Source organism: Streptomyces sp. NBC_00440, assembly GCF_036014215.1.
Lineage (GTDB): Bacteria > Actinomycetota > Actinomycetes > Streptomycetales > Streptomycetaceae > Streptomyces.
Genome location: NZ_CP107921.1, coordinates 7863478 through 8094163, shown reverse-complemented (window position 1 = coordinate 8094163; position 230686 = coordinate 7863478). Strand labels below are relative to the sequence as shown.

Annotated in this window: 188 protein-coding genes and 1 pseudogene (1 of these 189 cut by a window edge); 93 read left to right on the top strand and 96 right to left on the bottom strand. The window is 70.2% G+C overall.

All coding sequences use genetic code 11. The annotated features are described in order from the left end of the window. Nucleotides 1-226 precede the first annotated feature (226 nt). From OHB13_RS35870 to OHB13_RS35845, 6 genes are all read left to right on the top strand, one after another. Nucleotides 227-1066, top strand: a complete 840-nt coding sequence (locus tag OHB13_RS35870) for an endo alpha-1,4 polygalactosaminidase (RefSeq protein WP_406347458.1) — start codon at nucleotides 227-229, stop codon at nucleotides 1064-1066. A gap of 192 nt (nucleotides 1067-1258) precedes the next feature. Continuing rightward, nucleotides 1259-2590, top strand: a complete 1332-nt coding sequence (locus OHB13_RS35865; RefSeq protein WP_266861508.1) for an ABC transporter substrate-binding protein — start codon at nucleotides 1259-1261, stop codon at nucleotides 2588-2590. A gap of 13 nt (nucleotides 2591-2603) precedes the next feature. Then, nucleotides 2604-3557 (top strand): carbohydrate ABC transporter permease, encoded by a 954-nt coding sequence (locus OHB13_RS35860; RefSeq protein ID WP_266861510.1) that lies wholly within the window; start codon nucleotides 2604-2606, stop codon nucleotides 3555-3557. After that, nucleotides 3554-4450 (top strand): carbohydrate ABC transporter permease, encoded by an 897-nt coding sequence (locus OHB13_RS35855; protein ID WP_266861512.1) that lies wholly within the window; start codon nucleotides 3554-3556, stop codon nucleotides 4448-4450. Before OHB13_RS35860 ends, OHB13_RS35855 begins: the two co-directional genes overlap by 4 nt. A 134-nt stretch (nucleotides 4451-4584) precedes the next feature. After that, on the top strand, nucleotides 4585-5541 hold the full coding sequence (locus tag OHB13_RS35850; RefSeq protein WP_328379965.1) for a carbohydrate kinase family protein: 957 nt from the start codon (nucleotides 4585-4587) through the stop codon (nucleotides 5539-5541). Then, on the top strand, nucleotides 5538-6848 hold the full coding sequence (locus OHB13_RS35845) for an alpha-glucosidase/alpha-galactosidase (protein ID WP_328379964.1): 1311 nt from the start codon (nucleotides 5538-5540) through the stop codon (nucleotides 6846-6848). The genes OHB13_RS35850 and OHB13_RS35845 overlap by 4 nt, the downstream gene beginning before the upstream one ends. A 122-nt stretch (nucleotides 6849-6970) precedes the next feature. Here the strand turns inward: OHB13_RS35845 and OHB13_RS35840 are convergent, their stop codons facing one another. The 3 genes from OHB13_RS35840 to OHB13_RS35830 all read right to left on the bottom strand — a co-directional run bounded on the left by OHB13_RS35840 (nucleotide 6971) and on the right by OHB13_RS35830 (nucleotide 9691). Next, the gene (locus tag OHB13_RS35840; RefSeq protein ID WP_328379963.1) at nucleotides 6971-7738 is read right to left on the bottom strand and encodes a GNAT family N-acetyltransferase; all 768 of its coding nucleotides are present in this window, start codon (nucleotides 7736-7738) and stop codon (nucleotides 6971-6973) included. Further along, nucleotides 7735-8655: a quinone oxidoreductase family protein gene (locus tag OHB13_RS35835; RefSeq protein WP_328379962.1), complete on the bottom strand. Its 921-nt coding sequence runs from the start codon at nucleotides 8653-8655 to the stop codon at nucleotides 7735-7737. Before OHB13_RS35835 ends, OHB13_RS35840 begins: the two co-directional genes overlap by 4 nt. Before the next feature lie 193 nt (nucleotides 8656-8848). Continuing rightward, nucleotides 8849-9691 (bottom strand): DUF1206 domain-containing protein, encoded by an 843-nt coding sequence (locus tag OHB13_RS35830; protein ID WP_266861522.1) that lies wholly within the window; start codon nucleotides 9689-9691, stop codon nucleotides 8849-8851. Between the two features lie 213 nt (nucleotides 9692-9904). Here OHB13_RS35830 and OHB13_RS35825 point away from each other — a divergent pair, with 213 nt between their 5' ends. After that, the gene (locus OHB13_RS35825) at nucleotides 9905-11053 is read left to right on the top strand and encodes a serine hydrolase domain-containing protein (RefSeq protein WP_328379961.1); all 1149 of its coding nucleotides are present in this window, start codon (nucleotides 9905-9907) and stop codon (nucleotides 11051-11053) included. 146 nt (nucleotides 11054-11199) lie between these two features. Here the strand turns inward: OHB13_RS35825 and OHB13_RS35820 are convergent, their stop codons facing one another. Further along, nucleotides 11200-12060: a D-alanyl-D-alanine carboxypeptidase family protein gene (locus OHB13_RS35820; RefSeq protein WP_266862158.1), complete on the bottom strand. Its 861-nt coding sequence runs from the start codon at nucleotides 12058-12060 to the stop codon at nucleotides 11200-11202. A gap of 173 nt (nucleotides 12061-12233) precedes the next feature. Between OHB13_RS35820 and OHB13_RS35815 the strand changes: the two genes are divergently transcribed. From OHB13_RS35815 to OHB13_RS35800, 4 genes are all read left to right on the top strand, one after another. Beyond that, entirely contained in the window at nucleotides 12234-12983 is a 750-nt protein-coding gene (locus OHB13_RS35815; protein WP_328379960.1) for a YqjF family protein, read from the top strand. 98 nt (nucleotides 12984-13081) lie between these two features. Next, nucleotides 13082-13747, top strand: coding sequence for a TetR/AcrR family transcriptional regulator (locus tag OHB13_RS35810; RefSeq protein ID WP_266861527.1), 666 nt, complete (start codon nucleotides 13082-13084; stop codon nucleotides 13745-13747). Then, entirely contained in the window at nucleotides 13744-14508 is a 765-nt protein-coding gene (locus OHB13_RS35805) for an SDR family oxidoreductase (protein WP_266861529.1), read from the top strand. The genes OHB13_RS35810 and OHB13_RS35805 overlap by 4 nt, the downstream gene beginning before the upstream one ends. A 267-nt stretch (nucleotides 14509-14775) precedes the next feature. Next, nucleotides 14776-16815, top strand: a complete 2040-nt coding sequence (locus OHB13_RS35800; protein WP_328380470.1) for an ATP-binding protein — start codon at nucleotides 14776-14778, stop codon at nucleotides 16813-16815. 77 nt (nucleotides 16816-16892) lie between these two features. Here the strand turns inward: OHB13_RS35800 and OHB13_RS35795 are convergent, their stop codons facing one another. Continuing rightward, on the bottom strand, nucleotides 16893-19040 hold the full coding sequence (locus OHB13_RS35795; RefSeq protein ID WP_328379959.1) for a phosphocholine-specific phospholipase C: 2148 nt from the start codon (nucleotides 19038-19040) through the stop codon (nucleotides 16893-16895). Between the two features lie 446 nt (nucleotides 19041-19486). On the opposite strand from OHB13_RS35795, the gene OHB13_RS35790 reads away from it, so the two are divergent. After that, nucleotides 19487-19813: a (2Fe-2S)-binding protein gene (locus tag OHB13_RS35790; RefSeq protein WP_328379958.1), complete on the top strand. Its 327-nt coding sequence runs from the start codon at nucleotides 19487-19489 to the stop codon at nucleotides 19811-19813. A 163-nt stretch (nucleotides 19814-19976) separates the two neighbouring features. Here the strand turns inward: OHB13_RS35790 and OHB13_RS35785 are convergent, their stop codons facing one another. After that, complete coding sequence (locus tag OHB13_RS35785; RefSeq protein WP_266861534.1) at nucleotides 19977-20672, bottom strand: SDR family NAD(P)-dependent oxidoreductase; 696 nt, start codon at nucleotides 20670-20672, stop codon at nucleotides 19977-19979. 152 nt (nucleotides 20673-20824) lie between these two features. Here OHB13_RS35785 and OHB13_RS35780 point away from each other — a divergent pair, with 152 nt between their 5' ends. Then, the gene (locus OHB13_RS35780) at nucleotides 20825-21691 is read left to right on the top strand and encodes an MmyB family transcriptional regulator (RefSeq protein WP_328379957.1); all 867 of its coding nucleotides are present in this window, start codon (nucleotides 20825-20827) and stop codon (nucleotides 21689-21691) included. A 123-nt stretch (nucleotides 21692-21814) separates the two neighbouring features. Further along, entirely contained in the window at nucleotides 21815-22885 is a 1071-nt protein-coding gene (locus tag OHB13_RS35775) for a PhlD (RefSeq protein WP_328379956.1), read from the top strand. A gap of 6 nt (nucleotides 22886-22891) precedes the next feature. Here OHB13_RS35775 and OHB13_RS35770 read toward each other — a convergent pair whose 3' ends face one another. After that, complete coding sequence (locus tag OHB13_RS35770) at nucleotides 22892-23572, bottom strand: class I SAM-dependent methyltransferase (RefSeq protein WP_328379955.1); 681 nt, start codon at nucleotides 23570-23572, stop codon at nucleotides 22892-22894. 292 nt (nucleotides 23573-23864) lie between these two features. On the opposite strand from OHB13_RS35770, the gene OHB13_RS35765 reads away from it, so the two are divergent. Next, entirely contained in the window at nucleotides 23865-27092 is a 3228-nt protein-coding gene (locus OHB13_RS35765; RefSeq protein WP_328379954.1) for a GH92 family glycosyl hydrolase, read from the top strand. 25 nt (nucleotides 27093-27117) lie between these two features. On the opposite strand, the gene OHB13_RS35760 is transcribed toward OHB13_RS35765, so the two are convergent. The 8 genes from OHB13_RS35760 to OHB13_RS35725 all read right to left on the bottom strand — a co-directional run bounded on the left by OHB13_RS35760 (nucleotide 27118) and on the right by OHB13_RS35725 (nucleotide 35465). Further along, nucleotides 27118-27393, bottom strand: a complete 276-nt coding sequence (locus tag OHB13_RS35760) for a DUF2087 domain-containing protein (protein WP_266861542.1) — start codon at nucleotides 27391-27393, stop codon at nucleotides 27118-27120. A gap of 143 nt (nucleotides 27394-27536) precedes the next feature. Beyond that, nucleotides 27537-28535 (bottom strand): NAD-dependent epimerase/dehydratase family protein, encoded by a 999-nt coding sequence (locus OHB13_RS35755; protein WP_328379953.1) that lies wholly within the window; start codon nucleotides 28533-28535, stop codon nucleotides 27537-27539. 57 nt (nucleotides 28536-28592) lie between these two features. Continuing rightward, nucleotides 28593-28859, bottom strand: a complete 267-nt coding sequence (locus OHB13_RS35750; protein WP_266861545.1) for a hypothetical protein — start codon at nucleotides 28857-28859, stop codon at nucleotides 28593-28595. A gap of 70 nt (nucleotides 28860-28929) precedes the next feature. Continuing rightward, nucleotides 28930-31200, bottom strand: a complete 2271-nt coding sequence (locus OHB13_RS35745) for a DUF4838 domain-containing protein (RefSeq protein WP_328379952.1) — start codon at nucleotides 31198-31200, stop codon at nucleotides 28930-28932. Between the two features lie 14 nt (nucleotides 31201-31214). Continuing rightward, nucleotides 31215-32276 (bottom strand): aliphatic sulfonate ABC transporter substrate-binding protein, encoded by a 1062-nt coding sequence (locus OHB13_RS35740; protein WP_328379951.1) that lies wholly within the window; start codon nucleotides 32274-32276, stop codon nucleotides 31215-31217. Beyond that, nucleotides 32273-33064: an ABC transporter ATP-binding protein gene (locus OHB13_RS35735; RefSeq protein ID WP_328379950.1), complete on the bottom strand. Its 792-nt coding sequence runs from the start codon at nucleotides 33062-33064 to the stop codon at nucleotides 32273-32275. Before OHB13_RS35735 ends, OHB13_RS35740 begins: the two co-directional genes overlap by 4 nt. A gap of 2 nt (nucleotides 33065-33066) precedes the next feature. Then, a complete protein-coding gene (locus OHB13_RS35730) occupies nucleotides 33067-33843 on the bottom strand; it encodes an ABC transporter permease (RefSeq protein WP_328379949.1) in 777 nt (258 codons plus the stop codon). Nucleotides 33844-33977: 134 nt separating this feature from the next. After that, entirely contained in the window at nucleotides 33978-35465 is a 1488-nt protein-coding gene (locus OHB13_RS35725; protein ID WP_328379948.1) for a sulfatase-like hydrolase/transferase, read from the bottom strand. Nucleotides 35466-35717: 252 nt separating this feature from the next. Here OHB13_RS35725 and OHB13_RS35720 point away from each other — a divergent pair, with 252 nt between their 5' ends. Next, the gene (locus OHB13_RS35720; RefSeq protein WP_328379947.1) at nucleotides 35718-37010 is read left to right on the top strand and encodes an ROK family transcriptional regulator; all 1293 of its coding nucleotides are present in this window, start codon (nucleotides 35718-35720) and stop codon (nucleotides 37008-37010) included. Continuing rightward, nucleotides 37007-37981, top strand: coding sequence for a formylglycine-generating enzyme family protein (locus tag OHB13_RS35715; protein WP_266861554.1), 975 nt, complete (start codon nucleotides 37007-37009; stop codon nucleotides 37979-37981). The genes OHB13_RS35720 and OHB13_RS35715 overlap by 4 nt, the downstream gene beginning before the upstream one ends. Before the next feature lie 39 nt (nucleotides 37982-38020). On the opposite strand, the gene OHB13_RS35710 is transcribed toward OHB13_RS35715, so the two are convergent. From OHB13_RS35710 to OHB13_RS35700, 3 genes are all read right to left on the bottom strand, one after another. Beyond that, a complete protein-coding gene (locus OHB13_RS35710; RefSeq protein WP_328379946.1) occupies nucleotides 38021-40309 on the bottom strand; it encodes an FUSC family protein in 2289 nt (762 codons plus the stop codon). A gap of 86 nt (nucleotides 40310-40395) precedes the next feature. Then, nucleotides 40396-42036 (bottom strand): APC family permease, encoded by a 1641-nt coding sequence (locus OHB13_RS35705; protein WP_328379945.1) that lies wholly within the window; start codon nucleotides 42034-42036, stop codon nucleotides 40396-40398. 357 nt (nucleotides 42037-42393) lie between these two features. Next, nucleotides 42394-42882 (bottom strand): hypothetical protein, encoded by a 489-nt coding sequence (locus OHB13_RS35700; RefSeq protein WP_266861558.1) that lies wholly within the window; start codon nucleotides 42880-42882, stop codon nucleotides 42394-42396. Nucleotides 42883-43448: 566 nt separating this feature from the next. Between OHB13_RS35700 and OHB13_RS35695 the strand changes: the two genes are divergently transcribed. The 3 genes from OHB13_RS35695 (at nucleotide 43449) to OHB13_RS35685 (ending at nucleotide 46459) form a co-directional block, all read left to right on the top strand. Next, complete coding sequence (locus OHB13_RS35695) at nucleotides 43449-44213, top strand: GntR family transcriptional regulator (protein WP_328379944.1); 765 nt, start codon at nucleotides 43449-43451, stop codon at nucleotides 44211-44213. 264 nt (nucleotides 44214-44477) lie between these two features. Continuing rightward, a complete protein-coding gene (locus OHB13_RS35690) occupies nucleotides 44478-45905 on the top strand; it encodes an MFS transporter (protein ID WP_328379943.1) in 1428 nt (475 codons plus the stop codon). Nucleotides 45906-45985: 80 nt separating this feature from the next. Beyond that, nucleotides 45986-46459: a VOC family protein gene (locus OHB13_RS35685; RefSeq protein WP_266861564.1), complete on the top strand. Its 474-nt coding sequence runs from the start codon at nucleotides 45986-45988 to the stop codon at nucleotides 46457-46459. Between the two features lie 15 nt (nucleotides 46460-46474). On the opposite strand, the gene OHB13_RS35680 is transcribed toward OHB13_RS35685, so the two are convergent. After that, nucleotides 46475-47524 (bottom strand): GlxA family transcriptional regulator, encoded by a 1050-nt coding sequence (locus OHB13_RS35680; protein ID WP_328379942.1) that lies wholly within the window; start codon nucleotides 47522-47524, stop codon nucleotides 46475-46477. 129 nt (nucleotides 47525-47653) lie between these two features. Between OHB13_RS35680 and OHB13_RS35675 the strand changes: the two genes are divergently transcribed. Next, on the top strand, nucleotides 47654-48292 hold the full coding sequence (locus OHB13_RS35675) for an HD domain-containing protein (protein ID WP_328379941.1): 639 nt from the start codon (nucleotides 47654-47656) through the stop codon (nucleotides 48290-48292). 71 nt (nucleotides 48293-48363) lie between these two features. Here OHB13_RS35675 and OHB13_RS35670 read toward each other — a convergent pair whose 3' ends face one another. The 4 genes from OHB13_RS35670 to OHB13_RS35655 all read right to left on the bottom strand — a co-directional run bounded on the left by OHB13_RS35670 (nucleotide 48364) and on the right by OHB13_RS35655 (nucleotide 52153). After that, the gene (locus OHB13_RS35670) at nucleotides 48364-49233 is read right to left on the bottom strand and encodes a hypothetical protein (protein ID WP_328379940.1); all 870 of its coding nucleotides are present in this window, start codon (nucleotides 49231-49233) and stop codon (nucleotides 48364-48366) included. Continuing rightward, complete coding sequence (locus tag OHB13_RS35665; protein ID WP_328379939.1) at nucleotides 49233-50501, bottom strand: VWA domain-containing protein; 1269 nt, start codon at nucleotides 50499-50501, stop codon at nucleotides 49233-49235. Before OHB13_RS35665 ends, OHB13_RS35670 begins: the two co-directional genes overlap by 1 nt. 134 nt (nucleotides 50502-50635) lie before the next feature. Next, nucleotides 50636-51208 (bottom strand): hypothetical protein, encoded by a 573-nt coding sequence (locus OHB13_RS35660; RefSeq protein ID WP_328380469.1) that lies wholly within the window; start codon nucleotides 51206-51208, stop codon nucleotides 50636-50638. Between the two features lie 126 nt (nucleotides 51209-51334). After that, nucleotides 51335-52153, bottom strand: coding sequence for a methyltransferase domain-containing protein (locus OHB13_RS35655; RefSeq protein ID WP_328379938.1), 819 nt, complete (start codon nucleotides 52151-52153; stop codon nucleotides 51335-51337). Nucleotides 52154-52490: 337 nt separating this feature from the next. Between OHB13_RS35655 and OHB13_RS35650 the strand changes: the two genes are divergently transcribed. Next, nucleotides 52491-53852, top strand: coding sequence for an NAD(P)/FAD-dependent oxidoreductase (locus tag OHB13_RS35650; protein WP_266861572.1), 1362 nt, complete (start codon nucleotides 52491-52493; stop codon nucleotides 53850-53852). A gap of 36 nt (nucleotides 53853-53888) precedes the next feature. On the opposite strand, the gene ligD is transcribed toward OHB13_RS35650, so the two are convergent. Further along, nucleotides 53889-54914 (bottom strand): non-homologous end-joining DNA ligase, encoded by a 1026-nt coding sequence (gene ligD, locus OHB13_RS35645; RefSeq protein WP_266861573.1) that lies wholly within the window; start codon nucleotides 54912-54914, stop codon nucleotides 53889-53891. Nucleotides 54915-54988: 74 nt separating this feature from the next. Between ligD and OHB13_RS35640 the strand changes: the two genes are divergently transcribed. The 5 genes from OHB13_RS35640 to OHB13_RS35620 all read left to right on the top strand — a co-directional run bounded on the left by OHB13_RS35640 (nucleotide 54989) and on the right by OHB13_RS35620 (nucleotide 59817). Next, nucleotides 54989-56053 carry an ATP-dependent DNA ligase gene (locus OHB13_RS35640; RefSeq protein WP_328379937.1) on the top strand — a complete coding sequence of 355 codons (1065 nt, stop codon included), beginning with the start codon at nucleotides 54989-54991 and terminating at the stop codon, nucleotides 56051-56053. 132 nt (nucleotides 56054-56185) lie between these two features. Then, entirely contained in the window at nucleotides 56186-56674 is a 489-nt protein-coding gene (locus OHB13_RS35635) for a MarR family winged helix-turn-helix transcriptional regulator (RefSeq protein ID WP_328379936.1), read from the top strand. Between the two features lie 275 nt (nucleotides 56675-56949). Further along, nucleotides 56950-57153, top strand: coding sequence for a cold-shock protein (locus OHB13_RS35630; protein WP_164265153.1), 204 nt, complete (start codon nucleotides 56950-56952; stop codon nucleotides 57151-57153). A gap of 374 nt (nucleotides 57154-57527) precedes the next feature. Then, nucleotides 57528-59072, top strand: coding sequence for a DEAD/DEAH box helicase (locus tag OHB13_RS35625; protein WP_266861579.1), 1545 nt, complete (start codon nucleotides 57528-57530; stop codon nucleotides 59070-59072). Nucleotides 59073-59283: 211 nt separating this feature from the next. Beyond that, nucleotides 59284-59817, top strand: coding sequence for a cupin domain-containing protein (locus tag OHB13_RS35620; protein ID WP_328379935.1), 534 nt, complete (start codon nucleotides 59284-59286; stop codon nucleotides 59815-59817). Between the two features lie 78 nt (nucleotides 59818-59895). On the opposite strand, the gene OHB13_RS35615 is transcribed toward OHB13_RS35620, so the two are convergent. Next, nucleotides 59896-60780, bottom strand: a complete 885-nt coding sequence (locus OHB13_RS35615) for a glycoside hydrolase family 19 protein (RefSeq protein WP_328379934.1) — start codon at nucleotides 60778-60780, stop codon at nucleotides 59896-59898. A gap of 198 nt (nucleotides 60781-60978) precedes the next feature. Between OHB13_RS35615 and OHB13_RS35610 the strand changes: the two genes are divergently transcribed. Next, on the top strand, nucleotides 60979-61740 hold the full coding sequence (locus tag OHB13_RS35610) for an MgtC/SapB family protein (RefSeq protein ID WP_266861584.1): 762 nt from the start codon (nucleotides 60979-60981) through the stop codon (nucleotides 61738-61740). 180 nt (nucleotides 61741-61920) lie between these two features. Here OHB13_RS35610 and OHB13_RS35605 read toward each other — a convergent pair whose 3' ends face one another. From OHB13_RS35605 to OHB13_RS35595, 3 genes are all read right to left on the bottom strand, one after another. Then, nucleotides 61921-62109, bottom strand: coding sequence for an antitoxin (locus OHB13_RS35605; RefSeq protein WP_266861586.1), 189 nt, complete (start codon nucleotides 62107-62109; stop codon nucleotides 61921-61923). A gap of 109 nt (nucleotides 62110-62218) precedes the next feature. Beyond that, nucleotides 62219-62863 (bottom strand): DUF6629 family protein, encoded by a 645-nt coding sequence (locus OHB13_RS35600; protein ID WP_328379933.1) that lies wholly within the window; start codon nucleotides 62861-62863, stop codon nucleotides 62219-62221. 172 nt (nucleotides 62864-63035) lie between these two features. Continuing rightward, complete coding sequence (locus tag OHB13_RS35595) at nucleotides 63036-63740, bottom strand: YoaK family protein (RefSeq protein WP_328379932.1); 705 nt, start codon at nucleotides 63738-63740, stop codon at nucleotides 63036-63038. A 312-nt stretch (nucleotides 63741-64052) separates the two neighbouring features. On the opposite strand from OHB13_RS35595, the gene OHB13_RS35590 reads away from it, so the two are divergent. Then, nucleotides 64053-65048, top strand: coding sequence for a PRC and DUF2382 domain-containing protein (locus OHB13_RS35590; RefSeq protein WP_328379931.1), 996 nt, complete (start codon nucleotides 64053-64055; stop codon nucleotides 65046-65048). A 231-nt stretch (nucleotides 65049-65279) separates the two neighbouring features. Beyond that, the gene (locus OHB13_RS35585) at nucleotides 65280-65714 is read left to right on the top strand and encodes an SRPBCC family protein (RefSeq protein ID WP_328379930.1); all 435 of its coding nucleotides are present in this window, start codon (nucleotides 65280-65282) and stop codon (nucleotides 65712-65714) included. Nucleotides 65715-65834: 120 nt separating this feature from the next. Here the strand turns inward: OHB13_RS35585 and OHB13_RS35580 are convergent, their stop codons facing one another. The 6 genes from OHB13_RS35580 to OHB13_RS35555 all read right to left on the bottom strand — a co-directional run bounded on the left by OHB13_RS35580 (nucleotide 65835) and on the right by OHB13_RS35555 (nucleotide 73123). After that, on the bottom strand, nucleotides 65835-66374 hold the full coding sequence (locus OHB13_RS35580; protein ID WP_266861596.1) for an ATP-binding protein: 540 nt from the start codon (nucleotides 66372-66374) through the stop codon (nucleotides 65835-65837). A 346-nt stretch (nucleotides 66375-66720) separates the two neighbouring features. Then, nucleotides 66721-68562, bottom strand: coding sequence for an asparagine synthase (glutamine-hydrolyzing) (gene asnB, locus OHB13_RS35575; protein ID WP_328379929.1), 1842 nt, complete (start codon nucleotides 68560-68562; stop codon nucleotides 66721-66723). 656 nt (nucleotides 68563-69218) lie between these two features. Next, on the bottom strand, nucleotides 69219-70502 hold the full coding sequence (locus OHB13_RS35570; protein ID WP_443062983.1) for a hypothetical protein: 1284 nt from the start codon (nucleotides 70500-70502) through the stop codon (nucleotides 69219-69221). 242 nt (nucleotides 70503-70744) lie between these two features. Next, nucleotides 70745-71518, bottom strand: coding sequence for a Clp protease N-terminal domain-containing protein (locus OHB13_RS35565; RefSeq protein ID WP_328379928.1), 774 nt, complete (start codon nucleotides 71516-71518; stop codon nucleotides 70745-70747). A 128-nt stretch (nucleotides 71519-71646) separates the two neighbouring features. Beyond that, complete coding sequence (locus OHB13_RS35560) at nucleotides 71647-72588, bottom strand: DUF6397 family protein (RefSeq protein WP_328379927.1); 942 nt, start codon at nucleotides 72586-72588, stop codon at nucleotides 71647-71649. A 121-nt stretch (nucleotides 72589-72709) separates the two neighbouring features. Continuing rightward, nucleotides 72710-73123, bottom strand: coding sequence for a roadblock/LC7 domain-containing protein (locus OHB13_RS35555; RefSeq protein WP_328379926.1), 414 nt, complete (start codon nucleotides 73121-73123; stop codon nucleotides 72710-72712). A 154-nt stretch (nucleotides 73124-73277) separates the two neighbouring features. On the opposite strand from OHB13_RS35555, the gene OHB13_RS35550 reads away from it, so the two are divergent. Next, entirely contained in the window at nucleotides 73278-73706 is a 429-nt protein-coding gene (locus OHB13_RS35550) for a PPOX class F420-dependent oxidoreductase (protein ID WP_328379925.1), read from the top strand. Nucleotides 73707-73889: 183 nt separating this feature from the next. On the opposite strand, the gene OHB13_RS35545 is transcribed toward OHB13_RS35550, so the two are convergent. Beyond that, nucleotides 73890-74426 (bottom strand): DUF4383 domain-containing protein, encoded by a 537-nt coding sequence (locus tag OHB13_RS35545; RefSeq protein ID WP_266861608.1) that lies wholly within the window; start codon nucleotides 74424-74426, stop codon nucleotides 73890-73892. Between the two features lie 236 nt (nucleotides 74427-74662). On the opposite strand from OHB13_RS35545, the gene OHB13_RS35540 reads away from it, so the two are divergent. Continuing rightward, nucleotides 74663-75271 (top strand): class I SAM-dependent methyltransferase, encoded by a 609-nt coding sequence (locus OHB13_RS35540; RefSeq protein WP_328379924.1) that lies wholly within the window; start codon nucleotides 74663-74665, stop codon nucleotides 75269-75271. A 200-nt stretch (nucleotides 75272-75471) separates the two neighbouring features. Further along, entirely contained in the window at nucleotides 75472-76344 is an 873-nt protein-coding gene (locus tag OHB13_RS35535; protein ID WP_328379923.1) for a hypothetical protein, read from the top strand. 134 nt (nucleotides 76345-76478) lie between these two features. Here the strand turns inward: OHB13_RS35535 and OHB13_RS35530 are convergent, their stop codons facing one another. Beyond that, entirely contained in the window at nucleotides 76479-76661 is a 183-nt protein-coding gene (locus OHB13_RS35530) for a hypothetical protein (protein WP_266861614.1), read from the bottom strand. A 77-nt stretch (nucleotides 76662-76738) separates the two neighbouring features. Beyond that, nucleotides 76739-77800 (bottom strand): fatty acid desaturase family protein, encoded by a 1062-nt coding sequence (locus OHB13_RS35525; RefSeq protein WP_328379922.1) that lies wholly within the window; start codon nucleotides 77798-77800, stop codon nucleotides 76739-76741. Nucleotides 77801-78013: 213 nt separating this feature from the next. Between OHB13_RS35525 and OHB13_RS35520 the strand changes: the two genes are divergently transcribed. From OHB13_RS35520 to exaC, 11 genes are all read left to right on the top strand, one after another. Beyond that, nucleotides 78014-81010, top strand: coding sequence for a DEAD/DEAH box helicase (locus OHB13_RS35520; RefSeq protein WP_406071963.1), 2997 nt, complete (start codon nucleotides 78014-78016; stop codon nucleotides 81008-81010). Continuing rightward, nucleotides 81007-82284 carry an SWIM zinc finger family protein gene (locus OHB13_RS35515; protein WP_266861620.1) on the top strand — a complete coding sequence of 426 codons (1278 nt, stop codon included), beginning with the start codon at nucleotides 81007-81009 and terminating at the stop codon, nucleotides 82282-82284. Before OHB13_RS35520 ends, OHB13_RS35515 begins: the two co-directional genes overlap by 4 nt. 424 nt (nucleotides 82285-82708) lie before the next feature. Next, nucleotides 82709-84154, top strand: a complete 1446-nt coding sequence (gene xylB, locus OHB13_RS35510) for a xylulokinase (protein ID WP_328379920.1) — start codon at nucleotides 82709-82711, stop codon at nucleotides 84152-84154. Nucleotides 84155-84289: 135 nt separating this feature from the next. Beyond that, the gene (locus OHB13_RS35505; protein WP_328379919.1) at nucleotides 84290-85864 is read left to right on the top strand and encodes an APC family permease; all 1575 of its coding nucleotides are present in this window, start codon (nucleotides 84290-84292) and stop codon (nucleotides 85862-85864) included. Beyond that, nucleotides 85861-86877, top strand: a complete 1017-nt coding sequence (locus OHB13_RS35500) for an acetamidase/formamidase family protein (protein WP_328379918.1) — start codon at nucleotides 85861-85863, stop codon at nucleotides 86875-86877. Before OHB13_RS35505 ends, OHB13_RS35500 begins: the two co-directional genes overlap by 4 nt. A 58-nt stretch (nucleotides 86878-86935) precedes the next feature. Next, the gene (locus OHB13_RS35495) at nucleotides 86936-87538 is read left to right on the top strand and encodes an N-acetylmuramoyl-L-alanine amidase (protein ID WP_328379917.1); all 603 of its coding nucleotides are present in this window, start codon (nucleotides 86936-86938) and stop codon (nucleotides 87536-87538) included. A gap of 75 nt (nucleotides 87539-87613) precedes the next feature. Continuing rightward, complete coding sequence (locus tag OHB13_RS35490) at nucleotides 87614-88867, top strand: GAF domain-containing protein (protein WP_328379916.1); 1254 nt, start codon at nucleotides 87614-87616, stop codon at nucleotides 88865-88867. Nucleotides 88868-89016: 149 nt separating this feature from the next. Beyond that, nucleotides 89017-90486 carry an aldehyde dehydrogenase family protein gene (locus OHB13_RS35485; RefSeq protein ID WP_328379915.1) on the top strand — a complete coding sequence of 490 codons (1470 nt, stop codon included), beginning with the start codon at nucleotides 89017-89019 and terminating at the stop codon, nucleotides 90484-90486. Further along, a complete protein-coding gene (locus tag OHB13_RS35480) occupies nucleotides 90483-92075 on the top strand; it encodes an APC family permease (RefSeq protein WP_328379914.1) in 1593 nt (530 codons plus the stop codon). The genes OHB13_RS35485 and OHB13_RS35480 overlap by 4 nt, the downstream gene beginning before the upstream one ends. Before the next feature lie 82 nt (nucleotides 92076-92157). After that, nucleotides 92158-93735, top strand: coding sequence for a GMC family oxidoreductase (locus OHB13_RS35475; protein ID WP_266861636.1), 1578 nt, complete (start codon nucleotides 92158-92160; stop codon nucleotides 93733-93735). A 175-nt stretch (nucleotides 93736-93910) separates the two neighbouring features. After that, nucleotides 93911-95434, top strand: a complete 1524-nt coding sequence (gene exaC / locus OHB13_RS35470; protein WP_266861638.1) for an acetaldehyde dehydrogenase ExaC — start codon at nucleotides 93911-93913, stop codon at nucleotides 95432-95434. Between the two features lie 332 nt (nucleotides 95435-95766). Here the strand turns inward: exaC and OHB13_RS35465 are convergent, their stop codons facing one another. Then, nucleotides 95767-95904 carry a hypothetical protein gene (locus OHB13_RS35465; RefSeq protein ID WP_266861640.1) on the bottom strand — a complete coding sequence of 46 codons (138 nt, stop codon included), beginning with the start codon at nucleotides 95902-95904 and terminating at the stop codon, nucleotides 95767-95769. Nucleotides 95905-96453: 549 nt separating this feature from the next. Here OHB13_RS35465 and OHB13_RS35460 point away from each other — a divergent pair. The 4 genes and pseudogenes from OHB13_RS35460 (at nucleotide 96454) to OHB13_RS35445 (ending at nucleotide 100033) form a co-directional block, all read left to right on the top strand. Further along, entirely contained in the window at nucleotides 96454-97938 is a 1485-nt protein-coding gene (locus OHB13_RS35460; RefSeq protein WP_328379913.1) for a UDP-N-acetylmuramoyl-L-alanyl-D-glutamate--2,6-diaminopimelate ligase, read from the top strand. Between the two features lie 217 nt (nucleotides 97939-98155). Then, nucleotides 98156-98385: pseudogene (locus OHB13_RS35455) on the top strand (FAD-dependent monooxygenase); the annotation flags it as partial. Nucleotides 98386-98594: 209 nt separating this feature from the next. After that, nucleotides 98595-98750: a hypothetical protein gene (locus tag OHB13_RS35450; protein ID WP_266861644.1), complete on the top strand. Its 156-nt coding sequence runs from the start codon at nucleotides 98595-98597 to the stop codon at nucleotides 98748-98750. A gap of 125 nt (nucleotides 98751-98875) precedes the next feature. Beyond that, nucleotides 98876-100033 (top strand): DUF2332 domain-containing protein, encoded by a 1158-nt coding sequence (locus tag OHB13_RS35445; protein ID WP_328379912.1) that lies wholly within the window; start codon nucleotides 98876-98878, stop codon nucleotides 100031-100033. A gap of 54 nt (nucleotides 100034-100087) precedes the next feature. Here the strand turns inward: OHB13_RS35445 and OHB13_RS35440 are convergent, their stop codons facing one another. From OHB13_RS35440 to OHB13_RS35425, 4 genes are read right to left on the bottom strand one after another with little or no spacing between them, the layout of a single operon-like run. Further along, nucleotides 100088-100882: an enoyl-CoA hydratase-related protein gene (locus OHB13_RS35440; RefSeq protein ID WP_328379911.1), complete on the bottom strand. Its 795-nt coding sequence runs from the start codon at nucleotides 100880-100882 to the stop codon at nucleotides 100088-100090. A gap of 32 nt (nucleotides 100883-100914) precedes the next feature. Continuing rightward, a complete protein-coding gene (locus OHB13_RS35435) occupies nucleotides 100915-101970 on the bottom strand; it encodes a TIGR03617 family F420-dependent LLM class oxidoreductase (protein ID WP_328379910.1) in 1056 nt (351 codons plus the stop codon). After that, nucleotides 101967-103112: an acyl-CoA dehydrogenase family protein gene (locus tag OHB13_RS35430; protein WP_328379909.1), complete on the bottom strand. Its 1146-nt coding sequence runs from the start codon at nucleotides 103110-103112 to the stop codon at nucleotides 101967-101969. Before OHB13_RS35430 ends, OHB13_RS35435 begins: the two co-directional genes overlap by 4 nt. After that, on the bottom strand, nucleotides 103109-104323 hold the full coding sequence (locus OHB13_RS35425; protein WP_328379908.1) for an acyl-CoA dehydrogenase family protein: 1215 nt from the start codon (nucleotides 104321-104323) through the stop codon (nucleotides 103109-103111). Before OHB13_RS35425 ends, OHB13_RS35430 begins: the two co-directional genes overlap by 4 nt. Nucleotides 104324-104779: 456 nt before the next feature. On the opposite strand from OHB13_RS35425, the gene OHB13_RS35420 reads away from it, so the two are divergent. Next, a complete protein-coding gene (locus OHB13_RS35420) occupies nucleotides 104780-105949 on the top strand; it encodes a thiolase family protein (protein WP_328379907.1) in 1170 nt (389 codons plus the stop codon). A 206-nt stretch (nucleotides 105950-106155) separates the two neighbouring features. Here the strand turns inward: OHB13_RS35420 and OHB13_RS35415 are convergent, their stop codons facing one another. Both OHB13_RS35415 and OHB13_RS35410 read right to left on the bottom strand, forming a co-directional pair. Then, nucleotides 106156-106926 carry an SDR family NAD(P)-dependent oxidoreductase gene (locus OHB13_RS35415; RefSeq protein WP_328379906.1) on the bottom strand — a complete coding sequence of 257 codons (771 nt, stop codon included), beginning with the start codon at nucleotides 106924-106926 and terminating at the stop codon, nucleotides 106156-106158. Continuing rightward, the gene (locus OHB13_RS35410; RefSeq protein ID WP_266861660.1) at nucleotides 106926-107711 is read right to left on the bottom strand and encodes an enoyl-CoA hydratase-related protein; all 786 of its coding nucleotides are present in this window, start codon (nucleotides 107709-107711) and stop codon (nucleotides 106926-106928) included. Before OHB13_RS35410 ends, OHB13_RS35415 begins: the two co-directional genes overlap by 1 nt. Nucleotides 107712-108174: 463 nt before the next feature. On the opposite strand from OHB13_RS35410, the gene OHB13_RS35405 reads away from it, so the two are divergent. From OHB13_RS35405 to OHB13_RS35370, 8 genes are all read left to right on the top strand, one after another. Next, complete coding sequence (locus tag OHB13_RS35405; protein ID WP_328379905.1) at nucleotides 108175-109524, top strand: MFS transporter; 1350 nt, start codon at nucleotides 108175-108177, stop codon at nucleotides 109522-109524. 263 nt (nucleotides 109525-109787) lie between these two features. Continuing rightward, the gene (locus tag OHB13_RS35400; protein ID WP_328379904.1) at nucleotides 109788-110975 is read left to right on the top strand and encodes a lipid-transfer protein; all 1188 of its coding nucleotides are present in this window, start codon (nucleotides 109788-109790) and stop codon (nucleotides 110973-110975) included. 1 nt (nucleotide 110976) lies between these two features. Beyond that, nucleotides 110977-111474, top strand: coding sequence for a MaoC family dehydratase N-terminal domain-containing protein (locus OHB13_RS35395; protein ID WP_328379903.1), 498 nt, complete (start codon nucleotides 110977-110979; stop codon nucleotides 111472-111474). After that, nucleotides 111471-111851 (top strand): MaoC/PaaZ C-terminal domain-containing protein, encoded by a 381-nt coding sequence (locus OHB13_RS35390; RefSeq protein ID WP_328379902.1) that lies wholly within the window; start codon nucleotides 111471-111473, stop codon nucleotides 111849-111851. The genes OHB13_RS35395 and OHB13_RS35390 overlap by 4 nt, the downstream gene beginning before the upstream one ends. A gap of 17 nt (nucleotides 111852-111868) precedes the next feature. Continuing rightward, the gene (locus OHB13_RS35385; RefSeq protein ID WP_328379901.1) at nucleotides 111869-112672 is read left to right on the top strand and encodes an SDR family NAD(P)-dependent oxidoreductase; all 804 of its coding nucleotides are present in this window, start codon (nucleotides 111869-111871) and stop codon (nucleotides 112670-112672) included. A gap of 26 nt (nucleotides 112673-112698) precedes the next feature. Then, nucleotides 112699-113856 carry an acyl-CoA dehydrogenase family protein gene (locus tag OHB13_RS35380; protein WP_328379900.1) on the top strand — a complete coding sequence of 386 codons (1158 nt, stop codon included), beginning with the start codon at nucleotides 112699-112701 and terminating at the stop codon, nucleotides 113854-113856. A 107-nt stretch (nucleotides 113857-113963) separates the two neighbouring features. Then, the gene (locus OHB13_RS35375) at nucleotides 113964-115136 is read left to right on the top strand and encodes a CaiB/BaiF CoA transferase family protein (RefSeq protein WP_328379899.1); all 1173 of its coding nucleotides are present in this window, start codon (nucleotides 113964-113966) and stop codon (nucleotides 115134-115136) included. Between the two features lie 73 nt (nucleotides 115137-115209). After that, nucleotides 115210-116760, top strand: coding sequence for a long-chain-fatty-acid--CoA ligase (locus tag OHB13_RS35370; protein ID WP_328379898.1), 1551 nt, complete (start codon nucleotides 115210-115212; stop codon nucleotides 116758-116760). A gap of 103 nt (nucleotides 116761-116863) precedes the next feature. Here OHB13_RS35370 and OHB13_RS35365 read toward each other — a convergent pair whose 3' ends face one another. The 3 genes from OHB13_RS35365 to OHB13_RS35355 form a co-directional block, all read right to left on the bottom strand. Then, nucleotides 116864-118564: a class I adenylate-forming enzyme family protein gene (locus tag OHB13_RS35365; RefSeq protein WP_328379897.1), complete on the bottom strand. Its 1701-nt coding sequence runs from the start codon at nucleotides 118562-118564 to the stop codon at nucleotides 116864-116866. 31 nt (nucleotides 118565-118595) lie between these two features. Beyond that, a complete protein-coding gene (locus tag OHB13_RS35360; protein ID WP_328379896.1) occupies nucleotides 118596-119549 on the bottom strand; it encodes an acyl-CoA thioesterase in 954 nt (317 codons plus the stop codon). 64 nt (nucleotides 119550-119613) lie between these two features. Then, the gene (locus OHB13_RS35355; protein WP_328379895.1) at nucleotides 119614-120771 is read right to left on the bottom strand and encodes an acyl-CoA dehydrogenase family protein; all 1158 of its coding nucleotides are present in this window, start codon (nucleotides 120769-120771) and stop codon (nucleotides 119614-119616) included. A 316-nt stretch (nucleotides 120772-121087) separates the two neighbouring features. Between OHB13_RS35355 and OHB13_RS35350 the strand changes: the two genes are divergently transcribed. Both OHB13_RS35350 and OHB13_RS35345 read left to right on the top strand, forming a co-directional pair. After that, on the top strand, nucleotides 121088-122290 hold the full coding sequence (locus tag OHB13_RS35350) for a TetR/AcrR family transcriptional regulator (RefSeq protein WP_328379894.1): 1203 nt from the start codon (nucleotides 121088-121090) through the stop codon (nucleotides 122288-122290). A gap of 146 nt (nucleotides 122291-122436) precedes the next feature. Beyond that, the gene (locus tag OHB13_RS35345) at nucleotides 122437-122997 is read left to right on the top strand and encodes a GNAT family N-acetyltransferase (protein WP_328379893.1); all 561 of its coding nucleotides are present in this window, start codon (nucleotides 122437-122439) and stop codon (nucleotides 122995-122997) included. A 179-nt stretch (nucleotides 122998-123176) separates the two neighbouring features. Here OHB13_RS35345 and OHB13_RS35340 read toward each other — a convergent pair whose 3' ends face one another. The 6 genes from OHB13_RS35340 to OHB13_RS35315 are packed head-to-tail and all read right to left on the bottom strand — an operon-like array spanning nucleotide 123177 to nucleotide 128945. Next, complete coding sequence (locus OHB13_RS35340; RefSeq protein ID WP_328379892.1) at nucleotides 123177-124748, bottom strand: FAD/NAD(P)-dependent oxidoreductase; 1572 nt, start codon at nucleotides 124746-124748, stop codon at nucleotides 123177-123179. Continuing rightward, nucleotides 124732-125142, bottom strand: a complete 411-nt coding sequence (locus OHB13_RS38830; RefSeq protein WP_443062982.1) for a (2Fe-2S)-binding protein — start codon at nucleotides 125140-125142, stop codon at nucleotides 124732-124734. The genes OHB13_RS35340 and OHB13_RS38830 overlap by 17 nt, the downstream gene beginning before the upstream one ends. Then, nucleotides 125139-126368, bottom strand: coding sequence for an NAD(P)/FAD-dependent oxidoreductase (locus OHB13_RS35330; RefSeq protein WP_328379891.1), 1230 nt, complete (start codon nucleotides 126366-126368; stop codon nucleotides 125139-125141). The genes OHB13_RS38830 and OHB13_RS35330 overlap by 4 nt, the downstream gene beginning before the upstream one ends. Further along, on the bottom strand, nucleotides 126365-127039 hold the full coding sequence (locus OHB13_RS35325) for a GntR family transcriptional regulator (protein WP_328379890.1): 675 nt from the start codon (nucleotides 127037-127039) through the stop codon (nucleotides 126365-126367). Before OHB13_RS35325 ends, OHB13_RS35330 begins: the two co-directional genes overlap by 4 nt. A gap of 2 nt (nucleotides 127040-127041) precedes the next feature. Then, nucleotides 127042-128043: a proline racemase family protein gene (locus OHB13_RS35320; RefSeq protein WP_328379889.1), complete on the bottom strand. Its 1002-nt coding sequence runs from the start codon at nucleotides 128041-128043 to the stop codon at nucleotides 127042-127044. Further along, nucleotides 128040-128945 (bottom strand): dihydrodipicolinate synthase family protein, encoded by a 906-nt coding sequence (locus tag OHB13_RS35315; RefSeq protein WP_328379888.1) that lies wholly within the window; start codon nucleotides 128943-128945, stop codon nucleotides 128040-128042. Before OHB13_RS35315 ends, OHB13_RS35320 begins: the two co-directional genes overlap by 4 nt. Nucleotides 128946-129318: 373 nt before the next feature. On the opposite strand from OHB13_RS35315, the gene OHB13_RS35310 reads away from it, so the two are divergent. After that, the gene (locus OHB13_RS35310; protein WP_266861700.1) at nucleotides 129319-130278 is read left to right on the top strand and encodes a LysR family transcriptional regulator; all 960 of its coding nucleotides are present in this window, start codon (nucleotides 129319-129321) and stop codon (nucleotides 130276-130278) included. Between the two features lie 108 nt (nucleotides 130279-130386). On the opposite strand, the gene OHB13_RS35305 is transcribed toward OHB13_RS35310, so the two are convergent. Beyond that, nucleotides 130387-132555 (bottom strand): M9 family metallopeptidase, encoded by a 2169-nt coding sequence (locus OHB13_RS35305; protein WP_328379887.1) that lies wholly within the window; start codon nucleotides 132553-132555, stop codon nucleotides 130387-130389. A 314-nt stretch (nucleotides 132556-132869) separates the two neighbouring features. Here OHB13_RS35305 and OHB13_RS35300 point away from each other — a divergent pair, with 314 nt between their 5' ends. The 5 genes from OHB13_RS35300 (at nucleotide 132870) to OHB13_RS35280 (ending at nucleotide 137609) form a co-directional block, all read left to right on the top strand. After that, nucleotides 132870-133919 (top strand): proline racemase family protein, encoded by a 1050-nt coding sequence (locus OHB13_RS35300; RefSeq protein WP_328379886.1) that lies wholly within the window; start codon nucleotides 132870-132872, stop codon nucleotides 133917-133919. A gap of 168 nt (nucleotides 133920-134087) precedes the next feature. Beyond that, nucleotides 134088-135530, top strand: coding sequence for an aminopeptidase P family protein (locus tag OHB13_RS35295; protein WP_405755225.1), 1443 nt, complete (start codon nucleotides 134088-134090; stop codon nucleotides 135528-135530). A 9-nt stretch (nucleotides 135531-135539) separates the two neighbouring features. Continuing rightward, entirely contained in the window at nucleotides 135540-135725 is a 186-nt protein-coding gene (locus OHB13_RS35290; RefSeq protein WP_328379885.1) for a hypothetical protein, read from the top strand. A gap of 218 nt (nucleotides 135726-135943) precedes the next feature. Then, nucleotides 135944-136519 carry a DUF6529 family protein gene (locus tag OHB13_RS35285; RefSeq protein ID WP_405943417.1) on the top strand — a complete coding sequence of 192 codons (576 nt, stop codon included), beginning with the start codon at nucleotides 135944-135946 and terminating at the stop codon, nucleotides 136517-136519. Nucleotides 136520-136991: 472 nt separating this feature from the next. Then, nucleotides 136992-137609, top strand: coding sequence for a transglycosylase SLT domain-containing protein (locus OHB13_RS35280; protein WP_328379884.1), 618 nt, complete (start codon nucleotides 136992-136994; stop codon nucleotides 137607-137609). Between the two features lie 226 nt (nucleotides 137610-137835). On the opposite strand, the gene OHB13_RS35275 is transcribed toward OHB13_RS35280, so the two are convergent. Next, on the bottom strand, nucleotides 137836-141225 hold the full coding sequence (locus OHB13_RS35275; RefSeq protein WP_328379883.1) for a S8 family peptidase: 3390 nt from the start codon (nucleotides 141223-141225) through the stop codon (nucleotides 137836-137838). A gap of 150 nt (nucleotides 141226-141375) precedes the next feature. After that, nucleotides 141376-142380: a helix-turn-helix domain-containing protein gene (locus OHB13_RS35270; RefSeq protein WP_328379882.1), complete on the bottom strand. Its 1005-nt coding sequence runs from the start codon at nucleotides 142378-142380 to the stop codon at nucleotides 141376-141378. A 286-nt stretch (nucleotides 142381-142666) separates the two neighbouring features. Between OHB13_RS35270 and OHB13_RS35265 the strand changes: the two genes are divergently transcribed. Next, the gene (locus tag OHB13_RS35265; protein WP_328379881.1) at nucleotides 142667-143788 is read left to right on the top strand and encodes a PP2C family protein-serine/threonine phosphatase; all 1122 of its coding nucleotides are present in this window, start codon (nucleotides 142667-142669) and stop codon (nucleotides 143786-143788) included. A 167-nt stretch (nucleotides 143789-143955) separates the two neighbouring features. On the opposite strand, the gene OHB13_RS35260 is transcribed toward OHB13_RS35265, so the two are convergent. The 3 genes from OHB13_RS35260 to OHB13_RS35250 form a co-directional block, all read right to left on the bottom strand. Continuing rightward, nucleotides 143956-144456, bottom strand: coding sequence for a hypothetical protein (locus OHB13_RS35260; protein WP_328379880.1), 501 nt, complete (start codon nucleotides 144454-144456; stop codon nucleotides 143956-143958). Between the two features lie 271 nt (nucleotides 144457-144727). After that, nucleotides 144728-146350, bottom strand: a complete 1623-nt coding sequence (locus tag OHB13_RS35255) for an amidohydrolase (RefSeq protein ID WP_328379879.1) — start codon at nucleotides 146348-146350, stop codon at nucleotides 144728-144730. A 158-nt stretch (nucleotides 146351-146508) separates the two neighbouring features. Further along, complete coding sequence (locus OHB13_RS35250; RefSeq protein WP_328379878.1) at nucleotides 146509-147228, bottom strand: TetR/AcrR family transcriptional regulator; 720 nt, start codon at nucleotides 147226-147228, stop codon at nucleotides 146509-146511. 68 nt (nucleotides 147229-147296) lie between these two features. On the opposite strand from OHB13_RS35250, the gene OHB13_RS35245 reads away from it, so the two are divergent. Beyond that, nucleotides 147297-148736, top strand: a complete 1440-nt coding sequence (locus OHB13_RS35245; RefSeq protein WP_328379877.1) for a purine-cytosine permease family protein — start codon at nucleotides 147297-147299, stop codon at nucleotides 148734-148736. Between the two features lie 68 nt (nucleotides 148737-148804). Here the strand turns inward: OHB13_RS35245 and asnB (OHB13_RS35240) are convergent, their stop codons facing one another. From asnB (OHB13_RS35240) to OHB13_RS35225, 4 genes are all read right to left on the bottom strand, one after another. Beyond that, nucleotides 148805-150634: an asparagine synthase (glutamine-hydrolyzing) gene (gene asnB / locus OHB13_RS35240; RefSeq protein WP_328379876.1), complete on the bottom strand. Its 1830-nt coding sequence runs from the start codon at nucleotides 150632-150634 to the stop codon at nucleotides 148805-148807. A gap of 568 nt (nucleotides 150635-151202) precedes the next feature. Further along, nucleotides 151203-151556, bottom strand: a complete 354-nt coding sequence (locus OHB13_RS35235; RefSeq protein WP_328379875.1) for a hypothetical protein — start codon at nucleotides 151554-151556, stop codon at nucleotides 151203-151205. A gap of 151 nt (nucleotides 151557-151707) precedes the next feature. Further along, a complete protein-coding gene (locus tag OHB13_RS35230) occupies nucleotides 151708-152658 on the bottom strand; it encodes an NADP-dependent oxidoreductase (protein WP_328379874.1) in 951 nt (316 codons plus the stop codon). A gap of 49 nt (nucleotides 152659-152707) precedes the next feature. Further along, nucleotides 152708-153661 carry an erythromycin esterase family protein gene (locus OHB13_RS35225; protein WP_328379873.1) on the bottom strand — a complete coding sequence of 318 codons (954 nt, stop codon included), beginning with the start codon at nucleotides 153659-153661 and terminating at the stop codon, nucleotides 152708-152710. A gap of 481 nt (nucleotides 153662-154142) precedes the next feature. Here OHB13_RS35225 and OHB13_RS35220 point away from each other — a divergent pair, with 481 nt between their 5' ends. Beyond that, entirely contained in the window at nucleotides 154143-155561 is a 1419-nt protein-coding gene (locus OHB13_RS35220) for an arabinofuranosidase catalytic domain-containing protein (protein ID WP_328379872.1), read from the top strand. A 121-nt stretch (nucleotides 155562-155682) separates the two neighbouring features. On the opposite strand, the gene OHB13_RS35215 is transcribed toward OHB13_RS35220, so the two are convergent. Next, nucleotides 155683-157185: a family 43 glycosylhydrolase gene (locus OHB13_RS35215; RefSeq protein WP_328379871.1), complete on the bottom strand. Its 1503-nt coding sequence runs from the start codon at nucleotides 157183-157185 to the stop codon at nucleotides 155683-155685. A 273-nt stretch (nucleotides 157186-157458) separates the two neighbouring features. After that, nucleotides 157459-157869 (bottom strand): VOC family protein, encoded by a 411-nt coding sequence (locus tag OHB13_RS35210; protein ID WP_266861734.1) that lies wholly within the window; start codon nucleotides 157867-157869, stop codon nucleotides 157459-157461. Nucleotides 157870-158419: 550 nt separating this feature from the next. Between OHB13_RS35210 and OHB13_RS35205 the strand changes: the two genes are divergently transcribed. The 4 genes from OHB13_RS35205 to OHB13_RS35190 all read left to right on the top strand — a co-directional run bounded on the left by OHB13_RS35205 (nucleotide 158420) and on the right by OHB13_RS35190 (nucleotide 161670). Continuing rightward, nucleotides 158420-158848, top strand: a complete 429-nt coding sequence (locus OHB13_RS35205) for a subtilase-type protease inhibitor (RefSeq protein ID WP_328379870.1) — start codon at nucleotides 158420-158422, stop codon at nucleotides 158846-158848. A gap of 181 nt (nucleotides 158849-159029) precedes the next feature. Further along, nucleotides 159030-159845: a class I SAM-dependent methyltransferase gene (locus OHB13_RS35200; protein WP_328379869.1), complete on the top strand. Its 816-nt coding sequence runs from the start codon at nucleotides 159030-159032 to the stop codon at nucleotides 159843-159845. Nucleotides 159846-160336: 491 nt separating this feature from the next. Next, on the top strand, nucleotides 160337-161200 hold the full coding sequence (locus tag OHB13_RS35195; protein WP_266861740.1) for an isocitrate lyase/PEP mutase family protein: 864 nt from the start codon (nucleotides 160337-160339) through the stop codon (nucleotides 161198-161200). 203 nt (nucleotides 161201-161403) lie between these two features. Beyond that, on the top strand, nucleotides 161404-161670 hold the full coding sequence (locus OHB13_RS35190) for a hypothetical protein (protein ID WP_266861742.1): 267 nt from the start codon (nucleotides 161404-161406) through the stop codon (nucleotides 161668-161670). Here OHB13_RS35190 and OHB13_RS35185 read toward each other — a convergent pair. After that, nucleotides 161667-162599, bottom strand: a complete 933-nt coding sequence (locus tag OHB13_RS35185; protein ID WP_328379868.1) for an LLM class F420-dependent oxidoreductase — start codon at nucleotides 162597-162599, stop codon at nucleotides 161667-161669. The two genes, OHB13_RS35190 and OHB13_RS35185, sit on opposite strands and share 4 nt — an antisense overlap. Before the next feature lie 243 nt (nucleotides 162600-162842). Between OHB13_RS35185 and OHB13_RS35180 the strand changes: the two genes are divergently transcribed. The 5 genes from OHB13_RS35180 to OHB13_RS35160 all read left to right on the top strand — a co-directional run bounded on the left by OHB13_RS35180 (nucleotide 162843) and on the right by OHB13_RS35160 (nucleotide 167443). After that, nucleotides 162843-163667 (top strand): LLM class F420-dependent oxidoreductase, encoded by an 825-nt coding sequence (locus OHB13_RS35180; protein WP_328379867.1) that lies wholly within the window; start codon nucleotides 162843-162845, stop codon nucleotides 163665-163667. Then, nucleotides 163667-164098 carry a TIGR03668 family PPOX class F420-dependent oxidoreductase gene (locus OHB13_RS35175; RefSeq protein ID WP_266861748.1) on the top strand — a complete coding sequence of 144 codons (432 nt, stop codon included), beginning with the start codon at nucleotides 163667-163669 and terminating at the stop codon, nucleotides 164096-164098. Before OHB13_RS35180 ends, OHB13_RS35175 begins: the two co-directional genes overlap by 1 nt. Nucleotides 164099-164405: 307 nt before the next feature. Then, entirely contained in the window at nucleotides 164406-165062 is a 657-nt protein-coding gene (locus tag OHB13_RS35170; RefSeq protein ID WP_328380465.1) for a 7-cyano-7-deazaguanine synthase, read from the top strand. Nucleotides 165063-165092: 30 nt separating this feature from the next. After that, the gene (gene ectB / locus OHB13_RS35165; RefSeq protein ID WP_328379866.1) at nucleotides 165093-166439 is read left to right on the top strand and encodes a diaminobutyrate--2-oxoglutarate transaminase; all 1347 of its coding nucleotides are present in this window, start codon (nucleotides 165093-165095) and stop codon (nucleotides 166437-166439) included. After that, nucleotides 166436-167443: an isopenicillin N synthase family dioxygenase gene (locus OHB13_RS35160; protein ID WP_328379865.1), complete on the top strand. Its 1008-nt coding sequence runs from the start codon at nucleotides 166436-166438 to the stop codon at nucleotides 167441-167443. The genes ectB and OHB13_RS35160 overlap by 4 nt, the downstream gene beginning before the upstream one ends. Nucleotides 167444-167505: 62 nt before the next feature. On the opposite strand, the gene OHB13_RS35155 is transcribed toward OHB13_RS35160, so the two are convergent. After that, nucleotides 167506-168756: an ATP-grasp domain-containing protein gene (locus OHB13_RS35155; protein WP_328379864.1), complete on the bottom strand. Its 1251-nt coding sequence runs from the start codon at nucleotides 168754-168756 to the stop codon at nucleotides 167506-167508. Between the two features lie 300 nt (nucleotides 168757-169056). Between OHB13_RS35155 and OHB13_RS35150 the strand changes: the two genes are divergently transcribed. Next, nucleotides 169057-169809: a class I SAM-dependent methyltransferase gene (locus OHB13_RS35150; protein ID WP_328379863.1), complete on the top strand. Its 753-nt coding sequence runs from the start codon at nucleotides 169057-169059 to the stop codon at nucleotides 169807-169809. 37 nt (nucleotides 169810-169846) lie between these two features. On the opposite strand, the gene mtnA is transcribed toward OHB13_RS35150, so the two are convergent. The 4 genes from mtnA to OHB13_RS35130 all read right to left on the bottom strand — a co-directional run bounded on the left by mtnA (nucleotide 169847) and on the right by OHB13_RS35130 (nucleotide 173338). After that, nucleotides 169847-171427: an S-methyl-5-thioribose-1-phosphate isomerase gene (mtnA, locus tag OHB13_RS35145; RefSeq protein ID WP_328379862.1), complete on the bottom strand. Its 1581-nt coding sequence runs from the start codon at nucleotides 171425-171427 to the stop codon at nucleotides 169847-169849. Nucleotides 171428-171593: 166 nt separating this feature from the next. Beyond that, nucleotides 171594-172175, bottom strand: a complete 582-nt coding sequence (gene folE / locus OHB13_RS35140) for a GTP cyclohydrolase I (RefSeq protein ID WP_266861757.1) — start codon at nucleotides 172173-172175, stop codon at nucleotides 171594-171596. A gap of 14 nt (nucleotides 172176-172189) precedes the next feature. After that, nucleotides 172190-172798: a radical SAM protein gene (locus OHB13_RS35135; protein ID WP_328380464.1), complete on the bottom strand. Its 609-nt coding sequence runs from the start codon at nucleotides 172796-172798 to the stop codon at nucleotides 172190-172192. 165 nt (nucleotides 172799-172963) lie between these two features. Then, a complete protein-coding gene (locus OHB13_RS35130; RefSeq protein ID WP_266861758.1) occupies nucleotides 172964-173338 on the bottom strand; it encodes a 6-pyruvoyl trahydropterin synthase family protein in 375 nt (124 codons plus the stop codon). Nucleotides 173339-173825: 487 nt separating this feature from the next. On the opposite strand from OHB13_RS35130, the gene OHB13_RS35125 reads away from it, so the two are divergent. Then, a complete protein-coding gene (locus OHB13_RS35125; RefSeq protein WP_328379861.1) occupies nucleotides 173826-176729 on the top strand; it encodes an AfsR/SARP family transcriptional regulator in 2904 nt (967 codons plus the stop codon). Between the two features lie 97 nt (nucleotides 176730-176826). On the opposite strand, the gene OHB13_RS35120 is transcribed toward OHB13_RS35125, so the two are convergent. Then, nucleotides 176827-177465 carry a helix-turn-helix transcriptional regulator gene (locus OHB13_RS35120; RefSeq protein WP_266861760.1) on the bottom strand — a complete coding sequence of 213 codons (639 nt, stop codon included), beginning with the start codon at nucleotides 177463-177465 and terminating at the stop codon, nucleotides 176827-176829. Nucleotides 177466-177869: 404 nt separating this feature from the next. On the opposite strand from OHB13_RS35120, the gene OHB13_RS35115 reads away from it, so the two are divergent. Genes OHB13_RS35115 through OHB13_RS35105 form a run of 3 tightly spaced genes read left to right on the top strand, consistent with a single transcriptional unit; the run spans nucleotide 177870 to nucleotide 180428 of the window. Next, a complete protein-coding gene (locus OHB13_RS35115) occupies nucleotides 177870-178154 on the top strand; it encodes a polyprenyl synthetase (protein WP_328379860.1) in 285 nt (94 codons plus the stop codon). Beyond that, the gene (locus OHB13_RS35110) at nucleotides 178147-179202 is read left to right on the top strand and encodes a polyprenyl synthetase family protein (RefSeq protein WP_328379859.1); all 1056 of its coding nucleotides are present in this window, start codon (nucleotides 178147-178149) and stop codon (nucleotides 179200-179202) included. The genes OHB13_RS35115 and OHB13_RS35110 overlap by 8 nt, the downstream gene beginning before the upstream one ends. A 20-nt stretch (nucleotides 179203-179222) precedes the next feature. Next, nucleotides 179223-180428: an oxygenase MpaB family protein gene (locus OHB13_RS35105; RefSeq protein ID WP_328379858.1), complete on the top strand. Its 1206-nt coding sequence runs from the start codon at nucleotides 179223-179225 to the stop codon at nucleotides 180426-180428. Between the two features lie 22 nt (nucleotides 180429-180450). Here the strand turns inward: OHB13_RS35105 and OHB13_RS35100 are convergent, their stop codons facing one another. The 6 genes from OHB13_RS35100 to OHB13_RS35075 form a co-directional block, all read right to left on the bottom strand. Continuing rightward, entirely contained in the window at nucleotides 180451-181797 is a 1347-nt protein-coding gene (locus OHB13_RS35100; protein WP_328379857.1) for an MFS transporter, read from the bottom strand. Between the two features lie 161 nt (nucleotides 181798-181958). Next, nucleotides 181959-182339 carry a RidA family protein gene (locus tag OHB13_RS35095; RefSeq protein ID WP_328379856.1) on the bottom strand — a complete coding sequence of 127 codons (381 nt, stop codon included), beginning with the start codon at nucleotides 182337-182339 and terminating at the stop codon, nucleotides 181959-181961. Nucleotides 182340-182366: 27 nt separating this feature from the next. Then, nucleotides 182367-183158 carry a hypothetical protein gene (locus OHB13_RS35090; protein ID WP_328379855.1) on the bottom strand — a complete coding sequence of 264 codons (792 nt, stop codon included), beginning with the start codon at nucleotides 183156-183158 and terminating at the stop codon, nucleotides 182367-182369. Between the two features lie 14 nt (nucleotides 183159-183172). After that, a complete protein-coding gene (locus tag OHB13_RS35085; protein ID WP_328379854.1) occupies nucleotides 183173-184165 on the bottom strand; it encodes a membrane dipeptidase in 993 nt (330 codons plus the stop codon). Further along, nucleotides 184162-185901: a hypothetical protein gene (locus tag OHB13_RS35080; RefSeq protein ID WP_328379853.1), complete on the bottom strand. Its 1740-nt coding sequence runs from the start codon at nucleotides 185899-185901 to the stop codon at nucleotides 184162-184164. The genes OHB13_RS35085 and OHB13_RS35080 overlap by 4 nt, the downstream gene beginning before the upstream one ends. Continuing rightward, a complete protein-coding gene (locus OHB13_RS35075; RefSeq protein WP_328379852.1) occupies nucleotides 185898-187391 on the bottom strand; it encodes an aldehyde dehydrogenase family protein in 1494 nt (497 codons plus the stop codon). The genes OHB13_RS35080 and OHB13_RS35075 overlap by 4 nt, the downstream gene beginning before the upstream one ends. A gap of 111 nt (nucleotides 187392-187502) precedes the next feature. Between OHB13_RS35075 and OHB13_RS35070 the strand changes: the two genes are divergently transcribed. Continuing rightward, nucleotides 187503-188396, top strand: a complete 894-nt coding sequence (locus tag OHB13_RS35070) for a LysR family transcriptional regulator (protein ID WP_328379851.1) — start codon at nucleotides 187503-187505, stop codon at nucleotides 188394-188396. A gap of 96 nt (nucleotides 188397-188492) precedes the next feature. Here the strand turns inward: OHB13_RS35070 and OHB13_RS35065 are convergent, their stop codons facing one another. Continuing rightward, on the bottom strand, nucleotides 188493-189998 hold the full coding sequence (locus OHB13_RS35065; protein WP_328379850.1) for a carotenoid oxygenase family protein: 1506 nt from the start codon (nucleotides 189996-189998) through the stop codon (nucleotides 188493-188495). A gap of 314 nt (nucleotides 189999-190312) precedes the next feature. On the opposite strand from OHB13_RS35065, the gene OHB13_RS35060 reads away from it, so the two are divergent. The 4 genes from OHB13_RS35060 (at nucleotide 190313) to OHB13_RS35045 (ending at nucleotide 194294) form a co-directional block, all read left to right on the top strand. Continuing rightward, complete coding sequence (locus OHB13_RS35060; RefSeq protein WP_328379849.1) at nucleotides 190313-191140, top strand: SAM-dependent methyltransferase; 828 nt, start codon at nucleotides 190313-190315, stop codon at nucleotides 191138-191140. Nucleotides 191141-191169: 29 nt separating this feature from the next. After that, on the top strand, nucleotides 191170-191355 hold the full coding sequence (locus OHB13_RS35055) for a hypothetical protein (RefSeq protein WP_328379848.1): 186 nt from the start codon (nucleotides 191170-191172) through the stop codon (nucleotides 191353-191355). Between the two features lie 230 nt (nucleotides 191356-191585). Continuing rightward, the gene (locus OHB13_RS35050; protein ID WP_328379847.1) at nucleotides 191586-193007 is read left to right on the top strand and encodes an MFS transporter; all 1422 of its coding nucleotides are present in this window, start codon (nucleotides 191586-191588) and stop codon (nucleotides 193005-193007) included. Nucleotides 193008-193019: 12 nt separating this feature from the next. Continuing rightward, nucleotides 193020-194294: a cytochrome P450 gene (locus tag OHB13_RS35045; protein WP_328379846.1), complete on the top strand. Its 1275-nt coding sequence runs from the start codon at nucleotides 193020-193022 to the stop codon at nucleotides 194292-194294. A 28-nt stretch (nucleotides 194295-194322) separates the two neighbouring features. Here the strand turns inward: OHB13_RS35045 and OHB13_RS35040 are convergent, their stop codons facing one another. From OHB13_RS35040 to OHB13_RS35005, 8 genes are read right to left on the bottom strand one after another with little or no spacing between them, the layout of a single operon-like run. Further along, nucleotides 194323-198339: an amino acid adenylation domain-containing protein gene (locus OHB13_RS35040; protein ID WP_328379845.1), complete on the bottom strand. Its 4017-nt coding sequence runs from the start codon at nucleotides 198337-198339 to the stop codon at nucleotides 194323-194325. Further along, nucleotides 198336-202988 carry a non-ribosomal peptide synthetase gene (locus OHB13_RS35035; protein ID WP_328379844.1) on the bottom strand — a complete coding sequence of 1551 codons (4653 nt, stop codon included), beginning with the start codon at nucleotides 202986-202988 and terminating at the stop codon, nucleotides 198336-198338. Before OHB13_RS35035 ends, OHB13_RS35040 begins: the two co-directional genes overlap by 4 nt. After that, the gene (locus tag OHB13_RS35030; protein ID WP_266861794.1) at nucleotides 202985-203824 is read right to left on the bottom strand and encodes a thioesterase II family protein; all 840 of its coding nucleotides are present in this window, start codon (nucleotides 203822-203824) and stop codon (nucleotides 202985-202987) included. The genes OHB13_RS35035 and OHB13_RS35030 overlap by 4 nt, the downstream gene beginning before the upstream one ends. After that, entirely contained in the window at nucleotides 203821-204567 is a 747-nt protein-coding gene (locus OHB13_RS35025) for a thioesterase II family protein (RefSeq protein WP_328379843.1), read from the bottom strand. Before OHB13_RS35025 ends, OHB13_RS35030 begins: the two co-directional genes overlap by 4 nt. 25 nt (nucleotides 204568-204592) lie before the next feature. Further along, nucleotides 204593-205864 carry a cytochrome P450 gene (locus OHB13_RS35020; protein ID WP_328379842.1) on the bottom strand — a complete coding sequence of 424 codons (1272 nt, stop codon included), beginning with the start codon at nucleotides 205862-205864 and terminating at the stop codon, nucleotides 204593-204595. Continuing rightward, a complete protein-coding gene (locus OHB13_RS35015) occupies nucleotides 205848-207689 on the bottom strand; it encodes a non-ribosomal peptide synthetase (protein ID WP_328379841.1) in 1842 nt (613 codons plus the stop codon). Before OHB13_RS35015 ends, OHB13_RS35020 begins: the two co-directional genes overlap by 17 nt. Beyond that, nucleotides 207679-208776: a branched-chain amino acid aminotransferase gene (locus tag OHB13_RS35010; protein WP_328380463.1), complete on the bottom strand. Its 1098-nt coding sequence runs from the start codon at nucleotides 208774-208776 to the stop codon at nucleotides 207679-207681. The genes OHB13_RS35015 and OHB13_RS35010 overlap by 11 nt, the downstream gene beginning before the upstream one ends. A gap of 18 nt (nucleotides 208777-208794) precedes the next feature. Next, nucleotides 208795-209889, bottom strand: a complete 1095-nt coding sequence (locus tag OHB13_RS35005; protein WP_266861802.1) for an aminotransferase class I/II-fold pyridoxal phosphate-dependent enzyme — start codon at nucleotides 209887-209889, stop codon at nucleotides 208795-208797. Between the two features lie 210 nt (nucleotides 209890-210099). On the opposite strand from OHB13_RS35005, the gene vioC reads away from it, so the two are divergent. Further along, nucleotides 210100-211125 carry an arginine beta-hydroxylase, Fe(II)/alpha-ketoglutarate-dependent gene (gene vioC, locus OHB13_RS35000; protein ID WP_266861804.1) on the top strand — a complete coding sequence of 342 codons (1026 nt, stop codon included), beginning with the start codon at nucleotides 210100-210102 and terminating at the stop codon, nucleotides 211123-211125. A gap of 41 nt (nucleotides 211126-211166) precedes the next feature. On the opposite strand, the gene vioD is transcribed toward vioC, so the two are convergent. The 4 genes from vioD to OHB13_RS34980 all read right to left on the bottom strand — a co-directional run bounded on the left by vioD (nucleotide 211167) and on the right by OHB13_RS34980 (nucleotide 214830). Then, nucleotides 211167-212282, bottom strand: coding sequence for a capreomycidine synthase (gene vioD, locus OHB13_RS34995; RefSeq protein WP_328379840.1), 1116 nt, complete (start codon nucleotides 212280-212282; stop codon nucleotides 211167-211169). 11 nt (nucleotides 212283-212293) lie between these two features. Beyond that, nucleotides 212294-213310, bottom strand: coding sequence for a MupA/Atu3671 family FMN-dependent luciferase-like monooxygenase (locus tag OHB13_RS34990; protein ID WP_328379839.1), 1017 nt, complete (start codon nucleotides 213308-213310; stop codon nucleotides 212294-212296). Next, nucleotides 213310-213552, bottom strand: a complete 243-nt coding sequence (locus tag OHB13_RS34985; protein WP_328379838.1) for an MbtH family protein — start codon at nucleotides 213550-213552, stop codon at nucleotides 213310-213312. Before OHB13_RS34985 ends, OHB13_RS34990 begins: the two co-directional genes overlap by 1 nt. Nucleotides 213553-213654: 102 nt before the next feature. After that, nucleotides 213655-214830, bottom strand: coding sequence for an aminotransferase (locus OHB13_RS34980; protein WP_328379837.1), 1176 nt, complete (start codon nucleotides 214828-214830; stop codon nucleotides 213655-213657). A gap of 252 nt (nucleotides 214831-215082) precedes the next feature. Between OHB13_RS34980 and OHB13_RS34975 the strand changes: the two genes are divergently transcribed. After that, nucleotides 215083-217431 (top strand): M20/M25/M40 family metallo-hydrolase, encoded by a 2349-nt coding sequence (locus tag OHB13_RS34975; protein ID WP_328379836.1) that lies wholly within the window; start codon nucleotides 215083-215085, stop codon nucleotides 217429-217431. A 93-nt stretch (nucleotides 217432-217524) separates the two neighbouring features. On the opposite strand, the gene OHB13_RS34970 is transcribed toward OHB13_RS34975, so the two are convergent. Further along, nucleotides 217525-220833 carry a condensation domain-containing protein gene (locus OHB13_RS34970; RefSeq protein ID WP_328379835.1) on the bottom strand — a complete coding sequence of 1103 codons (3309 nt, stop codon included), beginning with the start codon at nucleotides 220831-220833 and terminating at the stop codon, nucleotides 217525-217527. A gap of 203 nt (nucleotides 220834-221036) precedes the next feature. Between OHB13_RS34970 and OHB13_RS34965 the strand changes: the two genes are divergently transcribed. Then, nucleotides 221037-221798 (top strand): thioesterase II family protein, encoded by a 762-nt coding sequence (locus OHB13_RS34965; RefSeq protein WP_328379834.1) that lies wholly within the window; start codon nucleotides 221037-221039, stop codon nucleotides 221796-221798. Here OHB13_RS34965 and OHB13_RS34960 read toward each other — a convergent pair whose 3' ends face one another. Then, nucleotides 221799-225287 carry an AMP-binding protein gene (locus OHB13_RS34960; protein WP_328379833.1) on the bottom strand — a complete coding sequence of 1163 codons (3489 nt, stop codon included), beginning with the start codon at nucleotides 225285-225287 and terminating at the stop codon, nucleotides 221799-221801. Nucleotides 225288-225475: 188 nt separating this feature from the next. On the opposite strand from OHB13_RS34960, the gene OHB13_RS34955 reads away from it, so the two are divergent. Then, a complete protein-coding gene (locus OHB13_RS34955; protein WP_328379832.1) occupies nucleotides 225476-226471 on the top strand; it encodes an NADP-dependent oxidoreductase in 996 nt (331 codons plus the stop codon). Between the two features lie 94 nt (nucleotides 226472-226565). On the opposite strand, the gene OHB13_RS34950 is transcribed toward OHB13_RS34955, so the two are convergent. Beyond that, nucleotides 226566-227135, bottom strand: coding sequence for a dienelactone hydrolase family protein (locus OHB13_RS34950; RefSeq protein WP_266861823.1), 570 nt, complete (start codon nucleotides 227133-227135; stop codon nucleotides 226566-226568). A gap of 441 nt (nucleotides 227136-227576) precedes the next feature. Between OHB13_RS34950 and OHB13_RS34945 the strand changes: the two genes are divergently transcribed. Further along, nucleotides 227577-228305, top strand: coding sequence for a response regulator transcription factor (locus tag OHB13_RS34945; protein WP_328379831.1), 729 nt, complete (start codon nucleotides 227577-227579; stop codon nucleotides 228303-228305). A gap of 35 nt (nucleotides 228306-228340) precedes the next feature. Here OHB13_RS34945 and OHB13_RS34940 read toward each other — a convergent pair whose 3' ends face one another. Beyond that, a complete protein-coding gene (locus OHB13_RS34940; RefSeq protein WP_328379830.1) occupies nucleotides 228341-229213 on the bottom strand; it encodes a metallophosphoesterase family protein in 873 nt (290 codons plus the stop codon). A gap of 34 nt (nucleotides 229214-229247) precedes the next feature. Then, the gene (locus OHB13_RS34935; protein WP_328379829.1) at nucleotides 229248-230348 is read right to left on the bottom strand and encodes a DNA glycosylase AlkZ-like family protein; all 1101 of its coding nucleotides are present in this window, start codon (nucleotides 230346-230348) and stop codon (nucleotides 229248-229250) included. A 276-nt stretch (nucleotides 230349-230624) separates the two neighbouring features. Between OHB13_RS34935 and OHB13_RS34930 the strand changes: the two genes are divergently transcribed. Then, nucleotides 230625-230686, top strand: the 5' end (the start) of a protein-coding gene (locus OHB13_RS34930) for a GNAT family N-acetyltransferase (protein WP_328379828.1). Its footprint extends 973 nt past the window's final position; the window shows 62 of its 1035 coding nt (coding positions 1-62); it begins with the start codon at nucleotides 230625-230627; its stop codon lies beyond the right edge, outside the window.

Here is a 230686-nt window from a genome sequence, read left to right as displayed (position 1 = left end):
AGCACCCTCGACTGAGCGAATGTGCGCACCAACTGCTCAGGTTCGCGCTCTTGACATGGTGATTCCTGCTCGATTTACTGCGATCAACGCCGAGTTCGAGCATTCGGCGCCAGAGGTACGCCTAGCCGGTGGGCGGCTCACAAGCCGCAAGCCCGGACAAAGTCGCCAGGATCGCTGTCAGCGTCCGAGGCGGGGACGTACCCCCTCCATCATCTGGAGCTCGATGATGATCACCACTCCCGCAAGGCCGCGCCGGCTGTCCCTGTCATCGGCACGCCGGGCCGCCGCTGTCGCGGCGGTCACCGCTGCGGCTGCCGTCCCGCTGCTCGTGCCGGCCGGCGCCTCAGCGGCCTCCTCCCCCGCCCTGCCGCCGGTGCATGCAGGCTTCGACTACCAGATCGGCGGGGCGTACACCCCGCCGTCCGGGGTGAAGGTGGTCAGCCGTGACCATGAAGCCTCTCCGGCCGCCGGTCTGTACAACATCTGCTACGTCAACGCCTTTCAGGCCCAGCCGGGCGCCGAGAAGGACTGGGACTCCGATCTGCTGCTGCGGAAGGCCAACGGCGACGTCGTCTACGACAAGAACTGGGGTGAGGCGCTGCTCGACCTCCGTACCGCCGACAAGCGCCGACGGGTGGCCGAGAAGGTCGACGGCTGGATCGACGGCTGCGCCGACAAGGGTTTCCAGGCCGTCGAGCCCGACAACTACGACAGCTACACCCGCTCGTCGAAACTGCTGAGCGCCGCCAACGCCGAGGCGTACATCACCCTGCTCTCCCAGCACGCGCACGACCGCGGCCTGGCCATCGCGCAGAAGAACACCTCGCAGCTGTCCGGCGACCGCGCGAAGACCGGCCTGGACTTCGCCATCGCCGAGGAGTGCGGCACCTGGGACGAATGCGGCGACTACACCGACGCGTTCGGCAGCAACGTGATCGTGATCGAGTACACGGACAAGGGCCTGTCGAAGGCCTGCACGGGCTGGGGTGACCGGCTGAGCGTCGTCGAACGCGACCTGGACGTCTCGCCCAGCGGCAGCAAGGGATACGTACGCAAGACCTGCTGACACCCCACTTCCCCGGTGCGCCCCCCTCGAACACGGCGCACCGGGGTCGCTCCCCCGCCTTCCTGCCTTTCCGTGCTGCGTCTGTCGTCCGTCCTCTCCCGGTCCTGCCGTCGCGCGCACATACCCCGCACGTCCGTCCCCGCAGCCCCGATGCGGTGCCCCGGCGTGCCCTGATTCCCCCTGGAGGTCCCGATGGCTGTCGGCCATCACCGCCACATCGGTCCCTCACGCCGTACGGTGCTGCGGCGTGGCACCGGCCTGGCGTGTGCCGCTTCGGCCGCGCTGACGCTGCCCGGTTGTGGCGCGAGCACCGATGACGGCGTCGGAGCGGACGGACGGGTCACGGTCGAGCTGTGGCACGGCCAGACCGACACCGGCCGTATCGCGATCGAATCGCTGATAGCCGATTTCCAGCGGACCCACCCGCACATCCGGGTCGACTCCGGCGGAGGCGTCCTGGCCGACTCGATGCTGCAGAAGGTGACAGCTGCGCTGGCCTCCGGCTCGTACCCGGATGTCGCCTACGTCTTCGGATCGGACCTTGCAGGAGTCGCACGCAGCCCGCAGGTCGTCGACCTGACCGGCGCCGTGCACTCCGGACCGGTCCCCTGGAGCCAGTTCTGGGCCCCCGCGCGCGAGGCCGTCACGGTGAACGACCGGGTACGGGCCGCGCCGGCACTGCTCGACTCGCTCGCCGTGGTGTGCAACAAGAAGCTCTTCCGCGACGCCGGTATCCCGCTGCCCGAACCCGGCTGGACCTGGCGGGAGTTCCAGGAGACCGCCAAGCGCCTCACCGACCACCGGCGGGGTGTCTTCGGCACCGGATGGCCGGGGGTGGGCGACGAGGACACCGTGTGGCGGCTCTGGCCACTGGTGTGGGACCTGGGCGGAGAGGTGATCGCGCCGAACGGGCACAGCATCGGGTTCGCCGATGCCGGTGTGCGGGCCCTGGAGACGGTGGCGGGGCTCGCCCGCGACCGTAGCGTCTACATCGACCCCAAACCGGGCACCGAGCAGATGTACCAGGTCTTCCAGTCGGGCCGGATGGGCATGGTCGTCACCGGCCCGTGGCAACTGCCCGACATCATCCAGGCAGGCGTCGAGTACCAAGTGGTGCCGCTGCCGAGCTACAGCGGCAGACCGGTCACCATCTCGGGACCCGACACCTGGACGGTCTTCGACAACGGCTCCGCCCGCGTCCAGGCGGCACGCACCCTGGTGAGCTGGCTGATGGAGCCGGACCAGGACGTGCGCTGGGACGTCCGGGCCGGGAGCCTGCCGCTGAGCCGGCGTACCCAGAGCCTGCCGCTCTGGAAGGCCAAGGCCGCGAAGACCGAGGGGCTCGCGGTGTTCACCAAGGCGCTGGAGTCCGCCCGGGTGCGGCCCGCGCACCCCGCGTACCCGCAGATCTCCCAGGCGCTGGGAGAGGCGATCGTCGCCGTGCTGCTCGGCCGCAGTACACCCGCGAAGGCCCTGCGCCGCTGCGCGGACGACGCCAACGCCGCCCTGCTCATACCGCGTTGAGGAGGCTCACGCCATGCCCGGTCTGCCCGCCCCGCTCACTCTCTCCGATCCCGGCCACGAACGGCAGCTGCGCGCCCGGCGCCGCCGGCGCCGCAGCGAATCGGCCACCGCCTGGGCCTTCATCTCCCCCGCGGTCCTCGTCATCCTGGGACTGAGCGTCGTCCCGGTCATCTGGTCCGTGCTGCTGTCCTTCCAGGCCGACGACCTGGTGACACCGAGCCGCTGGGTCGGCCTGGACAACTACCGTGCGCTCACCAAGGATCCGCACTTCAGCCAGGCCGTGTGGAACACCCTGGAGTACACGGGGCTCTACGTTCCCCTGTCCATGGTCCTCGGGCTCGCCCTGGCCCTCGTCCTCAACCGGCGCATCAGACTGGTCGGCCTCTACCGGACGCTGATCTTCGTACCGTTCGTCATCTCGGCGACGGCGCAGGGGGTGCTGTTCTCGTTCATCCTCGACCCGCAGTTCGGCGCCGCCAACTCGGTCCTGCACGCCCTCGGGGTCTCCCCGCAGGGGTTCCTCACCGATCCGGGACAGGCGCTGCTGGTCCTGGTGGCGATCTCGCTGTGGAGCGGCACCGGGTTCTGCGTCGTGGTCCATCTCGCCGCCCTGCAGGACGTACCGCAGTCCCTGATCGAGGCCGCGCGTCTGGACGGCGCCGGCCGGCTGCAACTGCTGCGCCATGTCGTCCTGCCGGCTCTGACTCCGGTCAACGTGTTCCTGCTGCTGTGGCAGACCATCAACGCCCTGCAGGTCTTCGACCTGGTGTACGTGACGACGAAGGGCGGGCCGCTCGGCTCCACCACGGTGATCGTCTACTTCATCTGGGAGCAGGCCTTCAAGAACTTCACCGCCGGCTACGGAGCGGCGGCCGCCTACGTCCTCGCGCTGGCCCTGCTCGTGATCGCCGGAGGGACGCGCGTGGTCCGGCGGCGCCGACCCGCCATCGAAGGAGCCGTCCGATGACCGTCACCTCTCCGCTGCCCCCGCGCACCGCCCGTCCTGCCACGGTGGCGGCACCGCCCCCGCAGCGGAAGCCGGGCCTGCGGCTGCCGTTCAGCGCCTGGCATCTGCTGCTCGCCCCGCTCGCCCTGCTCTTCGCGGTGCCGATGATCTGGCTGCTGCTCAGCTCCGTGATGAGCAACGCGGAGATCAACAAGTTCCCGCCCGCCCTCTGGCCCTCGGGAATCCATCTCGGCGGCTACCGCTATGTGCTGGGCAACGCCATGTTCCCGCGCTGGTTCGCCAATTCACTGATCGTGTCCGCGGTGGCGGTGGCGTCCAATCTGCTGTTCGGCTCGCTCGGCGGGTACGCGTTCGCCCGGATGCGGTTCGGGGGTTCCCGCCTGCTGCTGGGGCTGATGCTGGCCACGATGGCGATCCCGTTCCAGCTGACGATGATTCCCACGTTCCTGGTGATGAAGCGCCTCGGCCTGATCGACACCCTCGGCGCCCTGATCGTCCCGTCACTGGTCACGCCGTTCGCGGTGTTCCTGCTGCGGCAGTTCTTCCTGTCGCTGCCCAGGGAGTTGGAGGAAGCCGCGTGGATCGACGGCTGTTCACGGCTGCGGGTCCTCTTCCTCATCGTGCTGCCGCTGTCACGGCCGGCGCTGAGCACCGTGGCCGTCCTGACGTTCCTCTCCACCTGGAACGATCTGACCTGGCCGCTGATCGCCATCAACCACGACACCCAGTACACCTTGCAACTCGGCCTGACGACCTTCCAGGGCCAGCACCACACCCAGTGGGCCGCTGTGATGGCCGGAAACGTGATCACGGTGCTGCCGGTACTGCTGGCGTTCCTGGCGGCGCAGAAGACCTTCATCCAGTCCATCACGTCGAGCGGTCTCAAGGGCTGAAGCCCATCTGAACTCCGCTGCCCCGCAGCCGGGTTCGTCGCGGGCCTCGCAGCCGCGTCCGGACACTCGGCCCCGCTGACCGCTCACGCCTCCCGACCGCTCCTTACCTTCTCACCGCGACTCCAGGAAGCCGTATGCCGCACTCTTTCGACCTTCTCGTCATCGGGGACGCCAACCCCGACGTCGTCCTCGGCCCCCTCCGTGCGCCTCTCGCCTTCGGGCAGCGCGAGCAGCTCGTCGACACGGGCGTCCTCACGCTCGGCGGCTCCGGCGCCATCATGGCGTGCGGGGCCGCCAGGCTCGGCCTCAGCGTCGCCTTCGCCGGACGCGTCGGGGACGACGACGCCGGGCACTTCGTCCGGGGCGCCCTGGCCGCCCGGGGCGTCAACACGGACGCCCTGGTCAGCGACCCGGAACTGGCCACCCCGCTCACCGCGGTGCTGACCGAAGGCGACGACCGGGCCATCCTCACGGCGCCGGGCACCCTGGGCGCGACCTGCGGTGACGACATCCCCGATACGCTGCTCGCCAACTGCCGCCATGTGCACGCTGCCTCGTACTTCCTGATGCCGGAGCTGGCCCATGCGCTGCCCGGTCTGCTGCGCACCGCACGTGGCCATGGCGCGACCACCTCGCTGGACACCAATGACGACCCGTCCGGGGAGTGGCGGCCGGCCGGTCTGAGCGAGGTCCTGGCGGTCACCGGCATCCTGCTGCCGAACGCCCGGGAAGCGCGTGCACTGGCCGGTCCCCCGGCCGGTTCGCTGGACGAGGCAGCCGCCCGGCTGGCCGCTCAAGGGCCACTGGTCGTGGTGAAGGACGGGGCCGAAGGGGCTCTCGCCCACGACGGCAGCGTTCTGTCGCGCACCCGCGCGATACCGGTCAGGCCGAGGGACACGGTCGGCGCGGGCGACAGTTTCGACGCCGGGTTCGTCGCCGCCTTCCTGGCAGGTCTGCCGACCGCCCGGGCCCTCGAACTCGCCGCGGCCTGCGGCGCTCTGTCCACCCGCGCCCATGGCGGCACCGCCGCGCAGCCCACCTGGGACGAAGCCGTCGCAGCCGTCACCGACAACGGAGAGAACCACTCATGACCACCACGAAGATCGCGTTCATCGGCGCCGGAAGCGTCGTCTTCACCCAGGGGCTGCTGGCGGACCTCTTCGCCTTCCCCGAGCTGACGGACGTCCACATCGCCCTGCACGACATCGACGCGGAGCGGCTGGCCACCGCCGACGGCGCCGCCCGCCACATCGCTGCCGAGCGGGGCGCGTCGCCGCGGATCACCTCCCACGCGGAGCGGCGTGCGGCCCTGGACGGCGCCGACTTCGTCATCAACATCGTCCAGGTCGGCATGGGCGAGGCCACCCGTACCGACTTCGAAGTGCCCGCACGCTACGGCTTGCGGCAGACCATCGGCGACACACTGGGCATCGGCGGCATCTTCCGCGCGCTGCGCACCTTCCCCCTCCTCAAGTCCCTCGGCGAGGACATCTCCGAACTCTGCCCCGACGCCTGGCTGCTCAACTACACCAACCCCATGGCGATGAACATCCAGTACCTCACCCAGGCCACCGGACTGACCCGCGTCGTGGGGCTGTGCCACTCGGTGTACTGGACCATGCGGGACCTCTCCGACCTGGTGGGCGTCGCGTACGAGGACGTCAGCTACCTCGCCGCGGGCGTCAACCACCAGGCGTGGGTGCTCCGTTTCGAGCAGGGCGGGACGGACCTCTACCCCCGGCTGGACGCCCTGGTGGCGGACGACCCCCAGCTGCGCCGCCGGGTCCGGGTCGACATGTACCGGCGCCTGGGCCACTATCCGACGGAGACCAGCGAGCACTCCGCCGAGTACGTGCCCTGGTATCTGCACCACGCCGACGAGATCGAGCGGCTGCGGCTGCCGGTCGGCGCCTATCTGGGCATCGTCGACGAGAATGTCGCGGAGTACGAGAAGACACGGGCCGCCCTCGCGTCCGGGGCGCCGCTCCCCGTCGAGGGAACCATGGAGTACGCCCCACAGGTCATCCACAGCATCGTCACGGGCACCCCCCGCACCGTCTACGGCAATGTGCCCAACCGCGGGCTCATCGACAATCTCCCCGCTTCGGGGACCGTCGAAGTCCCGTGCCTGGTCGATTCACTGGGCGTGCAGCCCACCCGTATCGGTGCGCTGCCCGCACAGTGTGCCGCACTCAACCGCACATATCTGAGCGCGAACGACCTCGTCGTCCGCGCCGCTCTGTACGACGAGCCGCGCCATGTCCGGCAGGCCGCGATGACCGACCCGGCGACCGCCGCGGCCCTGCCCGTCGAACGGATCTGGGATCTGTGCGACGACATGGTGCGGGCCCACGGCGATGCGCTTCAGCCGTCGCTGCGCGCCGTTCTGGGCCACTGACCGCGGGGCCCTTTCCGTTCGGATCAGGCCGCCGGCAGGGCACGGACCCCCCTGCCGGCGACGGTACGGGACCGGACCGGACGGTACGGGACCGGGTACGGCGAGGCCGGGTTCAAGCGGGCTCAGCGCAGCGCAGTCGTCCGCGCGTCCAGGGCCTCGGTCCCGGACGCGGCCGCTGCCTCGGCGAGGTGCTTCGGCACGAGCGCCGAGAGGAACTCGGGCCGCCGGCGGAGCCGGAACCCCAGGGACTCGTACAGCCGGACGGCGTTCGTGTTGGACTCCGCTGCGTGCAGGAACGGTGTGTCACCGCGCTCCCTGATCTCGTGCGAGAGGGCGTGTATCAGCCGGGTGCCGAGGCCCTGTCCGCGGGCGGACTCATCGGTGCAGACCGCGCTGATCTCGCTCCAGCCGGGCGGCCGCATCCGCTCACCGGCCATGGCGACGAGTCTGCCCCCGTGCCGGATCCCGAGGTAGGTGCCGAGTTCGACCGTGCGCGGCAGGAAAGGGCCGGGTCGGGTGCGTTCGACCAGGTCGAGCATCTCGGGCACGTCGGCGGGTCCGAGGCGTACGGCCTCCGGGTCGGGCGCCGCGGCCACCCCGTCGTCGACGAGCTGAACGCCCGGCGCGTGGAAGACGACCTCCCAGTCGTCCGGCGGCGGCTCGTGGAACGCGGTGAGGGTCACCACCCCGCCGGGTCCCGCGAGTGCGGCGACGTCGGCCCAGTCCGCGGCGTCGGGGGCCTCGGGCGTGGAGAACCAGGTCGCCACGCCGGCCGGATAGCACAGGACGCGGCCGCGGGAGCGCGCGAAGCCGGCGTGCGGGCCGGTCAGCGCGTTGCGTACCGGATTGTCCAGGGGGTGCGCCGCGGCTGCCGGGTGCGGGACGCTCATCCGGCCACCTCGATCACGATCTTGCCCCGGGTGTGCCCGCCCTCGACGGCGCGCAGGGCTTCGCCGGCCCGGTCCAGCGGGAAGGTCCGGGTGACGCAGGCCCGCAGGGCGCCGTCGACGGCGAGGCGTGCCACGGCGTCGAGGACGGCCGCGTTGCGGGCGCGGACGACCGCCGCGCCGCCCAGCTTCACCACCAGTTCCTTCCCGCCCGCGCTGATGACCCTCGTCCGGTCGGCGACCAGCCCGGCCACCTCCTCCAGCGCCTCGCCGCCGACGAGGTCGAAGACGGCGTCGACACCGTCCGGGGCGGCTGCCCGCACCCGGTCCGCCACGCCGGGGCCCGAGGGGACATGCACAGCGCCGAGCGCCTCCACGAACTCCTTCTTCTCCGCGCTCGCGGTGCCGATGACCCGCACGCCGAGGTGACGTGCGATCTGCACGGCGGCCACGCCCACCCCTCCGCCGGCTCCGTTGACCAGCAGCGTCGAGCCGGGCGCCGGCTTGAGCTGCTCCACTCCGTCGTACGCGGTGGCCGCCGCGACCGGGAGGGCCGCCGCTTCGGTGAACAGCAGCCCGTCGGGCTTGTGCGCGGTGACGGCGACGGGCATCAGCGTGTACTCGGCGTACCCGCCGGTCACCGGGTTGCCGAAGACGGCCTGCCCCGGCTCGAATCCCTCGACGCCCGGTCCTGTCGCCACCACGGTCCCGGCGGCCTCGCTGCCGAATACCTCGGGGAACGACGGCTCCTCGCTGCCGGGCCTGCGGAATCCCGTACGGAGTTTCCAGTCCACCGGGTTCACTCCGGCCGCCCGGACGGCGACGAGCAGTTCCCCGGGGCCCGGGACCGGCATCTCCAGCTCGGCCTGAGCCTCGGCCTCGGGGCCGCCGTTACGGGTGAATACGTACGCCTTGGGCATGAACTCCCTCACTCCGGATCAGGGCACCGGCACTGCGCGCTGCCGGTGGCTTCTCCTGCGAAAAGCCCATTCTGCCTGCACGTATTCCCGGGACTCCAGGGTGTTCACGGGGCCGCAACACAAGGGGGCCGCAACGCGAGAAGGCCTTCGGCGGGCAGCGCCGCCCCTGCGGGCCGGCGGCGGTGCACCGGCCTCAGACCTTGCGCCACCGTGCGTTCGCCATGGAGAACGCGCCGAAGGCGGCCAGGCCGATCGCCACCAGCACCAGCAGCCACGGCCCCGCCGGGGTGTCCGCGAACGAGCGCAGGGTGTCGTCCATGCCCTTGGCCCTGCCGGGCTGGTGGCTGACGGCCGCGGCGACGGCGAACCCGCCCGCGGCAGCGAAGATGATGCCCCGGGACGACCCGCCGAACACGCCGGTGACGTCGACGACGCGGCGGGTGTTCCTCGACATCCCGGACATCTTGAGATGCTTGCGGTACTTGCGCATGACGGCCCGGGCCGCGATCCACAGCCCGGCACCGGCCACGACGACCCCCGCGATGCCGACGATCCACTGACCGCCCGGCCAGCCGAGTGCCGTCGCGGTGACGTCCTCGGACTTCTTGTCCGTCGATCCGCTGCCGCTCCCGCGGTCCCCGGCCGCGTAGGAGAGCACGGAGTACGAGACGAAACCGTAGAAGACGCAGCGGCCCGCCGCCATGGCCCGTTTGCCGGGCTTGCCGCCGTCCGGTCCTGCCTGGCCGAACAGCGCCTCGGACAGCCGCCAGACAGCCATGCCGAGCAGCGCGATGCCCAGGACCCAGAGGAGGATGTGTCCGAACGGCCGGTGCGCGATCTCGGCGATGGCGCCACCGCGGTCCGCCTGCGCTCCGCCGCCGTCGGAGAACGCGATCCGTGCGGCCAGCACACCGACCAGGACGTAGATCACTCCCCGCGCGGCGAATCCCGCTCGCGCCCCTGCCGCGACCGCGGTGCTGTCCGCCGCTCGCTTCGCCTGTCTGCGACCACGTGCTGATGCCGTACCGGTATTCATGCTCTACCGGTTGCCCCGTGACCGTCCGCCGAAGCCTGGGCTGAGGACTTACTGCAAGCCATGTGCTGCGGGCTGCGGGCTGCGGGCTGCGGCGGAGCACGGCAGACTTCATCGTGTCCGGCCGATGGCTTTCGGACCGATCGCATTCCGACCGATGACTTTCCGCCGCGCACCGGGTCTCCCATAGGACCGCACGCTCACGAAGGTGGCCCGATGACCAACTTGCAGGCACTTCTCACGACGTATGTCGACGCGGGGACCGTCCCCGGCGCGGTGGCCCTGGTGGCCCGCGGCGACGGGGTCGAGGTCGGAACGGCCGGCTTCTCGGACACCGGGGGCACGTCCCCGATGGCCAGGGATTCCATCTTCCGCATCGCCTCGATCACCAAGCCGGTCACCGCGGCAGCGGTGATGATGCTGGTGGACGAGGGCCGTATCTCCCTCGACGAGCCGGTCGGGCACCTGTTGCCGGAGCTGGCTTCGCTCTCCGTCGTGCGCACACCGGACAGCCCGGTCGACGATGTGGTCCCCGCGGCACGGGCGATCACCGTGCGGGATCTGCTCACCTTCCGCGCGGGGTACGGGTTTCCGTCCGACTTCTCGCTGCCTGCGGTCGGGCTGCTGTTCAGCGAGCTGCGGCAGGGGCCGCCGCAGTCGGAGGCGGTCCCGGCGCCGGACGAGTGGGTGGCCACGCTGTCCCGCATTCCCCTGCTGCACCAGCCCGGTGACGCCTGGCTGTACAACACCTGTTCCGACGTTCTGGGGGTGCTGATCGCCAGGGTCTCCGGTCGCTCGCTCCCCGAGTTCCTGGCCGAGCGGCTCTTCGAACCCCTCGGGATGACCGACACGGGATTCGAGGTCCCGCCGGCCGAGCGCCACCGGCTCGCCGACTTCTACCAGCCCACCCCGGACGGCCTCGAACCGGTCGCCTCGGCCGACGGTGAGTGGGGCAGTCTTCCCGCGTTCCCGTCCGGTGCCGGCGGGCTGGTCTCGACCGCCGACGACTGGTACGCCTTCGCCCGGATGCTGCTCGCCGAGGGCGCCGCGGGCGGACGGCAGCTGCTGTCGCCCCAGTCCGTGCGGCTGATGACCACCGATCACCTGACGCCCGAACAGCGAGCCGCCTCCACGCTCTTCCTGGAGGGCCAGGGGTGGGGCTTCGGCGGGTCGGTCGATGTCACGGACGTCGATCCGTGGAACGTGCCGGGCCGCTACGGCTGGGTCGGCGGCTTCGGCACCGCGGCGCACATCATCCCCTCCACCGGAACGGTCACGATCCTGCTCAGCCAGGTGGCGATGACGGCGCCGACCCCGCCCCCGCTGATGCGCGACTTCTGGCGGTACGCGGCGGCCGGTGCCTGAGGCAACACGCCGCAGCGCTCAGAGCCCACGGCCGGGACGCCTGACACGTACACACCTGGCACGTACACACCTGACGCACACACGGATGGGGCCCGTGCGCGACCGCGTGGCCACGCACAGGCCCCATCTGCGTTACCTGCGAAGGGCTACTTCTTGAAGGCGTAGTCCATCAGCTTCTTCGCGTCCGCGGTGCGGTTCGCCTCCGAGGAGGACGCGAGGACCGTACCGATGACGGTCTTGCTGCCGCGGGTGGCGGCGAAGACCAGGCAGTACTTGGCCTCCGGGCCCGACCCGGTCTTGAGGCCGATGGTGCCCGAGTAACTGCCGAGCAGTTTGTTGGTGTTGGTCCACGACATGTAGCGGTAGCCACCGCTCTTCGTCGTGACCTTCTGCTTGGTCGACTTCGTCTTCACGACCGTGCGGAAGGTGGAGTACTTCATCGCGTTGCTGGCGAGCTTCGTCAGGTCACGCGGGGTCGAGTAGTTGGCACCACTCCCTATGCCGTCGAACGAGTCGAAGTGCGTGTTCTTCAGGCCGAGCGTCTTCGCGGTGGAGTTCATCTTCCCGATGAACGACTTCACTCGCGCCGCCCGGGTGGAACCGCTGCCGAACTTGTCGGCCAGCGCGTACGCCGCGTCACAGCCGGACGGCAGCATCAGGCCGTACAGCAGCTGCCGGACCGTGACCTTGTCGCCGACGATCAGCCGGGCCGACGACGCGTTCTTGGAGACGATGTAGTCGCTGTACGCCTTCTGGACCGTGACCTTGGAATCCAGGTTGAGGTTCTTCTGTCCGAGCACCACCCGGATCGTCATGATCTTGGTGGTGGAACCGGTGGAACGGCGGGTGTCCGCAGCTTTGGTGAAGAGGGTCTTCGCCGTGCTGTTGTTCATCACGAAGCCGCCCTTGGCGACGATCGTGGGCGCTTTCGGTGTGGCGGCCTGGGCCGAGGCGCCGAACGCCCCGGCGGTCGACACAGCGCCTGCGGTCACGACGACCACAGACATGCGTCTCATGCCCTTGATGCCAATGTTCAAGATGAAATCTCCAAATGCTGCTTCAGCGCGGCCTCATGCGAGTGCCGCTCGCACGTGAGACGAATGAAGGACCCCAAAGGATGCGGGGGCGCGCGAGAAATTTTCCGGGCTCCGCGCTGCCGCGGTTCTGCCATGCTGACGGCGTGCCGTACGGACCAAGTACACCCGAACCCATCACGGCCGACCCGCCCCGCGCGGAGCCCAGGCCGCTCCTCACCCAGGCCTGGCTGGATCTGGCCTTTCTGCACTGGGCGGCCGACCCGGCGGACGTGGCCCCGCTGCTGCCGCCGGGTACGTTCCCCGACGTCCTGGACGGGGTGACCTACGTGGGGCTCGTCGCCTTCCATATGCACCGGACGGGACTGTTCCGGCTGCCGGGGGTGCCGTATCTGGGGTCCTTCCCCGAGACCAATGTGCGCCTGTACTCCGTGGACGGCCGGGGGCGGCGCGGCGTGGTGTTCCGCTCGCTCGACGCAGCACGCCTCATTCCGGCCGCACTCGGGCGAACGGCCTTCCGGCTGCCCTATATGTGGTCCCGGATGACCGTCGACCGCGAAGGGGAGACCTTCACGTACACCAGTCGCCGGCGCCTGCCCGGCCCGCGCGACGCGCACAGCCGGATCCGGATCCGGGTCGGGGAACGCGTCCGGGAGCCCAGCGGTCTTGAGCACTTCGTCACCGCGCGGTGGGGGCTGCACACGAGCCTTCTCGGCCACCCGCTGTACCTGCCGAACACCCACCCCCGCTGGCCGCTGTACCGGGCGGAGCTGACCGGCTGCACCGAGAACCTCGTCGCGACGGCGGGGCTTCGCACGCCGGCGAGCGAACCCGTCAGCGTGCTCTACTCACCCGGCGTCCAGGTGCGTTTCGGACGCCCCGAACGCGCCGGCTGAAGCGCCCGGCCGCCCCGCCGGACCCTCAAAAACATTCGTGGCATATGCACTGACCTGGTCGTTCGCCATTTAATAATGGTCAGCATTAGAATAGCCGCATGGCGAGGACATCAGGGCCCGAGACCCGGGAGAAACTGATCCGCGCGGCCGAGGAGATCTTCGCCGCGCAGGGCGTCGACGGCGCACAGCTGCGCGACATCATCCGGCTGGCCGGACAGAGCAACCCATCAGCCGTGCAGTACCACTTCGGTTCACGCGCCGGTCTGCTCGACACCGTGATGGCCGGGCGCCAGCGGCGTACCGAAGCCGTCCTGGCAGAGCTGATCGGCGACGGCGGGCAGGATCTGCGCGGGCTGCTCGCCGCCCTGGTCGCCGCCGAGGCCACCGAGCTGCGCACCGAGCGCGGGCAGCGCTGCTTGCAGGTCTCCGCGCAGCTCAGCCACCAGAGCGGCGTACGCACCGGCATCCCGCACCCGACGCTCGAAGGCACCGTCTACTGGCAGCTCATCGGCCGGCTGGCCCAGTGTCTGGAAGCGCTGCCCGAGCCGGTCCGGCTGGAGCGCGTGGATCTGGCACTGACGCTGGTCGGCGCCGCGATGGCGGACCGCGCCCGCCAGTGTCTCGCCGGCGCCGAACCTCTCACCGGCGAGCCGCTGTTCCTCGCCGACCTCGTCTCGATGACGGCCGCCCTGCTGACGGCCCCCGTACCGCATGAAGCTCCGGACGGAGCCGATGCCCGAGCAGAACGAAGGAATGAGTCATGAACGAACTCACCGGAAAGACCGTCATCATCACCGGCGGCGCCCGTGGACTGGGCGCCGAGGCCGCCCGCCAGGCGGTCGACGCCGGAGCACAGGTGGTCATCACCGACGTCCTGGACGAGGAGGGCGCGGCCACCGCTGCCGAACTCGGCTCGCAGGCCCGCTTCCTGCACCACGACGTGACGTCCGAGGAGGACTGGGCGCGGGTCGTCGCGTTCGCGACCGCCGAGTTCGGCGGGGTCGACGGGCTGGTCAACAACGCCGGCATATCGACCGGTGCGTATCTGGAGACCGAGTCGGTGGAGAACTTCCGCCGGGTGCTCGACATCAACCTCACCGGTGTCTTCATCGGGATCAAGTCCGTCATCCCCGCGATGAAGGCCAGCGGCAGCGGCTCGATCGTCAACATCTCGTCGGCCGCGGGCCTGATGGGCCTGGCGCTGACCGCGGGCTACGGCGCGTCCAAGTGGGGCGTACGCGGTCTGACGAAGATCGGCGCCGTGGAGCTGGGCACCGAGCGGATCCGGGTCAACTCCGTGCACCCCGGGATGACCTACACCCCGATGACCGCTTCGGTCGGCATCCAGCAGGGTGAGGGGAACTACCCGAACACCCCGATGGGCCGGGTCGGCGAGCCGCCGGAGATCGCGGGCGCCGTGGTGTTCCTGCTCTCCGACGCCGCGTCGTACGTCACCGGGGCCGAGCTCGCCGTGGACGGCGGCTGGACCACAGGGCCGACCGTCAAGTACGTCATGGGCCAGTGAGCCGATGACGGCATGAGCCGCTGTCCCGCCGGCGGAGAACCCTGATGCCCGCCGGCGGGACAGCTCAGGGCGCGGCACCTGCGCCACCCTGCGCGGAAGGCATGTTCCACTCCGCCGGGTACCTGGGCAAACCGCGGGCCGATGCCGACAGATCAGGCCAACTCTGGTTCATGATCTGATTGTTCACGATTCACAATCGGCCAATTCTGGCCGTTCCTCGTCGGGCGTATCGGCCAGGGATCGCCCCGGGTCCAAGATGTACCCGTGGTGGGATACCTTCCCGTCGTCGCGACCAGTTTCGTCGGCAGGACCGGCGAACTCCGCGGTGCGGCACGGGCACTGGAGAAGCACCGGCTGGTCACGCTCACGGGCGGCGGCGGGGTCGGCAAGAGCCGGCTGGCGCTCCGCGCTGCCGAACGGGCCGACGGGCGGTACGCCGACGGGGTGTGGTGGGCCGACCTGTCGCACCTCTACGACGACCGGCTGCTGATCGGCACGGTCTCCGACGCCGTCGGCCTCCTCGACCACGACCTGGCCCGCCCGGTCGAAGCGCTGTGCGAACGGCTGGCCGACCGCAATCTGCTGCTGGTCCTCGACTGCTGCGAGCGGGTCCTGGCAGCGTGCAGCCACCTCGTGGGCGCACTGCTCGACACCGCACCGGGACTGGCCGTGCTCGCCACCAGCCGGGAGCCGCTCGGCATTCCCGGCGAGTACGTCCTGGACGTGCCGCCGCTCGCCGCCGGCGGCGAGGGCGAGGAGGCCATGCGGCTCTTCCGCGACCGCGCCGCCGCGGCCGCGCCCCGCCTGTCGCTCGACTCACCGGACACCGCGGCGGCTGCCGCGGCCATCTGCCACCGGCTGGAGGGCATTCCCCTCGCCGTCGAGCTGGCCTGCGCCCGGCTCGCGGAGAACAGCATCGAGCGGATCGCCGAACGACTCACCTCCCGGCTCGACTTCCTCAGCGAGCCCGAAGGCCGCGTATGGCCCCAGCGGCACCGGGCGCTGCGTACCGCCATCGGCTGGAGCCACGAGCTGTGCGCCCCGGCCGAACGGCTGCTGTGGGCGCGGCTCTCCGTGTTTCCGGGAACCGTCGACGAGGCCGACGTACAGGCCGTCTGCTCGGGCGGACCGCTCGACGCCGCGGACATTCCCACGCTGCTGGAGCGGCTGGCCGCCCAGTCCGTGCTGCAGCGGGACGGCACGCGGTACCGGATGCTCGACACCCTGCGTGAGTACGGCGCGATGTGGCTCGGGGAGCTGGGCGAGCAGCGGACGCTGGCCCGCCGGCACGCCGTGCACTTCGCCGGTCTCGCACGCCGGGCCCACAGCGGATGGCTCGGCCCCCGGCAGGTCGACTGGTACCGCAGGATCGCCGACGCCGACGCCGATCTCTGTGCCGCGCTCGACCACCTCATCACCGATGACCCGGAGCGTGCGGTGGAGATGGCGGGGTGCACCGGTCTGTTCTGGAGCTGCTGCGGTCATCTGCAGCGGGCCCGCGACTTCCTGGAACGGGCCCTCGGCCTGGAGACCGGCAGGGGCACTCACCGTACCCGCGCCCTGTGGGCCCTCGGGATCACGCTCACGCTGCAGGGCGACCACGAGAGCGCCCGCGGGCTCGGCGAGCGGTGCAGCGTCGCCGCCTGGCACGACCGCGACACGGAGTCGATGCTCTCCGCGGCCCACGCCGTCAGCTTCAACTACCTGATGATGGGCCGCCCGCAGACCGCGCACGACGTCAGCGACCACGCGCTGCGCAGTCTCCCGGGCGACCCGCTGGACGCGCCCTCGCAGATGCGGTGCCGGGTGATAAGAGTCTTCGCGCTCTCCGCCCTGGGCCGCCTCGACGAGGCCTACGAGGACGCCACGGAGCTGCAGCAGCTCAGCCTGCGTTACGGCGAGTACTGGGCCCGCGCCTACGCCGATCACCAACTCGCCCTGATACACCTGCTGCAGGGCAGACCGCAGGAGGCGGAGAGCCACGCGCGCTCGATGCTGTCGGGCAAGCACCAGCTGCACGACAGTCTCGGCATCGCCCTCGGGCTCGACCTGCTCGCCGGGGCGATCGCCGCGCGGGGCGACGGCGTGGAGGCCGCGCGCACGTCGGGTACGGGGCATGTCTACTGGCTCATGATCGGCCACCCGCGCCGTGGCACCCCGGAGTTGGGGGTGATCCGTGAGGTCTGGGAACGCCAGGCCCGCGAGGCGGCCGGGGCCCCGGCCTATGAGCAGGCCTACCGCCGCAGTCTGACGGGGGACGCCGAGACCGGCCTCGTCCGCGCGCTCCAGGGGGAGCTGCCCGGGTGACCCGCCCGGGGCGGCCGGTTCCCGTCCGGCCGCCCCATTGCCGTGCCCCTGCTGGGCCGCGCTCGGGCCGGCGGCTGTCAGGCGCGGTGCGGGCCCGGGTCGCTGCTGCTCGGGCGGCCGTTCTCCAGATGGCCGGACCAGCGGCGGCGGAATCCGTGGCCGCCATGTCCTGTTCCGGTGACCGAGCCCGCCTCGGTGACCGAGATGTCGTACCAGCCGGAGTGCTCACGGACCGGCAGGGTGATCTCGGTGGAGGCACCGGCGCGCAGCCGGTGCGATGTGCCGTTCCCGCGGCCGTAGGCATCGGCCACCCGGACCGTACGCGCGGTCCGGCCGCGGTTGGAGACCCTGATCCGTACGCTCTCGCCGCCCCGGTGCGTGAAGGTGGCACGCAGCGCGTCGTCCGATGAACCCGCGAACTCGCAGAGCGTGCCGTTGGGGCCGTAGGCGGAAAGCTGGTACGCACCGCCGGTGGCGCCGGTCCGCCAGTAGTCGCTCAGGGTGTCCCCGGCGGAGACGGTGTAGCGGCGCGGTGCCGTCTGCGGCTGCTCGCGGTCGTAGACGTAGAACGCCGCACCGGCCCGCCCGCGGTTGGCGAACTCCAGCTGGAACCGCCCCTTGTGCGCCTCGCCCTCATTGACCTGTACGTCGTACGGCAGCGCGCGGGCGCGGCGGACTCCGGGTTCCTGTTCGGGCAGGTGCTGGACCGGTGGCACCTGGTACGGCTTGCCCGACGAGACGATCGGAGCGGGGACCTGGAGGGAGACGGGCGCGGGGTCGGCGCCGGAGAAGTCGAGCGCCGAGGTGAGGTCGCCGCAGACGGAGCGGCGCCAGGCGCTGATGTTCGGCTCGTGGATCCCGAACCTGGCCTCCAGGAACCGCAGCACCGATGTGTGGTCGAAGGTCTCCGAACACACCCAGCCGCCGCGCGACCAGGGTGAGATGACCAGCAGCGGCACCCTCGGACCCAGACCGATCGGCTGGAGGCCCCCCGGGTCGGCGCCGGGGACCAGCGGGCTCATCTCGCCCGGGTACTTGCCGAGGTCGAGGATCTCGTCACCGAGGCTGCGGACCAGGTCGCGGGAGACCATGCCCTGTGCACCGGGGGCGCTGCCGACAGGCGGCATGGGCGGTACCACGTGGTCGAAGAGGCCGTCGTTCTCGTCGTAGTTGACGATGAAGACCGTGCGGCCCCACACCTCGGGGTTGGAGGTGAGTGCTTCGAGGACGAGGTTGATGTAGGTGGCGCCGTCGGTAGGTGACGCGGACGGGTGCTCGGAGTACTTGTAGGGCGGGACGATCCAGGACACCTGGGGCAGCGTCCCGTGCTCCACGTCGGCGCGCAGCTCCTTCAGCGTGTGGTCCGACGCCCCCTTCTCCACCAGCGGTCCGGTGGCGCCCTCCGCGACCTGGTACTGCTCGAAGAACATCAGTGAGTTGTCGGTGTAGTTGTCCGTGGGACTGCCCGGCTCGCCCGTGCCGCCCTGGTACAGCTTCCAGCTGACCTTCGCGGCCTCCAGCCGTTCCGGGTACGTGGTCCAGGTGTAGCCGTTGGTGTTGTTGCGCTCGCCGAGCCCGGGGCCGTTGGGGCTGCGCCCGTACACATTGCGCGGGTCGCAGGTGCCGCTCCACAGGTAGATCCGGTTCGGCGCGGTGTCTGCGTGCACCGAGCAGAAGTACGAGTCGCAGATGGTGAACGCCTCGGCCAGGGCGTAGTGGTAGAGCAGATCCTGCCGCTTGAGGTGGCCCATGGTGAGGGCGTCCTGCTTCTGGTTCACCCACTGGTCGTGGCGGCCCTCGTTCCAGGCGAGGTGCCCGCTGCTCCAGCCGTGGTCGGTGCCCGCCTGGTACTCGGTGGTGTTCCTGGGGTCGATGTACCAGGGCAGTACCTCGGTCGCGGTGTCCGGCAGCCCGCGCGCGTTGTAGCGCGCGGTGTGCGTGCCCGCGGCCGGCTGGTTCCATACGGGTCTGCCGTTGGGCAGCAGCGCGGGGCGCGGATCGCCGAAGCCGCGTACACCTCGGAGGCCGCCGAAGTAGTGGTCGAACGAACGGTTCTCCTGCATCAGGATCACCACATGGTCGACGTCCTTGATGGACCGGGTGCGGGAAAGAGCGGGCATGGCCATGGCCTTGCCTATCGCCCCCGGGAAGACCGAGAGTGCGGCGGCCGATGCGGCGGTCGCGCCGCCTGCCTGGAGGAAACGCCGACGATCAAACGTGGCCATGTGGCTGCAACCTTCTGTTGGCAACAAGGGGATTTCGAACACGTCCGATCATTCAGTGCCGCATCCCCTGCTGGGTATCCCTCCGGAGACCACCGGGTGATCGACCGGCCAACTCTGTGTTCACCCGAGCCCGGACGAGCAGGCCCCTGTTCTGCGGGAATGCCGCCGGGCCGTGAGCAATCAGGCATCGCGGCCCTCGCGGGAAGCTGCTGCGAAATCCGTCGTGGACGGTGGCGGCCGGCCCCGATCCAGGGCAGTCCATGATGAATTTCCGCGCAGAAAAGGCTGATTCCGCCGGGACTTATTCGATATCGGCTGGTGCGCGGCGAGACGCCCGATCCACACCATCGATTTTTGCCCAAGCTGTGTCCGAAACTATTCGTTCACCCTGCTCAGCGCCTCTGAGATCTCGACAACGGCACATCCACGCCCATAGCGTCTCGCCCATGACAACCCCCCCGGATGACCGGAGGTTCCGGCGTGAGATGGCCGTGGCCCACAGGTCTGGATGGCATCTCATCGACTTGCTCAGCGCACTCCCTGAGCCAGGCGATTCACTGATGGTGACTGTCCTGGGCGAGCCCGTCGTCGTCTGCCGCAACGCCGCCGACGGAGAGCTTGAGGCATTCCGGTGCCTGCGACGACCACGTGGCGCGCCGCAGCCCGTCCGGTGCGTCATACGATACGGAATGATCTTCGTGAATCTCCAGCAGAACGATCACGAAGACATATCGGCCGAGACCCTTCGAACGGTTACCCCCCAGAGCGCCTGAGGCGAATCCCCCGTCACAGCAGATCGCCCGGGCGCTCTCCCCGGACAGCGGCGCCACCGTGACCTGAACACGGTGGCGCCGCTGCGGTTTTCCGGCTCACCGGCAGAGCGCCGGGCCGGAATGCCGGTGCCGTTCCCAGAGACGGCACCGGCTGGGCAGAAAGTCAGGAAACCATGAGCAGACGGCTTTCCACTCCGATGTACTCGCCATTGACCCCGTCGGCGTCGGGCGACGCGAGCAGCTTGACGTTCTTGGCTGCCGCGGCCACCAGCGACGCGTCGACCCGCGTCTGCCAGGCGGATGCCGGGTGCGTGGTGCCGCGTACCGAAACACGCTGACCCAGAGGTGAGTTGAGAGTGACGACGTTGCAGGTGATGCCGTGAAATGCCTCGTCGCGGGCCATCCGGCTGACGAAGCCGCGGAGCGCCGCCTCGGACGTACTGCCGAACTGCCTGGCGGAGAGGCCGTCCTGGGCGGACGTGCAGAGGAAGATGATGCGCCCCTGCCCGCTCGCCCTGAGGGCTGGCACGGCCCTGCGGATCAGCCGGAAGGTGCCGATCATCCGGTTGTCGGCGACGGAGACGAACCGGTCGTCCCTCAGCATCAGATCGCACGACAGATCGATGGAGGCAATGACGATGCCGACGGGCCCGTGCCGCTCCTCGACGAGGGCGAGCGCCCCGTCGATCTGCGACTCGTCCGTCACATCACACGCCACAGTCAGGTCCGGCCCCGCGGGTGCGTGCGGGCCGGAGTACATCGCGGCGACACGGTCACCGCACTCTTGCAGCGCCTTCGTGATCCCCTGGCTTACCTCACTGTGTCCATCGACGATGAGCACGGACCGCTGGGATGGCATTGCAAGTCCCCTACCTTTCGCGAATGCAGCAGACACTCTGCATTGTTCACCTGCGACAGATCAGAGTCTCGCGGCCATCGACCGCTCTTTCCACGCAAAAGACTTGCAGATAATTGTGGACCCGCCGCCCGGCGGGCAGTTACGGGGGAAATGTGACACTCTCTACCCAAGATGCGGCAGCCCTGCGCACGTTGCTGGAGAGCCGCCGGGCCGCCATCGCGCCCGAGACCGTGGGCTATACCGAGCGGAGCGGAGCCGGCCGTCCGGTCAACGGACTGAGCCAGGAGCAGATCGACACACTGACACACCGGGCCCGTGGCACCTACGGACGGCTCATCAACGGACCGGAGCACCGGCCCAATCCGACGTACCTCGGCGATCTGGCACGGCTACTGAGAATGACGGAGCAGGAGTGGACAACGCTCTACTGGCTGACCCGCCGCGAAGTGCCCGCTCCGCTCCACAACACCTCAGGCATGGAAGTCCCCGGGGCCTGGAAGGCCGTGGAGCTGATCCACGGCGTCATGGCCTATGTGGTCGACTCCGCCTGGAATCTGATCACCTGCAACAGGGAATACCACGAGCTCTTTCCCGGCGGAGAGGCTCCACAGAACGCCCTGATGTTCATGGCGGTCCATCCCGAACGGCACGCCTTACTGCTGGACTGGGAGCGAAGCTGGGCGCCCTTCGTGCTCGGCCAGTTGCGGCGGGCGACCCAGGAACGCCCGGACAACAAGGATCTGGCTCGGATCGAGGAGTACGTACTGCACGATCCGGTGGCAGGTCCGCTGTACGAAGCAACCCCCTTCCTGGCCCTGCCATTTCCGGATGGTGCACAACGCCCCGTTTACCACCCTCAGTTGGGCGAAGGGATGGTGAGCATCTCCGCGGCGGAGCCGGTCACATCACCGGGCTCCCGGCTGATGCTGCTCGCCTTCCGGCCCGGACCGCCCAGCGAGCACCGCAGGAATCCAGACTTGCGTGCAGCGCACAACCTCATTGATTTGTTGGACACTTGATGGACGATCACACGACCCCCCTCCGGGGTTAACGGGTGATCAGACTGCGGGACTTTCGTGAAAGATGGATCGCACTGGCGTACGTTGTTCGTACATGTAATCGAGCATTAATGGGAGCTGCCCATGCCCGCCTACGTCAGCCGCCCCGCGATCGTTCTGCCGGAGTTCGAGGTGAGCACCCGGGACATCATCGACGACATCGCGCGGAACCACCCGGACGACCCGCGACTGAAGGTGTACGAGCGGGTGATCGACAACCTCCAGGTGGACAACAGGTACTTCGTGGCCCCGCTGGACTCGCCGATCATCTCGGGGAACGCGGAGGTCACGGAGCGGGTGGGCACCGGCTTCGGCCACGCGGCACGAATGGGCGAGCAGGCCGCGCGGAAGGCCATGGCGCAGGCGGGTGTCGAGCCGTCGGAGATCGGCGCCATCGTCACCTCGCACGCCACCACCTGGGGCATTCCGGGGCACGATGTGGTGCTCAGCAACGCCCTCGGGCTACCTCCGCAGGCCCGGCGCATCGCGCTGACCACGGTGGCCTGCGCCGGCGGAATCCAGGCGCTGATCCGTGCCTTACAACTGGCCGCCGCCGAGCCGGGCACGAAGGTCCTCGTGGTCGTCTCCGAGGTGCTCAGCTCCATCTACAACCACCGGGACACGACGATCCAGAGCATGATCTACAAAGCACTGTTCGGGGATTCCGCGGGCGCCTGCGTCGTCTCGACGACGCCTCCCGACGGGCCGGGAATCCGTATCGAGGATCCGGTGAGCGCGAACGCCTTCGAAATGCGGCTGCCCGATACCGAGGATCTGTACAGCGGGAAACTCGACACCAGTGGGATCCACTTCGACAGCACGAAGGCCGGCCAGAAGGGCGCGGCGGATTCGATGCCCTCCGTCATCGACTGGCTGGACCACAAGGTGCCCAACTGGGCCATCATCCATCCCGGGAGCCCCGGCATCATCACTGATGTCGCCAAGAGCCTCGGGCTCGCCGAGGAACACACCCGGCACTCGCGCGCCGTCCTGGCCGAGATGGGGAATCTGGGCGGGGTCAGTGTCCTGGCCGTCCTGGACAAGCTGCATTCCGCGCCGCCCGCGGCAGGCGAGTCGGGCGTCGCGGTGGCCTTCGGTCCGGGATTCGTCACCGCGGCCCTGCGCTGTTCATGGTCGGTGCCCGCCGGAGACTGACGGAGCTCACAACGGCTTGCGTGCCCTGACGCCCAGGACGACAGGGGTGGGCGCCCCGTGCTCGGTGAACCCTTCCAGCACGAGTCCCGCGTTCAGAAAGGCCTGGAACAGGCGGGGCAGCGGCAGATGCCCCGCTCCCACCTTGTCCCGCAGGCCCTGACCGGTCCAGGACTCGGTGGTCCAGGGGCTGTCGAGGTAGCCCGGCCGGAGCAGCACCGCGTCCGGGTCGCTCCGGTCGGCGAACCCGCCGCAGAAGCAGGGGTGGACGCCGATGTGTACGAACACCCCGCCGGGCCGCAGCACCCTGGCGACCTCACCGAGCACCGCCGCGTAGTCGGGCATGTCGGTATGGACCATCACCGCGACGGCCGCCGGAACCGCGCCGTCCAGGAGGGGCAGCCGCGCGGCGTCGGCCTGCGCGACGGGCAGCCGGCCGCGGGCATGTGCCAGCATCCCGGCCGAGAGATCCACCCCGACCGGCGTCCAGCCGAGACCGCGCACCCGGTCGGCATGGATGCCGGTGCCACAGCCGACTTCGAGGCAGACACCGCTTCCCCCGCCGAGGAGCCCTGCCAGCTGCCCGCCCAGGGCACGTGGATTGCCGTCGGAGGTCCCGGCGTCCCCGGCGCCCAGGAAATCCCGCTCGTACCAGTCTGCTATCCGGTCGTATGCCGCTTCCGGCGCCATGTGCGTACCTCTTTCGGCCGTTCCCGCTGCGGCTGTCGCCCGGTGCGGCCGCCGACTCGTTCCCTGCCCTCGGGCACGGCCCCTGCCCCCGATCCCGCCCCGGACGCAATCGCCCTGCCGCCCCTCCCCCACAGCCAACTCACAGCCTGGAACGGCGACTGACGGGACGTCGCCACTGTGGCGGGCGCGGCCGGAAGCGGCCTTGCCGATCCTTCCGCCCTCTTGACCGGGCACGGTCAGCTACCTGAGTGTGTGGTGGGCCCGGCCCGCAATCCTTTCGCAGGAGGTACACGTGAGACGTTGGAAGACTCGCGGCGCGGTCGCCGCAGTCGCGGCGCTGCTGTTCGCCGGAACAACAGCTCCGGCATCAGCCGCCTTGACAACGTTGTCCAACGCCGCCGCCCCACCGGGCGCACAGCTCGTCGACGACCCCGCCGACTACGTGGACCCGCTGATCGGTACCGGAAGCGGCGGCTCCACCGTGGGAGAGATCAACAACTTCCCCGGCCCCGCCACCCCGTTCGGCATGATGCAGTTCTCACCCGACACGGTCGGTTCGTACGCCGGTTACCAGTACCACAGCGACACCCTGCGCGGGTTCAGCGTCGATCACGCGTCGGTCGGCTGCACCGCCTTCGGCGATGTGCCGATCCTGCCGGTGACGGGCGACGTCGGCTCGGCGCCGTGGGACAGGACCGAGCACTTCTCGCACACCGACGAGAAGGCGGAGCCGGGGTACTACGCGGTCACCCTCGCCGACTCGAAGGTACGCGCCGAACTGACCGCGTCGACCCGCACCGGGCTCGCGGCGTTCACCTTCCCCAAGGGCGCGGACACGGCGCAGGTCCTGGTCAAGGGCGGCGCGAGTCTCGCGGGCGACAAGCGGGCCGATATGCACGTCGTCGGCGACCGGCAGGTCACCGGCTCCGCCACCACCGGGAATTTCTGCGGCAAGGGAAACGAGTACACCGTTCACTACGCCATCACCTTCGACCGCCCCTTCACCGCCCACGGCACCTGGGACGGCAAGACGGTGTCGAAGGGCAGCGACACGGTGAACGCGCCGAAGGCCGGCGCCTATCTCACCTTCGGCACGGCCGGGACCAGCACCGTGCGCGCCAAGATCTCCATGTCGTACGTCTCGGTGGACGGCGCCAAGGCCAACATGGCGTCCGAGGTGCCCGGCTGGAGTCTCGACAAGCTGCGCGCGCAGACCCGCGACCGGTGGACGTCGGCGCTGCGCAAGGTCCGCGTCGCGGGCCGGGACACCGGTCAGCTGAAGACGTTCTACACCTCGCTCTACCACTCGCTGATGCACCCGAACACGTTCAATGACGTGGACGGGCGCTACATCGGCTTCGACAACAAGGTCCGCGAACTCCCCGAGGGCCGTACGCAGTACGCGAACTTCTCGGACTGGGACACCTACCGCTCCCTCGCTCCGCTCCAGGCCATGCTCTGGCCCAAGGAGGCGAGCGACATGGCGCAGTCCCTGGTCAACGACGCCGAGCAGGGCGGCTGGTGGCCTCGCTGGCCGTTCGCGAACGGCTACACGGGACAGATGACGGGCGACAACTCCGTGGCGCTCATCGCCAATCTGTATGCGTACGGCGCCCGGGACTTCGATCTCAAGACGGCGCTCAAGTACCTGGTCAAGGGCGCGACGACGGTGGACAGCACGCCCGGCGCCTACCATGAGCGCCCCGACATCGCCAACTACGTCGAGCGGGGCTACGCGCCGAACAACGACGCCTCGCGCGGCGACCACCAGCGCGTCGGCGGCTCGGTGACGCTGGAGTGGGCGATCGACGACTTCTCCATCGCACAGCTCGCGACCGCGGCCGGGGACAGCAGGACGGCCCGGCAGTTCACGCTCCGCAGCCAGAACTGGCAGAACATCCTCAATCCTGCGACCGACTACCTCCAGCCGCGCGGTGAGGACGGCCGCTTCCCCGACGGTCCTGGCTTCCAGCCGCCGCCGGAGGGCAAGTTCGGCCAGGACGGCTTCGACGAGGGCAACGCCGCCCAGTACAACTGGCTCGTCCCGCAGAACACCGCGGGCCTGATCACCGCCATGGGCGGCCGTGACGCGGCGTCCCAGCGCCTGGACACGTTCTTCACCAAGCTCAACGCGGGCCCCAACGAGCCGTACATGTGGGCGGGGAACGAGATCGACTTCGGGGTGCCGTGGGTCTACGACTATCTCGGGCAGCCGTGGAAGACGCAGAAGGCCGTCCGAAATGTGGCCACCACGCTGTTCACCCCCACACCGGACGGCGAGCCGGGCAATGACGACCTGGGCGCCCAGTCGTCCTGGTACGTCTGGGCCGCGCTCGGTGTGTACCCCTCGACGCCGGGCACATCCGATCTGGCCGTGCACAGCCCGCTGTTCGAGCGGGCCGTGCTCGATCTGCCCGGCAAGGGCAGCGACCTGGACATCCGCGCCCCGAAGGCGTCGGCGAGCACTCCGTACGTCCACGATCTGAAGCTCGACGGCCGCGACTGGGAGCGCACCTATCTGCCCAAGTCGGCGGTGTCCCGGGGCGGTCGGCTGGACTTCACCCTGTCCGGGACGCCCGACACCCACTGGGCGACATCGGCGGCGGCAGCGCCCCCGTCGTACCGCACGGGCGAACGGTCCTTCCTGGCGAACGCGACCCCCAACCAGGTCACCGCGGCGCCGGGCGGTGAAGGCGCCGACGTCACGGTCGACGCGCAGCGCCTCGCCGGACGGGACCACAGCCTGACCGTGACCGCTTCCCCGCCGAAGGGTCTGACGGTGTCCGCGGCCACGAAGCAGCTCAAGCTGGACAAGGGCACCGGTTCGGGGAGTGTCGCCCTGACCGTCGAGGCGGGGGCGGAGACGCCCGATGGCTATTACGAGGTTCCGCTGACCGTACGGGGTGCCGGGAAGGGCGACACCGTACGGCTCTCCGCGATCGTGCTGGTGGCGGCGGACGGCAGCCCGGCCACCGCGTACGACAACACCGGGCTCTCCGACGACGCGGACCATGGGCAGGCCGATTTCGACGGCGCGGGCAACAGCTACTCACGGCAGGCGCTCGCCGCAGCGGGTCTGAAGGGCGGAGCGCGGATCGAGGCGTCGGGTACGTCGTTCGTGTGGCCGGCGGCTCCGCAGGGGCGCCCGGACAATGTGGTCGCGGACGGCCAGACCCTCGATCTGTCCCGGAGCGCCGTGGACGCGAAGCGGCTGCTGTTCGTGGGCTCGGCCACCAACGGGGATCATCAGGACAGTGCCGAGGTGACCTTCACCGACGGCAGCACCGGCACGGCTGATCTCTCGTTCGGCGACTGGACGCTGCCGGGCGGCGGTTCGGATCCGGTCTTCGGCAACACGCTCGTGGCACGGGCCGCGCACCGGAACCAGTCGGGCGGCACCGGCGGCGCGGCGGACGTCTTCGCCACCGCGCCCTTCAAGGTCCCGGACGGGAAGCAGATCAAGAGCGTGACGCTGCCGAAGAACGCACAGCTGCACGTGTTCGCCGTCGGTCTCGGCTGACGGGCCCTGCGGAGCGGAGGAGCGCCTACCGGCCTCGCCGGTAGGCGCTGCCGTCCCTGGACCGGGTCAGCAGGCCCGCCACCACGAGGTAGCGGCGGAGCGCCGCGCAGTCGTCGTGCACGGTGCGCAGTGCGTCGTTGACCTCGGGCTCGGTGTACTCGCGGTCCCGCTCGAACAGGGTCTCCGCCAGGTGGCCGAGCAGCTGCTCGCGGCGCGCGGCCTTGCGGGGGATCGCGGTGAGGCGGCCACGAGAGAACAGCGACATGACCCCGTGCGAACTGCTGGATACGTTGTCGGGCATGGCCGGAAGCCTCCCGCACCGGACGGGCCCGGGCAACGCCTTTTCCGGCGTTACCGCTGTGCGCGGGCCCGAGAGCCGGGGCTCCCGCCATCTGCGGTTCCGCCGACGGTGGTTCGGGGAGTCGTGGTTCCGCTGACCGTGGTTCAGCCGGCTGTGATTCCTTCGGCTGTCCGGGCGAGCAGTGCCTCTTCCTCCTGGACCGGGTAGCCGCGGTGGATGGGAGGTTCGCCGCGTTCGCGGTCCCAGGCCAGGACATCCGCCGCGGTGACCTCCAGCGGTGTCGCGGGCAGGCCTGCCGCGCGGGCCCTGGCAGAACTGCGCTGCTGCGTCGGCCAGTTGGGGCGAACCAGGGGGAACATCCGGGCCCCCGCCTCCGGGGGCACCTGCACGATCTCCACCTCGGTACCGGCGACCCGCGCGCAGGTCTCGATCAGCCCGCCGAGCGTGGTCGGCTCGGCGGGGCCGACCGCGTGGAACACACCGGGCCGGTCGTCCGTGAGCAGGCGCACCACGAGACCGGCCACGTCTCGGGAGTCGATGATCTGCACGGGCTGCGCCGGGTCGGCCGGCAGGGCGATCCGCCCGCCGCGTGCGGCCCGGCGCACCCAGTACGTGAAGGTGTCCGAGGGGTCGTGCGGTCCTGCGACCTTTCCGGGGCGCACGACCGTCGCGCGGGTGCCGTACCGGGCCAGGACGTCGTCCTCGCAGGCCACCTTGGCGGGTCCGTAGGTGTCCTCGTCCAGCAACTCGGTGCTGTGCACGTCGCGCACCGGTGTGCGGCGCGGCGTGTCCTCGTCCGAGCCGGGCTCCACCCCCGAGCGCTGGTACACCGCGTGGCTGGAGATGAACAGGTACCGTCCGCACCGGTCCCCGATCGCGTCCATGGCCTGGCCGACGTGGCGCGGGACGTATCCGCTGACGTCCACGACCGCGTCCCAGTGGCCGTCACGCAGCGCCGCGTAGTCGCCCGTGTCGCGGTCGCCGATGAGCCGGGTCACCCCGGTCACCCCGGTCCCCTCGCGGAAGAGATCCGCCCCGGTTCTTCCCCGTCCGAACAGGGTCACTTCGGCCCCGGTGCGGAGGGCCTCCTCCACGATGGCGCGGCCCACGAACGACGTACCGCCGAGTACAAGAAGGTGCATAACTGCCCAGTCTATCGGCGGCACCCAACGAGGGTGGCACCGTTTCCGGTTGCCGCCTCATGGGGTGTCGCCCTGCCAGTCCCACAGCAGCGCTCCGGCCACGCGCGGGCCGTACCGCGCGTGGCCGCCGGGGCCGTGGGAGCCGATCTCGGTCGCGAGGGCCGCTCCGTCCGCGAGGCTCGGGGCCGGCCGGCCGGTGACGTCGAGCAGCAGGCCGTCGAGCGGTCCGCCCACCAGTTCCCGGTAGTCGCGCCCCGGCCGCGGGCCCGGGTCGGGGTCGTCGTGGTCCGCGCCGTACACCCGGCGCCAGGTCTGTCCGTTCATGCGGTTCAGCATCTCAGCCACCACTGACAGCCGGCCCGGTGCGACGCTGAACCGCGAGCGGGCTTCCCTCTCACTCCACAGTGAGATCGACGTGGGCCGGTGTCAGCCGGGTGCCGTCCGCCAGCCGGAACTCCAGAGTGATCCGCTGTCTCCCCGTGGCAGCGTCCGCAGTGGCGCGGACGGCCACCCGCTCCGATGCGCTCCTGGTCCCGTCGGCCCGCAGGCTGCCGCTCGCCGGGACCGGCCGGACGCCGTCGGGGCCCGACGCGGTCCACCGCACCGTGTGGCCGGTGAAGTCGACGTCCTGGGCCACCACCGTCAGTGTGACGGCCGCTCCCCCGCGCTCCAGGGTCAGCAGCCCGGGAACACCGAACCCGGCTGCCGGGGAGGCGTAGTTGTCCACGACCTCCTGGCGGACTTCCGCGTCGTCGTAGGGGATGTCCGTACCGTACCGGCGCAGCCAGGTCTGGACGTTCGGCAGCACCACCCCGTTGAACCGGTTCCGCAGCAGCAGGGTCCGGTAGGCCTCCCGGGCCGCGTCCAGTTCGGCGGAGCCGTCCGGGACGAGTCCGATCCGCAGGTCGGCGCGGGCGACGTCGATGCCCAGGCCCAGCCGGGAGATCACGGTGCGTGCCGCGGCGCTCCCGGCCTCGCCGGCGGCTCTTCGCAACACGGCCCCCGCGCGGTCGTAACGGTCGAGCAGAGCGGCCGCGCCCACGGTGTCGGGATCGGTGCGGGTGAGGTCGTAGTACTCGCGCAGGGTGCCGGCCGCCCGGGGACCGAAGCGCGCCCGGAGGTAGCCGTCCGTGTAACCGGCGGCGTCCAGGCCGTTGTCCCAGGCGAGCGCCGCGAACAGGCTCTGGACATGTTCGTAGGTGATCCAGTCGGCGGGCTCGCTGTACATTCCGATGCCGTTCACACCGAGCTGCGACTCGAAGCGGACGTCGCCCGCGATGGTGGCGAGGGGGTGCACGGGCTGGCTCCGCCAGCGGTAGCGCCGGTAGTACTCGTACATGGCAAGCGAGCCGCGGAACCCGGTCCGCCAAGCGCTCAGGGCTTTGGCGAAGCCCGCGTTGGCGGGCACGGCCGGGTCGTCGAGCGGTCCGTCATAAGTGCGGCTGTACGGGGCGAAGTCGACGATGACCGCGGGGTCGGACGCGTAGTCCGGATCCGGCGGCTCGATGGTGGAGTTGTAGGCGATGCGCTCGACGCGTACGCCCGGCAGCTCCGCACGGAGGGTCCGGGCCAGCTTGTTGACGACCACCGACTCGGCGTTCGCCGGTTTGCCGTACCGGTCGAGGATCTCCTGCTGGAACCGGCCGACGTCCGGCGGCCAGCAGTCGAAGACGGTGATCTCCGGACGGTCCCGCAGGAAGGCGACCACCTGGGCGATGTACGCGTCGAGGGCCTCGGGGTTGTAGATGTCGAAGAGCGGGCCGCCGGATGTGTAGTACTGGGGGTACTTCTCCGGGGGCAGGAAGCTGTCGTAGCCGTGCCCGCCGGTCTCGATCCGGATGCCGCGCCTGGTGGCCTCGCGGCGCAGCACGGTCCGTACGCTGTCGTACGTGGTGACGCCGAGGCCCAGGTAATTCGCCGGGTGGACATAGGTGTTGAGCCGGTTCTTGGCCATCCAGTCGAGCAGCGGGGGCAGGCTCTCGGCGGTGTGGCTGTAGCCCTCCTCCGCGTACTGCCGCCGCAGCTCCCAGCCGGGCCGGTCGGTGAGGCGGACGGCGGGCAGCGCCAGGGTGCCCGCGGTCGGGATGTGCTCGCTGTGGCCTTCGTACGCGGGGAAGGCGGGGGCGAAGAACCGTACGCCGAGCCGTTCGAGCAGCGCGTACACGGCGTAGAGCGCGGCGCGGTCCCCGGCCCCGGTGAGCAGGGCGTCCCGGTGGTCGCCGAGGAGGGTGAAGGAGTCCTCGGGCGCGCCCGCCAGTTCCCGGCCCGCTTCGGTGAGCCGGGCCGCGGGGATCGCGGTCGAGGGGCCGGTGCCCGCGCGCAGGGCCACCAGTCCGGTGACCGCGTCGGGCAGGGAGCCCGCGGCGGGGGGCGTCGCGGCGCGCACCGGCAGCCGGACGCCGGTGATCCGCCGTATGTAGTCGCGGAGTTCGGTGGCGGCGAACCGCGCGCTGCCCTCTCCCCACCACAGCACGGTGGCTCGCGCACGGCCGCCGGAGACTACGGGCAGGGAGGCCGCGGTGTCGGGTGCGGTGACTTCTCCGGGAGCGGCCGCGGCCGCGGGAGGGACCGCGGCCGGTGCCAGGACGGTCGCTCCCGCGAGCCCGGCCGCCCCGGCCAGGAATCCGCGCCGCCGGACCCCGCCCGCTGCCCTGTCTTCGGCCATGTCGCGTCCTGAGCTCATCTGTGGTCCGCCTTTCCGGCCGATGCGTACAGGTCACCGAGGTAGTAGTCCTTGGCCTTCTCCGGCTTGGGCAGCTTCTTCATCTGTACGAAGAGATCCGAGAGCTGGTCGAACCAGCCGTCGACCGTGCCGTTCCGGCTGAGCTTCGTCAGCTCGGCGGAGGAGAGGATCTTCACGTGGTCCGTCGACCCCTTGAGCTGCGCAGCGGGGAGTCCGAGGAATCCGGCCGCGACCGACTCCGACTGGGCGGGATGCCCGGCGATCCAGTCGTCGGCCTGCTTGAGGACCCCGGTCACCTTCCTGACGAGCGCCGGGTTGCCCGACGCCAGCCGGGGCTGGGCGACGAAGACGTTGGGGAAGGTCAGCCCGGGGTAGTAGTCCTGCGTTCCGCTGATCTCCCGGAGGCCGGGCACCTTCTTCTTGATCGTGTCGATGAGCGGGTACCAGGTGGCGGCGGCGTCGACCTGGCCGGACGAGAAGGCGGTGACGACGGTGGAGGCGTCCATCGCGACCTTCTTGACGTCGGTGGGCTTCAACCCCGCATTGCGGAGCGCCAGATCGAGGATCATGTCGCCCGATGTGCCTTCGGCGACGGCCACCTTCTTGCCCTTGAGGTCGGCCGGTTTCGTGATGCCGGAGCCGGGCCGGGCGATGACCCGGTCGGCGAGGCCCAGCATGTTGACGGAGACGATGGGGGCGCGGCCCGATGCCGGCAGCCAGAGGGCGCCCGGGCCGAGGTACCCGAAGTCCAGATCGCCCGAGCCGAGGGCCTGTACCTGGAGCGGGCCGTTGGTGAACACCTTCAGTTCGGGCTTGAGGCCCGCCTTCTTCCAGAGGCCCTGCTTCTGCGCGACGGCGAGCGCGGCGGATCCGCTGTAGTCGGCGATATAGCCGAAGGTGACCTTGTTTCCGTGACCCGACGCCGCCGATGAGTCATTGCCGCAGCCGGACGCGGCGGCGACGAGCAGCAGAGCGGTGAGCAGGCCCGCGGCGCGGCGGCCGACGGCGCGGTTCCTCGTCGTGGCGCTCTTCGTGGTTCTGTTCGCGATTCTCTTCACGAGGCGAGTCCTTCGAGTGGGGCCGGTGGCGCCGGCTGGTGGTGCACGGCGTGCCACACCTGGGCGCGGAGTTCGGCGAATCCGGGCGACAGGCGCTGTTCCTCGGTGCGCGGGTACGGCAGCGTGACGGGGATGACGGTGTGGATCCGCCCGGGGCGCGCGGCCATGACGACGACGCGGTTGCCCAGGTAGACGGCCTCGTCGACGTCGTGCGTGATGAACATGACGGTGCGCCGGTCGCGGCTCCAGGTGTCGAGGAGCGAATCCTGCATCCGGACACGGGTCAGCGAGTCCAGGGCGCCGAAGGGCTCGTCCATGAGGAGGACCTTCGGGTCGACCGCATAGGCGCGGGCGATGGCACAGCGCTGCTTCATACCGCCGGAGAGAGTCTTGGGGAGCGCGCCGGCGAAGTCGGTGAGACCGACGAGCTCGATGACCTCGCGTGCTCTCCGGCTGCGTTCGGCCTTTCCGACACCGGCGACCTTGAGGCCGTACTCGACGTTGGCCGTGACGGTCATCCAGGGGAAGAGCGCGTACTGCTGGAAGATGACGCCGCGTTCGGGGGCAGGTCCACGGACGGGTACGCCGTCGACGGTGACTTCGCCGCCGGTCGCTTCGAGGAGCCCTGCTGCGATGTTCATCAGGGTGGACTTGCCGCACCCGGACGGTCCGACGACGGTGACGAACTCACCGTCCTCGATGTCCAGGCTGATCCGGTCCAGAGCCAGGAAGTCGCTGTCCTGCACCGTGAAGTGCCGGGTGACACCGGAGAAGTTGATGGTGGGCATGGCTACCTCCGTTCCTGCCAGTGGGTGAGCCGTCGTTCGGCGAGGAGCAGCAGCCGGTCCATGACCAGGCCGATCGCTCCGATGGCGATGAGCTGGACGAAGATGGTGGGCAGGTCGTAGTAGAGCTGCGCCTGCTGCATACGGAAGCCCAGTCCGCCCTGCGCGGCGATGAGTTCGGCGGCCACCACGGTCGCCCAGGAGGCGCCGAGCCCGATCCGCATGCCGACCAGGATGAACGGGGCCGATGCGGGCACCACGATGCCGGCGAAGACCTGGTGGTCGCGGGCGCCGAGCACCCGCGCCGCGTTGACGAGGGTGACATCGACGGCGACGACGCCCTGGAAGGTGGAGACAACGCAGGAGAGGAAGGACGCCAGGAAGATCACGAAGATCTTCGGGGTCTCGCCGATGCCCATCAGGACGATGGCCAGCGGGATGATCGCGAGCGGCGGCACCATCCGGAAGAACTGCAGCCATGGCTCGATCAGCCTGCGGACGAGCGGGTACCAGCCCATCAGGAAGCCGACGGGTACAGCGAGGACGACACCGATGACGTAGCCGATGAGGACGCGTTCCAGGCTGGCGCCCGCGTCGGAGATCAGGGTTCCGTCCGCGATGAGCTGTCCCGCGCGCCGTGCGACGGAGACCGGTCCGGGGAAACCGTCGATGCCGCTGTTGGCGAGGACGGTCCAGGTGAGGAGCCCCAGTGCGGCGGAGGCGACCCCGAGCAGTACGGAGGTGAGCCGGCCCGCACCGCGCGCCCGGCGCCCGCGCTCCACCCGCGCGGCGCTCCTCGCGTCATGCGCGCCGGACGCACCGGAAGCACCGGAAGCACCGGAAGCACCGGATGATCCTGGTGAGCCGGGAGCGCTGCGAACTCCGGGTGCGCCGGATCCGGGCAGCAGTTTCTCCTTCACGCCACTTCCTCCGCGACCCCGTCGACATCCGGCGCGCGGTCGCCGCCGATGTCGGCCATATAGCTCATCCAGCTGTAGGCGGGATCGCCGCGGCGCAGCAGTTCGCGGTAGAGGCGGACGGTGAGGTCGCGCCGGATGCCCGCGTACGCCGGTGCCTCGTACACGTTGTGCAGTTCGTGCGGATCGGTCTCCAGGTCGTACAGCTCGTGGATGCTCTCCGGGTTATGGACGAGCTTGTACCGCCGGTCGCGGAGCATCCGCTGCGCGTACGGGAAGTGGTGACCGTGGAATTCGGCGACGATCTCGTCGCGGGTGTCCCCGGATGGTCCGCCGTGCAGCAGTGGCAGCAGGCTCTGCCCGTCGCACCGGTCGGGCAGCGGCGCTCCGGCCAGTTCGAGGATGGTCGGGTTGAGGTCGATGAGGTTGGCGAAGGCGTCGCAGACCTGGGCGGGAGCGCCGGGCACCCGGGCGATGGCGGGGATGCGGTAGATGTCCTCGTACATCGCGGGGCCCTTGTCGTTCAGCCGGTGGGCGCCGGTGAACTCGCCGTGGTCGGCGGTGAAGAAGACCGCTGTCCCGTCGCGCAGACCGTGGTCGTCCAGCGCCGCCAGGATCCTGCCGACCTGGTGGTCGATCATGGTGACGTAGCCCCAGTAGACGGCGATGAGCTTGCGCCAGGCGGCGGCGTCGAACCCGTCGGACGACCAGTACGCGCTGTACTGGCGCTGCACTGCGGGCTTCCCGGCGAAGGTCTCCGCCATCGAAGCGGGCAGTGGCACGTCGTCGGGGTCGTACATGTCGTAGTAGTGGTCGGGGATCAGATACGGCAGGTGCGGGCCGTACCAGTGGCAGGACAGCATGAACGGTCTGCCGGTCGCCTTCCAGTCGGCCGCGTACCGGTCGAGCAGGCCGAGGGTCCGGTCGGTGAGGAACGCCTCGATGGTGGCCTCGGGGGGCTGCTGGAGGCGGCCGGCGATCAGGTGTCCGCGGCCGGTGCCGTTGGCGGCCGCGCCGAAGACGGGCTCGGTGACGGCGAAGGGCGGAAAGCCGTTGTCCTCCAGCCACTTCTCGTACGAGGGGTGGTGTACGGGGTTGAGCGCACCGGGCAGGTGCTCGCCGTCCATCCCGTAGAACTCGGGCCCGCGCTCCCGGCCGATGTGCCACTTGCCCGCGTGGCCGACCTGGTAGCCGTGGTCCATCAACTGGCGCCAGAGCATCGGGCTCTCGTCGTCCAGCTCGTCCTTGCTGCCCCCGTTGCGCTCGGGGTTGTTCAGCATTCCGTGGCGGAACGGGTGGAGGCCGGTGGCGAGGGAGGCACGCGCCGGTGTGCAGATCGCGGTGGGTGTGTAGAAGCGGTCGAAGCGGGTGCCCTCCGCCGCCAGGGCGTCCAGGGCCGGGGTCTTCACCAGGGGGTTGCCGTAGCAGCCCAGGGTGTCGACCCGGTGTTGATCGGTCATCAGGAACAGGACGTTGCGCGGAGCCATGGGCTGGCCGCCCTTCCGGTGGAGTCGTTCGTGACGCGGTGTGCGGGGTGCCGGTGTGCCGTGTTGCGGTGTGCGGTGGGCCGGCATGTGTCGTGCCGGTGGGTTCCGTGGTGGGCAACGGATGTCGTACGGCAGGCAATTGCCGGGAACTGTAGGGACGCCGGGTTTTTTACGTCAACCCTCGGGAATAAATTGCGTGTGAATTCTTCCGCCGCGTTGACAGAATCCGATCGACCGGCAGACCATGCGTCCATGACGGAACCGACCGATGCCTTGCAGCGCCTCCGCAGGGCCAATGAAGCCGCCGTCCTCGGCGAGCTGCGCCGCTCCGGCGCTCTCAGCCGTGGCGAGCTGAAGGCGAGGACCGGTCTCTCCCGTACCACCCTGTTCGCGATCGTCTCCGACCTGCTGGAGCGCAAAGCGGTCGTGGAGCAGCCCGCGGCGGACTCCGCGCTGCCCCGCGGACGTGGCAGGCCCGCCCTGGAGATCTCGCTCAACGCGCGCGGCGCCGAGCTGATCGGTATCGACCTCCAGCGCAACCGGATCCATGTGGTCATCGCCAACTGCGCCCATGAGGTGGTCGGCCGGTTCAGCGCCCCGCTGCCCGTGGACAGCGGTCCCGCCGAGCGGGCCGAGCAGGCGATCGCGGCGGTCGGGGAGCTCGTACGCCGGGAGGGGATCAGCCTGGCGCCCGTCGAGGGAATCGGCCTCGGCCTGCCCGGTTTCGTCCAGAACCCGGCGTCCGGGGACCCGGACCGGAAGACGCCGTTCGCCCAGCACGTCGCCGCGGCGCTCGGCAGCCACTTCGGTGTGCCCGTCGCCACCGAGAACAACTCACGTCTCGCCGCACTGGCCGAAGTCACCTGGGGTGCGGCCCGGGGCCACGACAACACCGTCTTCCTCGCCTGGTCGCACGGGGTCGGCGGCGGGCTCGTCGTGAACGGTGTGCTGGTGCACGGCGCCCACGGCGCGGCCGGCGAGATCGGCCACACCAGCTGCGATCCCGAAGGACCGGTCTGCCACTGCGGCGGCCGGGGGTGCCTGGAGGGGGTCATCCGGATTCCGGCGCTGCTGGCCGCCTGCGCGGAGCGCGGTGTGGCGGTCGGCGACGCGGCCGGGCTCATCGCGCTCGCCGCCGGGGGCCAGCCGGACGTGGCCGCCGTGCTGCGCGGCGCGGCCACCACCGCGGGCCGGGTCCTCGCGGCCCTGGCCGCCCATGTCGACCCCGAATGCATCGTGGTCTACGGCGAACCGGCCGTACTCGACGCACTCGTGCTGGCCCCGATCCGCGAGCAGCTCGCGACCCTGTCCCTGCCGTCCGCTCCCCGTACCATCACCGTGTGCGGTTCGGCCCTCGGCGCCGACGCGGCCGCGCTCGGCGGTGTGGCGCTGCTGCTCCGCACCACCGGCCAGAACGTGGACGAACTGCTCGACCGGCCGGTCCCCGGCACGGCCGGGCAGGATGAGTACGGGCCAGGCCGGGCCGGCCGGGCCGGAGCAGAGACCGCGGTGAGCGGTGCAGACAGCAAGGAGAGCGTCCGATGAGTGCGTGCTGCGGACCCGCGCGGGAATCGGCCCCGGCCCCCGGCGCCATCATGTCCCCGTCCGCTCCCCCGGCGGACTTCGCCATACCCGAGCGCCGCCCCGCCGATGTGCTGCGCGGCATGGTGCCCGTCCCGGGCGGGCCGTTCCTGATGGGCGGCGACGACGCCGACGCGTTTCCGGCCGATGGTGAGGGGCCGGTCAGGGAGGTGGCCGTCGGCGCGTTCCACATCGACGCGGCGTGTGTCACCAACGGCAGCTTCGCCGCCTTCGTGAAGGCGACCGGATACCGCACCGAGGCCGAACTCATCGGCTGGTCCTATGTGTTCGGCTCCTTCGTACCCCCGCAGGCGCGCCACGCGGTGCTGCCGGGCACCGTCCCCGGAGCGCCCTGGTGGCGAGCGGTGACCGGTGCGTACTGGCGCGCCCCCGAAGGCCCGGGGTCATCGGTCGGGGACCGCCGGGGCCACCCGGTGGTGCATATGTCCTGGAACGACGCGAACGCCTACGCCCGCTGGGCGGGCAAGCGGCTGCCCACCGAGGCCGAGTGGGAGAAGGCTGCCCGCGGCGGGCCGGCCGGGCTCCGCTTCCCGTGGGGCGACGAGCTGACGCCGCGCGGCAGGGACCGCTGCAACATCTGGCAGGGCGACTTCCCCGTACGGGACCCCCGTGCGGGCGGCCGCGCGGGCACCGTCCCGGCCACCGCGTACGCCCCCAACGGCTACGGGCTGCACAACACTTCGGGCAATGTCTGGGAGTGGTGCGCCGACCGTTTCAGCCCCGACTGGCACAGCGCCGACCGCCCGGAGACGCGTACCGACCCCACCGGGCCGCCCACCGGTGAGAACCGGGTGCTGCGCGGCGGTTCGTACCTCTGCCACCGTTCGTACTGCAATCGCTACCGGGTGGCCGCCCGTACCTCGAACACACCCGACAGCACGACGGGCCACGGCGGGTTCCGCTGCGCACTCTGAGGGGTGGCACCGCGGCGGCCCCGGTACGGGCCCGCCCGGTCAGGCCGCCTTGCGCTCCTTGCGCTCCTCGCGGGCCGCGACCGGCACGTCGAGGGTGCGGGCGAGGCCGACCACTCCCTCGTCGAGGCGCTGCAGATGCCGCAGGACGCGGTAGGTGACCGTGCCCGACCGGAGCACTTCGGACGAGCTGCTCTCCAGCATGGCGGCGATGCTGGCGCCGGACTCGACCTCGCCCGCGGCGTTCTCGTCCGCCACCCGGGCCACGATCACGTCGATGTTGTGCGCGATTCGCACGCCGGACCGCTCCAGCCGGGGATCGGCCGCGATGGTCTTGCTGTACGGCACCAGCTCGGCCGTCGCGGCGAGCGAACGCGCGTGGTACGCACAGGTCTCCAGCACCGCCACCAGATAGCGGGCGGTCTGCCGCCGCACCCGCAGCGGCGTGATGGGGTGCGTCAGCGGCTGGGTCGAGCGGCGCAGATCGTCCAGGGCGGTGTCGAGATCGCGCGCCATGTCCAGGAGGTCGACCGGGGGGCCGCCGCTGAGCTGGGACACGGCGGCCGACGCGACGTCCCGCAGCCTGGCCAGCACCGTGGCGAGCTCCTCGTCGGTACGGCGGTCGGTGTGCACCGGGAGCACCAGCACGGCCGCGATGATCCCGCAGGCGGCGCCCAGCGCCGTCTCCTCGATCCGCAGCACCAGCACGGAGAAGCTGTAGGTGTTGAGGAGCGTGTAGAGCAGGCCCAGCATCGCCGTGACGAAGAAGGACATCAGCGCGTACGAGAGGGGCGCGGTGAAGAACATCCCGAAGATGAAGAGCAGGACCAGGGCGAACGCGGTCCAGGTGTGGTTGCCGACCAGCCCCGCGAGAGCGACACCGGCGACGACACCGAGTACCGTGCCGAGCAGCCTCCGGTAGCCCTTGACGAGGATCTCGCCGGTGGACGCGGTGTTGAGGAAGACCACCCAGCAGGTCAGGACTGCCCAGTACCAGCGCTGGCTGGACAGGAACTCGCCGCCGATGATGGCCAGCGTCGAGCCGACCGAGACCTGGAACGCCGTCCTCGTGGTGCGCCGCTGCAGTCCGGTGCGGTCCTCCTCGGTCTCCTCGGCGCGGACGATGGCCACGTCCTCGGCCTCGAACTCCTCGCGGGAGCGGGTCGTTTCAGGAGTGTCGTCCGATTCGTCCTGCGGCCCGTCCAGCGCGAGCCGCAGCCCGAGCACGGAGCGCGCGGCCTCACCGAGTCCACGGAACACGTCCTGCACGGCGAGCGAGGCGCGCGGCAGATTCTCCTCGTCCCGGTAGCCGAGCAGCCTGTTGCGGAGATGGGCCAGGGCCGTGCCGCGCTCGTCGGGGGCCAGCCGGGTCACCACCAGATGCAGCGCGTTCAGGTCCCGGCGCAGCAGGGCTGTGATCTCGTCCGTCCCGCCGATGCCTCCGGCGTCGCCGTCGGCCTGTGCGGTGGTCGCGGAGGCCGGGACCGGTGCGTTCGGCAGATGCAGGGTGAGGGTGTCCGCGCGTTCCGCGCTGCGGGCGTTGAGCAGCAGCATCCCGAGACGCTCGGCGGCGATCTCCGCGTCCGCGATCCTGCGCTGCACCAGCGCCGCCGCTGCCGGGTCACGGGTGCCGGACTCCAGCTGGCCCTGGATCATCAGCGCCGTCTGGTGCAGCCGTGCGGTGCGTCCGCGCAGATCGTCGAGGATCTTGTCGAGCTGCGCGGGGGTGGCGTCCAGCAGCTCTATATGGGTGGCCACCAGTTGGGCGAGCCGAGCTCTGAAGGCCTCGCGCAGCCGGCCGAGGGTGCGCTCGGGTGTCTCGGGCACGACGGCGAACCGTACGACCGCGCTGCTCGCGAAGGCGATGGCCAGCGTCAGATACAGCGACGGCAGAGTGGCGACCGTGGCGTGCACGAACAGCGAGATGAAGTAGACCTGGAACCCGATCAGCCCGAGCGCAGTGCCGCGGTCACCGAAGCGCCGGGAGTAGACGGCACCGAAGATCAGCAGGACGAAGAAGATGTCGCCTGCGATGACACGGCTGTTGAGCAGCGCCCCCAGCGACATCGACGTCAGGGCGACGGGGAGGGCGAAGCCGAGCGTGATGGCCTGGCCGCGTACGTCCTTCTCCCTGATCGCGAAGGTGGAGACCATGGCCGCCATCGCCCCGGCGACGAGGAGGGGGACGGCTGTGTGGAACAGCGCGAGCACGATGAGCGCGAGCCCGATCGCCGCGACGGTCCGCAGCCCCGCCATCAGTCGCAGGAATCCCGGGTCGGATGCCGCGTAGCGGTCCCAGGTTCCGGTCCGTGTCCGCCGTGTTGCTGCCATCGCGCTGCCGTACTCCCCTGTTCTCCGGCCCTGGTCCGGTTACGCCCCCAGCATCGCATGGCCGGGTTCTCCGGGATCCGAGCAGGTCAGGGGCGGATCGGATCGGGCAGTCCGGGAGCACTCCCGGGATCGGCGTCGGGGTGCGCCCTGAGGTGGCCGGCGCCCGAGCGGACCGCCCACCCGAAGACCGCCAGTGAGACCGCGGCCACCACCGCCGAGTCGTACGGGGCCGGCAGCCGTCCCGATCCGCCGAAGCTCCCGAGCCAGGACAGCAGGGTCAGCGCGGCCAGATAGAAGACCAGCCAGGCTCCGCTGCGCAGTTCGTCGCGCGGGGACGGGCCTTCGGTGCCGCGCCGCAGCATCAGGAACAGCGGAACACCCGCGAGCACCAGCGGCAGCGCGAGCCGCAGGTCGTGCCAGCCCGACCAGAAGACGAACTCGCCCGACACCATGAAACTGACCGGCGCGATCCAGCGCACTCCGGGCACCCGGCCGTCCGCCCGCGGCACTCCCCGCTCCCGGTCGTGCGCCCGGAACACCGCGGCGGCGACCGCGGATGCCGCGTAGATGAGCAGATACATGTCGCCCATGACGCTGACGATGTCCTGCCAGCCGCCGAACGGCAGCATGAAGACGATGATGACGGCGAGATTGAGCAGCAGCGCCCGGTGCGCCGTTCCGGAGCGGGGATCGATCCGCATGAAGAAGCGGGGCAGCAGGCCGTTCTTGGCCAGCGCGTAGGTGTGCCGGGCGTCGATGGCCACTCCGACGTACGCCGAACCGCCCGGGGAGAGCACCGCGTCCGCGTAGAGCAGGGTCGCGAGCCAGTGCAGGTTGAGTACGAGGGCGAGCTGGCCGAAGGGCGAGTCGAAGTTGACGCCGTGCCAGCCGTGGCCCAGCAGGGAGTCGGGGACGGTGAAGAGGAACGCCAGCTGGAGCGCGAGGTAGACCAGGACGGCCAGCGCGATCCCGGTGAGTACAGCGGCGGGTACGGTCCTGCGCGGATTGCGGGCCTCGCCGGAGAAGTCGAGGGGCGCCTGGAATCCGTTCACGGAGTACACGATGCCGCCGCCGGCGAGGGCGGTGAGGCAGGCCGCGTAGCCGTACGGTGCGAAGCCGCCGTGGTCGGTGAGGCGGCCGGAGTGGGTGCCCGAGAGGAAGAGGGCGATCACGGTGACGACGGGGATGACGACCTTGAGGACTGACACCAGGTTGTTCAGCCGTGCGAACACCCGCACCGCGAACCAGTTGAGCACCGTCAGCAGCGCGCTCAGCGCGGCGGCCACGCCGAGGCCGGTCGCGGTGAGTCTGCCTCCGTGGTAGAGGCCGGGCAGGTAGTGCGCCGCGTACTGCATGATGGCGCTGATCTCCGCGGCCGTGCCGCCGACCGACAGCAGGACGGACCAGCCGATCACGGTGCCGACCAGCCGCCCACTGGCGTACAGCGGCCAGCGCACGGTGCCGCCGCCCTCCGGACGGGTCGCCCCGAGCTCCACCATCACCAGCGCGACCAGGGCGCACAGCGCGCCGGCGGCGATCCAGGACAGCAGGGCGGCGGGTCCCGCGGTCTGGGCGGCGTACAGGGCGGCGAACAGCCAGCCCGAGCCGAGGATGTTGGAGAACCCGATCGCTGTCAGGCCCCAGAACCCGAGGTCCTTGCGGAGCCGGTACTCCTGGGAGAGTGCGGCCGGGACGGCACGTGCTTCCGGTGGCTGGTTCTGCGGCACGTGACACGTCTCCTCGCCTGCTTCGTGACCTTCGGGTGCCCAGCGTGCCACGCGTTACTGCGGACGTAGCCGTAGTCGGGAGATTGCCGCGCTGCGTGATCAGCGGGTGCCCGTACCGAATTCACCTCGTCGGAGCGCCGGGAGGGAATCACTGGACGGGATTCAAGGGGCGGGGAGAACCGGAGAGTGCGCGAAGCGGGCGGTATTTCCGGTTTCCAACCCGGAAGCACCATGAGGGAATTCCTGAACACACCGAGCGCGGTGCGGAATGGCAGGCTGTTCGCGGAATCCGTAGTGCCTCCCGCATGGGCCTGCTCATACGCTCAGGCGCTGATCACCTGTCTCTGGATACCTGTCTCAGAAAACGAACGGACCGGGAGACTGCGCCGTCGTGGCGTTGCAGTCGATACTCACGCCGAAGATGGTCATGGACAGCGCGGTACCGCCGGTGTACGAGTCGAGGCTGTCGCCGGCGGCGACCGTTCCGGTGAGCGGGCCGATGGTGACGGCGGAGCCGGCCGGGAGGTCCGGGTTCTTCGTCCCGGAGAACACGGTGGTGCCGCTGCCGTTCTTCGCGAGGGTGAGGGTCGCGGCCATGGAGTCCGCGCCGACATGGACGGGGGTGGTCACTGCGGAGGTCAGGGTGATCGTCGCCGCCGTGCCGCTCTGGGTGGCGGTCAGCGTGGCCGAACCGCCGCCCCAGGTACCGCAGTCGTACGTGGCTGTCGCCGTCTGCGGCGTCACGGCTGACGCCGACGAGGTGAAGCCGAGGCCCACCACCGCCGCCGCTCCCACAGCGACTGCCGCACGCAGGACGGCTCTGCTGCTTCTGCTTCCGTGCCTCATAAGTCTTCCTTCCTTCAGTTGAGTTGACCTTTCGGGCGTACCGATACCCGTTGCATTTCCCTCCCGGGCGCTCGCCGATTTCCCGGCAGCTTTCCCGGTCGGTTGCCGGAGAGAATTACTGACTGCGTTCTCGGACACAGTCCGGCCGAGGGCCGGATCCGGTCCGGTACCAAAGTCATCTGACGAGCCGTCGGATGCCGTTGTTCATTGATGCGCGGGTGGCAAGTGATTACAAGAGACACGGCCTTGATTCTTAACAACACCTCACCCCTCAATGGCACCAGAACAAGCCAACCCGGACTGCCGAGAAGGCCGGGAACGATCCGGGGCGGTCCGGGAGCGGTCCGGGAGCGCCGGCCCCCAGGATCACCGGCCGGTGGCGGATCCCGGTGGCGGATCCCGGACCCGGCAGCGCATTACCCCAGGTCCAGGCATCATCGCAGGTCAAAGGTGGTGGCGTAACAAGGGCGAAATATTCTGGACGTAGCTTGGGCGACCGGTGGTGAACGGCACTGCCGGGCCGCGCCGCCAGGTGTGGGTCGTGCGAGGAGAACGGGAGCGGCGCCATGGAACACACCTCGTCGGCCTCTTCCGAACCTTCCCCCGCACGGCGGGCCGACCGGGCCCGCAACGTCGCCGAGGTGCTGCGGCAGCAGGCCGCCGCGGGCCTGTACCCCACCGGTTTCCTGCCGGACGAACGCCTGCTGTCGAAGGACTTCGGCGTCTCCCGCAACACGGTCCGCCAGGCCCTGCTCATCCTGCGGGACGAGGGCCTTGTCGAGCGCCGGCGGGGTGTGGGGACGGTCCTGCTCAACCGCAAGCACTCCCATCCGCTGGAACGGCTGGCCGGACTGGCCGAAACACTGAAGTCGCACGGCACGGTCGACAACGAGGTCAGGGCCGGCGGCACGGTCGTCCCACCCGCGCAGGTCGCCCGCCGCCTCTTGGTATCGGACGGTGAACCGGTGGTCCGCCTGGAGCGCCTGCGGCGCCTGGACGGTATGCCGCTGTCCCTGGACCTCACCTATCTGCCGGTCGACATCGGGCTGCCGCTCCTTGACCTCGACCTGCGGAACCAGGACGTGTTCGCGCTCATCGAGCAGTCCTGTGGCCAGCGGCTGGGCGCCGCTGAGGTGACGGTCCAGGCCGTGAACGCCGACCCCCACACCGCACAGATCCTGGCGGCGCCCGTGGGGACCGCCCTGTTCGCGGTGGAGCGCCTCAGCAGACTCGCGGACGGGCGGCCGGTGGACCTGGAGTTCCTCTCCGTACGCGGCGACCGGCTCACGCTCCAGGCCGATCTGCACCGCACCGGCCCAGCCGCCGGCTGACGCCCACGCTTCTCCCTCCCCTCGACTCCCCTCCCCTACCGCCGAAGCCCTCCCCCCTCCTTGCCAAGACCGTTCGGACGCTGCTCCGGTCTGCCCTTCCCACCTGTCCGCTCCGCCCCGCGGGTGCTTGACGCGCCCGCCGACCAGGAGGGTCCCGTGCCCCGTTGCCCGGCCGTCCCCGAGCCTGTCCGGCCTCAGCCCCGGCCTCCGGCCAGCCGTACGACCGGCCGCCGGACGGCCGGATCACGCGCGACCGTCGTCGTCATGTGTCTGTGCGTCACCCTGGTGGTGGGCATGGTCTCGGCCGTCAATCTGGCGATCCCCTCGCTGTCGGCCGGCTCGCTGCACCCCTCCGCTGCGTCCGTGCTCTGGGTCGTCGACGGTTACGTGGCCGTCTTCGCGTGTCTGGTCGTTCCAGCGGGTGCGGTGGCCGACCGCATGGGCCGCAAGGGCGTTCTCCTCACCGGCCTAGGTGTGTTCACTCTGGGCTGTGTACTGGCCGCCGCGGCACCCGATGTGGGGGTGCTGATCGCCGGACGGATGCTCAGCGGTGTGGGGGCCGCCGCAGTCCTGCCCACCACCCTGGCGCTCATGGTCACCGGCGCTCCCGATCACCGGCGGTCGCGTCTCATCGCCCTGTGGGCCTCCATGACGGGACTGGCCGCCGTGCTCGGAAACGTCGGCGGCGGCGCGGCGATCCAGAGCGGATCCTGGCGCTCCCTGTTCCTGTACGCGGCCCCCCTTGCCCTCGTAGCCCTGCTGCTGGCGGCCTTTGTCGCCCCCACATCGCCCCGTCTCGCCCGGCCGGTCGGCCCGGTCAGCGCTCTGCTGCTGACCCTTGGCTTCCTGGCCCTGCTCTTCGCCATCGTCTCCGGACCCGAACAGGGCTGGGGCAGCGGACAGGTCCTGGGCGCCTTCGCCGCCGCAGTCGTCCTGCTGGCTCTCTGGACCGTCCACGAACTGCGCGAGGAGCACCCGATCCTCGATCCCCGGCTGCTGGCCGGCCCGGCCGTGCGGGCGGGCGCCGTGGGCATGGTGTCCGTCTTCCTCGGCATGTTCGGCCTGTTCTATCTGAACGGCCAGTACCTCCAGTACGTCAAGGGCTACTCCGCCCTCGGGGCCGGTGTCCGCCTGCTGCCCATGGCCGCCGCCCTGCTGCTGGCCCCGCGCTGCGCGACGGCGCTCAGCCACCGTCTGCACCGGCGGACCGTCATCAGCCTCGGACTGCTCGTCCTGGCGGGCGGACTGTGCACCGTCTCGCGGGTCGGCCCGGACACCCCTTATCCGGTGTACGCGCTCGGGGCGGGGCTGACAGCGGCCGGGTGCGGGCTGGCCACCCCGCTGCTCTCCGAGACCCTGATGTCGGCCCTGCCGGCTGACCGGGCAGGGCTCGGCTCCGGGCTGCAGAGCCTGACCCGCGAACTGGGCAGCGCGCTCGGTGTGGCCCTCACCGGCACCCTGATCACCGCGGGCTTCACGGCCAGGCTGCCCGCTGCCCTGCGGGGCCCGGACGCGCCCACCACAGTGGCCGGCGCCGAGGGCATGGGCGCCGGTCCGGAGCTGCACCGGGCCGTGATCACCGCCTTCACCGACTCGCTCAGCACCAGCATGCTGGTGCTGGCCGGTCTGGTCCTCGCCGCGGGCGCTCTCGTCCTCACCTGGCTGCCTGCGGAATCCCCCGTACGGACCTGAGGCTCGGCGATGAATTCCGGTCCGGGCGACAGTCAGTACAGACGCAGAAGCGGATACGACGACGACCGCAGGAGAGTCCCATGCCCAGGATCACCCCCAACCTCTGGTTCGACACCGAGGGCGAGGAGGCCGCCGCGTTCTACGTGTCGGTGTTCCCCCGCTCGGAGATCAAGCACGTCACGCACTACACCGCGGCCGGGCCCCGGCCCGCGGGCACCGTGCTGACCGTCGACTTCGTCCTGGACGGCCAGGAGTACACCGCGATCAACGGCGGTCCCCAGTTCACCTTCGACGAGGCCATCTCGCTCATGGTCAAGTGCGCCGACCAGGAGGAGATCGACTACTACTGGGCCAAGCTGAGCGAGGGCGGCCAGGAAGGACCGTGCGGCTGGCTCAAGGACAAGTACGGGGTGTCCTGGCAGGTCGCGCCCACCGGGTTGCACGAAATCCTCACCGACCCCGACCCCACGCGCGGCGAGCGGGCGATGAAGGCCGTGTTCGGCATGAAGAAACTGGATCTGGCCGCGATCCGCGCCGCCGCCGACCGGGCGTAGTTCCGAACGGGACGCCTACGGTTCGGAACGGTGCGCGGAAGCCGGGCCGTCCGGCGCACACCCCGGATCAGCCGGCGGCACCGCATCGCGCCGCTGCGCCGACCGGAAGCGCTGCTGGTAGGTCCGCGGAGACACCCCGAGGCGCGATACGAACGCTCTCCGCAGGGTCTCCGCACTGCGGTACCCGGCCCGTCCGGCGGCCTCGCCGACCGTGTGGCCCGCGTCGAGCGCGCGTTTGGCGGTGTCGAAGCGCACCGACTCGACGTAGCGCGCGGGTGTGGTGCCGAGTTCCTCGCGGAAGAGCCGGGTCAGATGGCGTGGGCTCAGGGCCGCCCGCGCCGCGAGTTGCGCGATGGAGTGTCCGGCGGCCGGATCGGCGAGCACCGAGTCGAAGACCGTACGCAGCGCCGACGTCTGCGGCCGGGGCCCCTGGAGCGCCGGTGAGAACTGCGACTGGTCGCCGGGCCGCTGGAGGAACACGACCAGCGACCTGGCGACCTGCCGGGCCATGTCCTCCCCGTGATCGTCCTCCAGCAGCGCCAGAGCCAGATCGATACCGGCCGTGACACCGGCCGAGCTGAACGTGGTGCCGTCCCGGACGAAGATGGCATCGGGCTCGACATCGATCGCGGGATACGCGCTGCGGAGCAGCTCGGTATGGCGCCAGTGCGTCGTGGCACGGTGTCCGTCCAGGAGGCCGGCCTCGGCCAGGATGAAGGCACCCGTACAGATCGAGCAGACCCGGCCGGAACGGGCGGCCAGTGCGGCGACGGCATCGCGCAGCGCGTGACTGATCGGGTACGTCGGGAGCGCGTCCCCGCCCATGACCAGCAGGGTGTCGTAACCCAGGCCGGTCCGCGCGGCGTCGGCGTCGACGGGGATCCGCATCCCGGTCGACGCGAGCACTTCTGCGCCGCCGACGGCGCACAGTTCCAGCGCGTAATCGGCTCCCATCCGGTTCGCTTCGCTGAAGACCTCGCTGGGGCCGGCGACATCGAGAAGTTTCACCCCGTCGAAGACGACGACCCCGACCCGGTGCGGGCCGGGGCTCCCGGCGATGGTCATAGAGGCTCCTCGGGAGGGTTCTGCGTCCGGATTCGTGCGGAGTGTGGCCGACCACGGGGAGCGCGGCACCCCTGGCCGGCCCCACGCTATAGGTACCGAAGCAGGCGGCCGAGACCAACGGAGACCACGATGACCGAGACGATTGCGGGGATCGCCATTCCCGACACCGCACTGGCCCGCGAGGCCACGGAACTGGTCCGTGAGGCTGCCGGACCGCTGCTCTTCGACCACTCGCGCCGGGTGTTCCTCTTCGGCTCCCTGAAAGGGAGGCGGCGGGGGCTCACCCCGGACCCGGAGCTGCTCTACGTGGGGGCGATGTTCCACGACCTGGGGCTGACCGAGCGCCACCGGCGCACCGACCAGCGGTTCGAGGTCGACGGGGCTGATCTCGCCCGGGACTTCCTCCTGGAGCACGGCCGCAGCGAGGCGGAGGCCCGCGCGGTCTGGCTTGCCATCGCGCTGCACACCACCCCCGGCATCCCCGGGCATCTCGATCCGGAGATCGCTCTGGTCACCGCGGGCGTGGAGACGGACGTCCTCGGGCTGGACCTCGACGAGATCACCGCCGAGCAGATCGCAGCGGTCACCGGCGCCCACCACCGGCCGGACTTCAAGCAGCGCATCCTGCGGGCCTTCACCGACGGGATGAAGGACCGGCCCGACACCACCTTCGGCACCATGAACGACGATGTGCTCGCCCACTTCGTACCGGGCTTCACCCGGCAGGACTTCGTGGACATCATCCTCAACTCCGCCTGGCCCGAATAGCGCCGCACGCCGCCGGGTCCCCGTCCGGCGCAGACCGCGCCGGACGGGGACCGCTGCCTCAGGCCCTTGTCTCAGGCGATCGGCGGGCGCCGGTAGGACGACCTGCCGGGGCCGCGTGCCATCGAGTATCCGGCGACACCGGCGAGCGCGCCCAGCACTCCGCCGCCCACGGTCCAGATCCAGCGGTCGGACCACCAGCCGGACGACCAGCCGTCCTCCGGTTCGGCGGCAGTACCCGCGGGCGTCGCCGTGTCCGACGCGTCCGCCGAGTCCGAGGTGCCGGAAGTGTCCGACGGGGACGATGAGGCGTCCGGAGCGGTGACCGCTGTCAGCGGGGAAGAGAGCGAACCGTCCACGGCATGTGCTCCGCCGCTGCCGGACGATGTGGCCACGACATCGGCCTGCACCGGCAGCCCGAGATCCTCCTGCGGAAGGTCGAGGACCGTCAGCCGGATGTAGTAGCTGCCCGGCAGCGGGTCGTTGGCCCAGGGCTCCGCCCAGGACCGGACCGTACGCAGATGGCAGGTCATGGTGACGGACGCGGCATCCGCTGCCGCCACCCGGGTCTGGCTGCCGTACTGGCACGACTGCCGCCTGCGCAGCCCGTCATAGACATCGAGCTGCCAGGTCGAGGCACCGTGGCGGGCCGAGGCTTCCGGCAGCTTCACGGTGGCGTCGACCGTGGCCGACTGGCCCGCGTCGGCGGGGAAGACCCAGTACAGGTAGTCGCCCGTCGAAGCGCTCGCGGTGGCGTGCTGCCCCTGCCGGACGGCGGTCGCCGTACGGAATGCCGTGCCCGCCTGGGTCGGCGCGCCGCTGCTGTGCGCAGAGGACGACGGGGCCGGAGACGGCGTCTCCGTGTCAGCCGCTGCTGTCCCGGCCCCGCCGAAGAGAGCCAGACCGGCCAGGACGGTGAGCGGGAGTATCCGGTTGATCCGCATCAGTTGGTCCTCCCGGCGAAACGCAGGCGCGAAATCCAGCCCCACAGCACGCCTGCGACCAGGCCGGTCAGTGCCAGGACGCCGAGCAGCCACCAGCCGCGGCCGAGCCCGAAGGCGGCCACGTCGGATGCCTCGTGGGGTGCGTCCACGACGGCGATGTTCAGTTCGACGGGCAGGCCGGGCGTGGTCTTGACCGAGGGAGGCGCCGAGAAGGAGTTGCTGACCTGGAGGCAGACGGTCTCCGCCGCGGTCTGTGTGTCGTCCGAGTCGACGGACGGCTTCGGATAGCGCAGGCCCGTGGAGATGGCGTCGGTGCGCCCGGTGCCCGATTCCTGCCCTCGTACGATCTCCCGCCCCTGGACGGTCAACGCCCGGAGCAGTACGCCGTAGTCGTTGTTGACGGCCCGGTCGGCGGCGACGCTGACGGAGGCACGCAGTTCCTGACCGGGGCGGACGTCCACCCGGTACCAGCGGTGCTCGGCGAACCTCTCCCGGTCGCTGTAGAGCCCGGCCTTGAGCTGCGGGGCGTTCGTGCAGGTGTCCGTACCCTCGGTGGCCACCGGTGTGGCGACCGGGTCGGCCGCGCGGTCCACCAACTGCGTGACGCGCCCGGAGAGTTCATTGGTGTGGCGCACCGCGGTGTAGGTACCGCCGGTGGCGTCCGCGATGCAGGTCAGCTGCTTGCGGGTCTTGGCATCGGGCACCAGGCCCAGTGTGTCGATGACGAGGTGGATGCCCTGGGCGGCGATGTCGCGTGCCACCACGCACGGGTCGAGCGGCGCGCAGGTGTCCTCGCCGTCGCTGATGAGGACGATACGGCGGGTGGTGTCACCGCCCTTGAGGTCCCGGGCCGCCGCCTGGAGGGCGGGTCCGATCGGCGTCCAGCCGGTGGGCGCGAGCGTGGCGACCGCCGTCTTGGCCTCGGTCCGGTCGAGTTGTCCCACCGGGTAGAGCTGCCGGGTGTCCTTGCACCCGGTCCTGCGGTCGTTGCCGGGGTAGTTCGCACCCAGCGTGCGTATGCCCAGCTGCACTTCTTCGGGCACCCCGTCGAGCACTTCGTTGAACGCCTGCTTCGCCGCCGTCATCCGCGAGCCGCCGTCGATGTCGCGCGTCCGCATCGAACCACTCACGTCGAGCACCAACTCGACCTTGGGCGATGGCTTGTCGGACGGTTCATCGGCAGCGGCGGCGCCGGTGGGGAAGGTTCCGACGACCAGGGCAGCCAGGAGCGTGCACACCCCGGCCGCCAGCCGTTTTCTCATGATCATCACCGGATCGTACGGAGCCTTCCCCCATATCTCCAAAACGGTTCCCGGCAAGGGGAGTTCGGACCGAGCAGGCCGGTCGGCCGAATCCGTACGAGACCTGGAACCCGGTGCGAACCGGTTAGGCCAGGACCCGGTTACGCCAGGACCAGAACGGCAGCCGTGGCCGCGCCGAGCGAGGCGCCCGCGACCGTCTGCGCGACGGAGTGGTACGCGAGCGCGACACGGGACCAGCAGACCGCGGCCACCATGACGTAACCGGCGGTCCACCACGGCGCGTGGACGGCGGCCAGCATCGCGACGACCGCCGATGCCACCGCCGCGTCCACACTGATCTTCCATACGGTGTTGACCGCCAGCAGGACCACGGTCATCGCCCAGAGGGCGAGCATGGCCAGCAGAATCCCCCGGGGCGCGCCGCCGGCGATCATCAGGGCGGCGCCGGTACCGACCGAGCCGAGGATGACGAGGAAGATCGGGGCGCGCTGCCTGCGGTCGAGCACATGCCGGTCGCCCCAGGTGCCGCGCCGGCGCTCCCACTCGATGAACGCAGCGGGGACCAGCCCCGCGCACAGGGCGCCGAGCAGCCCCCAGGGGATGCCGGTCCAGTCCCCCGCAGCCGCGATGCCGATACCGGGCATTCCGGCCAACAGGACGTTACGCGGCTGGAGTACGTCGGTGACGGTACGGGCCACGGCGGTGCTCGTCATACGGTGATTCGCCCCCGGCACAGCGACGTGGCGGTCCCTCACGGCAGCGGTGTCGGTGTCGGTGTTCATGGATCCGCACGATACCGGCGGGCGCGCCGGGGTGGCGTCGCGGCGTCGGCGGCTGGCTCAGACGGGCCGGTGCGCGACGACGCCGAACATGGTGACGGACATATGCAGCGCGCTGTGCTCCGCGGCCGCCGTGAGGTCCGCGTACAGCTGGTCCCGCTGCTGCTCCGTGATCAGTTCGCGCTTTACGGCTGTCTCGCCGAGCATCCGGATGATGGGCCAGCTGACCTTCCGGTGGTCCTGGATGAGCGCCTGCGAGCCGAGGTCGTCGATCTCCAGCCCCACAGCGGCCAGTTGGCCTGTCAGTCTGCGCCCGGCGTTCGGGTTGGCCGCCACCGTGAGGGCGCCACCGGTGAGGACCGCCACCACCTCCGGGTCTCCGGGGTGCAGGATCGTGGTGGCCCAGTCGGTGTCGAGCAGGGCGACCCGCCCACCGGGCCGCAGCACGCGCGCGATCTCCGCCGCCGCCCTGTCGGGTTCCGCGAGGTGCTGGAACACCCGCTCGCACCAGACGACATCAAGACCGGCGTCCTCCACCGGGAGCGCGTAGGCATCGCCGGGCACGAAGCGGGCACCGCTCAGTGCTTCGGTCGCACGGCGCTCGGCGACCTCCCGCAGTCCCGGGTTCGGCTCCACCCCGGTCGCCGCGCCGCTGTCGGTCACCGCCGCCGCGAGCACCTGGGTCTCCGAACCGGTCCCGGCCCCGATGTCGAGCGCGCGCTCGCCCGGGCGAGCGGCCAGCGCGTGGTGCGCCCACTCCCGCAGTCGGCGCACGCCCGCGCTCGCCGCCTGCACATCCAGCGCTCCGACCAGCCGGTCGGTGGCCGAAGGTGTGATGTTCTCCGAGTAGAACGCCGATGTCGGCCGCGAATCCCCCATGCCCGACACTCTAGGACCTCTGCCGGCGGACCGGCGCAGCCTCAGCGGGAACCCACCGGCTCAGCCGAAACTCACCCGCTCCTGCAAGGGCGTCATGAGATCCACGGTAGACAACGCCGCAGAAAGCGGGCCCCGACGACACAGCGCCTTCGGCCGGACGCGCTCCGTGCCCGGCGGAGCCCTTCTGCGGGGTTCAGCAGGCGGACTCTCCTCCGGCCCGCGAAGATGGGCTGTGCCGGGCAGCGGTCAGGGCGCGATTCACACGTGCCGTCACCCGCCCCACGGGGCAGGCGGGAGGGGACGGATGACCGGGCAGACCTGAGAAGGGACGAACACCGTGGGACGACCCAGGATTCTCGTAGTGGGCGCCGGCTTCGCCGGAGTGGAGTGCGTACGCCGCCTTGAGCGGCGGCTCATCCCCGGCGAGGCCGAGATCGCGCTTGTCGCGCCCTTCTCCTACCAGCTCTATCTGCCGTTGCTGCCCCAGGTCGCCTCCGGCGTTCTCACCCCGCAGTCGGTCGCCGTGTCGCTGCGCCGAAGCCAGAAACACCGCACGCGGATCATTCCCGGCGGGGCCATCGGGGTCGACACCAAGGCGAAGGTCTGCGTCATCCGCGACATCACCGGTGAGATCGTCAACGAGCGCTACGACCAGATCGTGCTGTCCCCGGGCAGCATCACCCGTACGTTCGACATCCCCGGCCTCGTCGACAATGCGCGCGGGATGAAGACCCTGGCCGAGGCCGCGTACATCCGCGACCATGTGATCGCCCAGCTGGACCTGGCGGATGCCAGCCACGACGAGGCGGAGCGGGCGTCCCGACTCCAGTTCGTGGTGGTCGGCGGCGGCTACGCGGGCACCGAGACGGCCGCCTGTCTGCAGCGCCTCACCAAGAACGCCGTGAAGCACTATCCGCGCATCGATCCGAAGCTGGTCAAGTGGCATCTGATCGACATCGCTCCGAAGCTGATGCCGGAGCTCGGCGACAAGCTCGGGCGCAGTGCGCTGGAGATCCTGCGCGGACGCGGCATCGAGGTCTCGCTCGGGGTGTCGATCGCCGAGGCCGGTCCGGACAAGGTGACGTTCACCGACGGCCGGGTCCTCCCGTGCCGCACTCTGATCTGGACAGCGGGTGTCGCGGCGAGTCCGCTGATCGCCACTCTGGGCGCCGAGACGGTACGCGGACGCCTCGCGGTGACACCTGAGATGACGGTGCCGGGGCTCGACGGGGTCTACGCCCTCGGCGACGCCGCCGCCGTACCGGACCTCGCCAAGGGGGACGGCGCGATCTGCCCGCCCACCGCACAGCACTCGATGCGCCAGGGCCGGAAGCTCGCGGAGAACATCGTGGCGTCGCTGCGTCATCAGCCGCTCCAGCCCTATGTCCACAAGGATCTGGGGCTTGTGGTCGACCTGGGTGGCAGGGACGCCGTTTCGAAGCCGCTCGGAATCGAGCTGCGCGGCCTGTCGGCGCAGGCGGTGGCCCGCGGCTACCACTGGTCGGCGCTGCGCACCAATGTCGCCAAGACCCGGGTGATGACCAACTGGATGATCAACGCCATCGCCGGGGACGACTTCGTACGGACCGGTTTCCAGTCGCAGAAGCCCGCGACGCTGCGGGACTTCGAGTACACGGACTCCTATCTCACCCCGGAGCAGGTGCGTGAGCACACGGCGTCCATGACCGCCCGCGGCTGACGCGTACCGTCCCGGGGGCGCCCGGGGCGTCCCCGGCTATGCGTCGTGCTCCGAGTCGTGCCTGGCACGGCTCGGCTGTACGCGTTTGGGCTCACCCGGCATCTTCGGGTACTCGGGCGGATACGGGAGGTCGCCCAGGCCGCGGTCCCGTTCGTCCCGGTCGGCCAGTTCCAGCAGGGCGTCGAGGCGGAAGCGGTGGTCGTCCATGTCCGCGTGCACGTCACCGAGGTCGGCGTAGCGGTCCCGCATGGAGGCGATGTCGAAGTCGGCGGGGTGCACGCTGCCGACCTCGTCCCAGCGCAGTGGCGCCGACACCTGGGCGCGCGGATGGGGGCGGACCGAGTATGCGGAGGCGATCGTGCGGTCGCGGGCCGTCTGGTTGAAGTCGACGAAGATGCGCTCGCCCCGCTCCTCCTTCCACCAGGCCGTGGTCACCCGTTCCGGCATCCGGCGCTCCAGTTCGCGCCCGCAGGCGATGACGGCCCGCCGCACTTCCGTGAAGGTCCACCGGGGCTCGATGGGCACGAAGAGATGGAGTCCACGGCCGCCGGACGTTTTGGGCCAGCCGCGCAGCCCGCCGAAATCGTCGAGTACGGCGCGCAGTTCATGGGCCGCGCGCACCGCGTCGTCGAAGTCGGTGCCCGGCTGCGGGTCGAGATCGATCCGCAGTTCGTCCGGGTGGTCCGGATCCTGACGGCGCACCGGCCAGGGGTGGAAGGTGAAGGTGGCGAACTGCGCGGCCCAGAGCACCGCGGCCGGCTCGGTCGGGCACATCTCGTCCGCGGTACGGCCGCTGGGAAAGGTGACGGTGCCGGTGGGGATCCAGTCCGGGAGGTTCTTCGGCGCGCGCTTCTGGTAGAAGGACTCGCCGGCCAGCCCGTCCGGGTAGCGCTGGAGTGTGGTGGGGCGGTCCCGCAGAGCGCGGGTGATGCCCGCGCCGACCGCGATGTAGTACTGGGCGAGATCGAGCTTGGTGAAGCCCCGTTCCGGAAAGTAGATCTTGTCGGGACTGGAGAGCCGTACCGTCCGCTCCCCCGCTTCGAGCTCCACTGCTGCACCCATGCGCGTCACGCTAAGCGCCGGGTGCCCACTTCGCATATCGGGCGGTATGTGGCGTCCGGCGGCAGAATCCGAGTATGGATCTGCCTGTTCTGCCGCCCGTCAGGCCCATGCTCGCCAAGTCCGTGAAGAAGATCCCGCCCGGTATGCAGTACGAGGGCAAGTGGGACGGATTCCGGGCGATCGTCTTCCGGGACGGCCCGGAGGTCGAACTGACCAGCCGTACGGGCAAGACGCTCACCCGGTACTTCCCCGAGCTGGCGGAAGCGCTGCTGCGCAACCTGCCCCAGCGGTGCGTCCTGGACGGCGAGATCGTCATCACCCGGGACGGCCGGCTGGACTTCGACGCGCTCACCGAGCGGATCCATCCCGCGGCGTCCCGGGTGAAACTCCTCGCCGAACAGACCCCCGCGTCGTTCATCGCGTTCGACCTGCTGGCCCTGGGCGACGAGTCGCTGATGGCGACGGGCCAAGCGGTCAGGCGGGAACAGCTGACCTCGTCGCTGGCCTCAGCCGGGCCGCCCGTGCATGTCGCGCCCGCCACGACCGACGCGGATGTGGCCGAGGACTGGTTCCGCACCTTCGAGGGCGCCGGCCTCGACGGCGTGGTCGCCAAGCCGCTCGACCTGCCGTATCTGCCCAACGAGCGCGCGATGTACAAGATCAAGCACGAAAGGACGGCGGACGTCGTCGTGGCGGGCTACCGCCTCCACCGGTCCGGCCCGGTCGTCGGGTCACTGCTGCTGGGCCTGTACGACGGCGAGGGCGCACTCCAGCACGTCGGCGTCTGCGCGGCCTTCTCCATGAAGCGCCGCGCGGAACTCGTCACCGAGCTGGAGCCCCTGCGCATGGAGTCGGCCGCCGGACACCCCTGGGCGGCGTGGGCGGAGGAGGCGGCGCACGAGACGGCGCGGCTGCCGGGAGCGCCCAGCCGCTGGAGCGGCAAGAAAGATCTGTCGTGGATTCCACTGCGCCCCGAGCGGGTGCTCGAAGTGGCCTACGACCACATGGAGAACGGCGCACGATTCCGGCACACCACCCAGTGGCGCCGGTGGCGCCCGGACCGGGAACCGCGGAGCTGCACGTACGCACAGCTGGAGGAACCGTCCGGTCCGGGGCTGGCCGACATCCTCAACGTCTGACCGGTCCCGGCTCCAGCGGGACTGTTACTTGCGGACGCCGCTTAATTGCAGGCGCGCTATAGTTGTCGGCGCGGAGGCACCGGCACGCCGGGTCGACAACGGCCCGGGTGGCTCCCGCCGAAGGAGGCACCGATGACAGCGAAGGACCCGGGGATGACCGCCCTGAGCCAGAGCTGGTGCGCCCTCTCCCTGCTGCACGGAAGGATCGAGGCGCACATCGAGCGCGCGCTCCAGGCGGGCCACGGGCTGAGCGTGCGCGAATACTCGCTGCTCGACGTCCTGAGCCGCCAGCACGACGGGGAGGGCGGCCATCTGCAGATGAAGCAGGTCGCCGACGCGGTGGTCCTCAGCCACTCCGCCACCACCCGGCTCGTCACGCGGCTGGAGGACCGGGGGCTGCTCTCCCGATACCTCTGCCCCACCGACCGGCGCGGCATCTACACCGACGTCACCCCGGTGGGGGCCCTGCTTCTGGAACAGGCCCGCCCCACCAATGACGCAGCCCTGCGCGCCGCCCTCGACCGGGCGGCGGCCGATCCGGAGCTGGCACCGCTCGTCAGGGCGGTCGAAGCGCTGAAGACCGTCCAGGCTGCCGAAGCAGCGGAGGCCACCGCCATTTAATTTCCGCCCTGCGGGAATAACGGCGCGATGTGTTGATTTTCAGCGATCCGAGCACCCACCGAGAAAATCTGCCCCACATCGCGGTGCTCAGCGTGCTACTGTCGTTACCAGTTGCAGTTGTGGTTCCCAAAGACTTCAAGTGCTCTCACTGGCTTTCTGTGCCGGTGGGCGCATTTTTGTATTTCCGGTGTATTCCGGACGTGGTAATCATCGCGGCGACGTGGGGTTCGCACAGTGCGGGCCTCCGGGCATTTTGCCCCGAAGGAGAGTTTCACATGGCATCTGGCACCGTTAAGTGGTTCAACGCGGAAAAGGGTTTCGGCTTCATCGAGCAGGAGGGTGGCGGCGCTGACGTCTTCGCCCACTACTCGAACATCGCCGCCCAGGGCTTCCGCGAGCTCCAGGAAGGCCAGAAGGTGACCTTCGACGTCACGCAGGGCCAGAAGGGCCCGCAGGCCGAGAACATCGTTCCCGCCTGACGCATGACACGCAGCTGGGGCCCGCACCTTGGGGTGCGGGCCCCAGCTCGTTGCTTTGTTCGGGCTTCGACCGGTTCCCTGTTACGGTTCCGGAGAGGGCCCGTTCCCAGGTGCGCACCGCGGCCCCGCTGGGGCAGGGTGCGCCGCCCGTCGCCTCCACAGGACGGACGAGGGCCCGCCTGACCCCCTATGCGCCGGTACACCAGCCGCCTCTGTTCGGCAGTTTCCGGCCGTTTCGAACTCACCGCCCCGGCTTTTCTCCGATCTGCCCGGCCTTGATTTCGCTCTTTACTTCGGCTCGTTCTTGCGATTCTTCGGCCTCTTGTCCGCTGCCGAGAATTCCTCGATACGTGCCACATCGAGGAAGGATCCGCATGGACCGCACAGCACGCACGAACGACCGTTACGCACGTACCCGCAGCGGTGGTGGCGCAGGTTCCGGCAGGGGCGGCTTCCGCTCCCAGGCGCAGAGCCGCTCGGGCGGCTCCGGCCGCTCCGGCGCGCCCAGCCGCTCCGGTGGCCGCGGCCGCAGGCCCGCACCGCAGGGCGAGTTCGCACTGCCTGTCACGATCACACCGGCGCTGCCCCCGGCCGCCTCGTTCGCCGACATGGAGCTGCCGCCCGAGCTGCTGAAGATGCTCACCAGCCTGGGGATGAACGAGCCGTTCCCGATCCAGTCCGCCACGCTGCCGAACTCGCTGGCAGGCCGGGACGTCCTGGGACGCGGTCGCACCGGATCGGGCAAGACCCTCGCCTTCGGCCTCGGCATGCTCGTCCGTACCGCCGGACAGCGCGCCCAGCCGCGCCAGCCGCTGGCCCTGGTCCTCGTGCCCACCCGCGAGCTGGCCCAGCAGGTCACCGACGCGCTCACCCCGTACGCCAGGTCGCTGAGGCTGCGGCTGGCCACCGTGGTGGGCGGTATGTCGATCGGCAGGCAGGCAAGCGCGCTGCGGGGCGGCGCCGAGATCGTCGTCGCGACCCCCGGCCGGCTCAAGGACCTCATCGAGCGGGGCGACTGCCGCCTCGACCAGGTCACCATCACGGTGCTGGACGAGGCCGACCAGATGGCCGACATGGGCTTCATGCCGCAGGTCACCGAACTGCTCGACCAGGTGCGCCCCGACGGACAGCGCATGCTGTTCTCGGCCACCCTGGACCGCAATGTCGACCTGCTGGTCCGCCGCTACCTGCACGACCCGGTGGTCCACTCCGTCGACCCCTCGGCGGGTGCCGTGACCACGATGGAGCACCACGTGCTGCACATCCACGGGTCCGACAAGTACGCGACGACCACCGAGATCGCCGCCCGTGACGGCCGGGTGCTGATGTTCCTCGACACCAAGCACGCCGTGGACCAGCTGACCAAGCACCTGCTGAACAGCGGCGTACGGGCCGCCGCGCTGCACGGCGGGAAGTCCCAGCCGCAGCGCACCCGGACCCTCGCGCAGTTCAAGACGGGCCATGTCACCGTGCTGGTCGCCACCAACGTCGCGGCCCGCGGCATCCATGTCGACAACCTCGACCTGGTCGTCAACGTCGACCCGCCCAGCGACCACAAGGACTATCTGCACCGGGGCGGCCGTACGGCGCGCGCGGGAGAGTCCGGCAGCGTCGTCACCCTCGTACTGCCCAACCAGCGCCGTGAGATGAGCCGGCTGATGGCCGACGCCGGAATCACCCCGCACATCGCCCAGGTGCGGTCCGGGGAGGCCGAGCTGAGCCGTATCACCGGCGCCCAGGCGCCCTCCGGTGTCCCGGTCACCGTCTCCTCACCGGTCGCCGAGCGCACCAAGGGCAGCCCCTCGTCGGCCCGCGGCCGGCGCAGCCGCCCCGCCCAGGCACGCCGCACGGCGGGTGCGCCCCGCGGCCGCTCCGGCAATCCGCCGCAGCAGTCGTCCTCGTACAAGAACGTCGCCTGACCGAAGCCCCGTACCGGGTGACCTGCTGATCGCCGCTCCGCACTGCGCGGGGCGGCGATCGGGCTTTCCGGGGTGTGCCGTCCGGGCATCCACGGCGGAGCGCCGGCGTTCCGGAACCCACCGGGCAGCGCCGGACGTTTCTTGACTTACCGTTGTCCGCCTCTCTACGGTCGGCGCCTGGAACCGGTCCGTACCGACGAGCAGGAATCCCATGGCCCCGCACTCCCCTCCGCCCGCCGACGGCGCTTCCGCGGCAGGACACGACGCGTTCCACCCCGACTTCACCCCCGGGGACGCCGACCGGAATCCAGGACCGCTGCGTGCCAGGCTGCACCACGTACGCGCCGGGTCGCTCGACGGCGGGACCGCGCAGAGCGGTGGTATGCAGCGGTTCGCCGCGATCAGTGGGAAGACCGTCGGTTCGGAGCGGATCTGGATGGGCGAGACGCATGTCGCGCCGGACACGGCGTCCTCCGACCACCATCACGGGGCGTCGGAGACAGCGATCCATGTCGTCGCGGGGCACCCGGAGTTCGTCTTCCTCGACGACGCCGGCGGTGCGCCCGAGGAGGTGCGGATCCGGACCGGACCGGGCGACTACGTCTTCGTCCCGCCCTATGTGCCGCACCGCGAGGAGAACCCGAGCCCCGACGAGACCGCTGTCGTCGTCATCGCCCGGAGCACTCAGGAGGCCGTGGTGGTGAACCTCCCCGGGCTGTACGTGCTGGGTGAGCCGCCTGCCTGATCACAGACCTGCGGGCCGGCGGGGCGGGGCGCTCACCGCGCGCCACGCCCCGCCGGCGCGTTCCCTGGTCTCCGCGGGTCAGCAGCTGAGGTTGGAACCCGGGGTGGTGCCCAGGATCTGGACGAAGCTCTGGTAGCTGTCGATCCGGCTCTGCACCTGCGCGGGGTTGCCGCCGTCGCATTCGATGCTGCCGTTGATACTGCGGATGGTCTGGCCGAAGCCGGCGCCGTTGACCATGGCGTTGTGCGGGGTCATCGTGCCGGGGCCGGTCTGGGTGTTCCAGTACCAGAGGCCGGTCTTCCAGGCCACGGCCGGGTCGGTCTCCACCAGGCTCGGATTGTTGAGCAGGTCGATGCCCAGCGCGTCGCCCGCCGCCTTGTAGTTGAAGTTCCAGCTGAGCTGGATCGGTCCCCTGCCGTAGTAGGAAGCCTGGCCCGCCGGGCACCCGTAGGGCTGTGACGTGTCGCAGTAATGGGGGTAGTTGGAGGTGTCCTGCTCGACGACGTAGACGAGACCGCCGGTTTCGTGGCTGACGTTCGCGAGGAACGCGGCGGCCTCCTGGCGCTTGACCGTGTCGCTGCCGGTGTTCGCGAAGGCGGGGTAGGAACTCAGCGCCGCGGTCAGCCCGCTGTAGGTGTAGAAGGAATTGCGGTTCGGGAACATCTGGTTGAACTGCGCCTCGCTGACGACGAAGTCCGAGCCGACGGGCGGCACGCTGCCGCCGTCACCGCAGGCACCCTGGTCCGACCAGACATCGGCGGAGCCGGGGGTCTCGTTCTGGGTCCACCATTTCGCCGACCAGTTGTGCCCGTTGTACGAGACGGCCAGTCCGCCCGTGTAGACGGAGGAGGAATTCCAGGCCGAGGCACAGGTCGCGGCCGAGGCCGGTGTCATCGGCAGGAAGACAGCGAATCCGATGGCCGCCAACAGGGCGGTGAGCAGAGCCATGAGGCGTCGTGACACGTGATCACTCCTTCGCGCGGCCATCGGGACAACGATGTCCGCTTGTGGGGGTGAGGGCACTCAAGCCTGATTGGTCTGGACCTGCCAAGAGGGCGTTCGGATACTGGTGCACGGTGCGGTGAGCCGTGGCGGCCGCAGGCCCCAGCAGGTGAGGCCGTAGGGTCGGAGATGTTGTTCCAGCACGGTATGGAGGGTCTGTTGCACGCTGTAGCCACGCCCCTGTTCGACCCCGGCGCGGGCCAGGGAGCACGTCAGTTCGCCGAACTGGGCCTGGCCCTGCTCCTGTCGACCCTCATCGGCGCCGAACGGGCCACCCGGCAGAAGAGCGCGGGACTGCGTACCCACACCCTGGTCGGCGTGGGCAGTGCCCTGTTCATGGAGGTGTCGCAGCACGGGTTCAACGCGGTCCTCGCGCTGCACAACGTCTCCTTCGACCCGTCACGGGTCGCCGCCCAGGTCGTCTCCGGCATCGGCTTCATCGGCGGCGGGCTCATCTTCGTACGCCGGGATGCCGTACGCGGGCTGACCACCGCGGCCACGGTCTGGCTCACCTGTGCCATCGGTATGGCGTGCGGCGGCGGACTGCCGCTCCTGGCCATCGGCGCGACCGCGGTCCATTTCCTGGTCGTCCACGGATACTCCTGGGTGACGCGGCGCATCCCCTCGATCGCGACCATGGAGCAGACCCGCCTCCATCTCGCGTACACGATCGGCACCAGTGTGCTGACGAGGATCCTGGAGCGGGCAACCACCGAGGGGTTCCAGGTCGTTCAGGTGCGGGTGGACCGTGCGGACGACAAGGCGCCCGAGGACACCGAACTCAGACATGACGAGGCGGGGACGGCCTTCGTCCACATCGACATCGAGGGGACGGGCAGCGTCCATCAGCTGGTGGCGGAACTCTCCGAGTTCGAGGGCGTGCTGAGCGTCTCGTCCATCAAGGGCGAACTCGCCGAGTGATCCAGAGCCGGGCGTACGACTCCCGGCCTGCTTCTCACCTGCGCGCGGCGGTTCCGGCCGGTTCTGGCCGGTTCTGTGGCGGGAACGCAGCGGCCCCGGGCGGTGAGGCCCGGACTTGCCGGGCCTCACCACCCGGGGCCGGAGCCGCCATGAGCAGCGAGCGAGATGTGTGGGGCGTGGTCAGGACTGGGGCGGGTCGTTCTGGTCGCCGCCGAGCCGGTGCTTGAGCTGGTCCTGGCCGGTGTCGACCTGGCTCTTGTACTTGTCGCCGGTCTTCTTGTCGACGGCGTCTCCCGCCTTGTCGACCCCCTTCCCGACCTGGCTCTCGTGGCCCTTCATCATCTGCTTCAGCTTGTCCATCATGGACATGAGTCGTCCTCCTCGCAGCGATTCCCCCTCCACTCCAGGGTGTGCGCACTCGGCCCGGTCCGCATCCCGGCCGGGGTGAACAGCGCCGGATCCGCCGTCGGGCGCCGCTTCAGGGGATACGGATTCCGGCGGCACGCGCGGTTCTTCCGGGGCCCCGGCGGACCCAGCCGACCATGAGGACCGCGCTGACGGCGGCGAATGCGCACCAGGTGGAGACGTATTCGAGCTTCCAGAGCAGGAAACAGATCAGCGCTCCCGCGCCGACGACCGCACCGAAGAGCCTCAGCAGCGGATCCGCGGTGAGCAGCAGGGATCCGACGGTTGCCAGCAGATATCCGGCGACGACGAGTGCGGGAAGCGGCAGGTCGACCACGTATCCGACGGTGTGACCACGGACTTCGGCGGAGACCGGACGGTCGGCGATGCAGAGCGCGAGGACGGCAGCGGTGGCGATCCCGGCCGCAACGGGCAGCAGCAGGCGGCGGCGTACCGGGCGCGGCGCGGCGAGCAGTACGCCGCAGGGCACCCAGAGGGCCAGCAGGGGCAGCGCGATGACGGCCCACGCCGTGGTGGCAGGCCCGGTGCCACCGCCGGAGTGCCAGACCTCCGCCTCGATGACCTGATGGATTCCGAGGAGCAGGGGCAGCGCGGCCAGCGGAAGATCCCGCGCCCGGCGCACCTGTGCCAGGCAGGCCACGCCGACCACCGCGATACCGGAGCCGACCGCCAGGTCGGCCGTCGCGCTCCAGCACATGGCGCCTCCTGGGCCTGGGCCTGGGCCTTCGGAATCAGTTACGGGAACGAGGGCCGGAGCCCGGTTGTCCGACGGTGTCGGTCAATTCCGGTTGGTCAATTCCGGCTGGTTGATTCCGGCTGGTTGATTCCGGATTGATTGGTTCCGGATTGATTGATTCGGGGCGGCCCTCTCAGGGGTCCGGTCCGCGCGGTCCGGCCGACAGGGCGAGCGCCAGGGCTCCGGCGGCGCACAGTGGTGGCGGCAGAGCCGCCCACGCCGGTGCCCAGGTCCGGAGCGCGGCGGCACCCACCGCGCCGGCGAGCAGTGCGGCGAGCCTGCTCCCTGCCGGGCGTCCGCCCGACGGATCGGTCAGCAGGGAGCTGAGGGTCCCGGTGAAGTACGTCGTCGGGGCGCCGGTGGGGCCCGCGGCGAACATGGCGGCTGTCTGAAGGCCCATCGCCACCGACAGGACGGCGATCAGCGCCGCACGGCCGTCGCCGTCCGGGTGCCCCCCGACGGCCGCCCAGGCCACGCCCACGGCGGCGAGGAACGCGACCTCGACGGTGAGACAGACGAACACCCCTCGGCTCCAGTCGGCGCCCGATTCGTCACCGGCGGGGCCCACATCCGTACGGGCACCGCCGCGGGTACGGCAGAAGCGGCCCGCGACGACTACGGCGAGCCCGAATCCGGCGAGCGCGACCAGCGGATACACCGCGTCGCCCGGCGATCCGCTGCCCAGACCGATGGCCATGAGGATCAGGTTGCCGGTCATCACACCGGCGAATACATGGCCGAGCGCGATGAAGGCGAGCGCGTCCACGGCACCCGCCGCGGCGGCCAGCAGGGGCAGCACCGCGACATCGGACAACCTGGCGGCGCGTGTCTTCAGCAAGATCGACCTCCGGATCCATGCTCGCCGCATTCACCGGCCCGCACAACGGCACCTGAGGCGATCGCCGGGGGACGGAGAGGGCCGTGCCCCGGAGCCCACCACACCCATTCACTCGAATGGCGTAACGGATCGCCATCTTCGCGAGGAGGGCGTCAGGGCGCGCCGACCGCCCTCCCCGGGCTTTCCGACAGTCGGCCAGGTCCATTCGTGTTGCCGGGAGGCGGGAATGAGCACCCGATGGAAGAACGCGTGCAATCCGCGGGCGGGGCCGTCCGAGCCTCTGCCGGACCACGTACAAGGGAGTGATCACAGATGGCAGCCGACTTCCGCAGCCCCGATGAGCTGACCGGCCTGATGGTCTACGACATCACCGGGGACAAGATCGGCGGCGTCGAGCAGGTCTACCTCGACGACCAGAGTGGCCGCCCCGAGTGGGCGACCGTGAAGACCGGCCTGTTCGGCACCAAGGAAACCTTCATCCCGCTCGAAGGTGCCCGGCGTGAGGAGAACGCCCTGCACATCCCCCACGCCAAGGAACTCGTCAAGGACGCCCCGCGGCTCGACGCCGAACAGCACCTCGATCTCGCCCAGGAGCAGGAGCTGTACCGGCACTACGGCCTCACCCACCCGGGTCAGTCCGCCGGTGCCCCGGAAGCCGCCGGAGCGGCCGGTGCGGCCGGTGCCGCGGGGGCTGCCGGAGTCGCGAACCGGAAGGCAGCAGGTCCGCTGCACGGTGAAGCGGCGGACACCGCGGGCACCCGGGGCACGGCGAAGGCAACCGGCCGGACGACCGACATGGGCAGCCGTGAGACACGGGGCGGCATGGGCAGCATGTCCAGCGGTTCCGAGACGACCGCCGGTGCGCGGGGTGTCCCCGCTGGAGTGGGCTCCCGTGCGGCCATGAACGAGAACGAGGAACTCATACGCTCCGAGGAGCAGCTGCGGGTCGGGACCGAGGAGCATGTCTCGGGCCGTGCGCGGCTGCGCAAGGTGGTGGTCACCGAGAACGTGACGACCACCGTCCCGGTCAGCCACGAAGAGGTCCACGTCGTACGGGAGCCGATCAAGGACGGCGACCGCTCGACCGCGGGCCGTGCCCGGATCGGCGAGGCGGAGTCCGAAGTGATCCTGCACGCCGAACAGCCCGTGGTCAGCAAGGAGGCCGTGGCGGTCGAGCGGGTGCGGATGGAGACCGAGAAGGTCACCGAGCAGAAGGAAGTCTCCGCCGAGGTCCGCAAGGAGGAGATCCAGTACGACGACGGTCACACCGCGAAGGAGCGTGGTGACATGGAGGGAACCGGCAACTGAAGCCGCGGCCCTGCGCGTTCCGGACGCGGCCGGGGCGCGGTCGGCCCAGGCCGGCAGAGGGTGGTGTGTCTCCACGGGGGAGACACACCACCCTCTGCCGTGTCCGGGAGCGGAGCCGGGTGGCCGCCTACGCTGAGGCGGGTTCTGCCGCAGCGACGGCGGTCCACCGCGCTGTGCCCGACAACCAGGGAGCCCCGCCGCACATGGTCAGCCATCCGGATGTCCGCCCCCATGGGTGAGTTCCGCATCGAACGTTGCAGCGCGCTGCCCCCGGAGGAAGCCTGGCGGCGCCTCACCCGGTGGGAGCTGCACGCCGCCCATGTGCCGCTGACCAGGATCACCGTGGTGACCCCGGGCCCGAACAGGGTGGGGACCAGGTTCGTGGCACGCACGGGGGCCGGCCCCGCGGGGTTCGACGACCCGATGGAGGTCGTTCGCTGGGAGCCGCCGCGCCCCGGGCAGCCAGGCTTCTGCGATCTGGAGAAGCAGGGCAGGGTGGTGCTGGGCGGGGCCTCGATCGAAGTGCGCCCCGAGGGGTGCGGCTGTCGTGTCGTGTGGCGCGAGGAGTTGCGGATCGCGAGGCTGCCGGGGGTGTTCGACGAACTCACCGCACGGTCGGGACAGCTGCTCTTCGGCCGTGCGGTGGCCGGGCTGCTCCGGGACTGACCGCTCGCAGTGCGGCCCATTCGGGCACCACGCGTGCCCTGCGCGGCCGAACTGCCGGCGCAGGGCACGGTGGAACCGGTGCCGTCCTGCGGCGCCGGGCGCCGCAGGACCGTGGTGGTGTCAGGAGCCGGCGTCCACGAGTTCCGCGAACCGGACATCCTCGGTACGCCCCTGCGGGAGCCCGGACGGCTCCGCGACGACGAGGCTGCGGGCCGCCGTCGAGACGGCGGGAAGGGGATTGCGGGGCTCAAGCGGGCTGCCGGTGGCGGCCTGGGCGCGGATCGTGAACCAGACCACCTTGCCGTCCTCGGTGGCATGTGTACCCCAGCTGTCGCTGAGGGTGGACACCATCGGCAGGCCACGGCCGTGGGTGACCAGCGGGCTGGCACAGCGCAGCTGCGGCAGTCTCGGGCTGGTGTCCAGCACGGCCGCGGTCAGACTGCGGCCGGTCCAGCGCAGTTCCAGGGTGCAGCGTTTGTCGTCGCCCGCGTGCAGATGGACGTTGGTGAGCAGTTCACACACGCCCAGACTGACCGGCTGGATCAGCGCATCGAGCTGCCAGTGGCGAAGATGCGCTGCGACGATACGCCGGACCTGCGGCACCCTGTCGGGTGTTGCTTCCAGGTCCAGTACGTACTCGCGGGATGCTTCAGTGATCACGACTGCGTCTCCTCATCAGGGTGGGCGGCGGAGTGCCGGCCTCACCTCGTCTGACATGACAGCCCCGAGGACACCGAAAGTAATCGGATGGACACACTATGACTTCCACCAGGGTCACCCCATCCGGGTGAATTCGCAACGCGCAGCGGTGGCACCGGCCTGACCTGGCGCTTTACCACCCCACCCGGAGGCCCTCGCGCGAAGTGGGCCGGCAGTGGCGGTCGTGGCACACGAACGGGCGGGTGGCCGCACAGCTTGCGCAGCTGCGGCCACCCGCCCGGAACGGCTCAGGAACGAACGTCTCCGGAGCACGTCCGGAACGGCTCAGGAACGGCTCAGGAACGGCTCAGGAGAGCGTCAGCTCCGGCTTGTAGAGGTCCAGCCAGAGTGCCAGGTCGAGCGTGCGCTCCAGGCCACGCCGGGACGCCTGGGTGATCTGCGGAACGTCCCGGTGGGCCGCCCGGCGCACCCTGTCCGCGTCGACCAGGTCGAAGATCGGGTGGGACGGCTTGGCCAGCAGGTCCTTGGCGTGCCCCTGGAGGGCGATGGCGTACTTGGGGTCCTGGGTGGAGGGGTACGGGCTCTTCACCCGGTCATAGACGGACTTCGGCAGCACGTCCGCCGTCGCCTCCCGCAGCAGACTCTTCTCCCTGCCGTCGAAGGACTTCAGGGACCAGGGCGTGTTGTACACGTACTCGACCAGCCGGTGGTCGCAGAACGGCACCCGGACCTCCAGGCCGACCGCCATGCTCGCCCGGTCCTTCCGGTCGAGCAGCACCCGCACGAACCGGGTGAGGTGCAGGTAACAGATCTTGCGCATCCGATACTCGAAGTCGCTCTCGCCGGCGAGCCGTTCGATGCCGGCGACGGCCCCGGCGTAGCTGTCCCGGATGTAACCGGGCAGGTCCAGCTTGGCGGTCAGGTCCGATCGCATGACGTCGGAGTCGTCCCCGAAGTGCTCCGAGAAGCGCACCAGCCAGGGGAACATCTCGGCGTTCCTGGCCTCCTCGTCGAAGAACTGGAGGTATCCGCCGAAGACTTCGTCGGCCGACTCCCCCGAGAGCGCGACCGTTGACTGCTCCCGGATGGCCTTGAAGAGCAGGTACAGCGATGCGTCCATGTCCCCGAAGCCCATGGGCATGTCGCGTGCGGTGATCATCCGGGCGCGTACGTCGGGGTCGGCCAGCGCGTTCGAGTCGAGCACGATGTCACGGTGGTCCGTGCCGGAGGCCTGGGCGACATCGTGGACGAACGGGGTGTCCGGCGTGCCGCGCAGTTCGTCGGCGACGAAGTTCTCGGCCTGCCCGACGAAGTCGACGGCGAAGCTGCGGACCGTCTCGCCGGTCTCGGCGAGCTGGCGAGCGGCTATCGCGGTCATCGCGGAGGAGTCGAGGCCTCCGGAGAGAAGCGTGCAGCGGGGCACGTCGGAGACGAGCTGCCTGCGGACGATGTCGTCGAGGAGCGTACGCACATGGGCGATCGAGGTCTCCTGGTCGTCGGTGTGCGGCCGGGTCTCCAGGGACCAATAGACGTGCCGGCGCAGTCCGCCGTGGTCGACAGTGACGACCGTGCCGGGCTCGACCTCGTGCATACCCTCCCAGAACCCGTGACCGGGAGTCTTGACCATGGCGAAGAGCTCGCGCATGCCACTGAGGCCGACTTTGGCGCGGGCCAGCGGGTTCGCGAGTATCGCCTTGGGCTCGGAGCCGAAGAGCACGCCGTCCGGCGTCGGGTAGTAGTAGAAGGGCTTGATGCCCATCCGGTCACGGATCATCACAAGCTTCTGGTGACGGCTGTCCCAGACGGCAAAGGCGTACATGCCGTTGAGCCGCTCGGCCACCCCTTCGCCCCACTCCAGATAGCCGTGCAGCACGACCTCCGTGTCGGAATCGGTGACGAATCGGTGCCCGCGGCCGGTCAGTTCACGGCGGAGCTCGGTGAAGTTGTACGCCTCGCCCGAGTAGACGATGCCCACCTCGCCCCGGTCGGTCTCGACGGTCATCGGCTGACGCCCGCCGGGCAGGTCGATGATGGCCAGCCGGCGGTGCCCGAGACCCGCGGGACCGCTGATCCAGGTGCCACGGTCGTCCGGGCCACGGCAGGCCATCGTCTCGGTCATTGCATCCAACGTCTCGGACTCGGACCGCAGATCACGGTCGAAAGAGACCCAGCCGGTGATCCCACACATGTGATTCCTCCTGCTTCCGACCACGGCCGGAGCCTCGAACCCCCGCGTTGATCAGCGGAAATACGGGCGAACTGGGCTGCCGGACCGGATCAGTTGTAATCAGCACCTATATGACGAGCGTGGGTCACACGACTGCATGCAGTCAACGCATGGTTAACGCAAGCGCCGCACCCTACCCAGGCATTTCGGCCGTTCGGGGTTCGCGGTGGCTGTGTGCCCGGCGGGCAGAATCCCTGCCATGCCCGCCTCGCGGCTCTGGTTCCGACCAACGGAACGACAAGATCAAGCCACAGGCAAAGACTTCATCAATCCCGGGCGCCGGCTCGTTTCAGCACTGATCCGGGCGCCGACCGTCCGGTCGACCCCCTTCGAAGGAAGTCCGTACTGCCCGTTGCGCCGGGCTTGTTCGCGGGAGAGGTGCAGCGCCCGCCACGGCGGAGCGGGACGCCCTCGCCCGGCCCCCTCACTCGGCCCCCTCGCCCAGCCTTGGCCCAGCCCCGCAGGCCCCGGTCACCAGGACGGGCCTGCGGGGCTGCGTGCCTACGGGGCCTGGAGGCGTACGGGGGTGTGGGGCCCGCCGAGCGCCTGTGGGGCCGGCGGAGTTGTGAGGTCAGCGGGTAAGTCGGCGCTCCCGGGGCTGGGTGGTTCCCGCCGTTCTATGCCTGATGCGCCGCGCCAGGGGTGCGGATCTGCAGCTGCTCCAGGCGCTGTTGCAGCAACTGGAGCGCCCCACGCTGGCGTCCGGGGACCCGGCGGCGAAGCTCGACCAGATCCGGGGCGAGAGTACGGACGCGTGCGGAGTCCGGTATCTGCTCCCACTCGTGGTGCGCCCGGTCCACCGCGGCCTCGACCTCGGCGTCGTCGACGGCCTGGCCGCTCTGCAGACGGGCGCCCGCGGCCATCAGCCACAACTCGCAGCTGCGCCCCGCGTCCCCGGCGAGATGGGCGAGGTCGGCCCGCACTTCGAGCCAGTGCAGGGCCTGCGCCGAACCCGGCCCGTGGGCGCGCATCGCCTCGCTCTCCCAGGCAGCGGCCGCGGCGGCGGCTTCGGTGTGCCGTCCGGCGCGCGCCGCCGAGAGGATCGCGGGGTGCGGATCGGAGGCGGGGTCCGGCCCGGCGGCCCGGACCACAGCTGCGGACACTGCGGGAGCGGGGGCCGGTGCCGCACCGCCGGGGGCGGCGGTGCGGCTGGACCGATCCGGGGCGGCCAGGGCGTTGTCCCGGCCGGCCGCCTGCTGCGGGACGTGGGCCCGTTCGTGCTCCGTTACAAGGCCGGGCACCGCGGCCGCCGGAAGGCCCGGTCCCGCGCCGAACAACAGGGCTCCATCGGATCCACCCTGGGCCGCGGCCAGTTCGTGGAGCTGGTCCAGCGGCGGCCTTGCTCCGGTGCGCCAGATCTCGGCCATGGCTTTCAGATAGCTGGGCCCGAGCGTGGTGCGGCGCCCGGGAGGCGGTGCGACCCGCCCGTACAGCCGTACACCGGGACCGAGGCCGAAGCCTCCGTGCGCCAGCTGCTCCCAGGTTTCGGAGTCGGCCACCAGGTCGACGACCACGGTCGTCGTGCCGGGCGGCCGCACGGCGAGTTCGGTCGCGAGCCAGTGCCACGGCAGGCCGCTGTAGCGCACGGTGGCAGCCGTGGTGCGGGCGAGGGCGAGGTGCACCAGCCGCTGCTTGCGGTCGAGTTGCAACTGGCCCGCGATATACAGATGAAGCGGCCCGGGAGCAGCCGCGACGGCACGCAGCCGTGTCAGGACCGTCTGCGGATCCATGGGGTCCGCGAGTTCGACAACGGTCGCGAGCGCGGTGCCGGTGAGTGCGCTCGGGGGCACCGCCGCGAGCGTCGCCAGCACGGAGGTCGCGTCGGTCAGACGGCCCTTGCCCTCCGGTGCGGCCGCGAGCAGCAGCGCGGTCCCCGGTGTCATATCGTCCCCATTGATCACACCAGAACCGTATCCGGTAGGAGGTGTGATCAGTACCGCAGCCGGTGGCTTCGGTGGCGGCCGAGGCCACGGCCCCCTCGGAGAGCCGGACTTCACCATGCCCGCCCCGCGCAGCGGAGTACGCCCGGTGGCGAACGCACGGCGGACGCCTCCTCCCATACCGCCCGGTGGCGCCCGCCGCGCGCCGCTGCCTCAGCCGGTCAGGGTGGACAGCAGCCGCCGGGGTCCGACCCCGGTCCGGATCACTTCCCTTCCCGGCCGACCGTGTTGTCCGCCAGCACCTGCGCGACACCGGCCGTGTTGGCCGCCAGCACCTGCGCGACATAGGACTCGGTGGCCGCCTTGCTGATGCCGAGGCCGGACAGTGCTCCCGCGCCGTCCTCGAACTCCAGCAGCGCGAGCAGGATGTGCTCCGTTCCGATGTAGTTGTGGCCGATCCGCAGGGCCTCCCGGAAGGTCAGTTCCAGCACCTTGCGCGCCGCGGCGTCGTACGGGATCAGCTCGGGCACCGTCTCCGCCTCGGGCGGCAGTGTGGCGGTGACCGCCTCGCGCACGGCGTCCAGTTGGGCGCCCTGCGAGATGAGCGACTGCGCGGCGAGCGCGTCGGGCTCGGCCAGGAGCCCGAGGGTCAGATGCCCGACGCCGATCTCGGCGTTGCCCGCGGCGCGGGCCTCGTCCTGCGACGCTGTCACGACGCTCTTCGCGCGCGGCGTGAAGCGGTCGAATCCCTGACTGGGGTCGAGGGTCAGGGCTTCGCCGGCCCCCTTGGGCACGAAGCGCTTCTGTGCGGCCTGCCGGGTCACCCCCATGCTCTTGCCGATGTCGGTCCAGGACGCGCCCGATCGCCGCGCCTGGTCCACGAAGTGGCCGATCAGATGGTCGGCCACTTCGCCCAGGTGGTCGGCGGCGATGACCGCGTCGGTCAGTTGTTCCAAGGTGTCGGAGTGGACTTTTTTGATGGCTTCGATCAGGTCGTCGAGCCGGACCGGATGAGCCGCAGGGACTGGATTCACCATGTGACAACCTTAGGTTGACAGCAGAGCGACTGTCAACCATGGGTTGTCACTTCATGGCGCCGGTGCATGACGTCGGTGCACGGACCTCAGTTCACATGCCTCAGTGCACAGGTCTCAGTGCACAAGTGTCAGCGCACTGTGTGGCCGCCGCTCCCTCCAGAGGCCCCACCCGGCTCCCTGCGACGCCACTTCGCCAGCAACACCCTTGCCCGGCCGACGACTTGCGGTCGGGACGCCGGAGGGGCCGGGCAGACACCCTCACCCGGTCGCGGGGCGTCCAGGCTCGCGCGCGCCTCCTCAAGAGCCAGAATCAGGCTCGTCCTGCACCAGAGGATCTCGTCGGGATCGTCCGGCGACAGCAGACGGTCCACCACCTCCCGTGCCGCCGGGGAGTCCGGGCGCACAGCCACCGGTTCCGGCCGGAGCCTGTTCAAGTACGCGCGCTCGTACGGATCATCGACCACTTCCGCCAGCTGGACCGGATCGAGCGCACCGGCCAGCACGGCCGCCCGGGCCCAGGCGCCGTCCGCCCGCCGCAGCAACAGCGACTGCCGGCGGCCTCGCCAGTTCCGCGCGCGCCAGTCCTCCCCCGCCTCCAGCCTGCCGCGCAGTTCTTCCGGGGTCCGGCCCGTGAGCAGCGCGGGCTGGTTCACCGCGAACTCCTCGACCTCCACGGCGAGATACATCCAGACGACGGCCCGGTAGCGGTTCAGACGGAACGAGACGGGCGTGAAGCAGCCGGCGCGCGCCAGCCTGGTGAACCGGGCCGGGCTGACACCGATGAGCTCGGCCGCCGCGGCCGTCCCGACCGTCCTCACCCGCTCCCGCAGAGTGTCCGGAAACCCTTCTGTCGCCCTCAGCCGGTCAGCCTCCTCCGGGATGACCCGGCGCCGCGCACCACCCGCGTCCGCCGTGACCCTGATGTGGCCGAGCCGGACAGCCAGCTCGAACTCAGCTCGCCTCAGGCCCAGTTCCCTGGCGGCCCGATCGAGAGTCAGCGCCTTCCCGGCACTCCCGGTCGTGACGGTCGCGACGGCCCTGCTGTCGTGGTCAGCTTCGGTTACAGCCATGATGCCCTCCCCCGTGAGGAACGAATACTCTCTGTAATCAGAGTAGCCGGGAGGGGCCCATCGCCCGACCGGCCTGTGGATAACTCCGCAAGCCGGCCGGGCTGCGCAGGTCAGCGCGGCGTCACCAGGTCGCGGACGACGTGTCGTCGGGCTGCCTGGCGGCGACCGCAAGGTGCTCCCCGACCCGGTTGACGAGCAGGGTCATCTCGTACGCGATCTGCCCGATATCGGCCTCGGCCGTACTCAGGACGGCGAGACAACTGCCGTCGCCCGCCGCTGTGACGAAGAGGATCCCCTCGTCGAACTCGACCATCGTCTGGCGGACGCCGCCCGCGTGGAAGTGCCGTCCCGACCCCTTGGCGAGGCTGTGCAGGCCGGAGGCCACCGCGGCCAGATGCTCCGCGTCCTCCCGCGCCAGTTCCTTGCTCACCCCGGTGACCAGTCCGTCGTTGGACAGCACCAGCGCACACCGGACGTGCTCGACCCGGTTCGTCAGGTCGTCCAGCAGCCAGTCGAGTCCCTTGCTCAGCGCCATGTCCCCGCCCTCCCCCTTGATTCAGTTCCCCTGATCCTGTTCCCCGGCCCCGCGAACTCCGGCCAGCCTTCACCACAGCCGCGCTCCGGGCAAGGAGACGCGTTCCGGGTGGGTTCGGTTCGCGACGCGGCCGTCCACGGCCGATGATGCTGTCATGGCACAGCAGATGACCGAGGAACAGTGGCGGGCATTCGTCTCGCACTCCACACGCACCGGCAAACTCTCGACCGTACGCGCCGACGGGAGCCCGCACATCGCACCGATCTGGTTCGTCCTGGACGGGCAGGACCTGGTGTTCAACACGGGCAAGGACACCGTCAAGGGCCGCAATCTGGCCCGTGACGGACGCGTGGCCCTGTGCGTGGACGACGATCGCCCGCCGTTCTCCTTCGTCGTGCTCCAGGGGCACGCGACGCTGAGTGAGGATCTGGCCGAAGTAGGGCACTGGGCCGGCCGGATCGGCGCCCGGTACATGGGCGAGCAGCGCGCGGCGGAATTCGCCGAGCGCAATGGCGTACCGGGCGAACTCCTCGTCCGGGTGCGCATCGAGAAGGTACTCGCACAGGCCGCCGTGGCGGACTAGGTCCCGTCCGGCCGATCTTCGTGGATCAGGCCGGGGCGTCCGGTGCGGTGCCTCGCAAGACGGAGGATCGCCCCCGTACTGGACGTACTGGGGTGACTCCGACAACGCGGCGAGGTGCCGTGCCAGGCGTCGCGGGCCCGCGAAGACCGGCCGGACAGGGCCTAGCGCAACCCGGCGCCCGCGTCAGTGTTGCGCGGCAGCCTGGCGTGCGCGCCGCTCACGCTTCTCGTGCCGGGCGCGCCAGTACGGGTTGTCGTGCGGAAGGCTCCCGGACACCCGGCCGTACATCCCGAACGTCATCAGCAGAATCCCGACCACAAAGCTGAACAGGACGTTCTGAAGGTGGAAAGCCAGGAAGTTGGCGCTCGTACCGATCAGGGCGAGGTTGACGAACCCGCTGAGGATGAAGGCCACGCCGATGACCATGTTGAGCATCGATGAGATGTTCCCGCCGATCACGGCGCCCGCCATCAGGATCAGGCCGATCACGATCGACAGAACGCTCAGTGCACCGTTGGTGTTCAGGCCGGCGACCATGTCTCCGCCGGTGCTGAAGAACCCGATCTTGTCGATCACGCCGAGTATCCCGAAAGCCAGCAGGACAAGGCCCATGAGACCGGCCCCGAAGCGGTAGACCCGGCTCAGTCTGTGGTCGACCGGCAGATGTTCGTCCAGGACGAAGCGGCTCCGGGGGGCGTGCACGGTATGGCTCGTAGCCATCTCTGATCCTCCTCCGTTCCGGAGGCATCCCACCCCGGTCGGTCGCACAGGATCCATACGATGGGTCGAAATGCCCCATTTACTGCTCTTTATGATATTCGATGCCGCGCTATATGGGGATGGGAGCGGCCGCAGAGCCGGTGCTCGGCCGTACTGAGCCCCGGCCCGCAGCCGGAGCCCGTACGGGTATCCGAGGCGGAGGCATCCGGGAGACGCGGCCGGGGGATCATCTCCTCATGACCGATGACCACACACATGTGCAGGAGTTCTTCGGGGCCCGGGCCGCCGGCTGGGACACCCGCTTCCCGGACGACGGACCCGCCTACGCCGCCGCCGTCGCGGACATGGGGCTGCGGCCAGGTGACGCCGTTCTGGACGCCGGCTGCGGTACGGGGCGGGCGCTGCCCGCGCTGCGTGGGGCGGTCGGGACAGCGGGTTACGTCATCGGGGCCGACCTGACGCCCGAGATGCTGGCGGCGGCCGTGCGTGCGGGGCGCCACCGCGACGCCCAGCTGCTGCTCGCGGATGTCGCACGGCTGCCGGTGCTCACGGAGTCGCTGGACGCCGTGTTCGCCGCGGGGCTGATCGCGCATCTGCCCCAGCCCGAGGACGGGGCACGGGAGTTGGCCCGCGCCGTCAAGCCCGGTGGCCTGCTGGCGTTGTTCCATCCGATCGGCCGGGCGGCGCTGGCGGCCCGGCAGGGGCGTCGGCTCACCGATGACGACCTGCGCGGCGAGGGGCCGCTGCGGACACTGCTCGCCGCCTCGGGGTGGCGGATGACCTCGTACACCGATGAGCCCGACCGGTTTCTCGCGCTGGCCGTGCGCGACGACCAGGGAAGCTAGGTCCTGTCGGGCCGGTGTCGCGGCAGCCAACGTCTGCCCCTCACCGCACCCGGGCCGTGTTCCAGCGCGACGACGGGCGCCCCCTCCACCGGTGCAGCACCGAGCCTCCACAAGCGGAGCCAATTCATCCGATCTACCACTCGACGCTGGCGTTACTGACTGGTTAGGGTGCGCCGACGACTGATCAACAGGAGGCTCCAGTGACGGGGACGGACGATGCCGGCGACGACTCGCTGTATGTCCTGACTGCGGTATTGCTGACCCCAGCACAATTCCCGAGTGTGCTCGGCGACGACTTCCCTTCGGCGTGCCACTCGCTCGGGATCACTCCGCGTCCCGACGGATACGGCATGGTCCTGGGCCAGGACGGCGCGGGTGCGCGGTGGACCGTGGTGATCGACGATGTGTCGCTGGTCGCCGTGGCCATCGCATCCTGGGACTGCGGTATGGAGTACGACCTGTCGCCGGACGACCGGTCGATCGTCGCCTCGCTCCCGGGATGGCCGCTCGACGTTGCGGTCGCCGCGCCGGGGATACCCGCGCCGCACGACCCCGAGGGGCTGCCCGACGGCGGTCCTGTACCGCTCGCTCCCCCGCCCGCGGACATCTGGGGGCCGGCGCAGCGGCGGCTGGGTGCCGACGAGATCGCGCTGCAGTGGGCGCAGTGGCGTGAGCAGATCGGCGACGACGAGGCCTTCGTACCCGTCGACTCAGGAGAGTCCGGAGAACCCCGAGAAGCAGGAGCCCCCGGAGAAGCCACAGGGGCCACAGAAGCTGGAACGTCGTCGGAGCCCGGGGAGAAGCAGCCGAGCCCGGCTCGTCGTGTGATCGACGAACTGCATGCCTATCTGGACACACCGCCACCGCTCGGGCGCATTAGGTCGGCCTTCGCGCCGGAGGGCGCCCGCACGCTGCGCGCGGACGGGCCCGGCTGGTCGCTGGTGGCCAGGACCGACGACATGGCCTTCGTACTCCTCGACGACCAGCCCGGCGACGTGGTGCCGATCGGCCGGGGCCCCGCCCTGCCGGCGCTGCTGAAGAGCCTGGAGAAGCTGGCGGTACGCCCGGCCTGACCGGCCGGCGGCTCGCCCGGCCCGACAACCGGGAACACCCGGGAACACTCGCAGCCGATCCGCGCATGCCGCGCGCAGCGCCGCATACGGGCCCCGGTGAAGATGCGGTGCGCATCCCCACCGGGGCCCGGCAATCAGCGGCCTATCTCCTTACGGGTGATCCTCCGCAGCCTCCTGCGCTGGCTGGGGTCGAGCAGCAGATACGCCACGACGGGCACTCCGACCAGCACCAGCAGGCCCGGTAGGAATCCGATCAGCATCATCAGGATGATGCCGGCGACCACGCCGCCGACGGCGATCATTGCGGGCTTGGACATCAACGCCTCCTCAGCGGCTGATGCCGCTCTCTGCCTGTGGAACGCGCGGGGAAGCCCCACTGTTCCGCTCCGTACCGCTACGCCGCGCGCAGCGGCGCTCCGACCTCGTGCATGTGGGTCAGCGCCTGCCGGTAGGAATCGATCAGGGATGTCTGGGCGTACGGCATTCCCAGCGACCGGCAGTGCTCGCTCACCAGGGACTGGGCAAGCCGCAGATGGGGCCTGGGCATGCTCGGGAAGAGATGGTGCTCGATCTGGTAGTTCAGTCCACCGAGGAACCAGTCGGTGAGCAAGCCGCCGCGTACGTTGCGCGAGGTCAGCACCTGGCGCTGCAGATGCCCCCAGCGCTCGCCGTCGGAGTCGGGCATCTCCATGCCCTTGTGGTTCGGGGCGAACGTCATCCCGAGGTGCAGCCCGAACAGTGCGTGGTGCACCAGGGCGAAGACGACCGCCTTACCCGGGGACATGACCGTGAGCAGGAGCGCGGCGTATCCGGCGAGGTGCGCCAGGAGCAGCAGGGCCTCGACAGCCCGCTCGCGGCCCGGCTGACGGCAGCCGTCCTCCTTCTCCCGGGACAGCACCGTCTGGAAGCCGTAGACCTTCAGGGCGATGCCTTCGAGCAGCAGCAGGGGGAAGAAGAGCCGTGCCTGGTTGCGGGTGAGCCAGCGGGACAGGCCCTCGCGCTCCGCAGCCTGCTTCTGCGTCCAGACCATGACGCCGACGCCCACGTCAGGGTCCTTGTCGACGTGGTTGGGGTTGGCGTGGTGACGGTTGTGCTTGTCGTTCCACCAGCCGTAGCTCATACCGAGCAGCAGATTGCTGTGGAAGAAGCCGACAGCCCGGCTCACCCTGCGGTCACCGGACATCTGCGCGTGTCCGGCGTCGTGCCCGAAGAAGGCGGTGCGCGACCAGAGGACGGCCAGCGGAAGGGCCAGCACGAGGGTCCACCAGGAGTCACCCACGAGGAACATGCCGGCGATCGTCGCAGCGAGGGCCAGCAGGTTGGCGCTCATGCTGAGGATGTACCAGCCGGTGCGCCGCTGCAGGAGCCCGTGAGCCTTCACCGCCCTCAGGAGGGGGGCGAAGTCGCTGCCCGTCTTCTGCTCGGATTCCACGAGCAGCGAGGCGGTCTGTGGCATGTCGGTCTCCGGTCTGTTGGCCCATGCGCTGACCTCATGAAACGTATGGTTTCGGGACTGCGGGGACCATGGCACCACCACCCGGCCGAGGCAGGGGGACAGCCCCCGGCCAGGACAGGGGGGTCACCCCATGGCGAGGGGGTGGTGCTACCACCACCGTGCGCCGGAGCAGGCCGCGCCGCACAGTGACGGCGTCACCGGCGGCCCCTCGGCATGAGGTACCCTCGGCGATCCCGGCCCACAGTAGTCAAATTTGAGGAATGCGCTATCGCTGTGCAAGGACTCCCCACGGCAACGCTCTCCGAGATCGCCCAACTCTCCCGCTGCTCCGCGGTCTTCCTGCCTGCGGACCCGGCACGTACCGGAAGGGTCGCCTTCTGGCACCCCGATGGCAACGAGCCGCCCACGAGCCCCGGCTCCATGGAGGAGCTGCTCGTCGTCGGCGGCGACACACGCCCGTACCCCGTACGGGCGACTGTCCTGACGGTACAGGAAGCCCTGCCCGTTCTCACCCGTGGCCGTGGGGGTGCACACGCGTCAGCAGCTGTCACCTTCTGGGGATCGGCCGCGTTGCTCGCTCTCCAACTCGCCGCCCGCGGGCGGCTGCTGCCGGGTCTCAGCGCCGACGGCTACGAGGCTTGGCGGGCCGGCCCGCTGGACGCCGCCGATCTGGTACGCGTACGGGAACTCGCCGCGGCCATGCCGCCCACCGCGCACGCGGTGCCGCTGGACCCGGCGGCGGACCCCGTACGGCTGCCCGCACCCGAGGAGTTGGTGCGCGCCTTCCTGGATGCCGTGGCGGACGGGCTGCCGCGGACTCCCGCCGCGTCCTTCGCGGCGGGGAGCCCCGCGTTCGCCGCCGCCGAACCGCGGAAGCTGCCCGGGCAGCAGGCCTGGGCCGCCGATGTCGCGGCCGGTCAGGACGCCGGTGTCCGCATCTCCTTGCGGGTGGAGGTGACGGGGCTCTCCGGCGCGGATACGGAGTTTGGCGACGGGCCGGCTTTCCGGGCCGTTCTGCAGATGCACGGTGTCAGCGACCCCTCCCTGACGGCCGACGCCTCGGACGTCTGGTCGGGCTCGGCACCCGGCTTCGGGCCGCGTGCCCGGATGTTCGGGCCGCGTGCCCGGATGGACGCTCTGCTCGCCCTGCGCCGGGCCGCCCGCGCCTGGGCGCCGCTCGCACCGCTCCTTTCGGCCGCTGTTCCCGACGCGGTCGAACTCGCCGACGAGGAGGTCGCCGAACTGCTCGGCGAAGCGGCGCGGGCGCTCGCCGCCGGAGGAGTGCGGGTGCACTGGCCCCAGGAGTTCGCCCGCACGCTGACCGCTCGGGCCGTCATCGGCGCGGACGACGACGCCCCCGATGCCGCTACCGATCCCGCTGCCGGCGCTGCGGCTGATGCCGATGCCGGCTTCGTACGCACCGCGGACAGGCCCGCGACGGACCTGCCGTCCGTGCTGTCGGCCGACACCCTGCTCGCCTTCAACTGGCGCTTCACGCTGGGCGATCAGCCGCTGAGCCGTGCCGAACTCGACCAGCTCGCCGAGGCCGCCAGGCCCGCCGTGCGGCTGCGCGACCGCTGGGTGCTGGTCGACCCGGAGGAGATACGGCGCGCCCGCGACACCCGGGGCCGCACCATCGCTCCGATCGAGGCGCTGGGGGCTGCGCTCACCGGCACGACGGAAGTGGACGGGCGGCAGGTGGAGGTCACCGCGACGGGCCCGCTGGCCCGGTTGCGCGACCATCTCGGCGACCCGGAGGGCACCGGGCAGCAGACGATCGGGCAGCCCGCCGCTCTCGAAGCGGCCCTGCGCGACTACCAGTTGCGCGGACTGAACTGGCTGCACCGGATGACCTCGCTCGGTCTCGGCGGCTGCCTCGCCGACGACATGGGGCTCGGCAAGACCATCACCCTGATCGCCCTGCATCTGCACCGGCAGAGCGACAAGGACTCGGCGGGCCCCACCCTGGTGGTCTGCCCGGCCTCCCTGATGGGCAACTGGCAGCGGGAGATCGAGAAGTTCGCGCCCGGCACTCCCGTACGCCGCTTCCACGGTGCGGCACGGAGCCTGGAGGGCCTGGCCGACGGCGAGTTCGTCCTCACCACCTACGGCACCATGCGGCTGGACGCCGAGCGGCTGGCCGGGGCCATGTGGGGGCTGGTCGTCGCCGACGAGGCGCAGCACGTGAAGAATCCGTACTCCGCGACGGCCCGCCAGCTGCGGACCATCGGCACCCGCGCCCGCGTGGCGCTCACCGGCACCCCGGTGGAGAACAACCTCTCCGAGCTGTGGGCGATCCTCGACTGGACCACGCCCGGTCTGCTGGGCAGGCTGGGCGGATTCCGTACGCGCTACGCCCGGGCCGTCGAGGGCGGGAAGGATCCGGCCGCGGCGGAACGGCTCTCCCGGCTGGTCGCGCCGTTCCTGCTGCGCAGGCGCAAGGCCGATCCGGGCATCGCGCCCGAGCTGCCGCCGAAGACGGAGACCGACCGGGCGGTGGCGCTCACCAGGGAACAGACCGGTCTGTACGAGGCCGTGGTGCGGGAGACGCTCGCGGAGATCTCCACCGTGGACGGCTTCGCGCGCCGTGGTCTCGTGGTGAAGCTGCTGACCGCGCTGAAGCAGATCTGCAACCACCCCGCGCAGTACCTCAAGGAGGAGGAGCCCCTCATCGAGGGGCGCTCGGGCAAGGTGGAGCTGCTGGACGAACTGCTCGACACGATCCTCGCCGAGGGCGCGGGTGTGCTCGTCTTCACCCAGTACGTGCGGATGGCGCGGCTCATCGAACAGCATCTGACAGCCCGCGGGGTGCCCACCCTGCTGTTGCACGGCGGGACGCCGGTCGCCCGCCGCCAGGACATGGTGGACCGCTTCCAGGCCGGCGAAGTGCCGGTGTTCCTGCTGTCGTTGAAGGCCGCGGGTACCGGCCTCAACCTCACCCGGGCCGGCCATGTGGTGCACTTCGACCGCTGGTGGAACCCGGCCGTCGAGGCCCAGGCCACCGACCGCGCGTACCGCATCGGGCAGACGCAGCCGGTCCAGGTGCACCGGCTGATCGCCGAGGGGACCATCGAGGACCGGATCGCCGACATGCTCGACCGCAAACGCGAACTGGCCGACGCGGTGCTCGGGGCCGGCGAGGCCGCACTGACCGGGCTGACCGACGCCGAACTGGCGGATCTGGTGGAACTGCGAGGGAGTGCACGATGAGCGGTACGGACGCACCGGAGCGCACCTTCGCCGCGCTCGCACCGGCCCAGGGCCGCGCTTTCGCCAGGACCTGGTGGGGCCTGGCCTGGCTGAAAGCCCTGGAGGACACCGCCCTTGACGGGCAGCAGCTGAAGAAGGGCCGCAGATACGCCCGCGCGGGCGCCGTCGGCGCGGTGTCCGTACGGCCGGGGCGGATCACCGCCGTCGTGCAGGATCCGGACTCCACGCGGTACCGCAGCGATGTGCTGCTGCAGCAGCTGAGCGACCAGGAGTGGGACCGGTTCCTCGACATGGCGGTCGAGAGCGCGGGGCACATCGCGGCGCTGCTGGACCGTGAGATGCCGCCGCACCTGGTCGAGGACGCCGCCGCTGCCGGGGTGGATCTGCTGCCGGGGCTCGGGGATCTGGAACCGGAGTGCTCCTGCGACGCGTGGGACCACTGCCCGCACACGGCTGCGCTCTGCTATCAGGTGGCACGCCTCCTCGACGAGGATCCGTTCGTGCTGCTGCTGATGCGCGGGCGAGGTGAACGGGAGCTGCTGGACGAGCTGCAGCGACGCAGCGCGGGGAGGGCGGCCGGCCCGGAGAGTGCCGGGGCAGGCGAGGAGGATCGCGAGCCGGGGGGCGTACGGGCCGACGAGGCGTTCGCCGCTGCGGACACGCTGCCGCCGCTGCCCGAGCCGCCGTCGGTCCCGGACGCGCCGGGCAGGCCGCCGTCCCTGGACACGGAGACGGGTCCGGCGCCGGGCCTGGACCCCGGTGCGCTGGAGTTCCTTGCGGAGGACGCGGCCCGCAGAGCGTCGCTCCTGCTGGCCGAAGCGCTCGCTCCGGACCATGAACACCAGCCGCCGGCCGAGGAGTTGACGCCGGAGCAGGACGCCGTACGGCTGGCCGCGGCGACCACGGACGCGCGGATATCGGCCCGCCTCGCCGCGGGTTCGGGCCGCGAGCGCGCCGAGCTGGCCCTCGCCGTCCGGGCCTGGCACTGCGGCGGCGCGGCGGCGCTGTCCGTACTGGAGGAGCGGTGGACGCCCGGCGCAGAGGGACTGTCGCGGGCACGCGCACAGCTCGACCAGGCGTGGGATCAGGGGGACAGTCCGCGGTTCGACCCGACCGGGAACCGCTGGACGGTGGTGGGGGCCGGCGCCCAGCTGCGCTACGGGCAGGACGGCCGCTGGTGGCCCTACCGCAAGGAGCGGGGCCGCTGGACTCCTGCCGGACCCGCCGATCCCGACCCGGCGGCCGCGCTGGCCACGGTGACCGACGACGAGTGACAGAGCAGCAGTTGACCGGGCGGGCAGCGGGAGCGCGGGCTGCTCGGGAGATCGGAGGGGGCGGCCTTGAGGGGAAGTCCGGAGGGGGCAGTCCTGAGGGGAGCGGGGCGTCGGACACCGGCGCACGCGACCATGATCCTTGCGCGCCGGGAACACGGGTCCGCGCACCCGCCCGCCCGGGCGATTGAACGAACAGCCTGACCTGCGGCAACGTAGTCCGGGCCGGTTCAGGGGGGCGGATTGCGGCTGCGCTCCCCCGTCCCGGGTGCACCGATCCGCGGTTCGAGCCGCGGATCGGTCCGCAGTCCGAAAGGTCAACACCGCTCGGCCGACGACCTATTTCGTCATGAGGCCTAACAAATTAGTATCCAGGGCGCCGCCGGAACGCCGGCCGGCGCCCGGCCCCTCAGAGCGGAGCAGATCGATGACAGCACCCGAAGGCCCCCTGGTCATCGGCGTGGACTCCTCCACCCAGTCGACCAAGGCGCTGGTCGTCGACTCCGCGACCGGCGAGGTCGTCGCGCACGGCCAGGCCCCGCACACCGTCACCGGCAACGACGGCGCGCGCGAGAGCGACCCCGAGCAGTGGTGGCGGGCGCTCACCGACGCGCTCCAGCAGTGCGGACCCGCAGCGGTCCGGGCCGCCGCCATCTCGGTCGGCGGACAGCAGCACGGGCTGGTGACCCTGGACGCGGCCGGCCGGCCGGTGCGCCCGGCGATGCTGTGGAACGACGTCCGCTCCGCACCGCAGAGCGAGCGCCTCATCGGGCAGTTGGGCGCCAATACCTGGGCCGGGCGCACCGGGAGCCTGCCGGGGCCCGCGATGACCGTCACCAAGTGGGCCTGGCTGCTGGAGAACGAACCGGACGCCGCCCGCGCCACGGCGGCGGTCCGGCTGCCGCACGACTACCTCACGGAGCGGCTCACCGGCCGGGGCACGACCGACCGGGGCGACGCCTCGGGCACCGGCTGGTGGGCCACCGGGACCGAGGCGTATGACGAGGAGATCCTCCAGCTCGCGGGCCTCTCCCCCGACTTGCTGCCCGAGGTCGCGGGTCCGTCGGATGCGGCGGGCACCGTGCGCGCACTGCCCGGTCTGCCACTCGCCCCGGGCACCGTGGTGGCGCCGGGCACCGGTGACAACGCCGCGGCGGCGCTGGGCCTCGGGCTGCGCCCCGGCCGGCCCGTGCTCAGCCTCGGCACCTCGGGCACGGTGTACGCGGTGTCGCGGCAGCGGCCCGTCGACCCCTCGGGCACGGTCTCCGGTTTCGCCGACGCGCGGAGCGACTGGCTGCCGCTGGCCTGCACCCTCAACTGCACCCTGGCGGTCGACCGGATCGCCGCGCTGCTCCAGCTCGACCGGGAGGCCGTCGAGACGGGCGGCGGCTCCGTGGTGCTGCCCTTCCTCGGTGGCGAACGCACCCCTCATCTCCCGCACGCCGCGGGCCTGATGTACGGGCTGCGCCACGACACGACAGGCGGCCAGCTGCTCCAGGCCGCCTACGACGGCGCGGTCTACGCGCTGCTCGCCGCCCTGGACCGGGTCCTGGACCAGGACGCGGACCCCGGCGCGCCGCTGCTGCTGATCGGCGGCGGTGCCCAGGGCGCCGCCTGGCGGGAGACCGTACGGCGGTTGTCGGGGCGGCCCGTCCAGGTGCCCGTGGCGAAGGAACTGGTGGCGCTGGGCGCGGCGGCCCAGGCGGCGGGGCTGCTGCTCGGCGAGGACACCACCGAGGTCGCACGCCGGTGGGACACCGCGCGGGGCCCCCGGTACGCGCCGCTCGCCGTGGACGAACCGGCTCTGCACCGGATCGGGGCCACGCTCTCGGACGCGGACGCACTGCTGCGCGGGAAGGAGCACCGCGAGTGACGGTCCCGTGCGCCGGCCGTACGGAACAACTCCCGTACGGTGCGGGCGCATCGGCCCCTTCCTCCCCTCCCGCGTCTGCCCGTACGGTATGGCGCGCGGGACTCGTGCCGGTCGACAGACACCAGGAGTCGGAGAATGCCGAGAGAACCGGGAGAGCCGGGAGGACCAGGAGAACCAGCTCCAGGGCTGCGACGCGACGCCATCGGGCTGCGCGAGGTCCTCTTCCAGAGCATCACCGCCATGGCTCCCGCGGCGGCCGTCGCGGCGTCGATCCCGTCGGGCGCCGCGTTCGCGGGCGGCAGCCTGCCGCTGTCGGTGCTGGTGGCGCTGGTCGCCTGTCTGTTCACCGCTTCGTGCGTCGCCGAGCTGGCACGGCAACTGCCCGCCGCGGGCTCGGTCGCGACGTACTCCGCGCAGGGCCTGCACCCGGCGGTCGGCTTCCTGGTCGGCTGGGGTTATGTCTTCGTCGAGGCACTGGTTCCCGCCCTGCTGCTGCTCCAGCTCGGCTTCACCACGGCGGGCACCCTGCACCAGGAGTGGGCCTCGTACCCGACAGCCCTCTGGTGGCCGTGGTCCCTGGCCGGAGCGGTGATCATCGCCCTGGCCGGGTTCTACGGTGTCCGGGCATCGGCCCGCTTCGGCACGGTGCTCGGCGTCTTCGAGGTGCTTGTCCTGCTGGTCTTCGCCGTACTGCTGATCGTGAAGGCCGGGGACGCCAACACCCTTTCGGTGTTCGGCACTTCCCACACCGCTCATGGCTACACCGGGGTCGGCGGTGTCTTCGCCGGGTCCGTCTACACGGTGCTGGCCTTCTCCGGGTTCGAGGCGGCCGCGCCGCTCGCCGAGGAGGCACGCGATCCGCGGCGCACCATGCGGCGGGCGGTCCTCGGTGCGGCGCTCGCGATCGGTCTGTTCTACGTCCTGACCACCTATGCGATGTCCGTGTACTTCGGCCCCGACCGGTTCGCCGGGTTCGGCGTTTCGGGTGCCGCGTCCTGGGAGGGCGTGGCGCGCGCCTCGTTCGGGCTCTTCTGGGTGCTGCTCTTCCTCGCGATCGTCAACTCGACCGTCGCCAACGCCAACGCGTGCGCGAACGTGTCGACGCGGACCGCCTTCGCGCTCGGGCGGATCGGCGTGTTCCCGCGCCGGTTCGCCCGTGTCCATCCGCGCCACCGCTCCCCGGTCACCGGGGTCGCCGTGCAGTTCGCCGTCGCGGTGGCCGCGGTGCTCGGGCTCGGTCTCGCGTACGGCCCGGAGACCGCTTTCGCGCTGCTGGCCACGGTCATCGTCACGGTGGTCATCGGCGTGTACATCGTCGTCAATCTGGCCTGCGCGGGATACTTCCTGCGGCGCAGGCGCGACCTGTTCCGCCCGGTGCCGCATCTGCTCTTCCCGGTGCTGGGCATCGCCGCCTTCGTCCCCGCGCTCCTCACGGCGGCCGGGATCCCGGCCTTCGACTTCGTCTCCAGGCTGAAGCCGCCCGTCTCGTACGCGGGGCCGGTCGTCGGCGGCTGGATGCTGGCCGGTGTGGTGGTGCTGGCCGTGCTGGTGCGCAGGCATCCCGGGCGGCTCGCGGAGACGGGCCGGGTGCATCTGGACGGGCCGCCGGACCCCGCCGGAGTCCACAGTCCGCAGGAGAGCGGCGCCCCGACCGGGAAGGGCGCCCTGACCGGCAACACAACCGATGAGACAGGAGAGTTACCCGCATGACTGATCCGCGCATCCTGACGGTGCGGCCCGGCGAGGGAGAGTACGCCTGGACGTTCGGCGGGGCGGCCCCGGTGGCACGCATCGCGCCCGGCACCGTCCTTGATCTGTTCACCGAGGACTGCTTCGCCGGCCGGGTGCGGTCGGAGAAGGACCTGGTGTCCCAGGTCTGCGAGTTCCCCTTCCTCAATCCGCAGACGGGCCCCTTCCACATCGAGGGCGCCGAGCCCGGCGACACGGTGGCCGTGCACTTCGTTTCGGTCGAACCGGCCCGCGACTGGGCCGCGTCGACGACCGTCCCGCTCTTCGGCGCGCTGACCTCCACCCACACGACGGCCACCCTGCAGCCACCGCTGCCCGAGGTCGTCTGGATGTGGGAGCTGGACCGGGAGCGGCGCACCTGCCTCTTCCGGGCGCGCGACAGCGACTTCGAGATCGCCCTGCCGATGGACCCGATGCACGGCACGGTCGGGGTGGCCCCGGCCAATCTGGAGGTGCGCTCCGCGCTGGTCCCCGACGCGCACGGCGGGAACATGGACACCCCGGAGATGCGCGCGGGCGTCACCTGCTACCTCGGGGTGAACGTCGAGGGCGCGCTGCTCAGCCTCGGTGACGGGCACGCCAGGCAGGGTGAGGGCGAGACCTGCGGGGTGGCCGTGGAGTGCGCCATGAACACCGTCGTCGTGGTCGAACTCCTGAAGGGCGTGGCGACGCCGTGGCCCCGCCTGGAGTCGGACACCCATCTGATGTCGACCGGCTCGGCCCGCCCGCTGGAGGACGCCTTCCGGATATCGCAACTGGACCTGGTGCAGTGGCTGTCACGCGACTACGGGCTGTCCGAACTGGACGCGTACCAGCTCCTCTCCCAGGCGGGCGAGGCCCCGCTCGCCAACGTCTGCGACGCCAACTACACCTGTGTCGCGAAGATCCGCAAGGAATGGCTGCCGTCCGGAGAACCGCACCGCGGTCTGCACCGTCATCTCAGGGAGACGGCTGCGGTACTCCCCCGGCCCTGACCTCAGCCTGACCGCCCCGCCACAGACGTACCCGTTCCCCCCACCCCAGGAGAGCCAGATGGCACGCAACGGATCAGGTCCCAGCCGCAGACGGCTGTTGCAGAGCGCGGCGCTCGTGGCCACCGCGAGCATCCTGCTGCCCGCGACCGACGCGGAGGCCGAGAGCGCGTCGGACACCGACTACCCGACCGCCCACTGGATGCCCGCGTCCACCGCCAACTACACGGTGTCCACCCGTCCGTCGGCGTACAAGATCGACCGGGTGGTCATCCACGTCACCCAGGAGACCTTCACCAACACCCTGGCCATCTTCCGGGATCCGGCGAAGGCGGTCACCGCCCACTATGTGGTCCGCTCGTCCGACGGGTACATCGCCCAGTGCGTCCGTGAGCACGACATCGCCTGGCACGCCGGGAACTGGGACTACAACACCCGCAGTATCGGCATCGAGCACGAGGGCTGGGTCGACAAGCCCGAGTACTTCACCGATGCCCTGTACGAGAAGTCGGCGGCGCTCACCGCGTCCGTCTGCGACCGGTACTCGATCCCCAAGGACCGCACCCACATCATCGGGCATGTCGAGGTCCCGGGCACCGACCACACGGACCCCGGCCCGCACTGGGACTGGGTCCGCTACCTGCGGCTGGTCAACCTCGCCTGACAGGACGCTTGCCCGGTCCCGCCGCCGGGGCGACGATGGCCGTGTCCGGTGCACCGCAGGGCCGGGGAGGCCGAGTTGACCGACACATGGGTGGCTCTGGAGGCAGGGGCCGATCCCGCGCGGCGCCGCAGGGCGCTGCGCGGAGCGTACGAGTCGTTCGCGGCCGCGGGGCGGGTCGAGCGCCCCGTGCGGGCCGTGGTCGCGGAGTCCTGGCGGCGCTCGGCCCGCGCACGGGTCAGCCGCGAGGGGACGGCGCACGTCGAGCTGTCCGACGACGGGCTCGCCGCGTACCGGGACGGCCATCCGCTGGCCCGGGTGATGCCGCTGTTCCGCGAGCTGATGGGTGCCTACGCGATGGACGGCGAGCATCTGCTGGCGGTCTGCGACGCACATGGGCGGCTGCTCTGGGTGGAGGGGCACGCGACACCCCGCAGACAGGCGAGCCTGATGAACTTCGTACCGGGGGCGCGCTGGGCCGAGGCGGCGACCGGGACCAACGCGCCCGGCACCGCCATCGCCGTGGACCGTCCCGTGCAGGTCTTCGCAGCAGAGCACTTCCAGCGGCCCGTCCACCCGTGGACCTGTGCCGCGGCGCCGGTCCACGATCCGGGCACCGGGCGGCTGCTGGGCGCCGTGGACATCACCGGCGGCGACCGGCTCGCCCATCCGCACAGCCTGGCCTTCGTCGGCGCGGTCGCACGGGCCGCCGAATCGCAGCTCGCACTGCTCGCGCCGCCGCCCTCAGCCGGATCCGTCCAGCTGTCGGTGCTCGGGCGGGACGCGGCACTGCTCGTGGTGGGCGGCCGCAAGTACGGGCTCAGCCGACGGCACAGTGAGATCCTCACGGTGCTCGCCCAGCACCCGGAAGGCGTCACCGGGGACGAACTGCTCGTCGAGCTCTACGAGGACGAGACGGTCACCCCGATCACTCTGCGCGCGGAGCTTTTCCGGCTGCGCGGGCTGCTCGGCCCTGAGCTGCTGCGGTCGCGTCCCTACCGGCTGGCCGGTCCCGTCGACACGGACTTCGCGGGGGTGGCGCGGCTGCTTGCGTCCGGGGCGGTGACCTCGGCGATGAACGCGTACGCCGGTCCGCTGCTGCCCGCGTCGCGGGCGCCCGCGGTGGTCCGGCTGCGCCGGCGGCTCGCCGACCAGCTGCGGGAGGCGCTGATCGCACGCGGGGATCCGGGGCTGCTCGCTGACTGGGCGTACAGCCCGTGGGGCGAGGACGACCTCCCCGTCTGGCGGGCTCTCGCCACCGCGCTGCCCGCCCGGCAGCGGTCGTCCGCCGTGTCGCGGGTGCGCGAACTGGACTCCTGGCAGGGTTCCTGACCACTGCTCGCTTCCCCCGGCTGCCTCGCCCGTACTGCGCGGAGGCCCGGTGCTCCCTACTGTCGGTTGGTAAAGCACTGTCGGTCGGTAAAGAACCGCCGACGGAGTGTCCACGCGCAAGCCGGACGCCCAAAACCGGAGGAGTCCACATGCCTGAGCTTTTCATCGGCGGGACCTGGACGGCCGCCGCTGACGGGGGGCTCCGCGAGATCCACTGCCCCGCCGACGGCACGCTGGTGGCGACGGTCGACGAGGCGGGTCCGAGTGACGCGTCGGCGGCGATCGCCGCGGCGCGTGAGGCGTTCGACAACGGTCCGTGGCCCGCCACCCCGGCCGCCGAGCGGGGTGCGCTGCTGCTGCGGGTCGCCGCCCTGATCGAACGCGACCAGGACACGCTCGCCCGCGCCGAGTCCCTGGACACCGGGAAGCGGCTCGTGGAGAGCGAGTACGACATGGCGGACATCGCCAACTGCTTCCGCTACTTCGGCAATCTCGTGGCGGCCGGCGGCACCGACCGGGTGGTCGACACCGGGGACCCCGGTGTCGACAGCCGGATCGTGCACGAACCCGTCGGTGTGTGCGCGCTGATCACCCCCTGGAACTATCCGCTGCTGCAGACCGCGTGGAAGGTCGCGCCGGCGCTCGGCGCCGGCAACACCTTCGTACTGAAGCCGAGCGAACTGACCCCGCACACCGCCATCTTCCTGATGCGGCTGCTGACCGAGGCCGGGCTGCCGGACGGGGCGGCGAACCTCGTCCTGGGCACCGGACCGGCCGTGGGCGCACCCCTCACCGAGGACCCGCGGGTCGACATGGTGTCCTTCACCGGCGGGCTGGTCACCGGACGCCGCATCATGGCCGCCGCGGCCCCCACCGTGAAGAAGATCGCCCTGGAACTCGGCGGCAAGAACCCCAACATCGTCTTCGCTGACGCGGAGTACGAGAGCGCCGTGGACTATGCCCTGACCGCCGTGTTCCTCCACTCCGGCCAGGTCTGCTCGGCCGGCGCACGGCTGCTCGTCCAGGACGAGCTGCACGACCGGTTCGTCGAGGACGTGGTGGCCGGGGCGCGGGCCATCCCGCTGGGCGGCCCCTTCGACGAGAGCGCGCGGACCGGTCCGCTGATCTCGGCGGCCCACCGCGAGAAGGTGGAGGCCTATGTGGCGGCCGGCATCGCCGAGGGCGCGGTGCTCCGGTGCGGGGGCGCACGGCCGGAGGACCGGGCGCTGGACTCCGGTTTCTACTACCTGCCGACGGTGCTGGACGAGTGCACCCCGGGGATGTCCGTGGTGCGTGACGAGTCGTTCGGCCCGGTCCTGACCGTCGAGCGGTTCCGCGACGAGGACGAAGCCGTCGCTCTCGCCAATGACACGGTCTACGGGCTGTCCGGCGGGGTCTGGTCCCAGGACGTCGGCCGGGCCCACCGGGTGGCGTCCCGGTTGCGGGCGGGCACCGTGTGGATCAACGACTTCCAGCCGTACGTACCGCAGGCCGAGTGGGGCGGAATGAAGCAGTCCGGTTTCGGGCGCGAGCTGGGCCCCGCAGGGCTCGCCGAGTATCAGGAGGCCAAGCACGTGTGGCGCAATCTGTCACCGCGTCCGCTGAGGTGGTTCGAGTGAACCGGAAGGGCGCCGGCGGATCCGGCGGGGACGGCACCGCGCCGGAGCCCGGGAGCGAGGCCCGCACACAGAGCCAGGACGACGACGACTCGCTCTCGGCGTTCGGCTACAAACCCGAACTCAAGCGCACCCTCGGCAACTTCCACACCTTCGCCGCCGGGATCAGCTACATCTCGATCCTCACCGGTACCTTCCAGCTGTTCTACTTCGGTGTCAGCTTCGGCGGGCCCGGCTACTGGTGGTCGTGGCCGATGGTCTTCATCGGCCAGCTGATGGTGGCCCTCTGTTTCTGCGAGCTGGCCGCCCGGTACCCGGTGGCGGGCTCCGTCTACAACTGGGCGAAGAAACTCGGCGGCCCGCACATCGGCTGGCTCGGCGGCTGGATGATGCTGACCGCCACGATGGTGTCGCTGGCCGCCGTGGCACTCGCGTACCAGATCACGCTGCCGCAGATCTCGTCGACCTTCCAGTTCGTCGGGAACGGCAGCGGCAAGACCGACGCGGCGGAGAACGCCGTCCTGCTGGGCAGCGTCCTGATCCTCTTCACCACCCTGGTGAACGCCTTCGGGGTCAAGCTGATGGCCAGGATCAACTCCGCCGGTGTCATGGTCGAGCTGATCGCGGCCGTCGTCCTGATCATCCTGCTGGCCGCGCACATCACCCGGGGGCCCTCCGCCATCACCCAGACGTACGGCATCGGTTCGGGGCAGACCCTGGGCTACCTCCGGGCGTTCCTGACCGCTTCACTCGCCTCCGCGTATGTGATGTACGGCTTCGACACGGCGTCCTCTCTCGGCGAGGAGAGCGTGGATCCCAGCCGGAACGCCCCGCGGGCGATTCTGCGGGCCCTGTTCTTCTCCTTCCTGCTCGGCGGGCTCATCCTGCTGTTCGCGCTGCTGGCCGTGCCCAGCCTGACCTCGAAGAAGCTGGCCACGGACGGTCTGCAGTACGTGGTGCTCTCCACGCTCGGCTCGACGATCGGCCAGATCGTGCTGTGGTGCGTGGTCATCGCCATCACCGTCTGCGAGCTCGCGGTGCACGCGGCGGGCATCCGGCTGGCGTTCGCGATGGCCCGCGACAACTGTCTGCCGGCTTCGTCACTGCTCGCCCGGGTCAGCCCGCGCTTCAAGACCCCGGTCCTTCCCGCGATCATCATCGGCATCGTCGGTGTCGTGATCCTGGTGATCAACATCAACCAGCCGCAGATCTTCTCGGTGATCACGAGTATCGCGATCATCATGATCTACGTGGCGTATCTGCTGGTCACCACCCCGATGCTGATCCGGCGTCTGCGCGGCACCTGGGAGCCCGCCGAAGGGCGCTTCACGCTCGGCCGGTTCGGACTCCCCGTCAACATCTTCGCCGTGCTGTGGGGCTTCGGTATGTCGCTCAACCTCGCCTGGCCGCGCAGCGCCGTCTACAACGCGACGGGCCCGCACCACTGGTATCTCCAGTGGGGTGCGTTCGTCTTCATCGGGATCGTCGGCGGCGGCGGGTTCGCGTACTACTGGTTCATCCAGCGCAAGAAGACCGGCGTACTGGACGCGCACCGCGCCGTCCTGGAGACCCCGGAGCCGCCCGGCGTCTGAACCCCGCCCCCCCCTTGCACCACTGCCCCCAGCAGTCCTTTCTCTCCCCCTCCCCCGCCGGAACCCCTGATCTGGAGCAGCCATGTCCGAGGAAACGCCCGAGCGCCCCGACGCCAGCCGGGCATACGACTACGTGGTGGTGGGCGGCGGTACCGCGGGCGCGGTCGTCGCCGCCCGGCTGAGCGAGGACCCCGCGGTCACCGTGTGCGTACTGGAGGCCGGTCCGTCGGACGCGGGCGACGACAACGTGCTGCGGCTCGACCGCTGGATGGCCCTGCTGGAGTCCGGGTACGACTGGGACTACCCGGTGGAGCCGCAGGAGAACGGCAACAGCTTCATGCGGCACGCCCGGGCCAAGGTGCTGGGCGGCTGCTCGTCGCACAACTCCTGCATCGCCTTCTGGGCACCGGCCGAGGACCTCGACGAGTGGGGCGCGCTCGGCTGTACGGGATGGAGCGCGGCGGACTGCTTCCCGCTCTACCGGCGGCTGGAGAGCAATGACGCGCCGGGTGACCACCACGGCCGCTCGGGTCCTGTGACCATCCGTACCGTTCCGCCGGCCGACCCTTGCGGCGCGGCGCTGCTGGACGCGTGCGAGGAGGCCGGGATTCCCCGTACGCCCTTCAACACGGGGACGACCGTGGTGCGCGGGGCGCACTGGTTCCAGATCAATGCCCGTGCGGACGGCACCCGTTCGTCGGCTTCGGTGTCCTATCTGCACCCGGTGCTCGCCGACCGGCCGAATCTGGAGATCCGGACCGGCCTCCAGGCCAAGCGGCTGCTCTTCGACGCGGACCAGCGGTGCACCGGGGTGGAGTACCTGGAGCCCGACACGATCCACAGCGGCTCGGTGACCGCGCGCCGCGAGGTGATCGTCAGCTGCGGGGCCATCGACTCGCCGAAGCTGCTGATGCTGTCGGGCATCGGACCGGCCGGGCATCTGCGCGAGAGCGGGGTCGGCGTACGGGTGGACTCCCCCGGTGTCGGCTCCCATCTCCAGGACCACCCGGAGGGCGTGATCATGTGGGAGGCGAAGCAGCCCATGGTCACCTCCTCCACCCAGTGGTGGGAGATCGGCATCTTCTCCGACACCGAACCGGATCTGGACCGGCCCGACCTGATGTTCCACTACGGCTCGGTGCCCTTCGACATGAACACCTACCGGCGCGGCTATCCGACGACGGACAACGCGTTCTGCCTCACACCGAACGTCACCCGGGCCCGCTCGATGGGCACGGTCCGTCTGCGTACCCGTGACTTCCGCGACAAGCCCCGCGTCGATCCGCGCTACTTCACCGACGAGCACGACATCCGGGTGATGACCTACGGGCTGCGGCTGGCACGGAAGATCGTCTCCCAGCCCGCGATGGCCGAATGGGCCGGTACGGAACTGGCGCCGGGGGCCGCCGCACGCTCCGACGACGAGCTGTTCGCGTACATCCGCGAGACCCACAACACCGTCTACCACCCGGCGGGCACCGTCCGGATGGGTGCGGCCGACGACCCGGACTCCCCCCTCGACCCGCAGCTGCGGGTGAAGGGTGTCACCGGGCTGCGGGTGGCCGACGCGTCGGTCATGCCGTTCCTGCCGACGGTGAATCCCTGCATCACCACCATGATGATCGGCGAGAAGTGCGCCGACATGATCAAGGGCGGCTGATCGGAGGGCGGTTGATCAGGGGGCGGTCGATCAGGGTCCGGCCCGCCGCGACGCAGGCCCGCGCGGTCGCGCACACTCCCTCGCCGTCGCAACGTGGTTGCAACGTCGTGGTCCCTACCCTCGGCTCCGAGCGCCGTCCAACGGCGGGCGGCGCGGATTCCGGGAGGCCACCGACATGACCCGTTACGCAGCACCGGGCACCGAGGGCGCGATCGTCTCGTACGAGTCGCGCTACGACCACTGGATCGGCGGGGAGTTCGTCCCGCCCGCCCGCGGGCAGTACTTCGAGAATCCGAGCCCGGTCAACGGCAGGCCGTTCACCGAGATCGCCCGCGGCACCGCCGAGGATGTCGAGCGCGCCCTGGACGCGGCACACGCCGCGGCCCCCGGCTGGGGCCGGACTGCGGCAGGTGACCGGGCCACGGTCCTCAACCGGATCGCCGACCGGATGGAAGCGCACCTGGAGGAGCTGGCGGTCGCCGAGAGCTGGGAGAACGGCAAGCCGGTCCGCGAGACGCTGGCCGCCGACATCCCGCTGGCCATCGACCACTTCCGCTATTTCGCCGGCGCGCTGCGCGCCCAGGAGGGCACGCTCAGCGAGCTCGACGACGACACCGTCGCGTACCACTTCCATGAGCCACTCGGCGTGGTCGGCCAGATCATCCCGTGGAACTTCCCCATCCTGATGGCGACGTGGAAACTCGCACCGGCTCTGGCCGCGGGGAACGCGGTGGTCCTCAAGCCCGCCGAACAGACCCCGGCCTCCATCCACTTCTGGATGAGTCTGATCTCCGATCTGCTGCCGGCCGGTGTGGTCAACATCGTCAACGGTTTCGGTTCGGAGGCGGGCAGGCCGCTGGCGTCGAGTCCGCGGGTCGCGAAGATCGCATTCACCGGCGAGACCACGACCGGGCGGCTGATCATGCAGTACGCCTCCGAGAACATCAAGCCGGTCACGCTCGAACTCGGCGGCAAGTCACCGAACATCTTCTTCGACGACGTGTGGTCGGCGGACGACGACTTCCGCGACAAGGCACTCGAAGGCTTCACGATGTTCGCGCTCAACCAGGGCGAGGTGTGCACCTGTCCTTCGCGTGCGCTGATCCAGCGCGGTCACTACAGCGAGTTCCTGGAGGCGGGCATCGCCCGCACCCAGCAGATCCTGCCGGGGCACCCGCTGGACACGGACACGATGATCGGCGCCCAGGCGTCCAACGACCAGCTGCAGAAGATCCTTTCGTATCTGGACATCGGCCAGCAGGAAGGCGCGAAGATCCTCACGGGCGGACAGCGGATCGAGTACGACGGTGAACTGGCCGGCGGATACTACGTACAGCCGACGATCTTCGAGGGCGACAACAGGATGCGGGTCTTTCAGGAGGAGATCTTCGGCCCGGTCGTCGCCGTCACATCCTTCTCCGACTTCGACGACGCGATCAGCACGGCGAACGACACGCTGTACGGACTCGGCGCGGGCGTATGGACCCGGGACATGAACACCGCGTACCGCGCGGGCCGCGCCATCCAGGCGGGCCGTGTCTGGACGAACTGCTACCACGCCTACCCCGCGCACGCGGCCTTCGGCGGGTACAAGCAGTCCGGTATCGGGCGGGAGAACCACCGGATGATGCTTGACCACTACCAGCAGACGAAGAACCTGCTGGTGAGCTACTCCCCGAAGAAGCTGGGCTTCTTCTAGAGCCTCACGCTGCCCCCTTGCGTCGCGGTCGCCGCGGTCGCCATCGAGTGAATGCGTGTCGAGGTGACCGCTCTCGCCGCCTCGTCGTAGCCGCCCGCCCTCTGATGTTCACAGGGCCCTCAGGAACACTGTGCGGGCGTACGCGTCGAAGGCGCCTGACCTGGCCCTTTGCCCGTCAGGCGCCTTTCGCGCACAGGAGCCTCGTTGGCTCCGGTCCAACGCTGGAAGAGCTCGCTGCTCGGTTCCTGGAATGAGGCCTGCCGACGGGGATGGAGACGGCCCATGAACGCATTACGCTGATGCGTTTGCCGCGTCCTACGCGGCGGGTTGTCTCAGGCTTCGCGTACGTACACGGTCGGTTTGTGGCCGTTCTGCGCCTGCTGCGCTCGTTCGGCCATCATTCCCGCGAACGTTTCGAGCCGGGAGGTGGCGAACGCCTGGTCGTCGGTGTCAGTGCCGGTGATTGTCATGATGACCGTGCCGACACGCAGCACCGTGTAGACGCCACCTGGACCATTGGTGCCGGCGGGAGAGGACCAGGCCGACCTCTCGTCACCGATCGCGACTCCGGTTCCGCCGAGACGACACACCCACCAGCCAAGATCAGGGCGGCACTTCGGGAGATCGCCCGCCCGGCCGGACGTACACTCCCTACATGGGTCGCACATGTGCAGTGAGGGAGTGCCGGTTTCAGGCCGCTCATGCCCTGTGTCCGGCCGCCGCACATGCGACAGCCGTCAATCCGGTGAACATGCCGGCGGCCTGCTGCCGCGCGCTGCACGGCCACGGTTAGCGATTCCGGGCAGTTCTCAGCGCTGATCTCGGCTTGATCGTTCCGCCTTTCTGTCTGCGGAACCCGTTCCGCGCCTCTCCCTTTCCCTCCCCTCCCTCTCCTCTGCCACCGCACTGTGGCTGTCCTCGCCCCAATCTCCTGCTCCGTCACTCCTTGGCGCCCTGTGCGCCACCTGCGCGCCGACCGCCGGACGACCGGCAGCCGGTGCATTTCCGAGAGGACCCCTGTGAAGTTGAGCGAGCTGCTCGCCGGGCACGACCATGAAGTCCTTGCGGGCGATCCGGAGACGAGGATCACCGCGGGCGCGTGCTTCGACGCTCACCGCGCCGCTCCGGGATCCCTCTTCATCGCGGTACCCGGTCACCGCGAGGGTGGCCCGGAGTCGGTCGGACCGGCTGTCGCACGCGGCGCGGTGGCGGTACTCGTCGACTCCGCGGCACCACCGCTTCCGGCCCCGGCCTGGGCGTCGGACGCGGGCGTGTGCGTCGTGGCGGTGCCGGACACGCGCAAGGCGGCTGCGGCCGTCGCCTCCCGGTACCACGGCGAGCCCGGACGGCAGATGGACATGGTGGCCGTCACCGGCACCAACGGGAAGACGTCGGTCTCGTACATGGTCGAGTCGGTGCTGAGGATCGCCGAGCGCGCCAGGGTGGGGGTCATCGGGACGGCGGGCAGCCGGATCGGCGACGAGCTGATTCCGATGCCCAGGTCGGTACTGACCACCCCGGAGTCGCCGGACTTCCAGTATCTGCTCGGGTGCATGCGCGACCGCGGTGTCGCCACCGTCGTGCTGGAGGCCACGTCGATGGGTCTGCTGACGCACCGTCTGGACCACTCATTCATCGATGTAGGGGTGTTCACCAACCTGACGCAGGATCACCTGGACGACCACGGCACCATGGAGAACTACCGGGACGCCAAACTCCGTCTGTTCCAGGGGCTGTGCCGGCGTGCGGTGGTCAACGCCGACGATCCGCTCGGAGCGGCCATCGGGGCGATGATGCCCGGCGCGGTCGTCACGTACGGCATCGACGCAGAGGCGGACTACCGGGCGACCGACCTCACCATGGACGCGGTCGGCACCCGCTTCACCCTGCACCACGCCGGCCACAAGTATCCGGCCGCGATCCCCCATCCCGGACGGTTCTCCGTCTCCAACGCACTGGCCACTGTCGCCGCCTGCCACCTCATCGGGCACGATCTGGCCGGACTGGTCGACGCACTTGAGCTGATGCCCCCGATCCCGGGAAGGTTCGAACGCTACGAGACCCCGGACGGCACATCCGTCATTGTGGACTACGCACACTCACCGGACTCGCTGGAGAAGGTGCTGACCACCATCCGCGGCTACGTTTCGGGCCGGGTCATCACCGTCTTCGGCTGTGGCGGGGACCGGGACGTCACCAAACGCGCCCCGATGGGGAAGATCGCCGGCACCTACTCCGATCTGTGCGTCCTGACCTCGGACAACCCCAGGAACGAAGACCCCCGGGTGATCATGGACCAGATCGTCCCGGGTTTGATGGCGAGCGGCACCACCTTCGAGCGGTTCGCCGACCGCCGCCGCGCGATCTCCTTCGCCCTGTCCGCCGCCAGGGACGGCGACATCGTCCTGATCGCGGGCAAGGGCAGCGAGCCCTACCAGATCGTCAACGAAGAGCTGCTCCCGTTCAGCGACATGGCGACGGTACGGGAACTCGCCACGCGGTAGGGGCCCGGCCCGGCTCGACGCCCGGCCGGCTGCGGCGCGCTGTGACGGGCGTCGGCAAGGGGCCGTCTGCCGCGCAAGCGGAGCAGGCCCGAGCACGGCCGGGGTGCGGCCGCTCAGGTCCTGTGCACGGCTCACAGTCCGCGTGCTCCGGGGCGACGATGGCGGGGAGACCGGTCCTGGGCACAGGCTGGAGCGCCGTTCCGCTGCGCGGCCAGCTGATCTGGACTGGGATCTGCCGTACGGGTACGGCGTACGGTCCAGCCATCTGGCCGACGACGGCTCGATGACCTGCTGGTCCGTATCCCGCTGCCCGGAACGGGCCGCTACCGGATGTCGACGCTGGACCCGCCCGACTCTCCACCCGAACGGCCGGCACCGCGCCCTGCCCGCCTCTCCCGGATGCGCTGGTCCTCCGTCTTCCGTATCAGCCACCGCATCGTCGACCGCCTCCCGGTACCTCATGGCGGTCTCCGCACCGGGGTGAACACTGCGGGACGTACGGACGCGGCTCCTGCACCTCAGCGGCAACGAACCTGCCGCGTGGACCGGCCCCTCCTGACCGGCGGGCTCCGGCCCGACGAGCGTATTGGTCCGTTCGGCTGCACACTGAGGAACAGTGCAGAGCAGATGGTCCCTACTACCTCCGTGAGGGTTCCATGGTGTTCATAGCCCTATGCCTCCCCGTCCTCATGATGCTGCTGATGCTCGGGATGGACGCTTTCGAGAACTTCATCTCCCGGCCGTCCCCTGCGTCGCTGGAAGCCGCCAAAGATCTCCCGGCCCAGCAACCGGCTCGGCAGGAGCTGGACTGACGGGAAACCGCAGTACGCGCACGGTGCCCCCAGGACGGCGCCCGGAAGGGCCTGTCCGGAGTCGTGATCAAGGTATGTGGCTCCGTTCGGGCGTCGGGAGCGCTTCAGGACGGTAGAAAAGTCCTGTGACACGAGATGAGCAGCCTCCAGGGGCAGCGGAAGCCGAACGGCTCCAGCGGCTGTTCCGGTTCTTCGGCGCGACACAGGGTGCCGGCCGCTCCCCCGTGTACGAGACCCTCAGCGAAGGCGTCGCGGGTGACCCCAGCCTTCTCGCTCTTCTTCTCGATACGCCGGAAGAGCAGCGCCGCCCCAGTCTCCTGTTCGCTGCGGTGAACCTGCTTCTCGCATCACACCGAGGCTCGGAGCTGGCTGCCTACTACCCCATTCATGGTGGGCACCGGGCGGTCGACGACCAGCTGGTGTGGACGTTCGCTGCTTTCTGCGGCCGGCATCGCGACGAGCTGGCCTGCCTTCTGTCGCAGCGGTCCACCCAGACCAACGAGATCCGCCGATGTGTCGCCCTGCGCCTCGGTGTCGATCACGTACACGGCCACTGGCCGGGTCCCGTCGCCCTTGTCGAAGTCGGCGCCAGTGCCGGGCTCAACCTGCTGTTCGACCACTACGACTACCGCCTCAACGGCGAAGCGACAGCCACGCCCCCTGCGTCCTCGGTTGTCGTGTCCTGCGAAGTCCGTGGCTCATCCGGCGCCTACATCCTCCGGACGGCACCGGAGATCACCCGGCGCATCGGCATCGACCAACGTCCGGTCGACCTGTCCGACCCCGATGCCCGAGCCTGGCTGGAAGCGTTCATCTGGCCCGAGCAGATCGAAGAACTCGCCACCCTGCGGGGCGCCATCGACCTCGCGGCGTCCACCGCGGCTACGAAGGTGGTGACGGGCGAAGCGACCATGGACACCGCTCGGATACTCGCCGAGCTGCCGGGCCATGAGCCGGTGGTCGTGTTCACCGCGTCGCTGCTCAGCTACCTCACCACCCGGGCCCGATCCCTCTTCGTCGCCCAGCTCCAGGAAGCCTCCCGCCGACGCCCGGTGGCATGGGTCTTCACGGAGGCACCCGGTTTGCTGGCGACCACCACACTCGACCTCCCTGCTCTGCGTGGCCCCCTCGCTCGGCGCAACTCCCTGTACGTGGTCGGAGCCAGCCTCTGCGGTGACGGTCAACGTCATGATCAGTTGCTCGGCCTGGCCGACCCCTACCTACGCTGGTTCTCCCCGGCCCGGGATCCCTTGGACGACTTCCCATGGATGCCGCCGGACTGAGCAGGGGCGGCCGGTCCCGTGCGATGCGGGTGCGCCGGGCGCGGGGCCCCGGGCTCACTGGCCGGTGAACACCGGAGCACGTTTCTCCAAGAAGGCGGCGCGGGCCTCCTTCGCGTCCTCGGAGTACGCCGCGTGAGCGATCCTCCGTGCCTCGCGGGGCAGGTAGCCGTCCAACGGGAGCCTCAGCGCGTCGTCCAGGTTCCGCCGGACACCGGCGACCGCGAGCGGGGCCGCCGCAGCCAGCCGCTCCGCCACGGAGCCCGCTGCGCCGGCCAGCTCATCGGCTGCGACGGCCGCGGTCACCAGACCCACGGACAGCGCTTGTGAGCACGTGAGTTTTTCCGGGAGCAGCATCAGTTCACGGGCCCTGGCCGGGCCGACGGCCTGGGTGAGCAGCCAGCCGATGCCCAGGTCACCGGTGAGCCCGACCGTGAGGAAGGCGGTGTTGAACACCGCGTCGTCGGCCGCGTACCGCAGATCGCAGGCCAGGGCGAGCGACATCCCGGCACCGGCGCAGCCGCCGCGGATCACGGCGACGGACGGCTTGTCCCACTCCCGCAGCAGGCGCACCGCGCCCGCCACCTGTACGAGTCGCTGCTCGTCCGCCTCCCGGCCCTCGCCCGTCAGCACCCGACTCTCCGGAGCTCCGGTCAGGTCGGCGCCGACACAGAAGTCGTCGCCGGCACCGGTGAGTACCAGTGCCCGCACGGCCGCATCGCCCGCCGCACGCTCCAACGCGACGCGCAGCTCCTCGAAGACCCGCATGCTGACCGCGTTGCGGCGCTGCGGCCGGTTGATCGTGACGGTGGCGACAGCGCCCTCGACTTCGTAAAGCACGGTTGGGCCCATGGCGTACTTCCCTTCCCGGGAGAGGTGGTCGGTCAGCGCCGGATTCCGTCGAGGATGTCCAGCGCGAGTGCCGGGTCGGATTCGGCACCGAGCGAAATCGACACCCGGTGGTACACACCGGTGTAGCGCTCACGGACGAGCCGGCCTGCATCGGCCGGAGTCTCGGCGACCACGGCGAAGGCGTTCAGGACGTCGGCGTCGATGAGCTGGCCCATCTCCTTCCAGCGGCCCTGCAACGACAGCGTGTGCAGTTCTTCCTGAAGCGCGCCCCAGCCGTGGTGCTCCAGCACGGGCCGGTACGCCGGCGTGGAGCCGTAGAAGGCGATGCGCTCGCGAATGCCCGCGAGGGAGTGCCCGTACTCCTCCTCGGTGCGGCCGGTCACGGTGAGGACGCTGCCGGTGATCTCGAAGGGCCGCGTGGTCCAGGGTGCTCCATCGGCCGCGGCCTCGGCACGGGCCTCCAGCACGCCGGGAGCGAGCTGCTCGGTGATGTACGGCACTGTGCTGAAGGGGTGGCAGATCACACCGTCGCCGACCGCACCCGCCGTGGCCGCCATCCGTGGACCGACAGCCGCGATGAGTACGAGCGGCTCGCCCTGTTCCAGCGGGCCCGGGTCGAACAGCGGATTCATCAGTGTGTGCGTGTAGAACTCGCCGCGGAACTGCAGCTTTTCGCCGGTCTGCCAGCTGTTCCAGATCGTGCGGGTCGCGCTGACGAACTCCTTCATGCGGGCCGCCGGGCTGGACCACGGCATCGCGAAGCGGCGCGTGATGTGCGCCTTGATCTGCGAGCCCAGGCCGATCACGGCGCGGCCGCGGGAGAGCTGCTGCAGCGTCCATGCGCTGGAGGCCAGAGTCATCGGGGTGCGGGCGAAGGCGATGGCCACGCCGGTGCCGACCTCGATGGCCGAGGTGCGGGAGGCGGCGACGGCGAGGGGCTGGAACGGCTCGTGGGCGGTCTCCGACATGAGGATCCGGTCGACCCCACGCCGCTCGGCGGCCACCGCTGCCTCGATCACCTCTGACGGAGCGCCGATCGCGGTGGTGTCCAGCTTCAGCGGTCCCGGGGTGTGCGGAGTGACGGTCATCGTGCGGGTTCTCCTTGTGGGTGAGCCGCGGACGCGGCGTCGAGTCCGGCGAGCCGCGCGACGCGGGCCCGATGTGCGGACAGTGGACCCAGCAGGGTCTGCGCGGCGCGAGCCCGCCGGAAGTAGAGGTGCGCGGAGTGCTCCCAGGTGAACCCGATGCCACCATGCACCCGAATCGTGCCTTCGGCGCACCCGTCGAGGGCGTCGACGCAGGCGATGAAGGCGTGTGCGCTGTCCAGGGGTTCGGGACGACCGGCAGTGTCGAGCGCTGCGACCGCGGAGCGGAGCACCACGCCCGCTGCCTCCGTCCGGGCCCACAGGGAGGCGAGCCGGTGCTTGACCGCCTGAAATCCGCCGATCGGCCGGCTGAACTGGTACCGGGTCAGGGCGTAGGCCACCGCATCCTCCAGACAACGACGGGCCGCACCCAGGCACTCGGCGGCCACTGCGAGGGCCGCGTGGTCGAGGGCCGCACGCAATGCGGCCTCTGCGGCGGGGCCGGCTGCGACCTGCTCGGCGGAGGTGCCCGAGAGCATCACCACGGCCTGACGTCGGGTCATGTCCAGGCCTTGCAGCGGAGTACGCGCCAAGCCGTCGGTGGCGACGGCGAACAGCCCGACCTCGTCCCCCGTGCGGGCCGGGACCAGCAGCAGGTCCGCGTCGGCTCCGTCCAGCACCGGCTCCGCGGCGCCCGTCAGCGTCCAGGAGCCGGCAGCGTCGCGGGCCGCGGCTATCGGGGAGGGAGCTCCGTCCATCCCCGCGAGGGTCGCCACCGTGCGGCCCGCTGCGATGTCCGGCAGGAGCCGGGCGCAGACCTGTGGGTCCCCGATGGCCGTCAGCGCCGCGGCGGCGGTCGTGCTGGACAGCAGAGGGCCGCCGTACAGCGCTCGCCCGGCCTCCTCGAAGACCGGCAGCAGATCACCGGGCCCGAAGCCCGCTCCGCCGTACTCCTCGGGCACCTGAAGCGCGAACACCCCGATCATCTCCGCGAGTTCGCGGTGCGTTGCCGGGTCGAAGCCCTCACGCCGTTCCATCCGGGCGCGCACCTGCCGCTCGTCGCAGTGACGCTCGAAAAGTTTACGGACAGTTGTGGCCAACTCGGCGCGCTCGTCTGTCAGTTCACTCAGCGGATACGGAATCACTGCTGCCCCTCCCGGGTACGGACGAGGTCGCGGAACGGGACGCCCCGCTCGACCGAATGCTCACGCGGCAGACCGAGCACCCGCTCGCCGATGGTGTTGCGCTGGATCTCGTCGGTACCGCCGCCCATCGCCATCCCGGGAGCGTCCAGCACCCAGAAGGCGGCGTCCGCGGCCAGGGTGTCGTCGCCCGCCCAGGTCGCGCCCGCGCCGAGGGCGACGTCGGAGGCGAGACGGGCAGCGTGCAGGCCGTTGGCGGTGCGCAGCAGCTTTCCTACCGATGTCTCGGGTCCTGGCTCGGCCCCTGCCAGGGTACGTGCGGCGATCCGGCGACTGACCAGGGCTGCGGTCCGCTGGCCGAGGAAGGCGTCGAGCAGCCGTTCGCGGACCGCGGGATCGCTGTCGCGCCCGCCGTGCCGGGCGAGTTCGAGCAGCCTTTCGTACGGGATGGGGCGGCGTGGCGAGCTGTCGTCTCCGCGCGAGACTCCCACGCGCTCGTGGCCGAGCACCGCGACGGCGGCCGGCCAGCCTTCCCCGGGACGCCCGACGAGCCGGTCGGCGGGCACCCGCACCTCGTCGAAGAAGACCTCGTTGAACTCGCAGTCACCGGACATCTGCCGGAGCGGCCGCACCTCCACGCCAGGGGCGTCCATGTCGACGAGGAACATCGACAGGCCATGGTGTTTCGGCGCTTCGGCGTCGGTACGCGCCAGGAGCAGGCCGAGTCCCGCGTACTGGGCATAGGAGGTCCACACCTTCTGTCCGGTGACCAGCCAGTCGCCGTCCTTCGTGCGCGCCGCGCGGGTACGTACTCCGGCAAGGTCCGAGCCCGCCTCGGGCTCGGAGAACAACTGGCAGCAGATCATCTCGCCGGACAGCAGTCCCGGTCCGAACTCCCGGGCCAGGTCGTGGGCGCCTCGGCCGATGAGGCTGGGCACCACCAGGCGTGCGCCCACCTGGAATACCCGGTCCTCGCCGGGGACGCTCCCTGCCGACTCCTCAGCGAAGATGCGTTCCTCGGCCTCGCCGAGTCCCTGGCCGCCGAATTCGGCGGGGATGCCCAGGCCCGCCAGACCCGCACGGTGCAGGGCTGCGCGGTAGGCGCGAGCGCGCTCGGCGAAGCCGGTCACCCCGGCCAGGGCCGGGGGCAGCGCGGTGTGGATGAATTCCCTGACATGGCTGCGGAATTCCGCGGGCCAGGCTCTCGCGGTCACGTCACGCGACTCCTGATTCGTGGCGGGGTACCGGCTCATCGTAGGGACCTCACGGTCAAAAGTTAATTATTGATAACTCGACCAACCAGGCCTACCACCTCAGGGGCTCCCGGGCCGCCGATCACTCGCGGGCACAAGCCCGGGCATACGTGGCACGGCTCGCTTGACCGCAGAGTCGGCGCTTGCCATCCACGTCCGACCCACGCTTGACAGTAGACCCCCTGAACGCAAAAGTGAATACTTGATAACTCGCATCAGGAAATTGTCGGCGGAAGCGGAGATTCGCACTCCGCACCCCCGGAGGCCCTCCATCACTGGTCCACAGTCAGTGCCGAGCCCAGAGAGTTCGGAACGGCCTGCCGCACATGCGAGAAGGGGGCCACGCCCCCGCCCCGTCCGCCTTCCTTCCCTCAGCACACCCTCAGCACACCCTCACCCTCAGCAAGGAGATTCCCCATGCGACGAGACGCAGTGATCGTCGATGCCGTACGCACCGCCGTAGGCAAGCGCAACGGCTCGCTGTCGACGATGCACTCGGCCTCACTCTCCGCCCACGTGCTCAACGCCCTGGTCGAACGCGCCGGTCTCGACCCGGAGTTGGTCGACGACGTCATCTGGGGCTGCGCCGGAGCCGTCGGTATGCAGTCCGGCTGCATAGGCCGCGCCGCGGTGCTGGCCGCCGGCTGGCCCGAGTCCGTACCCGGACTGACCGTCGACCGGCAGTGCGGCTCCTCGCAGCAGGCCGTGCACCAGGCGGCGGCCGGCGTCATATCAGGCCAATACGACGTGGCCGTGGCCGGCGGAGTCGAGATCATGAGCGCGGTTCCGCTGGGAACCGCCCGTATGGAGGGCCGCTTCGGCGAGCCCTTCGGGCCTGATGTGTGGGAGCGCTACAACGGCGTCCGCTTCAACCAGGGTACGGGTGCCCAGTTGATCGCTGACGAGTACGGCATCTCCCGTGCCGAGATGGACCAGCACGGCGTGGACTCGCACGCCCGCGCACTCCGAGCGATCGGCGAGGGCCGCTTCACGGATCAGATCGCCCCCATCCGCGTCACCAACGCCGAGGGCACCACCAGCGTCTTCGATACGGACGAGGGCGTGCGACGAGGCTCCACACTGGAGACGCTGGGCGGCCTCAACCCCGCCTTCCGTGAGGGCGGGAGCATCACCGCAGGCAACGCTTCCCAGATCTCCGACGGCACCGGCGCCCTGCTCATCACCACCAGCGAGGTCGCCGAGCAGCAGGGCTGGACGCCGATGGCCCGTATCCACACCGCTGTGATCGCCGGCACCGACCCCGTCACCATGCTCAAGGGCCCCATCCCGGCCACCGCGAAAGCCCTGAAGAAGTCCGGCCTGGTCCTCGACGACATCGGCGTCTTCGAGATCAACGAAGCCTTCGCCTCGGTCACCCTCGCCTGGCTGCGTGAGACCGGGGCCGACTACGCGCGCATGAACCCCAACGGAGGTGCCATGGCGATCGGCCACCCCATCGGCGGCTCCGGGGCCCGCATCATGACCACCCTGGTCCACCACATGCGCGACAACGGCATCCGCTACGGCCTGCAGTCCATGTGTGAAGGCGGCGGTATGGCCAACGCCACCATTCTTGAGCTGTTGTGACGTCCCCTCACGATGCAGGAAGCCCCCCGGCCCAGTGCGGGCAGGGGGCTTCGCCCGCGGATCAGGCGTTCGGCAGGACCTGGCCCGGTCCCGGCTCGGGTTCGGGCACGGTGACCACCTCGGGAGCACTCCCGAACGCGTGAAACCTGACAGCTTTGATCTGCATGGGCCTCCGTGTCTGGATCGTCCTCCGCTCCGGCAGCCGGTCAACGCGCGGAGTACGCCCCGTCGACCAGGTGGTAGCTGCCGTTGATGAAGGACGCGCGGTCGGAGAGCAGGAAGACGATGAGCTCCGCCACCTCATCGGCGGTGCCCACCCGCTGGACCGGTGCCAGACCGGCCGCATGGTCGCGGGCCGCCTCGCCCGCACGGGTCATCATCGGGGTCTCGATGAAGCCGGGGCCCACGGCGTTGAAGCGCACACCCTGTGTCGCGTATTCCAGGGCGGCGGTCTTGGTCAGACCGATCACGCCGTGCTTGGCGGCGGTGTACGCGCTCGACGCGATACGGCCGTTGATGCCCAGAATGGAGGACACATTGACGACGGCGCCGCCGCCGGAGTCCAGGATGACGGGCAGCGTGTAGCGCATCGAGTGGAAGACGCCGTCCAGGTTGGTGGCGATCACACTGTGCCATGTGTCCAGCGCGTACTCGCCGAGAAGTTCCCTGCGCCCGGTAATGCCCGCGCTGTTGACGACCAGGTGCAGTCCGCCGAGGCAGTCCGCGGCTTCCTCGACTCCGACGCGTACCGACCCGGGGTCGCCGACGTCCATCGGAATCGCCAGGGAGCGCCCTCCCCTTGCCGTCAGCTCGGCAGCGGCTTTGCGGCCGCCTTCCTCGTCGAAGTCGGCGAGGGCGACGGCCGCGCCACCGGCGACCAGACGCCGGGCAGTCGCCAGGCCGATACCTGAGGCTCCGCCGGTGATCAGGGCGGCCTTGCCCTGGAACTCGTGCGCGTAGTCGACCGGACCGGTCATCAATCGTTCACCCACCCCGTGTACTTCGGCTCGCGACGCTCGAAGAAGGCAGTAACGGCTTCCTTGGCGTCGGGGTAGGCCGACAGCTCGCCGGAGAGTCCCTGCTCGAACTCGTAACCCGACTTGAGGTCCATGTACTCGATCGTGTTCAGACTGCGCTTGGCGAAGCCCAACGCGACCGGACTGTGGCGCGCCATCCGCGCAGCCAGCGCCGTGGCCTCGTCCAGCAACCGCTCGCGCGGGACGACCTTGAGGACGCCTCCGTGAGCGACGAAGTCCTCGGCAGGCAGCGGATCAGCGGTGTAGTGGAGCAGCCGGGCCAGGGCAGGCGGCACCAGACGGGACGCGTGCTTGGCGCCCCCCATCATACCGACTGCGACCTCGGGCAGTCCGATCTTCGCTCCTTCGGCAGCGATCACCATGTCGCAGGAGGCGGCGATGGCCAGACCGGTGCCGAGCGCCGCGCCGTGCACGGCGGCGATCACCGGCAGGGGGCAGTCGTAGATCGCCCAGAACGCCTCGCGGACGGTCCGCATCCGCTCGGGCGCGTTCTCCGGGGTGAGTTCGGCGAATCCGTTGAGGTCGCTGCCACCGCAGAAGTGCTTGCTCTCACCGCCGGTGAGCACGATGGCGCGGGCGTCGGGAAGGTACTCGGCTGTGTTGCCGAAGAGATGCCGGATCTCCTGGTACATCGTTTCCGTCACCGCGTTGACCGGCGGATGGGCGAGGTTCACGACCGCGACGTGGCCGTCGGTGTTGTACGTGAGGAACTTCAAGCGCTGCATGGAGCTCTCCTTGAATCAACCGTCGTGACAGTCCGGGACGCCATCTGTCTTCGGCTGCGGCTGCCCGGCTCCAGGTGCTCATCGCACCGTCCGGTGAACGCCGGCCGTGCCCGGTCATGGCGTTTTCGATCCGGCCAGGGCGCGGTCGCGCGGCGTGAACGTCCCGGGGCGGCCCGCAGAGCGGCGCGTCTGTGGGTGCGTGTGAGGACACCTGCTCTTCACACGTGGCGGATCGAATGGTCCGCGGGTCCTGATGACCGTCCGATCACCATCGCTCGCAGAGAACCACAGCCCCTCAGCGGGTGTCAACGTCGAGACGTTGCTCGACTGCGGGCACTAAGTGAAACACTGATAACCCAAGATCGTCGGCCATGAGATGCCGTCAGGACTGCCCAAACCCTTGCCACGCCATGTTAGCGATGGTTCACTTCCGGCCAATCAGGCGTTGAATCCGGGAGAATCCATGACGATTGATCAGCACGCTGCTGCCGGGGCCGCCCCACGCCGTGGGACCCCTGCGGTCAGGCCCGCAGTCAGCCGCAGGGCATGGGCCGTCCTGACGGTGCTCCTCCTCTTGATGCTCGCCAACTTCGCCGACAAGGTCGTCGTGGGGGTCGCCGGCGTGGACATCATGCGGGAGGTGAGACTGAGCCCCGACCGGTTCGGGGTCATCCAGAGCAGCTTCTTCTGGCTCTTCGCGGTCGGCAGCATCACCGGCGGATGGCTGGGCGGCAAGGTGAAGGCCCGCTGGCTGCTCGGCGGCATCGCCCTGTTGTGGGCGGTCAGCCTCGCCCCCATGGCGGGACAGGTCGGCTTCACCGCCATCGTCGCCTGCCGTGTCCTGCTCGGCTTCGCCGAGGGACCCACCACCGCCCTGGCCATGCAGGCGACGCACTCCTGGTTCCCCGCACACAAACGGACGGTGCCCAGCTCACTGGTCGTGGCCGGCGCGGGGATCGGGCCGGTGGTCGCCGCCCCGCTGGCCACCTGGATGATCACCAGCTACTCCTGGCACGCCGCGTTCGGCGCGCTGGCCGTGGTCGGCGTCGTGGCGGCGGCACTGTGGCTGGCGGTCGGCCGGGACGGCCCCCTCGCCCACGACGACGGCGGCGACGGCGACGGCGACGGCGAGGTCATGGCGGCTGGCACACTGCCCGAACGCGTCCCGCTGAGGCGGCTGTTCAGCACCGGCACACTCGTCGGCCTGATGCTCCTGCTGCTCGTCACGTACGCCGGCACCGCGGTGATGATCAGCTGGCTGCCGCTCTACCTGCGCGACGGTTTGGGCTACGGAGCCAACGCGACCGGCCGGCTGACCGCTCTGCCGTTCCTGGGCACGGTGGTGTCCGTCATCCTCGTGGGCTTCGCCTCCCGCGCGATGAGCAAGCGCGGCGCCTCCAACCGGGCGGCCCGGGGCATACTGCCCGGTTGCCTCGTACTGGCCGGCGGGCTGGCGACGATCGCCTTCCCCCTGGTGGGGCCTCGGGGCGTGGAGATGGCCCTGATCATTCTCAGCACCTCCCTGAGCGCGTCCAGCTATGGTGTCGCGTTCGCCGGCCTGGCCGACGTCGTACCGGCCAAGCAGCGCAGCACCGTTTTCGGCATCGTCACGGCCTTCTACAGCCTGGGCGCGATCGTCGCCCCGATCGTCATCGGCAAACTGGTCGGCGCCAGCGAGAAGGCGGCCGACGGTTACGGGCACGGGTTCATGATGCTGGGCGCCGCCATGGTGCTCGGAGGGTTGGCAGTCGTCCTGCTGACCAATCCCGACCGGGACGCGGCGAAACTGGCAGGTCATGCCGGGATCGGTTAACACGCATCTCGGCCGGGCTCGATGGCGGCGAACAGACCCCCGCAAGAAGTGAAGGATAGATAACCGGATCCTTACGGGCCGTGCACCGGGGTGCCCAAACGACCCGACACGCGGCACGCCCCGCGATCCGGGCGGACCTCATCATGCGGAATGAACAGCGAAGAGAAGGCTTGAACACCTGCCTCCAGCACACAACACCCCTTGACAGCAGCCGTTTCAATGTTAAAAGTGAAAACACGCTAACCAGTGATGCAGGAGGATGCATGAGTCGCAGAGTACTGGTGGCCGGTGTCGGCATGGTCCCCTTCGCCAAGCCCAGCGCCGCCAAGACGTACGACGAGATGGGTGCGGGGGCCGTCCGTGCCGTTCTGGACGACGCCGGTCTCCCCTACGAAAAGATCCAGCAGGTCTACGCCGGGTATGTCTACGGCGCCTCGACCTGTGGCCAGCGCGTCGTCTACCAGATCGGGATGACCGGCATTCCGGTCCTCAACGTCAACAACAACTGCGCGTCCGGCTCCTCGGCTCTGTGGCTTGCGCGGCAGGCCGTCGAGAGCGGCGCCGTGGAGTGCGCGCTGGCTCTCGGCTTCGAGCAGATGCCGCCGGGAGCCCTGGGCGGGGGCTGGCAGGACAGGCCCTCCCCGCTGACCGACTTCAGCAAGACCCTGGAAAAGGTCTTCGCGGTCGATCCCAAGGCCCCGATGACCCCTCAGTACTTCGGCGCCGCCGGTGTCGAGTACATGGAGAAGTACGGGATGAAGCCGGAGACCTTCGCCAAGGTCTCCGTCAAGGCCCGCCGGCACGCGGCCGGAAACCCCTACGCGGTGTTCCGTTCGCCCATCACCGAGCAGGAGGTGCTGGACTCCCCCCAGATGTCCGGCCCACTGACCCGGCTCCAGTGCTGCCCGCCCACCTGCGGTGCGGCAGCGGCAGTCGTGTGCAGCGAGGACTTCGCCCGCAGGCACGGGCTGCGCACCGACGTCGCCATCAAGGCCCAGACCCTCGTCTCGGACGACGCCGGCCTGTTCGCGAAGGAGAGCGCCATCTCGCTGGTCGGCAGCGATGTCACACGAGCCGCCGCCACCGAGATCTACGAGCAGGCCGGCGTCGACCCGCGCGACATTAAGGTCGTCGAACTGCACGACTGCTTCACCGTCAATGAGGTCCTCTGCTACGAGGGCCTGGGCCTGTGCGACGAGGGCGGCGCGGAGGAGTTCATCCTCGGCGGCGACAACACCTACGGCGGACGCGTCGTCACGAACCCGTCCGGCGGACTGCTGTCCAAGGGCCACCCGCTGGGCGCCACCGGCCTGGCCCAGGCCGCGGAGATCACCTGGCAGATTCGTGGCCAGGCCGGCGCCCGCCAGGTCGACGACGTGACCCTGGGGCTGCAGCACAACCTCGGGCTCGGCACCGCCGGCGTCATCACCCTCTTCGAGAGGGTCTCCTGAGATGCCCGTCGACCCCAGCATCATCGGCAGCCGGTCCCCCGAACACTCGGTGGAGGTGGAGCGCGGAAGGCTGCGCTTCTTCGCCAAGGCGACCGGCCAGAACGGCCGCGTGTACAGCGCCCCGGAGGCAGCCGAGCAGGCCGGACACCGTGACCTTCCCGTGCCGCCCACCTTCCTCGTCTGTCTGGACGCGGAGAAGCCCGACAGTTCCTCCTTCCTCCGGGAGCTCGGCATCGACATCCGCACGATCCTGCACGGGGAGCAGTCCTTCGAGTACCACGCCCTGGCCTATGCGGGTGACCGGCTGACCTTCGCCACCGAGGTGTCAGACGTCTACGAGAAGAAGGGTGGCGCCCTCCAGTTCATCGTCCGCACCACCGAGGTGACCCGCGACCGCGGGCACCGTCCAGGCTCCGGAGGCCCCGAAGGGGAACTCGTCGCCCGGATACGCAACACCATCGTGGTGCGCGAGCTGCCGGCCAAGGAGGCGACCGCATGAAGACCGGCGACAGCCTCGCCCTTGAACTCCCGAAGATCACCCGCACCACGCTGGCGCTCTATGCCGGCGCGTCGGGCGATCACAACCCGGTCCACATCGACATCGACGCCTGCAAAGCGGTCGGCATCCCGGACGTCTTCGCACACGGCATGCTCTCCATGGCCTTTCTCGGCCGGCTGCTCACCAACTGGGTGCCGCAGGAGCGCATCCGTTCGTACGAGGTGCGGTTCTCCGCGATCACGCCGGTGAACTCGTCGCCGACCTGCCACGGCACCGTCTCCGAGGTGAAGGACGGCCTCGCCCACCTCGACCTGACCGTCTCCCTCCCCGACGGGACCGTGACCCTCCGGGGTTCCGCCATCGTCACCGCTGACTGACAAAGGACGTACACATCATGGGAACCCTGGACGGCAAGACCGCCATTGTCACCGGCTCCGGCCGTGGCATCGGCCGTGAGATCGCGCTGAAGTTCGCCGCCGAGGGCGCGAACGTCGTGGTCAACGACCTCGACAAGGAACCCGCGGACGAGACCGTCACGGCCATCCGGGCCGCAGGCGGGAACGCCGTCGCCTGCGCCGGCTCGGTCGTCGAGGAAGGCTTCGCGGACTGTTTCGTGAATGCCGCGATCGAGGCCTTCGGCGGGCTCGACATCATCGTCAACAACGCCGGCTACACCTGGGACACCGTCATCCAGAAGATGACCGACGAGCAGTGGGACGCCATCCTCGACGTCCATCTCAAGGCGCCCTTCCGGATCCTGCGCGCCGCCCAGCCGTTCATCAAGGCCAACCCGACCGACTACCACCGCAAGGTCGTCAACATCTCTTCTGTTTCCGGTCAGTTCGGCAATCCGGGCCAGGTCAACTACTCCTCCGCCAAGGCCGGAGTCGTCGGCCTGACCAAGACCATGGCCAAGGAGTGGGGCCGCTACAAGGTCAACGTCAACGCCGTCGCCTACGGCTTCATCCTCACCCGTATGACGGAGGCCACCGCCGCCGACGACGCCTTCATCGAGATCGAGGGCCGGAGGATCAAGGTCGGCATCAACGCCCAGCACGCCGCCAACGCCGCCAGGATGATTCCGCTCGGCCGCCCCGGCACCCCGGCCGAGGCAGCCGGCGCCGTGTACCTGCTGTGCACACAGGAAGCCAACTACGTCAGCGGGCAGTGCCTGACCGTCGACGCAGCCCGGCACTGACCACTTCGGAACCAGGGGACAAGGGCATGAAACGCACCATCTACACCAAAGAACACGATGCCTTCCGGACGATGATCCGGAGCTTCATCGCCAAGGAGGTGAGCCCGCACTTCGAGGAGTGGGAGGCGGACCGCCGCACCCCGCGGGAACTGTTCCGCAAGCTCGGCGCCCTGGGCGTGATGGGCTTCGGGATTCCCGAGGAGCACGGCGGCCCGGGCGAAACCAGCTACAAGTACCAGGCGATCATCTCCGAGGAGACCGCACGCGCGAGTGTCCACCTCGGGCACTACTCGGTATCCACCAGCATCGTCCTGCCGTACCTGCTGCGTATTGCGAGCGACGAGCAGAAGAAGCGCTGGCTGCCCGGCGTCGCCACTGGCGACATCACCCTGTGCATCGCCATGACCGAGCCGGGTACCGGCTCCGATCTCGCAGGCATCCGCACCACCGCCAAGCTCTCCGATGACGGCAGCCACTACGTCCTCAACGGCGCCAAGACCTTCATCTCCGGCGCGCTCAACTCCGAACTGTGCGTCGTCGTCGCCCGTACCTCGGCCCCGGATCCATCGGACCGCCGCACCGGGCTGAGTCTGCTGGTCGTCCCCACCGACAGCGAGGGTTTCGCATACGGGCGCCGGCTGGAGAAGATCGGCCAGCACTCGGCCGACGTCTCCGAGCTGTCCTTCACCGATGTGAGGGTTCCCGTGGAGAACCTGCTCGGCGAACAGGACAAGGGCTTCTCCTACCTCGGTCAGAACCTGCCGCGTGAGCGGCTCTCCATCGGGGTCGGCGGCGTCGCCTCCGCGGCGGCCGCGGTCGACTACGCCAGGGAATACGTCCAGCAGCGACAGGTGTTCGGCAAGCCCGTGGCCTCCTTCCAGAACACCAAATTCGTGCTCGCCGAGTGCTCCACCGAGGTGGAGGCCGCCCAGGCCATGGCCGACAAGGGCATCGAGCTCGACGACACCGGTGAGCTGACCGCGGCCGACGCCGCCCGTATCAAGCTGTTCTGCACCGAGGTCGCGGGCCGTGTGATCGACAAGTGCCTCCAGCTGCACGGCGGTTACGGCTACATGGTGGAGTACCCGATCGCCCGCCTGTACGCGGACACCCGGGTCTCGCGGATCTACGGCGGCACCAACGAGGTCATGAAAACCATCATCGCCAAGGACCTCGGCCTGTAAGCGGCCCGACGTCGCCCGACGAAGCCGCTCCTCCGGTCGCCCCTCCCCCGGCCACTCAGCGGAGGGGCGGCTTCCGGGCATTCCTCACCCCCGAAGGACGTACGTTCATGAGCACTGACCTTGCCGCCGTCCCACCCGTCGTCCCGGCCGGACCACTCGCCGGGATCCGCGTCATCGAGCTGGGCGGCATCGGACCGGGCCCGTTCTGCGGCATGATCCTCGCGGACCTCGGCGCCGAGGTGATCCGCGTCGACCGGCCGGGAGCACAGCGATCAGCGTCGGACAGAGTGCTCCACCGGGGCCGTGTCTCGGTCGCCGTCGACCTCAAGGCCCCGGACGGAGCGGATGTCGCGCTGCGTCTGGCCGACACCGCCGACGCTCTCATCGAGGGCTTCCGGCCCGGCGTCGCCGAACGCCTGGGCCTGGGCCCCGAGACCTGCCTGGCGCGCAACCCCGGACTTGTCTACGGAAGGATGACCGGATGGGGCCAGGACGGACCGCTCGCGCAGGCCCCGGGCCATGACATCAACTACATCGCTGTCGCCGGCGCCCTCGGCGCGATCGGTCCCGCTGACGGCGACCCCGTCGTCCCGCTCAACCTCGTGGGCGACATGGGTGGCGGCGGCATGCTGCTCGCCCTGGGCATCACCACCGCACTGCTCAGCGCCAGGACCACCGGCAAGGGACAGGTGGTGGACGCGGCCATGACCGACGGCACCGCGCTCCAACTCGCCCTGGTCCACGGGCTGATGGCCGCGGGCCGCTGGACCGACCGCCGCGAGTCCAACCTCTTCGACGGCGGCGCGCCCTTCTACCGCGCCTACCGCACATCGGACGGAGGGCACATGGCGGTCGGCTGCGTGGAATCGCGGTTCTACGCGACGACCCTGCGCGTGCTCGGCCTGGCGGAAGATCCCCTGTTCGCCGGGCAGCTGGACAGAGCGGCCTGGCCGCGCATGGCCGAACGGATGGCGGAGGTCTTCGCGACCCGCAGCCGGGACGAGTGGACGGCCGCCTTCACCGGACAGGACGCGTGCGTCACCCCGGTCCTCAGCCTCGCCGAAGCCGCCACCCACCCGCACAACGCCGAGCGCGGTACCTACACGACCAGCGCCGACGGCGCCGTCCAGCCGGGCACCGCACCCCGCTTCCTGGGCACCCCGGCCGCCGCCCCCCGGCCCGCACCGCTCATCGGCAGCGGTACCCGTGAGGTGCTGGGAGCTGCGGGCCTGGACGAGCAGGTGATGGACGCGCTGGCCGAACGCGGGGTCATCGCCTGAGCCCCGGGGCGACCGGCCCCGAACAACGCATTGAACTGAATCATCGACAACACGCTCCGGATTGGTGGTCCACGTGTTCCTCACGCAGTCGCTGCACCGTGCGCTCCAACAGACCCCCGACCTGCCCATGACGATCTGCGGAGGTCGTGTCCGTACCGTCCGCGAGGTCGCCGACCGCGTGGCCAGGCTCGCAGGCGGGCTGCGGAGCCTCGGCGTGGCCAAGGGCGACCGGGTCGCGATCCTCGCTCTGAACTCCGACCGCCACCACGAGACGTTTCTCGCCACATGGTGGGCGGGAGCCGTGGTCAATCCGGTCAACATCCGCTGGAGCCCGCGGGAGATCGCGTACTCGCTGCGCGACTCCGGTTCGGAGGTCCTTCTCGTCGACGCCGCCTTCACCCGGCTCGTCCCCCAGCTGCGCGAGCTGTGCCCGCGACTGCGCACCGTGGTGCACTGCGGCGACGGACCCGCTCCGGACACGACGCACTGTTACGAGGACCTGATCGCCTCATCGGCCCCCGCAGCGGATCTGCGCGCCGACGGCGACAGCCTGGCCGCACTGCTGTACACCGGCGGCACCACAGGGTTCCCCAAAGGCGTCATGATCGGTGCGCGGGGGCTGCTGACGTCCGCCTACGGTGCCCAGATGGTCAACCGCGTCGCGCAAGCCGGCGGCGTCACCCTCGTCTCGGCGCCGATGTTCCATATCGCCGCCGTCGCCGGCTGGCTCGCGCAGAACCTCCTGGGCGGCACCCTCGTGTTCCTGCCCGCCTTCGAACCGGCCGCGGTGCTGGAGGCCGTGCAGCGGCACCGGGTGACCAGTATGGGCCTGGTGCCCACCATGCTCCAGCAGGTGGTCGAGCACCCCGACGTCGGCCGGTACGACCTGGACAGCGTCCGGTCCGTCGGCTACGGAGCTTCGCCCATCTCCACGGCCGTACTGGAGCAGGCGATGAAGGCCTTCCCGCACAGCGGTTTCGTGCAGGGCTACGGGATGACCGAGAGCGCCATGATCACTGTGCTGGGCAGGGAAGAACATGCCGCCGGCGGCCCCCGGCTGCGCTCGGCGGGCCGCGCGACACCGCACTGCGAGGTCCGGATCGCCGGCCCCGACGGCGAGGAACTGCCCCGGGGCGAGACCGGCGAGGTCCTGATGCGCGGTGACAGCGTGATGCTCGGGTACTGGAACAAGCCCGAAGAAACGGCGGAAGCGCTGCGCGGCGGTTGGCTGCACACCGGCGATGCCGCCCGCATGGACGAGGACGGTTACGTCTACGTCGTCGACCGGCTCAAGGACGTGATCGTGACGGGCGGTGAGAACGTCTACTCCGGCGAGGTGGAGAAGGCACTCGCCACTCACCCCGCCGTCGCCTCCTGCGCCGTCATAGGCGTCCCGGACCCTCGGTGGGGCGAGCGGGTGCACGCCGTGATCGTCCTCAAGCCCGGCGCGAGCGCGACGGCCGGGGAGATCCGCACGCACGCCAAGACGCTGATCGCCGGCTACAAAGCCCCCGGAACCGTCGAGTTCACGGACGCCCTGCCCCTGTCGGCCGCCGGCAAGGTCCTCAAGCGCCGGCTGCGCGACACGTCGTCAGAATCCGCCGAATCCGCCGACCGGAGCTGAGGCCTTTCCGCGCACTCCCGCGTCCGACGCACATGCGGTCAGCCCCGCCATCCGGCGGGGCTGACCGCATTCCTCATTTCTGTGAACTCGCCTTCGGGGAAGCTCAGTCGTCGGCGTTCCCGCGCTCGCGCAGTTCGGTCTTGAGGATTTTACCGGTGGGGCTGAGGGGAAGGGCGCCGACGATGTGGAGGGCGCGGACCTTCTGGTACGGCGCGACGCGCTCGGCGACGTAGGCCATCACCTCTTCGGCGAACTCGTCGCCACGGCCGGCCTCTTCCGCCACGTCCGGACGCAGCACCACGAAACCGACGGGCACCTCGCCGGCGGATTCGCTGGGTGTGCCGACGACCGCCGCCTGGGCGATGGCCGGATGGGAGCACAGGATCTCCTCCAGCGGCTGCGGATACACGTTGTAGCCCTTGTAGATGATCAGGTCCTTGGAGCGGCCGACGAGGAAGAGGTGGCCGTGTTCGTCGAGGCGTCCCATGTCGCCGGTGACCAGCCATCCGTCGCGGAACTGGAGTGCGGTCAGCTCGGGGTGGCCGTGGTAGCCATCGGCAACCGCCGGGCCGCGGACCCACACTTCACCGGTCTCGCCCACCGGCAGGACTGCGGTGCCGTCAGCACCGCGGATCTGGATCTCGGTGTCGAACACCGGGACGCCCACACTGTCCGGCGGGGTCTCGACGTCACATGCCAGCGGGGCACCGGTGACGCCCATGGTGGCCTCGCTCAGCCCGTAGCCCTGTGCGACGAAGGCGCGGGGGAAGTGTTCGCTCAGCGTGTGCAGGGCGGTGGTGTCGATGGGAGCCGCACCGGAGTTGACCAGGCGGACCGAGGACAGATCGTGCTTGGTGAGGGCGGGGCTGCGCAGCATCGCGTAGTACATGGCCGGGGAGCCGCCCATATGGGTCACTCCGTACCTCTCGATGTCGGCGAAGAGGGCATCGGGGTCGAAGCGGCCCGCAATCACCACCGTGGCGCCGGCTGCGACGTTGAGGCTCTGACTGACCAGACCGAGCCCGTGGAAGAGCGGTGCCACCGCGACGCAGACACAGTCACCGGGTGTCAGCGAGTGCGCGGTGACGGCCTCGGGGATCCGGGTGAAGCGCAGGCCGCCCTCGTCGTCCAGGTGCGGCAGGCACGCGGAGCGCCAGCCGTGCATCTGCACCACGTTGGCGACGATGTTGCGGTGCAGCACCCGCACCGCCTTGGCGCGGCCGGTGGTGCCCCCCGTCAGCTGCAGGTGGGCGACCATCTCGGCGTCCACCCGGTAATCCCGCAGCGGCTCCGCGGACAGCAGCTCGGCCAGTTCGACCAGCCCCTGCCGCGGCTCCGACCGGGCGGGAGCTGCCGCGGTGGGCGGCACGCACACGACGAGCTCAACCGAGGTCGCCGCCCCGGCGGTGGCCTCCACGGCCGTGCCCGCACCCGCCGGGCTGGTGATCACGGCTTTCGCCGTGACCTCCGCGAGCTGTTCGCCCAGTACGAGAGCCGGCTGGGCCGGGTTGATCGGGGCGACCGCCGCACCGGCACACAGCGCTCCGTAGTAGGCGACCGTGAACCACATGGAGTTGGGCATGTGCAGCGCCACGACATCACCGGGCCGGATACCGCGCCCGCGCAGACCACCCGCCACCCGCAGGGCCTGCTCGCACAGCTCGGGATAGGTGAGCGTCTCATCGCCGTCACGCACGGCGACCCGCTCGGGGTAGGCGCGGGCGGCACCTGCGAGGACCGCGTCCACACCCACGGGTGGATAGTCGAGACCACGGGGCATGTTCATCGGCCAGGCACCGGACATGGAGAACTCCCTTGATGAGTGGTGAATGCGATTACGAGCGGTGGGGGCGGAGCACCGCTTCCTGGACGACGGAGGCCACGAGGGTTCCTTCACGTGTCCAGAACTCCCCCAGTGACAGGCCTCGCCCGTCACCGGCCGAGGGGCTGCGCTGGGCGAACAGCATCCACTCGTCGGCCCGGAAGGGGCGGTGGAACCACATGGCGTGGTCGAGCGAGGTGATGAAGAACCGTGGTGGCCCGTCCCGAAGCGGCCGGGGCCTCTCGCTGTCGAGGGCCGCGGTGGGGGCGAGGGTGAGATCGGAGCAGTAGGCGAGGGCGCAGACGTGCAGCAGCGGGTCGTCCGGCAGCTTCTCGGTGGACTTCAGCCACACAAGTTGCTGGTTGAGTCCCGGTGGCGGCTGCCGCTCGTCCGGTACGAACCGCATGGCCATCACCCGGCGCCACTGGGACATCTCGAAGCCTTCCGGGTCGCCCGCGGCCCACGGCTCGTACGGATCGGGCAGCTCCTCGGGCAATGGTGCGTCGGGAATGCGCGGGTGGCGGTCCCCGTACCGCTCGGGGAGCTTGAAGGACGCGGAGAGCGTGAAGATGGCCACGCCTCCCTGGACGGCGGTGACCCGCCGGGAGAGATAGCTGCGCCCGTCCCGCAGCTGGTCGACGTGGTAGAGGATGGGCTGCCGGGTGTCCCCCGCACGCAGGAAGTAGCCGTGCAGGGAGTGCACATGGTGGCCGTCCGCCGTGGTGCGGCCGGCCGCGGTGAGTGCCTGCGCGGCGACCTGTCCGCCGAACGCGCGCAGCGGCAGGCCCGCGTGGCACCATCCGCGGAACAGGTCGCGGTCCAGCTGATCGAGGCTCAGGAAGCCGACGAGGTCGCTGCCGAGGCCGGCGGCCGGTCCGGAGCCACCCTGCTGGGGGATCGGTCCATCGGTGTCGAGGGCCGGCCGGGTACCGGTACCCGGCGTGACGGGAAGGGGATGCTGTGGCACGGCGTGCTCCGGAGGATGGGGGGTGCGGGCGCCCGGTGGCCCATCACGTCAGGGCGCCGGGGTGTCAGAGGCCGAGGTCCTTGGCGATGATGGTCTTCATGACCTCGCTGGAACCGGCGTAGATCCGTGAGACCCGGGTGTCGGCGTACAGGCGGGCGATCGGGTACTCCAGCATGTAGCCGTAACCGCCGTGCAGTTGGAGGCACTTGTCGATCACGCGGCCGGCGACCTCGGTGCTGAACAGTTTCAGCCTGGCCGCGTCGGCCACCGACAGCTCGTCCGTCTCGAACAGTTCAAGACCCCGGTCGACCATCGCCTGGAGGGCCTCGACCTCCGTGGCGCACTCAGCGAGTACGAACTTGGTGTTCTGGAACGACGCCACGGGCTTGCCGAAGACCTGGCGCTCCCGCACGTAGTCGCGGGCGAACCCGAGCGCGGCGGAGGCCTGCGCGTAACCTGCGGTCGCACAGCCCAGCCGCTCCGGCACCAGGTTGCGGGTGAGGTAGGAGAATGCCTCGCCCTCCGTGCCGAGACGGTTCTCGACGGGCACCACGACGTCGCTGAAGGAGAGTTCGGCGGTGTCGCTGGTGCGCAACCCGATCTTCTCCAGCTTGCGACCGACGGTGTAGCCCTCGCTCGTGGTGTCCACACACAGGATCGTCAGGCCCGCCCTGCGGTCGTCCTCACGGGTCGGCGAGGTACGGCAGACGACCAGGACCAGGTCGGCCAGGACACCGCCGCTGATGAAGGTCTTGGCGCCGTTCAGCGTGTAGTGGGTGCCGTCATCGGAGAGCTTGGCGCTGGTGCGGATGCCTGCGAGGTCGGAGCCCGCGCCGGGCTCGGTCATGGCGATGGCCGTCATGATCCGGCCGGAGACGAAGCCCGGGAGCCACCGCTGTTTCTGCTCCTGCGTTCCGTAGGCGAGGAGATACGGCAGGCACAGTCCGGAGTGCACGGACGAACCTCCGAAGCTGACCGCCTGCCGGGCGAGCTCCTCCTGGATCACGGCCTGGTATTTCAGTCCCCGCTGGCCGGCGCCCCCGTACTCCTCGGGGACTCCGATGCCGAAGACGCCGAGCTCGCCCAGCTTGAAGTAGAGGTCCCGTGGGACCAGGCCGGCGCGCTCCCACTCCTGGTAGCCGGGTGCCACCTCCTTGTCGATGAAAGTGCGAATGGTCTGGCGGAAGGCTTCGTGATCTTCGGTGAACACGGTTCGGCGCACGTCTGGCGCTCCCCTCGGTCTGCCTGGAGGAATCTCACAGGGGCGAGCACTAAGTTAATTCGCGCTAACCATCGTGTCTAGACGTCGCACGCAATCCATCGCCGCTGATCCCGCATCTTCAGTGGGGCCGGTTAGTCTGCGCTTCTTCAATCGCCGCGTTCGGGATAACCTCGTTCCGGCCGTGCCGACCGGGCGGGACCACGGTGCCCGCGGGTGGCGCGAACGCCCGCCCGCCCAGCGTCCCGGCCCGCAGTGCATGTACTAGCCTGACTTGCGGCCCGGTCATCCGGGCCGCCGACAAAAAGGGGGCCGACCGGTGCGGACAGGGGAGATCAAGCGGGTGGTGGCACGGAGGCCCCCGGACCGCAGGGAGCTCATCCTCGCCGCGGCCGGAGACCTGTTCCGCGAGCGCGGCTTCCACAACGTCTCCGTCGCCGACGTGGCGGCGGCCGTGGACATCACCGCCCCCGCGCTCTACCGCCACTTCCGCAACAAGCGGGAACTGCTCTCCGAGGTCGTGGGCAAGGGCCTCGGCCTCCTGGAAGCCACGGTGCGTGAGGCGGCGGACCCGGACGAGCTGCTGGCGACGCTCGCGACCGTGGGTGCGGAACGACGCGGCCTGGCCACGCTCTGGCAGCGCGAGGCCCGTCACCTCACGGACGCGCGACGCGAGGAACTGCGCCAGCAGCTCAACGGGATCGCCGCCCAGCTGGCCTCTCTGGTCCGGGAGGCGCGTACGGGCCTCTCCCCGGAGGACGGCGAGTTGCTCGCCTGGGCCCTTCTCGCCATCACGTCGAGTGCCTCCCGGCAGCGGATCCCCCTTTCCCGGCGCAGGCTTGAGGAGCTCATGCGCGAGATCACCCGGAGTGTGGCGTACTGCCGTCTGGGCTCGCCCACCGACACCACTCGGCCGGACCGGCGGGCGCAGGCATCGGCCGGCTCCGCGACGCAGGTCGCCTCCCGCCGCGAACAGCTGCTGACGGAAGCGATCAGGCTCTTCGACGAACGCGGCTTCCAGTCGGTCAGCACCGACGACATCGGCGAGGCGGTCGGCAGCACCGGCCCCAGCATCTACAAGCACTTCCCCAGCAAGACCGACCTGCTCGTGGCAGCCGTGGTCCGGGGCGGCGAACGGCGGCAGGTCGGCACGGACCAGGCCCTGGACGGCGCCTCCAGTCCCATGGAAGCGCTGGAGTCCCTGCTCCGCTCGTACATCGACTTCGCCCTGGAGAACAGTCGCCTCATCGGCCTGCTGCTCACTGAACTCGACCAGCTGCCCGAGAAGTACCGCCGGAGCAGCCGTCAGGTCCAGCGTGACTACCTCGCGCTGTGGGGCCGGCTCCTCGGGGACGCCAGGCCCGGGCTCGACACCGCCGAGGGGAAGCTCCTCGTCGGCGCGGTGCTCACGGTGATCGACGACGCGGTGAGGACCGCACGGCTCACGCTCCGTCCCGACCTGGCCGACCGGCTCGCGGAAATCGGGACGACTGTCCTCCTGCTGGGCAGCGAAGAAGGGTAGGACCCGGGGCTCGGGGCCCGCTTCGGACGAGGCCACCTCGTCGAACGTCCCGAGCCCAGAGCCCCGAGTGGCATGAACACCACTCTTCACCGGCCTGCTGCGAATATCCGGTGGCGGGCCCTGCTGCCGGTGGTGAAGATCGCGGCATGAACATCTTCCTGGAGACCGATCGGCTGGTGCTGCGCGCGTTCACCGAGGCCGACGTCGATCACCTGCTCGCTCTGGACAACGACCGCCACGTCATGCGCTTCATCAACGGCGGCCGGCCCACGAGCCGCGAGATGATCCGGGCACAGACCTTGCCCAGACTGCTCCACGACTACCCGTGCTTCGGGACCCGCGGCTATTGGGCCGCGGAAGAGAAGGACACCGGGGCCTTCCTGGGCTGGTTCGAATTCCGTCCCCTGGACGACCACAGCCCCGCCGTGGTGGAACTCGGCTACCGGCTGAACAAGGCCGCCTGGGGCAGCGGCTATGCCACCGAGGGTTCACGGGCCCTGATCCGCGAGGGTTTCTCGGAGCTCGGGGTGGAGCGGGTGATCGCGAACACCATGACGGTCAACGCGGGATCCAGGCGTGTGATGGACAAAGCGGGACTGTCCTTCCTCCGTAACTTCGCAGGGGACTGGCCCGACGCGATCGAAGGCTCCGAGCACGGCGAAGTCGAGTACGAACTCACCCGGACCAAGTGGGAACAACTCACGTAGGAATCAGGGTGGTGCTGTGCACCGACGTGCTGCCCGGGGCTGACGGGACGGCGATCGCGTGACGGGGCGCGTGGGCGGCCCGCGCAGCGGTGCCCCCGTGGGCCGCCGTGGCCCCCGTCCCGACCGGTCCTCGGGACTCGCCCGTACGCGGGTCCATGCTCGGCACCCCGGTCACCGTGTCACTCACCGTCCCGGTTCGTCGTCTCTCCGTCCGGCCGGGGTTCCCCGTCGGCCCGGCCGACCGTCACGGCCTCGGCGACGGCCGCGAGTTCGCCGAGTCGCACCGGGGCCGCGGGGGTGCGGCCCGAGAGCGGGCGCAGGTCGTCCGCGGTGACCGTGCGGCCGCCGAGGCAGGCCGCGATGCCCGCGGTCGCGTATCCGCAGATCCTGCCCTGGCACCAGCCCATGCCGGGCCGTGCCAGCATCTTCAGGGTGCGCGCGTCGGTCGCACCGAGGTCGTCGTGGGCGTGGCGCAGATCCCCGTAGGTGACTTCTTCGCAGCGGCACACCACGGTCGAGTCCGTCAGCCACCCCGGCCAGGCGGCCGGCACGGGGTAGGTGCGGTGCATGGCGGCGGCGAACCGCCGCGCCCGCCGGATGCGGCCCTGGACGCGGCGGATCCCGGCCGCGGGAGGTGCTGCGTTGCCGGAGCCCGGGGTCGTAACCGAACCTGCCGTCGTACCGGACCGCCCGCGGCCGAGCGAGGCGGCCAGGGCGAGGGCGCTCAGCCGGCCCTCGCTGACGGACAGGGCCGAGCCGCCCACGCCGGTGGCCTCGCCGGCCACGTACACGCCGTCGACGCTGCTGCGCTGCAGCGCGTCGACCGCCACGACGAGCGCGCCGTCGCGATCCTGCCGGGTCGCGGCACCGAGCATGAGCGGGAGTTCCAGCGAGGGGGTGAACCCCCAGCCGAGGGCCACCAGGTCGGCGGCGAGCTCTCGTTCGGGTCCGGCCGGCCGGCCCTGGCGGTCCACCTTCGCGATCCGCACGGCCTCGACCTTGCCGTCGCCGAGGATCGCGCGGACGACGGTCCTGGTCCGGTACGGGATGCGGTGCCGGGCGAGCACCGCGGCGTACTGCGCGGCCTCGGCCCCCTTGCCGGGCGCGGAGACCGTGCCGACCGGGTCGCGCAGCCAGCCGAGCGTGGCGTTGGCCTCGACGACCGCGGCGACCTGCGCGCCGGCGCGCGCGAGCCCGGCGGCCACCGGCAGCAGGAAGGGTCCGGTGCCGCCGACGACGGTGCGCCGGCCGGCGAGCGTGCGGTGGCCCTTGAGCAGCGCCTGGACGCCGCCGGCGGTCATGACGCCGGGCAACTCCCAACCGGGCACGGGGAGTTGGCGGTCGTATCCACCGGGGCACAGGATCAGCGCACGGGCCTCGACGGGATCGGCGATGGGCCCGTCGGGGCCCGCGTCCGGATCCGGCACGGTGGGCGTCACCCGCAGGCTGAACGTCCCGTCTCCGTCCCGGGTGGCGAGCCACACCTGGTGGCCGGGCAGGTAGCGGACGCGTCCGGCGGCGCTCAAGGCGTACAGCCGGTCGCGCAGGCCGGTGAAAGTGGGCCAGCCGTGGTGGTCGCGGCGGTCCTCCGGGCGGGCGTGGTTCTCGTCGAAGTGCCGCCAGAACTGGCCGCCGGGCTGCCCGGCAGCATCCACCAGGACCGCGTCGAGCCCGGCCTCCGCCGCCTCGACGGCGGCCGCGAGTCCGGCCGGCCCGGCCCCGACCACGGTTACGTCATGAATATGCGCCATCGCCGTCCTCCTCTGCGTGCTGCGCGGCACGGCTGTCGTCGCGGGTGTCCTGCGCGTCGCCGGACTCCGGATCGCCTTCACCATCCAGCACGCCCCCGGATTCCGCATCGCCGGCGCCCTCCAGCCCGCCCCCGGACCCCGCCCCACTCTCCAACGCGTCCCCCAGCCGCATGCCGTCGGCCGCGGGGACCAGGCAGGCGCGCTCGGCCCGTGCGCCGTCGACGGTGATCAGGCAGTCGAAGCAGACGCCGATGCCGCAGAACAGGCCGCGCGGCCGGCCCTCCTTGCGGGTGGTGCGCCAGTCGGTGATCCCGGCGGCGACCAGGGCCGCGGCGACGCTCTGGCCGGGCTCGGCGGGGACTCCGGTGCCGCGGAAGGTCATCCGGTAGGTCATGCGGAATCTCCCTCGGCAACGTCCTCGGGCCGGTCGGGAAAGCGGTCGGGGAAGCGGTCGGGGGCGAACGGCGCCAGGTCCAGGCCCGGCTGCTCGCCGGTCATGGCCTGGGCGATCAACTTGCCGGTGCCGGCGGCCAGTCCGATGCCGGCGCCCTCATGGCCGCAGGCGTGCCACAGGCCGGGGGCACGCGGGTCGGCGCCGATGACGGGCAGATGGTCGGGGCAGTACGGGCGGAAGCCGTGGTAGGTGCGCATCAGCCGCACCTGCCGCAGCATCGGGAACAACGCGACGGCCTTGGCCGCGAGCATGCTGATCGCCGGCACGGACACCGTACGGTCGAAGCCGACCCGCTCGCGGGAGGCGCCGATGAGGATGGTTCCGCTGTCGGTGCCCTCCACCACCGGCGAGGTCTGCAGGGCCGCGTCGGAACTGGCGACGTCGCCGACGTACTCGGCCGCGTACACCTTGTGCCGGATGGTGCGCGGCGGCATGGGTTCGGTGACGAGCACGAAGCCGCGCCGGGGGCGGACCGGGACGGCGACCCGGGCCAGAGCCGCGACCTCGCCGGCCCAGGTGCCCGCCGCGTTGAGCACGGCGCCCGCGGGGATGTCGCCCGCGCTGGTACGGACCCCGGTGACCCGGTCCCCGCTGCGCAGGAAGCCGGTCACCTCGGTGCCGGTGTGCACGTGCGCGCCCCTGTCGCGGGCGAGACGCAGCAGGTGGGCGACCACCAGCATCGGCTGCACCTGCGCGTCCTGCGGGTAGAACGCCGCCCCGGCCAGGTCCTTCGCCAGGTGCGGCTCGTAGTCGTGCAGCCGGCCCTGCCCGACGTCCTGGACCTCGACGCCGCTCGCGCGCTGGTGGACGCTCAACTCCCGCAGGGTGCAAAGACTTTGCGCGGTCGCGGCGACGACGAGGCCGCCCTTGGACTCGAACTCCCAGCGGTCGGCGTGCTCGGCGAGGTCCTCCCGCCAGACGGCCTGCGAGTACAGCGCGAGGTCGAGTTCGGGGCCGGCCTCCTTGTCGGACACCAGCAGGTTGCCCTCCCCCGCGCTGGACGTGCCGCCGGCGATGGCGCCGCGCTCGACGACGACCACCCGCAGGCCGGCGAGCGCCGCGAAGTACGCGGCGGCCGCACCGACGACGCCCGCGCCGACGATGACCAGGTCCGCGCTCCCGCCGCCGGCAGTCCCCGGGCCGGCGCCGCGCCGTGCCGTGCTCACGACTCCCCCGGGCCGCTCGCCCACAGGCCGCGCACATGGCCGATATGACGGCACATCAGTTCCTCGGCGGCCTGCGCGTCACGGCGCTCGATGAGGTCCATCAGCTCGTGGTGCTCGACTGCCGAGTGGCCCAGCCGGCCGCTGTGCAGCAGCGGGGCCAGGCCCAGCAGCCGGGTCTGGGTGCGCAGGTCGGACACGACGTCCACCAGCTGCCGGTTGCCGCTGTAGCCGAGCAGCGTCAGGTGGAAGACGTGGTCCGCCCGTACGTAGCCGACCAGGTCGCCGCGTTCGACCGCGTCCACGATGGCCTGCGCCAGTTCCCGCAGGGTCGGGAAGTCCTCCTCGGGGATGACGGGCACACAGGCACGCACCGTCGGCGGCTCGATGAGCAGGCGCACCGCGGCGAGGTTGTCCAGGTCCTGCTCCGAGACCTCGGTGATCCGGAAGCCCTTGTTGGGCTGGGCGACGACCAGGCCCTCCTTGGCCAGGTCGAGCATGGCCTCCCTGACGGGCGTGGGCGAGACGCCGAACCTCGCGCCGAGGGTGGGCGCGGAGTAGACCATGCCCGGTTCCAGCTCGCCGGAGATGACCGCTGCGCGCAGCGCGTCCCGGACGCGCTCGCGCAGCGTCTCCCGCTGGCCCAGGCTCTGTACGTGGGAGGTGGAGTGCACGTTCACAGCAGGAACCCCGCGGGGAAGGGGTCGCTCGGGTCGAGTTGGAACTGCGAAGTCCCGGTGACCCAGGCGCGGCCGGTGATGGAGGGCAGCACCGCGGCGTGCGGCCCCATGGTGGTCTCGCCGAGAAGGCGTCCGGTGAAGCGGGTGCCGATGAAGGACTCGTTCACGAACTCCTGCCCGACGGCGAGTTCACCGCGGGCGTGGAGCTGCGCCATCCTCGCGCTGGTGCCGGTGCCGCACGGCGAGCGGTCGAACCACCCCGGGTGGATGGCCATGGCGTGCCGCGACAACCGGGCGGTCGACCCGGGGGCCTTGAGGTAGACGTGGTGGCAGCCGGCGATGTCGTCGCGCTCGGGGTGGACGGGCGGATCCGCGGCGTTCACCGCGTCCATCACCGCCAGTCCAGCGGACAGCAGGTCGCCGGACCTGGACCGGTCGAACGGCAGCCCCAGATCGGCGAGTTCGACGATCGCGTAGAAGTTGCCGCCGAAGGCGAGGTCGTAGCGCACCTCGCCGTACCCGGGCACCTCGACGGTGGCGTCCAGCGCGTGGGCGTAGGACGGCACATTGGCGAGGGTGACGGAGGTGGCCGCGCCGTCCTCGACCGCCACCGAGGCGACGACGAGTCCGGCGGGGGTGTCCAGCCGGATGATGGTGACCGGCTCCGTGACCGGCACCATCCCGGTCTCGACCAGGACGGTGGCCACGCCGATCGTGCCGTGGCCGCACATCGGCAGCAAGCCGGACACCTCGATGAACAGCACGCCGAAGTCCGCGTCGGGGCGGGTCGGCGGCTGCAGGATCGCGCCGCTCATCGCACCGTGTCCGCGCGGCTCGTACATCAGCAGCGTGCGTACGTCGTCGCTGTTCTCCATGAACCAGCGCCTGCGCTCGGCCATCGTGGCGCCGGGGATGGTGCCCACGCCGCCGACGACGACCCGGGTCGGCATGCCCTCGGTGTGCGAGTCGACGGCGTGGAAAGTGCGGCGGGACCTCACTTGTACCCCTTGGCGATGACCGCCTCGGTGTCGGCGGTGATCCGGGCGGTCTGCTCGGGCGACAGCGGCAGCCGCGGCGGCCGGCAGGCGCCGCCCCTGCGCCCGGCGATGTCCATCGACAGCTTGATGGACTGCACGAACTCGGTCTTGGAGTCCCAGCGCAGCAGCGGGTGCAGGTCGCGGTAGACCGGCAGCGCGCGGGCCAGGTCGGCCGGGTCGCCGGAGGTGGCCAGCCGGTACAGCTCGACGGTGCTGCGCGGGATCATGTTCGGGTAGCCGGCGATCCAGCCGACGGCACCCGCCATCCCGAGTTCGAGCAGCACGTCGTCGGCGCCGACGAGGAGGTCCAGGCCCGGCGCCAGTTCGCTGATCTGGTAGGCCCGGCGGACGTCGCCGGTGAACTCCTTGACGCCGACGATCGTGCCCTCCTGGAAGAGCTCGGCGAGCAGGTCGGGGGTGAGGTCGACCTTGGTGTCGATCGGGTTGTTGTAGGCCACGACCGGCAGCCCGACCTTGGCGACCTCGCGGTAGTGCTCCACCACTGCCGCCCGCTCCGCCCGGTAGGCGTTGGGCGGCAGCAGCAGCAGCGAGGTGGCGCCGGCCTCGGCGGCCTGCTCGGCCCAGCGGCGGGCCTCGAAGGCACCGTACGCGGCCACGCCCGGCATCACGCCGAAGCCGTCGGGGGCGGCCTGCACAGCGGTCTCGACGACGCGGGCGCGCTCCTCGGCGGTCAGCGTCTGGTACTCGCCCAGCGAGCCGTTGGGCGTCACGCCGTCACAACCGCCGGCGGCCAGGAAGCGGACATGCTCGGCGAAGGCGTCGTAGTCGACCGACAGATCTTCGTGGAACGGCAGGGCCGTGGCGACGTGGACTCCGTGCCAGGGCCTCGCTGAGTTGGTCATGCTGCAGCTCCTTGACTGGTGGTGGGAAGAAGGTACCAGTGCAATGTCACACGTCATAGACCTGGAACCAAGGTGATGGCCGATGCCGCGGATCGGGTAACGGCCTTGCTGCAGCCCGGAGTCGGGCCCGAAGGCCGCGGGTCGCCGGGGCAGTCGGGCGGCGGCGACCGGGACTTCGTTGCGGCGGGCCGGTCCAGCTCGTACAGCGGCGGCAGCCGTCCCGTTCGGCCGGCAGCTCCACCACCCCGCGAAACGGGGGCAGTTCGGCGATCCCGAAAAATTCTCCAGACTGCTCCGGCCCGTACCAGAACCCCAAAATGCCAAGATCGGACGTAAAGTTGGCCCACTCCTGAGAGACCTGGGGCGGGTACTGATGGAACTCGAACTCCGACACCTGCGGATTCTGTGCACGATCGCCGACACGCAGAGCCTTGGCCGGACGGCCACCGTCCTGGGGTGCTCGCAGCCCGCGGTCAGCAGTCAGCTGAAGCGCATCGAGCGGCTCATGGGCGAGGACCTCTTCGTCCGGGGCAGTGCGGGGGTGACACCGACGCGCTTCGGGGTCGAGGTGGTGGTGCAGGCCCGGGAGGTGGTGGCGCTGGCGAGCACGATCGGGCGCCGGTCCACCGCAGGCCGCCGTGGGACCGATCGGGTACTGCGGGTAGCCGCGACCAACACACCCATCCTGCCGGGGCTCCTGCAGCGGGCGCGCACCGTCCTGCCGTCGCTGACCACGCAGGTGAGCAGCGTGTACTCCTCAGCCGAGATCATCGGGCTGCTGGAGGACGACAAGCTGGACATCGCCGTCGCGGTCGACTATCCCGGGCGGGAGCTACGGCATTCGGAAGCCGTGGTGCGCCGCGGCATCGTCACAGAGCCCAGCTTCGTGGCGCTGCCCGCCGCTCACCCGGCGAGCGGGCAACTGGACGTGCCGCTGCTCGATCTGGCCGGGGACGCGTGGTTCCTGACACCCGACGACGGTGCGGGCTGGCCCGGTGTCTGCTACGACGCCTTCCAGGCGGCCGGCTTCAGACCCGCCACCGTGCACGAGTACCTCGGTGACCGGGACCAGTTGCAACGGATGATCGCCGACGGGGTGGGGATCTCCGTCGTCCAGGCGACGTGCAAGCCGAACCCGGGTGTGGTCGTCAAGCCGCTGGCCGGCACACCGCTGTGGTGCCGCTATGTGCTGGTGTGGCACCGAGAGCGGGTGTCCGACGAGGTCACGGAGACGCTCTTCGGCGCGGCCCTGGCCGCCTACGAGGAACTCATCGCCCGGGCACCCCACTTCCGGGCGTGGGCGGCCCGCCATTACCGGCCCACGCGGAGGTAGGCGTACGGGACCGTACGCCATCGGCACATGCCGAGGCCGTGGCCCGGTCGACCGGAGTCGACCGGGCCACGGCCCGGAGTCAGTCAGCCGGTGGCGTTCAGGAGGGGCTCAGAACGACGTGGTGACGGTGACTCCGCTGAAGTCGGTCACCGCGTACAGGCTGATGTACCGGTAGCCCGCCTCGGTGTTGTTGACGGTGATGCTCTCGGCATTGTCGGAGTTGGTGGACTTCTCGGTGAAGGTGGACGGGCCGGCCCATGTCGTCGGGTCGTAGTAGAGGTCGGCATTGCCGCTGCCGCCGCTGGTGGTGACCTTCAGAGTGGTGGTGCCGGCCGGCAGCCACACCCACAGGTAGTCGGTGTCGCCGGCGACCCGGGACTGGTCCGACCGGAAGCAGTTCTGGCCCATCACCTGCGTGTTGGTGTCGGTGCAGGCCGTGGGCGATCCGCTGCCGCTGCCACCGCCCAGGGTGTCGAGCCAGGCGTCGAAGTCGGCGTCGTAGCTGGTGCCGATGGTGTTGTAGACGGCGTAGGCACCCTGGTAGTCACCGGTCCGCATCTTGGCCAGCATGGCCTGGATCTGGTCCGGGTGCTTCTCGGTCATGTACCGGACGGCCAGGTAACCCCACGGGTAGGTGCGGGTCTCGTCGTCGATGGCGTAGGTGTTCTGGAAGAGCTGGCTGAGCTTGTAGGTGTGCTTGGCAGCCTCGGTCAGCGCGCCGTCGTCGGTGAGGTTGCGGTAGGAGTAGGAGACGTACTCCGCCTGTCCCTCGATCCACCAGACGTCCGGGACGGTGATCTGGGTGCCGAAGTCGCCCTTCATGTCGTAGATGGACTGCTGGACGTGCGCGAACTCATGATTGAGGTTCCACGCGTTGGCCGGGAAGCCGTTGTCGGTCGGCCACTGGTAGAGGATGGAGTAGGCGATGTTGTTGGGGTCGGTCGGCGTTCCGGTCAGCGTCTCGCCGCCGTTGTCGGTGTCATTGCCGAAGATCGCCCACGAGTAGGTCATGTAGTCGGCCCTGCTGCCGAAGATGACCATCTTCAGGTTGAAGTACTCACCGGGGATCGGTGTGGTGGTCTTGACTTGCTTCTGGTAGAACGCGACCTCGTTCGACAGGCTCGTGCAGACGTCGGACTGCTCCTTCGCTGTCAGCGCCTGCGCCATGATGGTGAAGTTGCTGCAGGCGTTGTTGATCGGCAGCGCGGCCGCGGTGAGCTGCTTCGTCAGGTCGCAGACGCCGTAGTAGGAGCACTGGTCCGGGTCCCCGACGGTGGCCCGGTAGGCGACGTGCACCCACAGGTTGTCCGTCGCACCGGTGATGGACGAGCCGTCCAGCAGACCCTTGATGAGCGGGCGGATCTTGCTCTGCAGGGCCGGTATCTGGATCAAGTTGGCCAGGTCGTTGCCTGCGTTCGAGTCGAGGACGTCGTTGTCCCCGCCGAGCAGGTCGCGGTGGTTGAGGGTGAAGGTGGAGAGGGTGTCGGCGATACCGGGTTTCGCGGTGATCGCGGTGACGAAGTCCGACATCGACGGGCCGCGCCACAGCGGGGTGTAGATCGCGTTCAGCGCCCGGTCCATCTCCGGGACGGCGTCCCACGAACTGCTGGTGTAGGCGTTGAGGTAACGGCCGTAGACGTCCAGGTAGTCGGCCTGCACCTGCGCGCTGTCGGTGAGGACGAACGCCTGCTCCAGCACAGCCCCGTTGCCCGCGCTGACGTCGTTCGCGTGACTGCCGGCGAACAGCGTGTTGAACCCCTTCTCGATGGCGCTGCGGAGCGAGGAGTCGTACGGGCCGACGTCCTGGGGGTCGCCGTACTGGACGTAGTAGCCGGCGCGCATGAAGTACATCAGCTCGTACAGGCCGCCGGAGTCGTCACCGGTGTAGGAGCCTGCCGCGTCGGCGATGCCGTTCGCCACCGCGACCATCTGGGACTGGTTGAACACGGCGTGCGCGTCCGAACCCGTCAGACTGAACAGCGGGTTGATGCAGGAGCTCCAGTCCACCGTCTTGATGTACGACACCAGGTCGCTGCCCGACCGGCCGGAGAAGTCCGACGTGGTGCACGACGTGACGGCGGCAGGCCGGGCGGCACCGGCCGCGTTGCGTGCCGTGTGTGCTGACAGGCGCGGCTTGGACGGCTTGGCGGAACCCAGGGCGGTCGGCGCCCCGCGCAGTTTCGCGGGCAACGGCTTGGCGCTGGTGGCGGCGGCTTGGGACTGACCGGTCTCGGCTCCGGTCGGCGTGAATTTCCCGTGCTGTTGGGCAGCCCGCACGGCCTTGGAGGGTACCGACACGGCCGGTGGTGAGGCATGCCTCGTGTGGGTGGTTGCCGCGGCCGCCTGAGTGCTCATCAGGCCGGCGACGAGCCCTCCGGCCGCCAGACCGGCGGCCAGAACTCTGGGCAGGATTGATCGACAGTGCATCGCGTCTCCAGTGGGGGGAGCGAAGGGGAAGCCGCCCGAGGAGGCGGGCGGCGCTATGTAACATTGCACTGGGTGAAGTCGTGGGCAATACTCCGGGACCCAGCACTGTTTCCAGTTGCCCCATAACACCGGCGCATGGGTGTCGACTCCTACCTGGAAGTGAGATGCGGATGACGAGGACTCAGCCCATCGAGACGATCGACTGGCACACCGGCGGCGAACCGTTCCGGATCGTGGTGGACGGCCCGGCCGAGGTGACGGGTGAGGGACTGACCGTTGCCGAGCGCAGGGTCGTCGCGACGCGAAGTGCGGACGTGCAGTGGGTGCGGGCGCTGCTGTGCGGCGAGCCGCGCGGCCACGCGGGCATGTACGGCGGGTTCCTGGTTCCGCCCGACGACACCGGCGCCCACCTCGGTGTCCTCTTCTGGCACAACGACGGTTTCTCCACGGCGTGCGGGCACGGAACGATCGCCCTGGGCGCCTGGGCCGTCGCCTCGGGCCGGGTCCCGGCACCTGCCGACGGCCTGACCCACGTCGTGATCGACGTCCCCTCCGGACGCGTCACGGCGAGCGTGCGGACCAGAAAAGGACAGGTCCAGGACACCACGTTCACCAATGTGCCCGCCTACGTCCAGGCGCACGGCGTCGACGTGCCGACCTCCCGCGGGAAGGTCACCGTCGACATCGCGTTCGGCGGCGCGATGTACGCGGTGGTGCCGGCCGCGTCCGTCGGGCTGCGCGTCCGGCCGCAGGACGTCACCGAACTCACCGCCGTCGGGCGGGAGATCCGCGACACACTGAACGCCGCCGGCGCCGCCGAGCACCCTCTCGACCCGCGGCTGTCCGGGATCTACGGGACGATCCTCACCGAAGAGACCGGGCCCACCGAGCTGCGGGCCGACGGCAGCCGGCTGTTGCAGCAGCGCAACATCACGGTGTTCGCGGACGGCCAGGTCGACCGGTCCCCGTGCGGTTCCGGCACGTCGGCCAGGATCGCGGCCCTGGCCGGCGCCGGACAGATGTCCCCCGGCGACGAGTTGCGGCACGAATCCGTGGTGGGCTCGGTGTTCCACGCCCGGATCACCGAGCAGACCACGGTCCACGGGATCCCGGCGGTCGTCACAGCGGTGACGGGCACCGCGCACGAGGTCGGCACCTGCCGGTTCACCGTCGATCCGCGCGACGCGCTCCTGCCCGGGTTCGTGCTGCGCTGACCGAACTCCTCGCCGCGGAGCGGGACTTCACCCCGGGGCCGGTCGCCGCCGCCCGGGCCGTCCACGGCACAGCGGTGACGAGCACGGGTGCGGAGCGACATCCCCCTGTTTCCGTGCCATGTGAAATAGTACTGTCGCCGCAAGGGTTCCCGACGGACGGAGCATACGGTGGCGCGAGACGACATCCAGCCGCGCGAGGGCGCGAGCCACGACCGCGCGGTGCCGCCCACTCTGGCGGAGTGCTTCACGCAAGGGTGGGTCGAGACGGCTCCGGCGGTACCGGTACTGCCCGGAGCTGCGTACGCGGCCACACGTCGCGCGCTGCTGTCCGCGCGCTTCCCGGGGGAGCGAATCGTGGTCCCGGCCGGTGGTCTGAAAGTCCGGAGCAACGACTTCGACTACGTCTTCCGGCCGCACTCCGCGTTTCTCCACCTCACCGCGGACGAGGGCGCCGGCGCTGCCCCGGACAGCGTCCTCGTCCTGGAGCCGACAGGCACCGGCCACGACGCCACGGTGTTCGCCCGGCCTCGCTCCCCGCGCGACGGCGGGCCGAACGGCACCGAGTTCTACCGCGACCGCCGCTACGGCGAGTTCTGGACCGGCCGTCGCCGCACCCTGGCGGAGACCTCCGACGCCCTGGGCCTTACGGCTCTCCCCCGCGACGACCTCGCACGCGCCCTCGCCGCGAACGTCCCGACCCGGGTGGTGCGCGGCCAGGACCCGGTGGTCGACGCGGCGGCGCCGCCGGCCGCCGGGGCCGAGTCCGAACTCCTCGCGTATCTCTCGGAGTTGCGGCTGGTCAAGGACGAGTGGGAGGTCGAGCAGATGCGCGCGGCCGTGGGGCACACCGTGGCCGCCTTCCACGACGTGGCGGGTGAACTGCCCACCGCGATGCGGCTCCCACGCGGCGAGCGCTGGATCGAGGGCACGTTCAACCGGCGGGCCCGGCTGGAGGGTTACGGCCTCGGCTTCGAGACGATCGCGGCGGCCGGCGCGCACGCGTGCGTCCTGCACTGGATGCGCAACGACGGCCCTGTCCGCGACGGCGAACTCCTCCTCCTGGACGCCGGCGTGGAGACCGACACCTGCTACACCGGTGACGTGACCCGTACCCTGCCGGTCGGCGGGCGCTTCACCGACGCACAGCGGCAGGTGTACGACCTGGTGTACGCGGCCCAGTCGGCGGGCATCGCCGCGCTGCGCCCCGGCGCGCGGTTCGGCGACTTCCACGACGCCGCGACGCGCGTCATCGCCGATGGTCTGGACGCCTGGGGTCTGCGCCCGGGCGGCGCCGGCCCCCACGACCGGTCCCTGTACGGCCGTTACACCGTCTGCGGCACCGGGCACATGCTGGGCCTGGACTGCCACGACTGCGCCGACGCCCGGAGCAGCGCCTACCTGGACGGTGTACTGGAGCCGGGCCACGTCCTGACCGTCGAGCCCGGCCTGTACTTCCAGCCCGACGACCTGACGATCCCCGCACACCTGCGCGGCATCGGCGTGCGGATCGAGGACGACTTCCTCATCACCGCAGACGGCGCCGTCTGCCTGTCGTCGGACCTTCCGCGTGCCGCCGACGACGTCGAGGCGTGGGTGACCGCCACCCGCTGATGCCGCACGGTGAAGCTTCCCCCCTCGTGGCTGGACGCCTGGAGACCGGGACGCAAGCCCTCCCCGCCGGAGCGCACCGGCGGGGACCAGGAGCTCTCCACGGTGCGGGCCCATCGGCTCACCCCCGGCCGGCCGGGCATCGCGGGCGGCTTCTTCGTGGTCTTCGCGCCCGGGCTGATCCCGATCCTGTCCTGAGGGTCCTTCCTCGTGCGACTGACGCCTTGCTCCGGCGTCGCAAGCGTCCGAGGGAGTGAATCCATGCCCCGTTCCAGCGCCGTCATCGGGCAGGAAGCATCAGCGCCGTGAATCTGGGTGGGTGAAGGCCGTGCTGTACCCGTAAGCGGGCCGTTCGACCAGCAGCAGCACACCTCCCGGTCGCGACCGGGGTTATCGACGCCCAGGGGAGCATGTCCATGAACAGATCCGAAGCCCCCGCCCGGCGGCCGGCCGCGCGGCGGGCCATGATCGCTGCCTGCCTGCTACTGCCCGTCGCCGTCGCGCTCGCGATCTACCTGACGGGTCGCGCGCTCACGCCCGATCCCGAGAGCGGACTGTTCGGCGCCCACGACACGGAGGCCGTCGACCTCAAGGCCCGCCTCGGCAGCGCCCTGCTGTGCCTGGCCCTCATCCAGGTGCTCCTGGCCCTGTGGATGTACCGCCGCCTGCCCCTGGCCGGGGCCGCACCCCGCCCCGTGCGCACCGTCCACCGGATCATCGGCCTGCTCGCGTTCCTGCTCTCGGCCCCTATCGCCTACCACTGCCTTGTCACGTACGGCGTGGAGACCACAGACGCGCGCGTGACGACGCACTCCATCACCGGCTGTGTGCTCTACGGCGCGTTCGTCGCGAAGGTCCTCGTGGTCCGGGGCCGGCGGCTGCCCGGCTGGACACTTCCCCTCGTCGGCGGCGTGCTGGCGTGCGCCATCGCCCTGCTCTGGTACACGGCGGCCTTGTGGGCTCTCAACGGCGACAGCAGCCCCGGCTTCTGATCGCGTCCAGCTGATCCGACAAGATCGGCTGGTTCGGCTGCATCAGTGGAGCATCGCGCACCCCGGGATCGTCGACACAACCGCAGGGTTTTGCTGTGTACGGGTGGTGACGCGGAGTGGTAATTCGGGGTGTCGGGACCGGTGAGGTGTGAGCCCGGGCATAGGGCCCGCGTCACACAGGACGACACCTAGTAGATGCACGGCGGACCTTTCCCGCTCATTGCGGGCCCCACCCCACCCCTGTCCGGTTTGTCGCTATCTGGGGTAGTAGGTCACACAATTGCCAACGCCCAAGGCGGTCTCGCAAGGTGTTGGACGTACCGGGGAGCCGAGCGCCGGACCGGGCGAACACACCGCCCGCCATCCAGACACCGGCCCCACGACACGCACCACGGCCCCCACCGGCCCACCCGTGTCGCCGACCCCCCAGTCGGCCTCCCCAAACGACGTCCCCGAATGGAGAGGTACACCCATGACTGCCACCACCCGCCACACCCTGAACCTCCGCAAGACCACCATCACCGCCATCGCCACCGCAGCAGCCGCCGCCTGCGCCCTGACCCTGGCCCCGCACGCCCACGCCGCCGAGCACACCCCCACCGCGCCCGCCGCGGCCTCCGCCGTCACCGCCGCCCAGATCACCAAGCAGGCCGACCACGCAGCCAAGGCCGCCCACGCCAAGCAGGCCGCCCACCACACCGCGGCGAAGAAGGCCCCGACGGCCAAGCACGTCGACGCCGTCTCCGCGATCGTCAAGAGCACGAAGTACAGCAACAACCTCGACGGCTGGATCAAGGAATCGCTGGCCATCATGAAGGCCAAGCACATACCCGGCAGCTACGAAGGCCTGCACCGCAACATCATGCGCGAGTCCAGCGGCAACCCCCACGCCCAGAACAACTGGGACGTCAACGCCCAGAACGGCATCCCCTCCAAGGGACTCCTCCAGGTCATCCAGCCCACCTTCGACACCTACCACGTCAAGGGCACCAAGAACAGCCTCACCGACCCCGTCGCCAACATCGTCGCCGCAGCCAACTACGCCGCCGACAAATACGGCTCGATGGACAACGTCAACTCCGCCTACTGACCAAGCGGAACCCCCACACCCCACGACCACCTGAGTCCGTGGGACGGCCAACCCCCCAGCGGGGACGGCAGGACTCAGGTCCAGGCGAGGGCTGGAACAGGTTCATGAGTGAACCCGTTCCAGCCCTCGTCCTCATTCCCCGCCACACACCAGATGACCACAGGTGGGAAAAGCAGATGGCCGGGCGGCCTCCCATCGTGGGAGACCGCCCGGCCGGGTTGTGTGGTTACCGGACGTCGTACGCGCGGGTGATGGTCTGGGTGACCGCGTTGCCGTTGGCGTCGGTGAAGTCGGCCTTCGTCGTCACCTGCTTGCCGGAGGCGCCGGTGAGGTCGAGGACGGCTGTCCACTTGCCGTTCCGCAGCTGGGTCGGCGCCTTGGTCCAGGTGGTGCCGCCGTCGTAGGAGTAGGACAGTGCGGCCGCCGTGACCGCGCCCGGGGTGTACCCGGCGTGGCCCTCGACCGACAGGCCGACCTTGGTGCCGCTCTGCGCGGGCAGGGTGTTCAGGTTGTCCACCGGTGCGTTGTACACGGGGAACAGGAGCGGCAGGCCGCGCGAGAAGACATCCGGCTCCCGGTGGGAGCGGAAGCGCCAGGTGGTGGTGACTGCGGTGGAGCGCAGCCAGTTCCGGTCCGCGGTAGGAATCTTGTCCAGGTTCTGGGTCAGTTCGTACGCGGAGTCCTCGTCCGGCACGGTGAACACGTCGGCCGGATAGGCGCTGGTGGCGATCTCCTCACCGTTGCGCTTCAGCACCAGATTGCCGAGGTCTCCGAAGGACCCGCCGTAGGACCAGTGATCGCCGGATCCGTCGATCCAGAGCGCCGTCTGGATGCCGATCTGGCTGCCCTGCCGCTCGGCGGCCAGCATCAGCTTGCCGTCGGCGTCGCGCGGCGCAGCCGGCCTCACGGGACCGCCGTACCACTTCTCCGCGCGCCGCTGTCCGGCCCGGTAGGTGCGCTCCTGGTCGCCCATGAACGCGCCGAACGGGAGACTGGTGATCGCGCCGTGGTACCAGGCGTCGTTGCCGGTCGTGTAGTACGCGGTGCGGGTACCGGGCACGTGGACCGGGCTGGCAGCGGTCACGGGGAGGTAGTCGCCGGTGGCCCCGGAGGGGCGGATGAACATCGCGTCGTAGTAGTCGCCTTCCTTGCCCATCGCGTTCCACGTTTCGGCGACCTGGGCCAGCTTGGAGTCCCTGGGCTTGTAGACCTGGTCGGAATGGAGCGGGCCCCGGGTCGGGAACGACAGGTTGTAGACGTACGGCGAGCCGCCTTCGGAGCCGGTCGCGCGCCAGGTGGGCCGGAACTCGAAGGTGCCGTCCGTGGCACGTCCTTCCACGTCCGCGTAGAACTTCTGGACGGTGGCGCCGGCCACGAGCGATCCGGATATCTGCCAGGTGTTGTCCCATGTGCGGGCGTAGCTGAACGACGTGTTGACCACCGTCGAGGGGCGGTCGGTGCGCAGGCTCAGCTGGTGGGCCTTGCGGGCGTCGAGGACGACGGTGGTGTCACGGGTGATCCGCAGCTGCGGATTCGCGAGGTAGCTGACCGACTCGGGCGCGTTTGCCGCGTCGTAGCTCCCCACGAAGCTGCTGAGGGAATAGTCGCCCGGGCGCACACTGTACGTCTGGTCGGTCGCGCCGTCGTTGGTGCGGCGTTCGCCCTTGTTGGTGTCGAGGCTGACCAGGTCCAGGGAAGAACTGCCGCCGGCGGGCTTGCCGTTGCGGTCGATGACCTTGACCCGGAGGGTGACCGTCTCCGGCTGGACGTAGAGCGTGACGGGCACGGAGACGTGCACACCACCACCGGTGGCCAGGATCCGGCCGGTGACCGCACCGTACTGGCCGTCCTTCAGCTGGGCGGTGGGGTCGACCCCCAGGGGCACCTGGGCGGTGGCTCCCGCGGGGACCTTCACCTTGCCCTCGGCCAGCTTGACGATGCCGGAGTGGACATCGCTGCCGTCGTTGCCGTGCACACCGCTGACCTTCAGGCTCAGGGTGAGGTCGCCGCCACTGGTGTTGGTGAAGGGCACCTTCACGGTGGTGCGATCCGAGGCGTCCTGCGGCCAGTTGTAGCTGCCGGCCTGGACAGCGGGTGCGGAGAGCACCTTCTCGTTCACCGCGCCGAGCACGTCGAGCACCCCACCGCCGGTCTGGTCGGCGCCGCCGACCTTGCCACCGGTACGGGCGGACGACACCAGGGCAGCCTTGATCTGCTGGGCGGTCCAGTCCGGGTGGGCCTGGCGGACGATGGCCGCGGCGCCCGCGACATGCGGGGTGGCCATGGAGGTGCCGGACATCGTCTGGTAGGCGTAGATGCCGCGGCCGCCGGCCTTGGCCGCCAGGATGTCGACGCCGGGGGCGGCGATCTCGGGCTTGAGGGTGTGGGTGACGGCCACGGGGCCGCGGCTGGAGAAGTCCGCGGTGGTGTCGTCGTGGTCGACGGCACCGACGGTCAGCACGCTGGGCACACAGCCGGGCGAGGAGACCGTCTCGGTGTTCGAGCCGGCGTTGCCGGCGGCAACGACGAACAGGGTGTGGGCGTTCTGCGAGAGCTGCTCCGTGGCCTGGGCCACCGGGTCGGTGCAGTCTCCGATCGTCGGGTTGCCCAGGCTCATGGACACGACGTCAGCCTGCTGGTCGACCGCCCACTGCATACCCGCGATGATCCAGGAGTCCTGGCCACTGCCCTGGTCGTCGAGCACCTTGCCGATGAGCAGGGAGGTACCGGGGGCGACGCCCTTCTCCCGGCCGTCGCTGGCCGCTCCGGACCCGCCGACCGTGGAGGCGGTGTGGGTGCCGTGACCCACCCGGTCGTCGGTGGTCTCCGAGTCCGTGAAGTTCTTGGCGGCGGCGACTTTACCCACCAGGTCGGGGTGCTCGGCGTCCACGCCCGTGTCCAGCACGGCGACCTTGGTGCCCTTGCCGTCGTAGCCGGCCGCCCAGGCCTCCGGCGCGTGCACCTGAGCGGTGGACTGGGCCAGCGTGGCCCTGGCCTTGCCGTCCAGCCACAGCTTCTTCAGCGTGGAGGAAGAACGTGAGCGGGTGTCGGTGATGTCCTGCCAGAAGGTGGCGGCGGTCTTCTTGCCTGCCTTGAGCGCGACGCCGTCCACAGCCGGGAGGCTCAGGCCCCGCTCGGAACCGCGAGGGGCCGCCGGTACGCTCTTGGCGACGTTCACACTGTTCCGGTAGGTGGCGATGAGCGGCAGTGTGTCGGTGTGTGCGTCGTCGTATCCCTGGCGGATGAGCCCGGTGACGTTGAACAGTTGCTCGTCGACCTTGCCCTCGGCGATCGCCCGGGAGGCGTCATCGGGGTAGACGTAGAGGTCCTTGCCCATCTGATACGTCTGGACCATCGGCTGCGTGCCGTTTTCGCGGGGCAGCACAGTCGCAGAGCTGTGCCCCGACTTGTCCGTGGTCACCAGTACCTTGTCGCCGGTGACGAGCGTGACCGTCGCCTGCTTGCCGCCCGCTGCTGCCGTCCCGCTGCCGACGATGGGTCTCTTCCCCGAGGCGCCGTCAGGCGGCGTACTCGCCACCCCGGAAGGCGCGAAGGCGGTGACGGCCAGGGCGGCGGCGGTCACCGAGCCCAAGGCTGTACGCATGATGGAGCGCATGAATCTCCCCACTAGATACCGTGAACATGCCGTGCTGCCGCAGCAGCCTGGCAGACATGCGGATTTCATAGGGATGCCGCGTGTGACGGGTTTCCCGCATGTCGGTTTTCCGTCACGCGGGCAGCGGGCGTCCGGCAGAGACCGAGGAGATCAGAGCCAGCCCGCCCTTGCGGCGTACCAGCCGAGTTGCAGGCGCGAGTCTGCTCCGGCGAGGTCCATCAGACGGCGCATCCGGCGCTCCACGGTGCGTATGGAGAGGCCCAGTTGGGAGGCCGCCCGCCGGTCGGAGATCCCTGCCAGCAACAGGGCCAGGACCTCCAGTTCCCCCTGGGTCGGGTGCGGTTCGGCTGTCGGCTCCGCGCGTACGCCTGTGGCGGTGGAGTACAGGGGCCGGGCGTGGCTCCACTCCCTCTCGAAGAGATGGACCAGGGCCGTCAGCAGACCGCTGCGGTGCACCACGATGGCGCTCGGCTCGCCGCCGGAGTCCGCCTTGTCCAGCGGCACCATGGCACGTTCCCGGTCCGACACGATCATCTTCAGCGGCAGTGAGTCGGCCACGCGAAGCTCAAGACCCGCCGCGATACTCGCCCTCACGTCACTCGCCACGTCGGGACCGTCGAGATAGTTCTTGGCGGCCACGACCCGGAAGTCGACCCCGCGGTCCAGCGCGGAACTCTCCGACATGTCGGCCTCCTCGCGGGGCACCGCGATGGGCTCGCCGACGAGAAAGACAAGCAACTCCCGCTGAGCGCCGCGCTGCAACTGGTGGAACCGGTGTGCGACCTGCTCCACACCGACGACCACCTCCACGACGCTTCCCGCAGGATGTGCGGCAGTACTGCGGTACTGCTCGGTCAGCATCGAGAACGCGGTTTCGGCCCGCTGCAGCGCGTTGCGCTGCTCGACGAGGAGCGGGGCCAGGGCCACTGAGGGTGGTGTGAGCCGGTAGCGGCCGGCCGGGTCGGGTGCCTCGCTCCCGGTCTCGGTGGCGACCGCCACCAGGCCACGTGTCACCAGATCGAGCAGGATACGGGTGGTCTCGGCCTCCTCAAGTCCGGTCTGCCGGGCGAGGCCCTGCGCAGAGGCTGTCGGACGGGCCAGCAGCGCGGTGTAGATGGCCTCTTCGGCCGGGCCCAGTCCCAATGCCTGCAACATCCAGCTCCCCCCTCGGGCGGCCGCCGTGTCTGGCCTTGGCGCGGCTCGGGTGGACCGAGCAGATTCTTCTCGGCCGGACACTATCCCAACCGCCGGAAGGCCATCCCACTGCCAGGACCTCGCCATCGGCTGCTGCCTGCGAACCGGGCCGTGAGGAGGGCACGGACCGCGCACCCCGCACGCAGCACTGGTCACCGCGCGGCGGACGTCGACCGGCGGGGCGCAACTCGCCCACGGCCGGGCCTGCCTAACGTACGGGGCGTACACCACCTGTCCAGGAGGTCCCGTGCCCCATCAGCTCCCGAAGAGATTCGCGCGTCCTTTCGAGGCCATCGAACCACCGCGCAACGCCGAAGTAGTGATCGGCGCGGTGTCGGTGACCTTCCTGGTGGTGCTCCTCGGTGCCCTGTCCGAGTCCCCGGTGTGGCTTCTCGGGCTCCTCGTGTTCCTGCCGGGTACGGCGTCCGCGCTGTGCACCGTGCGCCAGACGACATTCGTGGCCGCATGGACCACGCTCGTGGTCATCGTCACCGTGCTGGTCCGGCACGGTGACGGGCGGTCATGGCTCGACCAGATCTTCATGATGCTGCTCACCCTCGCCCTGGGCGCGGCCTCCGTCTACGCCTGCCACCGCCGTACCCTCCGCGAGCACGAGATGCTGCGGCTGCGCTCCACCGCTGCGGCAATACAGCGCCACATCCTGCGCCCGCTGCCTCAGCTCACCGACGACGTGCTGGTCGACGGCGTGTACGAGCCCGTACAGGAGGACCGGCTCGTTGGCGGCGACATCTATGACGTCGCCGTCTCCCCGTGGGGAACCCGGGTTCTGATCGGCGATGTCCAGGGCAAGGGCCTGCCCGCGGTCGGCGCCGCGTTCGCCGTCATCGGTACCTTCCGTGAGGCGGCACACCGGGAGCCCACGCTGACCGCGCTCGTCGATGCCCTCGATGCCTCTGTCGTACGGCACAACTCCTACGCCGCGCAGACCGGCGACGACGAGCGGTTCGTCACAGCGCTCATCGTGAACGTCGACGCACACGACGAGGTGCAAGCCATCAACTGCGGGCACATTCCACCGCAGTTGATGGACAACGCCACCGTCATCACACCGGCCCTCGGCTCCGGCGTCCCCCTCGGTCTCGCCGAACTCGCCGCCGAACCCGCGACCGTCGACTGGTTCGCCTTCCCACCCGGCGCCACGCTGCTGCTGACCACCGACGGGCTCACCGAGGCCCGCGCCGCCGACGGCACGTTCTACCCCGTCACCGAACGCCTCACCGAGCGCGTGTCCCTCTCCCCCACCGAGCTGCCGCAAGCCCTCTACGACGACGCGCGCGCCTTCGCCGGCGAGGGCAGCCAGCACGACGACGTCGCCATCCTGTCCGTCCGACGGTCACCGTTCCGCTGAGCTCACCTCGGCGCCGGTCACACAAGGGCGACCGCCGTGTTGTTCCGGCCGTTCGCGCACGTCGACACGGTGCGTACGCGAACGGCCGGCCCCTCGCGGCCGAGTGCCCCTCAGCCCTGAAGCAGGCGGCGCCTCATGTGCCGCCCCGCGGACTCAGCGCCAGGTCACTAGGGGTGGTAGATCTCCTGCATGGCGGTGACCTGGCTGTGGCCGTTCACGCGGTAGTAGAAGTACGGGCTGTTGGCGAGCTTGTGGTTCACCAGCCACTGCGGGGTGACCTTCACGGTTGTGGTGTCCTTGAGGACCTTGACGGAGGCGCCCGAGGCGAAGACGAGCGACCGGGCCGCTCCCTTCGGGGTGTAGACGACGTCCTCGTCGTTGTTCGCGTTCACCTTGCACGTCTCGGGGGTGACGCGTACGACGGTCTTGCCGTGGAGGTTCTTGGCGGAGTCCAGCTTGAAGAGGGTCTTGTACCCCGCGGGCAGGTGGCACGGCTGCCAGTGAGTGCCCGCACTTCCGGAGGCGGCAGTCGGCTGTCCGGCCGCGGTGGACACGGCCGGTGTGCTCGCCGCTGCCCTCGGGCTGGCGCTTGAGGACCCGCACGTGGTGGCGAGGAGCGCGGCGGCCGAGGCGAGAACGACGGCGGCGGAGACGTAACGGTGGTTCATGAACATCCTCTGCGACGAAGATCGGCTGACGCTCAGGGAGATACCGGTCCGAAGTGAAGGGTTTCAACCGGCTGCCGGCTGTGACCGGACGGTGACAACCGTCACGCCGCGGAGATGATCGGCCGGCCTGGCCGACCCGTCGGCGCAGCCCCTTGGACAGGGAACGGCACGGACCTCGGCCACGCTCATTCGCCGGCTCGGGACCGGCTGCGGCGCCCCCTCGCGGGACCGGAAGGCTGCCTGCTGCCTTCCGGCCGTGCGGCGGGGCGTGTCACAGGGTCGTGTCGCGGTGGGTGGGGCGGCCGTCGAGGACCGTCAGCAGGACGGGCAGGTCCGGCAGTTCGGTGGCGGCGGTGGTGAGCGGGTTGTCGGCGAGGACCGTGAGGTCGGCGCGGTAGCCGACGGCGATGCGGCCGGCCTCGTGCTCCTCGCCCGCCGCGTGCGCGGCATTGACGGTCATGGCCTGGAGGCACTCCAGCGCCGTGAGCGCCTGGTCGGGGCCGTGCGGGGGCTGGGTGAGATCACGGCTGGGGCGGCGGTGGCGGGCGCCCGCCATGGTGCCCAGCGGCGGGTAGGGAGCGATGGGCCAGTCGGAGCCGAGGACGACGGTGGCACGGGAGTCCCACAGGTCGCGGCAGCGCCAGGCGAGCAGGGCGCGCTCCTCGCCGAGACGGCGCGACCAGTTGTCGGTGTGGTCGGCCCGGGTGAAGTCGCAGCAGTGGGTGGGCTGCATCGACGCGATCACGTCGAGCTCGGCGAAGCGGCGCAGGGTGTCGTCGGGCACGGTCTCGATGTGCTCGACCCGGTGCCGCACCCCGCGGTCCAGACCGGCCTGGGCCTTCTCGACAGCGTCGAGCACATGCCGTACCGCCGCGTCACCGATGGCGTGAGTGGCGGTGGGCACGCCGGCCCGGTGGAGTTCACCGACGATGTGGGTGTACGCGTCCGGGTCGGGCCAGAAGGCATGCGTGGACTCGCCGTGGCAGTCGGGGCGCTCCAGCCAGGCGGTGCCGTTGTCGATGGTGCCGTCCATGAACAGCTTGACGCCCGCGGTCTGCCAGAGCCGGCCGCCGGTGCCCTGCTGCTCGATGAGTCCGCGCAGCGCGTCCGCGTCGGTGCCGGGCTGGCACCAGGGGGCGACCCGCAGCCGCAACGGCAGGTCACCGGCCGCGTCGAGCTCGGCGTACAGCGCGAGGCTGTCGCCGTTGGCGTCCATGGCGTGGCCGCCGGTGAGCCCCGCAGCAGCCATGCCGCGCAGGGTGGCGGCGAGGCGGTCGCGGCGCTCGGCGTGAGTGGGCTGTGGTGCGGCGCGCTCGACGAGTTCACAGGCGGCGTCCTCCAGGAGCAGCCCGGTGGGCCGGCCCGCGTCGTCGCAGACGACCTCGGCGGCCTGGGCGAAGGCGCGCGGACCGTCGACGCCGGCGAGTTCGAGCGCGCGCGGGCTGGCCAGCATGGAGTGCGCGTCGAAGAGCTGCAGGAGGGCCGGTACGCCGTCGAGGACGGGAGCGAGAGCGGCGGTCTCGACGGGCCGGTCCCCGAAGACGTTCGGGTCCAGGCCCCAGCCGTGCAGATACGCGCCGGGCGCGAGGTTACGGACCTCGCGGGCCAGCGCCTCGCGCACCGCGTCCAGGTCTGCGCAGTGCGACAGGTCGAGCCCGTGGGTCAGCTCGGCGCCCGAGACGGGGTGGAGGTGTCCGTCGACCAGGCCGGGCGTCACCACGGCCCCCTTGAGGTCGATCACCGTGGTGGCGGAGTCGGCGAGCGCGCGCATCTCGCGGTCGTCGCCCAGGGCGCGGATCCGCCCTGCGGACACGGCCAGGGCGGTTTCCGGCAGGAACCCGCCGGTGACCGGGTCGAGCAGACGGGCGGAGAGCAGGACGAGAGGGATGCGCACAGCGGCTCCTCAAAGGGTGATGGGAATGGGTCGGTCGGGGATGGCGGGCAGTGCCTGGGGCGGTCGCGCGACCGGACACGGCCCGGCGCCGTGGCACTGGTCGGTGGCGTGGCACTGGTCGGTGGCGTGGCACTGGTCGGCGGGGCCGGCCGGCGGTACTAATCGACGGCCGACTCCGTGCCGGGATCAGCGGCCGAACCGGCGGGTGAACCGGCGGACGTTCCGGTGGATGCGTCGGCGGATGTGTCGACCGGCCGGCCGAGCGCGCCGCAGGCCAGCCCGAGTTCGCGCTCCGCCGTGATGACGGCCATGTACCTCACGGCCTCCGGGTGGCTGCTGATGTCCGTGTTGGCGTGGACGCCGAGGCCGTCGAGTACCACCAGGATCTGAATGGCACTCACATACGGGTCAGCAGTACGGAATTCAGCCTTGTCGACGCCCTGCCGCACAAGGTCCCCCAGCCGTCCGCGCCACAAGGCCTCCTGCTCCGCGACCCGGTCGCGCAGCACGGGCCGGTAGCGGCTGAGGTGCCGCGCGTTGATCCAGAGTCGGCTGAGGTCGTCGTACGCCTCACCTGTCGTGTCGGCGAAGAACCGCGCCAGGTGCTGCGTGGGGCTCCCGTCGGGCCGCTCGGCCGGCAGGAGGGTGTCGAGTTCGCCGCTCGCGGCGCTGCCGAACGCCTCAGCCACGAGGTCCTCCGCCGAGGGGAAGTAGTGGCTGATCAGTCCGGGCCGGACGTCGAGCTCTTCACCGATCCGCCGGAGCGTGACGCACTCCAGGCCCTCGGTCAGGGCGACGGCGGCGGCCGCGGCAACGATTTCCGCACGTCGGGCGGCTGGTGGCTTCCGAACTCGCTTGCGCTGAACGCTTGACGACATACCCCGGATGCTATTGAGTGTGCGACCAATAAGCAAACAGTGAGTGACGACCACCCTCGGAGGACCTCATGGCGTCCACGATTCCCGACCCGCGCCCCGGCACGTCCGACGCAGTCCCATCGGAGCGTGCGGTCCGTATCGAGGCCCACGGCATCGACCACATCCCGGAGGCGGACCGGCACGGCAGGGCGCGGGAGCTGTTCTCCGTCTGGGCGGCGGCCAACGTCAACTACCTCAACCTGGTGGTCGGCGGCGCGTTGATCCTCATGGGCCTGAGCCTGTGGCAGGCCCTGTCCGTGCTCGTCGTGGGCAACCTCTTCTGGGTGCTCACCGGGTTTCTCGCCGTCTCCGGACCGGCTGCCGGCGCCCCGAGCGAGGTGATCACGCGGACCATGTACGGCATCCTCGGCAATCGGGTCAACAACGCGGTCGTCGGCTGGATGATCTCCGTCTGTTACTTCGCCCTCAACCTGTCCGCCGCCGCGGTCGCCGCCTTCTCCCTCGTCGAGAAGTGCGGCATCCCGGCGACCACCGGCGTCAAGTGCGTTGTCGTGGTGGTTATCGCCGCCCTCACCCTGACCATCAGCGTCTATGGGCACGCCACGATCGTGAAGCTCTACCTTCCGATCACGGTGGTCCTCACCGTCGCCTTCGCCGTCGTGGCCGTCAGCGTGGTCGGGCACACCGACTTCTCGTACGTACCCACGAAACCGCTGACCGGTGTGGACCTGTGGGCCACCCTTATCGCCGGGGTCACGCTCACCGCATCGGGCCCGCTCTCCTACACCACCAGCGCCGACTTCTCCCGCTACCTGCCCAGCACGACGCCCCGGAGGGCGATCGTGGGCTGGACCGCGCTCGGCAGCTTCCTGCCGAGTGTGGTCGTCTGTTCCCTCGGCGCGTTCGCCGCGACCACGGTCGACATGACCGACCCGCAGGCCGCGCTGGCGAAGATCCTGCCGGTCTGGTTCACCCCCGTCTTCCTGCTCGCCCTGGTGCTCGGCACGATCTCCATCAACGCTCTGACCGCCTACAGCGCCGGGCTGGCCCTCCAGGCCGTCGGCATCCGTATCCGCCGCTCCGTCAGCGTGCTCTTCGACGGGACCGCCGCCGTCGCCCTGACCCTGTACGCGCTGCTCGTGTCCAACTTCCTGGACACCGTCAGCAATGTCCTCCAGCTGACCGTCGTACTACTCGGCCCCAGCATGGCCATCTACGCCACCGACATCCTGCTGCGCCGCAACCGCTACGACGGCCTCGCGCTCACGGACGAGGCCCCCGGCAGCACCTTCTGGTACACCGGGGGCGTCAACTGGGCCGGCGCCGGCGCGCTCGTGGCGGGCGTCGTCGCGTCCGCGCTCTGTGTGAACACGCTGTACACCGGCCCGATAGCAGCCGCCCTGGGCGGAGTTGACCTGGCGCTGCCCGTCGGCATGGTCGTCGCGTCGGCCGCCTATGTGATCCTCATGCGTTCACTCGGCGGCCTCGGCACGGCCGTGCGCGCATAGCCTCCGTACGGCCCTGCGGGCACTGTCCCGGCCTGTGTCGACGACAGTCACGCGGCGGTCCCGGCCATTCAGCTCAGGCTGATGACCGGCTTGTGGAGGTCGAACCAGGTGGCCAGGTCGAGCGCCCGTTCCAGGTGGGAGCGCTGGCGAGTGGTGATCGTCGCACCGTCGGCCCGGGCGGCCTCCTGGAGCCGCGTGCGCTGGCACAGGTCCAGGGCGGGGTGGCCCGATGCGAGCAGGTCGGAGGTCTGCGCCTGGATGGCCGCCACGTAGTTGGGGTCGAAGCTGCCGGGGTAGCCGCTCTTCTTGCGCTGCACCACCGAGTCCGGCAGCAGGTCGCGTGTGGCCTCGCGCAGGATGCTCTTCTCCCGCCCGTCGAACGTCTTCATGGACCACGGGGTGTTGAAGACGTACTGCACCAGCCTGTGGTCGCAGAACGGCACCCGGACCTCAAGCCCCACCGCCATGCTCATCCTGTCCTTCCGGTCCAGGAGGGACTGCACCATGCGGCTCAAGTGCAGGTAGCAGACCTGCCGCATCCGCTTCTCCAGCCCGCTTTCCCCTTCTTTGAGAGGGGCCTCCGCCAGGGCGGTGGAGTAGCTGTCGTGCAGATAGGAGTCGAGTTCCAGAGTGTGCGCGAGGTCGTCCGACAGAGCGCCCGTCAGGTCGATCGGGGAGTCTCCGGCCAGCCAGGGGAAGGTCTGCGCCTCACGCCGCTTGTCATGGAACCACGGATAGCCGCCGAATACCTCGTCGGCGGACTCTCCCGACAGGGCGACCGTGGAGTGTTCGCGGACCGCCGCGAACAGCAGGTAGAGGGAGTTGTCGCGGTCGCCGAGTCCCACCGGCAGGTCACGTGCGCCGACGGCAGCCCGCCGTACCGCCGGGTCGGACAGAGCGGCACCGTCCAGCATGATGTCGCTGTGGTCGCAGTTGATGTGTTCCTTGACCGCGTGCACGAAGGGGGTGTCCTGTGTCGGACTGATGTCCATGGCGCGGAAGTTCTTCGCCTGGTCCGGGAAGTCGACGGCGAAACTGCGTACGGTCTCCCCGTGTTCGCCGAGCTGCTCGGCGGCCAGGGCCGTCATCGCGGAGGAGTCGAGCCCGCCGGAGAGCAGGGAGCAGCGGGGCACGTCCGCCACGAGCTGACGGGCGATGATGTCCTCCAGCAGTTCACGCACATGCGTGACGGTGGTCTGCCGGCTGTCGGTGTGCTCGGTGGCTTCCAGCTGCCAGTAGGCGTGCTCGCGCAGGCCGTTGCGGTCCAGAATCGCCACATGACCGGGCTTCAGTTCCCGCATGCCCTCCCACACCGCGAACCCGGGGGTCTTGGCGAACGAGAAGATCTCCCGCAGCCCGTCCCTGCCGACGACGGCCGGAGCCAGCGGGTTGGCCAGAATGGCCTTGGGTTCCGAGCCGAACAGCACGCCGTCGTCGGTCTCGTAGAAGTAGAAAGGCTTGATGCCCATCCGGTCCCGGATCATGACCAGCTTCTCCGTACGCGGGTCCCAGATCGCGAACGCGTACATACCGTTGAGCTTGCCGGCCACTTCCTCGCCCCACTGGAGGTAGCCCCGCAGCACGACTTCGGTGTCGGAATCGGTCTCGAAGCGGTGTCCGTGGCGGCGCAGTTCCTCGCGCAGCTCGACGTAGTTGTATGCCTCGCCGGAGTACACCATCGCGACGGTGCCGTTCTCGGTCCGCGCCTCCATCGGCTGAGCTCCGCCGGGGAGGTCGATGACGGCGAGCCGGCGATGCCCGAGCGCGGCCCTCGGCGTCAGCCAGGCCCCCTGAGCGTCAGGGCCACGGCAGGACATCGTTTCGGTCATGGCATCGACGGTCTCCCGATGGGCCGTCAAGTCGCGTCGATAGGACACCCATCCAGTTATGCCGCACACAGGGGACAACCTCTCCGTGGGGGGGATTAGTTGTATCCACCATCTCTCTTGTTGTGCCGGCTTCACCACCCGGAGCAACGACCGCCTGAGTGTCGTTTCTCACCGGTAAACTCTTGTTAAGTTTGTGTTTCGGACGCGGCGTCATTGCCTCACAGGGCACTTCTCAGCGGCTCGGGGCCGCCGTGGAGGCCGGCGGTACAGGCGGTGCCGGCCGGGTCGTTCCGTCCGGTGCATCAGGCCGGGTCGCTCCGTCGGGTGAACCGGTGAGAGCACCGGCCAGGGCGGCCGCCATCGCCTCCCGCATCGCGACGGTGGCGACGGAGAGAGTCGCCGGGTGGGGCAGGTCCGTATCGGTGTGACACGCGGGGCGCACCGCGCCCAGGCCGCCGCCGGGCTCGCCGGAACCGCCGAACTTCGGCGGATTTTGACCGGGCAGACAGGAAGCCCGCCAGATCGGTCCGACGGGTCCGGCTGACGGGCAGCGCCGCTGCCAGGTCCGATCGGCGCCCAGCGCGGGCGCCGACCGGGACGGCGCTGGTGTTCTCGGTGTTGGTGTTCTCGGTGTTGGTTACTTCACGAGGACAACGGAGTTGATCGGCGTCATGTCGTACGGCGAGAAGGTGCCCTTGGCACGGTCCACGGCGGAGCAGCGGGTGCCGCTGTACCCGAAGCAGAGCTTGAATCCCGCGCCGCCGGTCTGGTTGTTGATCAGGACGCGTTTGCCGGTGACGTTCGACAGGTTGTGGTTGCCGTAGCTGTAGAAGATGTTCTTGCTCAGGATGGTGCCGTTCGTCTCACGAATACAGAACGCTCCGGACGGACAGGCCGTCGCCGCATCGGCGCTGGGCGCTACGGCGAGTCCAGCGCCGAGCACTCCGGCGGCCAGGGACAGCCCTGCGGCGGTCATCGCGATCTTGCGCATACTTTCTTCCCCCTGCTTCTTGATGCTCCGGCATGGAGCACCTCGCATCCGAAAGTAGCCCAACTGACGTGCAGTGTCGGGAAATTGGCGTAAATCACGGAGCCTGTCCCAGTTCTTCGGTGAGTCGTTCGAAATGACCCCGGGAGCAGTGCTACACGGCGGTGAAGTCCAGCACGAGACGGCCCCGCAGCCCGCCTTCGGCCAGCCTCCGGTGCGCCTGGGCCGCGTGGGCGGCGGGCAGTACGTCGGCCACCCGCAGGGTCAGCTCGCCCGTATCGGCCTGGTCCCGGAGCCGGAGCAGACGGGCGTGGTCGGTGGCCGCCTCGTTGACCCAGACCGGGTGCACCCTGACACCGCGGTCGACCGGGCCGTCCCAGCCGCGGATGACTGCGATCCCGCCACCGTCCCGGACGGCCGGGACGACCAGCTCGTGCAGCATCGCCCCGTCGAGTACGCCGTCCACCCCGTCGGGCGCGAGCGCGCGGAACCGGTCGGCGACGTCGTCACCGCGCGGCACCACCTCGTCGGCGCCCAGGCCGGCCACCAGTTTCATGTCGGCCGGTGAGGCGTCCGCCAGCACGCGCAGTCCATCGCTCTTGGCCAGCTGCACCGCGTATCCACCGAAGGCCCCGGCCGCTCCGGTCACCGCGACGGTGCCACCGGCCGGCACGGCGAGCAGGTCCAGCCCGACTCGGGCGGTGAGGGCGTTCATCAACAGCGTCGAGGCGGCCGGGAAGTCCACACCGGACGGAATCGGCACCACCGACTCGGCGGGCACCACGACCAACTCGGCGTAGGCACCGCCGCGCGGCTCATAAGGGCGGACGATCGCGATCACCGCATCCCCCTCCCGGAGTGGGGTATCGGTGTCCGGCCCGATCGCGTCGACCACGCCCGCCGCGTCCATACCCGGGACGTACGGCCCGGAGCGACCGTTCAACCGCACGCTCAGGGCACCGGAACGGAACAGCGTGTCGGTGGGGTTGACCGAGGCGGCGCGCACCCGGATGCGCACCTCACCACTGCCGGGCACCGGATCGGGCAGCTCGATCACCCGCAGCACCTCGGGTCCGCCGAACTCGGTCAGGCCGATCACGCGCACGGCCCCCACCTCCTTGTACGATAGGCATCAAACTAATCACCACGGTAACTCAACTCCTTGCGCGAGAGAGGAACTGGACCGGGGTGACCTTGTGAACGTGGAGGATGGTGTCGAACCAGCCTGCGAGCGATCCGCCGGAAAGGTGGTAATCGGCGTTGCGCTCGGGGGCGTAGTGAGGACCGATCAGGCGCGTCCTGGTCGGCGTTTCGAGCCAGGTGCGGACAGCCGCAGGACCATCGGCGCGCAGGTTCAGAAGGTAGGCGTCCAGACCGGTTCCTCCCAGGACCTCGTCAGCGAACTCCGCCGGCGGGGCCGGGACGGGGTAGGGAGCCATGCCGTGATGGAAGGTCAGGCCGACGGATACATAGCCGGCGCCGAAATGCTCTCGGAGGTAACTGCCCGCGTTACGGTGCGTCAGCGGCGGTGAGGAGGGCGAGACGGTCCGCGGATCACCATTGGCGGTGTGCGCGATGCCACCCCAGTGGACAATCCTGTCCCCGGTGTGTTCGTGCCATCGGATCGTGTCGTCGGCCAGACTCCGCTCGATACCCGCCAGGCCGTCGAGCCGGGCGGGCGGTACCCGGGGAGAGCGGACGTCCCCCGCGAACCGAACCGGGTCATCGGGGTGGTGACGGTTGTAGGAGCGCATCCAGCGGATGACGTCGAGGATTTCCTCGGTCTGCCAGAAGGACCGCGCCTCGGCCAGCAGCGCCCGCGGGTCACCCGTTCCGGTTCTGATGTACTCGTCGAGTCCGAGCCGTGACGCATCGTCCCCCTCCAGTGCGAGTGAACGGAATCCCAGTTCCTCGACCAGCAGCCGGAGGAGCCTGTGCGAGAGGGTGGACAGTTCATGGGCCTGACGGGTTGAGGCACCGATCGCTACGACCTTGGCATCGCGCACGATGTCGGCCATCGGCCGGAGATCGGTCCACGGGGCTTCGGGGTCGAGGGCGGTGAGGCGATGGGCATGTTGCCTGATCCACTGGGTCACCGTCTCGGTCATTGCCGGACCACCTTGTTCGGAACGATCGGTCCCGGGGGCACATCCCTGGTCGCGGCCGACGCCGCATGAGCAGCCTCGGACATGAACCACGGTTGAGGTCAATTCGGCACAGACAACGGCGTCGGTCAGGCAGCCCGCCCCGGACCGAGCGGGGCCCGGCCGTGGCGGATGTCCGACTGCCCCCGCTGCCGGGCTCAGCCGCACGAAAGTCAACAGATTCTGACCGTTTCCACGTACGGAAGGAAAACCGAAGCAAACAAATATTGACGCGGACACCCCGTGCGCGTACCTTCCCGGCGAAGGCGCCGAGCGGTGTGAACTCCGGTACCGCAACGGCAGGTTGAGCTCCGTTCCCCCACCACATCACCGGGAGCACACCATGCGCGACGACAGAGACGACAGATCCGTAGCTGCACGAGCCGTTGCGCGTCCCCCCGCGGGGCCGCCGGCTCACCGTCTCCGGAGACAGCTGCTGACGGCCGTGGCGGCCCTCGGGCTCGTTCTCGGTGCCCTGATCGGCCTTCCCTCCCTGTCGCAGGCGGCCGGCTCACTGCCCTGCGACATCTACAGCGCCGCCGGCACCCCGTGCGTCGCGGCGCACAGCACGACACGCGCCCTGCTGTCCTCCTACAACGGCCCCCTGTACCAGGTCACCCGCGCCTCGGACGGCGCCCGGTCCGACATCGGTCTGCTGGCTCAGGGCGGGTACGCCAACGCCGCCCAGCAGGACACCTTCTGCCAGGACACCACCTGCCGCGTCACCAAGGTCTACGACCAGACCTCGCGCCACAACGACCTCACCCCGGGACCGGCCGGCACCTCCGGCATGGGCGCCGACCGCGGGGCCGACGCCGGTGAGATCGCCGTCACGGCCGGCGGCCACAAGGTGTACGGCATCTGGATCTCACCCGGGGTCGGTTACCGCTCCACCGGCGCGGCTTCGGGTGTCGCCGTGAACGGTCAGGCCGAGGGCGCCTACATGGTGGCCAGCGGCACCCATGTCGGTTCTGCCTGCTGCTTCGACTACGGCAACGCCGAGAGCACACCGGCCGACACCGGAAACGGCCACATGGACGCGGTGTCCATCGCGACCACCTGCTACTTCGCGCCGTGCACCGGCTCGGGCCCCTGGGTCGAGGCGGACATGGAGAACGGCATGTTCCAGGGGGACAACGGCTCCAACACCGCGAACGCCGGCAACAAGAGTCCGTTCGTGACGGCCATGCTGAAGAACAACGGGCAGACGACATACGCACTCAAGGGCGCCAACGCACAGTCGGGATCCCTGTCGACCTGGTGGAACGGCTCACTGCCGGCCCGTGGCGGCTATATGCCGATGCACCAGGAGGGCGGGATCATCCTCGGCACGGGCGGGGACAACAGCAACTGGAACATGGGCACCTTCTTCGAAGGTGTGATGGTCGCCGGCTACCCGACCGACGCCGCCGAGAACGCCGTACAGGGAAACGTCGCCTCCGTCGGCTACTCGGGTGAGACGGACGTACCCAACGGCCCGCAGGGCGCCATCACAGGTCCGGGCGGTCAGTGCGTCGACGTCGCGGCTGACGACACCGGCACCAACGGCACGGCCGTCCAGCTGTGGAACTGCCAGTCCTACGCCGAGGACCAGTACTGGCAGCACCACACCAACGGCTCCCTGAGCACGATCGGCAGATGCCTGGACATCGACGGCAACGGCACGGCCAATGGCACCCAGGTCGAACTGTGGGACTGCAACGGTGTCGGCGGTCAGGTCTGGCAGCAGCGCTCCGACGGTTCGCTGTTCAACCCCCAGTCGGGCCGCTGCCTCGACTCCCCCGACGGCGCGACCGCCAACGGCACCCACCTGCGGATCTGGGACTGCAACGGAGCGGCGGCACAGAAATTCACCCTGCACTGAGCACCGCGGAGGCGGCGAGGCACTGATCCGCTCGCGCAGAAACACACAGGAGGGGTACGGGAACGAGTTGTTCCCGTACCCCTCCCTCCGGCTCCGGCAGCGGAGACCGGCCCGGACGGCGTCAGTTCACATAGACCTCCGCCCGGTCCACACTCACGTAGGACGCCTGGGACTGCCCGTCGTGCTCGCCCGTCACCCGTACCCGCAGCGTGTGCTTTCCGTAGGGAAGGCGCGGGCTGACGAACTGGAGCGTCTCCCCGGTGCGGATCGCGCCGTAGTAGTCCAACCGCTGTTCGGGGCCACCGTCGATGCTGAGGCCCGCATATCCGTTGCCGGTGTCGCGGACGGACAGCAGAGCGATCCGGGTGCCGGTGAAGGTGAACGTGGCGGTGTTTCCGGCGCCGTCGCTCCAGTGGTCGTCGCCCCAGAAGCACTGGGTGGCGCAGCCGGTGCCCGAGTTCCAGTCACCGGTGTAGGCGACGGTCCCGTCGCCGCTGGAACGGCCGTCATCATTGATCCAGTACGCGCCCGGCCCCGGGTCCCCGGACGGGAGATCCTGGGTGGCGCCCATCGCGAGCGGGCGGCCGAGGTCGGGGCTTCCGTCGGCGTTCCAGCCGATGCGCTGAGCGCGTGTGGTGCGGTTGCTGTAGGTGACGGCCGAGGTGCTCTTGGCGTGGTAGACCATCCAGTCCTCGGTACCGTCGGGGGAACGGAAGAAGGCGTGGTGGCCGGGGCCGAAGACCCCGTGGTCGTCGGCGCGGGAGAAGACCGGGCCCTGGTGCTGCGTCCAGTTGCCGGGTACCAGCGGGTCGGCGTCGGACGGGAGCGACATCATCCAGATCTGGTAGTCCGGTTTTCCGGTGTCGCAGGTGGAGTAGGTCATCCATGTGCGTCCGTTGCGGTACAGGAACTCAGGGCCCTCACGGACCTCGGGGCAGCCGCCGGCTGCGTCGATGGGGACCGCGTCGCCCGAGACGGTGTACGGATTCGACAGCGGAGCGATGTTCAGCCCGTTGTGCTGGTACTGGTTGATGCCGCTGTAGGCCAGGTAGAGACGGCCGTTGTGCTGGAGGATGCCGGGGTCGATGGCGAAGTCGGCGGCGTGGTTGGGCGGCGCCAGCTCCGCCTTGAAGTGGTAGGAGCCCGCCGGGTCGTCGCCGTCGGACTCCGCGACGTAGATCCGGTGGTGGTCGTCGACGCCGTCGTCGGCGGTGTAGTAGAGGTACCAGCGGTCGCCGAAGCGGTAGAACTCGGGGGCGAAGATGTCCCGGTTCCGGGAGCTGTCGCTGTCGGTCCAGACGGTGATGGGATCGGCGGTGAGCAGGGTACTCAGGGACGGCGAGCGCCACATTCGGATGCTGTTGCCCTGAGTGGTAGTCAGGTAGTAGTTCCCGTTCCAGTACGTCATGAACGGGTCGGGGCCGGTGTTGAGGGGGTTGCGGAACGTGCCCGCGGTGGTGGCCTGCTGAGCCGCCATAGTGGTGACTGGCGCCGCTGCGGCGGTGGCGGGCCGCACGGTACCCGTTCCGGTGAGCATCAGCCCGAGCGCGGTCAGCACGCCGAACAGACGCAGGAGGCGTAGGAGGCGCAGTGGATTTACGGTTCCGTGGAGTTGCGTACCCATGGGGGGCTCCTTCTTCGCGTGCCTGTTCCGATGAGCCGTGGCACCTCTTTGCATCGATGTAAATATTGATGGTGCGTCACCGTAGAACGGAGCTGATACAGCGTCAAGGTGGCATGTCAGCCGAATGCGTACTGCGGGGACCGATGACTCCGGGACGGCCGAGCACGCCGAGTGCGCCGAGTGCGCCGAGGACGACTCGGCGCCACGCGGCGTGGGGCGACCAGGGCGTGCCGGCTGCGGCCACTCCGGCGAGTGAGCAGCGGCGGGCCGGGCCTACGCGGGCAGGTCGAGCTGCCAGGAGACGCCGAAGCGGTCCTCCACCCAGCCGAACTTGGTGCTGAACCCGTAGTCCCCCAATGGCATCAGCACCGTGCCCCGCCCGGAGAGGGCCGTGAACAGGCGGTCGAGTTCGGCCTCGTCCTGGCACCGCACGTACAGCGAGATCGCCGGGGTGAACCCGAAGTTGTGCTCCACATTGCTGTCGATGCACATGAACTGCTGCCCGGCGAGCGAGAACGTGGCGCGATGAACGGTGCCCTCATCCCCCGATTCACCGGCGCCGTAACGGGTGATGTCGATGACCTCGGCATCATCGAACAGCGAGGTGTAGAACGTCATCGCTTCCTCTGCGTAGCCTTCGAACATCAGGAACGTGGTGATCTTCTGCGGTTCCGCGGCGGCCATCCTGTTTCACTCTCCTGGGAGTCGTAGCGTGAGCCGTTGTCCGTTGCGTCCGGCCCGGTGGACGGGGTCCTGAGACCGCCTGTCACAACGGTGGTGCCGAGGTTAGACCGTGCCCCGGCCTGGGCGCGGTCCGGCTCACCGCCACCCTCCTGGTTCACGAACATGCTCCCGGCTCGGTGCTCACACGACCTCCTCGACGTCACGGCCAAGCCTCCCCTGACACCTGCACGGGCGGCCGAAGACCCCGCGGCACGGCACGCACCGACGGGGAATCGCACCTGTTTCCCGCCGAAAGCCCGCACTTGAAAAAGAAACCAGAATCCCATCAACGCAGGTCAGGAGGCAGTTTACGATGAGACCAATTCACTTTGTCCATATGTTGGACACGCCCACACCACCCCTCCCGTCCCCCATGAGCTGCCCGTATCCCTCCTTCCGTCACCGTGAGCGGACATCTGCGTCCGAAAACCGATCAGCAAGGTGCGGCAACTCTCCGCACCGGCCAGACTCCTGTCCGCAATCAACCACCCCCTTCGACAGGAGATTCGAAATGCGGCACAGCCTCAAGACTCTCGGCGCGGCGGCACTCGCGGCGGCGGCCTGCGTGACGGGCATCGCCGGAACGGCACACGCCGAGCCGACGAGCGTCTACGCCCCCTCCGCGCTGGTGCTCACCATCGGCCACGGAGACGAGGTGGCATCGACGGTCCTGCGTGCCGTCACCCTGAGCTGTGCGCCCCAGCCGCAGGGAACGCACCCCGCGAGCAAGGCCGCGTGCGCCGAACTGAAGGCCGTGGACGGCGACTTGGGCCTCCTCGGCGCCACCCCGTCGGACCGGGAGTGTTCGTTCCTGTGGGCTCCCGTGACGGTGACCGCCGACGGCGTCTGGCAGGGCCGACGGGTTGCCTGGCGGGCCACCTACGGCAACGCCTGCCAGATGGACGCGGCTCTCTCCGGGAGCTCGGTCTTCAACTTCTGACCGGCCGCGCACCTGTGCAACCCCGCGACCGGGGTTGCACAGCCCCGGCCGCACAGCGCACGGCCGCTCTGCACTGAAGGCCCGGCGCCGCCCCGGGGGCGCAAGAAGCGGGAAGGACCGGCAACGCACCGCCCCCTGCGAGCTGTTGATCACACCCGAAAGCGATCTTTAGCATGGAGCCATGCACGACGACCCTCCTGACGCAACGCGCCGTGCCCGCCTGAGCCGGACCTTCGACGAGGACGCGGAACTCTACGACCGGGCCAGGCCCGGGTATCCGCCACAGCTGTTCGACGACCTCGGCACACTCGCCGGCGCTGGTCCCGGCTGTCGTGTTCTGGAGGTGGGGGCAGGCACAGGCAAGGCGACCGTGCCGCTCGCCGGGCGGGGTTGCCGGATCACCGCAGTGGAGTTGGGCACCCACATGGCAGCCGTCGCGCGGCGCAACCTGGCCGGGTTCGAGGCGGTGGAAGTCGTGACGGCGGACTTCGAGACCTGGCCCCTGCCGAAGGAACCGTTCGACGCGGTTGTCTCGGCCACGGCGTACCACTGGATCGACCCTGCGGTGCGGATGGTCAAGGCGGCCGACGCGCTGCGCCCCGGTGGCGCCCTCGCCGTGGTCGGCACGCAGCATGTGGCGGGCGGTAGCGAGGAGTTCTTCGCCGAGGTCCAGGACTGCTACGAGCGTTTCGATCCGGCCACGCCTCCAGGGCTGCGCCCTCCCGCCGCGGAGGACGTCGACACCTCGGGCCACGTCGACGAGGTGGCTCGCAGCGGCCGGTTCGGCCCTGTCGTCCGTCGGCGCTATCAGTGGGACCTGGGGTACACCACGGCGGAGTATCTGGAGGTGCTGCGGACCTACTCCGGCCACCGGGCGCTGCCACCGGAGGCCCGCGAGGGGTTGCTGAGGTGCATCGAAGGACTGATCGACGGACGGCACGGAGGCCGGGTCACCAAGCGGTATCTCACTGAGTTGCGGGTGGCACGGACGGTGTGACGACTGCCGCGATGTCCGTGGTTCAAACCCGGTGCTCAGAAGGCCAGTTCCGTCCGGCCGCCCCCGCGGAGCGGGGATCGTGACGGATGTACCACTCGGTCACCAACAGCCCCGCGCCCGGCCGGTGGGCGGAAGCGCTGCCGTCCGGCCGGCAAGGCTCCGGCGCGCGAGATGACCCGGCCACCGGCATCGAAAACGTGACTGCATGGGAACCGGCGAATCCCCCACTCCGAGCCTCAGGCTCTCCACGGCGCTTCACCCGTGTCCGGCACCCAACACGCCCAGACACCCCCGGGTCGGAATTCTTTCCGAGTCATCCGAACGGCTCTCATGTCGAAACGATTCTGCCCAGATACGCAAAGGGAAGCCCATACCTCTTTCCACCCGAGGAGAGCGTCCTGAGACCTACCAGCAGAACTTCAAATGTCTGTAAATTCCGAGTCAAGCGAAGGGCGAACTCGCCCTTCCGACATCGGAACCTTGGAGGTTCGATGCGTTATGGACCAGCGCTGCGCGAGGAGATCTCCGCGCCCGGCACCACACCACTCATCGGTATCTACGACATGTATTCGGCATCTGTCGCCGCCGAACACTACGACGGGTTCTTCGTCTCGGGATTCGGTTTTGCGGCTTCGCACTACGGTCTTCCCGACATCGGATACATCGCCTGGCCGGACATGGTCGCGTTCGTGGAGCGGCTGCGGCTGGCCTTCCCGGGCCGGCACCTCCTCGTCGACATCGACGACGGGTATGTGGACCCGGAAGTCGCCTGCCACGTCGTGCAGCGCCTGCACCGGGCCGGCGCGTCCGGCGTGATCCTGGAGGATCAGAAGCGCCCCCGCCGCTGCGGGCACGCCGACGGCAAGCAGGTCCTGCCGTTCGAGGAGTACCTGGACAAGCTCAACATGGTGCTGGAATGCCGCGGTGACATGGTCGTGGTGGCCCGTACCGACGCGGTCGAGGAGGACGACATCCTCTACCGCGCCGCCGCGCTGGCCAAGACCGACGCCGACGTGGTGCTCGTCGACGGTGTACGCAGTGTGGAGTGGATCCGCCGCATCCGAGACGTCATCGGGGACAAGCCGCTGCTCTTCAATCAGATCGCCGGCGGCAAGTCACCGCGCCTGTCGCTCCCGGAGTTGGACGCGCTGGACGTCGACGTGGCGATCTACTCCACCCCGTGCCTCTTCGCTGCTCACGAGGCCATCGATGCCTCCATGCGAGGCCTCAAGGCGGCGCAAGGACGGCTCCCCGAGATGAGCGGCCCACGAAGCGTCGGCGTCCCGGAGTCGACACAACTGCTGGAGCGCAACATCAGCCGCCACCACGACTCGGCGTCACGCGTGGGTGTCTGATCGGGTACCCGCGGCCGTCGGCCGCGGGTACACATCCGACAACTCCGCCCGGCCGCCCGCCGGCCAGCCATGACTGCCGACGGCCACCGCGTCGTCGCGATGGCCGAGAGGAGCGCCACACCATGAACCCCCGTCGCGACCCACGCGCCGTTCCCACCCGTACGAGGGCACCACGCCATGCGTATCGCCCGGACACGTCACATGTGTACCAGGCACCCCTGACGACGCGATTCCGGAGCGTCCTCACCGTGGCCGCCGGCCTGGCCATCAGCGCCGCGTGGGGCCAGGGGGTCTCCACTGCCGCAACAGAGCGCCCGTTGCTCGTGTCCTCCCTGATCCTGCCCACCCACATCGCCGCGGTCGAAGTGGACAACTCGCACGCGGACTCATGGCTGGAGGTCGACCGTACGGCCAACACCCAGACCGGCGCAGGCGATGCGGGCAGCGATCACGAAGGTGGGGACGACTAGGGGCTTTCGTGCGCCAGCTCTCCCAGGAGCGTCCAGGTGCGGCGCCTGGCGGCGTCTCCTGCGATCTCCGTTCCCGAGAACACCACCTCCGTCGCCCCGGCGTCCCGGTAGCGCCGTACCTCGTCGGCGACCGTCTTTTCGTTGCCGATCACGGCCACATCCACGGCCCGTTTGCCTCCGGAGAGCTCGATGGCGCGGGCGTACGACGGAATCTGTTCGTAGAACGCGAGTTGTCCGCCCGCCTTCTGTCGTACGGTTTCGACGTCGTCGGTCACCACACCCGGCACGAGCGCCACGATCCGTGGCGCCGGGCGGCCCGCGGCCTCCGCCGCGGCTGTGACGGCCGGGACGATGTGTTCGGCCAGGGCCCGGGGCCCGGCGAGATAGGGCAGGATCCCGTCCGCCAGCTCCCCGCTGGCACGCAGCGCCTGCGGTCCCATGGCGGCCACGAGCAGGGGGACGCCGCCCTCGGCTCCGGGCACGCGGGCGGAGACCGGGGTGGTCGCCGTGAACAGCTCACCGTGAAAGTCCGCGGAGCCGGTCTCGGTCAACTGGCGCAGGGCTACGAGGAATTCACGCAGCCGGGCGACGGGCCGGGTGAACGGAATACCGAAGCCGCCCTCGGTGAGGAGCTTGGTGCCCAGTGCGAGTCCGAGGTGGTAGCGGCCGTGCGTGGCCGCCTGCGCCGTCTGGGCCTGGCTGGAGACAACAAGCGGGTGGCGTCCGAAGACGGGGATGGCGGACGTGCCCACGTGCAGGCCCGGTACTTCACGCCCGACGATCGCTGCGAGCTGAGGTGAGTCCGCGCCAAAGGTCTGCCCCAACCAGGCGGACCTCAGCCCGGCGGCCGCGGCTTCCCCGCCGAGCTGCACGGTGGCATCGACCTGGTTGGCGGCGTCCGGTGCGTTGAGTACTACTCCCACAGTCATGTCGCTGCAAACGACCGGTGGACAGCTGTGGATTCCGGTTCTTGTGTCACAGCTTCTTGTCGGTTGTGTGTACTGGTTGCCGCCAAGCGCGTCGACGGCTCCCGGGACCGGCGCGCCGTATGCCTGCCGTCCTTCACCGGCCCGGAGAATGGACAGCCGGCCGGGCCCACCAGCAGTGCCCGACTGCGCCCGACCGGGCCGATGAGCCGGAGCCCGGCGGGAAACCAGCGACGAAGGAGCCGTATGAAGTTCGGGATCTCCACCTTTATCACCGACCTGAGCATCCGGCCGGCTCCCCTCGGGCGGGCCATTGAGGAGCGTGGTCTCGACTCGCTGTTCATCGCCGAGCACAGCCACATCCCCGTCGACCGCCGCTCGCCGTACCCCGGCGGCGGCGACCTCCCCGACATTTACTACCGCACGCTCGACCCGTTCGTGGCACTCACCGCGGCCGCCACCGTCACCGAGCGTCTGCTGGTGGGGACCGGCATCGCCCTGGTCTCGCAGCGCGACCCGATCCACACCGCCAAGGGCATCGCCTCGCTCGACCTGATCTCCGGGGGCCGGGCCGTCTTCGGTGTCGGCGTCGGCTGGAACCGTGAGGAGATGGCCAACCACGGCACCGACGCCGCCACCCGGGGCCGGCTCGTCGACGAGCGGCTGCGCGCGATCGTCGAGCTGTGGACGAAGGAGAAAGCCGAGTTCCACGGCACGTTCGTCGATTTCGATCCCGTCTACTCGTGGCCCAAGCCCGTGCAGCGGCCGCACCCGCCCATCTACGTCGGCGGGGGAAAGGGCGCCTTCCCCCGGGTCGCCGAACTCGGCGACGCCTGGCTCGCCAACAGCGTCCCGCCCGAGACACTGCGGTCGCAGATCGAGGAGGTACGGGCCGCGGCGGGCCGTGCGGTCCCGGTGACGGTCTACGCGGTGCCCGACACCCCCGAAGCGATCGAGAAGTACGCGGAACTCGATGTGGAGCGGGTGCTGTTCTACCTGCCGTCCGAGCCGGAGCCCGCCGCCCTGGCACAGCTCGACCGGCTGGCCGAAGTCGCGGCGCGCTTCCGCTGATGCCACGCCTGAGCCGGTCCCAGGCGCGTGAGCGGTTCGCGGCGTGCCGGGTCGCCCGCCTGGCGACCGCTGACGCGGCCGGGCGCCCGCACCTGGTGCCGGTGGTCTTCGCGGTGACCGGCGAGACCCTGGTCATGGCCGTCGACCACAAGCCCAAACGGTCGCCCCGTCTCAAACGGCTGGCCAACATCCGTGCCAATCCGGACGTCTGCCTGCTCACCGACGAGTACCGGGAGGACTGGGACCAGCTGTGGTGGGCCCGCGCGGACGGGCAGGCCCGAGTCCTTCCGCCGGCCGAGCGGTCCGCCGAAGCGGCGCGCTACGCGGCGCTGCTCTCCGAGAAATACCCGCAGCAGTACGCGGGACGACCGCCGGCCGGTGAGGTGGTGGAGGTTCTCGTCACCGGCTGGACCGGGTGGCGGGCTACGTGACCGGGACACGGGAGTCCTCCGGATTCGGCCGACCGGGGGCCGGGCCGCTCCAGTAGGGCCGCCGCCTGCGCTACCCGGGCCTGGCCCACCGGGAGACGGCTGCGGCGGCCGTGCACGGACCGTACGAGCGGTCCGTGCACCGCCGCCGGGAGGGCGCCCGTCCGGTCCCTGGTTCGTCCGGCAGGACATGGCTCTCACCAGGGCCGTGTCCCCATGATTCCTCTGTACGTCAGCACGGACGAGCGGCGGACTGTACGGGTCCGTCCGCGACGAGGCGGACGAGGCAGGGGACGGGCAGTTGAGCAAGGTGATCGCGGTGGTGTCCGGCGGGATCGACTCCGTCACGATGGCGCACCACTTGAGTGCCGAGGGCCATCAGCCACATGTGCTGGCCGTGGACTACGGCCAACGCCACCGGAAAGAGCTGGAGTTCGCCCGGCTGGCGGCCGAGCGGCTCGGCGCGCCCTACGAGGAGGCGGACCTGAGCGGTGTCCGTGGGGTGTTCCGCGGCTCATCGCTGACCGACCCCGCGGTGGCCGTGCCCCCGGACACCGGACCGCACCGGAGCAATCCCAACATCGTGCCGAACCGCAACGCGGTACTGCTGTCGGTGGCGTTCGCAGTGGCGGTCGTCGAGAACGCCCCGGTGGTCGCGTTCGGTGTGATGGCGGACGACATCGGTCCCTCCGACACGTCACTGGAGTTCCTTCGCGCCTTCGTCGCGATGGAGCGGATCGCGACCCGTGGGCACGGCCACCCCGACCTCGATCTGATCGCCCCCCTCGCCGAGTTGCACAAGAGCGAGGTGATCACGCTGGGCGCCGGGCTGAAGGTGCCGTGGGACGAAACCTGGACGTGCTTCCGTGGCGAGGAGGTGCACTGCGGCCGGTGCGCGGCCTGCGCCGAGCGGCGCGAGGCGTTCATCACCGCCGGCGTCGAGGACCCCACTCGGTACGCCCGATAGAACTCGTTGGTTCGTAGAACGGATCGTGAAGTGACCATTTTCGACGCTCTGGAATCCGGTGTACGCAGCTACAGCAGGTCCTGGCCCGTGGTGTTCGACCGGGCGGCCGGAAGCCGTCTGTACTCCGAGGGCGGACGTGGCTATCTCGACTTCTTCGCAGGCGCCGGGGCTCTCAACTACGGCCACAACAACCCGGTCCTCAAGGAAGCCCTGCTCGCCTACATCGCCGCCGACGGCGTCACGCACGCCCTCGACATGTTCACCGTCGCCCGGCGCGGCTTCCTGGAGGCGCTGCGGGAGACCGTCCTCGATCCGCGCGGACTGGACTACCGGGTGGTGTTCCCGGGGCCCGGCGGCGCCAATGCCGTGGAGGCGGCGCTGAAGCTGGCCCGCAAGGTCACCGGTCGGCCCACGGTCGTGAGTTTCACGAACTCCTTCCACGGCATGACGCTGGGCGCGCTCGCGGTGAGCGGCAACGCGGCCAAGCGGGCGGCCGCCGGAGTGCCGCTGACCCACACGGTGCCCCACCCGTACGACGGATATCTGTCGGAACCCGGAGGCGGGCTCGGGCAGTTGGAGAAGCTGATCGCAGACCCGGGGAGCGGGCTCGACAAGCCGGGTGCGGTGATCGTCGAGACCGTACAGGGGGAAGGCGGGCTCGCGGTGGCCGGATTGCCGTGGCTGCGCGAACTCGCCGCGGTCTGCGGGCGGCAGGGTGTCCTGCTGATCGTGGACGACGTCCAGATGGGCTGCGGGCGTACGGGCCCGTTCTTCAGCTTCGAGGACGCGGGCATCGTGCCGGACATGGTCTGCCTGTCGAAGTCGATCGGGGGGTACGGCCTCCCGCTGGCGCTCACCCTGGTCAGACCGGAGCTGGACGTGTGGCAGCCGGGCGACCACAACGGCACCTTCCGCGGTGTCAGCCCGGCGTTCGTGACCGGGGCCGCGGCGCTGCGGACCTACTGGAGCGGACGGGGCGCCCTGGGGAATCTGGAGAAGTCGGTGCGCGCCGCGGGGGAACGTGTGTCGACCACGCTGGCGGAGATCGCCGGCGCACATCCTCGTGCCGGTCTCCGGGTGAAGGGCCGCGGGCTCGCGGCGGGCCTCGCCTTCCCCGTCACGGGCGGGGCCGATGACCACACCGCGGCCAAGGTGTGCGCGGCGGCCTTCGACAGGGGGCTGCTGGTGGAGACATCCGGGGCGGCCGGGCAGGTCGTCAAGCTGCTTCCGCCGCTGACCGTGAGCGACGAGGAGCTGGACGAGGGGCTCCACATCCTCGGCGCGTCCGTCGCCGCGGTCCTCCCCCGCACACCACGGTCGGCCGTCCTGAGCCGTCCCACCGCACCGGCACTCCCCCCGAAGGAGCAGATCCTGTGAGTACGAGCATTCCGACCGTGGACATCACGCAGTGGCGGCACGCCGGAGTGGCGGGGAAGGCGGAGATCACCTCCGTCCTGGATGCGGCCCTGCGGAGCACGGGTGCGTTCCTCATGAGGGGGCACGGTGTCCCCCGGCGCCTGATGACGGAACTGCGTACCCAGGCAAGGGCGTTCTTCGACCTGCCGCGTTCGGTCAAGTCCCAGTACGGCATCCGGGCGGCCTATGACAGCGGCTGGCTCGAAATGCATCCCGCGGGCGGCGTCGGCGTCGAGCACTCCCCCGGCGATGGGCCGGACGTGGACGCTCCCGATCTGCACGAGTCGTTCTATCTGGGGCCGGGGCCGGGGCAGGGGCAGGGCGCCAGCGCGCTGGACCGGCTGTACTACCCGGCCAACCGCTGGCCCGGGGAACTGCCGTCGCTGAAGGCCGCGGCGGATGCCTACACCGCGCACATGGTCCGGCTCGCCGAGGAGATCAACGCGCTGCTGGCCGCCGTTCTCGGCCTGCCCGGGGACTTCTTCACATCGCGGGCCCGGCACTCGACGTGGACGCAGAACCTCAGCTGGTATCCCTCGCTGAACGCCGTCGGCGGGGTGGCCGACGGCCAGCTCCGCAACGGCCCCCACACCGACCTGGGCACGTTCACCCTGCTCAGCCGTCAGCAGGGCGTGGGCGGTCTGCAGGCGTGGAACGAGGCCGAGGGCTGGTTCGCGCCTCCTTACGACCCGGACGCCTTCCTCGTCAACCTCGGTGACCTGATGGAGCTGTGGACGGACGGGCGGTGGCGGGCGCTGCGTCACCGGGTGCTCGGGCCGAGCGCGCAGGCCCCGGACGAGGAGCTGACGTCGCTGGTCTTCTTCTACGAGTCGGACCCCGAGACGCTCGTGGAGCCGCTGGCGCCGCCGGCCGGTGGTGGGGCGGGGCGCGGCTCCGTGGTGTCCCGGCACGCGATTCTGGAGAAGCTGGGTGCGCGGGCCGACCTGCTCTCCGCGGCCGGCTGAGACCGCCCGTGGACGTACCGCTGCCGCCCGTGTGCTGCGTGCCGGGCGGCAGCGGTATCACGTCAGTTCGCCCCGGAGGCGCGGTCGATCTCCAGGGTGACCAGCGACCTGATGGTGGCCAGCGTGCCCAGGACCGTGGCCGGGTCCGGTCCGACGACGTAGGCACTGAGCGGGATGGCCGTGCTGTCCCTGGTGGTGGGGATCAGGTCACCGGGGGCGCAGTCGACCATGAGCTTGTCGATGCCCGGCACGTCCGCGAGCTTGTCCAGACCGTGCACCGCGACGAGCCGGCCCGGCGCGTCGTCATTGCGGAGGATGAGTGAGCCCAGCGCCGCCGAGAAGCGGGGCCGTGCGTCCATCAGGGAGGGACGCCGGCCGAGATAGCACTCCACGGAGTCCCGGAAGGGGTGGATGTCCTCGCTGTAGCGCGACCACAACTCCATGGCGGGGCCGCCGGGTTGGCGGGCGCCGATCTCCATGAGGTAGACGCCTTCGTGGTTGAACTTGACCTCGGTGTGGCTGGGCCCGATCGCCACACCGTAGGCGTCGAGCACCTGGTGGACGTAGCTCTGGAGCCGTTCCCACTGGGGGTGGCTCTCGTCGAGCTGCAAGGTCTCCCAGACGGGGAAGTCGTAGTCGCGGCCGTCCGGTTGGCGGTACTCCCACATGTCCACCACACGGTGCCCGCCGTCCGCGCTGTAGCAGTTGACGGCCACCTCGCGGCCGCGTACGTACTCCTCCACCAGCCACTCCGTGATGGGCTGCCCGAAGAAGTCGTGGGTGTCGAGCGCGGCGAGCCTGCTCAGGGACGGCTCGTCCGAGACGACGGTGGTGCCCTGCGAGCACGAACCCATGGTGGGTTTGACGATGGCGGGGAAACCGATGGCGCGGACCGCTTCGGGGAGCTCGGCGACGCTCCGTACGAGCTGGAAGCGGGGCACCGTCACACCGGCCTCGACGGCGCGGGCCCTCATCGCCGCCTTGTTCCTGCGTGCCCAGGCGAGGCCGTGGTCGTTGCCGGGCACCCCCAGGTCCTGGGAGAGCAGGTCGGCCACGTAGACGGACCCCTCGACGGCCGGGACGACCGCCACGACGGAGAGCCCCGTGGCCTCGACCTTGCTGACGATGCCGGCACGTTCGGAGGCGTAGAGGGTCACGTCGTCGCCCGCGTCATGGTCCGGTGTTCCGGTGCTGTAGTCGAGCGTGTAGACCGACAGCACGGTGAAGCCCAGTTCGCGGACGGCGTCCTTGTAGCCCGCTCCGTAGCGGACCGGGTCGACGAGCAGTACTGCCGGGGCTGCCTCATGCGTCATGCGGGATCTCCTCCGTGGGTCGCCGTCCCCCGAGCGGGGGCCACACCGGATGGTGCCGTCCGCACGAGCCCCTGGTGGAGGTGCTGGTGGGCCGACCTGCGGCCGGGCGCCCGCCCGGCCGCGCAGGCAGGCTGCGGTCCGCCCGTACGGAACACGGTGTCCGTACGGGCAAGGGGGCGTTCTCCCGGCTCAGCGGCCAGGGAGGGAGGAACGGCCCGTCGACCGTCGCCAGGGGCCAAGCCGCTCGCCAGGATGGATTCCTGCCCGCCCCCTGGGCACTTGAGGGAAGGAACCTGAACGATGGATCCTGAGTTCTACTCGAAGGTGGCCACCAAGTTCGGCGGCTACTCCAGCGGTGCCAGGCGGACGACTGTGTTCCCCGACGGTGACCCGGAGGAGTGGTTCGACAGGGCCGCCGTGGGCGCCGGCGGACCCGGCGCACGGCTGCTGGACGTCGGGTGCGCGGACGGCCGCAACCTCCTGTCGATCGCCCCCCGGTTCGGGGAGGTGACGGCGATCGACCTCTCGGCGGACATGCTGGAGGCGGCGGCCGGGCACCTGGAGGCGAGTGGCGCCGGGCAGGTCGCCCTCGCCCTGCGGGACGCGAGCCGCACGGGTTTCGCCGACGGCTCGTTCGACGTCGTCACCTCGCGGCGCGGCCCGCTGTTCCCCGAGGAGTTCGCGCGCGTCCTGACGAGCGGGGGCACCCTGGTCCATCTCGGCATCGGCGAGCAGGACGTGCGGCCGCTCAAGACGGTCTTCGGGCGCGGCCAGTTGTACGGGCGCTGGGAGGGCCGGCCCGTCGTGCAGGAGGAACGGGAACGCCTGGAACGGGCGGGGTTCACGGTCGTCCGGGAGCGGACGTTCTTCTACGACGAGTACTTCCACTCCCCCGGCGAGCTGAGCAGGTTCCTGGAGTCGGTGCCGATCTTCGAGGACTACGACCGGGACAGCGACAGGAAGCTGTTCGACGCCTACGTATCCGGCGCGTCGGAGAGCAGAGGCGTGCATCTGGCCCGTCACTGGTTCCTGCTGCACGCCCGCAGGGACTGACCCGGGTCCGACCGCCGTCCAGGTCAGGGGTCGTCCTTCACGCAGTCAGTTCGCACAGGGTCAGCAGCGGATGCCCGGCCAGCCGCTCGCGCCCGCCGAGGCCTCGCAACTCGACGAGCGCGACGCACTGCTGGACCCGTGCACCGCTCATGGCGACGAGCCGCGCGGCGGCCAGGAGGGTGCCTCCGGTGGCGAGCACGTCGTCGACGCAGAGCACCCGTTCGCCGGGGATCAGGGCTCCCTTCTGCACCTGGAGCCGACTCGTGCCGTACGTCAGCGCGTTCGGGGTCTCGTGGACGGGGCCGGGGAGTCTGCCCGCTCTGCGTGCCAGGGTGAGGGGGCTGCCGGTGCGGGCGGCGAGCGCGGCCCCGAGGAGGAACCCCCGGGCTTCGACGGCGAGGATGCGGTCGATGGGTCCGTGGCATTCGCGGGCTACGCGTGCGGCCAGTCGCCCCAGCATGCCGGGTTCCGCGTAGAGCCGGACCATGTCGCGCACCGCGAGGCCCGGCAGGGGGTGGTCCGGCACGATGGTCAGAAGTGCCTCGATGTCCCGCGCTGCCGCTCCCTTCCCCCGGGCGGTGTGGCGTGCCGGGGGTTTGTCGCGCCGTGGCCAGTGGGTGGCGCTCTCCGAGACCAACGCGGTGATCAGCGGGGCGGGCGTCACGTCGAACGCCGGATTGTGCACGGCGGCGCCGGGCGGTGCGACCAGGGTCCCTTCGAAGTGGGTGACCTCCTGGGCGTCGCGTTCCTCCACGACGATTCCCGCGCCGTCGGGCAGGCCGGGGTCCCAGGTGCACTCCGGCGCGACCACCAGGAACGGGATGTCGTGGTGGGCGGCGGCGACGGCGAGCCCGTAGGTGCCGGTCCTGTTGGCTGTGTCGCCGTTCACGGCGATACGGTCCGCGCCCACCAGGACGCAGTCCACCATCGCGCGGCTCATCAGGGCGGGCACGGCGGCGTCGACGACGACGCGGTACGGCACCCCGGCCTCGCCCAGTTCCCAGGCCGTCAGCCGGGACCCCTGCAGCAGAGGGCGGGTCTCGCCGACCAGGACCTCCTCCACCCTTCTGCGGGCGGCCAGTTCGAGGATGGTGCCCAGCGCGGTGCCGACGGCGCCGGTGGCGAACCGGCCCGTGTCGCTGTGCGTCAGGATCCTCAACGGCCTCTCGGGCAGCAGCGACTCGACGAGGTCCGCCGCGCGGCGGGTCAACATGCGGTTGGTGGCGGCGTACTCGGCCAGCATGGACTGCGCCTCGGCCAGGACGGCACCGGGCCCTTCGCCGAGCCGGCCGAGAGCCCGCCGCACGCCCCGCGCGAGGTGGACGGCGGTGGGTCCGGTGCTCACGAGGCGTTCGGCGTCCGCACGGACCCGCTCACCACCTGCCCATGCCTCCCCGGCCGGGGAGGCATGGGCAGCCGCGGACAGCGCGACGCCGAAGGCACCGGCGAGCGCGATCGCCGGAGCACCGCGGATCGCCAGAGTCCGGACGGCTTCCACCACCTGGTCGACCGTGGTCAGCCGGAGCGTCCGGCATACGTGGGGCAGTGTGCGCTGGTCGACAGCGATCAGGGCGCCGTCCTCCCAGCCGAGCGAGGCGGCGGTCGGCGGTGCGGTCATGTGCGGTCCTCCTTCGGTTCACGGTGCCTGAGTGCTCGGCCCGTCAGCCCGCTCCGGTCTCCGGTGGCCGGGGTGCAGGGTGGCGGCCCTGAAGACCGTGTCGGCGGAGCGGCACCCGGGCGGTGCCGGTGTGCGATACCGGCACCGCTGTGGGCCAAGGAGACGGTCAGAGCCGCACGAGGGACATGAGTTCGGCCCGCAGCGTCGTGTCGGTGCCGAAGACACCGAGGAACGCCGTGGAGGTCATCAGGGCGCTGGCCTTGATGCCCCGCATCGTCATGCACAGATGCTCGCCCTTGCCGAGCACGGCGACGTCCGGTGTGCCGGTGAGGTCGGCCACCTCCTCGGCGATGTCCGTCACGAGCCGCTCCTGCACCTGGAGCCGGTGTGCGTGCCGATGGGCGACGCGGGCGAACTTCGACAGGCCGAGCAGCCGGCCCGTCGGCCGGTAGGCGATGGTCACGGAGCAGTTGAAGGGAAGCAGGTGGTGTTCGCACAGCGACCACACCTGGATGTCGGAGACCACGACCAGCTGGCTCGCCGTCACTGCCTCGAACACGGTGCCGGTCGAGCCCGGTTCGTAGTCGACGAACTCGCGCCACCAGCGGGCGAAGCGCTGGGGGGTGTCCCGCAGTCCGTCCCGGTCGGGGTCCTCCCCGATCTCCTTCAACAGCTGTCTGCCCAGAGCGATCAGCGGGTCTTCTTCCGTCACGGTGTCGAGGCCGGTGAGTTCGCCAGAGGTCCGCATATGCACAGGCACGGTCAAACGCCTCTTTTCTGACCCCACAACAGGGTGTGTAGCCGCGTAGTGATGTTCCAGCCGCGCTCGATCACCGAAGCGGCCAGATCCTGCATGTGCCGGCTGACGTGCTGGGGGTCCTGGCCTTCCGGCATGATCCACACCGAGGTGATCCCCATGGCCGAGACCAGCTCCGCGACCTCGTCGAGGTCCGCCTCGGTGCGGCAGACGAACTTGAACGTCGCCTCCGGAAGCGTCGCGAACCGCCGCAGGGCCGTCGGGACGATCCGGGCCCGCTCCGGGTCACCGGAGTGGGACAGCTTCGGCGAGACGTTGAAGCGCACGCCGGCCCTGATGAGCCGCGGATCCGGCACCCGGGTCCCGTTCGTCTCGAATTCGATCTCGATGCCGTGCCCGGTCAGGATGTCGATCAGCGGCACCAGCCGGGCCTGCTGGCTGAGTGGTTCACCGCCCGAGACGACGATGAGGCCGACCCCGAAGGCCAGCAATGTCTCCGCGACGTCGGGAACGGCCGATCTGTGCAGTTCCTTCTTGGGGTCGTAGGCGATTCCCGTATCGCTCTTCCCCTGCCAGTCCCAGGTGTACGGGGTGTCGCACCACCGGCACGACAGATTGCAGCCACCGAGCCGCAGGAACGCACACCTCCGTCCGAGCGAACGCCCTTCGCCCTGGACAGTCTCAAGTGGGGCCGAACATCTCGTTCACCACGAGTCCGGATTCCACAGGGCACCACCTCCTTCACCGTCGGTCTCCGGCAGTTGCCCGCACGAGGCCCGTCAGGAGGCCGGAGCGGGGCGGTACTCGGCCCAGGTCTTGGGGGTCTCCGAGACGCTCACCGCGGTCAGCTCCGGAAGATCACCCGACCACTGGTCGTAGAGCCACATGGCGAGTTGCTCGGCCGTCGGGTTCCCCTTGACGATGTCGTTCAGGTGACGGTGGTCGACGGTCTTGTCGATCCACTGCTTGAACGCCGCGAGGTCGCCGTAGTCGCGCACGAAACCCGTCGGCGTCAGATCCGCTTTCTTTGCCGAGAGTTCCAGTTCGACCACGTAGTTGTGACCGTGCAGCCGGGAACACTGGTGTCCCTCCGCGAGGCCGGAGAGCTGATGGCTCGCGGAGAACTCGAACCTCTTGGTGATACGGAGCGTCATGGGCGCCACCTCTCGTTCGTACCGGGGGAACGGGTAACCCGCCACCATGAGTCTCGTACGTGGACGGCCCCGGCGGCATGTCCCACTGGTCGGTCTTTCGGGCAGCGCCCGGTACGTGTTGCCGGACGCCCTTGCCCGCAGGGCCGGGCACCCCGCACCTCGCCCCACACGGAGCACGCTTGGCCGGCCCGCACAGGCGATGCGCTATCGCAAACAGCTGTCGCAAACATCTTGGGGAGCTTCCGGATTCACGTCGCCGGGCGTGTCGCGCGTCGGCTCGAAAGCATTACCCAACGAGGACCATATCCGGCCGCCCCCACGGCCAATTCGGCTTCAAACAGCCGGATTCACGGCGTGAGCAAGTGGGCAGGGCGCCTGCCGGGGAGGTGGAATCGGCTTCCCGGACGGCGAGTTGAGTGTTCGCGGAACAGCCATCACCAACGATCACCGACCGGCTCGCGAGAGTGTATGCGTAGAATCACAGACTGTGAGATTCGAACTGTTAGGGCCGCTCAGGGCATGGCGCGACAGCAACGAGCTGGAGCTGGGTCCACCCAAACAGCGCGCGCTCCTCGCCCTGTTGCTGGTACGGGCGGGCCGCCCGGTCGACATGCCGGAGATCGTGGACGCCCTCTGGGGCGAGCAGCCGCCGAAGAGCGCGACCAATGTGGTGCACCGGCATGTGGGCGGGCTCAGAAAGACATTGGCAGGGGACCCCCCGAACGGGGGGACGGGGAGTGAGATCCTGCGCAGCTCCACCACCTACCGGCTGCCGGTCGATGCCTCATCACTCGACCTGCTGCGCTTTCGCGAACTCACTGCAAACGCCCGCCAGGCGTACGCCGGGGGCGCGCCGGAGGCAGCGGTGGAGTTGCTGGTCCAGGCGCTCGCGCTGCGAAGCGGCCAGGTGGCGACCGGAATCCCGGCCGGGGTACAGGCTCTGCCCGCGTTCGCCGCGGTCGACCGCGAGTATCTCGACGCCGTCACGACCGCCGCGGACATCGCGCTGGAGGCGGACGCCGCGGGGCGCCTGCGCATCCCCCTCCAGCAGGCGGCCGAACAGAACCCACTGGAGGAGGAGCTCCAGGCGAGGCTGATCTCCGTACTGGCCCGCACCGGCAGACAGGCCGAGGCCCTGGAGCTCTACCGCCAGGTCCGGAGGCGGCTCGCCGACCAGTTGGGCATCGACCCGGGGCCCGCGCTCCGCCAGGCCCACGCGCAGGTGCTCCGCGGCCGGACGGGCCCGGGTGCCCGCACGAGTGCTCGCGTGCCGGGTGCCCGCACGGGTCCCCTCGTGGACAGCGCGCGACGTGACCGGCTCCGGGTGAGCATGAGCGCACCGGCGGCGCGGCCGACGCCGGTACCGGTGGTCCGGCCCCGTCAACTCCCCGCGCTGACCGGAGGGTTCACCGGCCGGCAGCCGGAGATCGACAGCGTCCTCGCGCTGGTGCCCGACGTCCCCGGGGCGGGCCGCCCCGCATCGGTGGTGATCAGCGCGATCAGCGGGATGGCAGGCGTCGGCAAGACCAGCCTTGCCCTGCATGTGGCCCACCGGATCGCCCACCGCTACCCGGACGGTCAGCTGTACGTCGATCTGCGGGGTTTCGCCCCGGCCGATCTCGTGAGCACGGCGGGTGAGGCCCTGCGGTCCTTCCTGCACGCACTCGGCGTCCCGGCGTGGCGCGTGCCGGTCGGCGTGGACGAGCAGACCGCCCTCTACCGCAGTCTGCTGGCCGAGCGGCGCATACTGATCGTCCTGGACAACGCCCGTTCCCCGCAGCATGTGCGCCCTCTGCTGCCGGGCGGGTCCGACAGCCTGGTCATCGTGACGAGCCGGAGCTTCCTCCAGAGTCTCGTCGCCACCGAGGGCGCCCATCCCCTCGTCCTCGGCCCGCTCTCCGCGGACGAGGCCAGGGAGGCGCTGGTACGGCGGCTCGGCGGGCGCCGCGTCATGGACGAGCCGCAGGCCACGGACACGATCATCCGGCTGTGCGGCAGTCTCCCCCTGGCCCTGGCCGTGGTGGCCGCACGCGCCGCCACCCGCCCCGGTCTCCCCCTGGCGTCCGTGGCTGCCGAGCTGGGCGGCCGCCGCATCAACCTCGACGCCCTCACCGACGCCGACCCCAGAACCGACATCCGCTCGGTCTTCTCCTGGTCCTGCGACAACCTCAGCGCCGAGGCGGCACAGCTCTTCCGGCTGCTCCCGGTCCACCCCGGTCCCTCGTTCTCCGTGCTGGCGGCGGCGAATCTGGCCGGTCTGCCGGTCGGGAAGACCGGGGAGCTGCTCGCTGAGCTGGTCCGGGCGCACCTGCTGAACGGGTCAGCAACGCACCGCTACGGATTCCATGACCTGGTCCACGCCTACGCCGACGAGCTCTCCCGCGGCGACGACGCGACGGCCCGGCACGCCGCACGCCGCCGGATGGCCGACTTCTACCTGCACTCCGCCCGCTCCGCCGCGACGACCCTCGACCCGCACCGGATCGAACACATCGACCTGGCTCCGCCGCAGCCCGGCACCACGCTGGAACCGATCGGGCAGCGGGAGCGGGCCGCCGCCTGGCTCGACACCGAGCTGCCCGTGCTGCTGCTCCTGGTGGAGCAGACGGCCTGCGGTGACCTGCCGCTCCACACCTGGCAGCTGGCCCAGACCCTCGACCTCTACCTCGACCGGCGGGGGCGCCGGCAGGACCAGCTCGGCATCCAGCGGATCGCGCTGGACGTGGCCGAACGGACCGGCGACCGGCTCGGTCAGGCCCACGCCCACTGCGCGCTCGGTCTCGGCCACGCACGACTCGCCGGTGAGGAGGAGGCACAACTCCATCTGAGACGGGCGCTCGCCCTCTTCACGGAGCTGGGCGAGGACGACGGACGGGCCCGCACGCACCGTCTTCTCGCCCTCCGCGCCAACGCCGGCGACGACCACGACCTCGCCCTGCACCACTATCAGCAGGCGCTCGCCCTCTACCGCTCGACCCGCCATCTCAGCGGCCAGGCCAGCGTCTTCAACGAGACCGGACGGACGTACAGCCTCCTTGGCCGGCACGACCTCTCCCTCCTGCTGTGCAGGCGGGCGATCACCATGCACCACCGCATCGGCGACATGAACGGGGAAGCCGCGGCCTGGGACAGCCTGGGGTTCGCCCAGCACGGTCTGGGCCGGTTCTCCGACGCCCTCGACAGCTTCCGGCGCGCCCTGCACACGTACGAGAGCGTCAACGACCTCTCGTTGCAGGCCGGCACACTGATCCATATCGGCGACGCCCTCGACGCCCAGGGCAACGGGTCCGGCGCGGCCGAGGCGTGGGAGAGGGCGCTGACGATCCTGACCCGGCTCGGCCACCCCGACGCGGAGCAGCTCCGCGACAAGCTGTGCGGGCGGCCGGGCTGACGCGTCCGTCCCCCGGGCCCCGCAGGCCGCCGCTGTCACCGCTGTCACCGCTGTCACCGCTGTCACCGCTGTCACCGCTGTCACCGCTGTCACCGCTCTAGAGATACCCCTCGCGCATGGCGAAGGCGACAGCGTGCGCCCGGTTCTTCAGGTGAAGTCGGACCATGACGTCGTGCAGGACGCCTTTGACGGTGCGCTCGGAGTAGCAGAGGTGCGCCGCGATCTCCCTGGTCTCCATCCCCTTCGCCACGAGCTTCAGGACGGCGATCTCCCGGGCGGTCGGGCTGACGGTGGGACCGGGTCCCGAACCCGAACCGCGGCGCGTGCGCCCCAGTTGGACGAGAAGCCTGCGCAGCAGGTCGCCGGGCACCTCGCCCTCGCCCCTGCCCACCGCCCGGATGGCCTTGACCAGCCGCTCGGCAGTCGCCTGGTGGCGCCACACGATGGCGGGCACCCCGGCTTCCAGCACCATCTCCAGCTGGGCCTCGTCCAGTTCGTCCACCACGAGGACGACCCGCTGCTTGCGGTCCACGACCAGCTTGCGCAGCTGTTTGGAGGCCGTCGCGTCCATCTGGTTCAGGAGGGCCACGGCTACGTCCTCGGGGCGCTGCTCCGGGGTGGAGCCGGTCTGCACGAGCACCGTTACACCGTCCTGGTGTGCCAAGTGGCTGATGAGGCCGGCCCGGGACAAGGGGTCGCCGCCGTGTACCGCCACCGTGATCTCGGTTGATGACATGCACTGGTCCTGACTTGAGGGCCCGCCTGCCACGGATCGACGCGTCAGACGCTGCTTCGCCGGTTCGGGTGTGTACGAGCGTGGCGCTGCTGCCGAAGCCGTACGTCCCGACGCTAGACGGCGGCTGTGCCGAAGCAGTGCCGAAAGAGTGCCGACTGCATCTATTCACGGGGCGTACTGGTCCGCTGAGCCCGCTGGGGCACCCCGGCTTCACCGTCGGCTCCAGCCGCCGTAGCAGCCGTGGGGACATGCGGGCCCGTTCCGCCCGATCGGTCACTCCATCAGGTGGTCGGGGAGCGGTGTGCCCCCGGTGGCTCGGCCGGACCGGGAACCTGGAGGTCCACATGGTGTGGGCCGTCGGCCGGGTCCCGGGCCGGTGCTGGGGTGGGGAAGAGGACGCGTTGGTGTCTGGTGACGACAGTGCTTCGAAAGGTACCGACCGTGGGGCGGAGGCGGCGTATCTGGTCGCCGGAGCAGTCGATCTGGCAGTGAGTGGTGCGGCATCGGCCCTGCGCGGTGTACGGGCAATCCTGGGGCGGTCCGACCTTGTCGAAATGGCCCAGGACGGCGAGGAGGACCTGAAGGTACGCGGCCGGCTGGCGGTCCAGCGGTACACCGCCGTGCCGGAACCCCATCTTGAGCTGCTGGCCCGCCGTGCCGCCGTCCGTCTCGATGCGAGCGATGACTGACGACGGGCGCGAACGCGATGCGTTCAAGGCCCGGGTCGACAGGGAACTCACGTCGTTCGTGGACCAGGAGATCCTGGAGCTGATCGCTGTCGACGAGCAACTGACCCCTGTCGCAGACCAGTTGCGTGCGGTCACATCGGACGGAAAGCGGCTGCGGGCCGCCTTCTGCTACTGGGGCTGGCGGGCGGCGGGGCAGCCGGACTGCGACGAGATGGTCAGGGCCGCGGCCGCCATGGAGCTGGTCCATGCGGCCGCCGTCGTCCACGACGACATCATCGACAACAGTCCTGTCCGGCGGGGAGTCCCCGCCGCCCACATCGCGCTGCAGGGGGCGCTCACCGGCCGTGCGGGGCGTCAGGCCGGTGGCCGGGCGCTGGCCATGCTGACCGGGGATCTGCTGATGTCGTGGGCCGGGCAGCTGTTCACGTCGTGCGGTCTGCCCGCCGCGTATCTGGCCCGTGCGCGCCCGATGTGGGCGGCCCTCGCCCGTGAGCTCGTGGCGGGCGAGGCGCTGGAGATCCTGCGCACCGGATCCCGTCCGCACGCCCAGAGTTCGCTTCAGGTCATCCGGTACAAGACGGCCAAGTACACCGTGGAGCACCCGTTGCACATCGGGGGGCGTCTGGGCGGCGGCCGCGCGGCTCTGATCGAGGTGTTCAGCGCCTACGGGCTTCCGCTGGGGGAAGCGTTCCAGCTGCGCGACGACCTGCTCGGGATCTTCGGCGATCCCGGCGCGACGGGCAAGTCGAACGCCGACGACCTCGTGGGCCACAAGCCCACCACTCTGCTGGCGGTGACCTGGACCTCCGCCACCGCCGCCGAGCGCAAGGTGCTGCGCGGGCTGCTCGGCCGCCGCACCCTCGGTCAGGAGGGCCTCGACCAGGTACGGGAGATCATGCGGCGCACCGGAGCTGTCGGGCGGATCGAGGAACTGATCGCCGCCCGTGTGCGGGCCGCCACCACGGCGGTCGACCGTGCGGACCTGTCGGCCCCCGCCGCCGCGGCGCTCACCGGTCTGGTGGGTTCAGCCGTCACTCGTCAGTCGTGACCACGCGAGGAGAGAAGCCCGTGCCCTACACGAGCCAGTCCATGGACGCCCTGCGGGAGGTGGGTGACGAGCTCGCGGACGCAACGGTGGCCACCCTCTTCGAACGGGGTGAGGTCGGTCAGTTCAACACCCTCATGCGCTGGTTCTCCGAGGCGGGCCAGGACCTGCCCGACGGACTGCCCGACGTGGCCCGCGAGTATCTGCGGGCCACCAGCGCACCCCCGTCATGGGTGGACTGGGGCGAGATGGAGAAGGCCCGGCTGTTCTTCATCGACAACAACGTGCACATCTCCACCGCACTGTCCTTCGCGGCGATGCCCGCCTGCTACGTCGTCCCGCACATCGCCGAACTCCTCAGTGCCACCCACGCCCTGGCGTATCCCTCCCGGCGGATGGCCGAGACCGGCCAGTTCACCGTCTACCTGATGCGCCCCGACGCCTTCGAAGCCGGCAGCCGCTTCATCCCGGCCGCGCAGAAGGTCCGCCTGCTCCATGCCTCCATCCGCCACCATCTGCGCCGCGAGAACCGCTGGGACGTGGCGAAGCGGGGTGTGCCGATCTGTCTTGAGGACATGATCGGCGGCCAGATGATGTTCTCCATCCAGGTCCTGGACGCCCTGCACCGGCTCGGCATCCATATGTCGGCCGACGGCGCACAGTCGTACTACTACGCCTGGCGCGTGGTCGGATCGATGCTCGGCATCGGCCTCGAACACATGCCGGCCGACCTGGAGAGCGCGCGGCAGTTCTCCGATCTGTACATGACCCGGCACATGGGCCCCTCCGAGGACGGTGCCCGGCTGACCCGCCAGTTGATCGACCTCTACGAAGAAGTCGTCCCGGGCACCGTGTTCGACCCCGTGGTCTCCGCGCTGATCCGGTACCTCATCGGGGACACGGCCGCCGACTGGCTCGACGTACCCCGCTCGCCGGCCTGGGACTCCGCCATCCAGACCGCCCCGGTCCTGCTGGGCGTCCTCGAACGCCTTGAGGACAACTCACCGCTGGCCGCTTGGGCACTGGACCGCCTCGGCGGTCTGACCACCAACCTGGAACTCAGCTCCCTGACCCGCGGCCGCGTCATGCAGTACGCCATCCCGGAGCAGCTCAAGGCCGAGTACGGCGTCACCTCGACTGCGTCCCGCACCAACCGCTGGACCCCTCCCCCGCTCTCCGATCCCCCGCGTTCCGGTCCTCCGCGTTCGGGGAAAGCATCCGCCAAGTAGCCTCACCGAGAGGCCGGTTGCGTCACGTCAGGGCAGACGTCACGTGCAGGTCCTTGTTCTTGGTCTCCGGCGCCATGAAGAAGCTGACGAGAGCGCCGACGAGCGCGATGCCCGCCGCGATGTACATCGTGGCGCTCAGTCCGAGCGAGGCCAGGGACCATGGAGTGGCGAAGGTGCCGATGGCCGAGCCGATCCGGCTGATCCCCGTACACAGACCGACCGCGGTGGCGCGGACCTCGGTGGGGAACAGTTCGTTGGGATAGATCCATTCGAGGATCGACGGCCCGCCGTTGAAAACCGCGTACACCGCGAACGCGAACGCGACCATCCACAGACCGGAGTCCGGTTCGACCGCCAGGTAGAGCAGGCCGAGCGCGGAGACCGCGAACCCTCCGATGAGGACGGGGCGGCGGCCCAGCCTGTCGACGAGCAGAAGGGCCACGACATTGCCGATCAGGAAGAACAGGTTGATCAGGCCGTAGCCGAGATTCGCCTCGTCGCCGCCGTTCAGGTTGAACAGCGCGAGTACCTGTGGCCCGAAGGCGTAGATGGCGAAGAGGGTGACGATGGTGCAGGTCCAGAAGACCGAGATGAAGACGACGCGTTTCAGATAGCCGCCGGTCAGCAGAGCGCGCATCGGGACGGCGCCCTCTTCCTCGGGGAGGTCTGCGAGCGTGGCGTGTTCGGCCACGGTCTGCCGGAGTACGTCGACGGCCTCCTGCGTACGGCCCTTGCTGTGCAGCCAGCGGGGGGACTCCGGGATGCGGGCCCGTGCGCAGACGATGACGGCTGCGGGAATCGCCGACGACGCCAGCATCCACTTCCAGCCGTCGGGCGAGCTCAGCAGGACGTACCCGACGAACGCGGCGACCGTCGCGCCCACGAACCACATGGCGTTCAGCCCGCCGAGGAGTTTCGCGCGCCATGCCTTGGGGGCGAACTCGGTCACCAGGGAGGTGGCGATCGGGTAGTCCGCGCCGACGGCGATCCCGATGAGCAGCCGCAGCACGAAGAGTTCGATCTCGTTGGTGACGAAGAACTGCAGTACGGAGCAGACGATGATGGCGATCAGGTCGATCATGAACATCAACTTGCGCCCGATGCGGTCGGTGACCGCTCCGAACACCGCTCCGCCGACGAAGACACCGATCAGTGCGGATGCTCCGATCAGTCCGGACCAGAGGATGCTCATTCTCCACTGGGTCTGTATCTGCACCATGGCGATGCCGATGATGCCGAGGATGTAGCCGTCGAGGAACGGCCCTCCGGAAGAGACCAGCGCGAGTTTGACGTGGAATTTGTTGAGCTGCGCGGTGTCGAGCGACGAGCCGGCCCGCCGGCCGGCTGAGGCGGGTGTATCGACGTCCATCGGATCCGTCCCATCGAGGGTTCGGGAGCACGGGTAGCGTCTCCGCACGAGGCGAGCGCTGGGGGTTGCCGTGGCGGCAGGGACCGCGTGGCACGGGGGGGGTGACCGGATGCGCCCCGGTCCGCCGGGGGGGCCGGCAGGGTGTACGTACGCCGGAGCCGCTACGGGCCGGGGACGAGGGCCGCCACCGCGTCGATCTCGACCCGTTTGGCACCGCGGAAGGCCGCGACCTGCACCGTCGTACGGGGCGGCAGCGCGACGTCCGCCAGGCGGTCGAGGTAGGCGGAGTTGTAGTGGTCGAACTCGGCGAGGTCGGCCAGGTACACGGTGACTTTGAGCAGGGTGTCCAGGCCACCGCCGGCTGCGGTCAGCACGGTCTCCAGGTTGTCCAGGGCCAGCCGGACCTGGTCGCCGATGTCGTGCGGCGTGTCGCCTTCGGGGGTGACGGGGACCTGGCCGCAGGCCCAGAGAGTGCCGTTGTGGAGGGCTGCGGCGGAGTAGGGCCGGGGCCGGCCGTCGGGGTGGGGGAAGAGAGTCGGCATCGGTGGACTTCCTCTGCGGTGCGGGGTTCAGGGTTGCGGGGATGCAGGGCGTTCGGGAACCAGGTAGCGCCGTGCGGCGCCGTGGACCGTCGCCCACGGTCCGGGGTCGACCCGCAGACCGTGCGTCATGGCTGTGGCGAAGCGCTCGTGGTGGTGCGCCGGGGTGCGGGCCGGTGGCAGATCCGGCGTCCCGGTGTCCCCGTTCCAGCGGCTCAGCAGGATGCCATCGGCGGGCCGGATCGGAGCATCCGCGGTGTGCCGGGTGCCGAAGGCGCCGGGGCCGGGAGCCCGGTACACCGTGCTGTCGGCGGTGGCCAGTACGCAGCTTCCAGGTGAGCCGTCCGCGCGTATCCGGGTGGCCAGGAGCGGGGTTCCGGTCCGGGCCGCGGCGCTGACGAGGATCCACTCCACCGACGGGGTCCACACTCCGGGCAGCAGGACCGGGCGCGGGCCCGCCGCTGCGAGGTCCGCCGCCGAAGGCCCCAGCAACAGGGGCCCGCGGCACGCCGGATCGTGGAGTACGACCGGATCGTGGCGTGCCAGGTGGCTGCCGCCGGAGCATGAGACCGGTTGCCGGCCTCGCGGGACGCGGTCGAGCTCACCGGCCAGCGCGAGGACGCCCGCTCCGTCCAGGACCTCGCCGAGTACGACGAGGTCCGCGGTCGTCGCGGCTTCTCCGCTGGAGGCTCCGGCGGCGACGACCGCGCGGAAGGCCGCCTCGCGGATCTCCCGTACCGCCACCCGGAAGCCGCTGCCGGTCCGGTCGGTGTCCGTGCCGGCACCGGTGCGTCCGCCTGCAATCGTGGGTCCGCCGCTCATGGTCCGTCCGCCGGTCATCGTGGGTCCGTGGTGTCGAAGACTTCTGTGAAGAGCCGGAGCCAGTTCTCGCCCATCACCTTCGTGACGGTGGCGTCGTCGAGGCCCGCCGAGAGCAGACCCTCGGTGACGGCGGGAAAGTCCTCGGGGCCGCCGAACCACTGCGGCCACACGGGCCATTCGGGTTCGACCGGGTTGGCCGCAGCGGGCCTCCAGCGTCCGTTGCGCAGCCAGGCCACGAAGTCCTGCGACCAGTTCCGCGTGCAGTCGCTGCCGATGGCCACATGATCCGGACCGATCTCGTCGACCAGCCGCGCCACCATCGAGCAGAACTGGTCACGGGTGGTCAGCTCACCGCCCAGCACATTGGGGTAGAGGCAGCATCCGATGACCCCGCCACGGTCGGCCAGGGCCCTGATGACTTCGGCCGGCTTGTTCCTGGGGTGGTCGAAGAACCACGTCGGGTTCGAGTGCGTGATGGCCACCGGCCCCGCGGATGCCTCAATGGCGTCACGCGAGGTCCGGTTGCCCACATGCGAGAGGTCGATGAGCATCCCGACCCGGTTCATCTCGTCCACGATGTGGCCGCCGAAGGCGGTCAGCCCGGAGTCGTGGGCGTCGTAGCAGGCACCGCCGACCAGGTTCTGGATGTTGTAGGTGAGCTGTCCGACGCGTACCCCGAGCCGGTGGAACACCTCCACAAGACGGTAGTCGTCGCCGAAGGGCGAAGTGTTCTGGAAACCCAGCAGCACCGCCACCTTGCCTTCGGCCTTCGCGGCACGTATCTCTGCGGCCGTCCCGGCGAGCACGACCACGTCGTCGTTGTCCCTGGCCAGCTGGTACCAGTCGGCGATCGCACGGATGGTCTCGCCCGGCCCCTCCCATACGGCGCAGGTGGCGTTCACACCGCTGACGCCGCCGGTACGGAGCTCTTCGAGCACCTTCCGGTCCCAGTTGTTGATCTCCAGGCCGTCCACGACGACCAGGTCCTCATGAGCGAGCGAACTCACCGTGCGTCCTTTCGGGGTTTGCGAACGAAGAACCAGTCGGGGTCGGTTCCGGCCGCGATGTCGGCCACCCGCGGGGCGCCGGAGAACAGCGTGACCCGGAGCCAGTCGGTGGACTGGGGGCTGTAGTTGTCCATGCCGTACAGGGCGAGCTGGAAGCGTTGCAGGTGCAGGGGCAGAAAGTTCGCGGCGAGCAGATTGGCCCGGACTTCGGCGTAGGGAAGCCCCGCCAGCGACTGAACACGGGCGGCCACTCCGCGGTGCCATGGGTGCGAAAGCAGGAATTCGCCGACGAGTTGACCGTCGTCCGCGCTCTCCAGGTCGCCGAGCAGCTCGGTCACCGCGCGGGCGATGTCGACCGGGTGCTCCACCTCCTCGCCCGGATCGACGCCGCGCCGGCCGCGCCGGGGTTCTTCGTTGTCCTGGGACGAGAACCAGAAGTGCGCCTGCTGGGCGGGATCACCGAAGTCGAACCGGCGCACCCAGCCGTAGCGTTCGAGCACCTCGGTCCTGAGCTCCCCGCAGGTCTGGGCGGGCGCCACCTGGAGGGTCTGGTCGCAGCGGAGCAGTACGTCGATGTCCGTGTCGAGGTCGTCGTAGACCTCGACGAGCACCGAGTCGACCACACCGCGCGCTTCGAGACCGATCTCCCCGGCCGCCGTGTGCAGGGCGTGCCAGGCCCGGTCGGTCCGCTCGCCCAGGACCAGCCCGGTGGCGAGGTATCCGTCGAGCAGCTCCACCACCTTGTCGAGCAGGCCGGCCAGTTGTGGGCCGGGGAGATAGGGCGCGGTGGCCAGGGTGTCGCGTTCGCGGTAGTACTCCCGCGCCCGGTCGAGCAGCAGGCGTACCCGCTCCGTCCGCGCGTCCTGCGGTGATGTGGTCTGCTGGAGGGCGTACGCGAGCGGGAGTTCGCGCACCGCGCACCACGCGTCCAGCACCTGCGGGTGGTTGATCACGTAGGGGACCATGCCGAGCCCGGTGGCGTTGCCGAGCCCCAGGAAGCACCGCCAGTCCCCGTCCAGTGCCACGGCTTGCGGGCTCTTCGCCGCCGCGCAGTGCTCGACCAGGTCGTAGCTGAGCTCGCGCAGCAGCCATGCGGTCAGCATCTGCGACCGGTACGGCAGCCGCAGCGGGTGGCCGGGGCGCAGCCGGCCGAAGTCGGCGAGTCCGAACTTGCCGTTGCTGTAGAAGGCCGTGCTCCGCAGCACATACGCTGCGTCGCCCAGTTCGGCCGGATCGGGCTGCCGCCCCTCGGCGAGCCGGTCCACCACGTAGTCGAAGAACCGTCTGCTGCGGTTGGCCCGCGTCCACACCAGAGTCGCGGCGTCGGCGCGGCCCGTCTCCTGCCCCGGCACCTGCGCGCGCAGTTCCGACCGCCGGGCCTCGTTCCAGGGGCCTTCGACCAGGGCCGCGGTGACGTCCCACGCCTCGGCGACGACCCTGTCCGTACGCTGCCCGTCGGGCAGCACCGTGGAGAAGGCGGCGAACCTCAGCTCATGGCCGTCGGCGTCGATCCGGTAGACGGCTTCGCCCCTGCCCTGCGCGTCGATGTCCCAGGTCTCGCGGGTCACGGTCCAGCGCTGCGCGGCGGCGGTGCGGAGGAAGGACCGCGCGAAGCTGTGCCGGGTGTGGCGGGCGGACCCCAGCTCCTCCGGATCGAGGACCTGGTCCGCCGGGCGCGCGAACTGCTGGGCCCGGCGGAGCCGTTCGGTGGGCCGCAACCCCGGCCCGGCTGTCACGACCGGCTCCGGGCCGGGGTGCCGGTGCGCAGGTACGCCGTCTTGGACCAGGTGAAGAACTCCGCGCCGCTGTCACCGTTCTGCTCGCGGGGCGCCGGGAAGGAGGAGTCCTTGAGTCCGCCGAACGGCGCGTGCAGCTCCGATCCGGTAGTGGGCGCGTTCGCCTTCACCAGCCCGGCGTCGAGCTCTTCGACGCAGCGCCGTACGGCCCGCTCGTCGCAGGTGAACACGGCTGCCGTGAGGCCGAACCGGGTCCCGTTCGCGATCCGGATCGCCTCGTCCAGATCAGCTGCGCGCACCAGGGTGGTGACCGGGCCGAATACCTCCTCGTGGCAGATCGTCAGGCCGGGGTGCCCGGCGAGCAGGGTGGGAGCGTAGAAGCAGTCTGCGTCGGTGCCGGGACCGGCACCGGCGCGCGCCAGCACCTGGGCGCCTTCGGACAGGGCCTGCTCGACCGCCGCTTCGACCTCCTGCCGTGCCCGGACGGAGACCAGCGGGCCGATGCCCACACCGTCGTCCAGGCCGTCGCCGACGACCAGGGCCTCGATCCGGTGCTTCAGTTCGGGCAGCAGGGCGTCGTACGCCTCTCCGACGGCGATGATCCGGCGGGTGCCGGTGCACTTCTGGCCGGTGGATCCCATCGCGCCCGCCACCAGGTCGGCGGCGGCCACGGCCGGGTCGGCGTCGGGCAGCACGATGGCCGCGTTGTGCCCGCCCAGTTCCATCTGGACCTTGGCCCCGCGCGGGACCGCTGCCGCCTGGATGGACCGGCCGACCGCCACCGAACCGGTGAAGGTCACCCCCGCGACCTCTTCGCGGGCCACCAGCGCCGCGCCGACGCTGCCGGGCGCGAGGAGGAGGCCGAGCACGCCCGCGGGCACTCCCGCGTCCGCCAGCACCTGGGCGAAGGCGGCTGCCACGGCGACAGTGTCGCTGGCCGGCTTCCAGATGACCGCGTTGCCCCACAGCAGGGCGGGAGCGATCTTCCACGCCGGGATCTGCAGAGGGAAGTTCCACGGCGTGATCGCCGCGACGGTGCCGAGGGGGCGCCTGAGGGTGCGGATGACCTCGTCGGGATGGCCCGACGGGTAGGTGACGCCGTCCGCCGCGCGGGCCCGGGAGGCGTGGTAGTGGAGGGTCTCGACCGAGGCGCCGACCTCGGCGCGCGACTCCGGGAGCGTCTTGCCCTCCTCCCGCGTCATCAGCAGCGCGATCTCCTCGGCCCGGTCCGCGAGCAGTCCGGCCGCCCGGCGCAGGACCAGGCCGCGCCGGATCAGCCCCTGCGCCGACCAGTCCGGCTGGGCCTCCTGGGCGGCGGTGACCGCCCGGTCCAGGAGCTTCTCACCGGCTGTCCGGTAGACGGCGACGGCACGGTCCGGGTGGGCGGGGTCGAGGCTGCGGGCCTCGGCCCCCTCACCGTCCACCCACTCCCCCGCGATGAGGTGCCGCAGCTCCGTCGGTCGGTCAGGGGTGTTCGGAATGTCCGGCACGGCGGCGCTCCTCGGTGTTCGACTGCGGCTACGCGTTAAACGTTAAGCAGTCGCCGGACACGAGAGAAGTATCTATTGTCATTGAATTAATAAGCTGCAAGTATCAATCGCATGGAGCTCCGCCAACTCCGGTACTTCATTGCCGTCGCCACGGAAATGAACTTCCGCCGCGCTGCCGAGCGGCTGCATATCGCGCAGCCCGCTCTGAGCCAGCAGATCAGCAAGTTCGAGAAGGAACTGCGGACGCCGCTGTTCCGCCGGACGACCCGCAGTGTGGAGCTGACCGAGGCCGGCCACGTACTGCTGGCCCAGGGGCGCCGGGTGCTGGCCGAGGCCGACCACGCGCTGTCCGCCGTCGGACACGCCGCGCACGGCGACATCGGCCTGCTGAGGATCGGCTTCGTCAGCTCGGCCGCGCTGAGCATCGTTCCGCGCAGCGTGCTGGCCATGCAGCAGTCCTGGCCGGGTCTCCACCTCGAACTGGCCGAAGCCACCACCGACGCGCAGCTGGAGTCGATCAGCGAGGGGCGCCTCGACGTCGGGATCGCCCGCGAGGTGGATACGGCGGCCGGGCTGGTCGTCCGGCGCATCCACCGCGAACGGCTGATCGTCGCCGTCCACGAGTCCCACCGGCTCGCCGGCCGGAGCGCCGTCGAGCTGGCCGACCTGGCGGGAGAGCGCTTCCTCACCTTTCCCCGGCACCAGGTGTCACGTCTGTACGACCACATCGCGGCGCTGTGCCACCACGCCGGGCTGCGGCTCGAGGCCGCCCAGGAAGCAGTGCAGTTCCCCACCCTGCTCGGTCTCGTCGCCGCCAACACGGGGGTGACGATCGTTCCGGACTGTCTGCGCGTGCTCCGGCTCCCGGCCCTGCGGTACGTGCCGTTGACGGACCCGCCCGCGTACTCCACGGTCTCCGCGGTCTGCCGCGCGGACCGACAGGACGCCCCGTCGGTGCGCAACTTCCTTGCCACGGTGGCGAGTCTGCGGTTCGGCGACACCTGACCTGTTTCGGCGACACCTGACCTGTGGTGACGTTCCACTCGACCGTACGGTCCTGACAACGCCGAGCGGCGCACGTCCTCCGGGCCGTGGAGTCCGTCAGGCGTCCGCCACCCAGCTGCCGTGGAAGCCGAGCGGCACCCGGCCCGGCAGATGGATACGGGCCAGCGGGTGACCTGTGAAGTCCTGCGCCGAGAGGATCACCAGGTCGGTGGCCCCGCGCTCCGGGTCGTTCACATAGGCCACGACATACCCGTCGTCCTCGTCCCGTGCGCCCCGGCGCGGCACGAACACCGGTTCGCTGGCGGCCGCGCCCTTCGGGAAGCGGTGCACCTGCGTGCTGCCGCGCAGCATGTCGTGCTTCAGGACGCAGTTGGTGAACGTGTCGTCAGGCGGCACCCCGTCGACCGTCTCGTACGCGACCCACATCTCGGCGGCGCTGGCCGTGTAGGCGAAGCGGTGCCGTCGGGACACCAGCGATTCGTTGATCCGGGGGAACTCCTGCGGCCGGTCGTCCAGCCTGGTTGAGGCGGCGCGGCCGGTGCTGAGGTCGATCGTCCACCGGTCGAGCGTCGGCGTTCCGTTCGTGGAGGGTCCGCCGTTGCCCCGGCCGGCCGCGTAGAACGGGGCGGGCATGGAGGTGAACTCCACCACCACGCTGTCGCCCTGGTCGTAGGCGTTCAGCGTGTGCGCGTAGTAGAACGGGTCGACCTCGAACCACCGGGTGGCGCCGCCCGTCCGCGGCATCACCCCGACCCGCATCGGGTGCTTGTCGTTCCAGATGTAGGGCACAGCCGCGCCCGCCTGGGCAGCCGCCATGTCGAATGTGACCGGTACGTCCACGATCACCACGTACTTCTGAGTGAGCGCGAAGTCGTGCATCATCGGCGCGCCGGCGACCGGGATCCTGGTGGACCGCGCCACCCGGCCGGTCCGGTCGATCATGATGTGCCGTACGTGGTCCCACGTCGGGTAGTACGCCACGGCGTGCAGCTCGTCGGCCGCCGGATCGTACTTCGTGTGCGCGGTGAACGCGCCCTCCAGCGTGGACCGGAAGTCGTACGGGCGCACCGTGTTCAGCTCGCCGTCCATCTCGTACGGCAGCGGTCCGCTCTCCTGGAGCGCCAGGATGCGTCCCTTGTACGGGATGACGTGCGTGTTGGCGGCGAAGTCGTCGGGCGGGACCTCACCCGGGTACTTCTCCCCCAGCTTCTTCGCCACCTGCGAGGAGCGCACCCACCGGTTGCGGTACCACTCGGCCCGCCCGTCACGCAGCCGCACTCCATGGATCATGCCGTCGCCCAGCATCCAGTGGTGCGCCCGCGGGTCCTCGATGCCGAGCGCGTTCGGCCCGGTGCGCAGGAAGCGGCCGTCGAGGTCGCGCGGCACCCGGCCGGTCACCTTCAGGTCGAACTCGGTCAGTTCCTCGGTGACCGGCGCGAACGCCCCCTCCAGGAAGGGGAACGACGTCGCGCCCTCTCCGGGGCCCGTCCCCGCGGCCGCCGCCGACGAGACGCAGGGGCCGAGCCCCAGGCCCCCGACCACGCTCCCCGCCGCCGTGAGCGCCGCACCCTGCAGAATCCTCCGCCGCGTATGACTGGCCATCCGGCTCTCCCCCTTCATCGTCGCCGTCCGGCAGTGGTCTGCCGGACCGGTCGTCGGTCACAAGGGAGATCCTGCTCCGGAAGACGCCGCGGGACAGGAGCCCTGGGCCCCGGATCGGGGGTGGTGCCGGCACCACCCCCGATCCGGGCGCCGCCCCACCCGGTTCGCCGGTGCCCCGCCGAACGCGACGATCTGCTCGTCCATGTGGTGGCCTCAGCAAGCTGTGTTGGACATGCCGATGGATCAAGTTCACTATCGTTCCTGAAGCGTTGAGAGCCGAGGGAGAGATTCCGTTGTCGTCACCGGATGAGTGGATGAGCAGTACGGGCGCGCGTGGGCCGATCGACTTGCGTACCGACAGGGCCCATCCAGCCCGTATCTACGATGTCTTCCTGGGCGGCAAGACGAACTACCCCGCCGACCGGGCCATGGCCGCGACGGTGGTGGAGAAGATGCCGTCGGCGCAGCTGGCAGCGCGGACCAACAGGGAGTTCGTCCTGCGCGCCGTGCGACACCTCGCCGGCGAGGCGGGCATCCGGCAGTTCCTCGACATCGGCACCGGCATACCGACGTCGCCCAACCTGCACGAGGTCGCGCAGGAGACAGCACCGGAATCCCGGGTCGTGTACACCGACAACGATCCGATCGTCCTCGCCCACTCGCGGGCGCTGCACGTCAGCAGCTCGGCCGGCCGCACCGCTTACATCCAGGCCGACTTCACCGACCCGGACAGCATTCTCACGTCCGCGCGCAGCACGCTCGACCTCGGGCAGCCGGTCGCCCTGACGATGGGTCTGCTGCTGCACTGGATAGACCGGAAGAAGCAGCCGCATGCTGTCGTCAGGCGCCTGATGGACGCGCTGCCCGTCGGCAGTTGTCTGCTGATATCGGTGTTCGCACGGGAGCTCGCGGGGGGTTCCGCCACTCTGGAGGACGATTTCGCGGCTGAGGGCACGTCCCTCCGGCCCTTCACCCGGGACGAGACGCTGCGGTTCTTCGACGGCACCGACCTGCTCGATCCAGGTCTGGTCGCGCCCTACCAGTGGCGGCCCGACACGGACGCCCAGGAGATCGGCAGCCCGGACGCCGGGCCCGACGCCTCAGCGACCCCGATCTGGGCGGGGCTCGGAGTGAAGCGGTAGGTGCCGGCGACGCACCGAAGTACCGCAGGGTGCCGCGGTTCATCCCCGCCCAGGACCTCGACCGGCTGATGCCCGCCATCGACGCGATCGCCTGCCCGTTCCAGCGGGCCGCCCTGCTGGTGGCCCGCTGGTCCGGAGCCCGCACACCGAGATCCAGCGCCTGCCGCTGGACTGCCTGGGCCGCTATTCCGACGGCACCGCGCGGCGGTCGGTGATCTCGGGCAGGCCCTGCGGCTGCTGCGCGCCGTGCGCCGCGGCCCGCACACCACCGGTGAGCCGGCGCACGCCCGGGAAGTGTCCCCCGATATTTTTCGCGGTCCTGCACTGGGGCCGCCGGCCTCCGGGCCCGGTATGGCTGTGTCCCCCCCCTGTCGAACGGATGCCCTGGGGGGTGAGCCGTGTCCCCGAATTCGGGGGATGCACTCCGGACGGGACCTCGCCGACCATGGGCGTGAGTACGTGTCCAGACAAGCCCTCTACCTCGCCAACCAGGCAGGGATCGGACGGTCGACCGGTGCGAAGGTTCACGGTGCTCTGCGGGGGCTACATCGCCAGCATGACGGGCACGGCGCTGACCGCGTTCGCGCTCACCGTCTGGATCTATCTGAAGACCGGCTCGACGATCCAGTTCGCCATCGGATTCATCCTGTCGCTGCTGCCCGCGATCACGCTCTCTCCTTTTGCCGGAGCGCTGGTCGACCGCTGGAACCGGCGCACGGTGATGCTCGCGAGCGACATGGTGGGGGTGTGCACGAGTCTGTCCCTGGCCGTGCTGTCCGGCCTGCATGTTCTTCAGCCGTGGCACATCTTCATCACCATCACCGTTCGCTCGGCGCTGGGGGCGTTCCTGGTGCCCGCGCTGAATGCGAGCGTGACGCAGCTCGCGCCGCGCAATCAACTGGGGCGCGCCAACGGGATGGTGATGACGGCGACTGCCGTGAGCCAGACGGTGGCTCCGGCGATCGGCGGGCTGCTGATCGTCGCAATCGGTCTGCCAGGAATCCTCACCATCGACTGTCTGACGTTCTTGCTGAACATCGCCATTCTTCTGCGGATCCGCATCCCCCGGCCCGCCGCGCCGGAGCAGAGGCAAGCTGGGATCTTCGGAGAGATCCGTGAGGGCTGGCGGCATCTGACGACCCGGCGGGGTCTGGTTCCGCTGCTCTGCTTCTATGCGGCCCTGAATCTGGCGGTCGGCTTCGTGGACGTTCTTTTCACGCCGCTGGTGATCGGGATGGCTTCGGTGACGGCGCTGGGTGTGGTGCTGTCGGCGGGTGGGGTCGGCATGTTTCTCGGCGGTGCCACCATGGCCGCGTGGGGTGGGCCGCCGAAGCGGATCCATGGCATCGCGGGGCTGGCGGTGCCGCTCGGTTTCTTCCTCTGTCTGGGGGCTCTGCGTCCCAACATCGTCCTGGTCGCCATCGCGGCCTTCGGGTTCCAGTTCTCCACGATGATCATCGAGGGCACCAGCCGGAGTGTTCTGCAGACCGAGGTGGAGCCCGGCATGCAGGGCCGCGCCTTCGCCACCTTCAACATGGTCACCAACACGGTGCTGTTCGCGGGCTACATGCTCGCCGGTCCGGTTTCCGAGCGGATCTTCGAACCGTTGCTGCGTCCGGGCGGTGCCCTGGCCGACACGGTCGGCGAGGTGATCGGTGTCGGTACCGGTCGTGGCTCCGCTTTCCTCATCCTGCTGCTCGGGGTGGCCGTTCTCGTCGTCGCGCGGCTCGGCTACCTCTCACGCGATCTGTGCGCGCTGCGCGACGACGTTCCGCTGACCGCACCGGCAGCCGGGGACGCGGTGCCGAAGCCGCGCGCGGACGCTGCGGGCTCCTCCCCGGACCGTGCGCCGGTCGTCCGCTCTTGAGGTAGCCCGTCCTTGACCACCATCGACCAGGAGGAACCCAGCATGGACCACGCCCCGGTCGCCGCAGGCGCATCGGACGCCCCCGCCTCTGCGTTCCCGAACGGCTACGACCCCTTCGATTTCCGGATCCATGAGGACCCGTATCCGCTCTACGCCTGGATGCGGGAGCACGCTCCGGTGTACCGCAACGAGGAACGGGACTTCTGGGCCCTGTCCCGCCACGCCGATGTCGTGGACGCGCTGCGCAGGCCGCAGCGGTTCTCGAACCGGTTCGGCATCTCGCTGGAGCCGGAACTGTGGGGTCCGCACGCCCCGAAGACCAGCTTCTTCCTCGCCATGGACCCACCCGACCACGGCGTCTACCGCACGCTGGTCTCCAGTGCGTTCACCCCGTCTCACGTGGCTGCGATGGAGGACCGGATCCGCGCGATCACCCGCGAGCGGCTGGAGGCCCTGCGCGGTCAGCGGCGTTTCGACTTCGCCACCGACTACGCCGCGGCCCTGCCCAACGACGTCCTGTGCGAGATGCTCGGTATTCCCGAATGGGACTGGGACCTGATCCGCGCGGACACGGACGCGCTGAACGTGCGTGAGGACATGTCGGACCAGCGCGGGCCGACGGCGACTGCGGCGGCGCTGCGCATGGCCCAGTACTTCGTCGGACTCGTCACCGACCTGCGGAAGAGCCCCGGCCAGGATCTGACATCGACTCTGACAGCGGCGGAGGTCGACGGACGGCGTCTGACCGATTCGGAGATCGTCGGCTTCCTGTTCGTCATGGTCGGCGCGGGCAACGAGTCGACCGGAAAGACCATCGGCAACGCCTGGTACCACGGGCATCTCGCGCGTGAGGTTCAGCAGGCCGGGCTGAATGGACGGGCCGACAAGTGGGCGAACGAGACGCTGCGTTACGACTCGGCGAGCCAGATGGTCGCCCGTCGCCTCACCGACGACACGGTTCTCCACGGTGTGCAGCTGCGTGCGGGTGCCCGTATCGCGGTCCTGCCCGCGTGCGCCAACCGGGACCCCCGGATCTTCCCCGACCCTGAGCGCTTCGATCTGGATCGCGACACCAGCAAGATGATCAGCTTCGGGCACGGGCCGCATCACTGCCTGGGTTCGGTGCTCGCCAAGCTTGAGATGCGTATCGCGCTGGAGGAGATCGGCGCTGTCGTGTCCTCGTACGAGATCGATGCCGACCGCGCTCGCCGTGTCCACACCCCTCATCAGCGTGGCTTCGCCACTCTGCCCTGCGAGGTCACCTGGCGCACGGCTCGGGCGCACTGACCTCGGCCGCTGCGGGCGGGCGGCCGGCTCAGCCGGCTTTCGTCTCCGCCCCGCAGCGGCCGCAGTGCGCGTCCAACGATTTCTCGATGACGCCGGCCAGCGCCTCGGCCTGGTCCTGGAGGAAGTAGTGGCTTCCCTCGGGGATCACGGCGAGGTCGACGCTGCTGCTGAACCGGTCCCACAGCCGGACTCCGCGACCGTATCCGGCGGTCATCGGGTCGGCGGTGCCCGCGATGAACGTGATCGGTGCGGAGAGCGGTGTGGGTGGTTCTGCGGGTTCGCTCAGCCAGGGCTCGGTCCCGCGGGTCCACACGTCGGCGAAGTAGCGGCCGCCCTCGGTCACGTCGTGGCGGAAGGCACGCATCACGAACGCGATGGTCTCGTCGTCGACCTCTGTGCCGAACCCGCCGATGGATCGCAGGTAGCGCACTTCCGCCTCGTCGGCCTCGGACACGCTCCCCCTGGTCGTCCCCACCGTCCGCGCACCGACCCGCAGCCACCCACGCTGCACCAGAGCCGCCATCACCCGCTGCAGTGCACCTCCGATGCGGCGTGGCTCGTAGAACGGGTACGAGGCTCCCAGGAACAGCCGTTCGACCGGCCGTCCCGCGGCTTCGACCCGGCGGACGACCTCGACGGCCATCGCCACGCCCACGCAGTGGCCGTAGACGGCGACGGGGCCGGGTGGCAGCGCCAGCACGGCCGCGGCGCACTCGCCGGCGATGGCGTCCACCGAGCGCAGTTGAGGGTCGCTTCCCGGTTCGTGTCCCGGCAGTGTCACCGCCTGGAGCGAGACATCGGAGGACAGTTGGCCGGCGAGGGCACGGTAGGCGATGGCGCTGCCGCCGCCGAACGGGACGCACACCAGGTTCGTTCCGGGCCGCGTCTGCGGCGGCGCCAGGTTCAGGAGCATGCCCGAGGCGGAGGCCGGTGACTCCAGTGCGGCGGCGAGGCCTCGCACGGTCGGGTGTGTGGTGATGAGGGGGATCGTCGCCCCGTCGATCTGCCGGATCGCGCGGACCGCGTCGAAGGAGGTACCGCCGAGCTCGAAGAAGTCGCTGTCGCGCTCGATCGACTGCACCCCGAGCACGGCCTCGAAGGCGGCGGCGACCGCCTTCTCACCCGCGGTCTCAGGTCCGCTCCACGGGCGGTTGGCCGGCCGTTGCACCTCTCGGCGCGGATCGGGCAGCTTTGAGCGGTCGAGCTTTCCGTTGCGGTTCAACGGCATCGTGTCGAGGACCGTCACCGTCGCGGGCACCATGTAGCGCGGCAGCCGGTCGGCGAGGTGCTCCTTCAGCCGCGCGGGCAGCTCCGTCCGGTCGGCCTCGGTGTCGGCTGCGGTCACGTACGCCGCGAGTTCGCGGTGCTCACCGCGCGCATGGACCGTGACCGCGCTCTCGCGCACGGCACGGTGCCCAGCCAGGGTGTGCTCCACTTCGCCGAGTTCGATCCGATACCCGTTGATCTTCACTTGGTGGTCGATGCGGCCGAGGAACTCCAGGGAGCCGTCGGCCAGCCTCCGTACCTTGTCGCCGGTGCGGTACAGCCGTGCGCCGGGGCCCGCCAGCGGGTGCGCGACAAACGTGGCCGCGGTGAGTCCGGGCCGTCCCACGTAACCGGTCGCGAGCTGGACTCCCCCCAGATACAGCTCTCCCGGCACCGAGCGCGGCGCCTCCGCGAGCCGTTCGTCCAGGACGTGGGCCCGTACGTTCGCCAGCGGCCGGCCGATGGGGACCACGCCCGGAGGGGCTGTGCCGGCGCAGTCCCACCACGTCACGTCCACCGCGGCCTCGGTCGGCCCGTACAGGTTGTGCAGTTCCACCTGCGGGAGTGTCTGTGCGAACCGGCGGGTGAGGCCGTGAGGCAGGGCCTCACCGCTACAGAGCACTCGGCGCAGGTCCGGCAGGTCGGTGGCAGCGGGGTCGTCGACGAACAGTTCCAGCATCGACGGCACGAAGTGGGCTGTCGTGACCCGCTGGTCGGCCAGGATCCCGGCCAGGTAGGCGGCGTCCTGGTGTCCTCCGGGGCGGGCCAGCACCATGACCGCGCCGGTGATCAACGGCCAGAACAGTTCCCACACCGAGACGTCGAAGCCGAAGGGAGTCTTCTGCAGCACGCGGTCGTCCGGTGTCAGACCGAAGGTGTCCTGCGCCCACAGGAGGCGGTTGAGAATCGCTTCATGGGTGACCGCGACGCCCTTCGGGCGGCCGGTGGATCCGGAGGTGTAGATGACGTACGCGAGGTCGGAGCCCTGCATCGGGACCGGTGTCCGGCTCGGGCCGGGCTCCTTCGGCGGCAGGGGGCTGACGACCCGCGTCGCGCCGATGCGGTGTGCGAGCGTCATCAGGCCGGGCTGTGCGATCACCACCTCGGCCCCGGCGTCGGCGACGATGAACGACAGGCGTGCCTCGGGAAGCGTCGGCTCCAGCGGCAGGTACGCCGCGCCCGCCAACTGTGCGCCGAGGACGGCGACTACGAGGTCATGAGAGCGTTCGAGACAGACCCCGACCGTCGAACCGTGCCGCACCCCCGCGTCGGCCAGCGCCGCGGCCACGGCGCACGACCGGTCCCACAGCTCGCCGAAGCTGAGCCCTCCGTCCTCCGCCACCACAGCGGGCGCGTCAGGCGTCCGCTCCACCCACCGCTGCACCAGTGCGGGCAGGCACGTCCCGCCGTCGCCGTAGCGGGCGAAGCTCCCGGACGCCGCTGGGTCCGCCTGGCCGAGGCGCGCGAGGCCGGAGGCGACGGGGCCGGTCCTCGCCTCTCGCGTCAGCCCCGTCAGGGCCGTCCGGAAGGCGCCGAGGATCTCCTCAACGTCCCGGGAGCCGATGCGGTCGCGGTGGTAGAGCGCACGCAAGGTGGACGCCGCGGTGACGAAGACGGTCAGGGGTTCGCTGGTCTTCTCGAAGTCCGTCAGCCCGCGCAGCGACAGTTGCTGTGCGTCGGTGATGTCACCGAAGTCCACGGGGTAGTTCTCCAGGACCAGCAGGCTGTCGAACAGCGGCTCGGTCGCCGTCACCTTCGCCCAGGACTTGATCTGGGCGAGCGGACTGAACTCGAAGCGGCGGGCCGCCGCGTTCAGCGCCTGGACCTCACGCAGCCACTCCCCCACTTCGCGGTCCATGGGGACCGTCAGCTGCAGCGGGAGGCTGTTGACGAAGCTGCCGACCATCCGCTCCACCTGCGGCAGCAGCGCGGGCCGGCCGGAGCAGGCCACGCCGAACCGTACGTCGGAACCTCCACTGAAGCACTCCACCACGAGGGCCCAGGCCGCGAGCATCAGGGTGCCCGGTGTGACCCCGTGTCGAGCGGCGGTCCGGCGCAGCGCGGCGCTCAGTTCCTCGCCCAGGACGAGGTTGTGCTCGTCGATGACCGAGGGCGGACCGTCCGGCGGACTCGGCCGCAGAGGACCCAGTCGGTTGAATCCACCGGCGTCCCCGAGGGTCTCGGTCCAGAACTCCCGTGCGGCGTCCAGGTCCTGCTGCTGGAGCCATGCGATGTAGTCGCGGTAGGGCGGGGCGGGGGCCGGTGGCGGTGCCCCTGTGGTGAGGCTGAGGTAGCGGTGGACGACCTCCCCGATGACCAGCGGCACGGACCAGCCGTCGATGGGCAGCATGTGGTGGGTCCACACCACGAGGTGCCGGTCGGCGCCCAGGCACACCAGGTCGAGGCGGAGCAGGGGTGCCTGCGCGAGGTCGAACCCTGCCGCCCGCTCGGCCGCGAGCAGCTGTGCTGCCTTCTCGTCCTGCAGGGCCGTGTCGAGTTGGGACCAGTCGTGGCGGCGCAGTTCAACGGGCGCGTGGCGGTGCACGACCTGCAGGGGCGTGTCCATGCCCTCCCAGTGGAAGGACGTGCGCAGGGCCGGGTGTGCGCGCACGGTCTGCTGCCAGGCGGTCTCCAACGCCGGTGCGTCGAGCGTTCCGTCGACGGCGAAACTGTGCTGCGCCAGGTAGGTGTCGGAGTCCCCGCCGTAGAGGCAGTGCAGCAGCATGCCTTGCTGCAGTGGTGACAGCTCGTAGACGTCCTCCACGTCCTCCGCGCTCACTCGGGCTGCCTCTCGGCGAGCCTGCCCAGCAGGCCGTCGAGCTGGGCCCGGTCGACGCGCGCGAGCGGGAAGTCCTCCGTCGCGCCCTCCGGGTTCGCCGCGCCGATCAGTGAGCGAAGGTGAGCGGTGTGGCGCAGGCAGAGACGTTCCACGGTCGTGGCGTCGTGCCGCAGTTCGCTGTATTCCCAGGAGACGGCGAGTTCGCCGTTGCGTACGCCGGCGCGCACATCGAGCGGATGGGGCCGCAGCTCGGAGGGGCTGCGATCGCCGCCGATGGTCTCCGCGGCGACGGCGAAGGTACCGGACGCAGGCTCCACGGCCTTGCCCGTGTAGGCGAACGAGAGATCGACCGGCGCCGCCCGCAGCGGCTCGCGCCCCTGGCTGAGCAGCTGCCAGCCGGTTCCGCCCGCGGGCACGGCGCGCAGCGTCTCCTTGACGGTGCGGAGTGTTTCCTCTCCGGCGGCGTGCAGGAGCAGCGGGTGGTCGGGGCTGAACCAGCCGATGGTGCGCGTGACGTCGACGTCGTCGAACAGCTGCGCCCGGTCGTGGCGGACGACGTCGACGAGGTGGCGCTCGCGGCCGGTCCACTCCTCAAGGGTGCGGGCCAGCGCCGCGAGCAGCAGTTCCTCGACGGTGCAGGCCAGCCGGTCGGGGGCCGCGAGCAGGGTGGCGGTCGAGGCCGGGTCGAGGCGCGCGGTGGCGGTCCGGGAGCCGGCCTCGGTGTCGGGTCCGCGCTGATCCGGATGGTCCCCGGGCAGTCGTCCGCGCTGTTCCTCCCCTGGATCTGCGGTCACCACCTCGGACCAGTACGGGCGTTGGCCCTGTACGGACTCCGATGCGGCATGGGAGGCGAGCCTGCGTGCCCAGGACTGCCATGACGTGGTCTTCGGCAGGAACCGCAGCGGCTCACCGGCCGACAGCTGCACCACCGCGGTCTCCAGGTCCTCAAGGAGGATCCGCATGGACGCTGTGTCGGCCACCAGCCTGTGGACCACGACGGCCAGCTGGTCCGCACGCCCCCGACCCGTTCGCAGCAGCGCGACCCTGATCATCGGTCCGACCGCGGGTTCGAGGCTGCGCTGCAGCTCCGCGCAGACCGCGGCGGTCCGCAGGTCCGGGTCCGGGCCGGCGGAGAGGTCGTGGTAGGCGAACGGGGTCTCGTCGCCGCGCGGGGCGATGCGCGACCGGGTGCGGGCCCCCGCGAGCAGCAGCCGCTGACGCAGCCCGTCATGGTGTCCGAGCACCGCCTCGACTGCCGCGCGCAGCACCTCGGGGTCGATCTCGACCGCCAGGTCGAGCAGCACCGAGAGGTTCCACTGCGCGGGCTGCGTCAACTCGGCCGTGCAGAAGGCGTGCTGGGTCGGTGCAAGGGGTGCGGGACCCGTGACGTCCGCCTGCTCGGCGTCGACGATGCGGCCGGCCTCGACGACCACGGCGAGCCGGGCGACGGACGGGTTCGCGAAGAGGTCGTACGGGGTCAGCCGCAGCCCCGCCTGCTGTGCCTGGGCAACCACCTGGATGGCGAGGATCGAGTCGCCGCCGACCTCGAAGAAGTTGTCGTCGACACCGATCTCTGCGATGCCCACGACACCGGCGACGATCCCGGCCAGCGCCTGTTCCGTCGCCGACTCCGGTGCGCGGAAGCCTGCCGCGCTCACCGCGTCTTCGCGGCTCGGAGCGGGCAAGCGCGCACGGTCGATCTTGCCGTTCGCGTTGAGCGGCAGCTCCTCCATCTCGACGAACGCCGAGGGGACGAGGTAGGAGGGAAGCCGTTCGAGGAGGAAGTCGCGCAGCCCGGCGGCGACACCGGCCATTCCGGCCGACGGCACCACATGGGCCAGCAGCCGGCGGTCTCCCGGGGCCGGCTCATGGGCCGTCACCACGGCCTCCGCGACCCCGGGATGGTCGATGAGGGCCGATTCGACCTCGGTGGGCTCGACGCGGAAGCCACGGATCTTGACCTGCGTGTCCACCCGGGAGTGGAACTCAAGGTTGCCGTCCGTGCGGCGCCGCACCAGGTCGCCCGTGCGGTAGACCCGCTCGCCCGGCGACGCCGGGTCCGCGACGAAGCGCTGTGCGGTGAGGCCCGGACGGCCCAGGTAGCCGCGGGCGAGGCTGACCCCTGCGATGTAGAGTTCGCCCACTCCGCCGTCCGGGACCGGCCGCATCCGCCGGTCGAGGATGCGCAGGTCGGCCGACGGAAGCGGGGTGCCGATCGGCAGGTTCGGCCACTCCGCCTCCGGGTCGTCCGGGTCCAGCCGGAAGAAGGTGGAGCTGACCGTCGTCTCGGTGAGGCCGTACACGTGGGCGAGGGGCACGCCGGTGCGCCGCCACATGGTGAGGCGCTCGGGCAGGACCCGCTCACCCCCGATGATCACCAGGCGCAGATGCCTCGGGAGCTGCAGGCCGAGCCGGTCGATCTCGCGCGTCCACTCGTGCCAGTAGGCCGTGGGCAGCTCCATGACCGTCAGGTGCTCCCGCTCGACCAGCGCGGCGAGGTCGTCCTCCCCGCTGATCAGGTGTTTCGTCGGCATCACGACGGCGCCCCCGGCGAGCCAGGTCGGGAACAGCTCTTCGACGAGGACATCGAAGCCCGGGGAGGCGAACTGCAGGAACCGGTCGCCGGTGCCCAGGCCGAGCCGATCCACCACGTCGCGGGCGAACACCGCGAGCGACCGGTGCTCGATCACGGCGCCCTTGGGCCGGCCGGTCGATCCCGAGGTGTAGACGACGTACGCCGCCGATGCCGGATCCGGCAGGTCGAGGTCGGCCTCGTCGCCGTCCTGTACGTCGTCACCGTCCATGAGGACGGTGGTCCATGCGCCCGTCCCTGGCCTGTCCGCCAGTGGCTCCTCCGTCACCAGCACCCGAACGTCCGCGTCGGCGAGCTGGAACGCCATGCGTTCCGGCGGGTAGGTCGGGTCGATGGGCACATACGCCCCGTGCGCCTTGAGCACGGCCAGGATCGCCACGGCCAGGGCCGGTGAGCGGTCGACCAGGACGCCGACGCGCGCGTCCCGCCGGACTCCTGCGGCCCGCAGCCGGTGGGCGAGCCGGTTCGCACGGCGGTTGAGCTCGGTGTAACTGGTCGCGACTCCGTCCCAGACGACCGCCGGAGCGTAGGGGGCGAGCCGCACCCTGCGCTGGAACTGCTCGATGAATCCGCTCACGTCGTAGGAGAACGTGGGCTCGCTCCCTGCGGCGCCGGCCCTGAGCTCGACAGCCCAGACGGGGGTATCGGGTGCGGTGACGAGCTGGTGGAGCACCCGCTGGAACTGCTCGGCGAGCAGTGCGACCGTGGCGGAGTCGAAGAGTTCGGACATGTAGTGCCACTGGATCTGCAGCGTCCCCGCGTTGGGCGTGACGTTGAGGGTGAGGTCGACCGAGGTCTTGGCCGGGGCGATCGACACGGGTGTGATGCGCAGTCCCGGCAGGTCCAGGGTCATGTCGGGCACGGTGAGTACGTTGATCCAGACCCGGCTGAACGAGGTGCGGGTCGACTCACGACCGAGACCGAGGCCCTCGGCGACCCGCTCGAAAGGGAGGTCCTGGTGGTCGAGCGCGCTCGCCAGCGTCGCGTGCGCCTCCCGTACGGCTTGACGGAGCGTCAGTCCGTCGTGCATCCGCACCCGCAGCGGCAGCGGATTGGCGAAGCTGCCGATGAGCCGCTGGCTCTCCCCGCGGGTACGTCCCGACACGAGCGAGCCGACGACGACGTCGTCCTCGCCCGAGTACCGGTTGAGCAGCACCGAGCACGCGGCGAGCAGCACGCCGAACAGCGAGGCGCCCTCCTGTTCGCCGAACCGCTGCACTCCGGCCGCCAGCTCCTGCGGGAGGTGCGTGTCGTACACCCCGCCCGCATACGTCGGGCGCGCCGGAACGGGACGGTCGGCCGGCAGCGCGGACTCGGCCGGCATGCCCTCCAACTGTTTGTGCCAGTGCTGGACTTCGAGCTCCTCCCGCTCCTCGTCACGCTCCTCGCGCTGCCACGCCGCGAAGTCCCCGAACTGGATATCGAGCGAAGGCAGGTCCGCCGGGCCGTCGCCGAGACGGCTGCGGAACATCGCAGCCAGCTCCTCGACGATGATCGCCAGCGACCAGGCGTCCGAAGCCGCGTGGTCGGCCGCGAACAGCGCGACATGGACCTCCGTCTCCAGCCTGAGCAGCGTCACCCGCAGGCGCTGCGGATCGGCAGGGTCGAAGGGACGGGTCATGTCACGTCGGGCGAGCCGCGTGACCTCGTCGTTGTGCCGGGCCGGCGCCAGATGGGTCAGGTCCACCACGGGCGTCGGCACCGGCGTCACCGCCTGGACGACCTGGACCGGTGTCCCCTTCCCGGCCAGGTCGATCGTCGTCCGCAGCACCTCGTGGCGCTCGACGATGTCGGTGAGAACACTGCTCAGCAGGCTCAGGTCGAGACTGCCTTCCAGCCTCAGGGCACCGGTGATGTTGTTGACCGACCGGATCTGTCCGACCGCCCACTCCCGGTGCTGGGAGACACCCAGCGGGGTGGGGGCGGAGCGGTCGCGCGGCAGGATCCGGCCCCCCGCGCTGTCCCCGCGAGCGGCCGCACGGTCGGCCAGCCGCGCCTCAAGCACGGCCCGCTGCTCCGGCGGCAGTGCGGCGATCCGCGATGCCAAGTCGCTCATATCGCCACTCCTTCGTCGATCGGCCGTGGCCCCGTTCCTTCCGAGGGAGCCGAGGGCCGGGTACGGGCCGGGGGTCCGTCGAGCGTTCTGCCGATGGAGTCGATCACCTTGGCCTCGGATGCGGAGTCGAAGAAGTGTCCGCACGGCAGGACCTCCATGGAGAAGGCCGCCGTCGTCTCGTCCCGCCACGCCTGCATGTGCTCCGGGCCCGCCTCAGGGTCGTGCTCCCCGGCGAAGGCGTGGATCGGCAGGTCGAGCGGCACGTCCGGGTGGAAGTCATGCGTACTCAGCACCGACAGGTCCGCCTCCAGGACGGGCAGCAGAGCGGCCAGCAGGCTCGCTTCCGCCAGCACGGACGGTGGGGTTCCGCCCATCTCCCGCACATAGCCCTCCAACCCGTCGTCGCGGTCCTCCCAGAGCCAGTTCCCGTCGTCGAGGGCCGGCCCGCCGCTCGCGGACACGAACAGGGCTCGGGGCAAAGGCAGTTCACGATCGCGCAGGGCGTGCGCCAGCGCCCACGCCACGCGAGCGCCCATGCTGGATCCGTAGCAGGCGAACGGCTGGTCCAAAGACGGCCCCAGCACGTCGATCAGCTCCTCCACCAGCGGATCCATCCGGGCATGGCGTTCTTCGAGGAACCGGTCCGCGCGCCCGGGAAGCTGTACGCCGATGACCTCCACCGACGGAAGCCGCGCGGCCCAATGGCGGAAGACCCCCGCGCTCCCGCCGGCGTAGTGGAAGCAGAGGAGCTTGGTCGCCCCGGCGGGCAGGGGCGCGGCGAACCGCTTCAGCCAGAGCCGTTCCCGCGCCGTCGCCGTCCGCGCGGCGCCGCTCATGACGCGACCCCGAGTGCCGCGCCCATCAGGTCGAGCAGCTCGGACGGCGCCTCGATGAACCGATGGTGACTGCCCTCCAGCAGTTCCGACTTCGTCTCCCCGCATGTCGGCCAGCCGCCCATGGTGGCGTACGGGATCTCCTCGTCCCCGGTCCAGCCGATGGCCACGATCGGGCACGGCAGCCGGAAGGGGTCGGGCACGACGTAGCGCTTGTTGGTCTCCACATCCGCGCGCAGGACCTCAAGGTACAACTCGATCAGTTCGGCGGACGGTGTGCCGCCCAGTTCGCGGATCAGCTTCTCCAGCTCGGCGCCCAGCTCGTGGTCGTCCATCTGCAGGAACCTGCCGGCGGGTCCGTCCTGCGGGGCGACTTCGGACGAGACGAACAGCGCCGACGGGGTCGCCACGTCCCTCGTCACCAGCTGCACCGAAGTCTCGTACGCCGCCAGCGCCGAACCGCAGTGGCCGAAGAAGCCGAACGGCACGTCGAGGTGGGGCGCCAGCCCCTCGATCATCTGCACGGCGAGTTCCGCGTAGGAGGTGAAGTTGGGCTCGGCGAACCGCGACTCGTGCCCGGGGAGCTCGACCGGCAGGTACTCCACACCGTCCCGCTCCACGGGCCACTGCCGGTACATGCTCGCTCCGCACCCCGAATAGGGAATGAGAAAGACCCGGGCGCGCGCGGACCGCGACGGTTCACGGGTCAGCCAGCGCTTGCGGAGGGGAGGTCGGGACAAGGACATGGGGAAACCCTTCCGACGTTCGGACTCAGCCTGCGTGGGCAGGCGACGCGGTGATCGGCAGCTTCCGGTAGCCGGAGACGAAGTTGGAGCGCAGCCGCTCGGGCTCCCCGGCAGGCTCGAACGCCGTGAACCGCGTCAGCAGCTCGTTGAACAGGGTGCGCAGCGTGACCCGCGCGACGGTGTGCCCAACGCAGTAGTGGGGGCCGATTCCGAAGGCCAGATGCTTGTTCGGGCGCCGGCGGATGTCGAAGTGCTCCGGATCCGGGAACACCGCACTGTCCCTGTTCGCCGCGCCGAGCCAGCTGACCACGGCTTCGCCCGCCCGTATGCGCGTCCCGCGAATCACCACGTCGTCGACGGCGTAGCGCATGAAGTGGCTGACGGGTGAGCCCAGGCGCAGCGCCTCCTCCACGGCCGTCGGGGTGGCGGTGATGTCCTCGGCCCACCGGCTGAGGGTTCCGTCGGCGATGCGCTCGGTCATCATGTAGTTGGGGGCGTGCGGCGTCGTGACGACCGCTCCGAGCAGCACGCTGTAGCAGTTGGACATGACCTCACCGGGGGTCATGGTGCGTCCGTCCACCTCGGTGGTGATCAGCACGCTGATGAGGTCGTCTCCGAGGTTGCGGCGCCGCTCGCGGTAGATGTCCTGGAAGTACGCGAACAGTTCACGATGGGCGGCGTCCAGTGTCGCCTGAGTGCCCGCCTCGTTCTGGTACGCGGGATCGTCGGCGGCGACGGAGGCGACCAGGAGCTCGCCCAGCCGCGGCCAGTCCGCACGCGGCAGCCCCATGGACTCGCCGCCGATGGCCACCGGGAGGGCCAGCATCGCCTCCGCGAAGTCGAAGCCGCCGTCGGCGGCCAGCGGTGCCAGCGCCTCGTCGACCAGGCTGCTGATCATGCTCTGCTGCTTCTCGATGGACTTGATGGCGAGCGCCTTCTGCAGGCGGGCCCGCATGACGGTGTGCCGCGGCGGATCGGTGGCGGCGATCTGCCGCCCGCCCGCCGGGTCCTCGACCCCGAGGATATTGATCATCGTGCCGCGCTCGGAGGTGAAGGCGGCGGCGTCCCGCAGCACCCGCTCCACATCGGCGTACGTCACCACCGACCAGAATCCGTTGTGGTCGTCCACCTGGGTCCACTCCAGGTGGTCCTCCTCGCGCATCCGCGCCCAGACTCCACGGAATCCCATCTCGGTGAAGGCCGCGGAGTGCGCCAGACCGGCGGCGGCCGCACCGACGGGACAGCCCGCGGCCGGTCCTGCGGACGAGTCGACCTCGTTCCTACTGAGCCGATGCATCCGTGGTCCTCTCTGGATTCGACTCCTCCGCGCTGCCGCGGAGCTCTTTCGCAAGTTCGGCGATCGTCGGTCGCAGGTACAGCGTGCGTGCGGGCAGCGTCGAGTCGAACTCCTCCGGCAGCGCGGCCAGCAACTCGGCGGCCAGCAGGGAGTGCCCGCCCAGGTCGAAGAAGTTGTCCTCGATCCCGACATCCTCGATGTCCAGCGCCTCGCTCCAGATCTCGGCCAATCGCGCCTCGACGGAGTTCCTGGGCGCCACGTACTCGTTCCACACGTTCCGCGGGATCTTCGCCGACGGCAGCGCCGAACGGTCCACCTTCCCGTTCGGGTTGAGCGCCAGCTCGGGGTGCACGACGATCGCCCACGGGACCAGATGTGCCGGCAGTCCCGCCTGCAGCTGCTCCCGCAGCGAGGCGCTGAACGCGGGCCAGGTCGACGGATCGCCCCCGGCGCCCACGTACGCGATCAGACGCGTATCGCTCGCCCCGTAGGTGCGGGGCACCACGGCTGCCTGCGCGACGCCGGGGAGGCGCAGGATCTCCGACTCCACCATGCTCGGCTCGACGCGGTAGCCGCGTATCTTCAGCTGCCGGTCCACCCGGCCGAGGAACTCAAGGGTGCCGTCGGCCCGCCATCGCGCCAGGTCGCCGGTGCGGTACATCCGGCTGCCCGGTGCCGCATCCGGGTCGAGGTCGGCGACGAAGCGCATCGCGGTCTCCGCCCCGCGGTGCAGGTACCCGTTCGCCACCCCGCTTCCGCCTACCCACAGTTCGCCGATCTCCCCGTCGGCCACGGGCCGCAGGTCGTCGCCGCGGACCACTGCGGAACTGCCGTCGATCGGGACGCCGATCGGGACTGTGGGCGCCGAACCCGGATCGCGTGTGGTCCAGCAGGTGCTGAAGGTGGTGTTCTCGGTCGGCCCGTAGCCGTTGGTGAAGACCAGGTCGGGGTAGGCGGTCATCACCCGGCTGACGTGGGCCGGGGACAGCACGTCCCCGCCGGCGAGCAGATGCCGGATCCCGGCCAGACCCTCCAGGTGGTGCATCACCATCTGGTGGAACAGCCCCGCCGTCAGCCACAGCACGGTGACGCCCTCGGCGCGCATGGTCCCGGCCAGATCGGCGAGATCCAGGTTGGCGCGCAGCGGCGGCCCCAGGGCCAGCCTCAGCCCTCGTACGAGGGGCATCCAGATCTCGAAGGTGGACACGTCGAAACCGACGCGGGTGAGCTGGAAGAACACGTCGTCGTCGCGGACATCGATCCACGACGGGTCGTCCACAAGGCGGAAGACCGCCCGATGCGAGACCACCACGCCCTTGGGGTCGCCGGTGGAGCCCGACGTGTAGCAGACGTACGCCGGGCTGTCCACGGGAGTTCGGTCGTCCTCGTCGGCCGGGACGGACGGAGATGCCTCGGGCTCGCCGTCGTCGATGTTCAGCACGACCGGCAGGTCGATCCGGTGGGCGGAATCGCTGTGGGCGACGGCGTATCGGGCGCGGGTGTCGGCCAGGATCCGCTCCCGCTGGCCGATGGGCTCGGCCGGGTCCAGGTAGAGATAGGCCGCGCCGGCCCGCAGCACGGCCGTCAGTGCCACGATCAGGTCGATCGACCGGTCGAGCAGCACCACGACGGTGTCGCCGCGCACCACCCCGGCGCTCCCCAGGCGCCGTGCCAGTGCCGCCGAGCGCAGGTCGAGTTCGCGGTACGTGAGGCGCAGATCCCCGTGGCTGACGGCGATCGCGCCGGGTGTGCGGCGGGCCTGCTCGCCGACCATCTCGTGGATGCAGCGCGGCTCCTGCGCACGGGCCCTGAGTTCAGCGGACATGATGGACCCAGCCCTCCGGGTCGGGCGCCGAACCGTGCTGGATCCCCAGCAGCTCCCGGCGCAGCCGGAGGGTGACCGGACCCGGTGCGCCGTCGGCGACCTTCCATTGCCCGCTCTCCGACTTCACGGTGCCGACCGGGGCGATCACCGCGGCCGTTCCGCAGGCGAACACCTCAGTGAGCTCACCGGACGCGCATTCCTCGCGCCACTGCTCGATGGAGATCGGGCTCTCGGCCGCGTCATAGCCCAGTTTCGGCCCCAGGGTGAGGAGCGAGTCCCGTGTGATGCCCGGCAGCAACGTGCCCGTCAGGGGCGGGGTCGTCAACCGCGGTCGTCCGTCGCGAGGTGTGTGGACGAAGAACAGGTTCATTCCCCCCATCTCCTCGGCCCAACGGTGTTCCATGGCGTCCAGCCAGACCACCTGGTCGCACCCGTGGGCCGTCGCCTCCAGCCCGGCGGCGAAGGCGCCCGCGTAGTTGCCGCCCGTCTTGGCGCAGCCCGTTCCGCCGCGGACCGCGCGCGTGAAGTTCGTCGACAGCCAGACCGCCAGCGGCTTGGGCTGTCCTCCGCCGAAGTACGCGGTGGCGGGCGAGGCGACCACACAGAACAGGAAGGTGCGCGACGGGTGGGTGAAACCCAGCGAGGGATCTGTCGCGATCATGAAAGGGCGGAGATAGAGGCTTCTGCCGGCCCCTTCAGGCACCCAGTCGCGATCGTGGGACACCAGCAGTTCGACGGCCCTGACGAAGATCTCCGGCGGCAGTTCGGGCATCGCCATGCGCCGCGCCGACGCGTTGAACCGTGCCGCGTTCGCCTCCGGACGGAACAGCGTGACCGCCCCGCCGGGGTGCCGGTATGCCTTCATCCCCTCGAAGAGCGCCTGCCCATAGTGGAAGACCGAGGTCGCGGGCTCCAGCGTGAACGACCCGTAGGGTTCCAGGCGTCCGTCGTGCCAACCGCGCTCGGCGGACCAGCGCAACGTCACCATATGATCGGTGAACGTCTGCCCGAACCCCGGCTCCTCCAACACCGCGTCCCGTTCAGCGGCGGGCCGGGGCCGGCGCGTAGGACAGATCTCGAAGTCCATCGTCGCGGCGGTCACCGCTCACCTCCGGGACGAGTAGGCGTCGGCCAGAGCCGCCGCTGCGGTGTGGACGACCTCGTACGGCCGCGCGAGCGACATACGTATACTGCGCAGGCCGCTCGCGGGATCGGCCCAGTAGAAGGGGGCACAGGGCAACACGTGTGCCCCGCGCGCCCTCAGGTCCTGGTAGAGCTGCGAGGAGTCGGGGCCGCCCTCCGGCAGCGCGACCCGCGCCACACTGATCTGGGAGTGGGGATCGGCGAGTTCGGTGCCGGCGGCCTCGATCGCCTCGCGCACCGCGCTGCGGTTGCGCTCGACGAGGGCGCGGGCGCGCTCGTAGCCGCCGTCGGCCCAGTCTCCTGCCAGCGCCTCGACCAGCTGCAGCACCACCGGTGACGCGGCCAGCATCGACTCGGAGAAGGCGCGCCTGATCGGGAGTGTGGTGCGTTCGCTGTAGGCGAGCATCCCGATCTTCAACTCGTGCATCGGCCACAACTTGCCGGTGTCCTCGATGATGATCCAGTCCGCGCCTGCTGCATCGAGCACGGCGTAGGTGTCGTACTGCGCGTCGCGCACCTGGCCGCGGAAGCTGGCGTCGACGATCACCGTCTGGCCGTGCCGTGCGGCGTGCTCGGCCAGCGAGCGCAGATGGCCCTCCGGGGTGACCAGACCCGTCGGATTGTTCGGCATGGTGATGACGACGGCGCTCACGGGCGACCCCGGCCAGTCCTGGTTGAGCAGCGCCTCTTCGTGCAGCGGGACCAGTTTCAGACCCCGGGTCTGGAAGAGGTCGGCGATGTTGTCGAACGTCGGATGCAGGACGGCGACCGTCGCTCCCGCCGGCAGCGCCCGCGCCACGATGTCCGTGGCGAGGGTCGAGGAGTAGCAGCTCAGGATGCGGCCGGTCCCGATCGGTGCCGTGCGCTGTCCGATCGCACCGAGGAAGGCGGTGTGCGCCGCTTCCTCGATGGACGGAAAAGCGCGACGGGTGGTGATCGCGAACATCTCCGGGATGCGGGCGACGATGGCTGCCTGCTCCGGCGACAACGCCAGACGCGCATGCCCGTCCGTCAGATTCAGGCGACCATCGGGGTCGGTCAGAGCGTCGACTTCCATCAAGGTCAAGTTCGCGGTCACGGATTCCCTCGTCTGCCGATATCACGGATTCCGAATCGGTATCAACGCTGGAGACCCTATTTTGGGAGGGCGCGGATTACTTGTCCCTTGTATTGGGCACGTCCGCCGTCGTCGTGTGTGCTCATACGCTTTTTCTTGTTCTACGCGTTCATGAACTCGCCGCGAACGGCCGCGGAAGAAGGAAGGGCGATGAACAAGCTCACGCTGACGGCGCACGACCGTACAGCAGTTGCCCCGCTGCTCAGCGACATCACTGCCCGGTGGACCACCATCGAGGACCCGGTTCTGCTGCGCCAGGCTCCGCTGCTCGCCCGGAGGTTGCCCGCGCGTCTTCTGGAGTTCCTTGAGGACCACCGGCTGCGGGAGCCGGCGGCCCTCTGTCTGGTCTCCGGTTTCGAGGTGGACGAGGAGGAGATCGGGCCGACACCGGGGCACTGGCGCGGCAGCCACGTCGGCTCGCCCACGCTGCGCTACGAGGTCTTCTTCCTGCTGTGCGCCTCGGTGCTGGGCGACGTGTTCGGCTGGGCGACCCAGCAGGACGGCCGGATCATGCACGATGTCCTGCCCATCAAGGGCCACGAACACTACGAGCTCGGCTCGAACAGCCTTCAGCACCTGTCCTGGCACACCGAGGACGCGTTCCACCCCTGCCGCGGCGACTACGTCGCCCTGATGTGCCTGAAGAACCCCGATGCCGTCGAGACGACGGTCTGCGACGCGGGCGATCTCGACTGGTCCGGCCTGGATGTCGACGCGCTCTTCGAGCCCGCCTTCACCCAGATGCCCGACAACTCCCACCTGCCCGTGAATTCGACATCAACGGGCGATCCCACCATCCAGCGGCTGCGCGAGGGCAGCTTCAAGACCATCGAGTCGTGGAACGCGAACCCCGTCAAGCGGCCCGTCCTTTTCGGTGACCGGGCCAATCCCTATATGGTCCTCGACCCCTACCACATGAAAACCGAGGGCTGGACCGAACGCTCGCTGACGGCTTATACCGGGCTGTGCGACGAGATCGAATCCAAGATGAAGGGCATCGCCCTCGAACGGGGCGACTGCGCTTTCATCGACAATTTCCGGGCAGTGCACGGCCGTAACTCCTTCCGGGCCCGCTACGACGGCAGTGATCGCTGGCTCAAGCGCCTGAACATCACGCGCAACCTCCGCGGTTCGCGGGCCTGGCGCCCTGCCGCGGACCACCGGGTCATCTACTAGCGCTCCCCGGTCGTGGGTCCGGCAGGGAGCCCCCGCCGGACCTACGACTTCAGCAGTACATCCAGGTTGGCCAGTCCCGCCGTGAGTTCGGCACGGGTGCCTCCGAAGCCCAGCCGGACGTGGTTGCGGTACGCGTCCCCGAAACACTCCCCGGGAATCAGCAACGTGCGGTACTCCTCGGCGAGCCGGCGGCACACCTCGGTGACGTCCTGAACGCCGCGCAGTTCGACGAGCGCGCTGACGCCGCCGGCGGGAGGTGTCAGCCGCACGCGGTCGGGGTGCTCGCCCGCCCATGCGAGCAGGAGTTCCCGGTTCTGACCGGCATGTGCGCGCTGCATGGCGACAATGCGGTCCGCTTTGCGGACGGCCCGTTCCGCGAAGAACTCCAGCACCGGTGAGACGTAGAGCGCCACATAGTCGCGCAGGTACGCCATCTCGGCGAGCATCTCGGGGGGCGCCAGACACCAGCCGGTGCGGATGCCGGCCAGGCCGTAGCTCTTCGAGAACGTACCGAAGGACAGGCTGCGTGCGTACCGGTCGTGCGGCAGGGGCAGTGTGTCGCCTTCGTAGGTGAGTTCGCCGAAGGCGTTGTCCCACACGAGCCATGCGCCGGCGGCGGCCGCGATCTCGATCAGCTCGTCCTGCTGTTCGCGGGTGATGGTTATGCCCGTCGGGTTGTGCGGGAAGTTGACCACGATCATGCGTGGCCGCTCCGCCGCCACCAGCTTCCGGAGCCGGTCCGTGTCGGCGGCGAAGCCGTCGCCGCTGGAGAGGTCCCACCTGCGCAGGCGGCAGCCGCGGGCCACCGCGATGTCGTGCAGCTGCTGGTAGGCCGGATCCACCACGATGACATCGTCACCGGGGCGCACCAGGGTCTGCATGACGAGCCAGATAGCCTCGCTGGACCCGTGGGTGACCATCACGCGCTCGCTGTCGCCGCCGGTCCAGCGGTCGGCCAGCGCGGCGCGCAGATTCCGCCCTCCCAGGGGCTCACTGTCGTGGAAGGGAAGGTCCGCCAGTTCGGCCAGGTCGAAGTCGGCTATGTGACACAGCTCGCCGACGGTCAGGTCCCGGACTCCGCTGCTGCCGATGTCGTGGTCGACCACGTGGTAGTAGCGCCGCATCCATTCTTCGAGCTTCGCGAGTGGCAGTTCCACTGCTCCCCCAATCACTGGACTGACGACGCGACATCGTCAAGATTGTCAAGGCTCTCCAGCACCAGCTCCGGGTCGATGCCGAAGTCGACCAGGCAGGCGATCTCGGTGACGCCGATGTCACCGAAGCGGCGGATGCGCTCCGCGCAGGCGGCCTTGTCGCCGACGAGACCACCGCCGCCCCGCAGCCGGCCCTTGGCCGTGGCCACCATGTCGTCCAGATCGGCTGCCGAGATGTCGGCGGCCTCGTTCTGCAGCTGCAGGTCGAGGTGGCGGCGGACGTAGGCGTCGTAGGACGAGTCAAGTGCGTCCGCGACGGCACGCGGATCGTCATGGATGTACGTGTGCAGCATCAGACCGACCCGTGGGCTCGGTGTGTGACGGGACGGCACGAACGCGGAACGGTAGAGGGCGATTCTCCGTTCGAGATCGTCGAAGCGTCTGCCGGTGAAGTTCGTGACGATCCCCGTGCCGCGCCGCGCCGCGTGCAGGAACGTCGTCTCGGACTGGCCCGACATCCACAAGGGAATGTCGGCTCGGTGCGGGCGTGGATACGTCGTGACCGATATCTGGTCGCCGTTGCCGTCGCTGCGCTTCTCGGCGTCCCCGTGCCACAGTCGCGTGAACCGGTCCATGGCGTCGTCCAGGGATTCGACTCGCCCGGAGTAGGCCTGCGGCGCCAGCACGAAGTCGTTGGCGTGCCATCCACTGGAGAAGGCGATCTCCGCACGTCCCGCCGACAGGTTGTCGACCACCGACCACTCCTCGGCGACCCGCACGGGATCGTGCAGGGGCAGCACCACGCTGCCGGCCCTGATCGCCACCCTGCTCGTCGACACGGCGAGGGCCGCACCCAGCACCGAGGGGTTGGGGTACAGACCGCCGAAGACGTTGAAGTGCCGTTCGGGCGTCCACAGCCCGCACATCGCGCTGTCGTCGATGCGGGCGGCGACCGCCTTCACCAACGCGTACGGATCCGCGCCCCCTCCCGCTTCCGCCTCCGCGGAGAAGAAGAAGATGCTGGTGTCCACTAAGCGCCTCCGCCGCGCCGCGCCGGTTCCCTGCCGGCTCCGGCTTCGTCACGGCGGGCGCTGCGCGGCCGAAGATCCGTCCAGGTCACCTCGATGTAGTCGAGACACCCCTGGCGTGTGTCCGCCTCGTGGCTGATGCTCCACCCGGGCGGAACCTCCAGCGCCGTCGGCCACAGGGAGTACTGCTCCTCGTCGTTCACGAGCACATGGAAGGTGCCGTCGGGATCGTCGAACGGATTCATGGTGCCTCACCAGTCGGATTCGACAGCTTCGGACAAGAGGCAAGCTACCGGCGCGCCCCCTCGTTGCACTGTCACGTGAAGCCAGGACACCGGCTCCTGGATCTACGCCGGTCGGGGCCCTGCGGCCCCCATGTCCCGCAGACGGACCACGAGTTCGGAGATGGCCGCAGGATCGGCATTGCTGACGCTCACGCGCAGGGTCCGGCGGTCCTCCGGCAGGAAGGCGGTTCCCGGGACCACCAGCACGCCGTGGTCGCGCACGAGACTACCCACGACGTCCTCCGTCGAACGATCCGCGAAGGGGTGCCTGAGCCAGCCGAAGAACCCACCGCACGACAGCAGTTCGAACCCACCCGGGCGCTCGGCCATCGCCTCGGTCAGCCACGCCCTCTGGCGTGCGAGTTCCCGCGCACGCTCGGTCCGCCACCGGCCGGCCTTCGTCAGCCCCGCCCACGCCGCCTCCTGACCGATCCGCGGGGCGCAGACCGCCACACAGTCGAGGAGTTTGCACACCTCACGATTGAGCTCGGCCGACGCCACGACGGCCCCGACCCGATAGCCGGGCAGAGCAAGGTCCTTCGAGAACGAGTGGAGGCTCACCACGGTCCGTGTCCAGGCCGGGTCGGCGAAGAGGTCGTGCGCCGGCCGGTCGGTGCTCCGGAACGAGCGGTACGTCTCGTCCACCACCAGGGCGATGTCGTGCCGTGCCGCCAACGTCGCGAACGCGGCGATCTCCTCGGGCGGCATCGTCACCCCCGTCGGGTTCCCCGGGGTGATCAGCACGATCGCGCGCGTCCGCCCGGTGATCAGCGGCCCGGCCCGTGCCGCGCGGGGCACCAGGTCCTCGTCGGGCTCCAGATACACCGGCGTGATGCCGTTCATGCGGAGCCACATGTCGTGGTTGAAGTAATACGGCAGCGCCAGCACGACTTCGTCGCCCGGGCCGGCCAGCGCCGAGGCGACCAGCGAGAACGCCTGGTTGCACCCCGCGGTGACGACGACGTTCTCCGGGGCCACTCGCCCTGCGTACGCTTCGCTCAGGTCCTCGGCCGTCGCGGCCCGCAGCTGCGGGAGTCCGGGCACCTCCGTGTACTCACTGCCGCCTCCCCGACGGACGAGGTCGGCCACGTACTCGCTGACGACCGGAGCCGGCGGATACTGCGGTGCCGCCTGCGCGAGATCGAGCAGCTTTCCCTCCCCCAGGTGCCCTTCGATCAGGTCGTAGGCAGCGCTGATGGGCGAGTCGCCCTGCTCGACCGTCTGACTCCGCAGCCGCATGGGCCCCTCTCCCTCGTGGTCGCTCGCCGTTGTCGGCCGGCGGCCGCGCGTCGGCGAGGAACGTGATCTCACCGTAGCGGTGTCCGTGCGGCCCGGGCTGTCCCCCTTTCACAGCACAGTCGCCGGCCGGGCCGAGCACGGGCGTTCTGCCCCAGGAGTCCCTGAAACCGGGGAGTGCTCGCGCCCGCGACGGCTGCCAGATCATTGGCCCAGGACAGGACCGTGCTCTCTGACGACAGGTCAGCAACGCCTATGACGACCCAGCAGCAGACACCGCCGCCCCCGGCCACGCAGGACAGCCCCTCGCCCACCACCACGTGGCACCGGCGCGCGGTGTCCCTCACGGTCGCGGTCGTGCTGCTGCTTCTGGGCGCGGCGAGCGTCTGGTCCCTGCGGACTCCTCAGCCGAAGCCGTCCTCCGCATCCCGGACAGAGTTCTCCGCGAATCGGGCTCTCGCACGGCTCCATGGCATCGCCGCGGTGCCGCACCCCGCCGGCTCAGCGGCCTCGGCCGACGTACGCGCCTACCTCGTCCGTGAGCTGCGCAGCCTCGGCGTCCGGCCCACCGTGCAGACGCGGGTCGGATCCCGCACACCGTCGGGCGGCTACCCGACACTCGCCCGGGTGAGCAACGTCTACGCCCGCATACCGGGTTCGAAGCCGACCGGCCGGGTCCTTCTGGTCGCCCACTACGACTCGGTGCCCAACGGCCCCGGAGCCAGTGACGACGGCGCCAATGTCGCCGCCGTCCTGGAGATCGTCCGTGCGCTCGGCTCCATGCCGCGGCCGCGCAACGACATCGACGTGCTGTTCACCGACGCCGAGGAGCCCGGTCTGCTCGGCGCCCGGGCGTTCGTCCAGTCGAAAGTCGCCGGCGACCCCCACCGCGTCGCCGTCGTGAACCTGGAAGCCCGCGGGGTGTCCGGCCCTGCCCTGATGTTCCAGATGAAGGGCGGTCTGACCTCTGCGGTCGCCGACTCCCACGCGGTGACCACGTCGTTCGCGAGCGCCTTGTACAGCCTGCTCCCCAACGACACCGACCTCACCGTCCTGGCGGGCGACGGCATGCGCGGCATCAACCTCGCCTTCATGGGCGGTGTCGCCCGCTACCACACCGCCCACGACGACATCGCCCACGTCAACGCCGGAAGCGTGCAGGACATGGGCGACACGGCCCTCGCCGCCGTGCGCTCGGTGGGCGCCGCCGACCTCGCCGAGGACGAACCCGATGGCACCTTTTTCTCCCTGTTCGGCAAGGTCATCTCCTACCCGGGCTGGCTCACCCTGCCCCTGGCCCTCGTCTCACTCGGGGCCCTCTCCCTGGTCCTGATCCGCGGCCGGCGTCACGGACTGCGTCCCTCCCGCGCCGGGCTCGCCGCGGGCTCGCTCACCGCTGTGCTCCTCGCGGCCGTGGGGGTCGGCTTCGGCGGATGGTGGATGCTGAGCACGCTCCAGCCCGCGTTCACCTTCGGCGTCGGGGCCGTCTATCACCCGGGGCCCTATCTTCTGGCGGCGTCGTTCCTGATGGTGGCGGTCCTCCTCCTCTGGTACCGGTGGGCGCGACGCCGTATGTCGTCCGTGGAGGCGAGCACCGGCGTCCTCGGCTGGTTCGTGGCGCTCGCCCTGATCAGCGCCGTGCTCCTCCCCGGGGGCGCCTATCTGTTCACCTGGCCGGCCCTGATCGGTCTGGGTGCGGTGGCCGCGACGCTGCATGCCGGCCGGCACTCCCCGCTGCATCCGCTGGCGACAGCCGCTTCGGCCCTGCCCGCCACCGTGCTCCTGACCCCGGTCTCGGTGCTGGTGACGACCGCGGTCGGGCTCGGGCTGGGCGCTGCTCCCCTGCTGATGGTGACGCTGCTCGCCGCCACGGCGCTCCCCCTCGTCGAGCCTTCGCCGAGCCGCCGCGTCTGCGCGGCGCTCGGGGCGGGCCTGCTCGTCAGCGCGACGGCAGCGGCGGCCGTCGCCGCTTCCATGAACGGGTACACCGACAGCAACCCGCGCCCGGTCAGCCTCGCGTATGCCTGGGAGTCCGACACCGGAACGGCCAGCTGGCTCAGCCGCGGCGGGCGGGAGCAGCCAGTTGTGGGGCGGCTGCTGGACGACGGGCCCGAGCAGCTGGACGACCGGATACCGTCCCTCGCGGGGGTGCCGCTCCACCACGGCCGAGCGCTCAAAGCCCCCGATGTTCCCGAACCCCGCATCAGGCGTACCGCCCCCGACGACATCGACCGCGTCACCGGCCGGCGCACCGTACACCTTCGCCTGACCGTTCCCGACGACACCTACCTGGTGGACGTGTTCGCGAACACCGCCACACACATGGTGCGGGGCGCCACGGTCGACGGCGTGGACATCGATGCGGGCAGGACCTCGCTCACCAAACCCTGGGGCTGGGGATTCCGCTACGCGGCCCCCTCCGACAAGGGCATGGACCTCACGATCCGGTCCGCGGGCAGCGGCCCCCTGCGCATCCGCGCCGTGTCCCTCACCTCCGGCCTCCCGGACGGTGTCCACGCCCCTCGGCTCCCGTCGAACGCCAGTTGGGCCGGCTGGCCGGTGCTGTCGGGGCAGACCATCGCCGTACGGACCTTCACATTCTGACCTTTACGTTCTGACCTTCACGCGTGACCGGGGTCCGGAGGGAGCCGCCCCGGTCACACGTCCGAGCCCAGCGCACGGGTCCTGCCTCAGCCCTCAGGCCCGGCGGGACGCCTCCGACTCCAGGTCGCTCAGCAGGGCCTCGACGTCCTCCGCCGGCTCCTGTTCTGCCTGCCGGAACGCGATGCGCTGCGCCAGCATCTCGACCGTCGACGAGGCGAAGATGTCGCGCAGGGTGAGGTCCACTCGGACGGTGTCCCGGATCTGGATGTTCAGCTGAGTCGCGAGCAGGGAGAATCCGCCCAGTTCGAAGAAGCTGTCATGGATACCGACGCGGTCGTCCTCCAGGAGCGCCGCCAGGATGTCGACAAGCTGCCGCTCCAGGGGGGTACGCGGGGCGACATACCGGTCGGCTGTCTCGCTCGACTCCGGTCGCGGCAGGGCAGCGAGGTCGTACTCGCCGTCAGCAGTCAACGGCAGCCCCTCCACCACCACGAGATGCTGCGGGAGCAGGGTGTCGGGCAGCCGTGCCGCAAGTCGCGGTTGCGCCGCGGCCAGATCGAACTCTCCGTCATCGGTGACGACATAGGCGACGAACCCGGTGCCTGCTCCGGCTGGCGCCGCGTCCACGACGAGGGCGTCGACGACGCCCGGGAGTTCCCGCAGCGCACACGTGACCTGGAGGGGGTCGGTCGACGGATCGTTGCCGGCCATGGCCACGAATTCGAGCGTCCCGTCGGCCCAGCGTCGCCCGAACTCCCCGTTCCAGCTGTCCCCGACGCGAAGTTCGGCGACCTCGCCGACCGCGGCTTCCTGCCCGCCTCGTCGCACGAGCCGAACGGTGCCGTGAACGGGATGGCCGAGAGGAACGCGCAGGGGCGCCGTGTCCACAGCCCACTCGTCCGGTATGTCGTGCAGCGCCGCCGGACGACCGTCGGGCCCGACGCCGTAGAGACCTGTGCACCGCGCCTCCGGGGCCGTCCGGCGTACTGCGACGACATCCTGGGGCACGAACGATCCCGCGTTCTCGACCAGGACGTGGCGCAGGGCCGGCAGGGAGAAGCCCGCCAGGGTCCGCAACACCGGGGGCGCCGCATAGAGCACGCTGACGCCGGCTTCGGCCAACTCGGCGGCCAGCGCTGTCGCCCCGACGGCAGGCGAGTGGTCGACCAGCACCACGGCCCCTCCCGCGGCGAAGGCGGTAAGGAGCGCCGAGATCACATGGTGGGTGGAGCCGGAGAGTACGGCGAACCGATCGTGAGCGCCGAACCCGTACCGTGCCACCGCCCAGTCGGGGCGAGAACCGGGCACCACGGTGTCGGTGCCCGGCTCCGTCCCGCCGCTCGGCGGCTTTCCGGGGTCGATGACGCAGGTCTCGTCCGCCCCGCGCCGCAGCGTGATGCCGGAGCCGTCGGCTCGTACGGTCAGGCCGTCGGAGACACGTCGGGCATCGCCCGAGCGATCCAGCGTCACCTGGACTCCGGCCCGGAGACTCCCCAGGAGTGCGGCCGCGCAGAGAGCCGTGGGCCGCCATTCGAGGACGACGTGGCGGTCGGCGTCATCGGGCCGGCGTTCCGGGGCGTGGACGGGGAGGTGGCGGGTCAGCGCCTGTGCGACGTCGTCCGCCGCCGCGTCGATGCGGCGGTAGGTCCACTCGCCGTCGCGGTCGACGACCGCCACCGCGTCCGGCTCGGCGGCCGGCAGCGGCCCACGGGGCGGTGCGGAGTCCGTGGTGGTCGGGTCCTCCGTCGGTCCGGGCACCAGCGTGAGGGACGGCTCACCGGGCGCGGCCGACCGGTACTCCCCCAACGGGCGGTCAGGAGCGCGCGTCGCGGTGCGAAGGACCGCCATCAGCTGGTCCAGAAGCTGCTCGATCATGTCCCGCTCGTAGCGGTTCGCATCGAATTCCAGATCGAAGCGGAGGACGCCGTCCCATTCGCGCGCGCTCAGGGTGAGCTCGAACTTGCTGGGCCGGGTCGGCGTGTCCAGCACCTCCCCCGTAGTGCCTGCGAGCGGATGGACCTCAGGCGTGTCGACCCCGTTCAGGATGACCTGGAACAGCGGTGTCCGGGACGGGACACGAGTGGCGGGGAGCTCACCGACCAGCAGGTCCAGTGGTGCTTCCGCATGGGCGTAGCCGCCGAGCGCTGCCTTGCGGGCCCGGGCGAGAACCTCGGCGAACGTCGGGTCGCCGCTGAGGTCCAGGCGGAACGGCAGCGTGTTGACGAAGAAGCCGATGAGGTTCTGCAACCGGGCGTCGGACCGCCCCGTGATCGGCACCCCGATCACCACGTCCTCCTGGCCCGAACAGCGGCTGAGTACCGTCCCGAACCCGGCGAGGAGCGCCATGAACGCGGTCGCGTCCGCCTTCCGGCACAGCTCGCCGAGCGCACGCGTGTCGGCTGCCGAGAGCGCGGCGGACACCCGTCCGCCGGTCGGCACATCGTCCGGTGTGCCGCGCCGCCTGCTGGGGAGCGCCAGCGCGGCCGGGGCGCCGGCGAGATGTTCGCGCCAGTAGTCGACCTGCCGCCGCAGGTACTCGCCGGTCAGCCACCGCCGCTGCCACACGGCGAAGTCCCGGTACTGGACCTCCAGCCGGGGCAGATCCGCCCGCTCCGGATCGCCGCCTGCCGCGTACAGGTCGGACAGTTCCTTCACGAAGACACCGACCGACCAGTCGTCGCACACGATGTGGTGTGCGGTGATGCTCAGCGCGTGTTCGGCCTCTCCCACCCGGATCACCAGACAGCGCACCAGGGGACCGGTTTCGAGGCTGAAGGGCGCGGCGGCATCGGCGTCCATCAGCTCGCGCGCCCTGGCCTCACCGTCGGGTTCGGCACGCACGTCCTCGAACCGGAGATGCCAGTCGTCCGCGAGTGCGTCGACGATCTGTATCGTCCGGCCGTCCTGTACGGGAAACCGGGAGCGCAGCGCCTCGTGCCGGTCCATGATGGCGCGCAGCGAGGCGTCCAGGGCTGCCAGGTCCAGGACGCCGCTGAGCCGCTGCCTGCCGTGCACATGGTAGGCAGCGCTCGGCAGGAGTTGGTCCTCAAGCCAGAGCCGCTGCTGGTCGTAGGACAGCACGGGATCGGCTCCCGCGGGCCGCCGGCTCACCTGGGGCCACTGGGCGGGCGCTGCGTCCATCACGTGCTGCGCGAGGGTGGCCACCGCGGGGGACTCGAAGAAGTCCATGGCCCGGACGCGCACGCCGTAGCGCTCGTGGATCTGCCCGAGTGCCCGCACCGCCATGAGCGAGCTTCCCCCGAGATCGAAGAAGTCGTCGAGCACGCCTACGTCGTCGCGCCGGAGGATGTCGCGGAAGATCCCGCCGATGCCCTCCTCGACGGCGGACCGGGAAGGCGCCGGACCGTCCCCGGCGACGTGCGCGCCGTCCGCGGGGGTCACGTCTGTCCGGTCGGATGCATGGGGCGAAGGATGAGAGGCCACGGCGTTCACGGTAAGGGCGGCCCCGGCCATCGGTGACGTCGCAGAAAACGGGTACCGGCTCGCGTACGTCGCAGGTGTGTCACTCGAACACCCGACAGGAGTCCTGCGCACAGGCCGGGTTGACTGGGCGTACCCGGATGCCGCCAGCAGAGGGAGCACTGATGTCACCCATCGGTAAGCTGTTTCCCTATCGGAGGGAAACCGACGGATTCGAGCTGTTCGCCTTTCCGCACATCGCGGCGGGACCCACACTGTTCCACTCGCTCCGCGAAGCGGCAGGGGCGGAGGGCATCGCCGTGACCGGGGCGCTGCTGCCGGGGCGTGGACGCAGGGTCCGCGAGGCGCCGCACCACACGATGGATGCGCTGTTGGCCGAGATCGAAGAGGCGGCGACGCGTGATGACTTCGCCGCCTTCTCCGGTGACTACGGTCTGCTGGGGCACTGCTCCGGATCTCTTGTCGCCTTCGAGATCGCGCGTCTGCTCGTGCGTCTGCCGTGTGCGAATCCGCGGCTGCTCGTGATCTGCAGTTGCCGACCGCCGGAACTCATTCCGGACACCGGCACCAGCAGGCTCTCCCGCGAGGACATGTTCGCGCGTACCGCCGCGCTGGGCGGGATGCCGGACGCGCTCCTGGCCGACGACGACCTCCTCGACCTATTGGAACGGCCCATGCGTGCGGACTGGGACATCTTCGACCGCTACGTGCACACCGTCTCTGCGGCGCTCCCCGTCCCGATTCTGACGGCGCGCGGAGCGGACGACCCGACGGTGCCCGCGGCGGAGCAGCCCCGCTGGGCGGCGCAGACTCAGCGGCTCTTCCGCAGTGTCGAGCTGAAGACCGACCACTGGATGCTCTCCGAGACGGGATCCCGCGCCCTCACCCGCGAGATCTCGGCCACGCTCTCGGCGATCCGCAGCTGACTACGCCTCCGTCTCGCCGAGGCCGGCCAGCGTCACGTCCGGGTCGGCGGCGACCCGGTTTAGAACCGCCAGGTAGTCCTGCACCATGCGGTCGGCCGCGGCCGCGTCGACCGAGCCCGCGCGGAATCGCAGCAGACCGTGCGCGGTGCCGGACACCTCGGCGATCACGATCTCGACGGGGACCGCACCACCGCCGACGGGCAGCCGGAACCTCTCGACCGGCAGGGATCCCAACCGGCCCTGGACCGCCGCGGGACCGACCTGGGCCAGCGCGGCGAGTTCGTCGGTGTGGTGTGCGGTGCCCGGCGGTCGCGGTCCCTCCTGTCCTTGGTCCCCAGGGGTGCCGGCCGGGCGCGGGGGCGCCTGGTTGACGGTGAACAGCACATCCACGAGATGACCGCGCCCGCCGACGCCGTGGCGTTCGCGGAGCAGGGACATCGGATAGTCCTGGTGCTCCAGCGCACCGATGACCTGCTGTCGGACCCGGGTGAGCAGTACGGTGAACGGCATGGCGTCGGTCACCCGGCAGCGGATCAGCGAGGTGCCCGCGCAGCATCCGACCACGTCGGCGAACTCGGGACGGGTGCGGCCCGCCATGGGCGTTCCTACCACCAGGTCGTGCTGCCCTGTGATCCGGTGCAGCACCGCCATGAACGAAGCCAACAGCAGTACGTACACCGTCACGTGCTCGGCGGCCGCACGGGTGCGCAGCGCGTCCGTCAGCTCTGCCGAGAGCGCGAACTCGATCGCACCGCCGTCGGCCCCCGGCCCGTCGGCCCTGGGCCCGTCACCCGCCGGAAAGGTGAGCCGCGGCCATGCGGCGCCCGCTCCGACCGACAGCTGGTCGAGCCAGTGGCGCTCCATGCGGCTCACGCGTGCGTGGTCGGACAGGACTGCGTTGCGCCAGGCGGACACGTCGAGAGAGGTCGCTCGTGGCGGCGCCAGGAACAGCTCCCGGCCGGCGGCGTAGGAGCTGTAGAAGGCGCCCATCTCACGGGCGAGGAGGGCGCTCGACCAGAAGTCCGTGATGATGTGGTGCATCCGCACCAGCAGCACCTCGGCGCCGGAGGAGCGGTAGAGGCCGACGTGCAGGAGCGGTCCGGTGACCAGGTCCATCGGAGTGCTCGCCACGGTGGTCAGGTGTGCGGTGAGGGCCCGTTCGTCCAGCTCCGGCATGTCGTGCACCTCGACGGTGACCGGGCGCTCCGGATGAACGACCTGGACCAGGTCCTCGTCCCGTACCTCGAACGTCGTGCGCAGCGCCGGGTGCCGGGCGACGACAGCGCTCAGGGCCCTCCGGAGCGCGTGGAGATCGACCGACTCCGGCAGACGCAGGGCGGTGGCGACGGTGAACTCGGGGTTGTCCGGATCGAGTTGCTGCATCAGCCAGATCTCCCGCACGCCGTGCGACAGCGGTGCCTCTGTCCTGCCGACCGCGTCCACGGCCCGCGCCGGGGCTCCACCCCCGTGCTCCCCCGTGCCGACCGCCCCGACCGCCCCGGGACCATGCGGTGAGCCGCCGTCGGCGATCTGGTCGAGAATCCCCTCCATGGCCCCGCCGGCGAGCACCTGGCCGAGGGGCACCGTGACCCCGAACTCGGCCTCCAGCCGGTGCTGCAGCGTGACAAGGGCGAGCGAGTCCAGGCCGATCGCCAGGAGCGGGGTTCGCACGTCGAGGGTGTCCGGCGCGACGCCGACGAGCTGTGCGACGAGGACACGCAGCCGGTACTCCACATCATCGCCGGAGCCGGGCAGTACATCGGCCGCGTGCCTGCGGGCCGCAGGCACGTGCGGCGCGATCTCCGTCAGCTCGCCTGCCAGATAGCGCGCGCGGCACAGGCTGCGCTGGACCTTGCCGCTGGAGGTCTTCGGCACCGTGCCCCGGCCCACCAACATGATCGTGTGGGCTCGCAGACCGTGGACGAGGGCCACCGCCTCACGGACCCGGGCGGTGATCCCGGCGCCGTCGACGGCCTCGGGCGCCCCCCGCACCTCCATGACCAGGACCAGCCGCTCTTCGGCGGAGTCATCGGGCACTTGGAACGCCGCGGAACAGCCGACCCGCAACGCCGGGTGCGCGTGCTCCGCCGTGAACTCGATGTCGTGCGGATAGTGGTTCCGGCCGCGGACAATGAGCAGGTCCTTGCGCCGCCCGGTCACCACCAGCCGCCCCTCCAGCTGGAACCCCAGATCACCGGTCCGCAGATAGCCGGCGTCCTCACCCGCGATGCGTGCGCCGAACACGCGCCGGGTCTCCTCAGGGCGACGCCAGTACCCGGGGGCGACGCTCGGCCCCGTCACCCAGATCTCTCCCACCACGCCATCGGGGCACCGCTGCCCGGTCCCGGCCTCGACGATCGCGATCTCCTGGTCCGGGGGGCCGGAGCCACAGGAGACGAGCGCTACGTCCGGCCCCGCACCGGAGGAGGCTGTGTTTCCGGCCAGTGCGTCGCGGTCGACGTGGACGCGAGGCACCGGCTTACCCCGTTCCGTGCCGCTGACGATCAGTGTGGCTTCGGCGAGGCCGTAACACGCCAGGAAGGCGTCCGCCCGGAATCCTGCCGGCCCGAAGACAGCGGCAAACCGGTCCAGTGTCTCCGGGCGGGTCGGTTCGGCCCCGTTGAACGCCACCTTCCATGAGCTCAGATCGAGCTGGGCCACATCCTGCGGAGTGGCACGGCGGGCACACAGCTCGTAGGCGAAGTTGGGGCCCCCGCTGACGCTGACGCCGAGGCTCGAAATCTTCCGCAGCCAGCGCATCGGCTGCTCAAGGAAGTGCAGCGGCGACAGCAGCGTCACGGGACAGCCCGAGTACAACGGCTGCAGCAGCCCGCCGATCAGCCCCATGTCGTGGTAGGGCGGCAGCCAGATCAGCGCCTGGCTGTCGGAGTCGGTGCCGAAGTACCTCTGGATCATGCCGAGGTTGTGCAGCAGATTCGCATGCGAGACCATCACGCCGCGCGGTGCGGCCGTGGAGCCGGAGGTGTACTGGAGGAAGGCCGTCGACCCCGGGTCGACCACGACGGGAACGGATGTCTCCGCGGGCACGGCATCGACCGCGATCCAGCGCAGCTTCCGCAGGAGCGGCGCATGCTCACCGAGATCGTCGATGAACATGAGGAGATCCGACGTCGTCAGGGCGATCACCGGATCGGCGTCGCCCACCACACCGATGAGCCGGGGCAGGGTGCGTTCGCGCCGGAACGGGTCGGGCGGATACGACGGCACCGCCACCACTCCGGCGTAGAGGCAGCCGAAGAACGCGGACACGTAATCGAGTCCGGGCGCCAGCAACAGCAGTGCCCGTTCCCCGGGTTCGACCCCCGCGGCGTGAAGCGAGGCGGCGATCGCGGATGCCCGTAGGTCGAGGTCGGCGTAACTCAGCGTCTCCCGCTCGGTCTCGCCGTCGCTCAGATAGGTGTAGCCGATCGAGTCGGGCCGCTCGCGCGTACGCTCCTGCAACAGCTCGGAGACGGTGCGCGCATCCACGAGCTGTTCCTTCGGCGCCACGGTGAACCTCCAGCACGAGGGGCGACACACGCGCGTACGCGACAGCACCGCTGACGGTATCCGGGTGTCGGGTCGACTGAAACAAGGCAACGCCAGGCAGGGCGTCCCGTCCTGTCACAGGAACCTGGGGCGACGGCGATCCTGCGCCGACATCTACGGTGAGTTTCATGAAGGGCCGTGAGATCCACCTGACTTCAAGGCCTCTCGGCTGGCCGTCGACGGACGACTTCTGCATGGCTGAAGTCGCGGTGGCCGATCCGCGGGCCGGTGAACTGCTCGTCCGCAACCAGGTGATGTCCGTGGACCCCTACATGCGCGGGCGGATGAACGAAATCCCGTCGTACGTGGCGCCGTTCGGCATCGGACGTCCGCTGGAAGGCGGCGCCGTCGGCACGGTGATCGAGTCCGGGTCCGCGCTCTTCGCACCGGGCGATGTCGTCCTGCACAACGCCGGCTGGCGGGAGTACGCGACGGTGGCGGAGGACGCCGCGACGAAGGTGGACGTCGATCTGGCCCCGCCCTCGGCCTACCTCGGGGTGCTCGGGATGCCCGGCCTCACCGCCTACGCCGGCATTCTGGAGGTCGCTGCCCTGTGCCCCGGCGAGACCGTGTTCGTGTCGGCGGCCGCCGGAGCCGTCGGCAGCGCGGCAGGACAGATCGCACGGCTGAAAGGAGCCGCGCGCGTGGTCGGGTCCGCCGGCTCCCCCGACAAGGTCGCGTATCTCCGCGACATCGGGTTCGATGCCTCCTTCGACTACCACGACGGCGCTCTGCGCCGTTCGCTGCGCACCGCCGCGCCGGACGGTGTCGACATCTACTTCGACAACGTCGGCGGGCGGCACCTGGAGGTCGCCATCGGAGCCATGCGCCCGCACGGGCGGGTCGCCATGTGCGGTGCGATCTCGATGTACAACGCCGATGAACCTCCGGCAGCGCCCCGCAACCTGGCGCTCGCCATGGGCAAGCGGCTCACCCTCCGGGGCTTTCTCGCCGGCGACTTCGCACACCTGCGGGAGCGGTTCGTCGCCGAGGCCGCCGGGTGGCTGCACCGCGGCGAGCTGCAGTACCGGGAGACCTTCGCCGAGGGTCTGCCCGCCGCACCTCGCGCCTTTTTGGACATGATGCGCGGGCGCAACCTGGGCAAGATGCTCGTACGCCTCTGACGAGGCCCGGTCCGCCCCTGCCCAGGATGCGGTGCGCTTCCGCCCCTGCCGCACAGCGTTCAGCGCGCGGCCGGACGCCGGTCCGCAGCGGGGCTCAGATCGCCGCGAGGAACGTCCGCACCCGCTCCATCAGCAGCTTGGAGGCGTCCGCGTCGAAGGCGTCGAGCGAAGCGTCGGTGAACAGGTGCTGATCGCCCGGATAGGTGAACAGCTCCGCAGCCGAAGCGGACTTGGCCAGCTCGCGTGCCGCCGGCAGGTCCTCCTCGAAGAACTCGTCGCCTTCCTTGCCGTGCAGCTGCACCGGTACGCCGTCGGGCCAGGACGTCCCGAACTCCGTGACAGGGATGCAGGAGTGCATCAGCAGTGCTCCCCGGGCGCCGGGTCGCGTCTGAGCAAGCTTCTGAGCGATGGTCACGCCGAAGGAGAAGCCGCCGTAGACCAGCTCCGGGCTCAGGCCATCGGCCGCCGCCACACCACGCGCCCTGAGGGTGTCGAACCCGGTCTCGCGCGCGAAGCTCATCCCCTCCTCAAGGCTGCCGAACGTGCGGCCCTCGAACAGGTCGGGCGTGTGCACGGTGTGGCCGGCCTGCCGCAGTTCACCGGCGAACGCCTGAACTCCGTCGGTCAAGCCCTGGATGTGGTGGAAAAGCAGAACCTCGGCCATCTCCGCAGTCTCCTACTGTTATTGATCGACTGTTCCGAAAACGCACCACGACGCTAGCCCCTCGCCCCGGCAAGTGACAACCTCTCACCTCATGGGTGCGCGACAAACTATTTGCCCACTTCTGGCGGCGTCGCCGAGCATAGAATTCGGCACGGCCGGTCACTGAGAGACATGCCCGCAGATAGGACGCGGATATGCCCGGACGCACCGTCACCGCAGACACGCCACGCCCAACTCGCATACGGACAAGGGCGTTCGGCCGCGTAACGTGAGGCGCGCTCCGCGGGTCACATCTCCGAAGACCCGAAGGTTGACATGTCCGCACAGGGGTACCCATGCTCCCCAATAGACCTCCCGGTTCGCGGATGAACCTCACGCCGCGACAAGCGCACCGAGCATCACCCGGCACACCTGACGTCCATCGATCGCGCGCTACCGCCAGTGGCAGCCTTCCTCCTTGGGATTCGTATGATTCGTACAGACCTGCTCGTGACCTCTCCGTGCTTCCTCCTGGGCCTGAGCCAGATCCTCACAGCGGCTGGGGTCAGAATCGTCGCCACCCGAACCACGGCCGAAGAGGAGCCGTGCTGGCTCGCCGACGTGGCGGTCATCGACGCCGACGCAGCCGCTGGTGGGGACCTCGACATCGTCACGGACGCCGCCCGGTCAATGGCCGTGCTCGTCCTCACCAACGGCCTCACCGCAAACAGCGAAGAATTCTTCGACGCCGGCGCGGCGGGGGTCATCAGCAAAGGCGAGCCGGGGTTCGGAATCGTGCGCGCCGTCCAGCTCGCCGCCGCCGGATCAGCCGGTCGCGCAGAGTCACCCCGCACCACCCCACAACTCACCGGCAGCAAAGTCCATGCGGGCCAACCCACGCTCTCCGAACGGGAGCAGCAGGTTCTCAGCCAGATCGCCCAGGGCAGGACGCACGGCCAGATCGCGACCCGTCTGGGGATAAGCCAGCACACCGTCGACACCTACGTGAAACGCATACGCGTCAAACTCGACGTGGGAAACAAGGCCGAGCTCACCCGCGCCGCGCTTCTCGGCAAATTCGTCACCTCGGTGGAGGACGGGAAAGCCGGCGGCACCGCGACCATTCCCTCGTCCCGCGTCCCTTCTCCGGTCGAGTCGCACCTGGGACGGGACGGAGCGCCTGTGTCTTAGTACTCCAGCAGCGCTTCGCTGTTCCTGCTGGAGTACTAAGGTCCAAACGCACCGACTCCGCAGGCAATCGACCGTGGTGCGAACGTTGTCGCCCTGTTCCCCCACTCGCGTGGATAGCCGAGGGAAACTTCCTCGACGGCGACACCGTCATGGACCGACGACCGCGGCATATGCAGATGACCGTGCACGACAGCACGGATCGGGAAGCGCTTGTGCCACTCGGAAGTGAGCCGCGTGCCGCACCACATGGCCAGATGCGGGGAGAACATGCGCCTTACCGGCTCTTCGATCAGGGGGTAGTGGTTAACCACGATGATTGGGTTGTCCCTTCCGAGCGCGGCCAACCGCTTCTCGGTCGACGCGACGCGGGCGTGGCACCATTCCTGCCGTGTCGGGTACGGATCCGGGTGCAACAGCAATTCGTCGCTGAACACATGCCCCGCCTTCCATGCCGCCTCCAGCGCGGAGTCGAGATCCGTGCCGGGGTCGCGGAACGAGTAGTCGTAGAGCAGATGGACCGGGGCGATAACGAATTCCTGCTCCGGGGCGCGCCACATCACGTACTCGTCCTCGGGCGTCAGCACTTCGATCTTGCGGCACTTCTCCACCAGGTCCGCGTACCGCTCCGCTCCCCTGCTCTGGTCCTCGTCACGCGGATGCGTCCACAGTTCGTGGTTGCCCGGCGTCCAGATGACCCGCCGGAAGCGACTGCGCAGGCCCTTCAGCACCTCCTGTGTCCGCGATGACGACTCCGCCACGTCTCCCGCGACGAGGAGCCAGTCGTCGGGGTGCTGCGCGGCCAGTCCGTCGACGATGCCGCGGTTCACCGGGTGCCCGACGTGGAGGTCGCTCACCGCCCACAGATGCGAATGAGACCGGTCCACGCATTTCCGGCGCGGATCATCCATGTCGCCTCTCCCTTCCATCGGCCCCATGCGTCGTTCAGGGACGTTCCGCCTCCAGATCGAGCCATTCGGCGAGTGCGTCCACCTCCGCGTCGACGGCTGCTGTCATCCTCTTCGTGAAGGCCTCGTCCTCATGGACGGCGTTGACCCTGAGGACGCCCCTCTTACGGTCCGCCGACGCATCGAGCTTGCCCACCAGTCGATCGTGGAAAAGAATCGGGAGCGCGAAATAGCCCCAGCGGCGTTTCGCCGCGGGCTTGTACATCTCGATTCCGAATTCGAAATCAAAGAGCTCCATCGCGCGCTTGCGGTCGTGGATCAGACGGTCGAAGGGGGACAACAGCGCGGTCCGCCCCTCGAACGGCTGCCCCAGATACAGGGGGTCGACACGCCATTGCCCTTGGACTCCCTCCACGACGGCCGCCTCGCCTGCGCCGCCGACGTCGTAGGGCTCGATGGGCACCTTGGTCGACTTGGCGCGCGCGATCCCCAACGCCCGCAGCCTCCGCTCGTTCCGTTCCCGCAACGCCTCCTGCGGGTCAGGCACCGGCGCGTCCGGGTACACCCGGTCGGCCAGGTCCCACAGCCGGTTGCGGCCCTGGCGCCCCGCTACCGCCACCTCTCCCAGATCTGCCATGGTCCCGAGCAGCCGGATCACGTTCTGGTCGTTCGTCCATCCGGTCGACTTCCACGGCAACGCACACGTGTCCGGGATGTCGCGAGAGAGCAGCGGACCGCCCGCCTCCAGGCGGGAGAGGATGTCCCGGCGGCATGCGTCATTGGCCTCGATCCAGCCGTGCAGCCGCTTCTCCCAGTCGGCCGTCGGCGGCCGGTCCCGCATCTCCGCCATTTCGGCCCGGAACAGCGTCGCGTCCTCGACCGGCCGGACGGTCGCCCCGATCTCGACGAGCTGTCGCCCCTTGAGCACCTGGACCAGGTGGTCCGGCGCATAGGCCGCACCGAGCCTGCTCCACGACACCAGGTCGGCGGCCGGCGCGATGGCCGCGGTCGGGTCCAGCTGCAGGAGCGTCAGATGCCGGACCATGGAGGTCAGCTCCGTCGGCCGCTCACCATGCAGGAGCTGCGCGCGAATCGCGATGCGCCGTGCGTCCGCACGACTGAGTGTGTGAACCTTCATCAGCCTTCCTCCACATTCCGCCTCACCACTCTGTGCCGTGTTCACGGCGCATTCGTCGGTTTCCAGAATGAGTGGGCACTACGTAACCTACGAAAAATCCCTCCGCCGGAGCGCACAGTTCATCCAAGCCGTCCCGGACAAACCTGTGAGGCGAGTCTCTGATCCGCCCGCACACAGCGTCATGCCGCCCGTTCGGGTGACTGGTCTCCTGCCTGCCCTGCGTTGTCCCCTACACAGGGGGCCTCTCCAAAGGCCCGCAGGCGACGGGGTGAGGCAATGCGTACCGAGGAAGTCGGCAAGGTATCGATCGATCTCCTGGACGAACTCGGCATCACGGC

Bases quoted from the DNA above. Each gene is read 5' to 3' on its own strand.
- OHB13_RS35205 (WP_328379870.1), top strand. From the start codon at position 158,420: ATGCGGCACAGCCTCAAGACTCTCGGCGCGGCGGCACTCGCGGCGGCG.
- OHB13_RS35015 (WP_328379841.1), bottom strand. From the start codon at position 207,689: ATGTCCGCTGAACTCAGGGCCCGTGCGCAGGAGCCGCGCTGCATCCAC.
- OHB13_RS35180 (WP_328379867.1), top strand. From the start codon at position 162,843: ATGAAGTTCGGGATCTCCACCTTTATCACCGACCTGAGCATCCGGCCG.
- OHB13_RS34975 (WP_328379836.1), top strand. From the start codon at position 215,083: ATGACGACCCAGCAGCAGACACCGCCGCCCCCGGCCACGCAGGACAGC.
- OHB13_RS35785 (WP_266861534.1), bottom strand. From the start codon at position 20,672: ATGCCATCCCAGCGGTCCGTGCTCATCGTCGATGGACACAGTGAGGTA.
- OHB13_RS35050 (WP_328379847.1), top strand. From the start codon at position 191,586: ATGGGCGTGAGTACGTGTCCAGACAAGCCCTCTACCTCGCCAACCAGG.
- vioC (WP_266861804.1), top strand. From the start codon at position 210,100: ATGAACAAGCTCACGCTGACGGCGCACGACCGTACAGCAGTTGCCCCG.
- OHB13_RS35805 (WP_266861529.1), top strand. From the start codon at position 13,744: ATGAACGAACTCACCGGAAAGACCGTCATCATCACCGGCGGCGCCCGT.
- OHB13_RS34980 (WP_328379837.1), bottom strand. From the start codon at position 214,830: ATGCGGCTGCGGAGTCAGACGGTCGAGCAGGGCGACTCGCCCATCAGC.
- OHB13_RS35410 (WP_266861660.1), bottom strand. From the start codon at position 107,711: ATGCAGCGCTTGAAGTTCCTCACGTACAACACCGACGGCCACGTCGCG.
- OHB13_RS35495 (WP_328379917.1), top strand. From the start codon at position 86,936: ATGGCACGCAACGGATCAGGTCCCAGCCGCAGACGGCTGTTGCAGAGC.
- OHB13_RS34985 (WP_328379838.1), bottom strand. From the start codon at position 213,552: ATGAATCCGTTCGACGATCCCGACGGCACCTTCCATGTGCTCGTGAAC.
- OHB13_RS35755 (WP_328379953.1), bottom strand. From the start codon at position 28,535: ATGCACCTTCTTGTACTCGGCGGTACGTCGTTCGTGGGCCGCGCCATC.
- OHB13_RS35695 (WP_328379944.1), top strand. From the start codon at position 43,449: ATGGAACACACCTCGTCGGCCTCTTCCGAACCTTCCCCCGCACGGCGG.
- OHB13_RS35225 (WP_328379873.1), bottom strand. From the start codon at position 153,661: ATGACCGAGACGGTGACCCAGTGGATCAGGCAACATGCCCATCGCCTC.
- OHB13_RS35010 (WP_328380463.1), bottom strand. From the start codon at position 208,776: ATGGACTTCGAGATCTGTCCTACGCGCCGGCCCCGGCCCGCCGCTGAA.
- OHB13_RS35505 (WP_328379919.1), top strand. From the start codon at position 84,290: ATGCCGAGAGAACCGGGAGAGCCGGGAGGACCAGGAGAACCAGCTCCA.
- OHB13_RS35245 (WP_328379877.1), top strand. From the start codon at position 147,297: ATGGCGTCCACGATTCCCGACCCGCGCCCCGGCACGTCCGACGCAGTC.
- OHB13_RS35375 (WP_328379899.1), top strand. From the start codon at position 113,964: ATGAGCACTGACCTTGCCGCCGTCCCACCCGTCGTCCCGGCCGGACCA.
- OHB13_RS35060 (WP_328379849.1), top strand. From the start codon at position 190,313: ATGAGCAGTACGGGCGCGCGTGGGCCGATCGACTTGCGTACCGACAGG.
- OHB13_RS35585 (WP_328379930.1), top strand. From the start codon at position 65,280: ATGGGTGAGTTCCGCATCGAACGTTGCAGCGCGCTGCCCCCGGAGGAA.
- OHB13_RS35520 (WP_406071963.1), top strand. From the start codon at position 78,014: ATGAGGTACCCTCGGCGATCCCGGCCCACAGTAGTCAAATTTGAGGAA.
- OHB13_RS35020 (WP_328379842.1), bottom strand. From the start codon at position 205,864: ATGCATCGGCTCAGTAGGAACGAGGTCGACTCGTCCGCAGGACCGGCC.
- OHB13_RS34950 (WP_266861823.1), bottom strand. From the start codon at position 227,135: ATGGCCGAGGTTCTGCTTTTCCACCACATCCAGGGCTTGACCGACGGA.
- OHB13_RS35280 (WP_328379884.1), top strand. From the start codon at position 136,992: ATGACTGCCACCACCCGCCACACCCTGAACCTCCGCAAGACCACCATC.
- OHB13_RS35760 (WP_266861542.1), bottom strand. From the start codon at position 27,393: ATGCCCGACAACGTATCCAGCAGTTCGCACGGGGTCATGTCGCTGTTC.
- OHB13_RS35540 (WP_328379924.1), top strand. From the start codon at position 74,663: ATGACCGATGACCACACACATGTGCAGGAGTTCTTCGGGGCCCGGGCC.
- OHB13_RS35745 (WP_328379952.1), bottom strand. From the start codon at position 31,200: ATGGCCGAAGACAGGGCAGCGGGCGGGGTCCGGCGGCGCGGATTCCTG.
- OHB13_RS35385 (WP_328379901.1), top strand. From the start codon at position 111,869: ATGGGAACCCTGGACGGCAAGACCGCCATTGTCACCGGCTCCGGCCGT.
- OHB13_RS35620 (WP_328379935.1), top strand. From the start codon at position 59,284: ATGGCCCCGCACTCCCCTCCGCCCGCCGACGGCGCTTCCGCGGCAGGA.
- OHB13_RS35590 (WP_328379931.1), top strand. From the start codon at position 64,053: ATGGCAGCCGACTTCCGCAGCCCCGATGAGCTGACCGGCCTGATGGTC.
- OHB13_RS35250 (WP_328379878.1), bottom strand. From the start codon at position 147,228: ATGTCGTCAAGCGTTCAGCGCAAGCGAGTTCGGAAGCCACCAGCCGCC.
- OHB13_RS35065 (WP_328379850.1), bottom strand. From the start codon at position 189,998: ATGGCCAGTCATACGCGGCGGAGGATTCTGCAGGGTGCGGCGCTCACG.
- OHB13_RS35450 (WP_266861644.1), top strand. From the start codon at position 98,595: ATGGTGTTCATAGCCCTATGCCTCCCCGTCCTCATGATGCTGCTGATG.
- OHB13_RS35300 (WP_328379886.1), top strand. From the start codon at position 132,870: ATGCGGATGACGAGGACTCAGCCCATCGAGACGATCGACTGGCACACC.
- OHB13_RS35405 (WP_328379905.1), top strand. From the start codon at position 108,175: ATGACGATTGATCAGCACGCTGCTGCCGGGGCCGCCCCACGCCGTGGG.
- OHB13_RS35515 (WP_266861620.1), top strand. From the start codon at position 81,007: ATGAGCGGTACGGACGCACCGGAGCGCACCTTCGCCGCGCTCGCACCG.
- OHB13_RS35100 (WP_328379857.1), bottom strand. From the start codon at position 181,797: ATGGACGTCGATACACCCGCCTCAGCCGGCCGGCGGGCCGGCTCGTCG.
- OHB13_RS35345 (WP_328379893.1), top strand. From the start codon at position 122,437: ATGAACATCTTCCTGGAGACCGATCGGCTGGTGCTGCGCGCGTTCACC.
- OHB13_RS35790 (WP_328379958.1), top strand. From the start codon at position 19,487: ATGACAACCCCCCCGGATGACCGGAGGTTCCGGCGTGAGATGGCCGTG.
- OHB13_RS34965 (WP_328379834.1), top strand. From the start codon at position 221,037: ATGTCACCCATCGGTAAGCTGTTTCCCTATCGGAGGGAAACCGACGGA.
- OHB13_RS35215 (WP_328379871.1), bottom strand. From the start codon at position 157,185: ATGGGTACGCAACTCCACGGAACCGTAAATCCACTGCGCCTCCTACGC.
- OHB13_RS35525 (WP_328379922.1), bottom strand. From the start codon at position 77,800: ATGCCACAGACCGCCTCGCTGCTCGTGGAATCCGAGCAGAAGACGGGC.
- OHB13_RS35675 (WP_328379941.1), top strand. From the start codon at position 47,654: ATGACCGAGACGATTGCGGGGATCGCCATTCCCGACACCGCACTGGCC.
- OHB13_RS35670 (WP_328379940.1), bottom strand. From the start codon at position 49,233: ATGCGGATCAACCGGATACTCCCGCTCACCGTCCTGGCCGGTCTGGCT.
- OHB13_RS35175 (WP_266861748.1), top strand. From the start codon at position 163,667: ATGCCACGCCTGAGCCGGTCCCAGGCGCGTGAGCGGTTCGCGGCGTGC.
- OHB13_RS35770 (WP_328379955.1), bottom strand. From the start codon at position 23,572: ATGGCGCCGGAAGCGGCATACGACCGGATAGCAGACTGGTACGAGCGG.
- OHB13_RS35465 (WP_266861640.1), bottom strand. From the start codon at position 95,904: ATGACAATCACCGGCACTGACACCGACGACCAGGCGTTCGCCACCTCC.
- OHB13_RS35275 (WP_328379883.1), bottom strand. From the start codon at position 141,225: ATGCGCTCCATCATGCGTACAGCCTTGGGCTCGGTGACCGCCGCCGCC.
- OHB13_RS35185 (WP_328379868.1), bottom strand. From the start codon at position 162,599: ATGACTGTGGGAGTAGTACTCAACGCACCGGACGCCGCCAACCAGGTC.
- OHB13_RS35485 (WP_328379915.1), top strand. From the start codon at position 89,017: ATGCCTGAGCTTTTCATCGGCGGGACCTGGACGGCCGCCGCTGACGGG.
- OHB13_RS35200 (WP_328379869.1), top strand. From the start codon at position 159,030: ATGCACGACGACCCTCCTGACGCAACGCGCCGTGCCCGCCTGAGCCGG.
- OHB13_RS35380 (WP_328379900.1), top strand. From the start codon at position 112,699: ATGAAACGCACCATCTACACCAAAGAACACGATGCCTTCCGGACGATG.
- OHB13_RS35435 (WP_328379910.1), bottom strand. From the start codon at position 101,970: ATGACCGTCACTCCGCACACCCCGGGACCGCTGAAGCTGGACACCACC.
- OHB13_RS35120 (WP_266861760.1), bottom strand. From the start codon at position 177,465: ATGTCATCAACCGAGATCACGGTGGCGGTACACGGCGGCGACCCCTTG.
- OHB13_RS35555 (WP_328379926.1), bottom strand. From the start codon at position 73,123: ATGGCGCTGAGCAAGGGACTCGACTGGCTGCTGGACGACCTGACGAAC.
- OHB13_RS35150 (WP_328379863.1), top strand. From the start codon at position 169,057: ATGGATCCTGAGTTCTACTCGAAGGTGGCCACCAAGTTCGGCGGCTAC.
- OHB13_RS35390 (WP_328379902.1), top strand. From the start codon at position 111,471: ATGAAGACCGGCGACAGCCTCGCCCTTGAACTCCCGAAGATCACCCGC.
- OHB13_RS35565 (WP_328379928.1), bottom strand. From the start codon at position 71,518: ATGGTGAATCCAGTCCCTGCGGCTCATCCGGTCCGGCTCGACGACCTG.
- OHB13_RS35845 (WP_328379964.1), top strand. From the start codon at position 5,538: ATGACCACCACGAAGATCGCGTTCATCGGCGCCGGAAGCGTCGTCTTC.
- OHB13_RS35420 (WP_328379907.1), top strand. From the start codon at position 104,780: ATGCGACGAGACGCAGTGATCGTCGATGCCGTACGCACCGCCGTAGGC.
- xylB (WP_328379920.1), top strand. From the start codon at position 82,709: ATGACAGCACCCGAAGGCCCCCTGGTCATCGGCGTGGACTCCTCCACC.
- OHB13_RS35310 (WP_266861700.1), top strand. From the start codon at position 129,319: ATGGAACTCGAACTCCGACACCTGCGGATTCTGTGCACGATCGCCGAC.
- OHB13_RS34955 (WP_328379832.1), top strand. From the start codon at position 225,476: ATGAAGGGCCGTGAGATCCACCTGACTTCAAGGCCTCTCGGCTGGCCG.
- OHB13_RS35825 (WP_328379961.1), top strand. From the start codon at position 9,905: ATGACCAACTTGCAGGCACTTCTCACGACGTATGTCGACGCGGGGACC.
- exaC (WP_266861638.1), top strand. From the start codon at position 93,911: ATGACCCGTTACGCAGCACCGGGCACCGAGGGCGCGATCGTCTCGTAC.
- OHB13_RS35235 (WP_328379875.1), bottom strand. From the start codon at position 151,556: ATGCGCAAGATCGCGATGACCGCCGCAGGGCTGTCCCTGGCCGCCGGA.
- OHB13_RS35130 (WP_266861758.1), bottom strand. From the start codon at position 173,338: ATGACGCTCCGTATCACCAAGAGGTTCGAGTTCTCCGCGAGCCATCAG.
- OHB13_RS34940 (WP_328379830.1), bottom strand. From the start codon at position 229,213: ATGGATGATCCGCGCCGGAAATGCGTGGACCGGTCTCATTCGCATCTG.
- OHB13_RS35810 (WP_266861527.1), top strand. From the start codon at position 13,082: ATGGCGAGGACATCAGGGCCCGAGACCCGGGAGAAACTGATCCGCGCG.
- OHB13_RS35340 (WP_328379892.1), bottom strand. From the start codon at position 124,748: ATGGCGCATATTCATGACGTAACCGTGGTCGGGGCCGGGCCGGCCGGA.
- OHB13_RS35500 (WP_328379918.1), top strand. From the start codon at position 85,861: ATGACTGATCCGCGCATCCTGACGGTGCGGCCCGGCGAGGGAGAGTAC.
- OHB13_RS35400 (WP_328379904.1), top strand. From the start codon at position 109,788: ATGAGTCGCAGAGTACTGGTGGCCGGTGTCGGCATGGTCCCCTTCGCC.
- OHB13_RS35035 (WP_328379844.1), bottom strand. From the start codon at position 202,988: ATGAGCGACTTGGCATCGCGGATCGCCGCACTGCCGCCGGAGCAGCGG.
- OHB13_RS35855 (WP_266861512.1), top strand. From the start codon at position 3,554: ATGACCGTCACCTCTCCGCTGCCCCCGCGCACCGCCCGTCCTGCCACG.
- OHB13_RS35715 (WP_266861554.1), top strand. From the start codon at position 37,007: ATGAGTGCGTGCTGCGGACCCGCGCGGGAATCGGCCCCGGCCCCCGGC.
- OHB13_RS35665 (WP_328379939.1), bottom strand. From the start codon at position 50,501: ATGATCATGAGAAAACGGCTGGCGGCCGGGGTGTGCACGCTCCTGGCT.
- asnB (WP_328379929.1), bottom strand. From the start codon at position 68,562: ATGTGTGGGATCACCGGCTGGGTCTCTTTCGACCGTGATCTGCGGTCC.
- OHB13_RS35630 (WP_164265153.1), top strand. From the start codon at position 56,950: ATGGCATCTGGCACCGTTAAGTGGTTCAACGCGGAAAAGGGTTTCGGC.
- OHB13_RS35070 (WP_328379851.1), top strand. From the start codon at position 187,503: ATGGAGCTCCGCCAACTCCGGTACTTCATTGCCGTCGCCACGGAAATG.
- OHB13_RS35735 (WP_328379950.1), bottom strand. From the start codon at position 33,064: ATGCCCACCATCAACTTCTCCGGTGTCACCCGGCACTTCACGGTGCAG.
- OHB13_RS35860 (WP_266861510.1), top strand. From the start codon at position 2,604: ATGCCCGGTCTGCCCGCCCCGCTCACTCTCTCCGATCCCGGCCACGAA.
- OHB13_RS35635 (WP_328379936.1), top strand. From the start codon at position 56,186: ATGACAGCGAAGGACCCGGGGATGACCGCCCTGAGCCAGAGCTGGTGC.
- OHB13_RS35530 (WP_266861614.1), bottom strand. From the start codon at position 76,661: ATGTCCAAGCCCGCAATGATCGCCGTCGGCGGCGTGGTCGCCGGCATC.
- OHB13_RS35270 (WP_328379882.1), bottom strand. From the start codon at position 142,380: ATGTTGCAGGCATTGGGACTGGGCCCGGCCGAAGAGGCCATCTACACC.
- OHB13_RS35700 (WP_266861558.1), bottom strand. From the start codon at position 42,882: ATGAGGCACGGAAGCAGAAGCAGCAGAGCCGTCCTGCGTGCGGCAGTC.
- OHB13_RS35775 (WP_328379956.1), top strand. From the start codon at position 21,815: ATGCCCGCCTACGTCAGCCGCCCCGCGATCGTTCTGCCGGAGTTCGAG.
- OHB13_RS35640 (WP_328379937.1), top strand. From the start codon at position 54,989: ATGGATCTGCCTGTTCTGCCGCCCGTCAGGCCCATGCTCGCCAAGTCC.
- OHB13_RS35750 (WP_266861545.1), bottom strand. From the start codon at position 28,859: ATGAACGGACAGACCTGGCGCCGGGTGTACGGCGCGGACCACGACGAC.
- OHB13_RS35850 (WP_328379965.1), top strand. From the start codon at position 4,585: ATGCCGCACTCTTTCGACCTTCTCGTCATCGGGGACGCCAACCCCGAC.
- OHB13_RS35660 (WP_328380469.1), bottom strand. From the start codon at position 51,208: ATGACGAGCACCGCCGTGGCCCGTACCGTCACCGACGTACTCCAGCCG.
- OHB13_RS35550 (WP_328379925.1), top strand. From the start codon at position 73,278: ATGGCACAGCAGATGACCGAGGAACAGTGGCGGGCATTCGTCTCGCAC.
- OHB13_RS35210 (WP_266861734.1), bottom strand. From the start codon at position 157,869: ATGGCCGCCGCGGAACCGCAGAAGATCACCACGTTCCTGATGTTCGAA.
- folE (WP_266861757.1), bottom strand. From the start codon at position 172,175: ATGCGGACCTCTGGCGAACTCACCGGCCTCGACACCGTGACGGAAGAA.
- OHB13_RS35835 (WP_328379962.1), bottom strand. From the start codon at position 8,655: ATGCCCAAGGCGTACGTATTCACCCGTAACGGCGGCCCCGAGGCCGAG.
- OHB13_RS35710 (WP_328379946.1), bottom strand. From the start codon at position 40,309: ATGGCAGCAACACGGCGGACACGGACCGGAACCTGGGACCGCTACGCG.
- ligD (WP_266861573.1), bottom strand. From the start codon at position 54,914: ATGGGTGCAGCAGTGGAGCTCGAAGCGGGGGAGCGGACGGTACGGCTC.
- OHB13_RS35110 (WP_328379859.1), top strand. From the start codon at position 178,147: ATGACTGACGACGGGCGCGAACGCGATGCGTTCAAGGCCCGGGTCGAC.
- OHB13_RS35260 (WP_328379880.1), bottom strand. From the start codon at position 144,456: ATGAACCACCGTTACGTCTCCGCCGCCGTCGTTCTCGCCTCGGCCGCC.
- OHB13_RS35685 (WP_266861564.1), top strand. From the start codon at position 45,986: ATGCCCAGGATCACCCCCAACCTCTGGTTCGACACCGAGGGCGAGGAG.
- OHB13_RS35025 (WP_328379843.1), bottom strand. From the start codon at position 204,567: ATGTCCTTGTCCCGACCTCCCCTCCGCAAGCGCTGGCTGACCCGTGAA.
- OHB13_RS35285 (WP_405943417.1), top strand. From the start codon at position 135,944: ATGAACAGATCCGAAGCCCCCGCCCGGCGGCCGGCCGCGCGGCGGGCC.
- OHB13_RS35315 (WP_328379888.1), bottom strand. From the start codon at position 128,945: ATGACCAACTCAGCGAGGCCCTGGCACGGAGTCCACGTCGCCACGGCC.
- OHB13_RS35840 (WP_328379963.1), bottom strand. From the start codon at position 7,738: ATGAGCGTCCCGCACCCGGCAGCCGCGGCGCACCCCCTGGACAATCCG.
- OHB13_RS38830 (WP_443062982.1), bottom strand. From the start codon at position 125,142: ATGACCTACCGGATGACCTTCCGCGGCACCGGAGTCCCCGCCGAGCCC.
- OHB13_RS35545 (WP_266861608.1), bottom strand. From the start codon at position 74,426: ATGGCTACGAGCCATACCGTGCACGCCCCCCGGAGCCGCTTCGTCCTG.
- OHB13_RS35440 (WP_328379911.1), bottom strand. From the start codon at position 100,882: ATGGGCCCAACCGTGCTTTACGAAGTCGAGGGCGCTGTCGCCACCGTC.
- OHB13_RS35605 (WP_266861586.1), bottom strand. From the start codon at position 62,109: ATGTCCATGATGGACAAGCTGAAGCAGATGATGAAGGGCCACGAGAGC.
- OHB13_RS35655 (WP_328379938.1), bottom strand. From the start codon at position 52,153: ATGGGGGATTCGCGGCCGACATCGGCGTTCTACTCGGAGAACATCACA.
- OHB13_RS35870 (WP_406347458.1), top strand. From the start codon at position 227: ATGATCACCACTCCCGCAAGGCCGCGCCGGCTGTCCCTGTCATCGGCA.
- OHB13_RS35415 (WP_328379906.1), bottom strand. From the start codon at position 106,926: ATGACCGGTCCGGTCGACTACGCGCACGAGTTCCAGGGCAAGGCCGCC.
- OHB13_RS35680 (WP_328379942.1), bottom strand. From the start codon at position 47,524: ATGACCATCGCCGGGAGCCCCGGCCCGCACCGGGTCGGGGTCGTCGTC.
- OHB13_RS35030 (WP_266861794.1), bottom strand. From the start codon at position 203,824: ATGAGCGGCGCCGCGCGGACGGCGACGGCGCGGGAACGGCTCTGGCTG.
- OHB13_RS35820 (WP_266862158.1), bottom strand. From the start codon at position 12,060: ATGTCTGTGGTCGTCGTGACCGCAGGCGCTGTGTCGACCGCCGGGGCG.
- OHB13_RS35720 (WP_328379947.1), top strand. From the start codon at position 35,718: ATGACGGAACCGACCGATGCCTTGCAGCGCCTCCGCAGGGCCAATGAA.
- OHB13_RS35560 (WP_328379927.1), bottom strand. From the start codon at position 72,588: ATGGCTGTAACCGAAGCTGACCACGACAGCAGGGCCGTCGCGACCGTC.
- OHB13_RS35600 (WP_328379933.1), bottom strand. From the start codon at position 62,863: ATGTGCTGGAGCGCGACGGCCGACCTGGCGGTCGGCTCCGGTATCGCG.
- OHB13_RS35690 (WP_328379943.1), top strand. From the start codon at position 44,478: ATGTGTCTGTGCGTCACCCTGGTGGTGGGCATGGTCTCGGCCGTCAAT.
- OHB13_RS35865 (WP_266861508.1), top strand. From the start codon at position 1,259: ATGGCTGTCGGCCATCACCGCCACATCGGTCCCTCACGCCGTACGGTG.
- OHB13_RS35830 (WP_266861522.1), bottom strand. From the start codon at position 9,691: ATGAATACCGGTACGGCATCAGCACGTGGTCGCAGACAGGCGAAGCGA.
- OHB13_RS35795 (WP_328379959.1), bottom strand. From the start codon at position 19,040: ATGGCCACGTTTGATCGTCGGCGTTTCCTCCAGGCAGGCGGCGCGACC.
- OHB13_RS35005 (WP_266861802.1), bottom strand. From the start codon at position 209,889: ATGGAAGTCGACGCTCTGACCGACCCCGATGGTCGCCTGAATCTGACG.
- OHB13_RS35195 (WP_266861740.1), top strand. From the start codon at position 160,337: ATGCGTTATGGACCAGCGCTGCGCGAGGAGATCTCCGCGCCCGGCACC.
- mtnA (WP_328379862.1), bottom strand. From the start codon at position 171,427: ATGACCGCACCGCCGACCGCCGCCTCGCTCGGCTGGGAGGACGGCGCC.
- OHB13_RS35475 (WP_266861636.1), top strand. From the start codon at position 92,158: ATGTCCGAGGAAACGCCCGAGCGCCCCGACGCCAGCCGGGCATACGAC.
- OHB13_RS34935 (WP_328379829.1), bottom strand. From the start codon at position 230,348: ATGAAGGTTCACACACTCAGTCGTGCGGACGCACGGCGCATCGCGATT.
- OHB13_RS35725 (WP_328379948.1), bottom strand. From the start codon at position 35,465: ATGGCTCCGCGCAACGTCCTGTTCCTGATGACCGATCAACACCGGGTC.
- OHB13_RS35090 (WP_328379855.1), bottom strand. From the start codon at position 183,158: ATGAGCGGCGGACCCACGATTGCAGGCGGACGCACCGGTGCCGGCACG.
- OHB13_RS35395 (WP_328379903.1), top strand. From the start codon at position 110,977: ATGCCCGTCGACCCCAGCATCATCGGCAGCCGGTCCCCCGAACACTCG.
- OHB13_RS35365 (WP_328379897.1), bottom strand. From the start codon at position 118,564: ATGTCCGGTGCCTGGCCGATGAACATGCCCCGTGGTCTCGACTATCCA.
- OHB13_RS35155 (WP_328379864.1), bottom strand. From the start codon at position 168,756: ATGACGCATGAGGCAGCCCCGGCAGTACTGCTCGTCGACCCGGTCCGC.
- OHB13_RS35095 (WP_328379856.1), bottom strand. From the start codon at position 182,339: ATGCCGACTCTCTTCCCCCACCCCGACGGCCGGCCCCGGCCCTACTCC.
- OHB13_RS35625 (WP_266861579.1), top strand. From the start codon at position 57,528: ATGGACCGCACAGCACGCACGAACGACCGTTACGCACGTACCCGCAGC.